Source organism: Enterovibrio litoreus, from assembly GCF_045679545.1.
In the GTDB taxonomy this organism is placed as follows: Bacteria; Pseudomonadota; Gammaproteobacteria; order Enterobacterales; family Vibrionaceae; genus Enterovibrio.
On the sequence record NZ_CP166194.1, the window covers coordinates 2,306,060 to 2,536,745 of the forward strand.

A 230,686-nucleotide genomic window follows, 5' to 3' on the forward strand; every position below is an offset into this window, starting at 1 on the left:
GCAATGGGGTTCACCGTTCACTCCCGAAGGCAGCAAACAGGCTTTGCTTCATTTCGCGCGACAAGAAACGTCGTATGTGGAAGGCGACTTCGTCGGGACAAGGTTGTCTCGCCTCGCTCGGCTGAACCCCGCTAGGATTCTGCGCCCCTATCTAAATTGATGCGGATTCCAGAAACGAAAAAGCCCGCTCAATGAGCGGGCTTAATCTAATTTGGCGGAGAGATAGGGATTTACTCGGTCGCTGCGCTCCCTTGCCCTTCGGGCCGTCGCCTTTTCCGACTTCGTCGGGGCAACGTTGTCTCGCTTCGCTCGGCTGAACCCAAGCCTAGGATTCTGCATCCCTATCTATAAATGCTTATTCCAGAAACGAAAAAGCCCGCTCAATGAGCGGGCTTAATCTAATTTGGCGGAGAGATAGGGATTTGAACCCTAGGAGGGCTATAAACCCTCGCCGGTTTTCAAGACCGGTGCTTTAAACCACTCAGCCATCTCTCCGTTGTTGCGGCGAATATTACAAAGCTATCGTGACCTTGTAAAGCGCGAATTTACTCCATTGCTTTCGTTTGAACAGGGTTTAGACAGTTCGTGCAAAGGAACACCAGATCAAGGCCTAAAAAAGCGAACGTTACGTTCGCCTTGATAGCATTGTCTTCATTGACTGAAACCAAACACCTGGGTTTTACCCGAATCGTCCGCCAATATAGTCTCTAGTCAATTTGTGCTCAGGTTGCTCAAACACGTTGGCAGTTTCATTCACTTCAACCAAATCGCCTAAATGGAAGTAAGCAGTGCGATCGGAAACACGCTTCGCTTGTGACATGGAGTGCGTAACGATCACGATGCTGAAGTTTTCTTTAAGCTCTTCAATCAGATCTTCGATGATGCCCGTGGCTATCGGGTCAAGCGCTGAGCATGGCTCATCCATCAGGATCACTTCTGGCGCTATCGAAATCGTTCGCGCAATACACAAGCGCTGTTGTTGGCCGCCAGATAAACCCGTTGCAGGCTGATCCAAGCGTGATTTCACTTCTTCCCAAAGACCTGCGCGTCGCAAAGATTGCTCCACCACTTCATCAAGCTCATCTTTGCTATCCACCAAACCATGGATACGCGGCCCATACGCCACGTTGTCATAAATAGATTTGGGGAATGGATTCGCGCGTTGGAACACCATGCCAACTTGTGAACGTAGCTCGACAATTTCTTGCTCCTTGGCATAGATATCGTGACCATCCAACAAGATTTGTCCTGTCACTTCGCAACCAAAAACGGTGTCATTCATGCGGTTTAAGCAACGTAAAAATGTCGACTTTCCGCAGCCTGACGGGCCGATCATTGCCAACACTTGTTTCTCACCAATATCAAGATTGATATTGCGGATGGCCGATTTGGCACCGCTTTCATAACTCACGCCGACATTGCGTGCCGTCATACGCGGGGATTCAACAAATGGCATGCCGCAAGTTTCTTTGGGGGCCGCTGTATGTTCAGCAGAACGGATACTTTTGCTGATTGAAAAATCAGCCGAATTGGTAATTATGGTGGTCATTTCCCTTCTCCTACCATTTGCGCTCTAGGCGCTTGCGCATGATAACGGCGCACGCGTTCATAAATGCCAAGAAGGCCAGCAGCACCATGATTGCGCCAGAGGTATTCTCAACAAAGCCTTTTTCAGGGTTTTCAGCCCAGAGATAAATTTGTACTGGCAGTGCGGTGGCTGCATCAAGTGGCCCTGATGGAACATCGACAATGAAAGCGACCATGCCAATCATGAGCAGCGGCGCGGTCTCGCCCAGCGCTTGTGCCATGCCAATGATGGTGCCTGTAAGCATGCCCGGCATGGCCAATGGCAGCACATGGTGAATCACCATCTGCATTTTTGAAGCACCAACACCTAAAGCGGCGTCGCGCACGGATGGCGGCACGGCTTTTATCGCCGCTCGGCTAGAAATAATGATGGTTGGTAGGGTCATTAGCGTTAGCACCAAACCACCCACAACAGGCGCAGAACGAGGTAAGTCGGCCACGTTCAGGAACACGGCTAACCCGAGTAAACCGAACACAATTGACGGCACAGCAGCAAGGTTGTTGATGTTGATTTCAATCAGCTCTGTGGCACGGTTGCGCGGCGCAAACTCTTCAAGATAAATCGCGGCGGATATGCCAATCGGAAAACTCAATGCCAACGTGATCAGCAAGGTATAAAACGAGCCTACCGTTGCGCCCCAAATGCCCGCTAACTCTGCATCACGGCTGTCACCATTGGTGAAGAAGTTGGTGTTGAAGACAGTACGAACATTCCCTTCTTTTACCAGTTCGTCATACCACTGAATTTGAAGGTTTTTGAACTGTCGTCCATCTTCTGGCGTAGCTGACGTAATGTTGCCTTTGTTGTACTGATTGAAGTTGTCGCCTGCTTGCGCCCAAAACTCAATGCGTTGTCCGATTAGGGATGGGTCGGCCATTACCTTGTCACGCAAATCGTATTCCGCGCCGTTCGACAAAAATTTATAAAGCGCGCGTTTTTGCTCACGCCCATCAACGGGCACTTCGGCCAAAATTGCTTTGCGAATCACCTTACGAAAACTGGCACTCATCAAGGTCTGATGATTAATGTCACGACCGTTTAAGCCCAAGTTATCCTCTGACAGATCAACCGTCAGTTTGATTTCGGTGGTAAAGAACGCAGTGTAGCCATCAGAGACAATGGTGGTCATCAACACAATCAAGAACGCAAAGGCCATCGAGATAGACGCGATGCCGTAGAAGCGAAAACGCTTTTCTTTGGCGCGACGACGACCCACGCCTGCTTTCACTTTGTCTCGCTTGGTTTCAGCGATTTTTAATAATCTATCAGTCATATTGCTCTCGATATTTTTTCACGATTCGAAGGGCGACAAAGTTCAGTGCCAACGTCACGACAAACAAGGTCAAGCCCAATGCAAACGCTGCCAGTGTCTTCGGACTGTCGAATTCTTGATCCCCCACCAGCAAGGTCACGATTTGCACCGTGACTGTGGTCACTGAATCCAGCGGGTTTGCCGTCAACTTGGCGGACAAGCCTGCCGCCATCACCACAATCATGGTTTCACCAATCGCACGTGACACGGCCAGCAGTAAGCCGCCCACAATGCCGGGGAGTGCAGCGGGAATGACAACATTGATAATGGTTTCCGATTGAGTAGCACCTAGTCCAAGTGAGCCATCACGCAGCGATTGAGGCACCGCGGTGATCACGTCATCTGACAATGACGAAACAAAAGGAATGATCATCACACCCATCACCATGCCTGCCGCCAGCGCACTTTCTGAGGATGCACCTGAAACGCCAACCGCTTCGGCGACATCGCGAATAAAAGGGGCTGCGGTTAATGCCGCAAAGAAGCCATAAACCACGGTAGGGATACCTGCCAGCACTTCCAACACAGGTTTGACGATATTGCGAACCGTTGGCGAGGCGTATTCAGCGAGATAAATTGCGCTCATTAGGCCAATGGGCGCTGCAATACACATGGCAATCAATGAAATCATCAAGGTGCCGGTAAACAATGGAATCGCACCAAATGCACCAGTCGCGCCTTGTTGATCAGCACGAAGGGCTATCTGAGGTGACCATTGGGTGCCAAATAAGAAATCCGTGACGGGAATAATTTGGAAGAAGCGAATGGCTTCAAAAAGCACCGACAGGACAATACCCAGTGTGGTGAGAATGGCCAACGTCGAACAAAACATGAGAAAGAACTGAAGGGACTTTTCGACGTAATGACGGGCTTTTAGCTTGGGCCTCACTGCACGCCAACCGAACGAGAGCCCAACCAGCGACAAGGCAGCCACAGCAACAAAGCGAAGGGTTTGGCCAATGCTCTCAAGATGGTGATAGTAGGCCGCCGCTGCGATTAAAGCAGGCTCGTCAGTGTTAAGCACACCATTGGCAATGTGCACAATTTGGCCAAACAGCAGATGACTATTTTCGTTGGCATCAAGCATGCTCTGAGGCAATTGCGCCAACACCAGCGATTTCACCGTGCTCGGCTCGAATACCTGCCAGATGATAAGAAGAAGTACACTCGGCACTGCCGCGAGAATAGCCGCATACGAGCCATAATAAGCAGGTCGAGAGTGAAGTTTGTTCAGGCCACCTTCTACAGTAGCAATACTCCGGGAACGTTTTTTGGCAAGAAGGTACGCGCTCAACGTAAGTGCGAGTACTACCACCATCAATGTAGACGTTTGCATCCCTTTTCCTTAAATCCCTTTCACAACAAAGGTGGCGTGCTGTTTTCAGCACACCACCCCAGGGGTAACGCGTTACAGATTCGGCGTAAGGCCAACTGCATTGTTGCGAACCAGTTTCAAATCACGCGCTGACAGAGGAATCAATCCGCGGTCAGTCAGATAACCTTCATCACCGATTGCATCTTCAGACGTGAACGAGGCAACATACTGCTGCAGACCTGGAATCACGTCTGCGTGCGCTTTCTTCACATAAAAGTAAAGTGAGCGAGAGACAGGGTATGAACCGTCACCAATGGCATCAAACGTTGGCACTACACCGGCAATTTTTGCGCCTTGTACTTTGTCTGCGTTCTGCTCAAGGAAGCTATAACCGAAGATACCGAACGCTTTTGGATTTGCATCCAGCTTCTGAACGATCAGGTTGTCGTTCTCGCCCGCTTCGATAAATGCGCCGTCTTCACGAATGCCGTGACAAACTGCTTTATATTTGTTTTTGTCTGATTTTTTCAGCGCTTTCAGCTCTGGATATTGGTTACAACCGCCTTCCATCGCCAACTCGACGAACGCATCACGCGTGCCTGAAGTTGGTGGCGGGCCAAGTACTTCGATTTTGGTCGCAGGTAGAGCGGCGTTAACGTCTTTCCAAGTTTTGTTTGGGTTAGCAATCAGATTGCCGTTTGCATCCGGAACCACTTTCGCCAGCGCAGTGAAAATGTCTTTAAGCGAAAGGTCAAACTGCTGCGATTGTTTTGAGTTTGCGAATGCGATGCCGTCATAGCCGATTTTCACTTCAACGATATCTTTCACACCATTTTTCGCACACAACTCAACTTCTGAACGTTTGATTTTGCGCGAAGCATTGGTGATATCCGGTGTGTTTTCACCTACACCTGAACAGAATAATTTTAAGCCGCCGCCTGAACCGGTTGATTCAATTTTCGGTACCGCAAATTCTGACGTGCGACCGAAGCGTTCCGCGACAACAGTGGCAAAGGGATACACTGTGGATGAACCAACAATGCTAATGTAGTCACGTGACGCAGCAGCAACGTTACCCGCCGTAAAGGTAGACAGACATACTGTCGATGCCGCAATCAGAGTCTTAAGTTTCACATCAACCTCCAAGTCGATTGTTTGTTCGTTAAGCAGCCAGAAAAGCCTGTGCTGCTTTCTTATTTACTTCAAAACTGATGTAAAACTTAGAGGTCGTCTGTGACACTAACCTTAACTAAATGTGAACATTTAATTACAACCAGCTTAGGTTTCACGCTGAAACATTAATGAAATCAATATGTCACCCAGATGACATATTGCTTGTTTAGGTTATACCCAAGTCACCTCATCGACGTTTTTTCTCGTACGCATTGCGCGGCTATCGAATCGAGTAGTGGAGGCATGCAGAGGGTGAATCTCATGATCTGGGATCATCATTGATGAACAGCCAATGAGAAAGAGAACATGGTTCAACGCGGGAAAGCAGGCGAGAAAGAAAAATGCAAAAACGAGGTGTTATCGGTATTGGGAAATAACACGGAGACACCCTCATCAAACGGGCAAAAAGTGAAACCCAGCGTGTTGTTTCTTTGTGATGGTGCGCAGGGGTATTCGTTGGTGGCCCAATCTATTTTGAGCCACAAAGCCGATAGCTACTTCAAAGGGCTTTGTGCTTTCACCAGCGATATCTGCAATATTTCTTCGGCCTGCCAATCGCTTCGCCAATACAATATTGCCTGCCGTGATGATCATTTGCGGTCTATTGATGCCTATCAGGAGCAGAATGTGGACTATTTGATCGCGCTTTCTCCCTCTTCGGTGCAATCGGGAAAATCGCTGCCCCGTTATACCAAGTTCATTCCTTGGGATATCACACAAGGTGGTGAAACCAACGACAGGCAGGTGGCAATAAAATACCTCAATGACCAAATCAATTACTTTCTATCGATGTACCTTTACCGCTAGTCGATAGCGCGACAAAGAAGAAACGACACGCTCAAACCGGTAAAGATGTGATCGTAACCGGACGTTTAGACGCAGATACCGCGCAGTTCCGTCCTTTCGTTTTGGCTTCATTTAACGCGGTATGCGCCAAGTTAATCAGTTTATCGAGCGCTCTGGAGTAAGGGATTTTCTCTTCACTGTCACTACGAAACGCGCAGTAGCCGACGCTAATAGTGACTGGGGTTCCTTCTACTTCACAATGCGCAACATGCGCCGCCATTCGCTCGCACACTTTCACCACTTCTGATTGCAAGGTGTCGGGAAACCACACCAAGAATTGTTCGCCACTGTAGCGCGCAACGTAATCGTAGTTACGCACGGCTTGTCTCAATGAGTCCGCAACACCTTTAAGAATGCGATCACCTTCTTCATGACCATACTTTTCATTGAACATGTGGAAGAAATCGATATCCACCAGCGCTATCGCCCCTTCTCCGTCTCGACGGATCAGTTGGTTAATTTCGCGGTGAAGATAATCAAACAAGGCACCACGATTAGGTAAGTCGGTGAGCAAATCAATGTGCTGAATGTTTTGTAAACGCTCACTGAGTAATTGATAGGACGTACGCGCGCCAAACAATTCCTCGCGATACTCTTCATTTTCAAGTTTGAGTTCAAGTAGCCCTGCCATCAGCAAAAGCGCATTTTTATCATTGGCATTGCTCCCACCCAAATCGTCGGCACTAAAACTTAGGGTCCCCCACACCAAGCCGCCAAAATGAATGGCAACTCCCCAATAGGCAACAGGCATATTTTTCATATAGGGGTGCCCACTCAATTTTTCATGTGAGCGGATATCAGGTGCGAGTACGGGCTCTTTCATACCCGCGACGACGCTACTAAAAGAATTCGCCAATGGCATAACATCTGAAACAATAGCGTATGAAGCACTCACATTCTCGCCCGTGTTCGCCGAAAAGCGCTCCAGAACTTGGAGCTCTTTATCGCTGACTCTAGCGAGCTCTCCGACGCTGGCACCAAAATGATTCGCCCCTACTTTGAGTAGATCGACGACCCAATCAGAAAATGACTGACCGCGCCGACGGCTTAGCTTTTGCAAATCGCACATAAATTTATCAAGTGAAGGTTTGTTGTCAGACAAGGCAAGATTGGCGGTCATAGAAGGTTCCAACTTTGAGATCTTTGTATTAAAAGAAATAGCACAGGACGAGCCATAAGTGTTTTTCTCTGCCCTTTTCTTTTATCCAAATCGAATCGTTCTTGCTGATCAATGTGCCTGTTCTGTATGAACAATGCGTGATCGTTTGAGGCCATTTTAGTTCTCAACAACGAAATCAAACGGCTATGCTAAAAGCGTTAACAAAAAAGAGAGCTATATCTGAATACACATAAAGTGTTCACGTTAGAGGAGTTACGCCATGCCAAAAGTCACGTTCGGTCAAACAGGAAATACTGTGGAACTTTCCAGCGGTAGTTCGTTAATCGATTTGGAAGACACAGGAAGAAGCGAAGTGCCGTTTGGTTGTCGTTCGGCAGCATGCGGGACTTGCGCCATTGATGTGGTGGCAGGCATGAACAATCTAAGCCCAAAAAATGAAGAAGAGATCGATTTGCTCGATACCTTAGACATGGACGGTGACAAACGGCGTTTGGCTTGCCAATGCAGCGTGTATGGCGATATTACCATCATTCCTGTTAATTAAGGTTGTCGTGCTGTCTTGCTGCTGAGTTTGATACGGATTTCCGTTCGAGCATTTGATCTAAACCGCGTGATTTCTCGCGGTTTAATGTAAAATTCCTTCCCTGTTATTCGGTCTAACGCCGAGCATTTCCCTCCCACCCGCACAGACTAAAAGGTTGACGCGTGATATCCAAGCTTCCCAAATGGGTTGAATATGGGGCTTTTATTCTTGCCCTTACCGCAGGTTGCGTTAATGGCATTGGCTTATTAGGTTTTGAGCATCAGGCTATTTCTCACCTTTCTGGCACTGCGACACTTATCGGCACCGATCTGATCAAGAGTCACCCTGCGCAACTCATCCATTTGTCGAGTATTCTTGCGGGGTTCTTCGGCGGAGCATTGTTGTCCGGTTTTATCTTGAAAGATGGCACGCTATCACTCGGGCGACGTTATGATTTGCTGCTGTTGGTTGAAGCGGCACTGTTGCTTGGCGCGATATATCCAATGCAACACAATGCCATATATGGGTTGTATCTCGCCGCTGCGGCGTGTGGCATCCAAAATGGATTGGTAACAAGCTACAGTGGCGCGATTGTGCGCACCACGCACATCACAGGGATCATCACAGATTTAGGGTTGATGTTCGGCGCACTGCTGCGCGGACAACCACTGAACCGCCGTAAACTGGTGCTGTTTTTAGTCATTGCCGTTGGGTTTATTCTCGGCGGAACACTCAGCGCTATTATCTTCCCATTATTCGGCGCATATTCCTTCGCAGCGCCAGCTATGGTGTGTGTTGTGCTTGCGATGATTTACCGCATCTACATGAGGCAAATAAGCGTTCGTTTGCGCTAACGTTTTTTACCGCCAAACAATGACCCCATAATGCCGCGAATGATCTGCCTACCCAACTGGCTTCCCATGGCTCTGGCGGCACTTTTCGCGAGGGACGACGCGATATCCATTCCACTGGATGATGCACTTTCACGGGAACGACTTTGGCGCGAACGGGGGGCTTGAGCTTGCTGCTCCTCTTTTTGTTTCTGTTCACTCTGTGCTTGCTGCAATGCTTTCTCTTTCAATACTTCATAGGCGGAATGCCTATCGATAGCTTGATCGTATTTTGCTTTAAGCGGCGAACGAGAAAGCCGCTGGGTGCGTTCGTCTGCCGTTAAAGGGCCAATTCGAGATTGCGGTGGAGCAATAAGCACGTGCTCGACAACAGTGGGCGTGCCTTTTTCATTCAGCACGGAGACCAAGGCTTCGCCAATACCCAGCTCCGTCAGCACACTGGCGGTATCTAACGCGGGGTTTTCTCGGAAGTTTTCGGCAACGGTTTTAATCGCTTTTCTGTCTTTCGGGGTAAACGCCCGCAGTGCATGCTGGATTTTCAGCCCCAGTTGCCCCAGTACATCTTCTGGGATATCCATGGGGCTTTGGCTAATAAAATACACCCCAACGCCTTTAGAACGAATCAGCCGAACCACTTGCTCAAGCTTTTCCAATAGTGGCTTAGACGCGCTTTCAAATAACAGATGCGCTTCATCAAAGAAAAACACCATTTTGGGCACGTCAGCATCCCCTTGCTCGGGCAATTGCTCGAACAGTTCAGACAAAATCCACAACAAAAAGGCACTGTATAAACGCGGTGACTCTGCATACAGACGGGTCGCATCAAGCAAATTGATCACGCCTTTTCTAGAGTAGTCGACTTGCATCATATCGCTCAGTTCAAGTGCGGGCTCGCCAAAGAATTTGTCACCGCCCTGTTCATCAAGCACTAATAACCGTCGCTGAATCGCGCCAATACTTGCCGATGAAATATTGCCATAATCCAAGGAGAGTGATTTGGCGTTTTCACCCATCCAAACGAGCATGGCACGCAGATCTTTGAGATCTAACATCAACATGCCTTGCTCATCAGCAATTTTGAACGCGGCATAAAGCACGCCTTCTTGGGTATCGTTAAGCTCGAGTAAATTGGCCAGTAATAATGGCCCCATGTCAGAGATAGTGGTGCGCACGGGTAAACCGTTTTCGCCATACAAGTCCCAAAATGAAACCGGAAAGCCCTGTTGTTGATAATCAGGGAGTGGCATCTTGGCTAAGCGCGCGTCAATTTTAGGGTGTGGTTTACCCGGAACGGCAATCCCTGAAAGGTCGCCTTTGATGTCAGCAGCAAACACAGGGACTCCTAGCTGGCTGAATCCTTCTGCCAATACTTGCAGGGTAACGGTTTTACCCGTTCCCGTTGCGCCCGCAATCATACCGTGACGATTGCTCATTTTGCCTAACTGAACAATGGGGGTTTCGTTTGATGCACCAAGGGTAAATGTGTGTTTGCTCTGCATAGCCATTCCTTAGCCTAATGGGGATGATTAGAAAGATAGAGCAATAGACGCGAAAAAGATGACGAGCCAGTGAGACAACGTTGAATTAGGCCGTGGTGTTGATAATGGTTTGTACATCAAGAGTGATACCAGCATCTCGACGCGGAGAACAGGGGTGAAAAACATGAGCGGGGGCAACTTAACCACTGTCGCTTTCTGTCATATTACGCGTTCTGTGTTTGTTTCAAGGAAGAACGATGAAAGACGAAACGCTCTCTATCCATGCAGGTTATCAAACTGACCCAACAACCAAATCCGTTGCCACACCTATCTATCAAACCGTTGCTTATGAGTTTGACAGTGCCCAGCATGGTGCTGATTTGTTTAACCTTGCTGTGCCGGGAAACATTTATACCCGCATTATGAACCCAACCAATGACGTGCTGGAACAACGCATGGCCGCCTTGGAAGGGGGGATCGCTGGGCTGGTAGTCAGTGCAGGTAGCGCGGCGATTAACTATGCCATCCAAACACTTGCTGAAATCGGTGACAACATTGTGTCTACCCCTCAGTTGTACGGTGGCACTTATACTCTGTTCGCACACATGCTGCCAAAGCAAGGTATTGAAGTTCGATTTGCCAAAGACGACAAACCAGAAAGCCTTGCGGCATTGATCGATGAAAAAACTAAAGCTGTTTATTGCGAAAGTATTGGTAATCCCGCAGGTAACATCATTGATTTAGCTAAGGTTGCCGAATTGGCTCACGCACAAGGTGTGCCTGTCATCGTCGACAACACAGTCGCAACACCAGTGCTTTGCAAACCCATTGAACACGGCGCGGACATCGTTGTTCACTCGTTGACAAAATATGTGGGTGGTCATGGTACAACGCTTGGCGGCGTGATTGTCGATTCGGGCAAATTCCCTTGGGCGCAGCACAAAGCTCGCTTCCCTGTGTTTAACCAACCCGAAGCGGCTTACCATGGTGTGGTGTATACCGAAGCCTTTGGCGACGCAGCTTTTATTGGTCGTGCACGTACGGTTCCATTGCGTAACACTGGCGCAGCGCTCTCACCCATGAATGCGTTCATGTTGATGCAAGGACTAGAAACCTTGTCGCTACGTATGGAGCGTCATGTTGAGAATGCCGTTAAAGTGGCTGAGTATTTGAAAGCGCACGATAAAGTCAGTTGGGTCAGCTATGCGGGTCTGCCTGACTCTGAATTTTATGATCTGGCGAATAAATACATGAGCGGAAAGCCATCGGCGATTCTGTCCTTTGGAATGAAAGACGGTTATGACGCAGGCGTGCGCTTCTATGATGCATTGGGCTTGTTCAAACGTTTGGTGAACATTGGTGATGCAAAATCACTCGCTTGTCACCCAGCATCGACCACACACCGTCAATTGAGTGCAGAAGAACAAGCACAGGCGGGCGTCTCGCCGGAGATGATTCGACTGTCGGTAGGCATTGAACACATCGACGATATTATTGCCGATCTGGAGCAGGCACTTAACGCCTAACTGATATTTGCAATAGCACTCAGCAACATGTCTTGATGATAAAGCTCGCTTCGGCGGGCTTTATCTTTTCCGAACACACAGAATAACAACGTCTAACACACAGAAAAAACAGCAAAAATCATTAAAGGTTTTGGGTTTCACGTCGATAAACAGAAGGTATCCAGAAGAACTGCTGAGAATTATGCAAATCCACGCACTCGACAAAGCCCAACTTATTACTGATGTGCAGCTAGGTGATCACCTAAGTCATGCTGTGACTCAGGGCCGTCGCTCGGATTTTGCTTTGATGCTGGCACTTCTTTCTAGTGACGCTACAGAAACAACCCCTCTTAACCCGCCTTACCCTGAAAAAGCGACCGAAGCCGATCTTCGTCAAGCGCTGAACTTGCCCGAACCTACGCGCCTGATTGCTGAAGAAAAAGATTATGAATTGTGCGGAACGCAAGCAGATGCGTTCCACAAAGCCGGTATCGCCAGTGCACGATTAAATCACTGTGTCACACCGTCAGCTTTACATTTTCCTGCCATTGGAACGCACAATTTGGGCGAAGATGTTTATCATAATCTCTCTGGACACCAGAGAAGACAGCTTGCGGCTGAAAATACTAAAACTACCGCACTTGATCCGGTAAATCTATATCAGCAATTGGTGACAGCAAAACGCTATCAAGAGCTTAACGCTCAAGCCTAATGATTTGATTAACAAAGAATTATTTATATCAACTAACACAGCTAATTTATTACTTCAACTTCTTCCACCCCAAAAAACATAACTGTGATCACTTACTAAAAAAATCACTTTGCACACAGTTTGCACACACTTTTTTGAACAAATTCACATCGCTTTCTCAAATCATGGTCCAAGATTGTTATCCGCCCGTTGAAAAGCTGGGTATAAGTTGTTAGTTAGTGCCGTATAACAATGTAATAAGTCAGAGTAAATTGAGAAAGGTCAGACAATGGATATCGCAAAATCCGTCATTGTGATTACTGCAGCAGGCACACCAACCGGACGTGCAATGGCTGAATATTTTTGCAAGCTAAACGCACGTGTTGCCTTGGTAGATACTGAAAGACAAAAGCTGCAAACAACCTACGACTCGTGCATGAGATCAGGAGGTATTTGCTACTCCTTCTCTCTCGCCAGTCGAAGTGTTGAGAACATTTCCTTTCTGTTTGAGGAAATCAATCGCGAGATGGGTGCGGTAGACGTGTTGATTAACTATTGGCAAGCAAGTTGTTTACCTAGCCTGTTGGCGAGCAATGACACCGTGGACCAAACCATCGCTGATGTTGCCTCTAATCTCTATCTATTCGGACGCGGCGCTGCATTCAACATGCTTGATCGAGGCCGTAAAGGCGTCATCGTGAATATCCCTGGCTTACAAGCTGAGATGGGCCGTAACCAAAGCCTTGATAGTTCAAACGCGGTTATTCGCGGTTTAACTCGGAGCTGGGCGCAAGAATTAGAGCACGCCAATATTCGTGTAGGTGGGGTACTTCCCCGCAAACGTCATTATGATAATGGCAATGTCCATTATCACCCTGCGGTTAACTACGACATGATTGATGGTGCCGCATACATCGTTGAAAACGACAGTTTCACCGGCCGTATATTAGAAGCTGCAAGTTAGACGGTTGGTGAACTTTGCCGTAGCCGCTTCTGTACCCTTTTCCTTGAAATGACCTAAATTCCGACAATGGGTAACTGCCTATTGTCAGGGCTTATTCGCTTCAAAGGGTATTGACCACTGCCAATAAAAAAGCCCGCGAAAGCGGGCTTTTTCTATCAGGTCAGCGAATTACGCTTTTGCTGATTCTTTTTTTGCTTTTGCAGCAGGCTTAGCAGCTACATCACGGTCTTCTTTCTTCTTGATAACCGTTGTACCTTCGAAAGTTTCACCTTCAACAAAGGCTTTACCGTAGTAAGAAGAAACCAGCACTTCTTTCAGCTCAGTGATCAATGGGTAGCGTGGGTTTGCACCAGTACATTGGTCATCGAACGCTTCTACTGCTAGGCCTTCAAGCTTCGCGTGGAAATCAGCTTCAGACACACCAGCCGCTTGGATAGACAATGGAATGTCCAAGTTAACTTTCAGTTCTTCCAGCCACGTTAGCAGACGCTCAATTTTCTGAGCAGTGCGGTCGCCTGGCTGTGCCAGACCTAGATGCTCAGCAACTTCTGCGTAGCGACGACGTGCTTGTGGACGGTCGTACTGAGAGAATGCAGTTTGCTTCGTTGGGTTGTCGTTAGCGTTGTAACGAACCACGTTAGAAATCAATAGTGCGTTCGCCAAGCCGTGTGGCAGGTGGAACTCAGCACCGATTTTGTGCGCCATAGAGTGACATACACCTAGGAATGCGTTAGCAAACGCGATACCTGCGATAGTCGCTGCATTGTGCACTTTCTCACGAGCAATAGGGTCTGCCGCGCCGTTTGCGTAGCTCGATGGCAGGTATTCTTTCAGCATCTTCAGAGCTTGAAGCGCTTGGCCATCCGAGTATTCGTTCGCAAGAACAGACACGTAAGCTTCTAGTGCGTGAGTCACTGCATCGTAACCACCGAATGCGGTTAGCGACTTAGGCATGTTCATCACTAGGTTTGCGTCTACGATTGCCATTTGTGGTGTCAGTTCGTAGTCAGCCAGTGGGTATTTAGCGCCAGTCTTGTCGTCAGTTACAACCGCAAATGGTGTCACTTCTGAACCGGTACCTGAAGTGGTAGTGATACATACCAATTCTGCTTTTTTACCCATTTTAGGGAACTTGTAGATACGTTTACGGATGTCCATAAAGCGCATTGCCAGTTCTTCGAAATGCGTTTCTGGGTGCTCGTACATTACCCACATGATTTTCGCTGCATCCATCGGTGAACCGCCGCCAAGAGCGATGATTACGTCAGGTTGGAAGCTCTGCATTGCTGCAGCACCTTTCTCTACAACAGACAGTGTTGGGTCAGCTTCAACTTCGAAGAACGTCTGAACTTCCATGCCTTGTGCTTTCAGCAACGCAACGATTTCGTCAGAGTAACCGTTGTTAAACAGGAAGCGGTCAGTCACGATCATTGCGCGTTTCTTACCTTCCAAATCGCCAAGCGCGATTGGCAGGCTACCACGACGGAAGTAGATTGATTTAGGTAGTTTGTGCCACAGCATGTTCTCAGCTCGCTTCGCTACAGTCTTCTTGTTGATAAGGTGCTTAGGACCAACGTTCTCAGAAATTGAGTTACCGCCCCAAGAACCACAACCCAAGGTCAGTGATGGTGCAACATTAAAGTTGTACAGGTCACCGATACCACCGTGAGTGGTTGGGATGTTGATAAGAATACGTGCAGTTTTCATCTTGTCACCGAAGTAACGGATGCGATCTTGGTTTACATCTTGGTTAGTGTACAGACCAGAAGTGTGGCCGATACCGCCAATTTCAACCATGGTCACTGCTTGAGCAACAGCATCTTCGAAATCATCAGCACGGAACAGACCCAGTGTTGGAGACAGTTTCTCGTGAGCGAACTCGTCGTCGTAAGACACTTTACCTAGACCTTCACCGATAAGTACTTTGGTGTCTGCTGGTACAGTAACGTTTGCCATTTCAGCGATCTTAACCGCTGGTTGGCCAACGATTTTCGCGTTTAGTGCGCCGTCAATAAGAAGAACTTTACGCACTTTCGCTGCATCTTCTTTGCTCAGTACATGTGCTTTGTGAGAGGCAAAACGTGCTTTCACTTCGTCATACACTGAATCAACAACAATAGCGGCTTGCTCAGAAGCACACACTACGCCGTTATCGAAAGTCTTCGACATCAGGATAGAGGCAACTGCACGCTTAATGTCCGCTGTTTCGTCGATAACAACTGGAACGTTACCCGCGCCTACACCGATAGCTGGTTTACCAGAAGAGTAAGCCGCTTTAACCATGCCTGGACCGCCAGTTGCAAGGATAAGGTTGATGTCGTCGTGCTTCATTAGAAGGTTTGACAACTCAACTGATGGCTCATCAATCCAGCCGATGATGTCTTTCGGTGCACCCGCAGCAACAGCCGCGTCTAGAACCAGCTTCGCAGCGTCGTTCGTAGAGTTTTTAGCACGTGGGTGTGGCGAGAAGATAATACCGTTACGGGTCTTCAGAGAGATCAAAGATTTGAAGATAGCCGTTGAAGTTGGGTTGGTCGTAGGGACGATACCGCAGATGATGCCTACAGGTTCAGCGATAGTGAAAGTACCGAACTCGTCGTTCTCTTCCAAGATGCCGCAGGTTTTTTCATCTTTGTATTTGTTGTAGATAAATTCAGAAGCGAAGTGGTTCTTAATAACTTTGTCTTCGACAATACCCATGCCAGATTCTGCTACAGCCTGTTGGGCTAGTGGGATACGGGCATTGTTCGCCGCCAAAGAGGCCGCGCGGAAAATTTTGTCGACTTGCTCTTGCGAGAAAGTGGCGAACTCTTTCTGTGCGTTCTTTACACGCTCAACCATTGCATTGAGTTCGGCTACGTTAGTTACAGGCATAGTTGTCTCCTACATACCTAAAGTTTGAAAATCATTTAGTAACTACATGCTAATTTGATTAGTGGCCTAAGAAACTCACATTCCCCGTGAGCCTTGGCAAGCATTTAGTAAATAACTTTCAAAACTGATTATAGATTTTCAGAGAAGCAGAAAGTTGATCCGGATCATGTGTAGTAAACTTTCACAAAGTTTTTCATTCACCGCTCATTTTTCAATCAAAATGCTCTATAATCCACGTTTTGAAAGCATAAAATCACATTAAAACCACCAGAATGTAACACATGTGCACTGTGTCTCACACACTTGTACAACGACTTTTTGTTTTATAAAAATGACAAGACACTTGAATGTGATGCATGTCACATATGTTAATTTAGTCATCCATGCCTGCTTTACTTTCACTATCAAGAAACCTGATTACATTTAGGCCTCTCAGCGTTAGAACGCCTGTTTTTCAGCATTCTGAGCTTTCCTCGTAGCGCTGGTCATTGCGATGATATCTACTTATTGGCATTTAACTTTTCGTCGCTATACTACCGCTCGCGATTGTACTTTTGCGATCTCAGACATAGTGTCCACTTTTCACTGACGAGTGATTGGAAATGAATAGCATCGAGTTTGTAATATTTTTTCAGTTTTTTATTGGGTTGTTTGCTGCGGTAAACCCACTTGGCATTATGCCAATCTTTGTTTCACTCACTGCACATCTCGATCCGGCAGAGCGCAACAAAACGGCGTATACCGCGAGTATTGCAGTAGCGGCAATTCTGGTTGTGTCATTGCTCGCTGGGCAATTACTTCTAGATGTGTTTAGCATCTCGCTAGATTCGTTCCGTGTGGCGGGCGGCATGCTTCTCGTGAGCATTGCTTTCACCATGATGAACGGTAAGTTGGGCGAAGATAAACAGAACAAGCAAGAACAGTCTGAGTCGATCAGTCGCGAGCAGATCGGCGTCGTGCCATTGGCTATGCCACTTCTTGCTGGCCCTGGTGCGATAAGTTCGACCATAGTGTATTCAAGTCGCTATCCGAACTCCGTCGATACGATTGGCTTAATTATCACGATCTGTGTCTTCACAGCGGGTATTTGGGGCTTGTTCCGACTGGCGCCGGCTATTGTGAAATTTCTCGGTCAAACAGGCATCAACGTGATCACCCGTATCATGGGTCTGATTCTTGGTGCGTTGGGCATTGAGTTTATTGCCAACGGAATGAGAGCGTTGTTTCCCGGATTAGGCGGATAAACTAAACACCAAAAACATTAAACAAATAAGAAGAGAGGAGCCAAACGGCTCCTTTCTTCTTTAATGCGTATTAAGAAACAGCATGGCGTATTTAGAACATGTAACGCGCGCCAGCTTGAAGTTGATTATCACTAATTGGACCGTCTAAGCGGTTAGATTCTTAGCCTGTATAGCCACAAGTTCACTCGTAAATCACTACGGGGCTGAGCGAAAACTCACCGCTGCGCAAGATTCGGATGGCGTCTAGAAGTTGTAGCTCATACCCAGGCCACCCTGAGGCTGCCATTCCCAATCCTTTTCTTCGTCCCCCCACACCTGGTTGGAATACTTCACTCCAGCGAACACGTTTAGAGAAAGATCTTTGCTGACATTATAGGTGTAAGTCACCTCAGGCAAAGCAAACAAAACGTAAGTGTCTTTGTAGTTGCCGTTCATTACCGTTGGTGAATTCCACTCGTATATTTCATCCCCCATCAGGAAAGGACTCCACGCAGCACGACGGTTTGAGGTGATATACGGGTCAAGGCCACCGACAAAACTGAAGTCCAGACTGTCGTTTTCAGAGAATTTGTGCAGCGTTGACGAGTATTGCAACCACGCCATCAACATAAAGTAGTTGGCACTGTCATATTCCTGGTTTTGCTGACCAGAAAGCACAAAATTACCGCTGTACCACTCTTTAAACAGGTAACCGTTCAGTGTCAGGCTGAAGTTGGCCGGCAATTGAATGGTCGACAGTAAAGCGATTGCCGCGGTGTTGAACGAGCCGGACGGCCCATCGGTATTCCAGCCATGAACATAAGCTGGCTGAATGGCAAGCTCGCTGAGTGAAACCGCACCAGACTTGTCGAAATAGCTCGCCAAGTCTATCGATTGCTGCACCATTACGTACGAGGTCTTGGAGCCATCGAAAAAATTGTGATTTTGATAATTTAAAGAAGTCTCACCTGTGGCTTTGGTGCCAAACAGACTGTTTTGGCTGACAGACAAGGTCGCCTGCGGGTTGCTGTAGCTGTTATCGTATTGGTTATCCGCACCTGTATAGGTGTAAAGGTTCCATGCCCTATCCCACTCCAGCTCTAAGCTAACCAAAGGGGTTAGGTTGTAACTCAGATCGACATTGCTGTGTCCCCCTTCCGTTTGGTAGTCACCGGCATCGCCGTAAAACGTCTGCGTCACGCTCACTGATCCATTCGGAGAAAACTCCTCGGCTGTCACACCGGTGGCTAACGCCATAAATGGCACAAGGAACAAAATCCGCTTGTTTTCCATACTCACCTCTTACCAATAACTCATTGAAAATATTTTCCTTATCACTGAATGGCTTCGCTTAATGCATCTTGCGTCGACCGCCCCATCCTTTCAGTGATTGGCGTTTCTTTTGAGGTACTGACCACGACCTTTGAGGATGAAGCTTAGACAATTTCAGGCCATTCAGGCGGCAACACGTGGCGGATCAGCTGAGTTTATTAGATTGAATGTACGTGAGTATCGGATTCATGATGTTTGTCTTTTTATTGGAATGAGTTAGTGGGCAACAGGCATAAAAAAACGGAGCCTGAGCTCCGTTTGTAGTTTTCGTTTTTGCAGCTTGATGTTAGCGAGCTATCAAGGCGCTTACTTACGACGCCACGTTGTTCCACCAGCGCCATCTTCTAACACGATGTTCATCGCTGTTAGCGCATCACGAGCGATATCTGCCGCTGCCCAATCTTTGTTTGCGCGTGCATCATTACGTGCTTTGATCAGCGCTTCAATTTCAGCCACTTCATCGTCTCCGCCTTGCGCGTTACCTTGTAGGAAGGCTTCTGGGTCTTGGCCAAGTAGACCTAACACATCAGCGAGTTCACGCATACGAGCAGCCAACTTTGATGCTGCCACAAGGTCTTCCGATTTCAGGCGGTTGATTTCACGTACCATGTCAAACAGCACGGAGTAAGCTTCTGGGGTGTTGAAGTCATCATTCATTGACGCTTTAAAGCGCTCAACAAACTCTTCACCACCTTCCGCCTCAACAGATGCATCCAAACCGCGAAGCGACGTGTACAAACGCTCCATCGCTGAACGTGCTTGTTTGAGGTTTTCTTCGCTATAGTTCAGCTGGCTACGGTAATGGCCTGACATCAGGAAGTAGCGAACCGTTTCAGCATCGTAATGCGCAAGCACGTCACGAATGGTGAAAAAGTTATTCAACGATTTTGACATTTTTTCACGGTCAATCATCACCATGCCGCTATGCATCCACGTATTCACATACTGGGTATCATGGGCACAGCAAGACTGCGCAATTTCGTTTTCGTGGTGTGGGAAAGTCAAATCTGAGCCGCCACCATGAATGTCAAAGTGGTTACCCAAAATGGCAGAGTTCATGGCAGAACATTCGATGTGCCAACCCGGACGCCCTGGCCCCCAAGGTGATTCCCACGTCGGCTCACCCGGCTTAGACATTTTCCATAGGACAAAATCAAGCGGACTCTTTTTCGCTTCTTCAACGTCAACACGTGCGCCAGCTTGAAGTTGATCCAAATCTTGACGGGACAACTTGCCGTAATCGGCAAATTTCGCCACTTCAAACAGCACATCGCCATTCGACGCAACGTAAGCAAAACCGCGTTCGATCAGGCGCTCGACCAGTGCAATGATTTCAGGAATGAACTGAGTAGCACGAGGCTCAACATCGGGACGCTTCATGTTCAGCGCATCAAAGTCAGCGTACATTTCACCAATTAAGCGCTCAGTCAGCGAATCACAGCTTTCGCCGTTTTCCGCCGCACGTTTAATGATTTTGTCGTCAATATCCGTAATGTTGCGCACAAAGTTGAGGTCATACCCCAAGAAGCGCAGGTAACGCGAAACAACGTCAAAAGACACGAAAGTGCGACCGTGACCTATGTGACACAAATCGTAGATGGTAACCCCGCACACATACATACCAACCTTGCCCGGATGGATAGGTGTAAATTCTTCTTTTTTCTTCGTGAGGGAGTTGTAAATTTTCAACATAGCCGTCGGGTTACCCATTACAATAATTAACGTCATTTAATGACTGCATATTACACCTTTTCCTTTCGTCTAAGGCAAGGCTATATACCCGAGCAACTTGAAAGTACGGGAATTCGGATAGCGTGTGCCTCCACTTACCTGCACTCAGTCGTTTTTTCTGCGGCGATCGGTTGAATGTCACGCCCGTTGGGATAGAATCGGTCATCTAAAGCTAAATGCTCTTTTGAGGAACACAACATGGTTACGCTTCATACCAATTTTGGTGATATCAAAATCCAACTTAACGCTGACAAAGCGCCAGCAACTGCAGAAAACTTCCTGCAATACTGCCGTGACGGCTTCTACAATGGCACAATATTCCACCGTGTTATTGATGGTTTCATGGTCCAAGGCGGCGGCATGACCTCTGGCATGGAAGAGAAAGAGTCAAACGCACCAATTAAGAACGAAGCGAACAATGGTCTAAGCAACAAAATCGGCACCATTGCAATGGCTCGTACCATGGAACCGCATTCAGCGAGTTCACAGTTCTTCATTAACGTTGGCAACAACACTTTCCTAGACCACAAATCAGAATCTATGGACGGTTGGGGCTACTGTGTATTCGGCGAAGTCGTTGAAGGCATGGACGTGGTTAACAAGATCAAAAGCGTAGCAACTGGCAACTGGGGCTATGTTCACCAAGATGTGCCTGTTGAAGAAGTCATCATCAACAACGTAACCATCGAAGAATAAGGTGGCAATGGGTAGCGGTATGCGCCGCTGCCCTTTTATCTATGACCGTATTATTTATTGCAGACCTCCACCTCAGTCCATCTCATCCAGACATAACCGCTTGCTTCTTCCGATTTATGGAACAAGAAGCACCATCCGCCAGCGCGCTCTATGTGCTTGGGGATTTGTTTGAATCGTGGATCGGTGACGACGAAAATACACCGCTACAATGTGATGTCGCCAACGCCTTTAAATCATTGAATGAAAAAGGTGTGCCGATCTACTTCATTCACGGCAATCGCGATTTCATGATTGGAAAGCGCTTCGCGAAATCCGCGGGCATGACGCTACTTCCCGAACACCATGTTATCGACTTATTTGGCGAACCAACGCTCATCATGCATGGCGACACCCTGTGCATTCAAGACGAAGGTTATCAACGCTACCGCAAAAAAGTTCACAACAAATTCGCCCAGTGGTTGTTCCGTCGATTGCCATTATCTACAAGGCAAAAAATTGGTTTGAAGATCCGCTCTAGCAGCACGTCGAACAATCAAATAAAACCACAAGACATTATGGATGTAGATACGGATGAAGTTATCCGTGTGATGCAAGCCTATGGGGTAAAACAACTCATTCACGGGCACACGCATCGACCTAAGATCCACACTTTGTCGATCGCGAATGATCCTGCTCAACGAATTGTACTTGGTGATTGGTACACTCAAGGCTCCGTTCTAGCTTGCAACGCCGAGGGTTGCACCCTAGAAACGCGAAAATTCGAAAACTAACAATGTGCTTGCCACTGATCAACCTGACACTCCAGGATTAAGAAAGTATTATTCCCATAATTAATTTTCTACGCGAAATATCAGTCTTATTTGGCACTCTCGAACATGAGACGGCATATACACTTAGTTTTACATCCCTTAGCTTCTTGAAGGTACTTTGATTCTATATGAGTTCGAACTTTGCAAGACAAGCGATCTTTGACACTCAAAAGCGAGTAATCGCTTATGAGTTTTTGTTTCGTGATGGATTTCGAGACTCCTTTCCTTGTATCTCCTCTGACATAGCTACGCAGAGCATACTTAATGATCTCTTTATCCAAGGCAAAGTGACTCACAACGCTATTTCTGGTGGCTTACCATGCTTTGTTAACTTCTCTTACCAAAGTCTGGTTGATGGCACGGCTCTTCGCTATCCTCCAGAAAATCTCGTAGTCGAAGTGCTGGAAGATTGCCCTGCAGATTCAGTGCTATTTGATAAGTTGATAGATTTAAAAGAGAGAGGATACTGCATCGCGTTTGATGACTTTATTCCGTCAACGGATTGGATTCCTTTTCTAGGTCTTGCAGACATCATCAAAATTGATTTTCGCGCCCAGTCATTGGATGCGATAGCCGATTTCGTGCATGAATACCGCCAAAAGTTCAGCTTCCAATTATTGGCCGAAAAAATTGAAACCAAACAGGAATATCACTTCGCTCGTGAACTCGGCTTTGATCTCTTTCAAGGGTACCAATTGAGCAAACCAGAACGATTGCCCTACCCGTTTGTGGCATAACCACTCGTTTACATTGATTTTGCGTGATAAACAAGTGCTGGCAATAAACAGCAGACAAACAAAAAGGAGCTATTTAGCTCCTTTTTCTTTTCAATACATTGGCTTATTGACGGATTCCGCGCTTACTTCATTGTCGGCATGACAAAATCTGCATTGGCGCGAATGCCGGTTGGCCATCGAGCGGTAATGGCTTTGCGACGCGTATAAAAGCGCACGCCATCAGGCCCATGCATGTGGAGCGGGCCAAATAAAGAACGCTTCCAACCACCAAAGCTATGAAAGGCCATTGGCACAGGGATAGGCACGTTTACACCCACCATTCCCACTTGAATTTCATGACAGAACTGCCTGGCAGCATCACCATTTTGGGTGAAAATTGCCGTCCCGTTGCCGAACTCATGTTCATTGATGAGCTTCACGGCGGTGGCATAGTCAGGCACACGCACCACCGCCAACACAGGGCCAAAAATCTCGTCACGATAAATAGTCATGTCTTCAGTGACGTTATCAAAGAGACACCCGCCAAGGAAGAATCCGTCACCGCCTTCAGCGACAACGCCTCGCCCATCAACCACCAGCGTCGCCCCTTCAGCAACACCCGCGGCCACATAGCCTTCTACTTTCTTTAAATGTTCTGCGGTGACTAAAGGCCCCATTTCCATGCCTTCAATCACGCCATTGCCAACACGCAATTCTTTCACTTTTGGTGTGAGCTTTTCAATCAACGCATCAGCGACGTTGCCTACTGCGACAGCAACGGAGATCGCCATGCAACGCTCGCCTGCTGAGCCATATGCTGCGCCCATCAAGGCTGCAACCGCTTGGTCAAGATCCGCATCTGGCATCACCACCATGTGATTTTTCGCGCCGCCCAATGCCTGAACGCGCTTACCGTGTGCAGAAGCGGTACTATAAATGTATTCAGCAATTGGCGTTGAACCGACAAAACTCACGGCTTGTACATCGGGGTGAGTTAGCAATACATCAACGGCTTCTTTATCGCCGTTGACGACATTAAACACGCCATCTGGCAACCCTGCTTCTGTCAGAAGCTCGGCAATGCGCATTGTTGAGCTCGGATCTTTTTCCGATGGTTTCATGATGAAGGTATTGCCACACGCAATCGCAATCGGGAACATCCACATCGGGACCATGATCGGAAAGTTAAACGGCGAAATACCCGTCACTACGCCCAGTGGCTGGTTAAGCGACCACGCATCGATACCTGTTCCAATTTGCTCGGTCATTTCGCCTTTCAATAAGTGTGGAATGCCACAGGCAAATTCCACCACTTCTAAGCCACGGGTCAGCTCACCTTTGGCATCGTCGAGCACTTTGCCATGCTCTTTCGTGATCAGTGCGGCCAGCTCATCGATGTTTTCTTCTACTAAGGCTTTGAATTTAAACATCACGCGAGCACGGCGCAGCGGTGACATTTCGGACCACGCTGGAAATGCCGCTTTTGCCGCCGCAATGGCAGATTCGGTGTCAGACACCGACGCTAACGATACTTCACCACAGACCTTTCCAGTGGCAGGATTAAACAAGGATTGCTTTCTTTCGCTCTCAGCGGTGTATTTACCATCAATGTAATGTGTTACAGACATATCCGTATCTTCCTCAATTCACTCACAATGCGTTTTTGATGGCGCGCTCTAGCGTGCTGACCATCTGATCTATATGTTTGGATTCCAAAATCAAAGGCGGAGACATGGCAATAATATCGCCCGATGCACGTACTAACACGCCGTCATAGAAACATCGTGTAAACACGTCATAGCCGCGTTTTCCAATACATTTTTCGCTGGGCGCAAGCTGAATGCCTGCGATAATGCCGGTATTGCGAACATCTATCACGTTGGCGTGGCTGGCTAGCGAATGCACGGCATCTTGCCACTCAGTTTCCATTTCACGAGCGTGCTCAAACAGCTTTTCGTCTCGATAAATATTCAGTGAAGCCAGCGCTGCGGCAGCGGCAACAGGGTGACCCGAATAGGTATAGCCGTGGAAGAATTCAATGGTATCTTCCGGCGCATTCATACAGGTGTTGTAGATGCGCTCACTCACAATCACCGCACCCATTGGAATCGCGCCATTGGTTAAGGCTTTCGCAGTGGTGATCATATCTGGCGTCACATCCCAACGCTGTGCAGCAAATGCATCCCCTAGGCGTCCGAACCCTGTTATCACCTCATCAAATATCAACAAGATGTCATGTTTGAGCGTAATTTCACGCAATCGCTTCAAATAGCCTGCCGGTGGTAACACCACACCACCCGAGCCCGACATGGGCTCAACAATGACAGCAGCAATGTTTTCAGCGCCATGCAAGGCAATCAACTGTTCCAGCGCGTCGGCTTTTTCAATGCCGTGTTCCGGTAACCCTTTTGAAAACGCATTTTTCTGCATATCTAGGGTATGAGGAAGGTGCGCCACACTCGGTAAAAGCTGGCCATTAAAGGCTTTACGGTTGTTGACCATGCCACCAACTGAAATGCCACCAAATCCTGTGCCGTGATAGCCCAATTCGCGTCCAATCAACATAGTGCGATTGGCATGACCACGGGCGCGTTGATAAGCCAGCGCAATCTTCAGCGCGGTATCCGCTGACTCAGAGCCAGAGTTGGTGAAAAACACACGATTAAGATCGCCCGGTGCCATTTCTGCCAAACGTTCTGCCAACTCAAAAGGCAAAGGGTGTCCCATCTGGAACGTCGGTGCATAGTCAAGTTCCGAAATTTGACGGCTTACCGCCTCAGAAATCTCAGGTCGGCTATGTCCCGCATTACAACACCAAAGCCCCGCTGTCGCATCGAGCACGGAATTGCCTTCAACATCCTCGTAATACATGCCTTTCGCTTTTGCGAGCAAACGGGGCGTGGATTTATATTGGCGGTTTGCAGTGAAAGGCATCCAGAAATTATCCAGACTCGCTCCCTCGTTTTGTGGTTTTTGCACTGCCATAGTCAAGTATCCTTACATGCCGTCATTGTTGTTAATGAGTTGTTACTTGGTGAGCAATATTTGCAATACTATGTCAAATATAACGAACAGTAAATGGGTTGTGTTCAATATAAAAACAATTAATCGCACCATTTGTAAAATATTTTGAAATAGTGCACAGTGGCAAAATATCAGCATTTAACATGGACTAAGGGGCAGATATGACTTCTCGCACATCACGTGAAGATTGGGAATCACTCGCGGCAAGGCTAGAGATAAAGGGGCAAGCTTTCATCAATGGTGAACGTCAAGATGCCATTTCTGGTGATACCTTTGCATGTATCAGCCCCATTGATGGCCGCACACTGGTAAATGTTGCCAGTTGCGATTTAGATGATGCCAATCTGGCGGTCGCCAATGCCCGTGAAACATTCGAATCTGGCGTGTGGGCGCACCTGCCGCCAGCTGAAAGAAAAAAAGTCGTGATCCGCTTTGCTGAACTGATTGAAGAAAACGGTGACGAGCTGGCGCTTCTCGAAACCCTCGATATGGGGAAACCCATCCGTTATTCAAAAGCTGTTGATGTAAACGGCGCGGCACGCGCGATACGCTGGTCAGGCGAAGCGGTTGATAAGATCTACGACGAGCTCGCCCCTACGCCTCACAACGAAATCGGCATGGTCACCCGCGAGCCTATTGGTGTTGTCGCCGCCATTGTGCCGTGGAACTTCCCTATGCTGATGGCATGTTGGAAACTCGGCCCTGCCTTGGCTTCCGGCAACTCTGTCATATTGAAACCCTCAGAAAAATCACCACTGACTGCCATTCGATTAGGCGAATTAGCCCTAGAAGCAGGCATGCCAAAAGGCGTGCTGAACGTGCTTCCCGGTTATGGGCACACGGTGGGCAAAGCCCTCGCCTTGCACATGGATGTCGATACGCTGGTGTTCACGGGTTCGACCAAAATTGCCAAGCAACTGATGATCTACGCGGGCGAATCGAACATGAAACGTGTTTGGCTCGAAGCGGGCGGCAAAAGCCCGAACATTGTCTTTGCTGATGCACCAGACTTAGATGCCGCTGCGGCCTCTGCGGCCTCTGCGATTGCGTTTAACCAAGGTGAAGTATGTACTGCGGGCTCTCGCTTACTGGTTGAAGCTTCAATCAAAGATGTCTTTGTTGAAAAAGTCATTAAGCACCTAAAAGATTGGCAACCGGGTCACCCGCTTGACCCTGAAACACAAGTGGGTGCGGTGGTGGATCAACAGCAATTGGACACTGTGCTGAGCTACATCGAAAAAGGGACACAAGGCGGCGCGACCATGGTGTGCGGTGGGAATCGTGTTATGCCAGAAACCGGTGGACTATTCGTCCAACCCACGGTGTTTGATAATGTGAGCAATGAAATGCCCATCGCTCGCGAAGAAATCTTCGGTCCTGTCCTGTCTGTCATCACGTTTGAGACGCCAGAACAAGCCATCGCTATTGCCAATGACACCGACTATGGCCTTGCTGCTGCGGTTTGGACATCAGACATTTCCAAAGCCCACAAAACCGCCAAAGCACTGCGCACGGGTATGGTGTGGATTAATCATTACGATGGTGGTGACATGACCGCACCGTTTGGCGGCTATAAGCAATCCGGTAATGGACGTGATAAGTCACTACACGCCTTTGAAAAATACACCGAAGTCAAAGCGACTTGGATTGCGTTGTAGCATTAGCCTCACTCGAATAGAAAAAGGGCATTGATATTCAATGCCCTTTTTTTGAGATACGACTCTGAGTGTGGATTGGCAACAAGAAACGTCTATCTCTTATTGTTCGCTCTCGCACTGACTTGCTCTTACCTGCTCTTTCTCAACACTCGCAACTCGTCATCTTGCTCTTTATTCCGCTAACGCCGTCGTGATCACAATCTTGCTTTCCAAGGTTTTGTGTACCGGACATTTATCAGCGATTTCAAGCAAGCGCTGGCGTTCTTGTTCCGTCAGATCCCCCACCAGCTCAATGGTGCGCGACAAGACTTCCACTTTTGAATGATCATCATCGCAGTGCTCACAATCTTCACCATATTGACGACTGTGTGACAACGTGACTTTCACATCATCCAGCGGTAGCTTTTTACGATTGGCGTACATTCGAATGGTCATCGAGGTACACGCCCCCAGCCCCGCAAGCAAATGCTCATAAGGATCAGGACCCAAATTGTCACCGCCAAAATCTACGGGCTCATCCGCAAACCACTGATGATGATCAGTCTGAATAGTACGGGTAAACGCCTTATTGTGTTCGGTCACCAACACGTCGCCCCGCGCTACAGGCACACTTGCCGTTTTGATAGGCGATGCAACATCAATGTAGCGGTGTGACCAAGCCGCAATAAGCTCAGCCACATATTGGGCGTCGTCTTTGTTCGTGAGCAAGTGATCTGCGGTATCTAAAGTCACAAAGCTTTTAGGGTGCTTAGCACGGGAATATATTTTCTCCGCCTCTTTGATCAACACAATGCTGTCGATAGGGGAATGCATTACAAGCAAAGGAACACGCAGGTTTTCAATGTCATTGTTTTCGGCGCGAATATCGTCCAAGAACTGCTTCTTAATCGTAAACGGACGACCCGCCAGCATCAGTGCAGCCTCACCGTCTGCTTCAATGGTTTCAACGTGTGCAGCAAACTGCTTGGATACATGATCGGCATCTGCCGGCGCGCCAATGGTTGCCACTGCAGAGACCTCTGGAATGTGTTGAGCCGCAGACAATACTGCGCGTCCACCCAAGCTGTGGCCAATGAGCAACAAAGGCGCTTCATAGTTATCACGCAGGAAATCCGCAGCAGCAACCAGATCATTCACATTGGATGAGAAGTTGGTGTTGGCAAAATCGCCGTCACTGCCACCAAGACCTGTGAAATCAAACCGCAAAACGGCAAACCCAATATTCACCAGTGCACGAGAGATACGGGATGCCGCAGCAACGTCTTTACCACAGGTAAAACAGTGCGCAAAAAGCGCGTAGCCACGAGCAGCATGCTCCGGTGTTTCCAGCATACCCGCGAGCACATGATTGCCACTGACAAAGGTGACTTTACTTCGTTTTCCAGCCATTTAGCTCTCCTGATGAGTTCACAGATAGTATTCGCTATAACCTGCATCGCAACATACAAGGCTACCACTCACTCAATAGACCGGGATGACGAGAAAAGTATGACAACGTGCCTTTCATTTAAATGAGAGGCACGCTAAGACTGAAAAATTGCAGTGGCTTTATTGCAGGGCTTCTTTGATCTTGTGGTACGTCATGCCAATCGCCAGCAGTGGGGAGCGCAACAAAGGCCCGCCTGGAAACGTCATGTGCTTCACTTTGGCAAACACATCAAAGCGCTCTGCTGTGCCGGAGATGGCTTCGGCAACTACCTTGCCTGCCATATGCGTCGCGTTCACACCATGGCCTGAGTAAGCTTGTGCATAAAAGATATTAGGTGCATCGGGTAAACGGCCAATCTGCGGTAATCGATTCGCACCAATACCAATCATACCGCCCCACTCAAAGTCGATTTTCACACCATTGAGTTGTGGAAAAACGCGCTCTAAGTTTGGCAATAACGCGCCCGTGATGTCTTTCGGATCCTTGCCTGAATAGGTACACAACCCACCAAACAACAAACGGTTATCGCCAGAAAGGTGATAATAATCAAGCGCCATACTCAGGTCGGCAAAGGCCATATTCTTCGGGATCGTACTGCGAATTTGCTCATCGTTCAGGGGCTCAGTCGCGATAATATAACTCCCTGCAGGAAGCACCTTACCACCGACATATGATTCCAACTTGTGACCAATATACGCGTTGCCCGCCAACAACAGATACTGACACGTCACCTGTCCCTTGTCGGTTTTCACGACCGGCTTATCGCCTTTGATGATTTCAATCGCTGCGCTGTCTTCAAAAAACTGCACACCGAGGCTCGCCGCCGCTGCTGCTTCCCCGGTCACGAGATTGAGTGGATGCAGATGGCCACTGCCCATATCAAGCATGCCGCCAATATAGCGATCTGAACCAATCACCTCAGACAGCGACGCTTTATCCAGCATACGAATTTCATGGGCGTATCCGCTTTGCTTTAATCCATTGAAATCGTCTTCGAGCTCTTTCATGTGCGATGGCTTTAATGCCAGATCGCAATAGCCCATGGTGAGATCGCAATCAATGTTAAACGCACCAACGCGATCTTTAACGATCTCAACCGCTTCCACGCCCATCTGATTAATCGCTTCAACACCGTCTTTGCCAATCTGATTGGTAAATTGCTCAATGCCATGGCCAATACCGCGGATCAGTTCACCGCCGTTCCGTCCTGACGCGCCCCAACCGATTTTATTGGCTTCTAACACAACCACAGAATAGCCACGCAAGGCGAGCTCAATCGCACTGTTCACGCCACTGAATCCACCGCCGACAATACAGATATCGGCCGTTAACGACTCGGTGAGTTCAGGATATCGTTGCGGATACTTCGCAGTGGCTGCGTAGTAAGACTGTGTATGCGCTAGTTTTGACGACGTAGAACCCATGAAAAGCACCCAATGTAAAATATAATTAACAAAGACTAACGTATTCTCTATACCAAGGTGAAGTGGAAAATATACACATTGAGTATTTGAATGATAATCTTCTGGGCGAGATCACTGTGTGTGGTTTACCCACTAATCAGTTGACAAATCTTGCTGCTCTGATGAAGAACATCGCGCCTCAATACCCAACAGCTCACATATATGATGATGCATATTTTTTACATTATGCAGAGACCATCACAAAACACTTGATTCCCTCGGACTAAGAAGTAGGATCGCTCGTTCAAAATCTATTACATTAGTTAAAGAACCATTGAGTGTGAGGAGAGCGAGACATTGGATATTGGTGCAAACCTAAAAGCAGTAAGAAAAAGTCGTGGATTATCTCAGCGTGAATTGGCGAAACGCGCAGGTGTCACAAACAGCACTATCTCAATGATTGAAAAAAACAGCGTCAGCCCTTCTGTCAGTTCTCTCAAAAAAGTATTGTCCGGAATTCCTCTGTCCCTTGTGGAGTTTTTCTCTACCGATATCGGCCAAACTGAATCTGCCCCCGTGATCTATCGCCAAGAAGATTTGCTAGAGATCGGATCCAATGGTGTCTCAATGAAGGTGGTGGGCAAAGCCTTCCCGAATCGCGCGCTATCTGTCTTGTCCGAAATCTACCCGCCTGGAACTAACTCAGGCGACGACATGCTTCAGCATGAAGGTGAAGAAGCTGGACTGGTCATTGAGGGAAAATTGGAACTCACTGTTGGTGATGACATTTATGTGCTCGAGGTTGGCGATAGCTACTACTTCGACAGTAACCGCCCCCACCGTTTTGCCAATCCATTTGAAGAAACTTGCCGCCTATTTAGCGCAACCACGCCAGCAAATTTCTGATAAATCAACGACACCAAGACACACGAAACCAAAACATACACTTTGATAAAAAAGCGCCCTTTGTCACGGGCGCTTTTTGTTTCTAAAGCCATTTACGCGGGGCTAGCTGCGCCATCAAATCCCGAATTTGTCGCGCACCGTGTAATACCATGCGCCCAATGCTGAGAAAGGCACACTCAGCGCATGACCTCCGGGAAATGGCAGATGCGGCAAGCTCGCAAACGCATCATAGCGCTCTGCTTGCCCGCGCAACACTTCTGACATCAAGCGCCCCGCCAAATGGGTATAAGTGACACCATGACCACTGCAGCCCTGTGAGTAATAGATATTGCTGCCTATGCGTCCAACCTGCGGCAAACGCGACAAGGTCATCAAGAAATTCCCTGTCCAGCGATAGTCAATTTTCACATCACTTAACTGTGGGAACGTTTTGAGCATTTTAGGGATAATAATCGCGTCAATGTCGGCAGGATCGCGCGCACCATAAACCACGCCGCCACCGTAGATGAGTCGCTTGTCGCCAGATAACCGGAAGTAATCCAACAAATAATTACAATCTTCCACACAGTAATCTTGAGGCAATAAGCTTTTGGCTTGTTCGTCCGTTAGCGGTTCGGTCGTGATCACCTGTGTGCCACAAGGCATCGATTTTGCGCGTAGCTCAGGCATCAATCCGCCCAGATACGCATTGCCAGCCACAATCAGAAATGATGCGGTGACAGAGCCTTGCTCTGTGAACACTTTAACGGGCTCACCTCGATCAATGCGAATAGCGGCAGAATGCTCATAGATTTTTCCGCCCAAACTTTCGACAGCAGCCGCTTCGCCGAGTGCGAGGTTAAGCGGATGAATGTGTCCGCCAGACTTATCAAGCAAGCCGCCCACATAGCGCTCGGTATCAACCACACTGCGAATATCACTTTGATTGAGGATCTCGAGTTGATCGTTTCCATGACGCTCCCACAGCGCTTTTTGATGTTCAAGTTCGTGCATCTGTTTGGCATTCAGCGCCGCAAACACACCGCCGTTTTTCAAGTCGCATTCAATATTGTATTTCTCAACTCGCTCTCGAATGATTTTACCGCCCTCAAACGCCATCTCACCGAAAAGGCGGGCTTTCTCTTTACCCACCGTTTTCTCAATCACGTCGATATCACGGCTATAACTGTTAACAATCTGACCGCCATTGCGGCCGGATGCGCCCCAACCCACTCGCGCGGCTTCAAGGATAACCACATTGAAGCCTGCTTCGAGCAAATGCAGGGCTGATGACAATCCGGTGTAACCTGCGCCGATGATACACACATCGGCAGTCACATCGTCTTTCAGGGTTTCGTGCAACGGCGAAGGATTGGCAGACGCCGCATAATATGACGGCGCATGCTCTAACGCTGCATGTTGCGTACGTTGTTGCGCGCCCATTGAACTTGCTGGTTCCTGCATGATGACGTTCCTAATGTTGTTCAAGTTCTTGGCTGATGCGAAGCATTTCTTCCTTCGATTTACGCTCAGCACGGCGAGCGATATACCAAGAAATAAAGGCAAACAACGACACAACCAAAATGATTAAGGTAGCAAGGGCGTTGATTTTCGGTGACACACCAAGACGCACTGACGAGAACACCACCATAGGTAGCGTGGTTGAACCTGGGCCCGACACGAAACTTGCGATCACCAAATCATCGAGGGACAAGCTAAAACTCAGCAGCCAACCTGCCACCAGCGCAGGGGCAATCATAGGCACAGTGATCACGAAGAAGACTTTCAATGGGGTTGCCCCCAAATCCATGCCTGCTTCTTCAATTGAAAAGTCCAACTCTCGCAAGCGCGATGACACCACTACCGCGACATATGCAGCGCAAAACGTGGAGTGTGCAATCCACACTGTTGTCATCCCGCGTTCAGCAGGCCAGCCAAACAGCTCGCCCATTTGAACAAACAACAGCAACAAGGAAAGACCAATAATCACATCAGGCATAACCAGTGGTGCCGTGATCATGTTCGACAAGGTGAGCCGCCCCCATGAGCGCCTAAAACGCGTCATCACAAACGCCGCCAGCGTGCCGATGATCACGGCCATGGTAGAGCTGTAAAACGCGATGCGAAGACTGGTCCAAACGGCTTGTAGAATTTGCTCATCTTTAAACAGTTCCACATACCATTTGGTCGAAAAACCGCCCCACACCGTCACCAGTTTCGAGCCATTGAACGAGTAAATCACCAAGATCAACATGGGAAGGTAAAGAAACACTAACCCTACCCAAAGCATGACGGTTGAAAATTGCCAACGTTTCATCGGCTAGCCTCCATGTCTTTAGATTGATAATGGTGGAACAAGGTGATCGGGATAATCAACAACGCCAACATCACAATCGCCAATGCCGACGCAACAGGCCAATCGCGGTTATTGAAGAACTCTTGCCACAACACTTTACCTATCATCAGGGTTTCTGGGCCGCCTAGAAGTTCAGGGATCACCACTTCACCCACCACAGGAATAAACACCAACATGGAACCGGCAATCACGCCCCCTTTTGATAAAGGCAATGTGACTTTCCAGAAGGTATTGAAGTTACGTGATCCCAAATCCGCCGCAGCTTCAAGCAAACTGGTATCTAGCTTGACCAAGTTGGCATAAAGCGGCAACACCATGAATGGCAAGTAGGTATAGATAATGCCGATGTAGACAGCAGTATTGGTATTGAGGATCTGGATAGGATCTGAAATCACACCAAGCCAAAGTAAAGAACTATTGATGATCCCCGAGTTACTCAATAGACCCATCCATGCATACACTCGGATCAGGAACGACGTCCAAGATGGCAACATGATGAGCAGCAGCAAAACGGTTTGCATACGCGCAGGTGCACGAGCAATCGCATAGGCCATCGGATACCCCAGAAGGAGGCAACCTAGAGTGGAAAAGAACGCAATTTTGACTGAACTGAGATACGCGAGAACATACAGATCGTCTTCGAGGATCCGCAGATAGTTTTCGAGATTCAGCGTGATTTCAACCACGTCATCGACGTACTGCATAATCGCTTCATAAGGCGGTATGGCAATAGCGGCACTGGAGAGGCTGATTTTAAATACGATAGCAAAGGGCATGGCAAAAAAGAGCAACAGCCAAAGGTAGGGCATGCCCATGGTAATGTGTCGCCCTTTGGGAAACAGGACGCGTGATTTATGCGGTGCTTTCGCGTTGCTCCCGCTTTTCGCTGAAGAAGTTATTATCGTCATACTCGCAATACCACACCACTGGTGGCCTCCCAGCTGATGAACACTTCATCTTCCCACGTCGGCCGATCTTGGCGCCGAGAGATGTTCGCCATGCTACACATCACCACTTTGCCACTTGGCAAACGAACGTAATAGACAGATGTGCCGCCGAGATAAGCGATATCATCCACGATGCCTTTGGCCCAGTTATGCTCCGCTTCTGGGCGCTCTCTGCTGATCAGTGCCTTTTCAGGCCGAACGGCTAACCATACTTTTTTGTCTTCCACATTGGTGGCAACACCATGACCGACAAAAATAGGCTGAGGGATTTCATGCGACTCAATCACACAGTGGTCGGTTTCATCCACCACTATCTCGCCTTCAAACATGTTCACCGAACCAATGAATTCTGCAATCATGCGGCTATTGGGGCTTTCGTAAATATCTGTTGGTGAGCCGGTTTGGGCAATCCACCCTTCATGCATGATGGAGATACGCCCGGCCATGGTCATGGCTTCTTCTTGATCGTGCGTCACCATCACACAGGTCACGCCAACACGTTCAAGAATCTCCACAACTTCCAACTGCATTTGGGTGCGCAGTTTTTTATCCAGCGCCCCCATGGGCTCATCGAGCAACAAAAGTTTTGGTCGTTTTGCCAATGAGCGTGCCAACGCAACACGTTGACGTTGACCACCAGAGAGTTGATGCGGTTTTCGTTTGGCATACGCTTCCATTCGCACCAGACGAAGCATTTCGGCGACATGAAGCTCGATTTCGGCCTTCTTCATCTTGTCTTGCTTCAATCCGAAGGCAATGTTCTGCGCCACCGTCATGTGTGGGAACAGTGCATAGGATTGAAACATCATGTTAATTGGACGCTCGTACGGAGGCATATCAGTAATGTCTTCACCGTCGAGATATATTCTGCCGCTTGAAGGCTTTTCAAAGCCGGCGAGTATCCGCAGCAAGGTTGATTTTCCAGACCCAGATCCGCCCAATAATGAAAAGATCTCTCCTTTTTCAATCGTGAGGGACACATCATCCACGGCACGAACATCGCCAAACAATTTGCTGATGCGATCAATTTTTAGCAGTTCCTGTTTCTTCTGCTGATTTTCAATAGGTTGCGGTTTATGACTCACACACGGATCCTCCCTGTTACCACTCAGACGAACGCATATCCTGAACACAGCGAGAGAGCCGCATTGATTGCGGCTCTCTGGTTGGTAAGGTTATTGACCTGTTTTCATTCGGGTCCAGTTACGTGTTTTGATGCGGCTAATTTTGAGCGGTAAGACTTCTGATACGAACAGCTTTTCCATGACGTCTGGCGTCGGATAAATGGAGGGGTTGTTCAGCACATCCTGATCAATCAGGGTGTTAGAGGCGATATTAGGGTTAGCATACGCCACGTAATCGGTGATAGGTGCGATCACTTCAGGACGCAGAACGTAGTTGATAAAGGTGTGTGCGTTTTTGGCGTTTTTCGCATCCGCTGGGATTGCCATCATGTCGAACCAGATATTGGCACCGCCACTAGGAATGGCGTATTCAATCACCTGTCCATTGTCTGCTTCTTCCGCACGATACGCCGCTTGGAAAATATCACCGGAAAAACCAAAGGCCAAACAAATGTCGCCATTGGCTAAATCGGTTATGTAGCGCGACGAGTGGAAATAGGTAATGTGAGGGCGGATTTTAGCCAGTGCATCTGACGCCTTTTCATAATCCGCTTTATTGGTCGAGTTTGGATCCAAACCTAAATATTGCAGCACTTGCGGCAACACTTCATCGGCGGAATCTAGCATGGCAACGCCACACTCTTGCAACTTGGACACGTACTGCGGGTCCATCAGAAGGTCGAGCTTATTTTCAGGCAACTTATCGCCCAAAATAGCGGTGACTTTTTCAGCATTGTAACCAATGCCATTGGTGCCCCAAAGGTAAGGAATCGCGTATTTATTTCCAGGGTCGGCCATTTCCAAGCGTTTCATTAACGCCGGGTCCAAATTTTTCATATTGGTCAGCAGGCTTTTATCCAGTGGCTTAAACGCCCCCGCAGTGATCTGCTTAGCTAAGAAGTTGTTGGACGGCACAACGAGATCGTAGCCAGAATTGCCTGACAGCAGCTTAGCTTCAAGGACGTCGTTACTGTCGTACACGTCATAGGTGACTTTAATGCCTGTTTCTTTTTCGAAATTCTCTATCGTGTCTTCGGCGATATAATCGCTCCAATTGTAGATACGCAGAATTTCTTCCGCTTGAACGCTTGTTGAAATCATCAGTCCCGATGATGCCAATAGCCCCGCAAGGGTCATTGCCGTGGTCTTATTGCGAATTGCCATTTTCATGTGCTCTCCTTAGGGTCCTTTCAGAGTCGGAGATAGAGCGCGCTACCACATCCCTGTCTCCCAACCAGATGTTTCCAATCTGGCCAACTGGTTTGCGCGTATCGAAACACGCGCATTGCGATAATCCTTTTATATAACGCTACACTGCGCCGAGGTCTTGAAGATGCTCGAAGGTGAGATCCAAGGCCAAACGCGCTTTTTCAATCAGTTCATCGACTTCCAAATGAGAGATAACAAGCGGTGGGCTGATAATCATGGTGTCGCCGCACGCCCGCATGACCAGGCCATTTTCAACACTCAAATCACGACAGATCCCGCCAATACCTACTGATTCATCAAACCGTGTTCGTGTGGCTTTGTCTTTGACCAGTTCGATGGCTGCCACCAGCCCCAACCCTCGCGCTTCACCCACTAAAGGGTGATCCGCCAAGGTCTGCCACTGTTGTTGCAAATAAGGGCCAATATCTTCTTTGACGTACTGAACGAGATTCTTCTCTTTCATTACGCGAAGATTTTCCAATGCGACCGCCGCCGAGACAGGATGACCGGAATAGGTGTAACCGTGGTTAAAGTCACCGCCTTTTTCTTCAAACACCTTCGCCACGCGATCGCTAACAATCACGCCACCCATAGGGATGTATCCCGATGTCATGCCCTTGGCTATCGGCATAAAATCGGGCGTGATGCCAAAGTGCTGACTACCAAACCATTCACCGGTTCGGCCAAAGCCACAAATCACTTCGTCCGCGATCATTAAAATATCGTACTTCGCCAGAATGCGGTTGATTTCAGGCCAATAGGTCGACGGCGGGATCACCACACCGCCCGCGCCTTGGAAAGGTTCGGCAATAAATGCAGCGACCTTGTCTTCACCGATTTCAAGAATGGCTTTTTCCAGCTCTTGCGCCGTTTGGATGCCAAACTCTTCAGGCGTGAGATCACCGCCTTCGCCAAACCAATATGGCTGTGGAATATGATGAATACCCGGTATAGGCAGCCCACCTTGCTTATGCATGGCTTTCATACCGCCCAAGCTGGCACCTGCAACAGTCGAGCCGTGATAGCCATTGTGGCGTCCGATGATAGTGAATTTTTCAGGTTGCCCTTTCACCGTCCAATAGTGACGCACCATACGAAGCACGGTGTCGTTTGATTCCGAGCCTGAACCTGTGAAAAACACTTGGTTCATGTGCGCAGGTGCAAGATCGGCTATTTCTTTCGCCAGCTCCACAACAGGTGGATGAGCACACTGGAAGAAACTGTTGTAGTAAGGAAGCTCAAGCATTTGGCGATGCGCGGCGTCGGCCAATCTTTTCTCGCCGTAGCCGATGTTGGTGCACCAAAGACCTGCCATGCCATCCAAGATGCGGTTGCCATTGCTGTCCCAAATGTAAACACCCTCAGCGCGCACAATCATGCGCGCGCCCTTCTCTCTCAGCGTTTTTGAATCGCTGAATGGGTGCAAATAGTGTGCGTTATCGAGCGCTTGCAGTGTTTCGGTATTTAGGTGTTGCGCGACGTGTGCCATGGCGACCTCCACATCCTTGTCGTTTAAATCAATAGCAACCCAATAGGTTGTCTTCCATATTGCGTTGTTATTACACCGTCAGTAGCAAGAACTCACGTTCCCAAGAACTGATCACACGCTTGAAGTTTTCCTGCTCTTTTCGCTTCACCGCGATATAGCCCTTGGCGAACGCTTCTCCCAAGTAATCAGAAACTTCGTCGCAGTTTTCCATGCGCTCAAGCGCACTTTCTAAGGTATAAGGCAAGGTTGGACTTCTGATTTCGTAGCCACGGCCTTGCGCTGGCGGCGTCGGTTTTAGCTCTCTAACCATGCCGATGTAGCCACATAACAAACTGGCTGCAATCGCGAGATAGGAGTTGGCATCTGCGCCCGGCAAGCGGTTTTCAATGCGTCGATTTTGCGGCGAGCAGCTTGGTACACGTAATCCGCAGGTTCGGTTTTCCTCCCCCCATTCAACATTGACGGGGGCAGAGGTATCAGGCAGGAAGCGACGGAACGAATTCACGTTGGGCGCGAACATGGGCAGCATTTCAGGAATGAATTGTTGAAGACCTGCAATGTAGCCGTAGAAGAGTGATGAGCTGGTGCCATCTTCGTTGGTAAAAATGTTTTTACCCGTTTCAACATCCAAAATACTCTGATGTAAGTGCATCGCACTACCCGGTTCATCGGTGATTGGCTTAGACATAAAGGTCGCGACCACCTGATGCTTTAGTGCGGCTTCACGCAAGGTGCGTTTAAACAAAAACACCTGATCCGCCAACACCAATGGGTCACCATGGCTGAAGTTGATTTCCATCTGTGCCACCCCTTCTTCATGAATCAGGGTATCAATGGCAAGCCCTTGCTGTTCGCACCAATCGTACATGTCTTCAAACAGCGGATCGAATTCATTGGCGGCGTCAATGGAGAAAGATTGACGCCCCGTTTCCATGCGACCTGAACGTCCGATGGGCGGCTTGAGCGGTAGATCAGGGTCTTCACTACGCGCCGTCAGGTAAAATTCCATTTCCGGCGCAACAACCGGTTTCCAGTTTCGCTCTTCATAAAGCTTGAGGACTTTTTTGAGCACATTGCGCGGTGACAGCTCTATGGGATTGCCCATTTTGTCAAACGAGTCGTGAATGATCTGCGCGGTTTTTTCTATCGTCCACGGCAAGAGATATACGGCACTCTCGTCTGGTTTGCAGATAAAATCGATGTCTGCTTCGTCAAGCAGTGAATAGAAAATGTCATCATCGACATAATCCCCTGTCACGGTTTGCAGCAGAACACTCTCAGGTAAACGCATTTCACCTTCGTGGATAAATTTATCCACGGGTGCAATTTTGCCACGTGCTATGCCGGATAAGTCGCTAACGACACATTCGACTTCAGTGATTTCATTGTCCATTAACCATTTTTTAAGCTTACTCATATTCTTTCTCACGCGAATTCGCTCTTTGTCTGCAGGCATTTCCGAATACTTCGAAGATAGCTGAATAAAAAGGATTTTTTGTGACTTCCCACTCAGGATGCCACTGAACCCCTAAAGCGAAATTTTTTGCATCTATGACAGAGACAGCCTCTATCAACCCATCTGGCGCATACGCTTCTGGTCGCAAACCCTTGCCTAGTCGGTCAATCCCCTGTGTATGCACAGAATTAACGTCGGCAGAGGTGCGACCCCACGCCTCGTAGAGAAGGCCCCCAGGTTCGATGTTAATTGTGTGAGAAATGCCGTACTGATCACCTACTGGTGCAGTTTTGTCTTCGCGATGTTCAATAAAACCACCCACGTCATGAAGTCTTTGATGCAACGTCCCCCCCATCACCACGTTCATTTCCTGAAACCCACGACAAATCGCAAACACAGGCACGCCCATCTCAATCGCCATTTTCATTAGCGGTAAGGTCGTTGAATCGCGCTTGGGGTCATGGTCAGTACCAGGCTCGCTAGGTGTGCCTTGATAATGATGAGGTTCGATATTGGAAGGAGAGCCCGTAAACAGAATGCCGTCGAGCGATGCAAGCAGTTGTTTCATTGGCAACGTATTACCCAATGCAGGAATAATTAGCGGACAACAACCTGAACCATCAACAACACCTTTGACATATTTATCGCCAGCAATATGAAAAGGATGTAACCCCAACTGAGAACTACACCCTGTTACGCCGACCAATGGAGTTGTTGAACACTGCATACCGTCCTCTGCTCTATCATGCATTCCATGTAAATTATGATATGTAAAAAACAATATCACCACGTAATGCGTTCGTTTTTTCACACGCTACACGTTAAAAATAAATTACGCAAGTGACCAAACCAACAAAAACGATCGATTTATTTATCAATCCATTAACATTTACAAAGCATCGCTAATTGCCTGATTTATCCAATCTTATCGCATTGATTTACGGCTAAAAGCTGGATTTTGTGACACGCGACGCGGTTGACAATGTTGGCGGTTTACTATTCACTCAAGGGTATCCACTGGAGTGGCTAATATAATTTACACTTAGGCAGGTGTTTTATGCGATATCAAACAGACAGGGAAATGTTTACGGAAGCGGATGCGAATTCCGCGAGTGCCTCAGAGGCCGAGGAGTTTCTTCGTAAAAACCCTGATATAGAATACGTCGACTTACTCATTATCGACATGCATGGCATTGTGCGAGGTAAGCGCGTTGAAAAAGACAAGCTTAAAGCCGCGTATGAAACGGGCATCGGCCTGCCTCTGTCTATCTACGGCCTCGATATCACCGGAACATCCGTCGAAGAAACGGGGCTAGGATTAGATATTGGTGAATCTGACGCATACTGTTTTCCCGTTTCCGGCTCATTGACCACGCAACCGTGGCAAAAACGCCCTATCGCTCAACTTCTTTTAGAGATGTATGAAGACGAAGAAACGCCCTTTTTTGCCGACCCACGAAAAATTCTTCGTCGAATCGTACGAAAAATGAAGGAAAAAGGGCTAACTGCAGTTTCTGCTTTTGAGATTGAGTTTTACCTCATCGACAGTAAATCTGACGGCAAGGTTCCTCAACCACCTATCTCCCCTGTCACGGGCAAACGCCCAACCAACACACAAGTCTATTCGCTGGATGATCTCGACCATTACTCAGACATGCTCACGGGCATCATTGACACGGCACGCGAGCAAGGCTTGCCCGCTGACGCGATCGTGGCTGAATCTGCACCCGGTCAGTTTGAAATCAACCTAAACCATACCAATGACCCCTTGGCAGCGTGTGACCACGCAGTGCTACTTAAACGCGTCATTAAACAAACAGCGCATGCCCATAAGTTTGATACCACCTTCATGGCCAAACCTTACGCGGATCAAGCGGGCAATGGCATGCACGTTCATATCAGTGTGGTGGATGACAAGGGCGTCAACATATTCCAACCGGACGAAAACGGTGAATTTCCAGACATCATGCGCCACGCGGTCGGCGGCATGTTAGAGTTACTTCCGGAATACATGGCGATACTGTGTCCCAATATCAACTCATTCCGCCGTTTTGGTCCTGACTTTTATGTGCCTAATTCGTCGAGTTGGGGGTTCGAGAATCGAACCACGGCGCTTCGCATCCCCGATGACACTCTCGAAGCCACGCGCATTGAACACCGTGTTGCGGGCACTGACGCCAACCCGTATTTGATGATGAGCGCGCTGCTTGCAGCCATGATGTACGGTATTGAACATAAAGTAGAGCCACCTGAACCTGTCGTCGGCAATGCTTATGAACTGGATATCGAGCCGCTTCCTACCAACCTACGAGATGCCCTTCGTCTTCTCTCTAGCTCAGAAATGATGAAGCACTATTTAGGATCCGATTTCGTTGAAGTGTTTGTCACGTGCAAAGAGAAAGAGTTGGAGCAGTTCGAAAAACACATTACTGATATAGAATACGATTGGTATTTGCATTCATTTTGACGCCTTTACTGCGCGTTTTCATTGACTGCACTGCCCTAGACTTCGAAAATGAGCCGGATTATTTTAATTCGGTTCATTTTTCATGACTGCACAGCTTTCAACACCGTCGAAACCGACACTTTGCCCATGTGGCAGCCAACAAGCTTACAGCCACTGCTGCGAGCCTATTCATCAGCAACATAGCAACGCGGATCACCCAGAAAAGCTCATGCGAGCGCGTTACAGCGCCCACGTGGTTGGGTTAGTGGACTTTGTTGTTGCGACCTATCACGTCTCTTGCCACGCTGAAGAGCATCGCGAGGCCATTGCCAAATCGGTAAAAAGTAAATGGCAAATGCTGCAAGTGCTGTCGAGCTCTGTTGATGACGGTGGCAAGCAGGGCTTCGTCGAATTCAAAGCCCACTATGTAGAAGACGGTACACCTTACTGCTTGCACGAAAAATCCCGTTTTGTGACGGAAGAAAAAGACGGTGAGACCCTTTGGTTTTACATCGATGGCGAATACCCGAAAGCCGAGAAAGTGGGCAGGAACGACCCTTGTCCATGTGGAAGTGGCAAAAAGCACAAGAAGTGCTGCGGTTAGAAAACACTCAAGCTGATTGATTTTTGGTCGATATGTAGGGGGAGCAACTCATGAGGACATATGATGGCTTGGTTCCCCAACTTCTCAGACTATTCACCACAAAAAGTGAATAACGTCTCGAAGCAGAATAAGACAGAACAACAAAAGCAAAAGCTTGCTGACGAAGAAGAAGATCATGCTGACGCTCACATCGAGCAAGAACCCGCATCGAAAGACAAGAAAAACGACGGGTTGTTAGATGTTTATGTCTGATCGAACTAACCTTTGCCTTATTGTTGGACTTTCATTCTCTACCCCCTGTTCCGTCGCAAAGTAAACAAAAGAAAAGTGTCATAAAACCTTAGCGAAATCTGCCTTTATACACCCACGCTCTTACCCTTTTAAGCCATTGCGCTTTCTCTTAGTCGCTAAATCGTTAAACACACAAATTACTTGTTGCAATATTTAATGAGTTTGTTAGTGTTGAGCCCAAGCAAACGTTTACTCGTTTACATATTGAGAGAAGACAAAAATGCAAAAAACACTAATGACCATTCACCACCATCATCATCCTGAGTAGTCTTTCGGGTAGATTGGTTTCGACTGGAAGACAGGGATTTAGGTTCTTCCAACGGTCATTATAGTGAATACAAGATTCAGACCCCCGGAAGCGAACCTTCCGGGGGTTTTTTACATTTTAGGATTAAAAATTGTGCCAGCGTCTTCTAGAAGGAAGCGCTGAAACCAAAGATACAGGGATTAGATCATGCAAACAGAACGTCTAAGAATCGCAATACAGAAAAAAGGCCGTCTCGCCAAAGAGTGTTTTGAACTGCTAAAGCGCTGCGGTGTGAAAATCAACGTCTCTGGTGATCGTTTAGTCGCTCACGCAGAAAACATGCCCATCGACCTATTGCTGGTGCGCGATGATGATATCCCAGGCCTTATCATGGATGGTGTGGTTGATTTGGGTGTTATTGGTGAAAATGAACTGGAAGAAGTGCGTTTAGAGCGCGTCAAAATGGGCGAGCCAAGTGAGTACAACAAACTTCGTCGCTTGGATTTTGGTGGTTGCCGCTTATCGGTTGCGGTCGAAAAAGATCAAGATTATAAAGGCCCACAAGATCTAGCGGGTCAACGTATTGCGACCACCTACCCCAACATTCTCAAAGCCTACCTCGATCAGAAAGATGTGAAATTCAGCACTTGTATGCTCAATGGCTCAGTAGAAGTTGCGCCTCGCGCAGGTCTTGCCGACGCGATTTGCGATCTCGTTTCTACGGGTGCGACCCTTGAAGCCAATGGCCTAAAAGAAGTCGAGGTTATTTTCCGTTCCAAAGCCGTGCTGATTCAGCGCACAGGCGAGTTTGCTAGCGACAAATCCGAGCTTATCGAACGTCTTCTTACCCGTATTAACGGCGTTATCCAAGCCAAAGAATCCAAATACATCATGCTGCATGCACCTAGTGAAACACTGGAGAAAATTGTTGAGCTGCTGCCAGGTGCAGAAGACCCAACGATTTTGCCGTTGGCACATGACAAACAACGCGTTGCTGTTCATCTGGTAAGCACTGAAAATCTGTTCTGGGAAACCATGGAAAAACTGAAAGCACTAGGCGCAAGCTCTATTCTGGTGCTGCCAATTGAGAAGATGATGGAGTAAGCCATGAAAACAGTGGTTTGGAAATCGCTCAGTGACCAGCAGAAGGAAAGTTCATTAGAACGCCCTGCTATTTCAGACAGTGCGTCAATTACTGAAGCCGTTCAACGCGTGATCAGCGATGTCCGTCAAGGCGGAGACGCCGCACTAAAAACGCTGACCGAGAAGTTCGATAAAGTGGTTCCTGAAAACATTCGTGTTCAGCAGGAAGAAATCGATGCCGCTGAGACTCGGTTAGGTGATGAGATTAAAGTGGCGCTCAAGCAAGCCTATGACAACATTGCCTGTTTCCATCAAGCTCAAAAAGCGCAGCCACTGACTGTCGAAACCATGCCCGGCGTGGTCTGTGAATTGGTTACTCGTCCTATCAATCGTGTTGGGTTATATATTCCAGGCGGCAGCGCACCGCTACCGTCAACCGTGTTGATGCTTGGCGTACCGTCGCAAATCGCAGGGTGTCGTAAAGTGGTGCTTTGTTCGCCACCACCTATCGCGGATGAGATCCTATACGTCGCGAAACTGTGTGGCATTGATGAAATCTACAACCTTGGTGGCGCGCAAGCAGTTGCTGCCATGGCGTATGGTTCAGAAACGGTTAGCAAGGTGGATAAGATTTTTGGCCCAGGCAATGCCTTTGTTACCGAAGCCAAACGTCAGGTGAGCAACGATCACCAAGGCGCGGCCATTGATATGCCTGCTGGCCCTTCTGAAGTGTTAGTGATTGCCGACGAAGACGCCGATGCCGATTTCGTTGCCGCAGATCTGCTGAGCCAAGCGGAGCATGGCCCGGACTCACAAGTGGTATTGCTGACACCTTCTCCTGTCATGGCAGAAAAAGTGGCGGATGCCGTGCAGAAACAACTTAAGGTGCTTAGCCGTGCTGACATCGCCAGCCAAGCCTTGGGTTCGAGTATCATCATCATCGCTGATAGCCTGACGCAGTGTATTGCCATCTCGAACAATTACGGCCCTGAGCACTTGATTGTTCAGACCAAAAACCCGCGTGAACTTCTTCCGTTGCTCGATAACGCAGGTTCAATTTTCTTGGGCGCTTGGTCGCCAGAATCTGTTGGCGATTATGCCTCTGGCACCAACCACGTGCTGCCAACCTATGGCTATACGCGTACCTATTCAAGTCTCGGTTTGGCTGATTTCAGCAAGCGGATGACGGTTCAAGAGTTATCGGCCGATGGTCTGCAGGCACTTGCACCTACCGTGGTCGCCATGGCCAACGCTGAAGGTTTAGATGCGCACCGCAATGCGGTCACGATTCGCGTCAACAAGCTTAATAAATTGCAATAATTTTGGGGTGAGTGATGGATATTGAAAAATTAGCTCGTAAGGATGTTCAGGCGTTGACCCCTTACATGTCTGCCCGCCGCTTAGGTGGCCAAGGTGATGTTTGGCTCAATGCCAATGAATCACCGTTTAACAATGAGTACACCATCAACGGTGCTGGCCTTAATCGCTACAGCGAATGTCAGCCTGATGAACTTATCCGTGCCTATGCAGACTACGCAGGTGTGCGCCCAGAGCAAGTGCTCACCTCCCGCGGTGCCGATGAAAGTATTGAACTATTGGTTCGCACTTTCTGTGAAGCCGGCGAAGACAGTATTCTTTTCTGCCCGCCAACCTATGGCATGTATGCCATCAGTGCGGAAACCGCGGGTGTTGAGCGAAAAGTCGTTCCCCTGACTAACGAATGGCAGCTCGATCTGGCAGAGATTGAAAACAACCTTGATAACGTCAAACTGGTTTTCGTTTGTAGCCCAAACAACCCAACAGGCAACTTGGTTGATCGCAACGACATTGAAGCGCTACTAGAAATGACAGCAGGTCGTGCGTTGGTTGTGATGGACGAAGCCTATATTGATTTTTGCCCTGAAGCGTCAACCGTTGATCTGCTGGTTCGCTATCCAAACCTTGCGATTTTACGCACCCTGTCAAAAGCCTTTGCGCTCGCTGGCTTACGCTGTGGTTTTACCATCGCGAATCCGCAAGTTATTCAGTTGATGCAAAAAGTCATCGCGCCTTATCCGGTGCCAGTACCCGTGACAGAAATTGCTTGTCAGGCACTGTCTGAAGCAGGCCTTGCACGCATGAAATACCAAGTGTTGGATCTCAGTGCTAACCGCGCTTATCTTCAAGCCGGTCTTTCCATGTTACCGGGTGTTCAGGTGTTTGATGGCTATGCTAACTACCTGCTGGTGAAATTCGATGACGCGGAACTGCTGTTTACCGCCCTTTGGGACAACGGCATTATTCTTCGTCGCTCTCCGATTGAAGGCTGCATTCGTATCAGCATCGGCAACCGTGAAGAATGTGAAAAAACCCTGACCTTTATCCGCCAGCAACTGGCATAAAGAGCGAAACGAAAAGGAATTTGTAGTGAAAGAAAAAATCCTCTTTATTGACCGAGATGGCACACTGATTGTCGAGCCACCTGTTGATTTTCAAGTCGACCGCCTCGACAAACTCAAGTTAGAGCCTGATGTCATTCCTGCTCTGCTTTCGCTTCAGGATGCCGGTTACAAGCTGGTGATGGTCACCAACCAAGACGGTTTGGGTACCGACAGTTACCCACAAGCTGATTTCGATGCGCCACATAATATGATGATGGAGATTTTCGAATCTCAAGGCGTGAAGTTTGCTGACGTTTTGATTTGTCCGCACTTCGACCACGAAGGATGTAGCTGCCGCAAACCCAAGCTGGGCTTGGTGAAAGACTACCTTCAGCAAGGCCGTGTGGATTTCAAGACGTCTGCCGTGATTGGCGATCGTCAAACCGATCTGCAATTGGCTGAGAACATGGCGATCCGTGGTATTCAATACCACCCAGAAACCATGAACTGGAAACAAATCCTCAAAGATTTGACCACCTCCCCGCGCGTTGCTTCCGTGGTTCGTACCACCAAAGAAACCGATATTCGCATCACAGTGAACTTGGACGAAAGCGGCGGTAACAGTATCAGCACAGGCCTTGGCTTTTTTGATCACATGCTAGATCAAATCGCCACACACGGTGGTTTCCGCATGGAAGTTGCAGTAGAAGGTGACTTGCACATCGACGACCACCACACGGTGGAAGATACCGCGCTAGCGCTGGGGCAAGCACTAAAAGAAGCCCTTGGCAACAAACGCGGCATCGGCCGTTTTGGCTTTAGCCTGCCAATGGACGAATGCCTTGCACAATGCGCGTTAGATTTGTCGGGTCGCCCGTACCTGAAATTTGAAGCAACATTCTCGCAAGACAAAGTTGGCGATCTATCAACAGAAATGGTCGAACACTTCTTCCGCTCACTGACAGATACCATGGCTTGTACGCTTCACCTGTCTTCCAACGGTGATAACACGCACCACATCGTTGAAAGCCTGTTTAAGGCTTATGGCCGCACATTGCGCCAAGCAATCCGCGTTGAAGGCAACGAGCTGCCAAGCAGCAAAGGCGTACTCTAAGGAGAGATAGTATGAGCGACGCAAAGATTGTCATTATTGATACCGGATGCGCCAACGTCAGCTCTGTGCGTTTTGCCATAGAGCGCTTAGGTTACGACGTGACGATTAGTCGTGACCCTGCTGTGGTTCTCGCCGCTGACAAATTATTATTGCCCGGTGTCGGTACAGCAACAGAAGCGATGAAAAACCTTGAAGAACGCGACTTGATCTCGCTCGTTCGCGACGTCAAACAGCCATTACTTGGCATTTGTTTGGGCATGCAGCTTTTGGGCAAGTCATCACAAGAAGGCAAAGCAATCGTTAACTGCCTTGGCCATGTTGACGCTGACACCACACTGATGGAAACCGGTAATTTGCCGCTTCCTCACATGGGTTGGAATACGGTCACTCCCGTAAATAACCACCCCCTGTTCAAAGATATTCCTGAGAACAGCTACTTCTATTTCGTACATAGCTACGCCATGCCAGTGGGCGATTACACCATTGGCCAATGTGACTACGACAAGCCGTTTAGCGCTGCAGTACAAAACGGCAACTATTACGGCGTTCAGTTCCACCCAGAGCGTTCGAGCAAAGTTGGGGCGCAGCTGATCAAAAACTTTTTGGAGTTATAAGGATGATAATTCCTGCTTTAGATTTGATTGATGGACAAGTCGTCCGTCTTTATCAAGGCGATTACGGCCAAGTCACCGAATACAAAGTTGACCCTCGTGAGCAATTCGCGCTGTACCACAATGCAGGCGCAAACTGGCTACATTTGGTCGATTTGACCGGTGCAAAAGACACCACAGCGCGTCAGCTTTCTATTATCGAATCCTTGATTGAAAGCACCCCCGCGAATATTCAAATTGGCGGTGGCGTACGCAAAGAAAGCGACGTTGTCGAACTGCTGCGTGCTGGTGCTAAGCGTGTGGTCATTGGTTCAACAGCCGTAAGGCAACCTGAAATTGTAAAAGGCTGGATGACGAAATACGGCGCCGAACACATTGTGCTGGCACTGGACATCAATATCGATGAAAACGGCAATCGCATGGTCGCGGTATCAGGCTGGCAAGAAGATTCCGGCGTAACTATTGAAGCACTGCTGGAAGATTTCCTCACAGTGGGATTAAAGCATGTTTTGTGTACCGACATTTCCCGTGACGGCACATTGGCTGGTTCCAACGTTGAGCTCTACAAAGATCTTTGCGCGGCTTACCCGCAGGTTCAATTTCAATCTTCAGGTGGCATTGGTTCTCTGGCAGACATAGACGCGCTTAAAGGCACTGGCGTTGCGGGTGTTATCGTGGGTCGCGCCCTGCTAGACGGCAAATTCACCGCAGAGGAGGCATTCGCATGTTGGCAAGAAGAATAATTCCCTGCCTAGACGTTCGTGATGGTCAAGTTGTCAAAGGCGTTCAGTTTCGTAACCACGAAATCATTGGTGACATCGTCCCACTTGCTGCACGCTATGCGGCTGAAGGCGCTGACGAATTGGTGTTTTACGATATTACCGCATCAAGCGATGGTCGCGTCGTAGACAAAAGCTGGGTCGCACGTGTTGCCGAAGTGATTGATATTCCTTTCTGCGTGGCTGGTGGCATCAAAACCGCCGAAGATGCACAGCGCATACTGGAATTTGGTGCAGACAAGATTTCCATCAATTCCCCTGCCCTAGCGAACCCAGAACTTATCACTGAGCTTGCCGAAAAGTTCGGCGTGCAGTGCATTGTTGTCGGCATTGATTCTTACTACGACAAAGACACGGGTAAATACCAGGTTTACCAATTCACTGGCGACGAAGCACGTACCAAGGCCACCAAGTGGGAAACCCGCGATTGGGTGCAGGAAGTGCAAAAGCGCGGCGCAGGTGAAATCGTGTTAAACATGATGAACCAAGATGGCGTGCGCAATGGTTACGATCTTGAGCAGCTCAACATGGTGCGCGAAGTGTGCCACGTGCCTTTGATTGCATCGGGTGGTGCTGGTGAAATGGTGCACTTTGCCGAAGCATTCAACAAAACTAACGTTGATGGCGCACTGGCAGCCTCCGTATTCCACAAGCAAATCATCAACATTGGTGAGCTAAAACAATACTTAAAACAACAAGACGTGGAGATCCGCTTATGAGCCAGACAGATGGAACTGCCGCACTGGCTGAACGTATTGATTGGGAAAAGATCAACGGTCTCGTGCCTGCGGTTGTACAAAATGCAAAAAGCGGACAAGTGCTGATGCTGGGTTACATGAACCAAGATGCGCTAGCCAAAACCCTCGAAACCGAGCAAGTCACATTCTGGTCTCGCACCAAGGAGCGCCTTTGGACCAAGGGTGAAACCTCCGGTAACGTGCTGCAGCTTAAACACATTGACTTGGATTGCGACAAAGACACCTTGCTGGTGCAAGTCGATCCTATCGGCCCAACCTGCCACCTTGGCACCGAAAGCTGCTTTGGCGAAGATGATGCAAACAAGCCTGCTCTGGTGTTCCTTCATCAATTGGAGCAAGTGTTGGCATCCCGTCGAGGATCCGATCCTTCTACGTCTTACACCGCGTCCCTTTACGCTAAGGGTACCAAACGTATTTCGCAGAAAGTGGGCGAAGAAGGCGTCGAAGTCGCGCTTGCAGCGACGTCGGGCGATAAGGAGGAATTGATCAACGAATCCGCCGACCTGATGTACCACCTGATGGTATTGCTGCAAGATCAAGATTTCTGCTTGCAAGATGTGGCGAACAAACTGAAAGAGCGCCATAAGTCATCATAATCCCTGATAACGTCGGCACGATGAGGCAACTTCATGAGAAGTTGCCTTTTTTTTCGACACCTAATCACGCTGTAGGCATTTTTCCATCAATTGCATAGCCACACTAAGATAAAATACGTTTTGAAATATTAACTCACTTGCAAAGTTCACCTTTCAGTAATTTCTGCCCTAGTCGAAAATTCGGCATCAAACTTGCTGGTTATCCGGATGTGTTTTGCGTAAAAGATCGAGAACAGATGCATAGCTATAGTCGACAATCTATCAATCAAGCTGACATAGAGTCAGTGATTGCAGCATTACAATCTGAGTTTGTGACTCAAGGGCCTAGAGTTCTAGAATTTGAGAATGCGGTAAAAGTCATGGTTGGTGCTGAATTTGCTATTGCCGCCAACAGCGCGACCTCCAGCCTTCACCTTGCCTGTTTAGCGTTAGGCTTAAGCGCTGGTCAGCGCCTTTGGACATCGCCAAATACCTTTGTTGCCTCGGCGAACTGTGGGCTTTACTGTGGCGCAGAGGTCGACTTTGTCGATATCGACCCTGTCTCCTATAACCTTTGCCCTGAAAAGCTGGCAGAAAAACTTGCGCTAGCGGAACAAGAAAACACCTTGCCGCACATCTTGGTTGCCGTACACATGTGCGGCCAAAGCTGCGATATGGAAGCGATCCATCGCTTATCAAAGCAGTACGGTTTCAAGGTGATTGAAGATGCTTCCCATGCCATTGGTGGGCGCTATCAGGGGGGCTATATTGGTAGTTGTCGTTACAGCGACATCACGGTATTTAGTTTCCATCCCGTCAAAATCATCACCACCGCCGAAGGTGGCATGGCGCTTACCAATGACCCAGCACTTGCCAAAGCATTAGAAAGCCTGCGCAGTCATGGCGTGACTCGAGACCCCGCCGAGCTTGTCGATGCTGGGCAAGGCGCTTGGTATTACGAACAGCAAAGTCTGGGTTACAACTTCCGCATGACAGATCTTCAAGCGGCTCTAGGCGTATCTCAATTGACTCGTCTCGATGAGTTTGTCAAACGCCGAAATGCACTTGCACATCGCTACAACTGCTTACTCGAGAACCTACCACTGGCTACGCCGACACTACTCGAGTCGTGCGAATCGGCATGGCATTTGTATGTCATTCAGTTAGCGGAACCGGATTGCCGCCGCCACGTCTTCGATACGCTGCGGGCAAAAGGGATTGGCGTGCATGTTCACTATATTCCTGTGCACACACAGCCCTATTATCGGGAACTTGGTTTCGATTGGGGCCGATTCCCTGTTGCTGAAAATTATTACCACGCTGCGCTAAGTCTGCCGCTGTTTTTTGACATGACAGAAGACGAACAAGATCAGGTTGTGGCAGCACTTACTGAGGCGCTTAACGCCAATTAAAGGACACAATGAAAGTCTGTATTATCCCTGCCCGAGGCGGCAGCAAGCGCATTCCGGGTAAGAACCTTAAACCCTTCATTGGTCAGCCTATCATCGCGTATGCCATCAACGTGGCGAAGCAGTCAGGTCTATTTGATCGCATTATCGTGTCCACCGACAGCGAAGAAATCGCTGCCGTTGCCACAGAATATGGCGCAGATGTTCCCTTTATTCGTCCATCAGACATCGCCAACGATCACGCCACTACGCTGGATGTGATTAAGCACGCCATCGAATGGTTGCATGATCATGACCAAAACCTTATCGAGGCGGTCTGTTGCCTGTATGCCACCGTGCCATTTACACGCACTTCAGATCTCGAAGAAGGCCTTGCATTACTGCAAAGCGCGGGCACTCAATACACCTTCGCCAGCACGCGTTTTTCGTTTCCAATTCAGCGCAGCATCCGCATGACCGAAGAAGGTAATGTCGAAATGTTCTGGCCTGAGCACTTCTCCACGCGCTCCCAAGATTTAGAGCCTGCTTATCATGATGCAGGCATGTTCTACTGGGGTACGCCCACCGCTTTTGTATCGGGTTTGCCAATCTTTGCACCCCATTCAAAATCGGTACAAATTCCCCATTTTCGCGTGCAAGATATCGATGAACCCGATGACTGGCTACGTGCTGAAATGCTGTATGAAATTCTCTCAAAACGAGGCGAGTTGTGAACGTCGTCATTCGCGTGGACGCGTCGAGTCAAATAGGCACAGGACACGTAATGCGTTGCCTCGTTCTTGCCAAAAAGCTCATCGACCACGGACACCATGTGCGCATGCTCAGCCGAGAATTAACAGGGAATTTTCTTGAGTATTGCCGCCAACAAAGCATCCATATGCTTCCCCTACCTGCCATTGAAGAAACCTTTTTGCCGGATACTGGCGACTACGCGCACTGGTTAGGCGTAACGCAGCAAGAAGACGCGCATCAGTGTCTCGCGATGTTGGAGGGCATTACCCTCGACTGGGTTGTTTTTGATCATTATGCGATTGATGAAAAATGGCAATCGCTGATGAAAACATCCGGTGCCAAGGTGCTCGCCATTGATGATCTCGCCAATCGTAACCATAACTGCGATATCTTGCTTGATCACAATCCTTGGCCTAACGTTGAAAATCGCTACCACTCATGGGTGCCCACTGGATGCCAACAACTGCTCGGCCCTCGCTTTGCGTTGTTGCGCGACTCATTTTCAGCGCTTCGAGATCACGACCTGAGCGCAATAAAAAACCAAATTGTGGCCTTCTTCAGTGGCACAGACCCAACAGGTGAAACGCTCAAACTGCTTCACGCCTGTCAGCAATTTTCTACGCTGCCCTTTAATGTTGTCATTATCTATGGCATGGCAAATCCGAGAAAAGAAGTGCTGTTGACGGAAAGCGTGCCTAAGTTTATCGAATTAATTGAAAGCCTTCCTGACTTCGAAACCGAACTGGCTTGCTCGCGCTATGCATTTGGGGCTGCGGGTGTTAGCGCGATCGAACGTACCTGTTTACGCTTACCCAGCACCTTAGTGTCAGTTGCTGAAAATCAGCGTGACATGGCAGAGCACCTTGCCAAATCTGGACAGTATCGTTATCTCGGCTTGAGCGAAACCACAACCGCTTCTCGCTATGCACAAGAGCTTGCTTGGCTCGCCGAACACTGGGATGCTCTGCCGCTGCGTTTACCTGAATCAGACATTGACGGGCTAGGCGCAGAACGTGTCGTTCGTGCAATGGAGAATGGCCAATGAGCGAAATGACGCCCTGCGACAATCCCAAAACAACACTGCGCCCAATGACAGAAGCGGATTTAGATATGGTAAGAGAATGGCGCAATGCTCCCGCCGTTCGCGAGAAAATGTTCACCACACACGAAATCAATCCTGATGAACACAGGCGCTGGTTTCAGCAAGTAAAATCCGACAGTCGCAGCTGTTTCTATATCGCTCAGATTGATCAACACGACTACGCCATGGTGTCGTTTACGAATATTAACCGACAGCACCATACGGCCGAATGGGGTTTTTACAAAGCCCCTGCTGCGCCGGCTGGCGTGGGACTAAGGATGTTACATGCAGCACTGAATATCGCGTTCAATGCACTCCAGCTGCAAACAGTGACGAGCCGTGTTTTGACAATCAACGACAATGTTTTGCATTTGCATCGAAAGCTTGGCTTTGTGCAAGTAGGCCAACAGGCTTCACATTCAGTATCACTGACTGATGCCGTACCCTACATCAACTTCCAACTGACAAAAAAACATTGGCAGCATAGAGAATCCTGCATTCGTCAACAAATCCAACCGCTTCAAGGTAGAGCAGCATCATGACGAAATTGATTATCATTGATGGTCGCAAGATTGGCCCAGAGCATAAGCCCTACGTCATCGCAGAAATGTCGGCGAATCACAATGGTTCCCTAGAACGTGCTTTTCAGACCATCGAGATGGCCAAACGCGCAGGTGCTGACGCCGTCAAAATGCAGAGCTATACCGCCGATACCATCACCCTGAATTGTGATTCTGCAGAGTTTCAAATTAAGGGCGGCTTATGGGATGGTCGAACACTCTATGACCTATACCAAGAGGCTCATACGCCCTTTGATTGGCACAAACCGTTGTTTGATAAAGCGCACGATGTGGGTATCACGATTTTCAGTACCCCATTTGATTTTTCTGCCGTTGATTTACTCGAAGATCTCAACGCACCCGCGTATAAAATTGCCTCATTTGAAGCGATTGATTTGCCTCTGATCCGTTACGTTGCTCAAACAGGCAAGCCGATGATCATTTCTACCGGCATGGCTAACAACGACGAAATCGCAGAAGCGGTTGCGACGGCGCGAGACAACGGTTGTAACGAGCTGGTTTTGCTTCATTGCATCAGTGCTTATCCGGCGCCGGCATCACAAAGTCATCTGCGCACAATTTCCGATTTGTCTTCGCGTTTTCACACCATTGGCGGCCTGTCTGATCATACCCTCGGCACTACCGTGTCCATTGCAGCAGTGGCGCTTGGCGCGTCTGTGATTGAAAAGCACGTCACGCTAAATCGCAACGATCCAGGGCCAGATTCCACCTTTTCGCTCGAGCCTCATGAGCTTGAGGCGCTATGCCGTGACACAGACATCGCATGGCAAGCACTCGGCCAGGCAGGTTATCAACTCAAAGACGCAGAAAAAGCCAATGTTCAATTTCGTCGGTCTTTGTATATCAGTGACGATATCAAAGCAGGTGAAAAATTTACTGCGCAGAACGTTCGCAGCGTCAGGCCCGGGTTTGGCTTAGCACCAAAGCATTATGACGATGTGATAGGAAAGACGGCACGTGTAGACATTGCTTTTGGTAGCCCGCTTCAATGGGACATGATCGCACAGTCATAAACAACAAAAAGCCAGCGAAGATTCGCTGGCTTTTTCTACAATCAATCAGCACGCTGAATTACTACGCTTTTTGTTTATCCGTCGAGGGCTGCTTGCCTTCTTGTGCGGGTTGATTTTGCACTTCTTCCAACCACAGTTTGTGGTGTTGTTTAGCCCATGCTTCATCAACATAGCCTGTCGCCATGCCTTCAAATGCACCTTCTGTACCCGCAGTACCAATATAGATGTGACCAAACGCCGCAGCCAGCAAGCCCAAAGATGCAATACCGTGGATAACATTGGCGATCTGCATGTCTGCACGAGTTTGACCGAAGATCGGGAAATCCATCACTAAACCAGTAATACACACCACCACACCCACGGTTGCTAACAACCAGAACCAGATCTTTTCGCCACCGTTACAAAAGCCAGCATCAGGGTGTTTACCGTTTGGTAAAATACCGCCACCTTGTTTGAACCACTCAATGTCGACCTTGTTGATCATGTTGTTCTTAAACCACTTCACCAACATGCAAAGCAGGCCAAGAACGAACAACGGCCCTAAGTAGTTATGAGACAGTTTCGCGGCGTAGATAATGCTTCCCCACAAGGCTTCAGGAGCAACAGGTTTAATAAAGTGTCTGCCATACAGCAACACAACGCCTGAGAGCCCCAATATGAGGAAGTTTATCGCGGTAAACCAGTGCAGCGCGCGTTCAAATGGCGACCAGCGGTGCACCTTTTTCCCCGTGCGCTCATGGGTGAGTTTGATGCGACCAGCCCACAAATAGAAAAGCAGTAGGCTTGCCGCAGATGCGCCCATAAAGGCAAGTCCAAGTGGGCTAATCCATTGATTACGAACCTCACGCCATCGCTGCCCATCAACATTAATTAGCTGACCGGCTTCAGCGCCCGTGGCGACAGTGAATCCCTTTTCGCCGGATTTCACTTCACGCCAATACTCAGGCCCTGCCAATTGCACCATTTCTCTTTGCGGATCGGCTTTCTCGGCCTGTTCTGCAAAAGATGGCGACACAAAAAACGTGGCGACCATCATCAGCATGGTGAGCAATGTTCTAAACATATCTCCTCCTAATGCTGCTAGGACGAACCCAGCAGCTCTCCATGCTCATCAGCTTTTTGTGGCGTCATAGGCAAGATCATTACCGTTCGTCCAGCCAGCGCCCTTGGCACCGCGCTCTACCACGCGTTGACGGAAGACCGCAGAGATTTTCTCTGCATCACCCGCGAGCAGCGCTTTGGTTGAACACATCTCAGCGCAAAGTGGCAATTTGCCCTCGGCGATGCGGTTCGCGCCATAAAGCTCACGCTCTTTGGCAGAACCATCAGGCTCAGGACCGCCCGCACAGAAGGTACATTTATCCATCTTGCCACGTTCGCCAAACGCTGCCGTTTTCGGAAACTGCGGCGCACCAAACGGACACGCAAACAGGCAGTAACCACACCCTATGCAGGTTTCCTTATTGTGCAGCACAATGCCGTCTTCGGTACGATAGAAGCAATCTGCTGGGCAAACGGCCATGCACGGCGCATCGGCACAATGCATACAAGCCACGGAGATAGAATTCTCCCCCGCTTCACCGTCGTTTAATGTGACGACTCGGCGGCGTTGAATGCCCCAAGTAACCACTTCTGAGTTGGCGTTACTACACGCAGTGACACAACCATTGCACTCAATGCAGCGTTTGGTATCACACAAAAATTTCATATCGGCCATCGTGTATGCTCCCTACTACGCTGGAATGATCTTACAAAGGGTGACTTTAGTTTCCTGCATCACAGTAACCGGGTCATAACCATAAGTTGTCGCGGTATTGGCAGACTCACCAATCACGTACGGATCCGCACCTTCAGGATACCTATCAAGCAGGCTTTGTCCTTGGAAGACCCCGCCGAAGTGGAACGGCATAAATGCCAGCCCTGCGTACACACGCGGTGTGATCATGGCTTTCACTTTCACACGGCCTTTGTCTGCGCCTTCCACCCAAACATCTTGTCCATCGACAATGCCGAGGTTATTGGCATCAACAATGTTGATTTCGACAAACATCTCTTGCTGCAACACAGCAAGCCATGGGTTTGAGCGGGTTTCTTCACCGCCACCTTCATATTCCACCAAACGCCCCGATGTCAGAATGATGGGGTAATCCTTGGCAGCATCAATGTCTTGGATCGACTTGTAGAGGGTTGGAAGTCGGTAGATATCGGCTTTGTCATCCCAGGTCGCGTACTCTGGGAGCAGGTCACGACGTGGTGTATAAAGCGGTTCACGGTGAAGCGGTACACGGTCTGGGAATGTCCACACAATCGCGCGCGCTTTAGCATTGCCAAAAGGAATACAGCCGTGCTGGATAGCAACTCGCTGAATACCGCCCGACAGGTCGGTCTTCCAGTTTTTGCCTTCTGCGGCCGCTTTTTCTTCTGCGGTCAGATCATCCCACCAGCCAAGTTGCTTGAGCATCTTGTCGGTAAATTCGGGATAACCATCTTCCAGTTCACAGCCTTTTGAATAGCTGTCCACAGCCAACAGACTTTGACCTTCAAACTCCACCCCGAATCGCGCACGGAAGTTGCCGCCACCACGCGCAACTTCTTTGGATGTGTCATAAAGAATGTGGGTGCCGGGGTGCTTCATTTCTGGCGTTCCCCAACACGGCCAAGGCAGACCATAGGTTTCACCGTTTACAGGGCCGCCCTGCGCTTCGAGCGTCGTGGTATTGAAGGTGTGCCAGTTTTTCTGGTGCTCTTTAATACGCTCTGGGCTTTGGCCTGTGTAGCCGATGGTCCACATGCCGCGGTTAAATTCGCGGGTGATATCTTCAACCAAAGGCTCGTCATTTTTCACCGCTATGTTTTTGAACAGCTGGTCAGAAAAGCCCAGTTTTTTCGATAGCAGATACATGATGGTGTGATCGGGTTTCGAATCGAATAGCGGTTCAATCACCTTGTCACGCCACTGCAGCGAACGGTTTGACGCCGTGACTGAACCATAGGTTTCAAACTGCGTTGTGGTCGGTAGCAGGTACACGCCATTTTTGCGGTTGTTCATGACGGCAGCAACGGTCGGATACGGGTCAACGATGACCATCAAATCCAATTTTTCCATTGCTTTGCGCATTTCTGGCCCACGAGTTTGCGAGTTCACCGCATGGCCCCAGTAGAACATGGCGCGAATGTTTGATTTCTGCGCGATCTTGTCTTGGTCTTCTAAAACACCATCGATCCAGCGAGAAACCGGAATACCGTTGCTATTGATAGGTTTTGAACCGTTGTATTCGGCGGGATCAAAACGGTCTTGAATCCACTTTTGATCAACCTCCCACACTTTCGACCAATGTTTCCACGCACCGTCAGACAGGCCGTAGTAACCCGGTAGGGTGTGTGACAATACGCCTAAATCTGTTGCGCCTTGCACGTTATCATGACCACGGAAGATGTTTGCGCCACCACCGGATTTACCAATATTACCTAGTGCCAGCTCTAACACACAGTAAGCACGGGTGTTGTTGTTGCCTGTGGTGTGCTGGGTTCCCCCCATACACCAAACCACACAACCAGGACGGTTTTCTGCCAATATTTTCGCCGTGGTGTACATGTCATCGCGGCCAACGCCAGATACGCGCTCCACTTCTTCTGGTGTCCATCTCGCGACTTCTTCACGAATTTCTTCCAAACCGAAAACACGCTGATGGATGAATTCTTTATCTTCCCAGTTGTTATCGAAGATGTGCCATAACAAGCCCCAAATAAAGGCGATGTCAGTACCAGGACGCAAGGAAACAAAGTGGTCTCCTTTCGCCGCGGTACGGGTACGACGCGGATCGGCAACCACAATCTTACAACCGTTTTTCTCTTTGGCGATCAAGATGTGCTGCATAGCAACGGGGTGAGCTTCAGCAGGGTTCGAGCCAACAAAAAGGATCGACTTACAGTTATGCATGTCGTTAAAAGAGTTGGTCATGGCCCCATAACCCCACGTATTGGCGACGCCCGCTACCGTGGTGGAGTGACAGATACGTGCTTGGTGGTCAACGTTGTTGGTACCCCAAAGCGATGCCATTTTGCGGAACAGATACGCTTGTTCATTGCTGTGTTTGGCCGAGCCAAGGAAGTAAACCGCATCGGGGCCCGATTGTTCACGGATCTCAAGCACCTGATCGCCAATTTCATTCAGCGCGGTGTCCCAGCTAATTTTCTGCCATTTGCCGTCAACCAGCTTCATCGGATATTTCAGGCGACGTTCACCATGACCGTGCTCACGCAGAGCCGCACCTTTGGCGCAATGTCCGCCAAGGTTGAACGGGTGATCGAAAGCAGGCTCTTGACCTGTCCATACACCGTCTTGCACTTCCGCATACACGCCGCAGCCCACTGAGCAGTGTGAACAAATAGTGCGCTTTTGTTCAACAGGCTTATTGGGATCGGCGTCTTTCGCCGCCGCTTTTTTCATCATGCCAGGTGCAAACATACCTGCCGCCGCGATGCCCCCAGCTGTTGCAAGTGAGGTATTTCGCATGAACGTACGGCGAGACACACCCAGCTGTTTTTCGTCCTTGCTGACCGAATCAGAGCGTTTCGTTAGTTTCATTGTTAAACTCCATCTTCACGCTGGGTTATAGGGAATCGTAGTAATCACGAATGTGCTGCGTTTCGCGATAGCCCGACGCTTTTTTGTCCTCTGGCGTTTTCACCACGGTTTCAGCCTGAACGCTTCCTGTTGCAACCGTCGCGACAGCCCCTGCTGCAGCTGCCACTCCGAGGCCTGTCAAAAACTGGCGCCGATTTGGGTTTTGCATATCGGTATCTTTTTTGTTTTCAGACATTACTTGCTCCTTGTTCTTTTTATTCCACGTCAGGTTGAGGTTCATCACCAAGGACGTTGGGTAAATCGCGTTTTTTCTATGGTTAAAAATCGTTGGGCAAGCTCTGCAACGGCAGCATAAAACACTGCAGGTTCAGCCCGTTTCACGTCCTCACATAACCGTTCACACCAAGCGGCGATATGACGGTTAAAAAAGGCAGCTTGTTCAATATCACTTTCTTCGTCCACCAGCATGGCCATCACTTCCAGCAATGCGGCGATATGATCTTCTGGCTCTTTGGTGTCTTCTTGGCGTTCATAACCTAATCGACGCAGATCTTGACGAAGCAGTGCCAACGGCAACTCCATCAGTGACCCTGTTAAATACCAAGAACCAAATGGCACTACTTCACCACGGCCTACGCCAATAAACATCAGTTGGTATTCATCAGCCGCCTGCGAAGGCGAGGTTTTGCTGGCGGTTAATTTCAGCACCGACCACGCGGCTGCCATGCCCGCTGTTTGCTCGTCGCCTTCTGTTTCCAGCGTGGCAAGCCAAGCCAATGAGGCTTCATCAGGCGCTTGACGAAATAAATGCGCCAACAAGCTGTAAATGCTCTGGCGGATCTGGTTTTCTTCGTTTGTTACATCATCAATGGTGATTTCTTGCATTGCCATATCCGCCTCCTATACCTTCAACTGTTTGTCTGGGTTATCCATCATGTCGGAGACAATGTCGCGGACACGGCAGTCTTCGCACATCGACAAACGTTTGATGGCGTCATCTTGGAAATGGCTATGGCTGCTCAGTTTCTCGATCAGCATGTTGACCATGGAAACCGGCGCGAAAGGTTTACCGCAGCTAATGCATTCCGCGGCAGGCTCTTCATGAACAATGTCGCGTTGTTGGCGAGTGGCGGCGTCCCAGTTATAACGAGGCACCAAGCTGATAACAGATTCAGGGCACGCTTGTTCACACAGTCCACACTGCACGCAATCTTGTTCTCTAAATGTCATACCGGGGCTGCTACCTATGGATTGCAACGCATCGGTGGGACACACCGCGACACACCCCATGCAAAGGGTGCAATCCGACGTCGCCACATCAATGCGCCCATAAGGCGCACCGTCAGGCACGGTGCTGACGGTCGAAACCAACACGGCGTTTGACGCAAGAAGGTCGAGCGCTTGCGCCAATTTTTCGCGCTTGCTGCCTTCGAGTTTTTTGCTTTGGTCAATCAAGGCATTGCTGTAGAGATTTTGCGTGCTCAGCGATGTGACCGAAGAGAGCGCAATACGATCTGCACTGTGCCCGAGTGAAGAGAGAAACGACGATGCGACGGCAAGTTCTTGCTCGAGTACTTTGCGTGTTTTAACCGGCAGTGACGAAGAAGCCGCAAGCACAACCTGAGATGCACCGTAGGCTAGCGCACTGAACCAGCTATCAATCCCGACCGACGCGAGCTCTTCCAACCGCACGGGGATAACGCGACTAGGAAGCTGCGCTAACTGCTCAGCCAACTCCGTTTCAGAAGCTTCGGCATAAAACAGCACAATGGGTGATTGCCCCCCCTGTTCGCGATAATGCGCGAGCAGCTGAAACACAAAGTGTTGGGTATTGTCGGGATCGGGTAGCGCGTAGCTAATGGCTTCCGTTGGGCAAGCCGTCGCACAAGAACCCATACCCTGGCAAAGATAAGGGTTGATTGTGATAGCGCTGTCTACCGAACTCAGCGCGTCGGCTGGGCAGGCATCAATACAGCGGGTGCAGCCTTCAATACCGCGCGCCGAGTGGGCACAACTATTGGTATCGAGACGGAAAAATTTGGGTTTATCGAATGTGCCGGTCATATCAGATAACGCATCAAGCGCATCGTCTGTTGTAACGAGCGCTCGTCCCACTGCGTAATAACCCAGGGGCGGCAATTGTGCTTGATGAAATCCATCATCAGACAGGTCTATGATCACATCGAAGTGTTCTCGTCCATGCGTGATTTTCGCCAAATTTTGCTTAGTCAGGGTGTGCGTAATAAACACGTCAAACGCCCCAAGAAAACCATCAATTTGCAGGTCGCGCGCGAAAAAGAATGCCATGCCCTCAGGAAGTGGGATCGCGTTTGAGGTTTCGTCCGTACTCACCAAAACGGCTCGATCACGCAGCGATGCAGGGATCTGAGAAGCAAATGCAGCAACTGTTTCGCCACGTCCTACCACCAAGGCAAAGCCGCGGCTTTCAAACGTGACAGTTGGTGGTATCAAATTTCCAAGCGTTACCGTCGCTCGCAGCGCGTGTTGTCTTGCTTGTCCATTGACATCCGTGGTCTGTTCAACCAATTGATTAAGCGTTGTTATTTTATTTATTGTCGACATTGTCTTCTTTGCCATCGTCTCTGAAGCCATGGTATCCGGCCGTCCCGGCGGGTTACCTCGTGGACTGATTCCCTACATCGGCGCTAATATTCAATGCGTTCCCGAATAGCTCAAGGCCATTGCCAATGTAGTAAGGCGTTGTCAGACAAGGGTTTCACACATCCTTTGCCTGTGACCCTATTGATACAGCAAGTAGTGAACCAGTTTTGAAGGAAATAAAATGACGAATACGGAGTCAGGATCCGTCCGAATTATTGTCCACATTCATATCTGGGACATTTTGTCTCACACGGTAAGACAAATTGTCCCTTTTTTCTTCATGGGTACTTTTTGTCTCACTTTCTGGAGGTGTACTTTCGCCATCCGGCTCAACCGTTTGATCTAAAACGGTCTCATCGTCGGGAACATCCTGTGTTTGACACTCTTCTTGAGCATCTTCAATTTTCTCTTTGGTCCACTGGCGCAGGCTAGCCGCGACTTCAGCAGTTAGAGAGGCCTTGTTGGAGTAATCAAGATCGTAGTCATTCATACCATCCAGTACGTTGTAAGCATCGCTGTGAAACAGCTTCCTCAATGCCGCTTTTTTGATTTCCGCCGACACCCCTTTGGCAAGAAAAAACGCTGCAGAATCCCCTTGCTTCAAACGCGCCACATCCTCCATGTCTGGCGGAGGGGGAGCATCGGTGTGATCGATGGGTTCATCGACGGATTCATCCATTGATAGCGTCGGCGCGTGATGTTCAGCGTCGGCAAAAGTAAGGTCACCGCCGTCAGTCAGTTCGCCGCCATCGAGCGCCATCTCCTCAACGTGATCACGCGATTCATCGTCAGTCATCGCCTGCTTTCGCTTTGACCAGCGCGTTAAAAAAGAATCAGTTGCCACTCGCCCTCCCCGCGCCTTTACGCTTTTTCTTACGCACTTCCAATAGCTCTCCGTGGCGCCCAATAAAAGCTTCCATCCAGGCTTGAATAGGTAATGGCATCGGCTCAGATAACACCAGGTAGTCACCATCCATGAAGCTGGCGGCACAGGTTTGGGAAGCGGTCACTTTTAAAGGTTTAAGGGATTCGTCTTCATTAATTTCGAAGATAAAAAACAAGTGCGGATCACGAGAGCTGAGGTTGAACCTGTAGTCCGTTCGCTCGTCTTTGAATAGCTCGAGAGGTAGAGAAATCATACCGTCTTTGCGCTCACTGTCCTCACGAGGAAGATGAAGATTTGCCACGGACCAACGCTTGGTTTTCCAGCGACCAATATCGACATCGGTGGACTCAAGATCAAACTGCATCAGCCAGTATTGTGGATCTTTTATGGTTTCACTCACACATCACTCCTTGTCGTCTGCGCAGCCTATTCCATCGGCGTTAACTCGGCGAAAACACTCAAAACTGCGGTTTTATTCATCCAACGAAGCAAAACACATACCAGCCGTGAAGGGTTGGAACAGGATTTGCTACCTGCCCTGCAACATTCAGGCAAAAGGAACGCGGCTCGATGTCCCAACCCAAAATCATTACCACGCAAGCAGACATTCCTCAGACTATCGATGTCACCGTCCATGATGAGTACGGCGAAACCATGACCAAGCAGATCGCTTGTGAGCGGGCACTCACTGTTTATCTCAACTGGCGAGAGATCGTGACCTTGATGACACTGGGTGCGCGGCCGGACATGTTGGTACTGGGGTATTTGAAAAATCAGGGGTTGATTGAAGACGCTGATGCGCTTGATTCAGTCATCATAGATTGGCAAACCCAGTCAGCTGCGGTCGTCACAACTGAGCAAAACGCGGATATCGAACAAACCTTGTCGAAGAAAACCGTCACCTCTGGCTGCGGTCAGGGCACTATGTTTGGCAATGTGATGAAAAAACTCGAAAACCTGCAACTGCCTCGTCCGCACATTAAGCAATCTATGCTTTATGGCTTGCTAGAAGCCTTAACGCACCACAACGACACCTACAAAGCCGCTGGTGCCGTACATGGTTGTGCCGTGTGCAAAGGCACTGAGATTCTCTCTTTTGTTGAGGATATCGGTCGCCACAATGCTGTTGATACGCTAACAGGCGAAATGTGGCTGCAAGGCGAAACAGGCGACGATAAAGTGTTTTACACCACAGGCCGACTCACCTCCGAAATGGTCATTAAAGTCGCGCAAATGGGCATCCCCGTTTTACTGTCACGATCTGGCGTCACGCAGATGGGTCTCGACCTTGCCAAGCAGCTCGGCATTACCATGATCGCGCGGGCAAAAGGTCATCGCTTTCAAGTTTTTAACGGCGCAGAAAACATTGAGTTTGATGTAAAAGGCGGCCGCGATGAGTGAATTTCCGCAGTTTATGAACGCTCGTCAGGTTGCGGAATACCTCGATCTGAACGAAAAGAAAGTCTACAGCCTCGCCAATGATGGGGTGTTACCCGCCACCAAAGTGACAGGAAAGTGGCTGTTCCCGAAAAACCTGCTTGATCGCTGGTTGATTGAATCAAGCCACAATGGCGTATTTAACGATCGCCTGCTCATCGCTGGCTCTGATGACCCTTTGCTTCAACACATCGTGAGTAAAATGGCAGCGGCACTCGGCAGCACCGCCTTGGTGGGCTACACCGCGACAGGAACCAAACAAGGTCTAGCGATGCTAGAAAAAGGCCACGTAGATATTTGCGCCATTCATTGGGGAAACGCAGAAGAAGCTAAACTGCGTCATCCCGCCCTTATTCAACAATATTCAGGACACAGAAATTGGGTATTGCTCCATGCCTTTGAGCGCCAACAAGGCCTCATCGCTCGCCCTGAACTTGCTGAAAAACTGCAAGACCCACATCATTTTATTGATAAACGTTGGCGTTGGGCGGGTCGGCAAGATGGCGCGGGCAGTGCACGTGCCCTAGATGAATGGCTGTTTAGAAACGGAACAACCCGCGATCAACTCAATACGGTCGAAGCGTGTTTAAGCGAGCGGGAGCTAAGCTCTGCCATTGCGCGTGGCGCAGCTGACATCGGTTTTGGTAGCCAAAGCGGTGCGGGCGAATTTGGTCTGGCTTTTCACCCTATTGCCAATGAAGCGTTTGAGCTGGTGATCCCAAAGAACATCTATTTTCGCGCGCTGGTCCAGCAACTGGTTCACCATTTGGATGAGGAGTCGATTCTCAAACAAAGCGAGCAGTTTGGCGGCTATCATTTTGGTAATACGGGAAAACAAATGTGGGCGTCAGAGTAACCCTCCTATCAGGGGTTACTCAACAACACGAAATGAGGTTATTTCGTCATCCTGTTGGATTTTCTCTCGAAGATAAAGCGTAAAGACACTGCCTTCGCCCACATCGGATTCTACTTTTATTTCGCCACCTAGCCCACTTACAATCCCTTGCGTTACGGCAAGACCTAACCCTGTCCCCGTGTGACGAGTGGTGAAAAATGGGTCAAATATTTTGGTCAGATTTTCATTGGCAATGCCGCAGCCAAAATCTTGTACGGAGATTTTTGCACCTAACGTTGTCCCATTGCTGTCGACCCAATCGTCAGAACGCACTATCAACTTACCTTTGTCGTTCATGGCATGAATGCCATTCATTTGCAGGTTGACCAGCACTTGCAGCAATTGATGACGATTGATTTCAACACAGCATTTCGCGTTAAGTTCAATGACCACTTCCACGTCTTGTCTTTTGGTGCCAGAACGCACCAAGGTGACACTTTCTTCAATCACAGGGTTCACATGCTGCCACGTCACTGTATCTTGCACCCCGCCTTGTCGGCTGTATTGCAACAAGCTTCGTGTGATATTACGAATACGGTCAATTTGCGCCAAGACCGTGCTCATCTCCTCGGACACCAAGTCTGCATGTTGCCCCAACTCGTATTCCATGAGTTCGATGTTACCCAAAATAACGGCAGTGGGATTATTGATTTCGTGCGCAATACCAGCAGTGAGTTCGCCCAGTGCGGCCAACTTTTCACTCAGCAGGAGTTTGTTTCGGGTTTGCTCAAGCAAGGTAATGTTCTGTTTTAACTCTTCGGTTTTTTCATGCAGGCTCGCCGTGCGCTCTTTGACCTTGTCTTCTAATTCGAGCGCGTTTTGACGAATTTCCTCGTTCTGTTTTTTGAGCTGATCCAACATGCTGTCAAACTGACGAGCCAGAATCGCCAGTTCATGTTGCGGGTCTAAACCCAGCTTGCCGATCCGCGCATCCTGATCAAACCGAATTAAGTGCACAACACGGTGAATACGTTCAATAGGGCGAAACAAATCTTTGGCACCACGATAAACCAACAGTCCCGAGATCAATAGGGTCAGTAGCACCCCAATCCCCAACTCAATCAAATTGGTGAGGTAGCGACTGATCAGCGGCCATTCAAGGTAACCGGTATACAGCATGCCAATCACCTTGTTATTGAAATCTCGAATCGGCTTATACGCCGAGATATACCACGCGTCGTAAACATAAGCCCGATCGACCCATTCATCGCCCTCAATCAAGACAGTATCGCGAACTTCATCAGAAACACGCGTGCCTATCGCACGTCCAAATCTGTTTTCGCTGTCTAAAGGCACATTGGTACTGACGCGTACATCGTCCATAAACAGCGTCACTGTTCCAACACTGGATTCTGGAAGTTTGCCAACGGGAAATACCAGATCGCGAATTTTATCGACCAAATCTGTACTATTATTGAGCAAAATCCCGCCATCAATGATCCATTCCAGCTGACCATTTTCGTTATACAGCGGGAGCAAACTTCGGCTTATTAAGCCTCGAGATTCTTTGGTGTTTTCTTGCAGCAGCGGAATTTCAGCGTTGGCAGACAGATCCGGGGAAATAGACGCCAATTCAATGGCTGACATCACCTGAAAAAAGGTGCGCTCTTGCCCGTGCAGTAAAGGTTGCCGCAAGCTTAATGGCAACCGTTCGATGTCACTCACTGGATATACTGCTAGAAAATCAACGCCATACTTGTCAGCGCGAGATTGCGCCCAGCTAAGAATTTTCGCAGGATCGGCGGCGATCTGGGTTTGAAAGTCATAGGAGCCTGCAATCGCGTGGAGTTGGCTTCGTTGCTCGCGTTGCAGCACCTCCATACTGTTGCTGGCGACGGCAAGGTCTGCCTTCACACCCGACAAGGCATTTTTCCACGAATACGCCACCGTCCAGTAAAGCGTTAACGCAATCAACGCGAGCAAGGTAATGATAATAGGCACAGAGGTCAGCACCAGCAGGCGATAACGCACCATGGTACGAAAACGCTGTCGCCACTTCTTAAATACCCTCATCACCCACACTCCTTCGCAAGCGTTGTTTTCTGCATGTTGCAGGCTTTACTCATCAAGCCAGTCTTTGAATTTTCGCTCTAGTGTTTTTCTTGCCACACCGAGTTGTCTTGCCGCAGCAGACTTGTTGCCCTCGTGTACATCAACCACTTTCTCAATGTGAGCTCTTTCAACGTCTTTAAGCGGCCAGCAAAGTGGATAGCCAGTTTCTGAACCTTCGGGTGTCAAGCAAACATCATGCTCCACACTATCGCTGGCGGGCACAGAGTTACCCTGCCAATGGCGAAGGTCAGGTTTGCCTAGTAAAATCGCACGTTCAACCGTGTTTTTCAGCTCTCGAATGTTTCCCGGCCAGTCGTAGTGTTTCATGGCAGCAAGTTCTTCTTCCGACCACACCACAGGTTTTAAGCCCAGATCTCGGGCAAGCACATCAGAAAAATGATTGAGCAGTAACCCAATGTCTTCAACTCGCTCTCTCAGTGGCGGAAGCTCTACAGACAACACATTTAGGCGATAGAAAAGATCTTTGCGAAAGCGCCCTGCTTCCACTTCATCATGCAAGTTTCGGTTGGTCGCTGCGACGATACGAACATCAACACTCACTTCACGCTCAGCGCCCACGGGGCGTATGGTTTTCTGCTCCAAGGTCCGAAGCAAAGAAGCTTGCATCGACAGTGGCATCTCGCCAATCTCATCCAAAAACAAGGTGCCTTTGTCAGCCACACGAAACAGACCATCTTTGTTTTTTCGCGCCCCCGTGAACGCACCCGAGACATGGCCAAACAGTTCGCTTTCCAGCAATTCAGGGGCAATCGCACCGCAGTTAAGAGGAACGAAGGGGCCACTGCGACGACTCATGGCATGGAGTGCTCGCGCAACCAGCTCCTTGCCGGTTCCAGATTCCCCTTCAATCAACACGGCGGCAGGAGAAGGGGCAAGGCGTGATATGACTTCTCGCATCGCTAGGGTTTTAGGGGCTTCACCGATGATATCAACAGGAAAAGAGCGGGCAACATCGCGTTGAAGCGCCACATTCTGTCTTTCAATCATGCGTTTATCGAGGCAACGCTGAACAGATTGCAACATTTGTTCGAGATTAAAAGGCTTGAGAATAAAGTCAGATGCGCCCGCACGCAGCGCTTTGATTGCGGTTTCCAGCTCGGCATAGCCTGTCATGAAAATGATGTCGCTGCGCCGTTCATCGTCGTTAAATGCTTCGTGCCAATCAATGCCTGATCGCCCTGGCAAGTTGATATCCACAATCAGCAAATCGAAGTGATTTCGCTTTCGAAGGGCCTCCGCTTCTTCTAAAGAAGACGCTGTTTCAACTTGCGTTAGCTTCTTCGACAACGCTTTATTCAAGATCGCGCGCATGCCCGGCTCGTCATCGACCACCAAGGCGGAGAAACCAAATTGCTGCAGTGCATCCTTCATTGGGTGAAAGTCCATATTCTCTCAGTGGCTTACATCATACATGCGACATTTTGACTCAGTCCAATACAACCATGTACTTCTCATGCATACAATTCTGGTCACTATGTCTCAAAATAAAAAATTTTAGCCCATATTTTCAACAAATTAGGATAAATATTGCACGGAATATAAATTTGGCATTTTTGTTGCTTTGTCCACATTTATCCTCATCAGTTTGGTGAGGTTATTGCTATAACGATATTAAAAAAACATACCATGTCAGGAAGACACAATGAGCTTATTGAAAAAGACAAAAGCGTTCGCACTACTTTCAGTCCTTGTTTCACTCTCTGCCACTGTGAGTGCTGGAGAAATTGTTCGGTTGGCCACCACCACCAGTACCTACCACTCAGGCTTGTTAGATTTTATCCTGCCAGAATTCAAAAAAGACACAGGATATGACGTACAGGTACTTGCAGCCGGCACTGGCAAGGCATTGAAAATGGGCGAAAATGGCGATGTCGATTTGGTGATGACCCATGCGCCAAAAGCGGAAGCCAACTTTGTCGATAGCGGGTTTGGTGTACTGCCTCGCGGTTTGATGTATAACGATTTTGTTCTGGTTGGCCCGAAAAACGACCCAGCCAACATTGATGGCGGTAATGATGTCGCGGCTGCGCTAGCAAAAATTGCAAAAACAGATGCACATTTCGTTTCTCGTGGTGACGATTCTGGCACGCACAAAAAAGAACTGATCCTATGGCAAGATGCAGGGGTCACACCGGAGTTTTCTGCTTACAAAGCAGTCGGTCAAGGCATGGGACCAACACTCACCATGGCCAATGAATTGCAAGGCTATGCCCTCACCGACCGAGGTACTTGGTTGGCGTATCAAAGCAAATTGGATCTAAAAGTACTTGTAGAAGGTGACGATCGTTTGTTTAACCCTTATCAAGTAATCCTTATCAACCCAAGCCGTTACCCTGATCTGAATTACCAAGGCGCGAAAACACTGAGCGATTGGCTAGTGAATCCGAAAGCGCAGGCAATGATCAATGACTTCAAAGTGAACGGACAACAGTTGTTTGTGGCGGACGCTGGCTAATGGACATATTGGAAACTACCCAACAGGCCGTTGCCTTGCTGTTTAGCGGTGATACCACGCTATGGGGCATTGTTGGGGTATCGTTTTCTGTGTCGCTTGTCGCTATTGGGCTGGTGATTTTACCCGCCCTTCTGTTGAGTTTTGCTCTCGCCTACTGGGAAATTCCCGGTAAATGGATTGTGCTGTCATTGGTGAACACCCTTCAATCTGTGCCCACCGTGGTGATTGGCCTGCTTCTTTACATGCTGCTATCGCGCGCAGGCCCCATGGGGGATTGGAAAATGCTGTTCACGCAAAAAGCCATGATTATGGGGCAAGTACTCATTAGCTTACCCATTTTGGTGTCTATGATGCATGCGGCGTTTCAAAACAGTGACCGACGCGCATGGGAAACCGCTTACACCCTTGGGGCGTCGATCCCTCGCGCCATGGCCACGCTAATGTGGGAAATCAGATTTCCACTTCTGGCCGCCATTATTACCGCATTTAGCCGCATCATCACTGAAGTTGGCTGCTCCATGATGGTAGGTGGGAACATACTTAACTACACTCGAAACATCCCTACTGCCATTGCACTTGAAACATCAAAAGGTGCCTTTGCAGAAGGCGTGGCACTCGGCATGGTTCTGTTGGTGCTTGCATTAACGATGAATTTTTTCATCAGTTTTGCTCGCGGCAATGGCCATTTACGAACATAAGTAGGGGCAATGATGAGTCAGATTATACTGGAAGCCATTGACCTTTCTGTGAAATATAAACACAGGTTACTGTTTCACATCCCTTCACTAAAAGTCTGCCCAGGTGACGCTATTTATCTATCAGGGCAAAACGGCATCGGCAAAACAAGCTTATTGAAAGTGATGGCGGGTATTCAAAAACCCACCAAGGGCACATTGAACCTTCAACGTCCATCATGGTTACAACGTCTGGCCGGATTTGCAGGACAAAGCGGCGTCATTTATATGCACCAAACCCCGTATCTGTTCGATGGAACAGTTGCTGACAATGTTGCTTACGGCCTGAAGGGCAAGCATTTGTGTCAAAGAACTCGACGTCAGCTTACAATGCAGGCACTACGTAAGATTGGGCTGGAAAGCTTGAGTCATGAGCACATTTCGGTGTTGTCTGGCGGTGAAAAACAAAAAGTAGCCATGGCACGCGCTTGGGCACTTAATCCGTCCATACTTTTGATGGATGAGTCATGCGCCAACCTTGATGCAGACGCAATTGATGCACAGAAAAAGATGATTGATGATTTGCTCGACCGTGGTGCCAGTTTGGTCATCACTAGCCATCATCCGAACAAGCTCACCGAATGTTGCAACCAACATTGGCTGATTGAAAACCAACGCCTGATCCATAAACCCAAACTCAATATTATCGACAAGGACAACCATGCCTTCGCATCCTGACATTACTTGGGTCATTCTCGCCGGCGGACAAGCTCGACGCATGGGTGGCCAAGATAAGGGGCTTGTTACCCTGAATCAAAAACCCTTGATTGATTACGTACACCAGCGCCTTGAAGAGCAAGGCGCCAAGATTGCCGTCAACGCTAACCGCAATCAAGATACCTATCAACAATACGGCCCCGTTTTTGGCGATGTACTCGAAGGCTTTCCGGGCCCGCTCGGCGGCATTCATGCAGCCATGTCGCACCTCGACAGCGAGTGGCTGGGTTTTGTACCCTGTGATTGCCCTAACCTGCCACACAACTTGTTAGAAAAAATGGTACGAGCCATTGATGCTGAATCTGAAATCATCGTCGCCCATGATGGCGAATCCGTTCAGCCTGTCGTGACCATGATGAAGCGAGACATCTTCGAACGCCTCGACAACTTTCTTGCCAATGGCGATCGAAAGATCGTGATGCTTTACGACTTGTGTAGCACCCGATTCGTGGATTTCAGCGACGAACACGACGCATTTATTAACCTCAATACCCCTGATGAGTTGGAGAAGTTCGGAGCCCTTTCATGAGCCTGTCCAATTGCTCACTGCCAATATTGGGGTTTGCAGCGTTTAGTGGCACGGGAAAAACCACCTTATTAGAAATGCTGATCCCACAGTTGGTTGAAGCAGGTGTGCGAATTGCGATGGTGAAACACGCACACCATGAATTTGATGTCGATAAGCCCGGCAAAGACAGCTACCGCCTGCGCAAAGCGGGCGCGTCACAAATGCTCATCAGCTCTCGAAATCGTCATGCGTTGATGACAGAAACCCCCGAAGAAGAAACCAGTCTCAACCAGTTGCTTGGACGCCTTGATCAAACCCGTGCCGACCTCGTTTTGGTTGAAGGCTTTAAGCGCGAAGCGTTTCCTAAAATTGAGTTAAACCGTCAGGTGCTTGAGAAGCCTTGGCTTCATCCAGAAGACAAAAACATCATTGCTATTGCGTGTGACAGTGCGCTTGAAACCATGCTTCCTGTGTTGGATATCAATGATATTTCTGCGATCAGAGCGTTTATTCTTCGCTGGATGGAAGGACACAAAGCGCAAACCGCCACATGTGATTCCCTTTCCCCGACCATGCTCTCGGTCGACGCAGGGCGAGAAAAAATACTCAACGCGGTTTCTGAGCCGAGTGTCGCGCAATCCCTTAAGCTTGAATCGTTACATCACTGCGTACTTGCAGAGCCCATTATTGCACCCGTCAATGTTCCGTCATCCACCAACTCAGCGATGGATGGATACGCGATCCGAAGTGACGACACAGGCAGAGCCAACTATCAGTTAGTGGCTGAGGTGTTTGCCGGGCACGGATATGACAAACCGCTCAATGTGGGTGAATGTGTGCGGATTATGACAGGCGCACCCGTTCCCGAGCTGGCTGATACCGTGATCATGCGCGAGCAAGCGCAGGATAAAGAGGGCACCATTACTTTTGATACCCGTAAAGGCGCGATCAGACCCGGTCAAAATGTGCGTCACGCTGGCGAAGATCTACGCAAGGGTTCAGTGGTGTTTGATAAAGGCACTCGCATCGGCGCGGCTGAACTTGGCATGCTGGCATCGCTCGGGTTAGCCAAAGCCGAATGTTATCGCCCCCTACGCGTGGCTATCTTCTCAACTGGAGATGAAGTCCAAGCGCCCGGCTCTGCCCCCAATGCTCACTGCATTTATGATGCAAATCGCTATACGTTGCGTGCGATGCTAACCAAGTTAGGCTGCGAATTGCTAGACCTGGGAATTATTGAAGACAGCGAAGAAGCACTCACTTCCACGCTAACCAACGCCATTGAAAATGCAGACTTGGTGATCTCATCCGGTGGCGTTTCCGTGGGCGATGCGGATTACATCAAAACCGTATTAAGCCAAATGGGTGATATCAACTTTTGGCGCGTGAATATGCGTCCAGGCCGACCTCTCGCTTTTGGCAAATTGCGTGATGTGCCGTTCTTCGGCCTCCCCGGCAATCCGGTGGCTGTGATGGTGACCTTCTTGCAGTTTGTCGAACCTGCCATCCGCAAAATGCAGGGTGATAAGTTCTGGCAACCTGAACGTTTGAGCGCCATCAGCCAAGAGCGTATTCGTTCTCGTTTAGGTCGAAGCGAATATACACGTGGGATTTACAGCGTTGGCGCCAATGGGCAAATGGAAGTGCGTTCAACCGGCTCACAAGGCTCGGGGATTCTACGCTCAATGAGCGAGGCGAACTGCTTGATTGAAGTGTCACCCGACGTTGAATGTGCTGAAGTCGGAGACAGAGTTACCGTTATCCCCCTCGCCTCTCGGCTGTAAACCCGCACACGCTCGGTAGCAGAGTATTTCACCGAATAATAGTGGATAAGTCAGAAGGAAAAACAAAAAAGCGGCCTGATCATCAGCCGCTTTTTTTATGTTTCATATTTTTCTAAGAATACGCTATTTTCCAAGCGCTTCTTTGTAGTGTACTCGACATACCGACTCGTATCTGTCGTTGCCGCCAATCACAACCTGATCGCCATCTGCAATGGCATTGCCCTCGGCATCAGTTCGGATCACCATGTTGGCTTTACGTCCACAATGGCAAATCGTTTTCAGCTCAACCAATTTGTCTGCCCACGCCAATAAGTATTGCGCGCCTGCAAATAACTCACCACGAAAATCGGTACGAAGGCCATAGCAAAGCGCCGGGATATTCAACTTATCAACCACTTCGGTGATTTGATAAACCTGTTCTTTGGTCAAGAACTGGCATTCATCAACTAATAAACAGTCCACTTTGTTGTTAACGTTAATATCGCTAACGGCGGCAAAAATATCATCGTTTGGAGAATACAATTGCGCTTCCGCTTGAAGCCCAATACGAGAACTCACTTTGCCCACACCGTAACGATCATCAATTGCTGCCGTAAAGATCAGTGGGTTCATTCCACGCTCTTGGTAGTTAAACGACGATTGCAAAAGCGTTGTCGACTTACCCGCATTCATGGCGGAGTAATAGAAGTACAGCTGGGCCATTGGATTCTCCCGAGAAAAAGACGCAGGCATGCTACCGAAAAAAGCGAAAGGGTAAAAGCGTTGCAGGCCGCGAAATGGAATTAAAAAACCTCCCCGAAGGGAGGTTATTGAAAAATAGATTAAGCCATTTTACCTGGACGACGTGACAGCCAACCAAAGAACACACAAACCAAGGTAAATGAACAAAAGCCCGCCAACAGCGAAATCGACAGCGAATCCGTGAAGCCCAGCACCAAGTAAGATATGCCAGCCACTAGCGCCACAGCCAGCGCATACGGTAGCTGAGTAGAAACGTGATCAATGTGTCCACAACGCGCACCGGTTGCTGACAAGATGGTGGTATCTGAAATTGGCGAGCAGTGATCACCGAACACGGCACCAGCAAGCACAGCGGACAACATCGGTAGCATTAACGCAATATCAGTTGCGGCAGAAAGGTCGCCCGCAATTGGCAGCATGATGCCAAACGTACCCCATGAGGTACCGGTTGAAAACGCCATCGCAGCAGACAACAAGAACAGCAGCACAGGAAGAAGCTGAGGAGACAAGTTACCTTGGATGAGCGTCGACAGAAACTTACCCGTGGCCATGTCGCCAATCACGCTGCCGATTGTCCAAGCAAACAACAGGATCAAGATAGCGCCAAACATAGATTTGGCACCAATCCAAACGGTTTGACCAACTTCTGGTACTGGAATACGCTGTTTGAATACAGTGATCAATGCGGACAGTAGACCCATTGCACTACCATACAAAAGTGACATGCCCACATCGGTGTTTTCAAATGCACCCAGCACCGAGAATGCTTTACCGCTGGCTTCTAACGCTTGAGCGCCGGAATACACCATCCAAGACATGGTTGCCACGATAAGCACAACAATTGGCACCACCAGATCGGCGACGCTACCTTTCTCACTTTCTTCGATACCGAGCTCGTCATCTAATGATGGTCCGCTATTTTCATCATCACCTAAACGACTGCCCGTCGATGCTTCGTATTCAAAACGACGCATTGGGCCCACATCCATCTGGAACCAAGCAACCGCGAACACCATCAGCAAAGCAAAAATGGCATAGAAGTTCATTGGGATCATGTGCGCAAATGCACTCAGTGGGCTGTAATCAGTCACGCCATGGCTAACAAGAATGCCGCCGACCACCGTAATGATATATGCCCCCCAGCTTGAAGCAGGCATGATCACGCACATTGGCGCAGCGGTGGAATCGAGAATATAAGCCAGCTTCGCGCGCGACACATGGAAACGGTCAGTCACAGGACGGCTAATGGCACCAACCGCTAGGCTATTAAAATAGTCATCAACAAAAATGAATACGCCTAGAAATGCTGCCAGTAGTTTTGCCCCTCGCTTACTTTTAACGCGAGTTTGTGCCCATTCTGCAAATGCGCGTGTACCGCCAGAAAGAGTAATAAGCGCAGTGATGGAACCCAACAAGACGAGGAACGCAACAATGCTCATGTTCCAAGTATTTATGCTGCCATCGTCAATAAATAGGCCTTTTATCAGCCCAGAAAGATAATAGGTGGTCGACGACAAAGAAAAGTCATTGAGTAACAAAGCACCGGAGACAATACCCAGCCCTAATGATAACAAAACTCGACGGGTAACAATGGCGAGACCCAACGCGAGAATCGCGGGCAATACCGATAAAGATGACGCGGAAAAATCGACTAAGTTCATGATCTCTAAATCAACCTATAAGGTTGGAGATCTACTGCAGAAATGGAAACCAGTTAACAAATGACAATGGTTAAACGCATTCTTAAACCACAGTAGCGCTCCATAGTTAAATCCCAATACTATGGCAGTGTTGTGTCTGTTAGAGCACAACCCCAGCAGAATAGCTTGATGGGCAAGATTCTACTTCGGCGCTATTTCCTTTCTCACATTCTCAACGGCATCACCCTAAAATGTGTTACTGATAAATGGCGCACCTCTACGTGCATAAAGCTTGCGTATTGTATGTGACATCGAGGACATTGCAATAACCATCTAAATGATTTTACACATCAAGCGCTTCGCATTTACAAATCACTTACAATCACTATCCTCTTCTCTCACGACGCATGCAAAGTCAAACACGCATGACAGTTTTATTGTACACGCCACGGATAATCCATCCCTTTTTTTTCAAGAACAAGCCGGCAAGATTTATTTAAGTTTGCACTTTTCTTAAATTCGATATCTAATATTAAGGAATTTAATTACGCAAACATTGCAAAGAATTAATTATTCTTGCTACTCTTAGTGCGGTAATTAATTATTATAAACGAGAGAATAGGATAGACATAATGTCTGATGCACTGAAAGTATTGTTAAATCTGCGCAGCCTTCGTGCAGTGGCACGTGAACTTACTCTAGAACAACTTCAAGAAGCGCTAGAAAAACTGCAAGCTGTCGTGGCAGAACGTGAAGAGTCTGAAGCAGAAGCGCATGAAGCAGAAAAAGAGCGCTTAGAAAAACTTGAGAAATACCGTGAGATGCTGATCAAAGACGGTATTGACCCAGAAGAATTACTAGCAACCCTTGGTGGTGCTAAACCAAAATCTAAGCGTGCTGCTCGTCCAGCAAAATATAAGTACATTGACGTAGACGGTTCGGAAAAAACATGGACTGGTCAAGGTCGCACGCCAAAAACAATTAAAGAAGCTCTTGAAAACGGCAAGAAAATCGAAGATTTCCTGCTGTAATTAGGCACTAGCTGTAATCAGTCAGGGCTTAATTGTCTCAGGCTGAAACTAAAAAGGGGCTTTCGCCCCTTTTTTGTTTTTACCCAACGCGCTCAAAATTAGCAGCAATGGCCGATTAGTGTCGCTCGCTTTAGAGATATCGCAATCAAATCCCTCATATGAGCATCAATAAGAATACCATTAAAAACTGTGCGGTATTTAACTCGCTTCAATGAACATCCGATCGTTTAACCGGCCTTAATCCTATCTGCCAAGTGGCTTACTGCAATGGCAAAATAGTGCGAACGATTCCACTTCATCAAGCTTTGGTAATTTCCATACACCAAATAGCTTCGTCCATATTCATCATCAGGTTGAATCAACCAGGCGTTAATATCCACATTAGGTAAAGACGTATTATTCATACGACGAACACCTAGCGATTGCCATTCAGCCAATGTTTTGGCTTTATCTTGACCTAACCCTGACAACTCTTTGCCTATGCCATCAGGTACTTTCACCTGACGCCCCCAGGTGTATTCGCTATTCCAGCCTGCATTTTTTAAATAATTCGCAGACGATGCAAATACGTCAGGTTTTGACGTCCAAATATCTTTCTTTCCGTCGTTATTTCCATCGGCGGCAAATGAGATAAATGAGCTGGGCATAAACTGGCATTGCCCCATTGCTCCTGCCCACGAACCTTTCATATCGTCAGGCGCAATATGGCCTTCTTGCAGAATGGTTAGTGCTGCAAATACTTCTTTGCGAAAGAAAGCTTCTCGTCTGCCGTCATAAGCCAATGTCGTCAATGCTTCAACAACATTAAAGTTTCCGGTTAATGCACCGAAGTTACTTTCCACCCCCCAAAGTGCAACAAGAAAGCGTGGCTGTACGCCAAACTCTTCACCAATGCGTTGAAGGTCTGCATAATGCTCGTCATATAAACGACGCGCTTTTTTTACTTTCCAATCTGGCACCGCACGCGGAATATATTCATCCAACGTCAAACGTTTTTCGGGCTGATTACGATCGGCTTTAACCGCCCTTTCTCGATAACGAATGCCATCAAATGCCTGTTCAAGCAATTGTGGGTCGATACCCTTGGTTACGCCTTCTTCTTTTAAGCCAGCGACATAGTTGTCAAAGCTTGGCTTTTCTGCCATCACGGGCGCTGACAAAGACAACGCAGCCCCAATGAGGATCCCTATCAATCCCTTACGCATAGCGCTCCTTTATAACTTGGTATTGTTTACTCTAATGTGTTGCAGTACTGCATCCAATGGAGGTGGCAGTTGCAAATAAAAACCGTCGCGTTGCAAACTCTCTTTTACTTTATCGAGATCAGCTGTTGCCAGTTTTTCTCTTTTATCTAAGTTGACCATCATGACAAACTGAGGGTTCCCAAAAGTTTGTAACAATTGTTGAGGTACATCCCCAAGATCATCCTTACGGTTTACATAAAGATAGGTCGAATCTTTTTTACTGCTTTTATAGATTGCGCAATACACCTTGTACCTCACAGTGTTGCGATTTCCCAATAAAGAGAAATCGCTTAGAAAAATGTAACGAATTTGGCGATAAAAACGCCACAATCGGCGTTGGCGCTTGCCGCAAAGTATCCATGAATATACCATGCTCAACACTGTCTGATAATGCGCGTGAGCCTGATATTTCGTGGGATGAAGTGGAAAATGTTTCCGCCTCTTTTACACAATGATGTTTCTGTCCCGCCAAACACTCTTGAATGACAAAATTCTATTCATGAGAAACGTTAAAGCGCGCACGTCGGATCAAACAACTGCCATCTGGACAACATCTCATGACAAAAAACGCTGAACTCAAAGGCAGTTCATTTACTCTTTCTGTGCTTCATCTTTTAGATGATGACTTGGACAGTGCATTGCAAGTACTGTCCGATAAGGTCACTCAGGCTCCGGCATTCTTTGACGGCGCACCTGTGGTGGTTGATATTTCAAGATTACATCAACAACCTGACTTCATCACACTAAAAGCCACCATTGAACAGACTGGTATGTTGGTGGTGGGTGTCACAGGGTGTAAACAAAATACCTCACGTGAAGCGGCAAAACTCGCGGGACTCGCGGTCATGAACCCCGCGAAGCAGACCCGTGTGAATGACCCCATTCAAACCCCAACGAAAATCGTCACAACACCTATTCGTTCGGGGCAGCAAATTTATGCAAAAAACGCCGACTTAGTCGTGCTTAATCACGTCAGCGCTGGTGCAGAGATCATCGCTGATGGCAGTATTCATATTTATGGCGTACTTCGTGGACGTGCTATTGCAGGTGCAAGTGGCCAAAAAGAAGCCAACATTTTCTGCCAAAACCTGCAATCAGAATTGCTTTCCATTGCGGGCACGTATTGGCTCAGCGAATCTATCCCGGAGCAATACAGTGCTCGCCCGGTGAAGGTTTCGCTGCAAGAAGACTCTTTAAACATTGAACACCTCGCACTCTAATTATCCAAAGGATTGAGGAATGACTCGAATTATCGTTATCACTTCTGGCAAAGGCGGCGTGGGGAAAACCACTTCAAGTGCTGCCATTGCTACGGGCCTTGCGCAAGCTGGAAAAAAAACCGCCGTTATCGATTTTGATATTGGTCTGCGTAACCTTGACCTCATCATGGGCTGTGAACGCCGCGTGGTGTATGACTTTGTTAATGTCATCAATGGTGAAGCCAACCTGCATCAAGCAATGATCAAAGATAAGCGCATTAATAATCTCTACGTGTTGCCTGCTTCTCAGACACGCGATAAAGATGCGCTAACAAAAGAAGGCGTGGGTCGCGTTTTAGATGACCTTAAAGCCATGGACTTTGATTTTATTATCTGTGATTCACCTGCTGGTATCGAAGCAGGCGCGCTGATGGCGCTATACTTTGCTGATGAGGCCATAGTCACGACAAACCCTGAAGTCTCTTCTGTACGAGATTCAGACCGCATTTTGGGCATTCTAGATTCCAAGTCTCGCCGTGCTGAGAATGGTGAAGAGCCTGTGAAGACGCACCTTCTGTTGACGCGCTACAACCCAGCCCGTGTAAATCGCGGTGAAATGCTGAGCGTATCTGATGTCGAAGAGATCTTGCGCATACCGTTGCTGAGCGTGATCCCTGAAAGCCCGTCGGTGTTGCATGCATCTAATAAAGGCGAACCTGTTATCTTGGATGAAGAATCTGATGCGGGTCAGGCGTACGCCGATGCGATAAGCCGCCTATTAGGCAATGAATGCCCATTCCGCTTCTTGGAAGAAGAGAAGAAAGGGTTCCTGAAACGCATTTTTGGAGGATAACACATGGCACTGTTGGAGTTTTTCCGTCCGAAAAAGAAAGCATCTGCATCAATGGCGAAAGAGCGTTTGCAGATCATTGTTGCTGAACGCCGACGAGCAGGGTGCTCTGAACCGACTTACTTGCCCCAGTTAAAACAAGACATTCTCGAGGTTATCCGAAAGTACGTGGATATCTCACCAGAACAAGTGTCTGTTGCGCTGGAGCAACGCGATGATGATTTGTCCGTTTTGGAATTGAATGTCACCTTGCCTGATGAAGACAAGTAAATCTCTTCAGAAACAAAAAACCGGCTTTCGCCGGTTTTTTTATGCTTATTTTAGCAAGGGTAGAATTTTAGCTTCCACGTAGGCTTTTCGCCAACCCGACAACAGATCAGGCATTTTTTCAGGGTTTCTAGCATTCACCCATGCCCATTTTAAGACCTGATGAATTTGCTTCTTTGACCCTACAAATTCGGGTACAACCCCTAACTGTTCCGCCACTGCATTGGTTTGATCTTTGATCTCTTTCACCATTTGCTTGTAACCCGGCATGTCTACTAACCGTACAATCGCTTCTGGGTAATTTTCTTCTGGCAATGAATCAAGATCTTCGACCATGCGAAGCAATCTGCTGCCATGTCGTTCGATTTCAAATCGATCAAAGCCTTCATCTGCCATTTTATCCAGTGAACGGATATCAAAACGCGCCATTTTCCAAAGGTGCAGCTCTTTGACAACAAAGTTCAATGCTAGATCGCGGCGTCGTGCTTCACGTAAACGCCAGCTTGCTAGTTTTTTCAACACAGCCAGTTGCTTAGGACGCAGTTGCCACGCATTTTTAATATCGAGGTATGCCTTTTCAGGATCGGGGGCCTTTCCACGTTTGCTGACCAACAAATCACACTCTTGAGTGACAGCTTCATTCCAACCAGTGTCAGCAACGCGTTCAGCTAACAAGTGATACAGCGGCCATAAGTAATAGACATCCGCAGCTGCATATTCAAGCTGCTTATCGGACAGTGGTCGTGCACACCAATCAGTGCGTGCTTCGCCTTTATCAAGTGAGACCTGCAAATACTCGTCGACCAGCGCAGCAAAGCCCGTTGAAAGTCCATGACCTAAAAATGCGGCCATGATTTGCGTATCCACCATAGGCTTCGGCATCACACCCGAATAATGGTGGAACACTTCCAAATCTTCACTGCACGCATGCAGAACTTTGATCACTGATTCATCAGAAAGTAATGCCCACAAAGGTGACATATCGTCCAATTTAATCGGGTCGATCAGTGATAACGTCTCACCATCATAAAGTTGGATAAGACCCAATCTTGGATAAAGGGTTCGCGTGCGAACAAACTCGGTATCCAGCATGACTGCCGGTACTTTTCTCGCCTGTTCACAGACTCGTTCGAGGTGAGATAGCTCAGTTACAATTTCAAAATTCACGCTGTCATCCGTATTTTGTTTGACGCCCACAGCCTTGCATTCGCTAAGGCCAGAAACGAACATGCTGGCCTTAGCCAGCATGTTTTCAAAAGCATATGCTTTATTGTACGCGCTTCAACTTCAAAGCGCACGGGCGCGTTATGCTTCCGCTTTATTTGCTTCCTGCTCTTCGCGCAGTGCACGACGCAAGATTTTACCCACATTGGTTTTCGGCAAATCGTCGCGAAACTCAACTATTTTAGGCACTTTGTAGCCAGTGAGATATTCGCGACAATGCGCCAACAACTCTTCTTTGGTCAGGCTTGGGTCGCGTTTAACCACACATATCTTAACGATTTCACCGGAGGTTTCATGAGGCTGACCAATGGCTGCCACTTCCAGCACTTTTCCATGTAGCGCCACTACATCTTCGATCTCGTTAGGGTACACGTTAAAGCCAGACACCAATATCATGTCTTTCTTACGATCAACAATGTGCAAGAAGCCATCATCGTCAAACTTCACCACATCACCCGTCGACAACCAGCCGTCTTCTGTCAGCACTTCTTTGGTCGCTTCTGGGCGCTGCCAGTAGCCCTGCATCACTTGCGGGCCTTTCACTTGTAGCTCACCAATTTGATCGTTGGCCACGACATTACCTTCGTCATCAACAATGCGGACATCAGTAGATGGCACAGGCAAACCAATCGAGCCGTTGTATTCTTTCAGATCATAAGGGTAAGCAGCCACCAGCGGTGAACACTCGGTCAGACCGTAACCTTCTAGCAAATGCTTGCCCGTCAGTTTCTTCCATTGCTCTGCTACCGCGCGCTGAACAGCCATGCCGCCGCCCACGGTCAGGCTCAATTTAGAGAAGTCCAGTTCATGGAAATCTTCATTATTGAGCATGGCATTAAACAGCGTATTCACCCCAGTAATGGCGGTAAATGGATGCTGTTTCAGCTCTTTTACAAACGCAGGAATATCACGCGGATTAGTAATAAGCAGGTTCTGTCCGCCCATTTCAATAAACAACAGGCAATTCACCGTTAAGGCAAACACGTGATAAAGCGGCAGTGCCGTGACCACCAACTCACGCCCTTCTACCAAGACGGGTGCATACATGGCTTTCGCTTGGTCAACGTTCGCCAGCATGTTTTTATGTGTTAATACCGCGCCTTTGGCCACACCTGTTGTACCACCGGTATATTGCAAAAAGGCAATATCATCACCGGTCATAAACGGCTTGACGTATTGCATGCGACGACCTTTCTTCAGCGCGAGGCGCATAGACGTTGCATGTGGAAGGCTATACTTCGGCACCATCTTCTTGATGTATTTCACCACGAAGTTCACCAAGGTCCCTTTTGCACGTGGCAATTGGTCACCAAGGCTAGTCAGAATAACGTGACGAACACTGGTGTTATCAACCACTTTTTCTAACGTGTGGGCAAAGTTCGACACGATAACAATAGCTGTCGCGCCGGAGTCATTCAGTTGGTGCTCGAGTTCACGTGGGGTATACAATGGGTTCACGTTCACCACCACACAGCCCGCACGTAAAATACCAAATAAAGCAATGGGATATTGCAGCAAGTTCGGCATCATCACGGCAACACGGTCGCCTTTTTTCAGACCCAGATCATTTTGTAGGTACGCCGCAAACGCTCGACTACGCTCTTCCAACTTACGGAATGTCATCACCTGCCCCATATTTATAAAGGCAGTTTGGTCGGCGTATCTTTGTACCGACTTTTCGAACATTTCTACCAAAGATGGGTACATGTTCGGTGAAATTTCCGCAGGTACATCTGATGGGTAGCGGTTATGCCAAACCTTTTCCACGTGATCTCTCCTATTTTGTATCGTGAGTCTTGGCCCACGTCAGAAGCAAAAATTCAAACGAGCGTTTTAACGCCCAATTAGACCATGAGTAACAATCAATTAACATCGTCACACGTTGTGAGATGTAGCTTGGTCACATAATCAATGATCAGTGCCGCTGTTTTCTGCTGACTTTGCAGATGACAGTGGTGTGTGCCTGCCACCATCTCGACGGTCAGGTTTTTAAACCACTCTTTGCGTTGTTCCGCGAGTGGGCTACGTAATTCTGGGTATCCGTCTTCGCCAATAATAGCGAGAACCGGACATTGTATGCCTCTGATCAAATGTTCAGCGTGGTGCGTCGACATACGATAAATCGAATCTGTTTTGAGCTTGGCGTCATGTCTCCAACGCCACTCATTCCCTACTTGCTGCATACCGCGTGTCACTAGCGGCGTAAGGTCTTCAATTGACACTTTGTTAATGCCGCGACGCAATTTCAGTGCGGCATCCAGCGATGGCAAATTTCGAGGCAGTTTCATCGTTTGACGACTTAACACGCCATGTCGAAGACGCTCTACCACCTTGTCATCACGCTCGGACATAGGGCCAAGTGCTTCGATCATCACTAACCCTTTCGCGCGTTCCGGAAACGCGGCACTCCAACAAGAGGCCACTAATGCCCCCAGCGAATGCCCGACCAGATAGATAGGTTTATCACCCAGTTGCAAGATCAACTGGTGAAGATCATCCACATAGTCGAAGAAAGGATAGAAGCTGTCTGCGCCTTTGTGATCAGATAAGCCATGACCCGGCCAATCTGGCATCACAAGGTCGACATGTTCGGTAAGAAGCGGTGCAAGAGGTTCAAAGCTACCACTGTTGTCCTGCCATCCGTGCAACATAAGCAAGATGGGCTTGGGGCTGTCGGTGAGACAGACCTGCGCGGCGAGATTACCAAACCTCACTGCAAATTGTTTTTCTTGTAATGCCATGATGAGCTGCTGAATGCCATGATTGCTTCGCACCTCTTTCAGAGGGCGCGAAGCCTATCACAGTCGGGGTTAATTAAGTGGTACGAGGAGTTGAGATTGACACAATGTCACACGAAAACATCCACACCAAACATGGCCATGATCTCTTCACGTCGCGCCTGATTTTTCACGTCCATGTAAGCAAGGAGTGCATGGCGACTTCGACCATCGGGAACATCATAGTGGATCTGTTGGTGCGCTTCTTGTGCAAGCTCTGGATGACGAATTCCCTGACTTACCGCTTTGGCAACCACTGACGGCTGAGAAATCTCAGCACTGTTGGCTGCCTTTTGTGACTTTTTGCGTCCCGTATTACCAGGACGTTGGATCGGTTGCGGTAATCCATGAATTGAAACCATCGCTGCTCTTCTCGGCTCGTTCTATCCTTTCTGCAAACGCAAATGCAGAATTATTCGCGACCTGGCAGCTTTTTCCACGCTACTGTGTCACGCAAATAGACAGGGCTTGCATGCTCGGCATCCACCGCTTCACCACGCTCAAATGCATGATGCGCAAGAATAAGCATGTCTTCCGCTTCGGGATACAAAACGCCACTGTCTGTTGTTTCTAAGTGTAGTTGGCTTGCCAGATCTGGGTATGCTTGCCACCCTGTTCCTGCCGTGAACCACTTATCTTCTGACAGTGTAGGTCTAAAATGTTCTGGCGGTAAAACCGCCTCTTCAACCACACGTTTCCAATCACCATTTTCTAAACGCTGATAGCCGCCCACATAGATTTCATTCATGCGTGCATCGATAGTGGCGAGAACGTGGTTCGCTTGATGTTGGCGATGCGCTTGCTGCGCCATCGCAGCCAACGTAGAAACACCCACCATCGGCAAATTCGCGCCAAATGCTAAACCTTGCGCAATACCAATACCGATACGCACACCCGTGAAGCTACCTGGGCCTCGGCCAAATGCCAATGCATCTAACTGATTGAGTTTCAAACCCGCCTCTGCAAGCACACTGTCGACCATAGGGAGAATCTTAATGGTGTGTTCACGCGGTGCGATTTCACAACGTGCAATCGTCTCATTACCTATTTTCAATGCTACTGAACAGTTTTCAGTCGCCGTATCGACGGCAAGAATTTTAAATGTCATTTACGCCTCGGGTGTCGCTGCAATACCAGCAACATCGTTGTTATTTCGTCTGTTATTAGCGAGCGCTGCTTTGAAACAGCGCCCTTATTCATTCGATTCAATGGCCGCGAGAAACTCGCCGACTTTTGCCAAATCCCGCGTTCTAGGAATGGGGGGTAAACTGCGCAAAAACGTCTCACCGTATTGTCTGCTTACCAAGCGGTTATCACAGATAATCAGCGCGCCGTGATCGCGTCTGTCTCGGATAAGTCGCCCTACCCCTTGCTTTAGCGTGATCACCGCATCTGGGATCTGAACCTGAGAAAACGGGTCACCGCCTTGCAATCGACAATCTTCAATTCGTGCTTTCAGCAACGGGTCATCCGGCGCTGTAAAAGGCAATTTGTCAATAATAACACAGCTCAGTGCCTGCCCTCTAACGTCAATGCCTTCCCAGAATGCGCCGGTTGCGACGAGCAGCGCATTCCCCATTTCCAAGAATTCCGCTAAGAGCTTTTGCTTCGACGTTTCCCCTTGCACCAATACAGGCAATGAAAGCTGTTCACGAAAACGCTCTGATAAATCACGCACCATTTGGTGCGAGGTACACAAGAAAAAACAGCGCCCTTCGTTTTGTTCGATAACAGGGAGCAGCATCTCCACCAGCTTATCGGCCAAGCCATAGCTATTGGGCTCAGGCAAGAAACGCGGCACACATAAAATGGCCTGTGTTTCATAATCAAACGGGCTCGGCAGCGTAAACTGCTCGGTGGGTTCAATGCCAAGGCGATGACTAAAGTGACTAAAATCGTCATTTACTGCCAGCGTGGCAGAAGTGAATATCCAGGCACCTTGCTGTTGTTGTATTTGTTCGCGGAATTTTTCCGCCACGGATAACGGCGTAATATTGAGGCTAAAATGATTGCGGCTGCATTCATACCAATAGGAATAGCCCGGAATGGTGGTATCGCTTAATCGTTCAAGTCTGGCTTTTAGCATCGTTGTGCGCTCAAACGCTGCATCGAGCAATTGGCTGCGACCTAAGGACAATTTAATTACGTCATATGCAAGCGTGAGGGCATCGGCTAATCTCACTAACTCACGCGCCACCGCTGGTGAAGCGCTTATCTCGCGCCAGTTTCCACGAAAGCCTGGCTCACCCAGCACAATACGAAGATCTGAGCCTGCATGAGATAACCTGTCCGCTACTTTATCGAGTTGCTTGGTATCACGAAGTTCGGTGCGATAAGCAATATGAATGTCTTTCGCCAATTCTTGAATTTGTCGGCTCGACAAACTTTGTCCAAAATACTGACTAGCTATATCGGGGATTTGGTGCGCTTCATCAAAAATAAACACTTCGGCTTCGGGAATTAATTCCCCAAAGCCCGTTTCTTTAATGGCCAGATCCGCAAGAAATAGATGGTGGTTTACCACCACCAAATCTGCATCCAAAGCACGTTTACGCGCCTTGACCACAAAGCAATCTTGGTAGCTTGGGCATTCTTTCCCCAAACAATTGTCGTTGGTTGACGTGATGGTAGGAATAATCGGGCTGTCTTCAGCAAGATCATCGCACTCGCCCAAATCACCGGTTTTGGTTTCTGATGACCAACCACGTACTTTGACCAATTGGGTGAGAAGCTTAGGATCGGAATGTCCATCGTGACTTTCAATCATTTGACGACTGAGTCTTTCTGGGCACAGGTAATTCGCCCGTCCTTTCAGTAGCGCCACACGACCCGTAAAGCCGAGCGTTTCCACCATTAATGGCAAGTCACGGTGAAACAATTGCTCTTGAAGGTTTTTGGAGCCCGTACTGACAATGGTTTTCTTACCGCTTAATAAGGCCGGCACCAAATACGCATAGGTTTTACCCGTACCTGTCCCCGCTTCAACGACCAATTGCGTGCCGTCTTTAATGGCACGTTCGACCGACAACGCCATGTCTGTCTGAGGCTGGCGCGGTTGAAAGCCTTTTATCGCGCGAGCAAGAGCGCCGTCTGTGGAGAAAACCTTCGAAATCATTGGTCATATATACAGTGGTTGAAAGCCCAGCATTATGCCAACAATCGCTCGTTTCTGCCATGGGGATAAGCCAAAGCGTGTGTTCAACCTTCCTTCACTTCAGTGCGATACATCAATACGGCACCCGCGAGGTTTTGACCTTGAATCAAAATCAGCGTAAAACGTGATGAACAGCAAAAGTCATTATTTCGCGAGATCCCCACTTCTATGGAAAGAAAAACTCTGCTGACGGATTGTCCCGACGCGCAAGGCCTTATCGCCAAAATCACTAATATTTGTTACAAACATCAGCTCAACATCATTCATAACAACGAATATGTTGACCACAGCACGGGGCAGTTTTTTATGCGCACCGAGCTAGAGGGCATCTTCAATGATGAAACCTTCTTGATGGATATCGATCAAGCGCTGCCAGCAGGCAGTCATCGCAGCTTGGTTGATAGCAAACGTCGCAAACGTATCGTTATATTGGTCACCAAAGAATCCCATTGTTTGGGTGATATTTTGATGAAAGCCTATGACGGCTCATTAGACGTGGAAATTTCCGCGGTTGTCGGTAACCACCAAACGTTGGCACCCCTGACAGAGAAATTCGATATTCCGTTCCATTTCGTCAGCCACGAAGGCATGGAACGAGAAGAACATGAAAGCAAAGTGATCGAGATCATCGACTCGTATACGCCAGATTACGTGGTGTTGGCGAAATTCATGCGTGTACTCACACCGAGTTTTGTTGCGCACTATCCGCGTCAAATCATCAATATTCACCATAGTTTCTTGCCTGCTTTCATTGGTGCTCGTCCTTACCATCAGGCCTATCAACGTGGTGTGAAGATCATCGGCGCAACCGCGCATTTCGTCACGAACGATTTGGATGAGGGACCGATCATTGAGCAGAATATCAAGCATGTTGACCATACCTTCAGCGCAGAAGACATGGTGAAAGCTGGCCGTGATGTAGAAAAAACCGTCCTCAGCACGGCACTAAGTCAAGTGCTTGAAGACAAGGTGTTTGTCTACGGCAACAAAACCGTGATTTTGTAGCGTCATTGCCAAAATCAAGAAAGATCAAGAAAGATCAAGAAAGGGGCATGATATGCCCCTTTCTTACACTTGCTGATAAATGCTATTTCATGAAACTAGCGTTCGCTTTCAATGACATGCTCAAGCGATACCGGATGCAGTTTCACACAAACACCATTGGCTTTAAATGCAACGGTCGGGTTTGCGATACGCTCACCTTCCCCTGATGGCGAGCTCAATTTCACGTTCACGCCCATTTCACTCAATTTTACCCAACGCGCTTTCAATGCAGGAAACAGACAAAATACATCATCCAGTAGCGCTTCAGGCGTGATCGCTTTCGACGGTATCACCCATTCCGCATGCTCCCAGCCTTCCTCTGGGTAGCTTTTCTCACTTGGATACGGTAGCTCAACGCAATGAGTCTGCCATGCGCCAAACGACAAGACGTCTTTCACTTTAATCACCACAATAGGGCGACCATTAATGGTGTTTACGGAGATTTCCTCTCCATGAGACAACCAGGCTTGATGCAGCCGCTTGGCAAGTTCAACATCGTTAACACGCAGCGCAATGTGATCAGCTTCGTAAGCAGCCAGATCGATACCCAGTTGCTCCAACAGCGTTTGTAGACGTAGGCCAAAAGAGTCAAGCGAGGAAAAAAGATGATCAACGGTAAGTGCCGACATGGAAATCTCTTTGTTAGTGATTGAATACAGGCAAAGTATCCCATCCCCACCAAACGATTACCAACGTGTTATGGAATGAGTGAAATTTCTCCAGAAATACTCTGCAAGGAAATGAACACTGCCCATCCGCGATGAATTGAGGCTATTTAACGGGATTTTGGTTTCAAAGCGTGCCTATTTGTGGGTATTATTACGCCTATCAATCTGCACCCGTTTTCGGTGTTGAACGCTCGGTATTAAAGCCGTCAACCATGCCTTGTAATGAACATTTCTCATTGGGTATTGTTGACGGATTTTTGCTTTAGTACCAAGGCAAGCAAGCCCTTCGTCGTGACCACATGTCATGGCTGTCCATCGGGTATCAAAATTAAGGTAAGCACGTGAATATTCAAGCCCTTCTCAATGAAAAAGTATCGGCCGCTATGGTTGCAGCCGGTGCACCAGAAGGCAGCCCAGCTGCAGTTCGTCAATCGGCGAAACCACAATTTGGTGACTATCAAGCAAACGGCATCATGGGCGTTGCTAAGAAACTTGGCGGCAACCCGCGCGATTTCGCACAAAAAGTGTTGGATGTTTTGGACCTTGACGGCATTGCATCAAAAACCGAAATCGCAGGCCCTGGCTTTATCAACATCTTCCTCAGCCCAGAATGGCTAAGCGAGCAAGCAGAGATTGCGCTGTCAGATAACCGCCTGGGCGTTGCTGAAGCTGACAAGCAGAACATTGTTGTCGATTATTCAGCACCAAACGTGGCGAAAGAAATGCACGTTGGCCACCTTCGTTCAACCATCATTGGTGACGCAGTCGTTCGTACGCTGGAGTTTTTGGGCCACAACGTCATTCGTGCCAATCACCTCGGTGACTGGGGTACGCAGTTTGGTATGTTGATCGCCAACCTTGAGCGTCACGAAGCGGCAGGAAGCGACATTTCGATGGATCTAAGCGATATCGAAGGTTTCTACCGTGAATCGAAAAAGCTTTACGATGAAGACGAGGAATTCGCGAAAACTGCACGTAACTATGTGGTTCGCTTGCAAAGCGGTGACGAATACTGCAAAGAAAAATGGCAGACGCTGGTTAAAATCACGCTTGAACAAAACCAACGCAACTACGATCGCCTGAATGTCTCTTTGACCAACAAAGACGTGATGGGTGAAAGCATGTACAACAGCATGCTGGCTGGCATCGTAGAAGATCTGAAAGAAAAAGGTCTGGCCGTTGAAAGCGATGGCGCTACCGTTGTTTTCTTGAATGAGTACAAGAACAAAGACGGCGAGCCTATGGGTGTCATCATCCAAAAGCGAGACGGCGGTTTCTTGTATACCACCACAGACATTGCCTGTGCCAAATACCGCTACGAAACGTTTAATGCAGATCGCGTGCTTTACTTCATCGATTCACGTCAACACCAACACCTGATGCAAGCGTGGACGATTGTGCGTAAAGCAGGCTACATTCCTGAGTCAATGAGCCTTGAGCACCACGCGTTTGGCATGATGCTGGGTAAAGATGGTCGTCCGTTTAAGACCCGTGCTGGCGGCACTGTTCGCCTCGCTGACCTGCTAGATGAAGCGGAAGTGCGTGCAGCTAAGCTGATTGAAGAGAAAAACCCCGAGCTACCCGCGGAAGAAAAAGCGAACATCGCTAACACCGTTGCCATGGCTGCTGTGAAATATTCTGATCTCTCTAAGCACCGCACCACGGATTACATCTTCGATTGGGACAACATGTTGGCTTTTGAAGGGAATACCGCGCCTTACATGCAGTATGCCTACACGCGTGTTGCTTCTATCTTCAACAAAGCAGGCATTGCTGCCGACTCTGTGCAAGGCAAGATCATCATTGCTGACGACAAAGAGAAAGCGCTCGTGTCTAAGTTACTGCAATTTGAAGAAGCCGTTCAATCTGTTGCGCGTGAAGGTCAGCCACATATCATGTGTAGCTATCTGTTTGAACTAGCAGGCACATTCTCAAGCTTCTATGAAGCCTGTCCGATCCTTAATGCCGAAGGTGACGCCAAACAAAGCCGCTTGAAACTTGCTGCACTCACGGCAAAAACCATCAAGCAAGGCCTTGATCTTCTTGGCATTAAAACGCTAGAACGCATGTAATCATTCTCGATTGATTGCGAGTAAAAAGTTTGAGCCCTATTCAAAAAGAATGGGGCTTTTTTTCATCTTAAATCAACAAATCCTTTGCACTTCTTGTATCATTAATGACACGAGTAGTACTAAGGGATAGCGCATGAGCGATTACGCTTTTTTCGAAGCAACAAAGATATTCAAGCGTGCCGTGCCGTTGATGGTGAAATACAAAGTACCCACCACGCCACACTACTTTTCGCTTTGGTACACCTACTGCGCAGGCACACATCCGCAGCTCAACCGCGCGGTTGATGACACCGTAGAACGTTTTGGTCAATGCTCAACAATGCACTGTGATACGCTGATCGAGTCCTACTTACTTGATGATGCAAAACGAGAAGTCGACAGCTTTCGTAAAAAATTGGAGAGTCTTGCTGCCGACTTAGGTCATTCCATTGATGATACGGTACAAGACACACAAGCGTTTCAGAACATTCTTAACTCCTCGGTGAGTCGACTTGAAGATGTTAAAAGCCAATCTGACATCAGCGGAGAGAGCCAGGTCGTTCTTCAAGACCTTCTCAAAGGGTCGCAGCATTTACTGCAAGCCACCTCTCAATATCAATTGCATGTGTCCACGCAAAAATCAGAAATTGACTCACTCAAGCAGCAGCTAAAAGAGTATCAAAAGCAGGCCACGCACGATGCGCTAACTGGCGCCTTCAATCGACGCGCCTTTGAGCAACAACTTGATGACTTATTGCGGCAAAAATCAGAAATGTGCTTAGTGATGGTCGATATCGACCACTTTAAGTCATTTAATGATGAATTCGGACATCAAATGGGCGACAAAGTCCTTAAAATAGTCGCGCAGAGATTGCAGCAGAGCATCGAAACTAACGGCATGGTATTTCGTTATGGTGGCGAGGAATTTTCGGTACTTATGCCTCAAATGTCCCTAAAAGGGGCCTATCAAATCGCGGAAAAAACGAGAAAATCGCTAGAGCGTCTTTCTGTTACGGACAAACGCTCAGGACAAAAGATAAACTCAATTACCGCTTCTTTTGGTGTCGCACAATTCCAGATCGGTGAGCAAGGCGCACAATTTGTCGCGCGCGCTGATGAAGCACTTTACGATGCAAAAAATCGCGGAAGAAATAGAGTTATGCCGTTAGTGCGTTAGCAGATGGAACGCACTACTGGCTGAGTTTTGCCCCCCCTTCTACCAACCAAAGAATCTCATTCTCCGTAGACAAGCGACCTAAAGATGCGTTCCGTTGGGGGAAGCGACCAAAACGTTGAATAATGTCAAAGTGGTTCCGCGCTTGCCGATAGAAGTTTTCATACATGCCCGCTTCTGATTGGTCGGCTGATTCACATAACTGACTAAATCTAAACAAGGCTTCCTCCTGATCTTCAACATGCTCAGAATGCTGAAGAGGCGCATAGAAAAATACGCGCTGTATCGGCAACAGTTGCTGATCTTGACCAATTGCTAACCCGCGCTTGCACAACGCTAGCGCAAACTCATCATAACGAAACGCAGCACTTAGCCCTCTATAGATACGTCGACTAAATTGATCCAGCAAAATAATATGTGCTAATGCACCCAGCGGCATTTCTAGCCACTGGGACAATTTACCCTCGCCCGCCATGCTAACATATGGCAAAAATCGCTCACGAATAACACCGTCTGTTGTCTCGTCACCATGCAACCACATCGCCTTGATGAGGTCGTTTGTTTGCGGTGCCTCGGCATCCTCAAACCAAAAGTCCAGCACTTCTACGTAGTCCATGCTCGCTCCCACGATGGTGGCCCTGATTGTTACTCTCTCTTTAGCCTAAACCCAAATCAAAAAAAGGGCGGGCTATTGGTCAAGATGTATTGGGTTTTGTGATTTTTCCATGACAATTGCGCAAACCGTTTTCATGCAATCATCTCAGAGTTTAAGCTCTGTCGTTGGTTTACATTTTTCTATTTTGCCAGTAGTTTTGAATGAGTTTTTGAAAAAGAGAAAATAAAATGGCGTTTGAGTTACATCCGCGTTTGGAATCAGACACAACTTGGTTGGGTGATTTACCACTGTGTCGTGTTTTGTTAAGCAAAGAAGATATTGGACCTTGGTTTATTTTGGTGCCAAAAGTGGTGGGAGTGACTGAGTTGCATCACCTTAGCGAGGCTGATCAGCAACAGTTTATGCGTGAGTCTTCTCTGCTGGCTGCAAAGCTTGAATTCCTAACCCGCCCAGACAAACTCAATATGGGCGCGCTAGGTAACATTGTGTCACAGCTGCATATTCATTACATTGCACGCTTTCAATCTGACATTGCTTGGCCAGGTCCTGTATGGGGGAATACCGCAGGTATCTTGAGGACCAAAGAAGATCAAGAGTCAATGGCATTTCAGTGGCGACAGCACCTAAGTGAAATCAGCGACTTCAGCGCCGCATAATCAATAGCGCCGAAATCAGCGAATACCTAGCATCACTTTAGGTAAATCACTCAAACTAAAAAAAGCGCGATGTTACTATCACCGCGCTTTTTTTGTATCTAGGTATCAGTGAATATACAGGTTGACCCACCCTAGCTCATCGTCTCTTACTGAATGACAGTCAGACCTATCTCTTTATCCGACACCCATTGGTAACGACGAACAACACCATTGTGAGAGTCTGAGATCGTCGTTTTGATCTGACCTTTTTTGATCCAGACACTCAACATTGCGTCAATCCCATCTTCTGACAACCCAAAGTTTGAAGCCAGCTCTGTCTGACTGCATTGAGGATTGTCGATAACATAGTCTCGCAGCTCAGTCAGTATCACAGTGCCACCGCATTCATTGCCGCATTGCGTTTTGCATGTCGATGAAGAAAATGAATCGCTGCAAGCATCAAGAGTACGCTGCCAACAATAGAGACAACACTTTGCATTGGTGTTTCGGTTAGCATGGCGGCTTGATAAACAATGGTTGCACACACCACAGCAAGGAGCATGGTCCAACTTGCAATAAAGACGGCAAACGGACGCCCAAATTCACGCACGTAAGCCCCCATAGCCGCAACACACGGTGTGTAGAGTAAGATAAACACCAAATAGGCAAATGCACTGGCAGCGGTAAAGTTCACGCTCAAGTTCGCGAAGATACTGAGATCAACCTCTTGGTCTTGCGCAATCGCATGCTGGTCGGGCAAATCACCCACGTCAATTCCAAGCGGATCAGCAAAATTCAATCCAAGCAAGTTTTCAGGAATGGTTTGCCACGCCTCTTTCAAACTGCCCAACAAATCATAGTCTGACGTGTCTGCTTCGCTTGGCGTCGAATAGAGATTGTTTAACGTGCCAACCACGGCTTCTTTCGCAAAAATCCCAGTGATAATGCCAACCGTTGCTGGCCAATTATCTTCTTGAATACCAATAGGCGCAAAAACAGGTGTGATAGTTTGCGCAACCTTTGATAATACTGAATGTTCAGAATCCTGATTGCCAAACGAGCCGTCGGTTCCCACAGAGTTCATAAAGCTCAGAACGGTAACCACCACCACAATCGTTTTACCCGCCCCCAAAACAAAACGCTTGAGTTTGTGCCACGTCTTTAACACCACATCTTTAATACGCGGCCATTCGTAGCGCGGCATCTCCATCATGAACGAGTCACTGTCTCCTGGATAAATGGTGTTTCGTAACACCACACCCGTAAACACGGCGATAGCAATACCCAGCAGATACAATAAGAACACGACATTTTGTCCATTTTCAGGAAAGAATGCGGCAGCAAAGAGTGCGTAAACAGGTAGCCGCGCGCCGCATGACATAAATGGTGCCATGGCGGCAGCAAGTCGGCGTTCTCGTTCTTGGTCAAGTGTACGAGTGGCCATGATCGCAGGCACATTGCAACCAAACCCGAGCACCAAAGGGACAAATGCCTTACCCGGCAAACCAATTTTCTGCATGGCTTTATCTAGTACAAACGCGGCGCGAGCCATATAGCCTGAGCTTTCAAGCAAAGACATAAAAAGATACAGGCAAGCTATAACGGGAATGAAGGTGGCAACGGTTTGAATACCTCCTCCTACCCCATCGGTCAGGATGGTGACAAGCCAAACAGGAAGATGATTATCGAGCAAGTAGTGCCCGCCATCCACCAAAATGGCGCCAGTACTGATATCAAAGAAATCGATAAATGCGCTACCTATGTTTATAGAAAACATAAACATCATATACATAATGAAGAAAAAGATAGGTAAGCCAAAGTAACGGCTCAACACCACATTATCGATAGCATCGGTAATTCGTGCTTTAAGAGGCACAATCTGTTTTTTACATTGACGACAAATCTGCGCCACGCGCGAATAACGCACATTGGCTATCACGAGATCTACATCAGTTTGCGCAAGCTGCTGATTGGAGACCCTATCAAGCAATGCCTTCGTCGGAGAAGAAAGCTGGTTCAATAAAATGCGATCGCCGGCGAGTAAACGGATTGCTTTTGCGCGCTCATACTGTGCGGATTCCTGTTCTAACCCTTGAGAGACCAAAGAAATAGCAGACTCAACGTCAATGCCATAATCAAGTGTCAGTGGCGAACTCGCAGATGGCACTTGGATACTTTCGGCCAACGAGTGCTTTAGTGCCTCAACCGACAGAGGGTTGGTTGCTGTCACCGTGAAAACATGACACCCCAACGATTTAGCAAGTTCGTCGGTATCGAGACGAAAGCCATGCTGTTCTACCACGTCCATTTTGTTGAGAACGACAACCATCGGTCGCCCCAACTCACGCAATTGAAGAGTCAGGTAAAGACTTCGCTCTAGGCAGCTCGCATCAAGCACATTGATGATGAGGTCGCTTGGCAATGAAAAAAGCGCAGTGATAGCGATCGACTCGTCTAGGCTATTCTCGCCATCCGCATTATCCAGAGTATAGATACCAGGAAGATCGGTGAGTGCGCAGCTTTCATCACCAAGCACAGTGGAGCCTGTTTTTTTGTCTACAGTGACACCGGCCCAGTTGCCAATTTCTTGTCGGCCACCTGTTAGTCGGTTAAAAAGCGTGGTTTTTCCGGAATTAGGGTTACCAACAGTCAGTAACTGCTTACTTGTCATGACCTATCACCTCAATTTGGCTGGCTAAACTCTTTCGAAGCGCAATATCACATCCACGAACACGGATCTGAATCGGGTCACCCATCGGCGCTAGGCGGATAACGTGAACATCAGTGTCTGGCAGTAATCCCATCGCCATCAATTTCTTTCGGGGAATAGAAGGTACGTTTGATAACGACACGACCTGCCCAGTAAAACCCGGCTTTAGCTCCGACAGTTTCATAATCACAACCTAAATGAGAATCATAAACGTTTGCGGTAAAGTATTGCAAAATGTTGCAAAAAGAAAGTTGTTTTTGATCAACAAAATTGACGCTTTAGCTGATGTCATACCCTAAGCATCACCTTCTCTCGTTAATTCCGTCAAAAAAACGTCAACTCCGTGAAATTTGAAACTGTCTTTGTCCTGCTTTCAATTTCATCCAACAAAATCTCTAAAACAAACCCACAGAAAAATCGTTAATTTCGTCAAAAACATATAAATATGGCGTTTTTCATAGCCGAAATTCTTCGACACAACGCAAAAAAAACATCGCTTTTTAATCGGAATGACATAATGGCGGGAAATTACTATGTGCTGAGGGGGGAGAACCGCTTTAATGAACTCAGTTAATTCCAGACGGTGTGAGGGACTCCCACACACCTCCGGCAGCAAGCGAAGGTGTCTTTGACGCCCGTGGTATAGTCAGTCGGCTATACCACGCTCTTTTTTTTCCTACACGTCCTCCCCTTCAAGTAACTCCCGAAACTGGGATGGTGTATAACCATATTTCGCCTTGAATGACTTGGTGAAGTAAGACGGTTCATTGAATCCACATGCTACGGCCACGTTCGTGATCTTATCGCCTTGAGATAACATGCGCTTAGCATTGCTCAATCTCGTACTGATCAGCGCCTCTTTAAAGGTGTATCCCAACTCAACCTTAAAACGTCGCTGTAAACTTCGCTCTGAGATAAAGAGCGATTTAGCCAGTACTGCAGGTGAATAATCAGGGTCGTGGAAATGCACCGCAATTTCTTTCAACACCCTGTCCCTCCATTCCTTGGCCTCTTCTTCTGCCTGTATGGTTTCATCTTGGATCAATTCTTCATTTGGGAGGTTGTCCAACACGGCTTTAATGGGGTGCTCAGCGGGGTGTTCAATCGTTCTTTGTTGAACAATACTAACTCCTGAGCGGTCGAGGTCCTTTGCAAGTGATTGACGCCGATCTATCTCTATTACTTTTTGGTGAACAGTGTGGCGAAGTTGAACATTATGGGCTTTAACAATGGTGGTTTTACGTCTGTAATACCCAATAGCAACCGCGCCAATCACCAGCGCAACCAACAACACATAACCCAATCGCTCATACCAGGGTGCCGCTACATCTAACAAAACTAGCGGTCGTTCCAACGTCTCCCCCCCTTGCAAGGGCTCCCTAATCATCAATGTATATCGACCCGAAACAAGGGCGCTAAAAAGAAGGCGCTGCTCATTAGTCGTATACCAATTACCGTCACTAGTGCCATCAAGTCGATACTCGATGCTTTCATGCTTGCCGAATGGCATTTTACCAATGTCGATCATGAGTGAAGATTTACTTGGCACAGAGATAGCGTCCAACTGGGTTGCACCAAGTCTCCAAGGCTTGCCATTGACGGATACCGATCCTATCGAATACTTACGTAGTGGCGCTTCAAACAATGCTTCTAACATCTCAGAAGATAGGGAAAATACTCCATATTCACCCGCAATTAACATCGCCTGATTCTCTAACCGACAAAAATGACGAAGAGAGGCCGATGACGTCGCCTGATCGCCGCCCTTGATGAAGTGCTTTTGGCTAGAAGCCAAATCAATGCGATAAATCCCTTTTGTGGTCACAATAAAAGCAGCATGATCAGACAATGCTAAACATTTTGCGCTCGCATCGATATCACTGCTGAATACTTGTTGAGGTGGCGCAGTGCCGTCCATTTTGTATTTGAATACACCGCGCCCCGTGAGCAACCATAGCGTATCGCCACTCCCTGCACTGATCGATTTAATGCTACCAATTGTTTCTCGCGTCAGCTTGGATTGGAACTGCCCATCAAAGTAAAAGAGTAACCCTTCGCTGGTTCCCAACCACGTTCCTCTTTCATCAAGATCTAACACTGCATTGAGTTGTGCGTTGGGAGGGACGGACCAATCCACCCCAAAGTCGATGAGTGTTTTGCTGGCTGGCCAATACCGAAAAACCAGCCCCCCAGACACAAGCCATAAAGAGTGAGTGTCCGCAATCACGTGGTCAATTGGTACATTATCCAACCCTGAGGGAGACATATTTTCTATCGGGAGCAAGGTGTCAGGGTCCAACGCCATTAATCCAGACGCTGAGGCTATCCATAGTGTGTCGCTTAGCGAGCTCATTCCTTCGATCACAAGATTGAGTTTCGTCGACTGTGTAGGGATAAGTTCTTTATCCAGCACCACAAGTTTGTTTTTGGCGCTTAAGTAGTGTTTATCACGCAAAGTCACCAGCGACGAGATACTTGCACTCTCCCAGTCAGGCATGAGACGGTGCAAAGGAAAACGATGGATACTTTGTGCCACCGGCGATCGATAATTGAGCGCGTTTTCCGTCGATAACCACATGTCACCAGATCGACTAGTCTCGATATCAAAGACTTGCTCCCCAGACAAGCTATATGCATCGTCAATTTCACCTTCAACGCGGTCAAATTGAATGTGGCTGTTATCCGTTTTAGTCCCCAGATAAAGACCGTTATCAGTGCCTACCCATACGCCTTCACTGGTCTGCGCAATAACATTCACCGAGACACTTTTGATGAAGTGAGACGTTTGCACGCCATCGGTAATGAGCACCAGCCCCTCTTGAGACCCAACCCATAATGTGTTGTCACTTTCGTAGGCGGCGTTCACTAATCTGTTCTCGGTCATCTCATAGATATTATTACCCGTACTGATATCAACAAATGCTGATTCACTCATACCGATAACCGAGTTTTGACCTTCAAACAGTCTCGCTAATGGCATATGTCCGAGATTTTCTGCTGGCGACGCCGCCAAGGGAATTCGAAACAAGTTTGATGTTGTGGATACCCACAAATAGTGTTGGTCAGAAACTATATCCGTCACTGACACGCCGTCCCCTAAGGAAATGATGTCTAGTGTATTCGATGCAATGTCATAGCGGAGCAACGCGCTATTGGCGATAAACCAAAGTGAGTTATCAAACGCTGAGATACGTGTGATCGGGTAAGAGGGAAGGGTTATAAATTCAGAAAGAGAGTGATAGTGAATACCATCGTAAAAGCTCACGTTCCCATCGCTATCGAGTAGCCATACCCCATGGTTAGGTATGTACTCCACATCAACCACGTTGCTAGATTGCTCTTTGCTACTATGAGGAAAGGCATAGAAAATGGCTGATGCAAACGCACTTATGGGCGATGTGATTAGCATCGCCAACACAATGAAGGTAACAAACGGTTTGGCTAGTAAGCCTAGATAGTGTGAGAACATCGTTTACTTATCGTTATTTTGATGTCGCCACATTTTGGCAGTTTTTGATGACATTTAAGTTGAACAAGGGCGCTGATGCGAGGCACATCACAGGCGAGTCAGGGCAAATCGTCAATACCCCAACACGCTGTATTCAAATAGGTATGCCGTTTTAGTTTCTTTGTCTTACTCAGAAAAACAGTCCGCGTAGCTCTTACCTAAGGCATTCAGAAAATCGACATAATGATTGTTGGATAACGACATATCTTGTGCCATCGGATCCAGTGTCACAACTTTGGCGCTAGTGCCTTTTACCACGCTATTCACCAAGCCTGGATTAAACTGGGGCTCTGTAAACACACACTGAGCTTGGTTATCCATTAAGGCACTTCGAATTGAAACCAACGTCCTAGCCCCCGGTTTTCGATCTGGGTTAATGGTCAAATGCCCTGTCGGCTTTAGACCAAATGCACTTTCAAAGTACCCATATGCATCGTGAAACAAGAAATAGCCTTTAGATTGACTCACATCTAGGTTTTTCGCTATGTCCGTTTGAGCCTGAGTAACATCCGTGACAAATTTTTCGTAGTTTGCCTGATAGTCAGCGGCATGAACGGGATCACGTTGCGACAACGCCAACTTGATCGCTCTCGCTATCACTTTACTTTGCTCAGGTCCTAGCCAAAGATGTCCATCAACCCCTTCATGGTTATGATCATGGCCATCATGATCTTCGTGACCACCTTCATCATAATATCGAACAGGCATACCATCATAGGTGGTTAACCTTAGGGTGTTAGGTTGTCCATTCAGCACCTTTTCCAAAAAAAGCTCGAGCTCAGGTCCAACCCAAACCACTGCATCTGCATTTCTTAGCTTTTTGATATCTGACGGTTTTAGTGCGTAATCATGAGGGGAAGCACTATCTGGTAGCAACACGTCAACATTCGCTAAATCGCCCGCGATATCGTGTGCAATTAACCCTAAAGGCTTAATGGTGGTGACGATATTGAGTGTTGATGCATTCGCTGCCATTGACGAGGTAAGCAAAAGCATCATGAAGATTGGAAAGTACCGAGCGATTGTCATGCGTGTTTTAGCCAATATTTTAATACGAGGAAAAATGTTATATTATAACATTTCAACTTAAACATCATGCCCAATTTATGTCCGCATCACTGGTTACGCTAAATAACGTTTCGGTCATCTTTGATGGTAGAAGCGTGCTCGATCGCATCTCATTATCTCTCTATCGAGATAAGATAACGACGCTCATTGGCCCTAATGGGGCTGGTAAATCCACATTGGTCAAAACCGTAATTGGACTCAATGCCCCCACAGAGGGAACGATCGAGCGCCTGCATCGACTGAAAATTGGCTACGTGCCGCAAAAGCTGCGACTGAATGAAAGCCTGCCATTGCGTGTTGACCGATTCCTCAAACTCTGCCCCAACGCAACGAAAGCCTCTCTTCAAGATGCTCTGAGTTTAGTGGGAGCAACAAAGCTACTTCACGCCAATATGCATACCCTCTCTGGTGGCGAAATGCAGCGCGTGCTTTTAGCAAGTGCAGTGTTGAAAAAACCCGATTTATTGGTACTCGACGAGCCAGTGCAAGGCGTTGATGTGGCAGGACAATTGGAGCTTTATAGCTTGATAGCAAAGCTCAAAGATACCCTTCATTGCGGTATTCTCATGGTATCTCATGACTTACATTTGGTGATGGCAAAAACGGACGAAGTCATCTGCCTGCAGCACCATATTTGCTGCTCAGGTGAGCCTGATGCGATTTCATCTCACCCTGAATATGTGGCGCTATTTGGTCGAAAAGAGAGCGAACAATTAGCGTTGTACCACCACCACCACAATCATGACCACGATTTGTCCGGCAACCCTGTCGGCCCTTGCAAGCACGGAGACCATTAAGATGTTGGAATTTCTTGCCATCCCTTTATTGGCGGGTATGTGCATTGCGGCAGCCGTTGGCCCCTTAGGCTCGTTCGTTGTCTGGCGAAAGATGGCGTATTTTGGTGACACTCTGGCTCATGCCTCTTTGTTTGGTCTTGCGCTTGGCTTTATGCTGCAAGTGAGCCTTAACCTTGCATTGATTGCCAGTTGCCTGACCATCGCTATCCTATTGGTTGCTTTACAAAGAAAGAGCAGTGTCTCTACTGATACCCTGCTGGGTATTATTGCGCATACCTCATTGTCTTTGGGTTTAGTCTCGATAAGCTTTGTCGACGACTTACGAGTGGACCTGATGTCTTACCTTTTCGGCGATTTACTCTCTGTCACAAGTGCTGATCTAGGGTTAATTGCGGGAGGCTGTGCCCTTGTTTCTATTGCGTTGTATACACTTTGGCGACCTTTGCTGACCATTACCGTGGATGAAGACATGGCACGCGTCGATGGCTATAACGTTGATCGCCTGAAGCTGATTTTGATGTTGATGGTGGGCCTAGTCATCGCTATCGCGATGAAATTTGTTGGAGCCCTGATTATTACATCTCTGATGATCATTCCTGCGGCGACAGCAAGACGCTTCGCTGTTAGCCCTGAACAAATGGCATTTCTTGCTAGTGTGATCGGTGTAATTGCCGTCATAGGTGGTATCACCCTTTCTTGGTTTGAAGACACACCAGCGGGACCCTCCGTTGTTGTGGTTGCGGGTCTGTTGTTTTTTATCAGTCAATTTCGTAAACAAGTCGAATAGCATTTTTCTGAATGAAACAACCGTAACCGACAAAATCCAAACGTAAAAAAGGCCGCTTTTAAAAGCGGCCTTTTAGATTCTCAGTTAGCTACAAGCTTACCAACCGGTCGCTTCGCGTAACGCTTTACCGATGTCAGCAAGGCTTTTAACGGTTTTGACACCTGCAGCTTCTAGCGCTGCAAATTTGTCTTCCGCGGTACCTTTACCACCAGAAATAATCGCACCGGCGTGGCCCATACGTTTACCCGGAGGTGCCGTGACACCTGCGATGTAAGAAACAACAGGCTTAGTCACGTTAGCTTTGATATAAGCTGCCGCTTCTTCTTCTGCTGTACCACCGATTTCACCGATCATCACAATCGCTTCAGTCGCTGGATCTTTCTCAAACATCTCAAGGATATCGATAAAGTTTGAACCTGGGATTGGGTCGCCACCAATACCTACACAAGTAGATTGGCCGAAACCTTCGTCAGTGGTTTGCTTAACCGCTTCATATGTCAGTGTGCCTGAACGTGAAACAATACCCACTTTACCTGGCTTATGAATATGACCCGGCATGATACCAATCTTACACTCACCTGGGGTGATAACACCTGGGCAGTTAGGACCGATCATGCGAACGCCAGCTTCGTCTAGCTTCACTTTCACTTCAAGCATATCCAGTGTAGGAATGCCTTCTGTGATGGTCACGATAAGCTCAACACCAGCATCAATCGCTTCAAGGATTGCATCTTTACAAAATGGTGCAGGTACGTAGATGACTGACGCTGTTGCGCCTGTTGCTTCTACTGCTTCTGCTACCGTGTTGAACACTGGCAAACCTAGGTGAGTCGTACCGCCTTTTCCAGGTGATACACCACCTACCATTTGCGTACCGTACTCAAGCGCTTGCTCGGAGTGGAACGTTCCTTGACCACCGGTAAAACCTTGGCAAATAACTTTGGTATCTTTATTGATCAAAACAGACATTATTTGCCCTCCGCTGCAGCAACAACTTTATCAGCTGCTTCAGTCAGTGAGGTCGCAGCAATAATGTTCAGGCCGCTATCGGCCAGTTTTTGAGTTCCAAGTTCGGCGTTGTTACCTTCAAGACGAACAACAACCGGCACTTTCACACCCACTTCTTCAACCGCACCGATGATGCCGTCTGCAATCAGGTCACAACGAACGATACCGCCGAAGATATTAACCAAAACTGCTTTCACGTTGTCGTCAGAAAGGATGATCTTGAACGCTTCGGTCACACGCTCTTTTGTCGCGCCGCCGCCAACATCCAGGAAGTTTGCTGGACTGCCACCGTGCAGGTTAACGATGTCCATCGTACCCATTGCTAGGCCTGCGCCGTTAACCATACAACCAATGCTGCCGTCCAATGCAACGTAGTTCAGTTCCCACTGAGCGGCGTGTGCTTCACGTGCGTCATCTTGGCTAGGATCGTGCATTTCACGCACTTTAGGCTGACGGTAAACAGCGTTGCTATCGATAGTCAGTTTGGCATCCAAACAATGCAGGTTGCCTTTGTCTGTAATGACCAGTGGGTTGACTTCTACAAGCGCAACGTCACGCTCGATGAACAACTTAGCAATACCCATGAAGATTTTGGTGAACTGCTTAATTTGGTCGCCTTGAAGGCCCAATTTAAATGCCAGTTGACGGCCTTGGTATGGCTGAGGGCCAACCAATGGATCGATCGCCGCTTTGTGGATCAGCTCTGGCGTTTCTTCCGCCACTTTTTCAATTTCCACGCCACCTTCAGTCGATGCCATGAAAACGACGCGACGTGTGCCACGGTCGACAACCGCACCCAGATAAAGCTCTTTGGCAATATCTGTGCACTCTTCAACCAAAATCTTGCTGACAGGTTGGCCATTCGCATCAGTTTGATAAGTGACTAGGTTTTTACCCAGCCAGTTATGTGCAAATGCTTTGATTTCTTCTTTGTTGCTAACAAGTTTCACACCGCCCGCTTTACCGCGGCCACCAGCGTGTACTTGGCATTTAACGACCCATTTGTCGCCGCCAATCTTGTCAGCAGCTTCGGCTGCTTCTTGAGGAGTGTCGCAGGCGTATCCTTCAGATACTGGCAGTCCGTATTCAGCAAATAGCTGTTTTGACTGATATTCGTGCAGGTTCATGATGTTCTATCCGTGTCAAATTCCATATTATAGGTCTAATTGCTTTCCACACAGGGGGCGTCAATGCCCCCTGAAACCGACAAAAGCCGGTACTACTTATACGTCAAGCAGCAAACGCGTTGGGTCTTCTAAAAGCTCTTTAATGGTCACTAGGAAACCAACAGACTCACGTCCATCAATCAAACGGTGATCATATGAAAGAGCAAGGTACATCATTGGCAGGATTTCAACCTTACCATCAATCGCCATAGGACGATCTTGGATCTTGTGCATACCAAGGATAGCAGCTTGTGGCGGGTTAATGATTGGTGTCGACATCAGAGAACCAAACACACCACCATTGGTGATGGTGAAGTTACCACCCGTCAAATCCTCGACCGTCAATTTGCCATCGCGGCCTTTGATAGCAAGTTCTTTAATGCCTTTTTCGATATCTGCAAGGCCTAGGCGATCACAGTCACGCAGCACAGGTGTTACCAAACCACGTGGAGTTGATACTGCCATGCTTACGTCAAAGAAATTGTGGTAAACAATTTCTTCGCCATCGATAGACGCGTTAACTTCAGGGTAGCGCTTCAGCGCTTCTACTACTGCTTTCACGTAGAAAGACATGAAGCCTAGACGAATGCCATGACGCTCTTCGAACACATCTTTGTATTGCTTACGAATGTCCATGATGGGTTTCATGTTCACTTCGTTGAAGGTTGTTAGCATTGCTGTGCTGTTTTTCGCCTCAAGCAAACGCTCAGCGACACGCTTACGGAGGCGCGTCATAGGCACACGCTTCTCGCTGCGGTGACCAAGAGCTGGTGTTTCTTCTTTCGCTTGAACCGCTGCAGGCGCAGCTTTTCCGCCACCGTTCTTCAAGAAAGCATCAATGTCTTCACGTGTGATGCGACCACCAACACCTGTGCCTTTGATTTGATCAGGGCTGACATTATTTTCTGCAAGAAGACGGCGTACTGCAGGGCTGAGTGCATCATTTTGCTCATCAGTGAGAGACGCTGTATGGCGCTTATCCGGTGATGATTCTGAAGCAGCAGGAACATCTTGAGTTGGTTCACCCGCAACCGCACCTGCTTTGATTTTTGCAAGCAGTTGCTTAGACAGTACCGTTGCACCTTCCTCTTCGATAATCGCTTCCAACACACCATCTTCTGGTGCTGGCACTTCAAGAACCACTTTGTCGGTCTCAATATCAACCAGCACTTCATCGCGTTTTACAACGTCGCCCGGTTTCTTGTGCCAAGTCGCGACTGTCGCGTCTGCTACAGACTCAGGTAGGTCGGGAACCAGAATTTCGATTGTCATATCGTTTTTTTCCTTAGCTTTCTAGTTCTTAATTCAGGGTAAGAGCGTCTTCAATCAACGCTTTTTGTTGTTTTAAATGCACAGACATATAACCAACAGCGGGTGATGCAGACGCAGCACGTCCCGCATAACTCAGTGTTGAATCCGCCGGTATTGCCATTCTGAAATTGTGTTGGCTGCTATACCATGCGCCTTGGTTCTGTGGCTCTTCTTGGCACCATACAAAGTCTTTGGCATTCACGTATTGACTGATAACCGCTTGTAGGTCCTCTTTCGGGAACGGATACAATTGCTCAATACGCACAATGGCGACGTCTTTGATTTCTTCTTTGCGTCTTGTCTCAAGCAAGTCGTAATAAACCTTGCCCGAACACATAACGACACGCTTCACGGCGTTCGCATCCAGTTCATCCACTTCACCGATGGCGGCTTGGAAGTTACCGTTAGCGAGTTCATCAAGAGATGAAGTACAGAGCGGATGACGTAACAATGACTTAGGCGACATGACGACTAACGGACGACGCATTGGGCGAAACACTTGGCGACGAAGCATGTGATATATCTGTGCCGGTGTTGAAGGCACACATACTTGCATGTTCTGCTCAGCACAAAGCTGAAGATAACGCTCTAAACGTGCAGATGAGTGCTCTGGACCTTGACCTTCATAGCCATGTGGCAGAAGCATAGTTAGACCACACATACGGCCCCACTTCTGCTCGCCTGAGCTGATGAATTGGTCGATCACAACTTGTGCACCATTCGCGAAATCACCAAACTGGGCTTCCCAAACAGTCAGACCACCTGGCTCGGCGGTTGCGTAACCATATTCAAATGCCAGCACTGCTTCTTCAGACAATACAGAGTCAAATACTTGGAAAGGACCTTGTTTATCATGAACGTTAGCGAGTGGAATGTAGGTGCTCGCATCGATTTGATTGTGCAAAACTGAATGACGGTGGAAGAAGGTTCCGCGTCCTGCATCTTGCCCGCTGAGGCGAATACGTTTTCCGTCGTCAACAATTGTCGCGTATGCCAATGTTTCGGCCATACCCCAGTCCAGTGCTTTCTCACCATTCACCATCGCGACGCGATCGTTATTAAGCTTTTCAACACGGCTGTGTAGTTTGTGACTTTCTGGATATTGCGTTAAACGCTGACCAATCTCGACCAAACGTTGCATATCGAACGTGTTCGGCCATTCAACGGTCCAGTCATGGCCTAAATACGGCGACCAATCCACCGAATGAAGCGCCATAGGACGATATTCTTTAGTGACATGTTCGCCACGATCAAGGGCATCACGATATTCGTTGATGAGGTAGGTCGCTTTCTCTAGGTCTGCAACCTTTTGATCGGCCAACACATCGGCGTAAATCTTACGTGGCGTTGGGTGTTTCTTGATTTTTTGGTACATCAGAGGCTGAGTTGCATTTGGCTCGTCGGCTTCATTGTGACCATGGCGGCGATAGCACACCAAATCAATAACAACGTCACGTTTAAAGGTGTTGCGATAGTCCAACGCTAAGCGAGAAACAAACGCCACCGCTTCGGGATCGTCCGCATTCACGTGCAGGATTGGGGCCTGAACCATCTTCGCGATATCCGTACAATACTGCGTAGAACGCGTATCTTGCGGATTGGATGTTGTGAAACCAATCTGGTTGTTCACAACGATGCGAATTGTCCCGCCAACGCGGAAACCGCGGGCTTGTGACATGTTGAAGGTTTCTTGCACCACGCCTTGCCCTGCAATAGCAGAGTCACCGTGAATGGTAATTGGCAAAACGGTTGAGCCGTCTTTATCGCCCAAGCGATCTTGACGTGCACGAACAGAACCGATGACAACAGGGTTGACGATTTCTAGGTGTGACGGGTTGAAGGCCATCACTAAGTGGACATCGCCACCGGGTGTTGCGAAGTCACAAGAGAAGCCTTGGTGATACTTAACGTCGCCCGTACCCCAAGATTCACCATGCTTGCCCGCAAACTCGTCAAACAGTTCTGAAGGTTTCTTACCCAGAACGTTGACCAGCATGTTCAAACGACCACGGTGAGCCATACCAACAACGACTTCACGTGCGCCGTTCGAGCCCGCTTGGCGAATAATTTCTTTCACCATTGGGATCAGGGCATCACCACCTTCAAGCGAAAATCGCTTTGCACCAGGGAATTTAGCGCCTAAGTAGCGCTCTAAACCTTCTGCAGCCGTCAGCTCTTCAAGCAACGTCATTTTTTCGTCGTTTGAGAACTTGGGCTGACCAACCACAGATTCCAAACGCTGTTGAATCCAACGCTTTTCGTCTGTGTCTGTAATGTGCATGTATTCAGCGCCGACAGAACCACAGTAGGTTTTGTTCAGAGCATCATAAAGGTCGGCAAGTTTCATGCTCTCTTGCCCAATAGCAAAAGAACCTACATTGAAGGTCTCTTCGAAGTCTTCTTCGTTGAGAGAGTGAAAAGATGGATCCAGATCTGGCACGCGTTCACGTTGCCAAATACCTAATGGGTCCAATGTTGCTTGCTGGTGTCCACGGAAACGGTAAGCATTGATTAACTGCAATACTTTTACCTGTTTCGCATCGACATCCGGATCACTGACTGAGGCACTATAATGCGCTGTCTCGGTGGCGAGCCTACGGAAGTATTCACGAACTCTTGAGTGGGGTTGCTCGGGTGCGTTGCCATTCACAACAGGCAGCGCATTAAACACTGCTTGCCATTCGCTATCTACAGACTCGGGGTCACTGAGGTACAGTTCGTAGAGGTCTTCTACGTAAGTTGCATTGGCGCCAGCCAAATGAGAAGACTCTAACCAAGCCTTCATCACGCCATTTTGCATTGTTATCCCTTAACCACTTAGTTATATGTATTGCCACAACCGGGGGTTAACCGGCGTTCCTTTTAAGCTCCTCTGACGAAGAGCTTAAATCTTTATTCATGTAGGTGTACAGAAGCCAATTTTACACTGCGCGTTTAAGCAACATGGAGCGTATATGGCCGATAGCTTTTGTCGGATTTAGTCCTTTAGGACAAACATTTACACAGTTCATGATGCTATGGCAACGGAAAACGCTAAAAGCGTCGTCCAGATCTGATAAACGCTCATCCGTCGCCGTATCACGACTATCAATTAGCCAACGATACGCAGCCAAAAGACCCGCAGGGCCGACAAATTTGTCTGGGTTCCACCAGAATGATGGGCACGACGTGCTGCAACATGCACACATGATACATTCGTAAAGCCCATCAAGATGTGCGCGATCTTCAGGCGATTGCAAATTTTCGCGCGCAGGTGGAATACTGTCATTAATCAGGTAAGGTTTGACGCGCTCGTAGTTTTGATAGAACTGAGTCAAATCAACAATCAAGTCGCGTACAACTGGCAAACCTGGCAACGGACGGATCACTATGCTTGATTTATCAGTCAATGCTGACAATGGCGTGATACATGCCAAGCCATTTTTACCGTTCATATTAATGCCATCGGATCCGCAAACACCTTCACGACAGGAGCGTCGGAACGCCAAAGTCGGATCTTGCTCTTTCAGCAAAATCAGCGCATCCAGAACCATCATGTCTGAGCCTTCAGGCACTTCAAGGGTATACCCTTTCATGTGCGGCGCGTCGTCAACGTCCGGGTTGTAACGGTATACAGAGAAATTTAGTTTCATAATTATCTACCTCCCTTAGTATGTACGCGCTTTAGGTACAAACGTATCACGATGAATCGGTGTCATGTTCACATCACGCTTCGTCATCGCCTCAGTTTCCGGGTTGTAGATGGTGTGGCACAGCCAGTTTTCATCATCACGCTCTTGGTAATCAAAGCGTGCATGTGCACCGCGACTCTCGGTGCGGTAGTTGGCTGCAACTGCGGTAGAAAATGCAGTTTCCATCAAGTTATCCAGTTCCAAGCACTCGATGCGTTGAGTATTGAACTCGCTTGACGTGTCATCAAGACGCGCCTCTTTAAGGCGTTCACGAATCGCTTTAAGCTCTTCCAGACCTTGCGCCATGGCATCACCTTCACGGAATACCGAGAAATTGTTTTGCATGCAAGACTGAAGGTCTTTACGAATTTGAACTGGGTCTTCACCTTTCTGCGTTGAATTCCAGCGATTAACACGAGCCAAAGAAGCTTCGATGTCAGACTCAGACGCATCACGCGCTTCAGCTTGTGCCGCAAGCGTTTCACCAAGGTGAAGACCTGTTGCACGACCAAAGACAACCAAATCGAGTAGCGAGTTACCGCCAAGGCGGTTTGCACCGTGAACAGAAACGCTTGCGATTTCGCCACAGGCAAACAGACCTTGAATTTCAACGTCGTTGCCATTCGAGTCCTGCTTAATTGCCTGACCAGAAATCTGAGTCGGAATACCGCCCATCATGTAGTGACAAGTAGGAATAACAGGGATCGGCTCTTTGATAGGGTCAATGTGCGCAAAGGTACGAGACAGCTCCAGAATACCCGGTAGGCGCGCTTCGAGGACATCTTTACCTAAGTGATCCAGTTTCAGCTTAAGGTGTGGACCCCAAGGACCATCACAGCCACGACCTTCGCGAATCTCAACCATCATTGAACGAGCAACAACGTCACGTCCGGCAAGGTCTTTAGCGTTAGGTGCATAGCGCTCCATAAAGCGCTCACCATCTTTGTTAAGAAGATAACCACCCTCACCGCGACAACCTTCTGTCACAAGCACACCCGCGCCAGCAATGCCTGTTGGGTGGAATTGCCACATTTCCATGTCTTGCATTGGAACGCCAGCACGCAACGCCATGCCCACGCCATCACCAGTATTGATGTGTGCGTTGGTAGTAGATTGATAAATACGACCTGCCCCACCAGTTGCCATGACCGTTGCTTTGGCTTTGAAGTAGCAAATTTCACCACTTTCCATGCACATTGCCGTTGCACCAACTACTGCGCCGTCTTGGTTTTTCACCAAGTCCAGTGCATACCACTCAGAAAAGATCATTGTTTTATTTTTGATGTTCTGTTGGTAGAGAGTGTGAAGCAGTGCGTGGCCAGTACGGTCAGCAGCCGCAGCGGTACGAGCAGCTTGCTCACCGCCAAACGCTTTAGATTGACCGCCGAATGGACGTTGGTAAATGCTGCCATCTTCGAAGCGAGAAAATGGTAGACCCATTTTTTCAAGTTCGATGATCGACTGAGGGCCTGTTTTACACATGTATTCAATGGCGTTTTGGTCACCGATATAATCAGAGCCTTTAACCGTATCGTACATGTGCCATTCCCAATTATCTTCATGGGAATTGCCCAGTGCTACCGTAATTCCGCCTTGCGCAGAAACAGTATGTGAACGGGTTGGAAATACTTTTGAGAGCAGCGCACAAGAAAGGCCCTGCTCTGAAATTTGTAGTGCAGCACGCATACCTGCGCCACCTGCACCAATAACGATTGCATCAAATTCTCTTACTGGAATACTCACTTACACACCCCACAAAACAAAAAAGCCAGTCAACAGGTAGACAAAAAGCAGTGCAACGATGCCAAACTGCATCAGGGCACGAACCAACGTCGGCTTAATGTAATCAGTTAGCACTTGCCACATACCAATCCATGCATGGATTAATACGCAAACCAGCGCCAACATGGTAAATACTTTGTTACTCGTCTGGCCCCAGAACGCAATCCAACTTTGGTAAGTTAGGTCTGGACCAAAAGCAAAGAATCCCACCATGTATAGGGTGTAGAGTGTCATAATAATGGCAGTCGCGCGGATCAAGATAAAATCATGAACACCGTTTCTGCCAAATGAAGATACATGTCCTACCATACTAACCCCCACGCTAAAACAGACAGCACTGCAGTGATACCGAATGCTACTTTCGCACTCATGTTCCCTGACTCAAGTTCCTCGAAATACTTCATATCCATTAGCAAGTGGCGAATACCACCCACAATGTGATACGCGAGCGCCGTTAAGATGCCCCACAGTATGAACTTGGCAAAGAAACTATCCACGATGTCCGCAGCAGCTTCAAACCCGCTAGGAGAGGATAATGATAGACTTAGTAACCAGAGAAGGATGGCAACCGAGAAAAAGGTGATAACACCCGAAACACGGTGCACAATAGACGCTATCGCTGTGATGGGGAAGCGTATGGTCTGAAGGTCGAGGTTTACCGGTCTTGGCTTTTTTACTTTCACGATATGGCCCACTCAGCTCCATTGAGCAATTATTGTTATAACACTCCCTGGATACACATTTCGCGACAGCGCCAGACCTGCAACATCTTTTAATTACGTTTTACGGAGTCTTCTGCTATTAACTGCAGATCAAGCTTCGTTTTACGCAGACAAAATATCGATTTGAGCCCCGAAACGCCCCGGCATTGTGTAATATCCAGAGACCTGCCGCTGAGTATATGCCCCGTAACATTTAAACACAAACCAATAAAATTGACGGAAATCCCGAAACAGAGCATTAACTTAAAGCGAACATAATCTTGATACTTCCGCACACCCTACAAAGATCACTTCTGTAAATTGACATCTTATGAAGCGATCGGTACAACAACGGTGTCCGTATCCGGGATAGGATTATATAAAAACAAAGGAGAATGTTATGGCAGAGAAGAAAGCTACCCTACATATTGAAGGGAAAGCACCTATCGAACTGCCGATCAAAGGGGGCACAGTCGGTCCGGAAGTGATCGACGTTCGTGCTTTGGGTGCAAATGGCTTTTTTACATTTGACCCAGGTTTTGTTGCAACAGCGTCGTGTGAGTCACAAATTACGTATATTGATGGTGACGCGGGCGTTTTATTGCATCGAGGCTTTCCAATTGATCAATTAGCCAATAACGCTGATTATTTAGAAGTCTGTTATATCCTTCTGTATGGGGAAGTCCCAACCCGCAAGCAATATGAAGAATTCCGCAAAATCGTTACTCGTCACACTATGGTGCACGAGCAAATTGCGAGCTTCTTCCATGGCTTCCGTCGTGATGCGCACCCAATGGCTGTTATGGTGGGTGTTGTCGGCGCACTTGCTGCGTTTTATCACGACTCGCTAGACATCAATAACGACGAACACCGCGAAATCACGGCGTACCGTCTGCTGTCTAAGATGCCGACGCTAGCGGCGATGTGTTACAAGTACTCTATCGGTCAGCCTTTCATTTACCCAAGAAATGATTTGGATTACGCCGAGAACTTCCTTCACATGATGTTCGCAACACCTTGTGAAGAATACGAAGTTAACCCTGTTGTTGCTCGTGCCATGGACAAGATCTTTACCCTACACGCTGACCATGAGCAGAATGCATCAACATCAACCGTTCGTCTGGCAGGTTCTTCAGGTGCTAACCCATTTGCATGTATTGCAGCAGGTATCGCATCGCTTTGGGGTCCTGCACACGGTGGCGCAAACGAAGCATGCTTGAAGATGCTGGAAGAAATCGGCTCTGTCGAAAATATTCCGGAATACATTGAGCGCGCGAAAGACAAAGAAGACCCGTTCCGTTTGATGGGCTTCGGTCACCGTGTTTACAAAAACTACGATCCACGCGCGACCGTCATGAACGAAGCGTGCCACGAAGTGCTTGATGAGCTCAACATCAACGACCCATTGCTGGACGTTGCCATGGAGCTTGAAAGAATTGCCCTTTCTGACCCGTACTTCGTTGAGAAAAAGCTGTATCCGAACGTCGATTTCTACTCAGGTATTATCCTGAAAGCGATCGGTATTCCTGTGTCCATGTTCACCGTGATTTTCGCGATGTCTCGGACAATTGGTTGGATTGCTCACTGGAACGAAATGCACAGCGACCCACAAAACCGTATTGGCCGACCACGTCAGTTGTATACAGGTTACGACCAACGTGATTTCAAGCCATTGAAAGATCGTGATTAACATTCGTTTATCAACGATTGTTTGCATATAAACAAAACGCCGCAATGCGGCGTTTTTTTGTTATTCGAAACAGAGGGGAAAAATAATACAGCCACCAACCTAATCAATATAAGTGCATATTAAACTGGGTTATTAATATCTATAAAAGTGACATCTAGCTGATGATTTTTTACTAACCACTCTCCCAACGCTTTTATTCCATAGCGCTCAGTAGCGTGATGTCCCGCACCAAAATAATGTATGCCCTGCTCTCTTGCAGAAAATGTCGTTCTTTCCGACACTTCACCAGAAATAAAAGCATCCATGCCTTTGCTGGCAGCTAAATCGATATAATCCTGACCACCGCCCGTACACCAACCAACACGTTTAATTGGCTTGTCGCTCCCCCCATCAATAAACAACGGCGTTCTGTTTAATCCACGTTCAATCAGCGCTGCAAATTCATCGCTTGTCATCGCGTCGGGCAACTCTCCCCACACCGCCACTGAGTTAGCATTACCGTCTTCAAGACCACCACGCTGCTCAATGCCCAGCAACTTTGCTAGTTGTGCGTTGTTGCCCACTTCAGGATGCACATCAAGCGGCAAGTGATAAGCGTAAAGGTTAATCCCGTTCTCAATAAGCGCTTTGATTCGTCGAAACTTCATGCCTTTAATCGGTTCAGGTTCGCCGCGCCAAAAATAGCCATGGTGAACCAACACAGCATCAGCACCTTGCTCTATGGCTGCGTCGACCAAGGCTTGTGAGGCCGTCACACCCGTCACGATTTTTATTACCTCGGGTTTGCCTTCTATCTGCATCCCATTCGGGCAATAGTCTTTGATAAGGTGAGGTTTTAAAAAACCATTGAGAAGTGTTTCGAGCTCAAAATTGTTCATTCTGGATCCTAGATCAGGCGGTGATTTTCAATCATTCTACCCAGCATTGACGTGCAGGTGAACCGACATTCCGATAAGCTGTTAATTCTCAGTCAGTCAATACGTTATGGACATTACGCATGTTTGCCGACAAAGCACAGGTCACGCGTGACATGGAATGGATAGTCAGTACACAAACCATAGTGCAACTGCCCGACATCTATCAGTTCGATCAGCAATTTTGGCAGGGTGTGCCCAAGGAGAACTGGCCGGGCTATGACGGCGGTCAGCGTATCGGCTTCTATTATCAGTGGCTGATCAAACAATGCATAAATTCTCACCCGAGCTATCAGTTAGTGGCCGAAGAGATTCAGGTAAACAAAGATGGACGCACCCTCGGCGCCGTCGATTTTATTGTCGAGAACCCACAGGGCGAGTTAGAGCACTGGGAAGTAGCTGTGAAATTCTACTTGGCGTTTCATTCGGACTGGCATGGTCCAAACGCCAAGGACACACTGGCAAAGAAATACCAAAAGATGACCAAGCAGCAGCTACTCCTTTCCGATACCAAGGAATATCTGACTCAGTTTCCTCAATACCCGATTAGCCATCGAAAACTCTTGATGCAAGGCAGATTGTATACCAACCCCTTCCTTCCTCAACACCAAGTCGCCACGCCTTCAGTGACGCAAAATGCAGTTTGTGGGTACTGGTGTTGGCCGCATCAAATCCCCAAAGACAAAGACTTCCATCAACTTCACCGTCATCAATGGATGCAAGTGCCTAGCTTGTCAGAGCTTACCCCCTTTGTACTGGAGACACCTTTGACGCGCGCGCAACATGTGATTGATGAAGAAGGCATTCACTGGTTCATTGTTCCCGAATCTTGGCCTGCGCCCCATTAAAAAAGCCACCGACATTCGGTGGCCAAATCGCATCAATTTTTTAGTCGCACTAGGTTTCGCTCGCGCTAAACTGCCAATTACAGACCTGCGTTTTTAAACACATCGCTGACAATTCTCTTCGCTTCTTCTTGGATTTTGCCAAGGTGCGCTTCACCTTTGAAGCTCTCACAATAAATTTTGTAGACATCTTCGGTACCAGAAGGACGCGCCGCAAACCAACCGAACTCAGTCGCGACTTTCAATCCACCAATGGCTTGTCCATTGCCCAACGCATGAGTCAGCTTGGCGGTAATTGCATCACCTGCAAGCGTATCAGCCGTCACCATTTCAGCCGACAATTTACTCAATACCGCTTTTTGCTCACCGTTCGCTGGCGCTTGGATACGCGCATAACAAGAAGCACCAAACTTAGCCGCAAGTTCGTCAAAGTATTGCTGCGGGTTTTTGCCAGTAACTGCGGTAATTTCCGCGGCTAGCAAACACAGCAAAATACCATCTTTGTCTGTTGTCCAAGGCGTGCCATCCATACGAAGGAATGAAGCCCCTGCACTTTCTTCACCACCAAAGCCCAGTTCACCATTGTAGAGACCATCAACAAACCATTTGAAACCGACAGGCACTTCGCAAAGTTGACGACCTAAGTTCTCCACAACCTTGTCGATGATGGCGCTTGATACCAGTGTTTTACCGACCCCAACATCACTGCCCCATCGTGGACGGTGCTGATACAGATAATCAATACACACAGCCAAATAGTGGTTTGGGTTCATCAATCCTGCTGGCGTCACAATACCATGGCGGTCGAAATCAGGATCGTTGCCAAACGCAAGATCGTATTGATCTTTGTAAGCCAGCAGCCCTGCCATGGCATAAGGTGACGAACAATCCATACGGATCACGCCATCTTTATCCAATGACATAAAACGGAATGACGGATCAATATCGTCATTCACTAGCGTAATATCGAGTTCGTAATGCGTTGCGATGGCTTTCCAGTAATCAATACCGGAACCACCTAGTGGATCAACGCCGATGTGAAGGTTGGCTTTTTTGATCGCATCGATATCAACAACCTGAGCCAAATCGCGCACATAAGGCATGACAAGATCTGTTTCAACAAACAGATCGCTCGCAGTCGCTAGCGCAAAGCTAACACGCTGAATACCTTCCAAGCCTGCTGCAATGTAGGCATTGGCACGTTGCTCTATCGCCTTAGTCAACTCACCTTCAGCAGGGCCACCATGTGGCGGATTGTATTTGATACCTCCGTCTTGCGGTGGATTGTGCGAAGGCGTGATGACAATGCCATCAGCTTGCTGATCATTGCTTTTATTGTGCGTCAAAATGGCATGAGAAATACTCGGCGTGGGGGTATAACCACCGTCTGCCTGGGCAATCACTTTCACGCCATTAGCAACCAGGACTTCAACCACTGAGCAAAAAGCCGGCTCAGACAATGCGTGGGTATCTTTACCTACGAAGAGTGGGCCAGTGAAACCTTTCTCAGTACGCACATCCGCAATCGCTTGTGCAATTGCCAGAATGTGATTTTGATTGAAGGTCGATTTATCAGCACTACCACGGTGACCCGAAGTGCCAAACTCGACTTTGTGTGCAGGGTTGGTTGGATCCGGCGTCAGCTGAAAGTAGTTCGACACCAATAGAGGAATGTTATGCAGATCTTGTTGCTGAGCGCGTTGACCCGCACGATCAAAACTAGCCATGAGTTCGCATCCTTTCAGGAAATCTATTTCGTAAAATACAAAAAGGCTCGTCAATGACAGAGCCTCTATTCAATCTTATCTATTCGCAGTAAGCATTTTGATGTGATTTATCGCGATAGCTTTAGATTTCACCAACGACTTTTTCAGTAATGTCGCTAGCAAAACCCATCTTAGTCATCAGCTGCTCAACCATCTGGCGCTTACGACCTGTATTTGTGTTCGTGATCACCCAAAATGGAGTGTTCGGAATATGCTTAGGCTTCGTCGTCTTGCCACCTTCTAGCAAGGTTTGCTCGTTATCGGCGAAGTAAACACGGGTACGACCTTTCAACGCCGTAACCTCAGAAAATGCTTGTCCATCAATACGATAGAGCGTAGACAAAACGAGCATAAAGCGTCCTATCGCTCTTTCTTGCGCTGCAAATTCGTCAGAGATCAACAATGAACGCATTTCTTTAACGCGATCTACAGAGTCGTGTTTTCCCGCATCTTTGCTGACAACAATTCCCTTGGGCTTACTAGCGGGAGTCAATGTCGCAACGGGTTGTTGCTCCATCTGCGGTGCCATTAATAGGCGGCGCAGGATGTCCGATGCACTTTCACCAATGTGATGCGTTTGGCTGGCAATGTACCGGTATAGCTCTTCATCAACCTCAATTGTCTTCATCGTTTGATCATCGTGTCCTAATTACAATTCAACAGGGCGATTATACAGAGTTAGGCAGGTATACTCTACGGCAAACGATTCATATTGAGAGAAAAGAACGGTGTTTTTGAACTACAAGATCCAAGGAGAAGGACGCCCTTTGCTGTTGATCCACGGACTTTTTGGCAGTCTGGACAACCTAGGTGGGCTTGCTCGCGTATTGGCTGAGCATTATCAGGTCTACCAGATTGACTTGCCGAACCATGGGCTGTCGCCACGCTCCGAACACGTAGACTATCTTTCGCAAGCCAATGCCGTGAAAGAATTCTTGTTTCAGCAAGATCTTGATCATGTCTCGGTCGTTGGGCACTCCATGGGCGGAAAGGTGGCAATGATGCTAGCGATCACCAACCCCGGTCTCGTTGATCAACTCGTGGTCATGGATATTGCACCAGTGAACTATGAGGTTCGTCGCCACGACGCGGTCTTTGCCGGTTTACATGCCTCAGTGCAATCCCCAATCACGAGCAGGAAAGAAGCAGAAGTGCGATTAGCAGAACATATTCAAGAGCCTGGTGTACGTCAGTTTCTACTTAAGTCCTTGGCTAAAAATGAAAATGGTCAGTTTGAGTGGCGCTTCAACATTGACGCATTAGAAACACACTACAGTGAGATTACTGGCTGGACAGCCAACGGGAAGTTTGACGGCGACACCCTATTTCTCAAAGGCGCAGATTCCGATTACATTTCAGCGCAACACCGTGAAGACATTGAACGCCAATTTCCTCACGCAAAAGCACACGTTATTGCAAACACAGGCCATTGGTTGCACGCCGAAAAACCCGACACGGTAGCGCGTGTGATCACTCGCTTTTTAACAAAGTCAGGGCGTTAACAGACGCGTTCGAGTTGTGATATAGTGCGCGACGAAATAGGTTCCAAAAGGAGAGGGAAATGCTGTACGAGCACTTTGAATTGCTCGAAAAGATAGGACTGGATCTGCTTTTTGCAGCAGTTTTCTTCTTCATCGGCATGGCAATCAAGGACGTTTTGAATGAAGGAAACGTACCGCCTTTTGGCCGACGCATTGTTTGGCTGGTACTTTTCTTAGGTTGCGCAGGTTTTATTACCAAAGGCGTAATCCAGTTATTCTGGGAAGGCGCAGGCATCGGTTGATGTTCGGCGCGTTACCCAAAGCAGAAAGAAGGCTTATCCTTCTTCTACACTTTAGAATTTGGGATGTGTATATTGCATCTCGACTAACAGAAAACAGGTATTCTCTATTATGGCGAGCGTAGGTCTCTTCTTTGGCAGCGATACAGGTAACACTGAAGCTATCGCCAAGATGATTCAAAAACAACTGGGTAAACAACTGGTACACGTTCAGGATATTGCTAAAAGCAGCAAAGAAGATATCGATAACTTCGATCTGCTGTTGCTAGGTATCCCGACATGGTATTACGGTGAAGCACAGTGTGACTGGGATGACTTTTTCCCAGAGCTTGAGCAAATTGATTTCTCAACCAAACTCGTTGCGATTTTTGGCTGTGGTGATCAGGAAGACTACGCAGAGTATTTCTGTGATGCGATGGGCACTGTTCGTGACATCGTTGAAACTAAAGGCGGCACTATCATTGGTCATTGGCCAACTGATGGCTACGAGTTTGAAGCGTCAAAAGCGCTTGTGGATGACAGCCACTTTGTCGGCCTATGTGTTGATGAAGACCGCCAACCAGAACTCACTGCACAGCGTGTTGAAACTTGGGTTAAACAAATCCATGAAGAAATGTGTTTGGCGGAATTAGAAGGTTAATCCCCTCTACCCGTCTGCAAAAAAACGCGCCCTGTGCGCGTTTTTTTATGCCCAGTTAACTTTCCGATTCATCACGATACTTTGGTTTCTTCCTCACATAAAGCACACGTCTGACGCGGCTTACCACTTCCCCTCTCGCATCAACTACATTCACGATAAATTCAGGAAACACCTTGTCCCCATTGGCGGTTGCATGTTGAATTGAAGCGATCGTTTCTTGTGAAATCACAAACTCTGCGAATAGATCAGACGAACCTGGCTTAATGAAGTTAATGTCAGCTTCTTTATCCCAGACAAAATATTTTTCGCCCAAGATGCCCATTAACATCAGCGCGTAAGTCGGGTCTGTCATCGAAAAAATGCTGCCGCCGTATTGGGTGCGGTTCGCATTTTTATTCCACCAGCGCAGTTTTAAACGCATTTTCACAAAACGGAAGTCATCGCTGATTTGTAAGATTTTTATCCCAGCTCCCCAAAACGGTGGCCAGCAGTTAAGCGCAAACTTCACGATCCCTGGTTTGTAGTATTTATACACAGTAGTTCCTTTTCTGGTCTAACCAGTTTATCGTGCCACTTTTACTTAACAACAACAAGCCACAAAACCAACCAATTAGGTCAGATATTTATCGCGTGACACTGGCGGCGACTTATCACATTTGTTACGCTAACACACAATTTTTCCCGTTCTCACAATTCCACAGGGAAAAGCAATTACGTAGGAAGAACCGGATGTCAGATAATAACAAGGCACTGAAAGACGCAGGACTGAAAGTCACTTTGCCTCGATTAAAAATCCTAGAAGTCCTGCAACAGCCGGACTGTCAGCACATCAGCGCCGAAGACCTGTATAAAAAATTAATTGATATTGGCGAGGAGATTGGCCTTGCCACCGTGTACCGTGTCCTTAACCAATTTGATGATGCAGGGATTGTAACCCGTCACCACTTTGAAGGTGGTAAGTCAGTATTTGAACTTGCGACTCAGCATCACCATGATCATCTAGTCTGTTTAGATTGCGGAAAAGTGATTGAATTCACAGACGAAGTGATTGAGCAGCGCCAGAGAGAAATCGCAACTCGCTTCAATGTGCGTCTAACGAACCATAGCTTATATCTCTATGGTCATTGCATCGAAGGTGACTGTAAGACTGATGAAACGCTTCATGATGCGCGCTCTTAAGTAGACTTAGCATTTCAGCCTGTGTTTGTTAGCGTAAATAAAATGACAAGCATAAAAAAACCGGAGCATCTGCCCCGGTTTTTTTGTTTACAGTTGATGATTAGCCGTCAATTTTCGCCCAAGTGTCACGAAGACCCACAGTGCGGTTAAAGACCAACGCATCTTCTGTGCTGTCTTTACGATCCGTACAGAAGTAACCCATACGTTCAAACTGATAGCCTTGTTCAGCGGCTGCTGTTTTTAAGCCTGGCTCAACAAAGCCATGAACCACAGTCAGTGACTCAGGATTGATTGTTGCTGCAAAATCGTCTGCAGCACCTGGATTTGGCACGGTGAATAGACGATCGTAAAGACGGATTTCAGCTGGCAAACCTGCATCTGCAGAGACCCAGTGGATCACACCTTTAACTTTGCGGCCGTCAGCAGGGTCTTTACCCAAGGTTTCTGGATCATAAGTACAATAAACCGTCGTGATCTTGCCATCAGCATCTTTCTCACAACGTTCTGCTTTCACTACGTATGCATTACGCAGACGCACTTCTTTACCTAGAACCAGTCGCTTGTATTTCTTGTTCGCTTCTTCGCGGAAATCTTCAGCTTCAATCCAGATTTCACGGCTAAACGGCACAGTGCGCTCGCCCATTTCTGGTTTGTTCGGGTGGTTAGGCGCTGACAAGGTTTCGATGTCACCATCAAAGTTTTCAATCACTAGCTTGATGGGATCAAGAACCGCCATTGCACGCGGCGCATTGTCGTTCAAGTCATCACGAATACACGATTCAAGAGAACCGATCTCAATCGTATTTTCTTGCTTAGTGACACCAATACGCTTACAGAATTCACGAATAGACGCAGGCGTGTAACCACGGCGACGAAGCCCGGAGATCGTTGGCATACGCGGATCATCCCAACCATTAACCAACTTCTCGCTCACCAACTGACTCAGCTTACGCTTAGACATAACGGTGAATTCAAGATTCAGACGGCTAAACTCATACTGGCGTGGTTGACAATCAATAGTGATGTTTTCCAATACCCAGTCGTACAAACGACGATTATCTTGGAACTCCAACGTACACAGGCTGTGTGTAATGCCTTCAAGCGCATCAGAAATACAATGCGTGAAGTCATACATTGGGTAGATGCACCACTTGTCACCCGTTTGGTGGTGATGTGCAAAGCGAACACGATATAGAACCGGATCACGCATTACCATGAACGAGGATGCCATATCAATTTTCGCACGCAGACACGCTTTGCCTTCTGCGAACTCACCGTTTTTCATTTTGTCGAACAGTGCCAAGTTTTCTTCTACGGTGCGGTCACGGTATGGGCTGTGTTTGCCAGGCGCAGTCAGTGTTCCGCGATATTCACGGATTTCATCTGCACTCAGCTCTTCCACATACGCCAACCCTTTTTCGATCAATTCAACCGCATAGCCATGCAGACGATCGAAATAGTCAGACGAATAGCAGACTTCACCGCTCCATTGGAAACCCAACCAGTTCACATCGCTTTTGATGGATTCAACAAATTCGATGTCTTCTTTTTCTGGGTTTGTATCGTCAAAACGCAAATTACATTGACCTTGATAGTCTTTAGCAATACCAAAGTTCAAACAGATCGACTTCGCGTGCCCAATGTGAAGATACCCATTAGGCTCAGGCGGAAAACGCGTATGAACTGTCTTATGAACACCATCAGCCAAATCTTTGTCTATGATTTGACGGATAAAGTTGCTTGGACGAGCCTCAGACTCACTCATCAAAAAATACCTCGTAGGAAGAACTACATGAAATTACGCCCAATGATCCACGATCACGGGTATTTACTCAACCACTACAGAACATCGAGACGAAAAAAAGCCCGCATATAGCGGGCTTCTGCGTCGCAAGGTGTCGTTATAGCGACACTGCACGACCTTCACGTTGCTTATCGGCACTCAGCGCACGCACTTTCACATCGCTCGCGTCAGAGATGGCAACAGGTGCTGCGTAGTCAGCCCACGTTTTACCGCTGTCTACCGAGTACTGAAGTGGCAGGCCAGGCATGCTGATGTTCATGTGCAGTTTACCTGCTTCAATCACAGCGCCAGGGACTGGGATGCGATATTGAATACCCGCCGCGTCCAGTTTCGCCATTTCACGTTGACCCATCACGTTTGCAAAGCGCGTCCAGTCTTGCAACTGAGCGTCTTTATTCACATAGTTGGTATCAAGGCTGTATGCTTTACCTACTTGGTAATCCAACTCCCAATCTGCTTTGTGCCATGCGCGCTCTGCCGCTGCAATCACACGAGGGAAGACCATGAACTCGTACTGTTCGTCAGTACGCACGGTTTCGCTCCAAAGCTGAGCAGATAGACCATGAATGCCTTTCGATTCCACAGTGCCTTTACCGTTGAAGCCATTGCCGTCGCGGTCGACTGACGTTTCAGCATTTTGTGGCAAGTTTTCCGGTGCGAAACCGAACATCTTACGCGTATCAGTTGCACGGGTTGCCCAGTAGTAACCTCGTTCTTTTGGATCAACCTCGTAAGGCATGTCCATGTAAACGTAATCTGGGTTTGACACGATCACGTCATAGCCCTTGCTCGCCCACTCATAAGCTGATGCGTCACCGCCCCAGTACAGAACGTCCCAGAAGTTAACACGAACGTTGTCAGTGTCGAATGCTGACGCATCTTTCGAGTACTTCAGGCCATCCTGCCACGCTTGGAAGTTAGGGATGTCATGTGCCGCAACCACTTTGCTTACACGCTCAGCAAAGTAGCTTGGTAGGTGACCGAAGTCTTCTGCCACGCCCTCTGCGATCGCTTTTTGACACACAGGCGATTTCGCAAATGGCTTGTCTTCTTGGCTTAAATCAATATTACCTTTCCAAGAAACAGGCTCTGCTGCATTCAAGTCTTGGAAACCGGCGTTTAGCTTGATGTTCTTCGCTTCGTCACCACCAAAATGCCAGGTCGTCAGAGGCATGCCTGCTTCAGCGTGCATGGCCTTAACTTCGGTGATCACTTTGTCCACGAAGTTCACTGATGAATCCATGCATGGGTTGATGAAGCTGCGCTTGTCATACAGCTGAACCGTCGTCACATTTGATGTATCCAAAGGATCCATCAGACGGAACTCTTCTGCTTTGGCAAGATCGCCTTGCTCTACATACTTGGTGTAGCGTGCTTCCATAGAAACAACGGCTGCACGTGAGTGAGCTGGCATATCGATTTCTGGGATCACTTCAATACCGCGTGCTTTCGCATGACGCAGAATTTCCATGTAATCGGCTTTAGAGAAGAAACCTGAACCGAAGTTTTCAGTTGTTGGGCCCGAACCCAACTGTGGCAGCAGACATGAGGTTTCAGACAGATCGTGACAACGGTTTGCACCTACGTCAGTCAGCTCTGGCAAGCCAGGGATCTCTAGACGCCAGCCCTCATCGTCTGTCAGGTGAAGGTGTAGTTTATTCAGCTTGTAAGCTGCCATCTGATCAATGGTACGCAACATCGCTTCTTTTGAATGGAAGTTACGCGCGACATCAACCATCACACCGCGGTAATCAAAGCGAGGTGCATCTTCAATCGCAACCCAAGGCAGCATGCCACTGTCGTCTTTGTCCATCAGTGCCATCAGTGATTGCAAGCCGTAGAATGCACCTACACTGTCAAAGCCAAGCACATCAACACCGGCCGCATTCACCGCTAGCTTGTAAGCACCCGATACCGCTTCTTCGCCGCTAAACGCTTTCGCATCAACATTGATATTCAGTGCGATATCACCGTCTACGTTGACACCCAAAAGCGCTGCACGATCTTCAAATGCCGCCAATTGGTCAGCATCTAGAGCATTGTTCGTCACGGCAAAGCCAGACGTGACATGCAGAGCGCCACGCATTTGCTTGATTTTCAGTGGTGTTGGGATAATAGATGCTTCAATCGCGCTATTCGACAATTGCGCTACATCGCTGTTTTTTGCAAAGCGCGAGGCTGCGGTCGCCAATATGTTGTTGTCTTCTGGTGTACGCTTCCACTTGTCACCATCAATCTCAGCAACAAATGCGTCGACGTTTTCCGTGTTCAGTGACTTGATGACTTTTGGCTCTGCATCTCCCACAACCACATAGGCGCGTGGCATGAAGTCAGTTTCAAACAGTGTCCAGTACTCTTGAATTAGGGGTATTTCAATTTTCTCACCCGCCGCGAAACCGACGAAGGACGCCGTTGGCGTCAGTTCATACAGGTCACCCGTCAAGTGCTTGATGGTGAAGTCTTCGTTTTCAACATCAAGGATGACACGAATGCTGTGCAGGTAGATTTTCCAATCGTTACCCGTTACTGCTTCACCATCATTCACCACGGTCATCAGGATCTTGTTACAAGATGCCCACTCTGCACCCATTTCCTGACATGCCATACCATCCTGAGCGCCAGTGTTGGTCTGAATGTTGTAGCTTATGTCCAACTGAGAAGCCAACGCATCAACCGTTGCTTGTTGTGCAGAGCCAGAAGGCAGAATGCCACAACCAGCAAGACCGGCGGCAACCGCTGCAGATAAGAATCCAATCTTAAATGTCTTATTCATATACGTATTTCCCTACGATTTGGCCGAATTCGGCCCAAAAAAAGCCGACCCCGCTAAGGGCCGGCTATATTGACTGTTTAGTCAGTATATTTTAATTAAGGCAGTTTGATTTCTGACAAATCTTCAGTTGTGCCAACTTTTTTCATTTCGCCAGCAACAATTTCTGCCAATGGACCCAAGATAACCTGAAGGTTATTGGTGCCCAATTTAACAACACCCATCGCACCCAGTGCTTTCAGTGTTTTCTCGTCGATCTGAGCGCCATCTTTAACAGTCAGACGAAGACGAGTAATACATGCATCGATAGTGGTTAGGTTGTCGTGACCACCTAGTGCTTTCAGGTACTGGCGAGCCAGGATACCGGTCTCTTTAGATGCTTCAACGCCATTTGATTCAGCGTCGTCATCTAGATCTTCACGACCAGGCGTTTTCAGGTTGAACTTAACGATCGCGGTGCGGAATACTGCGTAGTAGATACCGAAGAATACCAAACCTTGAACGATAAGCATGTACCAGTTAACAGCCAGCGGGTTACGTGTAGACAAGAACAAGTCAACAAGACCTGCAGAGAAACCGAAACCTGCAATCCACTGCATAGATGCAGCGATGTATACAGAGATACCTGTCAGCAATGCGTGAAGCACGTAAAGACCAGGTGCTAAGAACATGAACGAGAATTCTAGTGGTTCAGTCACACCGGTAAAGAATGATGCGAAACCAGCAGCGATCATGATAGATGCTACTTTCTCTTTGTTCTCAGGCTTAGCCGTGTGGTAGATAGCTAGTGCCGCACCTGGCAGACCAAACATCATGATTGGGAAGAAGCCCGCTTGGTACATACCTGTTACACCAACAGTTGCAGTACCTTCAGCTAGGGACTTAGCGCCACCAAGGAAGTTAGGAATATCGTTAATGCCTGCAACGTCGAACCAGAATACTGAGTTCAGAGCGTGGTGCAGACCAACAGGAATAAGAAGACGGTTAAAGAATGCATAGATACCTGCACCCAATTCGCCCATACCTTGAATACCTTCACCGAAGCTAACCAGACCACCATAAACACTTGGCCAAACGTACATCAGGATGAAAGAAACAATGATTGCAGCAAAAGAGGTAACGATTGGAACCAGACGCTTGCCAGAGAAGAACGCCAACGCTTTGTGCAGTTCTACGTGTGAGAAACGGTTGTACAGTTCCGCTGACATGATACCGACCAAGATACCAACAAATTGGTTCTGGATCTTACCGAAAGCCGCTGGAACAGCACTTGGGTCAATGTTTTGAATTTGAGCAACAGCACCTGGCGACAGTAACGTAGTCACTACGTACATACCAACCAGACCGGCTAGCGCAGCAGCGCCGTCTTTGTCTTTAGACATACCATAGGCAACACCTACAGCAAACAGCCAAGACATGTTATCAATGATTGCAGCGCCTGCTTTGATCAAAAATGCCGCCAGAACGCTGTTTGCGCCCCAACCGGTCGGATCGATAAAGTAGCCGATACCCATTAGGATTGCAGCTGCAGGAAGCGTGGCAACGGGTACCATTAACGCTTTACCTACTTTTTGGAAATAACCGAGAATATTCACCTGTGTTCCCCCTATAGTGGTTCTTTCTCAGAGTTGTAATGACAACATGGGACTTTTTTTACTATCCAATGTGAGTCAGGTGGAGTTTATTCCATTAATTTCGCCCCGCAAATTAAAACAGGTGCAATTGTGATTTTTGTCACTCAAAACGATACGAGATCCTGTTTTTTGCTAGCGCCATCATAAAACTTATTTTATGATGAAAACTAAGATACAAATCCACTATGCTGTATAGTCTGAATTTGAATTAATTAAGAGGTGTACCGTGAGACTTATCCCTTTACAAACCGCACATGAAGTAGGCTTTTGGTCAGCGCGCTATATTGTTGATAAGATTAACAAATTTGCTCCAACTGAAGATCGTCCGTTTGTTCTGGGTTTGCCGACTGGTGGCACCCCACTGAACACCTATAAGCAACTGATTAATCTTCATAAGCAGGGCGAAGTAAGCTTTAAAAACGTCGTCACGTTCAACATGGACGAGTACTGTGGTATCCCAGCAGATCATCCAGAATCTTACCGCAGCTTTATGTTCAATAACTTCTTCAATCATATTGATATTAAAGAAGAAAACATTAACCTTCTGAACGGCAACACTGACGATCATGAAGCAGAATGCCAACGTTACGAAGAGAAGATTAAATCTTACGGTCGTATCAACCTATTCATGGGTGGCATTGGCAACGACGGTCACATCGCATTTAACGAGCCAGCATCGTCACTTTCATCACGTACTCGCATCAAAACCTTGACGGAAGATACGCGTATTGCTAACTCTCGTTTCTTTGACAATGACATCAACCAAGTACCTAAACACGCACTGACTATTGGCGTAGGTACCTTGCTTGACGCAAAAGAAGTGATGATTCTGGTTACTGGCCACAACAAAGCGCTTGCTCTGCAAGCCGCGGTTGAGGGTTCAGTGAACCACCTATGGACAGTTTCTGCGCTTCAACTGCACCCTAAAGCACTGATGGTATGTGACGAACCGTCAACCGCTGAACTGAAGGTGAAGACAGTGAAGTACTTCCATGAGCTAGAAGCTGAAAACATCAAAAACCTGTAAGGTAAGGAAGTATTCATGTACGCACTGATTAACTGCCGAATTTTTACTGGTAGCGAAGTGCTGGATAATCATGCTGTCATCGTTGATGGTGGCCTGATCCAGAACGTTTGTCCTGAAAGTGAATTGCCAGAAGGCATTGAAACTCGCTCACTTGACGGCGCATATCTGAGCCCTGGCTTCATCGACCTACAACTTAACGGTTGTGGCGGTGTGATGTTCAACGACGAAGTGACTGCAGACACTATCCACACGATGCATTTGGCCAATCTGAAGTCTGGCTGTACTAGCTTCTTGCCAACACTGATCACGTCTTCTGACGAAGACATGCAGGCGTCAGTCAGTGCAATTCGTGACTACCAAGCAAAATATCAGCATCAAGCTCTTGGTCTGCACCTTGAAGGTCCATACCTCAACGTTGCCAAAAAAGGCATTCATAGCGTGGATTACATTCGCCGCTCTGATGACGCAATGATCGATTTCATTGCAGCCAATGCGGACGTAGTAACGAAAGTGACACTGGCACCTGAGCTAACGCCAGCGGCGCATATTCGTCAACTGGCTGATGCGGGTATTGTAGTATCAGCAGGCCACACCAACGCAAGCTATGTCGAAGCCCGTCAAGGCTTTAAAGCGGGTATCACCTTTGCCACTCACCTGTTCAATGCGATGACGCCAATTGCGGGTCGTGAGCCAGGTATGGTTGGCGCTATCTACGACACGCCGGAAGTTTATACGGGTGTGATTGCAGATGGTTTCCACGTTGATTATGCAAACATTCGCATTGCCCACAAATTGAAAGGCGAGAAACTGGTTCTTGTTACTGATGCAGCAGCGCCTGCAGGAGCAGACATGGATCACTTTATTTTTGTAGGTAAGAAAGTATATTACCGAGATGGTAAGTGTGTTGATGAAAATGGCACACTTGGCGGTTCGGCATTGACCATGATTGAAGCAGTACAAAACTCTGTCGAACATGTAGGCATCGCTTTGGATGAAGTGATCCGCATGGCAACCTTGTATCCAGCACGAGCAATCGGCGTGGACAACAAGCTAGGGGCTATCAAGAATGGATATGTCGCTAACCTGACCGTGTTTGATCGCGATTTCAATGTCAAAGCGACTGTAGTTAACGGCGAATATACATTGAATTAGGACATTTATGACAGGCGGACAAATTGGTAACGTAGATCTGGTTAAACAGTTGAACGGTGCCGCCGTTTATCGACTTATCGACCAACAAGGCCCGATTTCTCGAATCCAAATTGCTGATGTGAGCAGTCTTGCTCCAGCAAGTGTTACCAAAATTACCCGCCAGTTGCTTGAGCGCGGCCTAATCAAAGAGGTCGCGCAACAAGCGTCCACAGGCGGTCGACGAGCCATCTCGCTGACCACCGAATGCGCCCCTTTCCATTCCCTTGCTGTGCGACTCGGCCGTGACCGCATCGAGCTCACGCTGTTCGACTTGTCGGGCAAGCCTCTGGCCGAGCACGACGAACCGTTCCATTACCCTAATCAAGAGACGCTCATTGAAGGTCTTCTCTATCACCTTCATAGCTTCCTCGCCAGCCAGCAAGACATTGTCAAAGAACTGATTGCCGTGGCGATTTCGCTACCCGGCCTCGTCGATGCCGAAACAGGTATCGTCGAATACATGCCACATATTGCCATCGACAAATTACCGTTAAGTGACTTAATTCGTGACGAATTTGGTGTGCAATGTTACATCGGTAATGACACACGCGGTCAGGCATTGGCAGAACATTATTTCGGGGTGAGTAAAAATTATTACGACACCCTGCTCGTTAGTGTTCACAATGGGGCAGGCGCCGGTATTATCGTTAACGGTCAGGTGTTCTTGGGCTATAACCGTAACGTTGGCGAAATTGGGCACATTCAAATCGACCCACTTGGCAAGAAATGCCAGTGCGGTAACTTTGGCTGCCTAGAAACGGTTGCGTCAAACCCCGCCATTATTGAACATGCGCAGCAACTGTTGGCTCAAGGTCATGAGAGTATGCTTCAAGGCAAAAAAGACCTTAATGTTTCTGACATCTGCCGCGCCGCTGTTGCTGGTGATGAGCTAGCACGTCAGGTGCTAGTCAAGGTCGGTAATCACTTAGGCAAAGCCATCGCCATGACGATTAACCTGTTTAATCCTCAGCAAATCGTCATTTCAGGAGAGATCACCGAGGCAAAAAGCGTGGTATTCCCAGCCATTCAACGTTGCGTAGAAAACCAATCGCTGAGAGCTTTCCACCAGAATCTTCCTGTTGTAGCTGCGAGCTTGTCATCCACACCGACACTCGGTGCATTTGCCTTGGTTAAACGCGCCATGCTAAACGGCATCTTGCTTCAGAAACTGCTCGAAGACTAAAACTCTGTTACACAATGAGCGCTCAGATTGAGCGTTTTTATGCTTTGCTTCATAGGCAACACTGGTTAACCGTGTTGCCTATGTTTTATTATACTGTTTAAATTCTTATCATTTTCTGTTGGTTAGGCCACCTTTCCTATCAGGTTTGGGCTAACACGCGTCATTCTTTCGCAAGGAAAACATCATACCCATGGATCTCGCTATTATTGCCGTCGCATTTTTCAGTGGTTTTATAATGCTTCGCTGCCACATGCCACCACTTGTCGGTTTCTTGATCGCGGGTTTTGGCTTACATGCGGCAGGATTTACCTCTACCCCCTTGATCCAGACACTCGCCGATTTGGGTGTCACCTTGCTGCTGTTTACTATTGGCCTAAAACTAGACGTTAAGTCTCTGCTCAATAAAGAAATCTGGTTTGGCGCCACACTGCACAATGTGATGACAACCGCGCTATTCTCACTTTGCTTGTTAGGCTTTAAAGCTGTCGGACTGTCGGCCTTTGCCGGCCTTGCGCTAAATGACATTGTACTCGTAGCCTTTGCTCTCTCCTTCTCCAGTACCGTTTTTGCCATTAAAGCTCTGCAAGAGAAAGGAGAAATGAACGCCACCTACGGTACGTTAGCCATTGGTGTCCTGATCATGCAGGACATCTTCGCCGTAATATTCCTGACCATTGCTTCAGGGAAAGTGCCGGGCATTGAAGCTTTGCTGTTATTTGCACTGCCATTGGTTCGCCCATTGTTCTTCAAAATATTGGATCGCGTCGGTCACGGTGAAGTATTAGTGCTTTACGGCGTATTCCTCGCATTGGTCGCTGGGGCGGGGTTTTTCGATGCCGTCGGCGTGAAAGCAGACCTTGGTGCACTTATCTTGGGCATGATGATGGCTGCGCACCCACGTGCGTCTGAAATGGCCAAATCATTGTTCAACCTGAAAGAGCTCTTTCTGGTGTGCTTTTTCCTCAATATCGGCTTATCAGAACAACCGACCTTGCAAGGGCTGATGATTGCACTGTTGCTGTTGTTGCTGCTGCCACTCAAAGGCTTGCTCTACTACGTCATATTCAATGGCTTCAAATTTCGTGTCCGCACCTCACTATTCGCCACCCTCACGCTGTTTAACTACAGCGAATTTGGCTTAATTGTGGGAGGCATCGCCTACCAAATGGGCATCATGCCAGGCAGTATCTTAGTCGCCATCGCCATCGCTGTATCTCTATCCTTTATGCTGGCAGCGCCGCTGAATACATTCAGCCATAAGATATACGGGGCGGTATCAAAACGCTTCCCTGACCCATTGCCTGAGAAAATTCATCATAACGATCAGTTAATTAATCTCGGTGATGCCTCCGTCGTTATTATCGGCATGGGACGCATTGGCAGCGGGGCATATGATGAGCTTTCTCAAGAATACCCAGAAAAAGTGCTAGGCATTGAAGCGCGGGAGGATTCGGTCGCCAATCATCGCGAATGCGGCAGGAATGTTATTCATGGTGATGCCACTGACCCCGACTTTTGGTCTCGTGTCACCTCATCTCGTCATATTGAGCTGATCCTACTCGCCATGCCTAACAGCCAAGCCAACACCTTGGCCATGGAGCAGATCAATCAATTGGGATTCAATGGCAAAGTTGCCGCCATTGCCAAATACGTTGATGAACTTGAGCAATTGAAAGCGCTTGGCGTTAACGAAGCCTATAACATTTACAATGAAGCTGGCGCTGGTTTCGCTCGTCATGTGAAAGACCAACTGCTTTAACCACGATTCTGAAATTCTTGGCCGCGCTTGTACTTTGCCAATGCAAAAGCGGTCACAAAACAACCGCAAACATTAATTCATTCACCAAAACGACGCTTTTGGTGAATGAAATTGATTTACACATCGGATTTATTATTTTTATCTTCATAACTGGTTGCATTTTTCTATCAAATTGGCAAATTGAAGACAATACAAAATTGAAACGCGTTTATGATGCGTGCATTAGGGAAGTTTGAGAGGGAATTATGTGTTCTGTATTTGGCATTTTGGATATTAAATCAGATGCGTCCGCGCTACGCGAATCTGCCTTGGAAATGTCCAAGAAGTTACGCCACCGCGGTCCAGACTGGTCCGGCATTTACTCGTCCGAGCGTGCAATTTTGGCGCACGAACGTCTCGCAATCGTTGGTTTGAACAGCGGCGCTCAACCCCTTTATAGCCCTGATGGCAAGTTGATCCTCGCGGTTAACGGTGAGATCTACAACCACAAAGAAATCCGCGCACGTTACGAAGACAAATACGAATTTCAAACCGATTCAGATTGTGAAGTCATTCTGGCGTTGTACCAAGACATGGGTGCAGATTTGCTTGAAGAACTAAACGGCATTTTCGCTTTTGTTCTCTATGACGAAGAAAAAGATGAGTATCTAGTTGGTCGCGACCACATTGGTATTATTCCGCTTTACCAAGGCTATGATGAGTACGGCAACTACTATGTTGCATCAGAAATGAAAGCACTCGTGCCTGTGTGTAAAACCATCAGCGAATTCCCTCCAGGTTCGTACTACCGCTCTCAAGATGCGGAGCCACAGCGCTACTACATTCGTGATTGGAACGAATACGCGGCTGTGCAGAACAACTCCACCAGCAAAGAAGAGCTAACAGAAGCATTGGAAGCTGCGGTAAAACGACAGTTGATGACTGACGTGCCTTACGGTGTATTGCTGTCGGGCGGTCTAGACTCGTCAATCACCTCCGCAGTTGCGAAACGCTACGCGGCAATGCGTATCGAAGATGATGAGCAATCAGCAGCATGGTGGCCACAACTTCACTCGTTTGCCATCGGCCTTGAAGGCGCTCCCGATCTAAAAGCCGCACGCGAAGTGGCAGATCAAATTGGTACCGTTCACCATGAAATGACGTACACCATTCAAGAAGGTTTGGACGCCATTCGTGACGTGATTTATCACATTGAAACCTACGATGTCACCACCATCCGCGCATCAACCCCAATGTACCTGTTGGGACGTAAAATCAAAGCAATGGGCATCAAAATGGTGCTTTCTGGTGAAGGTGCTGATGAAATCTTCGGTGGTTATCTTTACTTCCACAAAGCGCCAAATGCAAAAGAGTTCCACGAAGAAACCGTGCGTAAGCTGCTTGCGCTGAACATGTTTGACTGTGCACGTGCCAACAAATCACTGGCCGCATGGGGTGTTGAAGGTCGTGTACCTTTCCTCGACAAAGAGTTCATCGACGTGGCAATGCGACTAAACCCGGCAGACAAAATGTGTGGCAACGGCAAAATGGAGAAGCACATTCTTCGTGAGTGTTTCGAGCACTATTTGCCAGAGGCGATTGCATGGCGCCAAAAAGAGCAGTTCTCTGATGGCGTAGGCTATGGCTGGATTGATACATTGAAAGCTGTTGCTAACGAGAAAATCTCTGATCAGCAAATGGAAACAGCCAGCTACCGTTTCCCTTGCAACACGCCAACAACCAAAGAAGCTTACGTTTACCGTGAGATCTTTGAAGAATTGTTCCCACTGCCATCAGCTGTAGAGTGTGTACCAGGTGGCCCGTCAATCGCATGTTCAAGTGCGAAGGCTATCGAGTGGGATGAAAGCTTCAAAAACGCCGCAGACCCATCAGGTCGTGCGATTGCAGCTGTTCACAACGAAGCCTACTCAAAAGCATAAACATCAGTACCCACCAATAAAAAACCGCCATCACGGCGGTTTTTTATTTTGCGTCTGTAACAAAGAGCAGTTATCTCAACGCATTTGGCACCAAGGCAAGACGATGAAACTGAGACTGCTCAGAAACTTCGTTCACTAAGCGACTGATAGAATCCATAAAGTCAACGCAGCATCAGTGCCCAATAAGGTTGAGATTTAGCGTTCCCAGTAAGCTTCTTCCAGAGAATCTTCTCTTTCTGGCAAGCCACGAGAAAGACGCGGAGAATGCTGCGCCAACACTTCATAACTCACTCGGTTTGCGTACTTACACACCTGTGAAAACGAACTGTAAGTCAGGAACTGATGCACGTGCTTGCTCGAGTTTGGCACGTTATCGCGATGGTAACGGTTGGCAGACATATCGTGCAGTACCGCTGACAACGCACCATCACCTGCACCGTTGGTATTTTTAATACGCTCTGGGCCACCCATGTAAGGCGCTATGTGTGAGTAAACCTTCACTGGATTTACACACTGATCTTTCATCATTGGGCGGCTGAATTCATAGCGGTTGAACTCAGCAATAGAACCTGGAAGCAACGGCAATGAAGTCTCTCGCTTGGCGTCATCATCGGTGTAACCTGCCATGTAAAGACCGATTGGGCCTGCGGTGCAAAGCACCATGTCGACCCACTCTAGCGTTTTATCTGCCGCAACCAATGGATCAGATTCGCCCGTTAAAGCTTCGGCTTCTTCTTCGTTCATCGCAACCACGGATACGTGCTCTGCCAAGAACTCGCGCCACCATTGCGGATTATTCTGAATAACGTATTTGGTGCCCATGGTCATCACAACCGGCACGTCGTATTTCTTCGCGTATTCGATTGCCTTCATGGTTGCTTCAGGCATTGGGTCGCCTTCCTTGCAACGCACTAAATAGGCAGTCAGCACCAGTGCCGACGCATTTTTAAAGATGTGCTCAGGAATAGACTCTGGTGTCAGCTGATTCATCAGCCCTTCGCTAATGGCAAAGGTACGCTCGCCCTCTTCACTGATCAGCGCATAACAACGACCAATTGGGCCTTGCACTGCTTCAAGGTAGTTCAGATCCATTCGGCTAGACGTATTGCACAAGTAGCGGTAAGAGTAGCTACCAATGGTGATATCGCGGCTCATCACACCAAGAAGAATCGACTTGTCGTCGGCCAGCGTGGAGTAGTTATGAAGCGTATTTCCGATCGTACCGCCAGCAAATTCATGAGTAATCATGTTATTGTCTTTGAGTTCTTGATACAGCGCTTCTGCTCGCTTGTCATCAATCACCAAAGAATGGCCTTTGCTTAATCCATATTTTTCCACGAATTCATCGCTCACCTTGGCTTCAATATCAACCAGCGTTTGGTCAATACCGATAACATGAGGACGTTTTAGCTTGCGTCGTTCGCTCGCTTGAACAATCAATGGATCGCGGGCATGTACCGGAAAATAGTGCTTAGACTTGCGTTGGCCTGGGAATTTCATGATTCAATGCGTCGTAGTAGGGGCGAAAATGAGAATTCTATCACACATATTTGAGGGTGGAATATATCAAATACAATTATACCCGAGCACAAATCACGTGTTCGGGTATACGTCAGTATTGAATTTACTGGTTGGCAGGGGCTACCAATTTTGCGTGTGACGCTCAACCAACTGTTTCATCATGGCAATATGCGCTGGGGAATCATTCAAACAAGGAATGAAATTAAAAGTTTCTCCGCCTGCTTCCATAAAAGTTTCATGGCATTGGTCTGAAATTTCTTCCAACGTTTCAAGGCAATCAACCGAAAATGCAGGCGATATAATATCGAGACGTTTAACACCCTCTTTTGGCAATTGCTCTAACGTTTTGTCGGTATAAGGCTGTAGCCACTCTTCACGGCCGAAACGCGATTGGAAAGTGGTCTTTAAAGCCACATCCGTATTAAGACGTTTGATGAGCTTTTCTGTTGTCGCAAGGCAATGTTCACGGTAAGGATCGCCATTGTCGGCGTAACGCTTTGGAATGCCATGGTAAGAACACACTAACATGTCTGGCTTTCCGTTCTCAGCCCAATGCGCTTCTACCGATTGCGCGAGCGCATCAATGTAGCTGTCTTCACTGTAGTAGTGATTAATAAAACGAAACTCTGGCAGGACGGGTTTCGCTTTCAACGATTTAGCCAACTTATCAAACACCGCCGCCGTTGTAGTGCGAGAGTACTGAGGGTAAAGCGGTAACACCAATATCTTGTTGCAACCTCTTGCTTCCAACGCACTGACCGCTGACGCCAAGCTCGGCGATCCATAAGTCATACCAATCTCAACCGGAATATCCAGCATTTGCTCTAGTGCTGCTTTTTGTCGCTTTGAATACACCATGAGCGGTGAGCCTTCATCCATCCACACGCTCTGGTAAAGCTTTGCCACTTTTGGTGATCGAACGGGAAGAATGATGCCATGTAACAAGGGACACCAAAGCCAGCGAGTCATATCGACTACGCGGTGATCGTGCAAAAATTCACTTAAAAACGCGCTAACTGCTTTTGCTGTTGGCGCGTCGGGTGTGCCAAGGTTAGCCAGCAGAACCCCTACCTTGTTTTCGTTATTATCCATTTCAACCTGCTTAAATAATATGTGATACCTATAGCCAAATAACCTCAACGCCACATTCAGATGATTTGGCTATAGATATATTCAACGCAATAACCTTCAACGAGATTAACGGCTTTCGCGTCAAAGACAAAGCCCTGACACCAACGACTGTTAACTTGTGCTTTCTGTGACCACATCATCATGAAAGTATTACTTCCTCGCTATCTAAAACGATCAAAAAAGGGCAACCAGAAGGTTACCCTTTTTGTATCGAAAAGGAGGGATTAACCCAGTGCTTTTTCGATCGCAGCGCTTACATCAGAAACTTGCTGTGTTCCATCGAACTTCAGGTATTGTGTGTTACCTGCTTCCGCTTCTTTTTGGTAGTAAGCAATCAGTGGCGAAGTTTGCTCGTGGTAAACGCCAAGACGTGCCAGAACTGTTTCTTCTTTGTCATCATCGCGAACAACCAGATCTTCACCCGTGATGTCATCTTTACCTTCCACTTTTGGTGGGTTGTAAACAACATGGTAAGTACGACCAGAAGCTAGGTGCGCACGACGGCCACTCATACGTTCAACGATAACGCTATCTGCAACGTCGAACTCCAGCACGTAATCCACATTGACACCGATTTCTTTCAGACCATCAGCCTGCGGAATCGTGCGTGGGAAGCCATCTAATAGGAAGCCTTTCGCACAATCTTCCTGTGCGATGCGCTCTTTTACCAGACCCAGAATGATATCGTCAGATACCAATTGACCTGCGTCGATAACCGCTTTCGCCTGTTTGCCCATTTCGGTGCCTGCTTTGATTGCAGCACGCAGCATGTCACCAGTGGAAATTTGTGGAATACCATATTTTTCCATGATGAATTGCGCTTGAGTACCTTTACCTGCACCTGGAGCGCCCAGAAGAATGATGCGCATAGTTATCCCCTTTCTTTACTTTGGAGTTTCGCAAAAACCTGAAACATACACGGTTATTGATACCTAAACAACCTCACGTCCTGAGTTTTAGCACCTTAGAGCACGTTTCGAGCGGTTTCCCGTTACACGTTCTTCAGGCTGAAATTCTTTCGGTCCAGCAACACTAAAACTGTGTTGTGAGTCTCGATAAGGGTATTTAGGTATAGGTGTATAACATAAGTAAGCCCAGCGTCTGTGCTGGGCTTACACTATTGTTTATCTGTTTATTACTTTGGCGCAATTAGCCTTTAGTCAAGAGCTGGTTAACTGCAGTCAAGAACTGTGATGGATCTTCCATTGAACCGCGCTCAGCGAGCATAGCTTGACCCAACAGCATTTCAACCCAACGACCAAATACCGCTTCATCAGCTTCATCGGCCATTTGTTTAATAAGCGCATGCTCTGGGTTCAGTTCAAAAATGTACTTCACCTCAGGCGCTTGCTGACCAGCTGCAGCTAACAGCTTCGCCATCTGCGTACCCATTTCAAACTCATCCGTCACAACCACTGCTGGCGTACCAGATAGCTTGAAGGTCGTACGCACGTCTTTCACGCGATCACCCAGGTAAGCTTTTGCACGCTCAACCACGGATTCAAACGCTTTTTGCGTTTCTTCGCGCTTTTCTTTCTCGGTGTCATCATCAAACTTGCTGAGATCTACGTCCGCTTTCGTAATGGCTTGGAACTGCTTTCCATCAAATTCTGGCAGGTAGCTCATTAACCACTCATCAATACGGTCATACATCAAAATAACTTCAATGCCTTTCGCTTTAAATTGCTCAAGGTGTGGGCTGTTCTTCGCCGCTTGATAGCTGTCCGCCGTCAAGAAGTAGATCTTATCTTGGTCTTCCTTCATACGCGAAACGTAGTCAGCCAGTGACACGGTTTGCTCACTACTGTCTGTGTGCGTAGAGGCAAAGCGCAGCAGGCTAGCGATTTTCTCGCGGTTTGAGAAATCTTCTGCTGGGCCCTCTTTTAGCACCAAGCCAAACTCTTTCCAGAAGCGTTGATATTTTTCAGCATCATTGTTTGCCATGCGTTCTAGCATGGTCAACACACGCTTGGTACACGCGTTACGCAATGTTTGCGTGACTTTGTTGTCTTGTAGAATTTCACGTGACACGTTCAGAGGCAGATCATTGGAGTCAATCAAACCACGAGTGAAACGTAGATAATTTGGCATAAACTGCGCCGCGTCATCCATGATGAACACGCGCTGAACATACAATTTCAAGCCATGCTTGTGGTCACGATTGAACATGTCCCAGGGTGCTTTCGACGGCACATACAGTAAGCTGGTGTAATCGTTTTTGCCTTCTACACGGTTATGGCTCCACAGCAGCGGATCGGCAAAATCGTGAGAAATGTGTTTATAGAACTCTTTATATTCTTCATCGCTGATGTCTGACTTAGAGCGGGTCCAAAGCGCTTGCGCCTTGTTAATTTTTTCCCACTTACCTTCTTCTTTTTCGTTACCTTCTTCGTCGCGCTCTTTTGTCCACATCTCAACAGGGATGCCGATGTGGTCAGAGTATTTGCCAATCACATCACGCAGGCGCCACTCATCAAGATATTCCTTGTCATCTTCACGAAGGTGCAAGGTGATCGACGTACCACGGGAAGTCTTTTCAATGCCCTCGATGGTGTAGTCACCTTCACCTGCAGATTCCCAAAGGGTTCCGTCGGCACTGTCAGTACCAGCAGCGCGTGTTGCCACTGTCACTTTGTCTGCCACGATAAAGGCAGAGTAAAAACCAACGCCAAATTGGCCAATCAGTTGGCTGTCTTTGGTCTGGTCATCAGAAAGTTGTTTGAAGAAATCGGCGGTACCTGATTTTGCAATCGTACCCAAATTTTCAATCACTTCGTCACGTGTCATGCCGATACCATTGTCATCAATGGTCAGTGTGCCAGCGTCTTTGTCGACACTCAGGCGGACACGGAGATCGCCGTCATTTTCATACAGGGAGGAATCAGACAATGCTTTAAAGCGCAGTTTATCCGCCGCATCAGAGGCGTTTGAGATCAATTCACGTAAAAAGATCTCTTTGTTTGAATAGAGTGAGTGAATCATTAGGTGTAGCAGTTGTTTCACTTCAGATTGAAAACCGCGTGTTTCTTTATTTTGTAGAGTGGCTTGATCGCTCATTGTAACTCCAAACAAATGTGGTTCAGTTAAGTACCCTCTTTAGATAAGGCCATAATATTGCTTTTCAAGGCCTAAAATTCATTTTTTGATTTCTTGAGGTGGTTTTCGCATTTCGAGTATAATCTTGCTCAATCACGTCCATATACAGTGGTTTTCTTCTAAAATCGCTCGAAATACGCGCAGGTTAATATATCGAATGCTAATTAAATCGAACCGTTACCTTCTGGGAGAACGTTTTGTCTTTTCTCCTAGCGAAAGCTCGTTGGTCGATCTCCATGAAAATGATGAGCTCGTCCGATTGGGCAGTAACGAGTGCCGAGTACTTATGGTGCTAATTGAAGAGCCTCACGCTATTGTCACGCGCAACCGTATCCATGACTATGTTTGGCGCAAGCAAGGTTTTGAAGTCGACGACTCCAGCCTCACGCAATCCATTTCCACCTTGCGTAAAGCACTAAAAGACTCAACAAAAAGCCCAATGGTTGTAAAAACCGTACCTAAGCGCGGCTACCAAGTGATTTGCTCTGTCGAGGCTTATAATGATCAAGCCGTTGACTTACCCCAAGCGGTCGACGTTGTGGCTGTTGACGCAAACCAAGAGCTCATTCAGGCTACCGCGGATGTTCACCTCGAAGAGACAAAGGAAAAAGACACAACGCAGAGTGATCGGATAGAGGCACCAATCGAGCCTGCCACGCCAGAAGTCGTCGCACAGCCAAGCTCGCCAAGAAAAGCTAAAATGCCGCTCAGTTCCTGGACAGCGTTGATTCTGGCGTTACTTGTACCCTTGGCATTTCATGCCTATTCCACGCCGAAGTCCAAAGCCTTTCGTGAAATTCTCACAGTACAAAACATACCCGTTTATATTCCTGTCACCAACGCTCGTATCAGTCAATGGAAACCCATGGTAGAACGATGTGTGGCTAAATATATTTCTTACTATGGTCAAGAGCGCGAATTGGAAGAAGTGATAGTGACAGGCGGGCAAGATAGCCAAATCTCTCTGAACTACATTCACAGTGAAAAAGACGCGGATGATAATCTCACCTATGTTTTGCTGACAAGCCAAGAGGAGAGTCACACGCTATGCCGTTAAACACCCCACGAAGAAGGGATCAGCTAAAACGCTTTGGGCCTTTCGTTCTATTATTGATTTCTATTGTTGCCAGTGGCTGGGTTTACCTAGGCGAAGATTTCAGAACGGCTAACCTGCTGCTGTCAAAGCACTGGAACTCTAAAACAATCAATTATATTGAAGAGTCAGCTTACCGAAATGTCACAGGGCTAACAAACACCGAACAACAAAGTAGCATGGTGTTCTTACCCGATCGTACTTATTCTCGTGATACTAAAATCATACTGAAAAACGAAACGGATAACATTCAGGTCGTCATGTCCGTGACTGAGTCAGGAGAGTGGGAAGTCAGTGGCGGTTATTTAAAGCTGAAGCTCGGTAAAATCAAAGATGTAACCACCGGTGATACCACTGAGTTGTCAGAAGAAGATCTTGCGCTGGTACGCACCTTCTATCGACTCGGTGCGGAGAAAGTTCGACGTATTGATGTATTAAGTGACGGTTCATTGCTTCTCACCAGTTTGAACCATGGTTCCATGGTACTTTACAGCAAATCTTCATAAAAAAAGGCCGCTTACCATTGAAGCGGCCTTTTCATTTTCGCTCTCCAATTGCATCCAATCAGATCAACGCACGATGTCTTTACCCCAGCCTGTGCCTGCCAATAATGGAATGGGACAAGGTTGTACCATCCACTAGCTCTAGCTCGCCACCCATAGGAACACCATGGGCAATACGGCTCGCTATCACACTGTGCTCAACACACAACTCGCTGATGTAATGCGCGGTGGCTTCCCCTTCAACAGTGGGGTTTGTCGCCAAGATCAGCTCTGAGATTGACTCAGTGGCTAGACGTCGTTCGAGAACGTCCAAACCAATGTCTGACGGCCCAATCCCATCAAGGGGTGATAGGTGCCCCATCAAGACAAAGTAGCGGCCAGAATACTGCCCCGTTGCCTCGATGGCGGCAATATCAGCAGGGCTTTCCACCACGCAAATTTGCCCATTCTCCTGACGACGAGTATTGCCACAAATGGCGCATTCCTCTTCTTCAGTAAAGGTTCGGCATTTCACACAATGACCAATATCTGTCATTGCAGATTGCAGCGCTTCAGATAGCCTAATGCCACCTTGACGATTGCGTTGAAGTAGATGAAATGCCATGCGTTGTGCTGATTTTGGGCCTACGCCCGGCAGACAACGCAGAGATTCCATCAATTGTTCAAGCAGTTGGCTTGTACGCATAATTGATTAATGAGTTCCGTTAGAATGGCATTTTAAAGCCTGGTGGCATCTGCATACCGCCAGTCACGTCGCCCATTTTCTCTTTCTGTGCTTCTTCAACACGACGCGCTGCATCGTTGAATGCCGCAGCAATCAAATCTTCCAGCATGTCTTTTTCGTCTTCCATCAGGCTTTCATCGATGTCAACACGACGAACACTGTGGCTGCCAGTGATGGTGATTTTTACCAAGCCTGCGCCCGCTTCACCGGTCACTTCCATGTTGGCAATTTCTTCCTGCATTTTCTGCATGCGCTCTTGCATCTGCTGCGCTTGCTTCATCAGGTTGCCCATTCCGCCTTTACCAAACATAATTTTCTCTCTTTTTGATTGTGCTGTTTACCTTGAGGTCGACACTCGATTCGGCTCCAACACATAACATTGGGGCGAACGTTAAAATGTACAACGCTGAAAATTCAATTTCGAAAAGTAAACAGCCTCTTAGGTGGTTTATATGGTTTATATTGGTCGAACGCTATCTTCATCAATCTCTGCAGAAAACCGCTGACAGATAAAGCGAACGTTTGGATCGTTATTCAGGTTTTCACTCGCCTGAGCCAGTTTTTCTGTGTAAAGCTTGTCTCGCCATTCTAGCGGCGTGGTGCCTTTCTCACTCAACTCGACAGAGAGTGTAACGGCATAACCAAGCTGTTGACTCAATGCGTCAACAAGCACACCCTGCGCTTGTTCAGTATTTAAGTGGCCTTGCTCTGCCCGAAGAAACAAGTGGATCTGCTGTCCATCTTGCTCCATAGCGGCATTGAGTGCCATCTGCTTAACAAGACGAGGAATATCAAGCGCACTGGCGATTTGGCTCCACGGATCTTGTTCAATAGATTCTTTCTCAAGCTTTTCACGCATTTCTGGCGTTCGCTCATGCGCCAATGCTTTTTTTATTTTCTCGGGAGTTACAACAACCCGTTTCGGCTCGGATGCTGTTTGTGTTGGCTTCCAACGATATGCGTCGTCAGCTGCATTCATATCTGCTGTCGGCATCGACGCAGCTTGGAACTTTGCAGGATCTGCGGGCTTGTGTTTTGCCGCGATCCTTTCCATCACTGACAGCGCTTCGCCGACAGCCGATACCGATTTATCCTTTTTTGGCGATGGGCCCTCTTGCTGACGCACGCGGCTTCTCAGCATGTTACGCGCAGCCAGTAAACTGCCCGCAGAGGAACCGCCTTGTGAACCTGAAGCCGGCGTCGCTGCATTCGTACTTTGCGGCTGAACAGACGTTTGTGGCGCGGATGACTCAGGGTCAATATGCCCATCTTGCTCATATTCACGCTGCGCATCTTGCTCCATGGCAGCCATGTAAGAAGAAAGCTGTGGATCTTCATCATACTGTGGCTGCGCAGTTTGTTGCGGTGCCATCTGAGTCGGTGAAACCACTGGCGCTTGAACAGAAGCAGAATCAGAAGCAGGCACCTGCGGCTGAGGTGCTCGACTAGACGCCACTTGGGCTTTCAGTGACGCCAGCCTGTCTTGTGCCACAGACGACACGCCAGACGTGAATGAGCTATCGCTCGCTTTCGCTGAAGGTTCTGTCGATGGTACTGAAATCGGAGCAGGTTCAAATTGCAATGACGTTACCGGTCGAAAGGCCAACAGACGCAGCAACACCATTTCCAATCCAGCGCGGCCGTCCGGCGAAAACGGTAAATCTTGACGCCCTTGGAGCGTAATTTGGTAAAACAGTTGAACATCTTGTGGAGATAGCGAATGCGCTAAAAGCAGAATGCGTTCAGCATCAGGGGCCGACGAATCAACAGATTCTGGTAATGCTTGCGCCATCGCGACACGATGAAGCTGCGACGCGATTTCTTTTAGCAGTCCGTCCCACTCAACCCCCATCTCCGCAAGATGACTCAAACACTGCATGACATGATCCGCACTACCTTCAGCCAGTGCTTCTAGCAGCAAAATGGCTTGATCTGTACTCAGCGTACCCAACATTTCGGTGACTTGCAGCTCCGACACCGAACCATTGCCAAGCGCAATGGCCTGATCGGTAAGCGACAATGCATCACGCATACTGCCTTCGGCTGCACGCGCGATCAGCGACAGCGCTCGAGCGTCAGAAGGCACAGCTTCTTGTTCGAGCACATACGTAAGCTGGTCTTTTATCTGGGTGGCATCAAGATGCTTCAAATGAAACTGAAGACAGCGAGAAAGTATCGTGACAGGAAGCTTTTGGGGATCCGTTGTCGCCAAGAGGAATTTAACGTATTCCGGCGGCTCTTCCAGCGTTTTGAGTAAGGCATTAAAGCTGTGTCTTGACAGCATGTGCACTTCATCAATCAAGTAGACTTTGTAACGTCCACGCGCTGGTTTGTACTGCACGTTATCAAGCAAATCACGGGTGTCTTCCACCTTGGTACGAGACGCGGCATCGATCTCCATCAGATCGACAAATCGACCCTGATCAATTTCCTGGCAGGTCGAACACACACCACAAGGTGTCGACGTCACACCTTGTTCGCAGTTCAGCCCTTTGGCGAAGATACGTGCAATGGTTGTTTTACCCACACCTCGGGTACCACTGAAAAGATAGGCGTGATGCAATCGGTTGTGATCTAACGCGTTAGCCAACGCGGTCAGAACATGTGACTGGCCGACCACATCGCGAAACTGATGCGGACGCCATTTTCGGGCTAATACCTGATAACTCATGCGTTATAAATTCTGGCGATAATCTTCGCCAATCGTAGCACAGACACAAAAAGAGCGCGATCCTGACGATCACGCTCTTCTATCATTCACGGTTCAATCGGGCAATTAGTGACCGTCAAACTCACACAGGCTGTAAACATCGAGGCCTAATGCTTTAAGACGTGATTCACCGCCGATTTCTGGCAGGTTAATGATGAAAGCAGCATGGGCCACTTCCCCACCCAAACGACGGATCAGCTTGGTGGTGGCTTCGATAGTGCCGCCAGTCGCCAGCAGATCGTCGACCATCAGCACTTTGTCGCCTTTTTGGATTGCATCGACATGAATTTCTAGCGTGTCGACGCCATATTCCAACTCATAGCTTTCGCTGATCACTTCACGAGGCAGTTTCCCTGGTTTGCGAACCGGCACAAAGCCAACGCCCAACTCAAGAGCTAACGGTGCGCCGAAAAGAAAGCCGCGCGCCTCCGTGCCAACAATTTTGGTAAAGCCTTGGTCGCGATATTTTTCGACCAACAGTGCGATGGTCGTTTGATAGGCTTGCGCATTTTCCATCAGACTAGTGATGTCACGAAAAATGATGCCTGCTTTTGGATAGTCAGGAATGCTTTTGATGCTGTCTTTGATAAATGCGATTTTGTCTTGGCTCATAATTACTCACCACGAAAAGTGGCTTCCATACTACTCAGGAAGTTGTGTGTATCCCATTGCATGAACGCTTTGCATTGCATGTTAACGCTCGCCCAGCCAACAGGAACCAAACCGCCATGTTATGTATTTTCAGGGGCGTGGGCAACCGGTTCAATTTCACGCAAACGGTTAAACCAAATTAAAAGTACGCACAACATCACAATCAGCATACATTTATGCCAAACCTCAGGGACGACAATGACAGAAACCGAGAAACTCAACACGATGAACACATTGGCACGGCGCTTAATTTTTCGATCAATCGCGCGGTGCTCATTCCAATTGCAAATGATGGGACCAAATCTAGGGTGTTGATGCAGCCAAGCAGCAATGCGGGGGGAGCCACGCATGAAACACGCACTGGCTAACAACATGAAGGGCGTTGTTGGCAACAGCGGGAGGAAGATACCTAGCACGCCTAAGACGACTGATATCCATCCGAGGACGATAAGTAGAAAACGTTTTAAAGAGAGCTGCACGCTTCCCCCCTGCTTGCAAATTATCTGCTTAGCATGCCAATCCAAGTGAGGGTTGCTGGCAATGTTGGGATCAACAATACGGCCACCATTCCTAGGAAATATAAAGCACTAAACGGGTCTTTGTAGTTAGCATCCATCATTCACATCCTTCTACTTCAACATTTATACCCAACAAAACTGAAGGGATACTGAGTGGGCTGACAATATAACCGTTTACCACTTCGCTAAATACCGACAAACATCGTGGTTAATCCGTGTTGTTTTGATATATATCAGAGCATGAATGCCGTGATTCGCTAGACTGCTTGGGATATGACGCGCACTGAGACATCACCATGCTTGATATAGAAATCGTAGCACAGCTACAAAAAAACCTCGTAAATGAGAAAGAGACCGTTCGTAGCCGATTGGAAGATGCGCTAACAACACTAACCGGACTAGATGTATCAAGTGTGCCTACTGCGCACCTGATTAAGCTATGCCGAAGAGAAAGCAACACCTTGCATGCAGATGGCTTACGCCTTGAAAAGATTGATGCGGCACTTTGTGCAATCCACACAGGTCTCTATGGGCTTTGTGCAGACTGCGAAGAAGGTATTGCTTTAGAAGATTTGCAGAATGATCCTGCTGAGTTACGTTGCGAAGAGTGTCGCAATCACAATCACTACCATCATGTAAGAGCCTCTTGATAGAGGCTTTTACGCGTGCTGACTGTGGTTAATCAAAAGTCTTGATCAATCATCCAACGTTTAAATGCTTTCTTTTCTTCGTTGGTTGCTTTGGTATACCAAAGCTTAAGCTGTGTTGCCGCATCGCCAGTGATATCAACGTTGCCTTTATCATCAATATTGACCAAAACATCTTCTAAATCTTTTGCTTCGCCACCTTCGATAATAATTCCATTTTGTCTGTTGAAATCAGCGACTGCTTTTTCCATATTGTTATAAGATCCAAAACCACTACCCGTCATCAAAACACTTGTAATAGTCTCAGTTTTTCCCGTAGAAACAGTTTCTACTTCCCACTCCGGGTTTCTAAAAAAAGCGTTGGCTTGGCTCTCAAATTTAAACTGAGGAACAACCAATGCTAAGTCGTCGTTAGTAACGTCCAGATCCAAAACATAAGGCTTTGATGTGAAAATAACGTTTTTTGAACCTCGTTTGACCTCATCATCATAACGCGCAACTACTTGGTAGCGACCAGGTGCCAACTCCAGTCGCTTGTCGGCGTCAGCAGCAATTTTTTTTACATCCTTGCCATTTACAACAAGGAACTCAACACCATTCTTTGCCGTAATTTCAGTCGCACCCGCAATACCAGCAAAAGCCAGAAGCCCCACCAACAACATCTTCATTACATGTTCTCCCGCAACAAAAAGCCGCCCATAAGGCGGCTTAACAAAGTACAACTCTAGGCAATGCTTAGAATTTAACTTCCATACCTACTAAGTAACCAGTGTCGGTATCTTGGTCTACACCAGCAATTTCGACATCAGCACTACCCACTTCTGCGTATACTTTCGCATTGGTAGCCAACTTGTAAGTTACGTTAGCATAGATGCTGCTGCCTTTGTATTTTTCGTATGTGCCAGACGCATCACTATCAACGTTGTCGTAGCCGAGACCGAAGTATGTGTTGTCATCTAGTTGGTAACCACCAGAGATCTGCCATTTATCAACGTCATTTTTACCAGCTGCTTGAGCTACACCAGCAGTATCAACAGAGCCGGCTTTATATTCAAGTTGACCATAGCTAGCAGACACATCAAAGTCACCCAAGTCGTAGTCAACTTCTAGGTTGAAGCCACTTACGTCTTGAAGACCTGAATCTTTATCAACTACAGCAAATTTGTTTGATTGTAGGTTTTCGCCGTCATACAGATATACACGAGCGTCGAGATCTGCAACACGCACACCTAGGCGACCACCGATGATTTGACGACCATCTTTTGCTTCTGATACGTCTGAATCCAAATCAATGTTGGCACCTGCATAGAACATACCGTTGTCGTATACCCATTTAGCCACTTGAGCGCCTTGGGTTTGAACAAAGTCAATTTGCTCGGTGCCAAGTTCGTAGTCATGGCTGTTACCAGCATCATCAGAAAGCAGAAGCTGACGGCCAAACGTAAAGGTACCAAAATCGCCACCCAAACCAACGTACAACTCGTCACTCTCAACACCGCCATTGTCAACAGTATCAGCTTCGTACTTGAAGCCCATACCCGCAACCGCATTCAAGCTGTCTGTAACTGCGATGGTCGTAGTCAAGATTAAGTCAGCGTCATCAATGCGCAGGTAAGCATCTTTACCTGACGCACCTGGAGCACGTACATCATATTTGTTGATGTACTGAATTTCAGCAGCACCAGCAATGTTTACTACAACGCCGTCTGCATCGTACAAGTTAACGCTTGCTTGTGCCGCGCCTGCTGCAAGTAGAGCTGGAACTGCCATAGCTAGAATTGTCTTTTTCATGTTAATCCACTGCCTTTTCTTTATTAGAATGGAATTCCTGTTCCAGGATCCCTTTTATAGTTTGTACTTGTCACAGCGTCACAAAGAACGAGCAACAAATACGCTTTAACTTCGAAACTTAGAGTGCAGAGAAATCTAAAATCTGTCAAATCCACAAAAATCAATATCAAAAAAACAAAAAACCATTTAAATACAGACATATAGACAACATAGCTCGAGTGAGGTCACAATATTGAAGTGAAAATGTAAAAATTATGCAAAGTTGCTCGCAACACCTCTGCAATATAAAAAACCAAAAATAGCTTATAAATCCAATAAAATAAGAATTATATGCTGCAAACACCTCTCTAATTAAGTGAATGGCATTCCCTTTGCTTTTCATAGCGATAGCTAATATTAGTTCAATTCATATTCGTGATCTGAATCCCAAAACAAAAAACAAATGAACGAATACTTGAACTCATTCACATTCTACGACCGTGTTATAATGCGGTTCCCGTTACCTTTGTGTGCCCTCCATGCTTAGTCCATCAGTTAAAAAAGACATACGTTGCAGCTACGAGAACTTGAAAGCGCAATTGCAGAATTTTGTTCCAAGAAAGGCACAAAACTACCTCGTTGCGGAGCTGGCAAAAACGCTCGCTGGCGAGTACAACTCCAAGCGTCGAATAATGGTTGCGGAGGCTGGCACGGGTATTGGAAAGTCAATGGCTTACTTAATGGGCTCCATTCCGTTTGCATTGAACAACAACAAAAAAGTTGTCATCTCTACGGCGACGGTAGCCCTGCAAGAGCAGCTTATTGAAAAAGACCTACCTCTGTTGAGGCGTATTGTGCCCAAGGAATTTAGCTTCGTCTTAGCCAAAGGTCGTCAGCGCTACTGCTGTGGAGAAAAGCTGGCGGGAGCGGCTGGCGCCGAAGGTCATGGACAGCAAGTGCTTTTTGAGAAAAAACCGAAAAAGTCTGATATCGATCTTATCAACGATATGTATGAAGCCTACATAAAAGGAAAGTGGGACGGAGATAGGGATGCATGGCCTAAGACCATTCCCGACACAGTCTGGATGAGCATAATCTCTGATAAGCACACCTGCCATTCCGGTTTACAGGCACACCGTGGCTGTCCATTTGCGAAAGCACGCGAATTTCTCGATAAAGCGGACGTGGTGGTTGCCAATCACAGCCTTCTTATGGCGGATTTGGAACTTGGCGGTGGCGTTATACTGCCAGAGCCCGAACAAGCGCTCTATATGATTGATGAAGCGCACCACCTTCCGATTGTTGCGCGTGATTTTTCTGCCGCCTCCGCCAGCTTGATTGGCGCGGCGTCTTGGTTGGAAAAACTGAATCAATCCGCCTCAAAACTGGCTAACGCCGGTGATATCAAACGCAGCAGCCGTTTTCTTGATGCACTTCAAACGGGCATACAAGTGCTTATCCCTGGCCTTCGTGCAGTGCGCGAAATGCTAAAATCCTTACCCTTGAATACCGATGGTATCTATCGCTTTGAAGATGGCGAGTTGCCTGAATCGTTGGTTAATGAAGCTAAAGAGCTGCAAAAAGCGATAAAAAAAGCCCATCAATCTCAAGCGAAAATGCACGACCTTGTGTCTGAGCGCGTGAAAGACGGCGAGATCAGCGCCCGACTTGCCGATCCCCTGCTAGCAGAATCAGCGTTCTTTCTGCAACGTATGGAAAACCTAGAAAAGGTTTGGACACTGATGGCGCAACCCAATGCCACCAAAGGTGCGCCTCTGGCTCGCTGGATCCAACAATGCCCTGAGCGCGAAAACGATCTGGTCGTGCATGTTTCCCCGCTTGAAATCGGCTGGCGACTCGACCAACTGTTATGGTCACGTGCAGCGGGCGTCAGTTTGATGTCTGCAACGCTTCGCGCGCTCAATTCGTTTAGCTATTTTTGCCGCCAGGTCGGGCTGGATGAAAATGACGGCACACGCTTTTTAGCGCTGCCATCGCCATTCGACTATCAAGAGAATGCGCGTCTCGTGGTGCCGTCATTGCCTTTTGAGCCACAACAGGACGGCTTTACCGACATGCTGCCAGACGTGCTAATGGAATACCTTGAAGGGCAAACATCGAGTCTTGTGCTTTTTTCTTCCTACTGGCAGATGAATCAGGTCGCGGACAAAATGCGCGCTCAGATTAAAAAGAACGGCTGGCATCTTCACATTCAAGGAGAGGCATCACGCACCGCGATTCTTGATGCGCACCGACGCTGCTGCAAAGAAGGCAAGGTGAGTGTGCTATTTGGCACAGGCAGTTTTTCTGAGGGTCTGGATCTGCCGGGTGATCAACTAACAAACCTTATCATTACCAAGATCCCATTTGCCGTGCCCACCTCACCCGTTGAGGAAGCACATGCTGAATATATTGAACGAAAAGGCGGGAATCCTTTCTTGCAAATTTCAGTTCCTGAGGCGAGCAAAAAGCTTATACAATCAGCAGGTAGACTGCTTCGCAAAGAAGACGACTCAGGAAGAGTGGTCTTGTTGGACCGACGCGTCGTTACCCGTCGCTATGGCAAGGCACTTTTGGATGCATTACCGCCATTTAAACGTGTTATTGATTACAAATAATTTTGTTTCACATGGATTCATTTCACGTAACTTTGATTGCATACGTTCTTTCTTCTACATAACTTTACGAGCCATCTTTAATGCTAGAGCTTTTTGACCCCTCGACTATTGCGATTCTTGCCATTGTGGCATTTTTGGCGGGCTTCATTGATGCCGTCGCTGGCGGTGGTGGTATGCTCACCGTGCCCGCCTTGCTCTCTCTCGGCCTACCTCCGCACATCGCCCTAGGGACCAATAAGCTGGCTGCTACGTTTGCCTCCTCAGCGGCAGCGTTGACCTACTATCGTAAAAAGCTTTTCTCGCCGATATTTTGGCGCCAGGCATTTTTCGCCACCTTGGTGGGGGCAATATTGGGGACACTCTTGGTCAATTACATCAGCACAGCATGGCTTGAGAAAGCACTGCCTCTGATCATATTGGCGATTGCGGTTTACACCATCTGGCATCCACAGCCGAAAGTCGATGGGCATGCATTACCAAAAGACGATCCAAAATTAAACACCAAACAATGGGGTCAAGGGCTAACGCTCGGCTTTTATGATGGGGTCGTCGGGCCTGGAACCGGCGCGTTTTGGGTCGTTTCTTCGATGTCGATGTACAAGATGAATATGTTGTTGTCATCCGGTCTCGCAAAAGCGATGAACTTCACCAGCAACATCACATCGCTCGTCACCTTTATCATTCTTGGCCACGTTAACTGGGCGATTGGCCTCACCATGGGCGTTTTTCTGATGATGGGCGCTTTCATTGGCGCACACTCTGCGATTCGTTTTGGCAGCGCTTTTATTCGCCCTGTGTTCATCACCGTTGTCGTGATACTGTCGGTGAAGCTTGCCATCGATGCGTGGTTTTGATTTTTTACCGTCACAGTAAGAGACGACATGGATTTGACCCCTTTAAAAGCGCAGCTCAACACATTGACGAATCAAGCTGCTGAGATCGACAAACGACGAGGCGAAAACAGCAAGCCCTTGTTTGATGAACGCCTGTTTCATTGCCATTCTCGCTTGCTTACCCCCTGCGTAGAAGAAGCGAAAAGTGTTGTCGATTCGCTAGAGCAAGAACAATCCAGTGGCCGGCTTTCGCCTCAAAGCGCCGAACATTTGTGTGAAAAGCTCCTCAACCAAATTAGCGCCCTGCAGCGAGAAATAGCGACAGTGTCAATTCGTCAGAAAGAACGTAGCTTCGCACCAAAGCTCGGCATGTCTACAAGGCAGCTATACCATGAACTGGCTCAGCATCAAAACTGGGAAAGACGCTTGGCTGATATGGTTCGCCACGCAGAAGCAGATATCGCACAGAGGCACACCACCGCCGAGGATCAACAAGCCCAAAAGAATTTGCTAGCGGTACAAAATCGGCTCGCGCGTTGTCGAGAATCTAAAAAGAAAATCGAAGCGCGTATCGCGTTTAGAGAAAAGAAAGAGTGATACACCATTATGCTACCCGTGATTTATCACTCGATTTACTCCGATTTCCCGTTACCAGACGGGCATCGTTACCCGCTTCAAAAATATCAATTGCTCAAAACATATATCGAACAGCAGCCATGGCCTGTTCAATCGTTTGAACCCGAAATATTGAACAGTGACACGCTAAAAGCGATTCATGATGCAGGTTATGTCGATGCGCTTATAACTGGCAGTCTTCCTTTGGTGAAAATGCGCCGGATTGGCTTTCCATGGAGCCATGCGTTGATTCAGCGCTCGCTAACATCGTTAGGAGGCACGACCCTTACCGTCGATAAAGCGATCGAGCAGGGTGTGGCGATTCACCTCACTGGCGGGTATCACCATGCACACCATGATTTTGGTAGCGGCTTTTGCTTGTTTAACGATCTCATCCTTGCTGCTAACCACGCGCTGTCTTCCCCGACGATAGAAAAAGTGCTGATTGTGGATTGCGATGTACACCATGGCGATGGCACGGCAACACTGGCACAGCACCGATCAGACATCGTCACCCTCTCTGTGCATTGCGATAAGAATTTCCCCTCACGCAAGCCCGAATCTGATATCGACTTACCCATGCCAATAGGCACTGACAGCGAGAGTTATCTTCGTGAATTTATTCCGTGCCTAACACTCGCACTCGCACTGCATCAGCCAGATATGGTGATTTACGATGCAGGCGTTGATATTCATACCGACGACGAGCTTGGCTATATGTCGGTCTGTCAGGCAGGCATTGCCAAAAGAGATAGTGCAGTATTTGCAGCATGCAAAGCGCATCAAATTCCCGTTGCTGCAGTGATTGGTGGCGGTTATCGTACAGACCAGACAGCATTAGTTCCCCTTCATGCTGAGCTGATTCGTGCTGCGCTAAAAACCTATTTCTCAAACCTAGAAACCCATTACCCAAACATTGAGAGTTAATAAATGAATGAATCTGGACTAGAGCAGGCTCCCGACGATATAAAACTGGCCGTTGACCTCATCTATTTATTGGAAAGCAATCATGTCACACCAGAAACCGTGTTAAAGGCATTGGAAATCGTAAAGGCAGACTTTGAAAGAAAAGTCGACAGTCAAAAAAGCTGAGCACCTAAACGCTTCTCTCGCGGGGCACAGTTTCATCAATGGCCCCCGTTCTTACCCCCTCGCACCGGCGATAGCGTCACCTCCACCTGAGTCTATCCCCATCCGAGATGTTAATTTCATTCGATACTTATGTTTGATTTTAATAGTAAAAACAATCAATTTGATTGAATTTCAAACAAAACTTAAAACTTTCGGGTGATGAAACGATGTATTTGAAGTATTATCCGGCCGTTTTAAATCTCCGGTGTAAATGACCCAAGATGAAAAACTGGCCGTAGGGAGATGCTCAAACGGATTTGGAGATAGCGCAATAGACGCGCAATCCTACAGGCCATGAATCTCTGCAAGGAAGCGTCGCCAGGGTCACTTTTGTCGGCCCGGGGCAGAGCGCTGAAAAGGAAGTTTCAGATATCTTGTCTCCTCCTTATCGCTCAACTGCCTTTCTATTTTTGACGACAGTAGAGTTTGTTATGACGGAACTAAAAGAACTATTCGTATCCTTTGTCGATGCCGGGAATGGCTTGCTATGGGGAAGCGTGCTTATTTACCTTTTGATCGGCGCGGGTCTGTACTTCACTCTTCGCACGGGTTTCCTCCAATTTCGCTCTTTCGGGCACATGTTCGAGCTCATCAAAGGCAGCCGCCAAGGCGCTGATGGTGGCATCTCCTCTTTCCAAGCATTCAGCACTAGCCTCGCCGCTCGCGTAGGCACGGGTAACATGGCTGGCGTGGCCGTTGCTATTTATCTGGGTGGTCCTGGTGCCATATTCTGGATGTGGGTGACCGCATTGGTCGGTATGTCGACCAGCTTTGTGGAATCAACACTGGCTCAAGCCTACAAAGTCAACCACAAAGACAACACGTTCCGTGGTGGCCCGGCTTATTACATCGAAAAAGGGTTGGGTCAGCGCTGGCTGGGTATCGCCTTTGCGGTTTGTTTGATCGTTGCATTTGGTCTCGCATTTAATGGCGTGCAATCAAACTCAATTGCCGCCGCGATGAACACGGCATTTGGAACAGATAATACGTGGGTGGGTATCATTCTCGCACTTGGTGTTGCCCCCATCATTTTCGGTGGGATGCGCTCTGTGGCACGTGTTGCTGAACTTGTGGTGCCATTTATGGCCATTGGTTATCTGATTGTGGCCGTCTATGTTATCGCGATGAACATTGGTGTATTACCTGAGATTTTTGCCACCATCGTGAAAAGCGCCTTTGGTTTTGAACAAGCAGCTGGCGGTGCCATTGGTGCTGCGATGATGCAAGGCATCAAACGCGGTCTATTCTCGAATGAAGCCGGTATGGGGTCGGCGCCAAACGCAGCTGCAACTGCGACAACCCGTCCAAACCACCCTGCCGCACAAGGTTATGTTCAAATGCTGGGCGTGTTTATCGACACCATCGTTATCTGTACAGCAACAGCATCTATCATTCTGCTTTCAGGCATGCTGGACACGGAAAGTGGCTTAACCGGGATTGCACTGACGCAGGCAGCACTAGTGGCTGAAGTCGGTCCATGGGGCGCAGGCTTCATTGCGATTGCAATCTTGCTGTTTGCCTTCACGTCTTTGATTGCCAACTACTCGTATGGCGAATCAAACATCGAGTACATCTTCAAAAACAAGTTAGCGATCAACATCTACCGCATTGCCGTACTCGCGATGGTCGTTGTAGGCGCAGTGGTCGATTTACCTACTGTGTGGGCATTTGCTGATCTGTCGATGGGTATGATGGCGATCATTAACCTTGTGGCAATTATTGGTCTATCGGGTGTGGCATTTGCATTGCTAAAAGACTACGAGAAACAACGTAAAGCAGGCAAAACGCCAACCTTCGACCGTACTCAGTTCCCCAAATTGGACAAAGAAATCGACAAGGACGTTTGGTAATAAGCCTAGGCTTAAACCTCAGTCATTAAAAAAGGGAGCCTTCTGGCTCCCTTTTGTTTCTTAACAAAATCATGGGTTGGTCAGTATCGACTAAGGCTCAGATCTTAAAATGCGCAATGCTTCTTTGGCGTGTTCAACGGCATCACGACCAATAGACGTCAAATACCCGCCATCTTTCGCTGTGACTAATTTTTTTTCATACAAACGTTCTGTTGCAGCAACAAGAACAGGATCAGCATCGCTGCGAACCTTTATTCCCGCCATGTCTGTTGAAAGTGTAAATTTCACCAGCACATTCATTTCATCAAGCAGTTCTGAGGTAAAAAGCATAAGGGCTCCGCAATCATTTACAATCAATCAGTTGAGTCAATATAGACCTTCAAACGTACGGTAAACTGTGCCGAGATCAAGAACTGGTCGATCAATTTATTCAATTTCCCGTAAAACCTCAAAAATTTGATTTATGCCACATCTTGAGCGTGCTTCGATTTAAGAAATCGCACTTCATGACGCGGTGTATGGCGTGGTAACTGGCAATAAAAAAGCAGCTGACGTGCAGCTGCTTTCTAATATCGCTAATTTTTGTATCGCTAAAACGCTTGGTATTACGCTTGAATACCCACAATCAACCACGGCGAGTTAGCTTGTGTCATATCTCGCTCCAAGTGCCAGATATCAGTAATGTCCTCTTCGATACCTTCCTGACCATCGCGGTAGCGACCACTGAACTGCAAGCTCAGTTGTGCACGTTGATTGTCGTAATCGGCACGCACGATTTCTGCATCGACATACATCACTTCTGTATGCTGCTCACCAGAAAGCTTGCGGCGTTCTTCTGACAAATCGTTGTATAACTCGGGCGTCACATACTCTTGAATCGTTTCAAGTTGGTTGTGATTCCATGCACCTTGCAAAATACGGTAATGCTCACGCGAACCATTAACAAAGCCAGCCATGTCGAAGTTAGGCGGGAAATTGAATGGCACATCGTTGTTCACCGCACCAAAACCACCACCTGTTGACGATGTTGCTGTCGACTCACGAGACTGAGCCTGCTCGTGATAATAGCCATTACTTTTTGGCTCACTATTCCCAGCATACGCTTGTTGATTCGGCTGACTTATTGCGCCATTCTTTGCCGCCATCAAGCTCTTGAAGATCTTAAACAGAACAAATGCAATCACAGCGATGATCAGAAAATCCATGATCTGGAAGCCATCAAACGCGCCACCAAACATCGCCGCAATCAAACCACCAGCAAGAAGACCGCCCATCAAACCACCCAACATGCCTTTCTTCGACGAAGATTTCGCCGCAGCAGCAGGATCGTTTTGCTTGTTAATGGAATTCGTGTTGGTTGGTTGAGATTTAGGTGCTGGTGCAGTCTTAAAGCTTTTGCCGAAAGATTTCCCGCCACCAAATTTTTTCGCTTCAGCATGTGGGGCAGAGAGCACCATCACAAACATTAGCGCGAACAATCCAAAAAAACGTTTCATTGCAAACCTTTACGTTTCGTTTCAAGACTACGCACAACGCGCAACATCTCCTAATGCTAAGCCCCTCGCAATTAAAGTCAATCTATGCAACCGTTGAAAGTGTTACCAATCGTTTACCATCGCCCGGTCTTGACTCATTTTTTTCGAGCGAGACCATTCTTCATTTAGCGACATTGTTGAAAAAGTATGGCTGAATATGCTTTACATTAGTCACTTTGCAAGTGAGTTGTTTTACACTCTCGCGATAAATGCTTTTTGGGATATCTCATGAACGATACACACAGTAAAACAATCGGTTATATACTCTGGATTTTTGGTTTCCTTGGCGCTCACCGCTTCTATTATGGCAAGCCCGTTACAGGTACGATTTGGTTGTTCACCTTCGGACTGTTGGGTATAGGCTGGATAATTGACCTATTTTTGATCCCGTCAATGGATCGCGAAGCTGACCTTCGTTTTAACACTGGCCAATACGACTATTCTGTCGCTTGGATTTTGCTCACATTTCTTGGTTTATTCGGTGTTCACCGCATGTACATGGGGAAATGGCTCACCGGTATTCTTTATCTCTTTACAGGTGGATTTTTCCTGATCGGGTTGATTTATGACTTTTGGACACTAAACGACCAAGTGTCTATCAAAAACGCCCAGCGTTTCTCTTAATTACCCGCAACATCCCTCACCTAAGCCTCTCAGTTTTCTCTATATCTTCAAACTGAGAGGCGAGTAACTTGCCCTTTAGATCCCTCGCTCCTAGAATATCGAACATTGTTCACTATTTTGCAGCATGATGTAATGGCACGCAGAAACGACCACAGTCGCGAAGAATTGGTAGAAATGACGCTACATTGCGTCGAAGACTTCTTGAAAACTGAACCCTACCAGTCACTCAGCCTCCGAAAAATCGCCGCCATAATAGGCTACGTACCGAGTACATTGGTTAACATTTTTGGTAGCTACAATATTTTGCTACTGCATGTTGTCGCCCGCACTCTTGACGATCTTCAGCAACAGGCAAGAGACAAGCTAGCCAGCACCGATACCCCAAATGCCGCTCTCTTTGCACTGGCACACCTATATCTGGATTTTGCAGCCGCCAACCCTTATCGCTGGCGATTAGTGTTCGAGCACACCATGCAAGGCGACAAAATGCCGGAATGGCACAGCGATCGCATCCAAAATATGACTGGCATGTTAGAGACCTTGCTCCGTCAGTTATCACCAAGCAAAAGCGAAGATGACATTGTACAAGCCAGTCGGGTGTTATGGTCGGGTGTTCACGGCATTACCTTGTTAAGTGTTGATGACAAATTGTTTACTGATGCACCAGTAGACGGCGGGAAGTTGATTGATAACCTGCTCACCGGATATTTATCCAGCTGGGTAGAGCGCTAACAGCAAGGAAAGGCCATGTCGAAACAATCAGCACTGTTAACACAGCGACGCTTTCTTCCGTATTTCGTCACCCAAGCGTTTGGCGCATTTAATGATAATGTTTATAAGAATGTGCTGCTGATATTGGTGGCATTTGCCGCACCTGGCGCACTTGGTGTAAGCACCAATCTCTTCATTAATCTTGCTGCTGGTCTATTCATTCTGCCGTTTTTCCTTTTCTCTGCGTTTGCTGGCGAGCTGGCGGACAAATACGAAAAATCGCAGTTTATACGTATTGTTAAGTTGGTTGAGATCGCCATTATGAGTTTGGCGGCGGTTGCCTTTATCTTCGAAAGCTATTTGCTGCTGCTTTTTCTGCTCTTTTTGATGGGCACGCAATCAGCGTTTTTTGGCCCCGTCAAATACGCATTACTGCCTCAGACACTCAAACCCACTGAACTAGTGTCGGGCAACGCCTTGGTTGAAACAGGCACCTTTTTGGCGATTTTGCTCGGCACGATTGTCGCGGGTGTCATCGCCAACCAATCAGACGCCAAATACCTCGCTGCATTTTCAGTGATCCTCTTTGCCACGCTTGGTTATCTCAGTGCGCGTTATATCCCTAAAGCAGATGCAGGCAACCCATCGCTCAACATTCGTTTTGCCCCTGTGCGCCAGATGAAAACCACCCTGCGGATCGCACACAAAGACAACGTCGTGCTGCAATCCATTCTAGGGATCAGCTGGTTTTGGTTTTTAGGCGCCAGTTACCTCACCCAATTCCCTAACTACGCCAAGCTGTACCTCGGTGGCAATGAGGCTTCTGTTTCTTTTTTGCTGACATTGTTCTCCATTGGCATTGCACTCGGTTCATTGCTTTGTGACAGATTGTCCCGCCACAGAATCGAACCTGGCATTGTGCCAATCGGTGCGCTTGGATTGACAATTTTTGGCGCGCACTTAATGTTTTCAACGCCTGATGTCGCCCCTGAAACGGACACTTTCCTTGCCTTTGTGTCAGAGCCGTCACTCTGGTGGGTATTCATTGATTTGCTGTTTATCGGCGTTTTTGGCGGCATTTTCATTGTCCCGCTTTATGCCATGATGCAAAGCCGCGCCGAGGAAAGTGAGCGCTCACAAGTGATTGCGGCGAACAATATCTACAACTCGCTGTTTATGGTGGTAAGCGCCATTCTCGCCATTGTGTTACTGGGAATCGTTGAAATGAGTATTCCGGCGTTCTTTCTAACACTGGCCATTATGAACCTAGCCGTGGCATTGTATGTGGGCAAACAAGTGCCCGTTTTTGCACTTCGCTTTATCGTTTGGGTACTTAGCCACAGTATCTACCGTGTCCAACACAAAAACTTGCAGCATATTCCTGATCAAGGTGGCGCACTGCTGGTCTGTAATCACGTCAGCTACGTCGATGCTTTGCTGCTGGCGGGCGCGTGTCCGCGCCCTATCCGCTTCGTGATGGATGCGGATTATTACCATCTGCCCGTACTGCATTATTTTTTCCGCACGACACGCGTCATACCCATCAAGCTCACCAGCGGCTCGATTCGCTGCGCGCTCAACGAAGTTAAACAGCAACTGGAAGCCGGTGAACTTGTCTGTATTTTCCCAGAAGGACAACTGACGTCCGACGGTGACATGCACCCCTTTAAACGCGGGGTAGATTTGATCCTCAAGCAAACGCCCGTCCCCGTTATTCCAATTGCCCTCAAAGGGCTTTGGGGAAGCTATTTCAGCCGAGAAGGTGGACGCGCTTTGTTGAAGTGTCCGAGGCTTTGTCGTTCCAAAGTGGAGATTGTCGCAGGCTCGCCGGTTTCACCTTCAGAGGCATCATCAGAGCGGTTGTTCAATGACGTGAGAGCATTGCGAGGTGGCATCAGCTAATCCGTCGTGCTTCAAAAATTTCGATCATCGACTGTTGATTCTGTCATTTTGCTATTCAGCCAGTCAGACAAGGCGTTGCGAGATACTTTAATACCCGACGCCAGTAGATGTGTTGGCAACACAAAAACACGTTGAGGACACTGATACGGCGGCACCTGCGTTTTCGCCCATGCCAAAAAGTCCTGCGCATCGCACTCCCCTTCAATCAGCGCAACCGGTACTTGCCCCCATGTCTTGTCTGCAAGCGGCAAGACAAATAGCTGCTTGATGCCATCAAACACAATGAGTGCGCGTTCAACCGTTTCAGGCTGCACATTCTCGCCACCGCATATAAACATGTTGTCTAAGCGGCCCATGATTTGAAGATCTTGATGGTCGTGATTGGCGGTGCACCAACTAGCTTTGTCTTTGGTCTGAAACCAACCCCTGGTCAACGGCACCAATTCGCCATCAATCATGTAGCCTGGTGATAGTGTCTTTCCGTTGACAAGCACTTCCCCATTTGATGACAACATCAGCTCACGATAAGGCAGCGGTTTTCCAACGGAGAAATAGCCATCGGCGCGCTTGGCCGTGATAGTCGATGCCATCTCCGTCATGCCATAGCCACACCAACAGCGAATGCCTTGCTTCTCTGCCTGATCAACCCAGTGTTGCGGGATCACCGCACCGCCAAGCAACACAGAATGCAAACTGGCAGGCTTACCACCCCGTACAAGGCGTTCGAGCTGAGTCGGCACTAGCGAGGCATGGGTTACCCCATCCAGCGCCGTGACAAGCTTTTCACCGCGAGTATCAGCGACCTTGAGCACTGCGCCTTTTGCCAGCCAACGCCAGACAATAGCGAGGCCTGAAATGTGAAACAGTGGGAGTGACAATAACCAGCAATCAGAAGATTCAAATGGCATGAGCGAAAAGAGCCCCGTTGCACTGGCGAGATGATTTTCTGCCGTGTGAGCAACCGCTTTGGGCCTGCCACTGGAGCCGGAGGTCAGAGTCAACGTCAGACAACGCTGAGCGTCATAGTCAAACACTGGCGCGTTAACCGAGGTGTTCAGCATCATTCCACTTGGTGTCGTTACCAAGGAATCAATGCCAATGTGGGTTAACAGATCGTTGCGATCACGGTCTGGAAAGGCAGGATTGAGCATCAGCGTCGTGAGCCCACGTTGCCAAGCGGCAAGCATTAAGACGAGGGTGTCATAGTGATTATCACTGAGAACTGCGATTGGTGCGGCAGTTTGCAACGAGACGTCGAAATGAACGCTGTCGATGTCAGCACAAAGCGTCTGCCAACTGATCTTGGCATCATCACGCACAATGGCCGTCGCATCAGGATGCATTGACATCCAATGCTGCCACGGCCACTGCTCGAAACGGATCAGGCTGTCTGTTGCCATACCAGATTGCATTCGGTCAGGGAAGTCAGAGGCAACTGGCAGCCCGGCCAAGGGGTATCGAGTTGTGTACCAAACAAATCCACCGTATCTAAACCGGGAAGCGTGTCCGGTGTCAGCCAATGCGCAATGCGTGCAAGTTGATTCAAGCCAAAACTTGATTCAAGGCTTGAACTTATCACGGCATCCATGCCCAATGCGTGGGCTTGCGAGACAAGACTTTTGACCGTGTGCAGGCTGCCAACCAATGTCGGTTTGATGACAACGGCGCGAAGCCCTTGTGCGGCTTCTAGTACAAAGTCTTCATCACGCACGGTTTCATCCCATGCCAAGGCAATGCCTGTTTCTTGGGCAAACGCCAAGCTCTCTTTAGGTGTTTGACAAGGTTCTTCCAAGAACGCGATACGAGAACGAAAAACAGGATTCACATACTTTGCAAATTGCTGTGCTTTAATGGGCGTCCACTGACGGTTCGCATCAAGGCGCAGCATGAGATCGGGAATCGCTTCAAGGAACATGTTAACCACCATGCCATCGCGAATCGCCTCATACATGCCCACTTTGATTTTCGCCACTTTCTGGCCCGGCATGTCAGCAAGCTTTTGCACCAGTTCATCCGGATCACCGCTGCACAAAGGGGCTGTTAGAAAATTGCCCTGCTCAGGAAGCTCACCCTCAAGCTCTGCCAGTGCCACTGAAAAGCCAAAGGCGACAGACGGATATAGCGCGTCCCAATCAATCGGTTTGTTGGCAAGCCAATCAAGCAATACCTGCTCAATTTGCTTCGCGGCATCGTCAACGGTTTCATGGCTGAACTCCGGCAAAGGCGCGATTTCACCGCGTCCCATTTGACCATTTTCACTTAGCTCAACCACCAAGCCTTCACGCGTTGCCAGACGGGTGTGACGTAAAATCACACCACTGTCCATCGGCAGCGAATAGCGATAGATTTTCGCGTGTTTCATTGCCGCTACCATTATGGGTTGCGCGGGAATTTATCGAAATCAGGGCGACGCTTTTCGTTAAACGCGTTGCGTCCTTCCTGACCTTCTTCAGTCATATAGAACATCATGGTCGCATTGCCCGCCAATTCTTGTAAACCGGCTTGGCCATCACAGTCCGCATTCAGCGCGGCTTTCAAGCAGCGCAGCGCCATTGGGCTGTGTTGCAACACTTCACGACACCAGCGAACGGTTTCACGCTCAAGCTCTGCATAAGGCACGACATGGTTAACCAGCCCCATATCCAACGCTTCTTGCGCATCATAGAAGCGGCACAGGAACCAAATTTCACGCGCTTTTTTCTGGCCCACAATGCGAGCCATGTAAGACGCGCCCCAGCCACCATCGAACGACCCCACTTTCGGGCCCGTCTGACCAAACTGCGCGTTATCAGCCGCAATGGTTAGATCACACATCATGTGAAGCACATGACCACCACCAACAGCATAGCCGGCGACAGCGGCGATAACCGGTTTCGGGCAAGTACGGATTTGGCGTTGGAAATCCAACACGTTTAAGTGGTGAGTACCTTGATCATCACGGTAGCCGCCGTAGTCGCCACGGATCTTCTGATCGCCACCCGAGCAAAATGCATGCTCACCTTGGCCTGTCAGCACAATGACGCCCACTTTCTCGTCATAACGCGCATCCGCTAGCGCTTTGATCATTTCGTTGACAGTTTGAGGACGAAACGCATTACGCACTTCCGGACGGTTGATGGTAATGCGTGCAATACCGTCAACAGACTTGTGATACAGAATGTCTTCATACCCATCCGAGCAGTCGTTCCACTCTACCGATGCATAGAGTTCTTGTTCGGTTAAACCTGTTGTAATCGCCATAATGCTTCCATTAATTCATCAATTAAATATCAAATCAGCCGTTTTACTTGCTGGCTAAACAGCGTTGGCTGTTCAGTATGAATATTGTGTCCAGCGTTTGGGATGGTAAAAAATGCGAATCCCGAATGCTTCGCCAGTGCAGCAAACTTGTGGTCATTCTCGCCACACAAATAATAAAGCGGCAACCCGCTGTCTTTCAGTGCTTGCAATAATATCGGCTGCTTAGCTAAAGATGTAGCACGCAACATACTGGCCACTTTGACTCCGAGGTTATCACTGCGAATAGCCACCAAACTTTGTTTTTGCTCATGATTTAGTGAAGAAAAAACAGCTTGTTGATACCAATCTTGAAGCACGTCAATAATGGGCTCTTGTTCAAATCGTACTGCCCATCGTTCATCGTGTTTTTTTCTTGTTTCTCGTTCTTGAATGGGCAAACCAATATGACCGCTTTCGATGATAAGTCCCGCCAACGATGCGCCAGTTTCATCGAAACGCTCCCGCTGCATGGCTGACAAATACATGGCAAGGCGTGCGCCCAGAGAATAGCCAATCAGCCAAAACGGTTGATGAAGATGATATTGAATGGTTGTCGCAATCAAAGCGCAGGTATCGCCAAAGCCGGCAACATCAATGTGCTGGCTCTCACCATGGCCGGGGAGGTCAATGGTTAGGCAGGTGAAATCATTGCCGAGCGCGTCGATCACGTCTTGCCAATCTTGCCCGTTACCCAGCAGACCATGAAGAAACACTAACGCAGGTTTGTCTTTCGCATTGCCTGACGGTGAAGACAACAAGCGAGCAGACAATGCAGACGCAGAAACGGGTTGTGCTCCAATTGAAGGTAAAGACGAATCCTCAGAAAAGATGGGCATGTGCAATGACATCAAAAAGGGCTTTCACATCACGTCCGCACTCACCTTCGGGCACGGTTAATTCCATGACCGTGGTGCCGTTTTGAGTTAAAGCTTCAAGGCACGCATGACGCGCATCAAACAACGAAGTTGGACGGAGGTAATGAAGACCAAACATGGCTGCAGCATGAGAGAATTCGACACCATGGGGCATACGATAATAGGCGTCTTTTTTAGCATCCGGCACGGGCAGCATGTCGAAAATTCCGCCGCCGTTATTGTTGATAACCACTATCACCAGCGGCAGAGGATTGCGCGCCAGCAAGGCCAAGCTGTTCAGATCGTATAGCGCGGACGTATCACCAAGCACACACAGCATCGGACGTTGACCCGCTCGCTGAACTCCCGCTGCCGTAGCAATCAAACCATCAATGCCTGATGCGCCACGATTGGCAAACACAGCGACATCCGGCAAGCAGCAGCACATATCCAGAAGACGGATTGCCATGCTGTTACCGACAAAAAGATCGGTCTCTGACGTCAACCAATGAGCAAAATCAGTAGCAAACGTTTTTTCAGAAAGCGTATTAGACGCTTCACATTGCTGGCGAAGCAGTGCTAGGTATTTATTGCTCGCGACGGCCAGTGATTTCGCCCAGTTTTTTTCCGCCACATTGCCATCTAAAGCGGCCAGATCTTGTGCGAGTGCATCCGCAACTTGCAAGGGGCTAGCGACAATACGATATGCCGGTTTGTGCGAGGGGTCGAGCCTGCCGGGGTGCTGATCCACCAGCCAATATTCCCCAGCAAAAGATGAGATGAATTGGCCAAGGCGTTTCGATACCAAGCGAGCGCCAAACTGCAACACGCAATCCGCCTGCTTGAGGACAGATACGCAGTCAGGGTTTTGCAGCCAAACGTCAAAGCCCGCAAATTCCGAGCCTTTGCCCGCTTGGGGATCGCACAATAGCGGCCAGCCTAAGTGTTCGGCTAACACTTCTACGGCTTGACGATCAGCTTGTGTCATCCGACCGGCAATCAACATGCCTTTTTTGTGTTGCAAGGTTTGCCATTGCGTTAGTGCGGTATCAAGCGAGGTGGATGCCTTAGAAAACGTCAGATAAGGCTTATCACCTGTTAGCCAGGTTTGTATCGGCGCAAGATAAAGACCTGCATCATCGACATTGCCATAAAGCGGCTCAGGAAACGGACAGTTGATATGCACACTGCCGCCATTCAAGGCCTGATGGTGCAATTGTTCGCTTACCAGCGAAAGCAGCCAGCCCGGCGCAATGCTTTCAGTGGGGCTGGGCAAATCAACAAAGCGATCGGCATGTTCACCGAAAATCGCTTTCTGGCTGATAGCTTGATTCGCCCCGCACTGGATCAGCTCTGCTGGGCGATCAGCCGTTAGCAAAATCAATTTTTCACGAGTCAGGCGGCTTTCTGCGACTGCTGGCAGTAAATTAGCCACGGCGGTGCCTGAGGTGACAATCACCGCAACAGGACGGTTCGATGCTTTAGCAAGGCCGAGGGCGAGAAAGCCCAAGCCTCGTTCATCAAAATGCGTATGTAAGGTAACGCTCTTGCCATCTTGGCGTAATTGTTCAGCTTCAAGGGTCAGTGGCGTCGAGCGAGAGCCCGGTGCAATGCAAAAATCAACGACGCCAGCGCGATGCAGGGCTGTCAGAATAAGACGAGACCAGATCCGGTTTAACGTGACCGGATTTAACGCCCTTGTGTTCGAAGAAGCCGTGTTTGCACTGGCCATGTTTGCAGAAGCTGAATTCATCCTGCTCGTTTCTCCAGCGTGGAATCAGGAATAGGTTTAAGCAGACTCAAAAGAGTCGACACTTTGCGGTCCAACTCCTTCCACTCACTCTCCGCCACAGAGCCCGGAACAATGCCCGCCCCCGCAAATAATTGCAAAGAATCTCCCATCATCAAAGCACTGCGAATAGCGACGCAAAACTCACTTCGCTCTGCACTCAAATACCCGACTGATCCGCTGTACCAACCACGAGCAAAAGGTTCGTTTTCAACAATAAAGGCAACCGCTTCTTCTCTCGGCAATCCTGCTATTGCAGCGGTCGGCTGCAACGTATCGAGCAAGGTTGCACTTGCCACATCTTGATTGAGCGCGGCATCTATCGCGCGCTTTAAGTGCTGCACTTTACGCAAGCGCACCAAATGAGGTGTTTCTTCTATGGTCAGTGTCTGGCAATGCGTGGCAAGACGTGCGGAAATATCCTCCACCACCAAACGGTTTTCATACACATTTTTACTGTCGTTGAGCAGCCATTTGGCCAACGCAAGATCGTCTTCTGCGCTTTTTCCACGACCAATTGTGCCCGCGAGTGCTTCCGTCGAGAGATCTTGCCCATGACGATTGAACAGACGTTCTGGCGTGGAACCGACAAAGCAGTGCTTTTCATCTAACGCCAACATGAAGTGGAAATTAGCGCGATTTTGATCGCGACTCGCTTTCAACAGTTGGGCGGCAGAGACTGGGCGATCGAGTGACAGCGACGTTTTTCTCGCTAAGACCACTTTTTGCAGATCGGTTTGTTCGATTTGGATCAGAGCACGATCAATCATGGCAGACCAATCAGGGAACGCCGGCGAATGCTCAGTTGACAGAATATGGCACTCAGGCGGAGACAATGCAGGATGCGCCGTCGTCACTTTCGACAATGCAGCCTGCGTCTTCAGCAAGTCATCACCCAAATTAACCGTCAGCGTCCACGTGTCGTCCTGACGAGCAACTTCAATTTGCGGCAAGAAAAAGAAAGACTGCAAACAACGCTGATTGCGCGCAGTTCTGCCGTCAAATGAACGGCCGCCCCAAATGCGCTGGTTAGATGATAAGACTTTTTCGGCAGCAGCAGGATCGGAGAAAGTTTTCACTTGGCCTAGCGCCATTACTTCTTCGCGACCATCGCGGGTTTGCCAGTAGAATTTGGGGTAAATGGGTTGGGCATCCAACCATTCAATCGGGTCGACCTCTTCAGGCCATGAAAAACACACCGAAAGCTGATGGGGGATCGGGGACAGTGTCGACAAAGAATCAAAAAACTGGACTATCGCTTGGCTTAAATCGGTCAATCTAACCTCACTGACTACTCACAAAGTGCCCGATTCCTTGGGTATTGCTGTTTGCTGAAACTCGCGGGTGTCATCACCCAATTCAACCTCTGTTCACACTATGTTCCAAACATGCAGTATGATTCGTGGGCAAAATATCACCAAGATGGCTCTTTTTGCACCAACAGACGTCATTTCGCGACAAACTCGATAATATTTCCTGTTGGAAACGCATTCTACAACCTTATTGATTGTGATGAAAATCGAATGTGCCAGCATAACATCTGGGTTTGTTAGCATTTAGTCTCTTATTTCTCTCTTTTTCGTCATTTATTGCTATTAGCTACTTATATAAGCCTTTTCGTTAGTGTAATTTACTGCAAACACCAAAAATTAAGCTCAGGAATCATGATGCAAGAAATCGGGATGTCGACCAAGCTGGATAATGTCTGTTACGACATTCGCGGGCCAGTGATGAAGCAGGCAAAGCGCCTTGAAGAAGAAGGCCACAAAATTCTCAAACTGAACATCGGTAACCCTGCCCCATTTGGTTTTGATGCACCAGATGAAATTCTGGTCGATGTGATCCGTAACCTGCCAACATCTCAAGGCTATTGTGATTCCAAAGGGATTTATTCTGCGCGCAAAGCGGTGGTCCAACACTACCAAAAACGTGGCATGCTGGATTTGGACGTTGAAGACGTGTATCTCGGCAATGGCGTGTCAGAACTGATCGTGATGTCAATGCAGGCCTTGCTGAACAGCGGCGACGAATTGCTTGTTCCCTCACCTGACTACCCATTGTGGACGGCGGCAGTGTCGCTTTCTGGGGGGAATCCCGTTCACTACATGTGTGACGAAGAATCGGATTGGTATCCCGATCTGGCTGATATCAAAGCCAAGATCACCTCGAAGACTAAAGGGATTGTGTTGATCAACCCGAATAACCCGACGGGTGCGGTATATAGTCGAGACTTTTTGCTGAAAGTGGCGGAGATCGCCCGTCAGCACAATCTGATTATTTTCTCTGACGAAATCTACGATAAGATCTTGTACGACGGTGCTCAGCATCATTCGATTGCGCCTTTGGCACCGGATGTCTTCTGTGTCACCTTTAGTGGTCTGTCTAAATCCTATCGCGTGTGCGGTTTCCGCTCTGGTTGGATGATTTTATCTGGGCCACTGCACAAAGCAAAAAGCTACATTGCGGGGCTGGAAATGCTGTCTTCCATGCGCTTGTGTGCCAACGTGCCGATGCAACACGCCATTCAGACGGCATTAGGCGGCTATCAAAGCATCAACGAGTTAATCTTGCCAGGCGGTAGATTGCTTGAGCAGCGTGACAGAGCCCATGAACTGCTCAACCAGATCCCGGGCGTAAGCTGCGTGAAGCCAAAAGGCGCACTGTATCTGTTCCCGAAGATTGATACCAAACGCTACAAGATCTACGACGATGAGAAAATGATGTTGGATTTCCTGATGCAGGAAAAAGTGTTGATGGTTCACGGTACAGGCTTTAACTGGCCGAAACCCGACCATTTCCGCATTGTGACCTTACCGCGCGTCGATGATTTGGAGTTGGCGATTGGTCGCTTCGAACGTTTCCTGTCGACGTATAGTCAATAAGAGCAAGAGATAGTATCGAAGGCCTAGGATTGCGGAAATGTGGTTCTAGGCCTTGTCGCTCTATAGGACCTAGGTCCTAGGTCCTAGGTCCTGAATATTTTCACTTCCACTCTGTTTCCATACTAACGCGAAAATTAAGCCTACAGCAGCCCCTGCCCAGTGCGCTTGATACGCGACTCCAGCTTCAATTAATTCCGCCGTCATCGAATCACCGCCTGTGTAGGCTTCATGAACCAATTTGAGCGCGACGCCTACCAGCATGACCCATCCCAGTGGGACTTTATTCTGTATGTCTCGCACAACACCAAACACAAATAACCCATGCAGTACGCCTGACAGCCCCGCATACCAATCGAATGGGCTAATAAACATCACTGCACCAATTGCCACCATCATGCTCCATAGCATGGCTAACAGCGAACGAGGCGCATAGTATCTGCGATGCAGTAAAGCCAATACCAGCAAGGCTGCTAAGTTCATCGCCATGTGGATAGCGTTGGTATGAGTAAGGTTTCCTGTTACGATTCGCCACCACTGACCTGATTGGATATCAAGGCGATCCCAAACTAGCACCTCTTGGACAGTGGGGATTTGGGCAATCAATGTGATAGCCACCAACAGGAACAGTATTCGAGAAACTGACAATTGCGTCTCCAACTCTCGAGATTTCATTTAGTTATAGCGTACCGTGGTAATGAATAAGAAAGCCAGTCGATATTGCGAACATTGCGGGAAAGCCAAAAAGGCGTGTATCTGCCACTTCATCTCACGCATTGACAGCGATGTGCCTGTCATCGTGCTTCAACACTCTTCGGAAGTGAACCAACCCATAGGTACAGCGCGTATTTTGTCGCTGACATTGCCAAATTGCGTGTTATTTGTGGGTGAAGACTTTTCCAATCACGCTGAGCTTAATGCCCTACTGGCTCAGGAGAATATCGACTACGCGTTGCTCTATCCTGCCGAGAACGCCATTCCGGTCTCTCTTTGGCAAGGAAAGCCCAATAAAACTCGTGGGATCATCTTGCTAGATGGCACGTGGCGCAAAGCCTTTAAGATGTATCAGCTGTCTGCCAACCTTCACGCTTTGCCAGCGGTAACCTTGGATGCAATCAGCGAAGGGAATTATCGCATTCGAAAGTCCCCCAAAGAAGGTGGGCTATCAACGGTTGAAGCGGGGTATCAAGCACTGTCAGCGATGGAAGGTGATAGCACGCGCTTTCAACCGCTGCTGGATGCCTTTGATGGCATGATTGAGTTTCAGATAAGCCAAATGCCGCCCGGGGTTTATGAGCGGCATTATGGGAAGAAAGGCGAATGAAAAAAGCTTAAGGTCCTAGGGACCTAGGTCCTAGGTCCTAGGTCCTAGAAGGAATTGTCCATCAGTTCTTTCGGCGGAGATTCTCTGAGGTTGAATAAAGCAGGCACGAATAAATTATTCAACGGCACTGCTTTTCCTAGGATCCTAGGTCCTGCTCTTTACCTAAGACCTGCACTCCCCCATTTCTACCTTATCTGATGCAAGGGGCCCTGATTCGCCGCCGTGAACATGGTGGCGTAAAGACGTTGGGCATAGCCATCGGTCATCGCAGAGATGTAATCCGCAATCACACGACGACCTGTTTTTCCATCCGCCACATCTTTGAGCCAGAGATCTCGCGTGATAACAGGCAGCAGGCGTTTCGGGTCGGCATCAAACGCATCAAACAATTCCATCACCAATTGCTGGCCTTTATATTCAATTACTTGAAGTTCTGGCTTTTGCACCACGTATTCGCTAACAAAGGCTTTCAATACGCCCAAAACGTTATGCATCACGTCGGTAAGTTTGGCATTCCACTGCAAAAGGGGGTCGTCGAATCGGTTAACACCATCTTGCACCGCGGGCTCAATGGCAATCGACGTCAGCAAGGTATTCACCAACGCGCCAATGGCATCTTTACGCTCATGGTGCGGGCCAAACATCTGCTCACTCAAATGGCTGATATTGGTTTCAAGCCAAGGGTCGCCGCATTCTGCCAACTTGCTCGCCACGGCTTCTTGCCACTGGTCACGTTGAACAATCCCCATCACGATAGCGTCTTCTAAATCATGCACACCATAAGCAATATCATCGGCTAATTCCATGATGGAGCAATCCAGCGATTTATACTGCGAGCGCCCGTGGTGGTGATCATCGGGCGCCCGTCTTAAAGACGTAAACAAGTTCGCGTCTTTGTCAGACAGCCCCTCTAGCACCCAATCAAAACGATCGAAATCATCTTCATAAATCCCCTTGGCTGGATGCCATAACGCCGCTTTGAGATGGCGAAACTCTTTCACATCTTCAGGCAATTGCAGCCGCCTAGTGTGCTTCAATAAAGAGGGATATTTCAAAAGGCCCAACAAGGTTCTGCGCGCCAAATTCATGCCATCTTGCTCGGTATAGGGTTCAAGTAAGGAGACGATACGAAAGGTTTGTGCATTGCCCTCAAAACCATCGTCGTTACGCATCATATAATTCAGCGCAATCTCACCACCATGACCATAAGGGGGATGACCAATATCGTGCGCCAGACACAAGCTTTCCATTAAGCTGGTTGAAGGCAACAAGGGTTTAAAATCCGGTTGTTTCTCTTTGAGTTGCGCAACGATGCCCGTGCCAATCTGCGACACTTCTAGCGAGTGTGTGAGGCGAGTGCGATAAAAATCACTGTGCTCTGCCCCAAGCACCTGCGTCTTCGCTTGTAAGCGCCTAAAGGCCGCCGAATGAAGAATACGGGCACGGTCTCGCTGAAATACAGTGCGCTTATCATTGCGACGCTGTTTATTCTCTTCAGCTAAACGTGCTTCCCATGCTGATGACACCGCCAGCTTACTCATCGCTGATCTCATCAAGGGTTAACCCAAAGCTCGCGCCAAAGGTTGACATAAAATACGCCGTTGCTTCGCTACCGCGTTCATCCATGGTGGTTTCAAGGCGACGCTTCGCCTGCTCAAACTCATGGTTTCCGGCAGACAATTCTTCCAAGCACTTTAAATAGGCACAGATAGCATCAGCCTGTTTCACTAACTGATAGTCTTCGGGGTCTATCGCTGCGCTGTCGATTAGCGGGCGGTAATCGTCACGAAACTCTTCTGGCAGCATGGCAACCAATTTATCTTCCGCGATGCGCTCAATTTTTTTGTATTCGTCGGCAATAGCAGGGTTAAAGTATTTGATGGGTGTCGGTAAATCTCCCGTGAGCACTTCACTGCAGTCGTGAAACATAGCCAATAAAGCAACGCGCTCCGGTGAATAGCTCCCACCAAATTTTCTGTTTTCAATCAGGGCGAGCGCATGCGCAACAAACGCGACTTGAAGGCTATGTTCAGAGATATTCTCGTTGAACACATTTCGCATTAACGGCCAGCGATAGATAAGTTTCATTCTCGCGAGATGGGCAAAGAAGTGGCTGTGTTTCTGGCTCATGGCATCCTTGGCTTAGTTGGAACGTGGGTACTCAGTCCATAATGTTGTCGCGCCCCGCTTTTCTCAAGCTTTTCACGAAAAAAATCCCCCATGCAAAGGGCTCTTTTCCTCAGGGCAACAACGGAAATGACGATAAAACAAGAATAATACGAAAAATGGACATTGAAGAGAGGATGTGAATAAAGACGTAAATGGGGAGAGGGTGCTCCCCGACACACAACCTAGCGGGGATTATAAGGTAATACGATCGCGGTTTTTCTCAACGATGGCTTTGCCGATACCTTTGACACTAGAGAGAGCGTCGACCGATTCGAAAGCACCGTTTTCGTTGCGAAAATCAACAATGGCCTGCGCTTTTGATTTTCCAATGCCGTCCAGATACTTATCCAGCTCTTCGGCTTCCGCCGTGTTGATGTTCACTTCAATTGGTGCGCCCTGAGCCCCATCTTGCGCTGTCGCAAAAGGGCTGACTATGAGCGTTGCCGCCAGTAAAAATGCTGAAAAGAGTGTTTTTATCATGTCCTGTTCCTTAGGTTGTTTGAATCACAATCCTCCCCAGCATACGAATCCTTCCACTCCGCTCCATTACAATGCACAAAAAAACGACGGGGTGCTAAAAGCGCCCCGTCGATGTGACTTATCAATTACAACTGTATAGAAATCACTTCAAAATAGTCGTGATTATTGCTCTACGGTATCAATAGAATACGTCACTTCAGTTTTTGCTTTCAGCTGAGCAATCAATGCGTTCAGATCGGCATTCGCGGTGGTACGTGCCACACGCTCTGCCATCTGGCTTTGCAAGCTAATCGCTTCGGTGGCAGGCTCTTTCACACTATCGAGTGCAACAATCAGCACATCACCGTTACCCGCATTTGTCAGACCATACTCAACTGTGTCCGCTGTCGGTGTTGGCATAGTAAATGCCAACTCAACCACTTCACGCTCTGGTGACACACGGCTGATTTCACTTTCAGCGCTAAATGCATACCCTGATGCATTCACGCCCGCATCATTGCCTGCTTCTAGCTCAGCCAATAGTGTCTGTGCCAACGCTTCTGCGGCTTTTTCGCCTTCTTGACGCTTGAGCATCGCTGTCACCTGCGCTTCCACTTCTTCGTATGGCAACACGGATTCAGGACGAACTTCGTCAACACGCACAACAAGAACATGTTCAGGTGCAATCTCGATAATATCCGAGTTTAAACCATCTTCACGCACTTCTGGTGCTTGCAAGGCTTGGGCAACGGCAGGATTTGCAAGCGCACCGTCGAGTTCAATCAAAGCAACAAAGTCAGTTTTATTAACCGTTGCATTGACCGCCTCTGCTGCATCATCAAGGTTGTCTGGCATTTCAAATGCTTTCTCAGCCAACTCATTTGACAGCGCGTAGAACTTCTCAGCAGCATGTTGTTGCTTAAGTTTCGCGATAATTTCATCACGAACGTCAGCAAAAGGCTTAGCATCAGAAGGTTTAATTTCATCAAGTTTGATGATGTGGAAACCAAAATCAGACTGAACAACACCGGTGACATCGCCAGTATTCACCAATGCAAATGAAGCATCTTCAAACGCTGGATCCATCACACCTTTATCAAACCAATCAAGTTGACCACCCTGCTCTGCGCTAAAGGTGTCATCTGAACGGGTTTTCGCTAGCTCAGCAAAATCCGCACCGGCGTTAAGCTCAGCAAGAACTGCCTGTGCTTTTTCTTTCGCTGCATCATCATCACCTTGGATCATAATGTGGCTAACTTTGCGTTGCTCAGACGTACCATAAGACGCGATGTTCGCCTCATAGTAAGCTTTCGCTTCTTCTTCGGTCACATCGGCGACATCAGCCACACCTGCACCTGTCAGCTCAACATAAGAGAGCTTAAACTGCTCAGGACGAACGAACTGGGCAGGGTTTTGCTCATAGTACGCTTTCTTCTGCTCATCGGTGATATCCGCTTTATCAGCAAAATCAGCCAACGGCAAAGTCAGTGTGCGCACCAAACGTGTCTGTCCTTCAAGCTTATAAAGGGCTTCTAATTCGTCTTCCAAGGCAAATTCACTGCTCACCAGTGCATTGACTAATTGCTCACGAACCATATCTTGACGCACATACTCAGCAAACTGATCCGGACTTAGACCGTTACGACGCAGCGCCGAGAGATACAAGTCATTATTGAAAATGCCATTGCTTGAGAACGCAGGCATCTCACGGATTGATTGCTTCACCTGTGCATCACTCACTCGAAGACCCAGGCGATCTGCTTCTTGGTCAAGAAGAGATTGATTCACCATACGGTCTAGAACATTACGGCGGAATTGAGCCAGATAGTTGGGATCGCTCAACAAGGTTGAGAAGAAATCACCCGCTTGTGATTGCATCTGCGCACGCTCATTTTGGTAAGCTTGCTCAAATTGGCTGCGGCTAATTTCTAGATCACCCACTTTAGCCGCTGGGATATCAGTACCACCCGCTAGATAGCCACCGACACCCGCAAAGGCAAAGGAAAAGATAATAAGGCTTAAGATGATCTTAACCGCAATGCTGTTTACGCCTTCGCGTAGTCGCTCCATCATAACGTGCCGCCACTCCTGCTAAATTGAACGTTCGTCTTAAAATTTAAAACCAAGTATCAAAGATTAAAACTTAAGTAATAAAAACTAAAAAAGCGCATCACGAGATGCGCCCTTACACTCTGTTAAGCCTGATTATACGCTGATGTCATAGACATTACAGCCTTAAACTCGACTCTCTGCGACAAAGAGCAAACGGTGTATTTAAGATTAGTTAACCGCGTCTTTCAGAGCTTTACCCGCTTTAAAGCCAGGGACTTTAGCGGCTGGAATATCAATTTCTGCACCGGTTTGTGGGTTACGACCCGTACGTGCTGAGCGCTCACGAACAGAGAAAGTACCAAAACCAACTAGAGCCACTTGATCACCATCTTTCAGGCTACCTGATACTGCGTCGATCAGTGCGTCTAGAGCGCGACCTGCTGAAGCTTTAGACAGATCTGCATTTTCTGCGATTTTATCAATTAACTGCGACTTGTTCACTTTTCATCCCCTTTACAAACGAACCACAAATCCCATTTTTTGCGGTGGCGAATAATTAGTCATCGCCTTTGTTATAGAAACAAGGCTGTAAAACGCTGTAGCTGTTATGAATTAAGGGCTTGCAACGTTTCTCTTAACTTAGCCCTCAAAAAAAAGACTGACAAGCCTTTTACTGACTGTCAGCCTTTTACGTTGCTTATTTTTGCTACGCGTCACTCTTTTTCGCGGTGACAAGCTCGATTCCAAGCGGGTTGTTCTGCAATGCAAGGGTCAGAACTTCGTCGATCCAACGCACGGCATGGATATCTAGATCCGCTTTCACGTTTTCTGGGATCTCTTCCAGATCACGTTCGTTTTCTTTTGGAATGATGACGGTTTTAATACCACCACGGTGTGCGGCAAGTAGTTTTTCTTTCAAACCACCAATTGGCAGCACTTCACCGCGCAAGGTGATTTCGCCAGTCATTGCCACATGTGAGCGCACAGGGTTACCTGTTAAGCTAGAAACCAATGCCGTACACATGGCGATACCCGCACTTGGGCCATCTTTCGGTGTTGCGCCTTCAGGAACGTGAACGTGAATATCACGTTTTTCGTAGAAGTCGCTATTGATGCCCAGCTTCTCAGCACGCGTACGCACCACGGTCATTGCAGCCTGAATCGACTCTTGCATCACATCGCCCAGCGAACCAGTTTGTGAGAGCTTACCTTTACCCGGCATAGATTCTGTCTCAATGGTCAGCAAATCGCCACCCACAGAGGTCCATGCTAGGCCGGTCACTTGACCCACGCGATTGCTCTCATCGGCTTTACCGAAATCGAAACGCTGCACACCCAAGTACTTCTTCAGGTTGTCTTGATTAATCGTGATGGATTTCAAGTCTTTGTTCAGCAGTATCTCTTTCACAGCCTTACGACACAGTTTTGAAATCTCACGCTCAAGGCTACGCACGCCCGCTTCACGGGTGTAATAACGAATGATGCCAATGATAGCGGAGTCTTCAATCTTGATTTCGCTTGGCTTAAGGCCGTTACGCTGCACTTGCTTATCCAACAGGTGCTGCTTAGCGATATTCAGTTTTTCATCTTCGGTGTAACCCGACAGACGAATCACTTCCATACGGTCAAGCAAAGGACCCGGTATATTCATGGAGTTCGACGTCGCCACAAACATCACATCTGACAGGTCGTAATCAACTTCTAGATAATGGTCGTTGAACGCATTGTTTTGCTCAGGGTCAAGCACTTCCAGCAACGCAGACGACGGATCGCCACGCATGTCCGAAGACATCTTGTCGATTTCATCTAACAAGAATAATGGGTTTTTCACGCCCACTTTAGCCATTTTCTGAATCAGCTTACCTGGCAATGAACCAATATAGGTACGACGGTGACCACGAATTTCCGCTTCGTCACGCACGCCGCCTAGCGCCATACGGGTGTATTTACGACCCGTAGCTTTAGCGATCGACTGACCCAGCGAGGTTTTACCCACACCTGGAGGACCAACCAAGCAAAGAATTGGGCCTTTCAGCTTGTTAATGCGGTTTTGTACTGCGAGATACTCAAGGATGCGTTCTTTCACGCGCTCTAGACCGAAGTGGTCAGCGTTAAGGATCTCTTCAGCTTTCGCCAAATCTTTCTTCACTTTTGAGCGCTTCGACCATGGCACACTGACCATCCAATCGATATAGCTGCGCACAACGGTCGCTTCAGCCGACATAGGAGACATCATCTTAAGCTTTTGCAGCTCTTGCTCTGTCTTCTCTTTGGCTTCCTGAGGCATTTTCGATTCTTCAATCTTCAGCTTCAGGCTTTCAAATTCGTCAGGTGCATCATCCAGCTCGCCCAGTTCTTTCTGGATAGCCTTCATTTGCTCATTGAGGTAATACTCGCGCTGGCTCTTTTCCATCTGCTTTTTCACGCGACTACGAATGCGCTTCTCAACTTGCAGCAGATCGATTTCTGATTCCATCATGGTCATCAGAAACTCAAGGCGTTCCGCGATATCCACAATTTCCAGCACTTGCTGCTTGTCATGCAGCTTCAATGGCATGTGTGCAGCAATGGTATCCGCCAAACGTGCGGCTTCTTCAATGCCATTTAGCGACGTGAGGACCTCCGGCGGGATCTTCTTGTTCAGCTTAATAAAGCCTTCAAACTGACTGATGGCAGTACGTACCAGTACTTCTTGCTCACGATCATCCATTTCTGGCGTCTCGGTGTACTGAGCATCAGCAATAAAGAAGTCATCCTCGCGGAATTTTTTGATTTCTGCACGCTGTAGGCCTTCCACCAGCACTTTCACCGTGCCATCAGGAAGTTTTAGCAACTGCAGAATTGACGCCACTGTACCGACTTCGTACAGGTCAACAATGGATGGGTCATCAGTTGCCGCATCTTTCTGCGCAACCAATAGAATTTGCTTATCATTGTCCATCGCTGCTTCAAGGCAACGGATAGATTTATCCCTTCCCACAAATAGTGGAATAACCATATGAGGATAAACAACCACGTCACGCAAAGGCAGGACCGGAATCTCAATGCGCTCGGAACGCTCCAAGTTCATATTTTTCTCTCTTCCGTTTTAGATACTAATGAGTATATGGGGATAGTTTGTCAGGATTCAACGGCATACCAAGCAGAATGTAAAAAAGGGAGCGAGCGCTCCCTTTTTTTTCTTAGTTTGTTGGTTAAATACACAATTTAACCGCACGCATTATGGGGCTTACTCTGCACCCGCTGCTTGGTTCTCTGCTGCTTCATAAATAAGCAAAGGCTCAGATTCGCCCTTAATCACCGATTCGTCGATCACCACTTTGGAGACATCTTTGCTCGAAGGCAAATCGTACATGGTGTCTAGCAACACAGCTTCAACGATTGAACGAAGACCACGTGCACCCGTTTTACGATCCATCGCTTTCTTAGCAATCGCCGTTAACGCGTCGTCACGGAATTCAAGTTCAACGCCGTCAAGCTCTAACAACGCCGCATACTGTTTCGTCAGTGCGTTTTTAGGCTCGCGCAGGATCTGTACTAGCGCATCTTCATCCAACTCAGTCAGTGTCGCCGTCACAGGCAGACGACCGATGAACTCAGGGATCAGGCCATATTTCACCAAATCTTCCGGCTCGACTTTGCTGAACAAATCACTCAAAGTTGCTTGCTGGTCTTTAGAACGAACTTCCGCACCAAAACCGATACCGCTACCTTTTGCGACGCGCTGATCAACCACTTTGTCGAGACCTGCAAATGCACCGCCACAAATGAACAAGATCTTAGAGGTATCGACCTGCAAGAACTCTTGTTGTGGATGCTTACGACCACCTTGTGGCGGAACAGAAGCAATGGTGCCTTCAACCAGTTTCAACAGCGCCTGTTGGACACCTTCACCCGACACGTCACGTGTGATTGAAGGGTTATCAGACTTGCGAGAGATCTTATCGATTTCATCGATATAGACGATTCCGCGCTCTGCTTTGGCGACGTCATAGTCACATTTCTGCAGCAATTTCTGAATGATGTTCTCGACATCTTCACCCACGTAACCGGCTTCGGTCAGTGTGGTTGCATCTGCCATGGTGAACGGAACATCCAGAAAACGTGCCAACGTTTCAGCAAGCAAGGTCTTACCGCTACCGGTTGGACCAATCAGCAAGATGTTACTCTTGCCAAGCTCAACACCTTCCGCTGTCGTGTCACCGTTTCTCAGACGCTTGTAGTGGTTATAAACCGCTACAGAGAGCACTTTCTTCGCTCTGTCTTGACCGATGACGTAGTCATCAAGGTGCGCACGAATTTCCTGTGGTGTCGGAAGCTCATTGCTGTCGCGCTTAGGCATGACCTCTTTTATTTCTTCACGAATGATGTCGTTACATAGGTCAACACACTCATCGCAGATATAAACAGAAGGTCCAGCAATTAACTTGCGTACTTCATGCTGGCTTTTGCCGCAGAAAGAGCAGTACAGCAGTTTGCCGCTGCCACCGTCTTTTCGCTTGTCTGTCATTCGCTAACCTCTTTAGGCTTTCGCCCATGTTTGCCATGATCTGAGTCTATATCAACTCGGCGGAAATTTCCGACCAGCGAAAGACTCAATTCCAAAATAGAAAGGGAATTAACGCCTAACTATCTCAGAACTAAAAAATTAATCGCGTTTATTTAATATCGCATCAACCAAGCCATAGTCTACCGCATCTTGCGAAGCCATGAAGTTGTCACGATCAGTATCGCGTTCTATCACTTCCAGCGGCTGACCTGTGTGCTCAGCAAGCAAGCTATTTAGCTTGTTCTTGATGGTCAGAATTTCTTGCGCATGGATTTGGATGTCCGACGCTTGGCCTTGGAAGCCGCCCAGCGGTTGGTGGATCATCACACGTGAGTTTGGCAGGCAATAACGCTTACCTTTTGCGCCACCAGCGAGCAAAAATGCGCCCATTGAACATGCTTGGCCCATACATACCGTGCTCACGTTAGGTTTAATGTACTGCATCGTGTCATAAATAGACATACCTGCGGTAACAGAACCACCTGGAGAGTTAATGTAAAGGAAGATATCTTTTTCTGGGTTTTCTGATTCGAGAAACAGCAACTGCGCAACAACCAGATTCGCCATGTGATCTTCAACCTGGCCGGTCAAAAAGATCACGCGCTCTTTCAGCAGGCGCGAATAGATGTCGTACGAACGTTCACCGCGGGAGGTTTGTTCCACCACCATTGGCACTAACGCATCCATGATAGAAGGCATTCCGTTTTTTTCTTGAAAGCTCATAGTGTTATTTCCCTAAAATAAATGGCCCGGATGAATATGCTTCATTCGGACCATTGTTATCAGAAGAGTGAATTCTAAGTCAATTGTCCACTCAACAATCTTAGCACTTAAGCTTGAGCTGGGTTCATCAGCTCAGAGAAAGCTTGCTCTTTTTCAGAAACTTGTGCTTTCGCTAACAGTGCGTCGATTGCTTGTTCTTCTAGAGCAACATTACGCATGTTCTCCATTAGACGCTGATCTTTCGCGTAGTAAGAAACCACTTCTGATGGATCTTCGTAAGCAGACGCCATTTCTTCGATCAGTGCTTTAACACGATCTTCGTCTGCTTTCAGTTCTTCAGTTTTGATCACTTCGCCAAGTAGCAGGCCAACAACAACGCGACGTTTCGCTTGCTCTTCGAACAGCTCACGTGGAAGCTCAGGTGCGTTTTCCATGTTGCCACCGAAACGCTGAACCGCTTGTTGACGCAGTACATTCACTTCTTGGTCGATCAAAGCAGCAGGTACGTCGATGTCGTTTTTCTCAACAAGACCGTCGATCACTTGCTCTTTAATGCGGTTTTTCACAGCTTGCTTCAGTTCGCGTTCCATGTTTTTACGCACTTCAGCTTTCAAGCCTTCAACGCCACCGTCTTCAACACCAAAGCGTGCAACAAACTCTTCAGTCAGTTCTGGCAGCTCTTGCGCTTCAACTTTGTGTAGTTTGATTTCGAACTTCGCTGCTTTACCTTTCAGGTTTTCAGCATGGTAATCTTCAGGGAAGTTCACTTCGATAGTGAATTCTTCGCCCGCTTTCTTACCCACGATGCCGTCTTCGAAGCCAGGGATCATACGGTTTTGACCCATAACCAGTGCGAAGCCTTCAGCTTTACCACCTTCGAACTCTTCGCCATCGATAGAACCGATGAAGTCGATAGTCACGCGGCTGTCAGCTTGTGCTGCTGTGTCAACGTCTGCCCAAGAAGCTTGTTGCTTGCGCAGGGTTTCGATCATCTCAGCAACGTCTTCGTCTTTCACTTCAGCCAGTGGCTTAACCACTTCAACTTTGTCCAGATCTTTCAGTTCGATTTCTGGGTAAACTTCAAAAGAAGCTTTAAATACCAGGTCTTTACCTTCTTCAGTATCAACTGGAGTGAAAGTTGGTGCGCCCGCTGGGTTAATTTTTTCTTTGATGATAGCTTCGATGAAATGACGCTGCATCACTTCACCCATCACGTCGTTACGTACCGCTTTGCCGTACATACGTGAAACCATTTTCAAAGGCACTTTACCTTTGCGGAAACCATCGAAACGACGATTTTTAGCAATGTTGCGTAGTTCTTTAGTCACTGCATCTTCGATGTTTGCTGCTGGAACAGTGATATTCAGGTGGCGCTGCAGGCCTTCTGTGGTTTCAACGGTAACTTGCATTGTATATTTAACCTCAAAACTAACTCAGATTTGCTGAGTGATGTTGCCCGGCTCCAGCCGGTAGCATCCTTTCGTGCTACAGCGATTCGTTCGCCATAGCGCCTGTGAATTTGCGTACAAAGTAATGAAACACTTGTATCAAATAACCTCAAAATATGAGGTGTGATTTTTAAGACGCGCCATTATAGCGACACTGCCCTGCCGAGTCGAGACAGGCTGGGTCCATCGTCGTGTTTCTGTGAGATTGGGGCGCGAAAATGGAATTCAAGGGGGAAAGTGCAAAAAATCCAAGGGCAAAGGGCAAAGGGCAAAGGGTAAGAAACTCGAAGGAAGAAAGAAATTGGTACGCCCTACAGGATTCGAACCTGTGACCCACGGCTTAGAAGGCCGTTGCTCTATCCAACTGAGCTAAGGGCGCACTTGATTCACACGAGTGTGCAAATGCAAGGCCGGATTATAAGGGTCATAGGCACTGCGTCAACGCTTTTCCTCACGCTTTGATATCAAATGCCTAAGAAACAAGCATAGTCACCAATATTCTTCCCCTCTTTCGTTCAAATCTCGCCTTTTGAGCCTTGGCATGTTCCGGAGGCAACGTCACCCGCTTGCCCGTTCTTTGCTCATTCTCTATGCTCGGCTTATCCACTACCTCGCCCCCACTCAAGGATAAATATTTTCCATTATCACAACAAAATCATTTCATTGCCGATCCCCTTGTGATTTTCCATGCTTAAACAGATAGTTCGCGATGAATTCTGACAAAGAAAAAAGAACTCCAAGCCCCAACAAACCTAATCAAAACCAACAACACATATAGAGGATAGAAAATCAGTGACCGAGTTTTGGGATATCGCCCCGTTTAGCTGGCAAGGCGTTTTAACATGTGCAGCCTGTGGCTGGCTTTTAGGCTTAGAACGTCAATTGCGTGGCAAACCGGTGGGTATTCGCACCGCCATTTTAATTGTACTCGGTACCTATGTGTTTATGCGCCTAGCGACCTCATTGTCAGATAACTCGCTTGACCATGCGCGCGTGCTAGGTCAGATCGTCACAGGTGTTGGCTTTCTTGGTGCAGGCGTGATGATGTCTCGTGATGGTCAAATCCAAGGCGTCACCTCCGCAGCCGTGGTTTGGTTGATGGCGGGTTTGGGCATGATCATCGCATTTGACTATGGCCGACAAGCCCTTTTGCTGTGTGGATTCGTTCTCTTTGTCTTAGTGGGATTAGATAAAGTAGAGTCCACCTTTTCAGCGCTGCGTCGAGGTGTGCATAGAAAGTGGGAAAGTTCGCGTAAGAAACCTGAAATCCCTGACCAGCACGGCTGAATATATGCAGAGTTTTGAATATTCATTTCGATAAAAAAAATCGATTCTTACAAACAGTTTATCTCACTTTACGTTTAAGGCTGGCGAAATAATAATCACGCCAAAGAACATCAAAAACCTGCTTAATTTGAGCAGGTTTTTTTATTTTAAGCCACTAACTAACCTAGAGAGCATGCGATGCAACAGACACAAAACATTCAAGCGGATGTTAACAGCCCACTAGTGCCTGTCATTAGTCTGAGTCTATTTGCCGTTGCGTCCGGTTTTTTGATGAGTCTGATCCCCCTTGCACTTAGCGCAAGAGGCATGTCGGTTGATCTTGCCTCTTGGCTCGCCAGTGTGTTTTATGCTGGCCTGTTGGGTGGCGCGCTAATCAGTGCACGCGTTGTGGGTCAACTAGGCCACCGCAACGCATTGGTTGCTTTCTTAATTGTTATTGTCACCACCGTCGGCATGATGGCCACCGTTGCCTCTCCAGCAGTTTGGCTCGCCTCACGCTTTCTCGCCGGCGTTGCCGTTGCGGGTGTTTTCGTGGTGATCGAGTCATGGCTACTCATGGCAGACACTGAAAAAGCACGCGCCAAGCGTTTGGGCCTTTATATGGCTTCGCTTTATGGCGGCTCTGCGCTGGGACAACTCGGTATCGGTTTCTTTGGTACAGAAGGTGCGATGCCATTGATGGTGGTTGCAGGCCTATTTTCTGCCGCCATGTTGCCACCACTGGTTTACAGAAAAGGCCAACCAAAGAAGGTCGAGCATGTAAGCATCAAGCTAAGCGAAATGCGAGATCTTCCGTCAGCCGCATACATTGGCTGCATTGTGTCAGGTTTAGTGTTGGGCTCCATTTACGGATTATTGCCGTTAGATCTGGAGCGTCAGTACAGTCACAACCAAGTGGGTATGTTGATGGCTATCGTTATCTTGGGTGGCATGGCCGTGCAGCCTTTGGTGAGCTGGTTAAACTCACGTGTTGAAAAAGCGTTGTTGATGGCACTGTTCTGCTTTGCAGGCCTACTGGCCATCGCGATGATTGAAATCGCCACCGTGGATGCAGGTTTAATGGCAGGATTGTTCCTACTCGGTGCCGCTGCTTTTGCTCTGTACCCCGTTGCCATTACCCTTGCGTGCCGTAACGTGAGTGAATCAAAAATTGTGGCAGCAGCAGAATTAATGCTGCTTAGCTACAGCGTTGGCTCAGTGGCAGGCCCAGTGTTGGCTGGCAGAGCGATGAACGCAGAAAGCGGCTTGATGTTCTATTTCGTGATTTGCTTCGCCGCCACGCTCATCTATATGTTGATAACGACCAAACGCAACCGCAGCCGAGGTGCAAATGGCGTGGATGATGTGATGTCGGTAGATTTGTAGTTGGACTTAAGGCCCTAGGGTTCTAAGGTTCTAGGGCCCTTCATATTTAGTGCCAACTGATGCTTGGCAAAGCAAACAAATAAAGCAGGTCTGTATTTATAGACCTGCTTTTTTTATGCTGTTTTTTCATTCTGCCTACCCTCTCAGACACATAGCCATAACCCAGATTTTACCGACCTGATGTCGATATAAATTTGGCACTTACTTATTTTTTTGTTGTTCTATTTTCCTCACTTTATGCCTAACGCACTCTTTTTCCTCATATCCATTTAATTCGCAAAGATAAACAAGAAACCGCACTTCATGCCTTATATAAATCAAAGTACAGCTTTCAATACAAGCCAAACCCCTTAGTGACTGACAAAAAGGACACCAAAAGCATACAAAACTAGACTTCGCCATAAAATCGACAAAAAACGACCTCTTTCAACAATACCCAAAATTATAATAATTTTTATACCCTTATATTCAATGACTTAATTATTAAATGAGTAAATAATCAATAGATTTTTGTACATTGCCAGCTTACTTCCTATGCTCAAATTGTCCGCCTCATTTTTGAGACGCACATCACAGCATTGGAGGTTTTCAAATGGCTCAGGTTATACGCAAAGCTTTAGTCTCTCTGGTCATCCTTTTTTGTCTTCAAGGATGCTTTTTGATTAACGGTCCGTTGGAATACGCACAAGAGACCAATGTACCAGCAGTTAACTACCTCCCCATCGGCATTCCATTTGTGCTTGGTGGTCATGGCAGCAGCGTTCCCATTACCCCAGAACTCAGCCTTACAGCCAAACATATCGCCAAACTCGATTACAGTACGGTCGTTGCTTATCACCCTGATTGTGACATCGCATTAATCAAAGAAGACAACACCGGCAAAAACACCGCCCCGCTGGGCACCGTCAAACAAAATGAATCCATTACCACCGTCGGCATGGGTCTTACGGGCAAGGTGCTTATTGGGCAAGGTAAATACTTTATCGACGTGAACTTTGTTGACAGCAGCCTGTTTGCTAGGTGCCCTGCCAGTATTACCGACGCGCCGGTTCAATCGGGCATGAGTGGAGGCGGCGCATTTAACCACAAAGGCGAATTGGTTGGGATAATCTCTGGCATTTCAGGCTCGGGGTTCAAATTGCTTGACGGTACCGATCTCGGTAATGAAAGAACCAGCGTGTTTGTGTCCACGCTTCACGTCAAACCTTGGCTGACAGAAGCGATCCAAAACTACTACGGCGAAGCCAAGGACATGCTCACCGCAAACTTAACCTCGCCCGCATCTGAGTCACTTATTGACGCTTCTGGGACAGGAAAAATAAAGTGAGCACAGCGCAAACGTTTGCGCTATAGCCATGTCACATTTTTTTTGTCAAAATACGGCCTCTTTCCAGTCCGTATCTTTGCCAAAGGAAAATCATGGCCGCTCAAATTATTGATGGAAAAATCATTTCTCAAACTGTTCGACAAGAAGTTGCTGCCCGTGTCGAAGCAAGAAAAGCGGCTGGCCTAAGAGCGCCGGGGCTAGCGGTTGTTCTGGTCGGTGATGATGCCGCATCACAGGTTTATGTCGGCAGTAAACGCCGTGTTTGTGAAGAAGTGGGTTTTGTCTCTAAATCCTACGATCTCCCATCAAGTACGAGTGAAGCTGATTTGCTCGCATTAATCGACTCCCTGAACGCCGACGATGAAATCGACGGCATTTTGGTTCAGTTGCCACTTCCTGCGCAAATGGACGCAACCAACGTACTCGAACGTATTCATCCAGAAAAAGACGTGGATGGCTTCCACCCTTACAACGTCGGTCGCCTGTGTCAGCGTATTCCTAAGCTTCGCTCATGCACACCGAAAGGCATAATTACACTGCTTGAGCGCTACAACATCCCGCTTCGTGGGATGCACGCTGTCGTAGTTGGCGCATCAAACATTGTGGGTCGTCCGATGACCATGGAGCTTCTGCTCGCAGGGTGCACGACCACCACATGTCACCGCTTCACCAAAGATCTCGAAGGGCACATTCGCCAAGCCGATCTCGTGGTCGTTGCTGTTGGCAAACCGAATTTTATTCCTGGTGATTGGATTAAACCCGGCGCTGTCGTGATTGATGTGGGCATTAACCGAATGGAAGATGGCAAACTGGTGGGTGATGTGGAATACGATGTCGCCAAAACGAAAGCCAGCCACATCACTCCCGTACCGGGTGGTGTAGGCCCAATGACAGTGGCAACATTGATTGAAAATACCCTATTGGCCTGCGAGCAGTTTCATTCGTAAGCATGAAATAATTTCGCCAAGATCATACAGAAGCGAGCAATCATGCTCGCTTTTTTTGGTTTAATCGGCGCCAAACAAATCTCGCGTATATACCTTGCCTTCAACATCGAGCAATGCATCATCCATACGGTTCGACACAATCACATCGGTGCACTGTTTAAAGGCATCAAGATCGGTGAGCACTTCTGAGTTGAACAATGTTCTCCCCGTGTACACAGGCTCATAAATCACAATCTCAATGCCCTTCGCTTTGATACGTTTCATCACGCCCAAAATGGAAGACGCACGAAAGTTATCCGAGCCTGTTTTCATGATCAAACGATAAATACCGACCACTTTCGGCTTTCTTTTTAATATGGATTCCGCGATGAAGTCTTTACGTGTGCGATTTGCCTCAACAATCGCCCCAATGATGTTGTTTGGTACCGAATTGTAATTGGCCAACAACTGCTTGGTATCTTTCGGTAAACAATAGCCACCGTAGCCAAACGACGGATTGTTGTAATGGCTGCCGATGCGAGGGTCTAAACACACCCCTTCAATAATTTCGCGAGAATCTAACCCCAAAGCTTCAGCGTAAGAATCGAGTTCATTGAAGTAAGCAACACGCATGGCAAGGTAGGTATTTGAAAACAGCTTAACGGCTTCGGCTTCGCTGGAATGGGTAAACAGAACGGGGATATTTTCGTCTTCTGCACCTTCTAACAACAGGTTTGCAAACAACTCCGCAAACTCTGTTTGCCCACCAATGATGATCCGAGAAGGATGCAGGTTGTCATAAAGCGCTCGCCCCTCGCGTAAAAACTCCGGTGAAAAAAGCAAATTTTCTGTCTGATAGTTGATTTTGGCAGTTTCCGTAAACCCAACGGGAACAGTCGATTTCACCACAATAAGGGCATGAGGATTGATAGACACCACTTCTTGAATCACTGCCTCAACGGAGGATGTATTAAAAAAGTTAGTGTCCGGATCGTAGTCTGTCGGTGTCGCCACAATCACAATATCAGCCCACGCGTAGGCTTCGCGGCTATCTAATGTGGCATAAAAACGTAACTCTTTCTGCGTTAAAAAATGCTCGATGTCTTTATCAATGACGGGTGACACGCCATTGTTTAGCATGTCGACTTTCTCTTTCACAATATCAACGGCAACCACATGGTTATGCTGCGCGAGGAGCATGGCATTAGAAAGGCCAACATAACCCGTTCCTGCTACCGCTATCTTCATTCACCGCTCCATGACTTAAAGAGAAAAGTGCTGAAAAGACAAAATGAACGCACCGAGAGTGCGTTCATTTGCATATCCATCACACCATTAATCTTAAATATAGAACATGACGTTTTTCTGATATTTATTTTGAGGTTTGATGATGTTGTCGTAGAGAGGAAAGAAGGAAACGAAGCGGAAAAACTGAAAGGACCGCGAAGACATTCACAATCGCATCACTCATGCTGCCATCTCGCCCTTGAATCCAGTAGGTTTGAGCTAACTCAGAGCCAATACCAAGTGCAAAGAGCAAATACCACACGAAACGTCTTTTTCCTGAATCAAGGCTATAAACAAGCCAACTGCTTAGATGGAAAAGCGCGAAATGAAATAGCCAATCACCATGACCGAAAAAAAAATGGCTGCTTTCGATGTTAATGGCAGAAAGCCCAATGCCCGTGAAGAGAGAGCCCACACCAATGAACACAATACACAGCGCGGAGATATATAGAGCGAGAGATAACGTCGTTTGTTTCAACGAGTAAGATTCCTTAGAAACGGGACTAGGTTCTAGGGCCTAGGGAGGAGCAGGTCCTAGGTCTTGCTCTTCCTAGGACCTTTCTCTTACTTATCAGGGTAACCATTAGGGTTATTTGACTGCCAACGCCACGTATCTTGCACCATATCGTCTAGCGTATGCGTTGCTTTCCAATCCAGTTCAGTTTGCGCTTTGATGGGGTCAGCCCAGCATTCAGCGATATCACCCGCACGACGTGGCGCGACTTGATAGGCAATCTCTTTGCCGCAAGCTTGGCTAAAGGCCGCCACCATCTCAAGCACACTCTTGCCGTCACCTGTGCCTAGATTATAAATGTGCAAACCCGCTTTCTGGCCGACTTTATCCAGTGCTGCCAAATGGCCGTTAGCCAAATCAACCACATGAATATAATCGCGCACACCGCTGCCGTCTTTGGTTGGGTAATCATCACCAAATACCGACAAAAACTCACGGCGACCAACAGCCACTTGTGAAATAAACGGCATCAAGTTATTTGGAATGCCTTGTGGGTCTTCACCCATTTCACCGGATTTGTGCGAGCCGACGGGGTTAAAGTAACGCAGCAGCGTAATGCTCCAATCTGGATTTGCATGATGGAAATCCGTTAAACACTCTTCCACCATCAACTTGCTTCGGCCATACGGGTTAGTCGCAGAGGTTGGAAAATCTTCACGAATAGGCACAGAGGCAGGGTCACCGTAAACGGTGGCAGAAGAACTGAAGATGATCGATTTCACGCCAGCTTCACGCATTGCATCCACCAGCACTAAGGTTCCGTTTACGTTGTTGTCGTAGTATTCCAGCGGCTTTTCAACCGACTCCCCGACCGCTTTTAAACCCGCAAAATGGATCACCGCTTTGATGTTATTTTCTTTTTCAAACACAGAAGCAAGAAAGGGTTTGTCGCGAATGTCACCTTGGTAAAACGTTGGACGTTTACCAGTGAGCTTTTCTATACGCTCAAGCACAGCCAACTTACTGTTATGCAGGTTATCCACGAGAATGGGGTTCAAGCCTGCTTCAATCATTTGTACGCAGGTGTGACTGCCGATGTAGCCAATGCCACCGGTGACTAATACATCCATTTTAAAATCCTGTTCTGCTTGCATGTCAGTTTGGACCAGTACACCACCCGCTGCAAAAGCGACTGTCTAATACTCAATGAACCAAATGCATGAATATGTATTGAAAATTTAGCAGTGATTATATCGATATTCGTCGGGCTTTCCGATCACAATCGGAGTATTGCACACACGGAATAATAGAAAAATCAGTTCACGACATAGCATAACGCGTTTTCTATTAACCCGTGTAGACATCTAAAATCTTGTTGGCAGAGGATCGGTTAGTGAAAAGAGACGACAATAGAGAAATTTAGACCGTGTCTTGGATAAGTGAATGGCTTTACGCCCAGTTTGGAACATCAGCATCAGCGAATTTGCCGGCAGTAACGAAGATAAGTTCAATGCGCTTCACGATACCCGTATTCTCGCAGAGCTCGCCGGTATTTTACATATGCACTAAATTACGTCTTATATGGATAGATATCCTCCTGATTTAATTTTCTATTATCTCGCCACGCCTTACCACCACCGATCGTTAGCGCAATGTGGGCTAACGCGCTTATCACTTTTGTCCCGTTAACTTTGTTGCTGACATCATGAAAAAGCACATCCCAAGGCTCCCGTTCGGTATGACAAAACGATTTTTTGTACCCACATTCAGTCGTTTTATCAACTTCCCATGAATAGTTAAAACGATATCCAAAGTCATGAATTAGCCCCGGTATAAAGAGTAGCCCTGTCGGTGACAACAGAAACGTCACTTTGTTCGCTATTTGGAAGAGCGTTTTCCGCAGGACAAGACACACTGAACCTGTGCTTTTTCCAAGCAGGATCTTGCTCGCTGAGCAATTTTTCGCCCGACCTCCAAGCAATTCTTTGCTCGCCTGAGTGAGGTTGCTCACTAACCCCTTGTTTTTATTGCACCACATAGCTGGCACACCCTTTGCGTTATCTCTTGCGTTGTATCACTCATTTCTCTGTCCGCCATGATTGGCGGGCAACCATTGAATAAGGACATCGCAATGCCAACTCCATGTTATATCGCTATTGAAGGTAAAACTCAGGGAAACATCACTGCCGGTGCTTTCACCGCAGATTCTGTCGGTAACATCTATGTGGAAGGCCACGAAGACCAAATGCTGGTGCAAGCCTTTGACCACATCGTGACCGTGCCGACCGACCCACAAAGCGGTCAGCCTTCTGGCCAACGTGTTCACAAGCCGTTCAAGTTCACCGTGGCGCTGAACAAAGCCGTGCCGCTGATGTACAACTCACTCGCATCAGGCGAAATGCTGCCAAAGATTGAACTCAAATGGTACCGCACCTCGGTGGAAGGTAAGCAAGAGCATTTCTTCTCGACCATCCTGACTGACGGCACCATCATCGATATCGATTGCCAAATGCCCCATTGCCAAGACGCGAACAAGAAAGAGTTCACCCAGCTGGTGACTGTGTCTGTGGCTTACCGCAAGATTGATTGGGAACACACTGTAGCGGGTACGTCAGGTGCCGATGACTGGCGTGCGCCGATTGAAGCATAAGGCTTCGTGACTTAAGGCTCCGCCTCTCTTGTCCTTTTGTTGAAAAGAAACAATGTGAGCCTTTTGTGCCCAACCCGCCCTTGGGCGGGTTTTGTCGTCAAGCAATGACGCCTGACGACCTGATGTTGAATGATGTACGGACGCTGTTTAAACAGGGTCATGCTGGGATGGTTTATGGCTACGGAAAGCGGTCTGCAATTTACTCTTCATGTTGAAGGCTTACCCGACGACACCTTTGCGGTGGTCGACTTCTCAGGCACGGATAGCCTTTCTGCGCCATTCGTGTATCAGGTCAATCTGGCGAGCCGCAAAGAAGCCCTCTCCGAAAACGACGTGGTTGACCGCAATGTTACCTTGATGTTGTGGAAAGACGGGGAGTTAGCCCAACGCTTTCATGGCATTGTGCGCCGCTTTACCCGCGGTGATACGGGCTTTAGCCATTCTCGTTATGCGCTTGAGATGGTCCCTGCCCTTTCGCGTTTGTCCCTTCGCCATAACAGCCGTATTTTCCAGCAACAATCTGTCCCTGAAATCATCAGTATCTTGCTGCAAGAAATGGGCATTGATGCGTATGCATTCGCCCTCTCTGGCAGCCCGCAGACCCGCGAATACTGTGTGCAGTATCGTGAGTCGGACCTTGAATTTTTAGAACGCATCGCGGCCGAGGAAGGCATTTTCTATACCTTCTTGCACAGCAAAGACAAACATACCGTGTTGTTTTCGGATGACACTCAGACGCTCTCTCACTCGTCATTAGCATTGCCTTATAACGCCACTGTTGGCGGCACGGCCAGTTCAACCTTTGTCAAAGGCTGGCAATTCTCGGCGCAAACCCGCCCGTCGTCGGCGCAGCTGAAAGACTACAGCTTCAAAAAACCGGCTTATGGCTTTTTGCATGACCATGCGGGCACGGAGATGGCTTATCAGCGCGGCACCTATGAGCATTATGATTTCCCTGGGCGCTACAAAAGTGATGCGGCAGGAAAACCGTTTACCCAATACCGGTTAGAGCATCTAAGAAGCGATGCGATTACCGCGACCGCCTCGAGCAATGTGATGCAAATCCAAGCCGGCATGTTGTTTGATTTAACCGACCACCCTGATGACACCACCAATCGCGATTGGGTGGTGGTCTCGGTGCAATGCGAAGGCACGCAGCCGCAAGCGCTCGAAGAGCACGGTGGTGAGGGCATGACCACCTATCACAATACGTTTTCAGTTATTCCGGCGCACCGACCGTGGCGCCCCGCGCCACAAGCCAAACCCTGTGTGCATGGCCCACAAATCGCCATTGTGACTGGGCCTGCGGGGGAGGAAATCTTCTGTGATGAACACGGGCGCGTGAAAGTGCAGTTTCCGTGGGACAGATATGGCAACAGCGACGACGCCTCAAGTTGTTGGGTACGCGTGTCCCAAGGCTGGGCTGGCGGGCAATACGGCATGATGGCGATACCAAGAATCGGCCATGAAGTGATTGTGTCGTTTTTAGAAGGCGACCCAGACCAACCGATTATCACAGGACGCACTTATCACGCCACCAATGTGCCGCCCTATCCGCTGCCAGCCAACAAAACCCGCACGGTAATCCGCACCGAAACCCATCAAGGCGAAGGGTTCAATGAGCTTCGCTTTGAAGACCAAGCGGACAAAGAAGAGATTTACGTTCATGCCCAAAAGGACATGAACCTGCTGGTCGAGAATGACCGCAAAGACAACATCAAACACGACTTGCACTTGGATGTGGAGAATGAACGGTTTTCTCACATCAAAGTCGATGATCATTTAACCGTCGACGGGCAAAGCAAAGAGCATGTGAAGGGTGACATCAGTCTAACTGTTGACGGCTCCCTCCATATTAAACAGGGAAAGAAGCAACTTCTCGAAGCGGGCACCGAAATACACCACAAAGCCGGCGATAAAGTCATCATCGAAGCAGGCACAGAGATCACCATCAAAACAGCCGCGGGCTTTGTAAAACTTGACCCTGCGGGTGTGCATTTTTCAGGTGCGGTAGTTAATTTGAACTCTGGTGGGGGCGCAGGAAGTGGCAGTGGAGCATCACCTACTCTTCCTAGCATTTCGACATTACTAACCAGCAAACTTGGCACCAACTGGGTGGAGTTTGAATATCTAGACCCTGATATGGCGCCTTTTGCGAACACACCTTATCGCGCCATTTTAAGTGATGGAACAGAAGTGCAAGGAACGCTAGATGGTGACGGCTATGCACGCATTGACGAAGTGCCAGCAGGTCCCGTTCGTGTTTACTACGACCCTGACAATACGTTCGAAGACAAGGCACGAGAAAGCATCAATTCACTCAGCAGCAAGGTGAGTTCTTTAATGGGAGGCGCTAGCTAATGTGGGGAAATGAGCTTTTTCAGTACCTCTATGACAATCTCGAAGGCGCCTACGATTCAGGCGAAAAATATATATCTCAAAAAGCACAGGACGCATACGATTCCACACTCGGTGCGATTGATTGGATTTGGGAAGCGCTTCAAGGAGACTTCAATACCAACCAGACGACTGGACAAATAGCAGCAAACGCTGCACTTGGTATCATCCCAATCGTTGATCAAATATTAGATTGCCGCGACTTAATCGCAAACTGTCGCCATATACATAAAAACAGAAGTGATGTGACGGCTTGGGTCGCTCTTTGCTTCACCCTAATTGGCCTCATTCCCTCGCTAGGCTCTGTGGCAAAGGGGGTATTGAAGATTCTCTTTCTTTTTGTCAGAAAAGCGGGAGGGAATGTTGCTGCAGCGATTCGCCCTGCAATGGCACCTATTATTTCGTTTCTTCAAAACGAAAAAATACGTAAGTTGTTCGACATCCCCAGAATCGATATCGCACTAAGAAAAATCGCAGAAGCGATCAAAAGTATTCGTGGTGAGGTGACTGCAACTGCACTCAAAGGCTATCTTGATAACATTGCAGATGCGCTAACAGATTTAGTCTCACAAATTCGATACCTCGCTCCTGCTAGCGTAAAGGTTTGGCTCGATGAATCTGTTCGGTTGGTACGCGCCGTTCAAGAATCCGCAGATAGAATGTTGGAACCCGCCATCGCGCCAGTGCAACGTATTCTGAACGATATTGAAGAAGCATTAGGCAAACAAGCTGATGAATACTCACCCAGCTATCGAGCTGATGTAAATACACGCACCGTTCACGAACTTGACCCAACAGTCGCTGCAATAAATCCACGCATTCTGACTCGCACACAGAAAGGTCTGTATGGCGAAATTATCAGTGACAACTATATGCTTAACCAAGGTCATCGAAACATGTTGCCGGACGCTCGGCAGGTTCGCTCTTTAGAAGATACTCCTAGAGGCCGTGGCATTGATGGCATTTATGAAAATGGTAATCCGCCTCCTCCGTATATAGTGACAGAGACTAAATACCGAACTGACTCTGGTAAATATATTGACTCAGATGGGATAGCAAGAGATAACATTTTGCCGACAACCCGTGGTTCAAATGGGTATGTGAGTGCAAAACAAATGAGTGACGCTTGGATCCAGCCAAGATTGGCCGATGAAGTTGGACGAGATGCCGCTGACGATATCATGGACGAAGGATATGCCCGATGGTTAATGATTGTTGATGAATCGGGAGAAGTGGTCAACATTACAAAATTGGACGCCAATGCAAGAAGCATTGAAGAGGTGATGAGATGACAGGACAAGCACTAACATTTAATCAAATGAGAAGGGATGCTTTTCTGGACGAACATGTTTATGACGAACAAAACACCTATTTCAGCAAAGATAACTCTCGGCGCTACACACATCTAACCGATGAAAATAAAGACATATTTCATCGCTCAAGTATTAGTTGGTCTCTATTTTTAAATAAAGTAGAGCACGCGCTTCTTGAATACTCTGGAGGAGCGAATATTGAAGCGGTACAACTGCTCGTTGATGTCGCTTTCCAAGATCTTAATCGCCACAAAGACCAATTTACCTTTGAAATAATAAAATACTGGGAGCCAGACGGTTATCAATTTCTTCTTTGGCTGGTCAGTCTTGCAGTGCTAACTGGCAACAAAGATGCTTTGCTCACCATCGCTAGAATGACTGGGAAAAACCCACAAGGTGGCGACGACAAATGCATCGTCCAATTATACACCCGTGTTGGCTTGCAAGGTCTCCCAAGACAAGATTCACTTGTTTTCGAAAAGCCCTACAGCGATTTTTATGATGCCATTAAAGGCGACGGCGTTTCTCCGACAAAATCAGAACGTCAAGCGGCGCTAAATGCCTATCTTAAGGGCTGGTACAAGGGCATGAAAAATTGCTATTGGCATAATCGCCATAAAGGCAGACATGCGACTCATTTTGGCTATTGGTCACTGGAGTCGGGGGCTGCCACCATCCTTTTTGATCTTGACGACAGTGAATACCGCAAGTCGCTTTATTACCCAAAAGATTGGGTAGACTTTGCTCGCGAACAGAATTTTGGTGCTTTATTCAGCCATGAAAAACTACCTTTTCACCATATCGCATTGCCGGGCGATGAGGCACCAGTGACAGCTGAGTGGGTTTCCAATGTCAGCAATGAGGCACTTAAAGCGAACATAGGTGAACGCCTAAGCGGTGATCCGGTTAATAAAGCAGGTGATGCTGCAATATGGATCAGCATATGAAGTACATTGTGCCCTTCGTTTTGTTAGTTACCTCTTTGAACGCTTGGGCTTCACTCTCTGGCAGCTACTCAACACCGCCAGACAGTCTTTCCAACATCGTGTTTTCTGTTACGGGATTAGACGACAAAATAATCTTAGAGCGCAGAGGTGAACTCTATGCAGCAGTCTATATGGATAAAGTAGAAAGATCTGAATTTGCGTCTTATATCGCTTGGGGAGCAGATGACCTTCAGGATTCAGAGTGCCTCGTTATGCCACTGACGCCACAAGTGAAAATTGAAGAGATCGTGGCATCAAAAGGGAGAGATGTGGTTGCAGTCACAGCCACTGACAAGTCCACCTTGCGTTTTATTGACGAGCAAAACACAAAGTCCTTTATTCGTTTACCTAAATTTAAGATCCGACAGGTTCTTTGTGTTTCTGAAAACGTGATACCACGCCTGAAAAGCAACGCATTCTTCTACAATCACGCCTTTGGTGTCGTCCCAGTCATTGAGCGTTAGTCGAATTCTAGTCACTCTTCACTCCGGCGAAAACTTGCTCGCTGAGCAATTTTTCGCCCGACATCCAAGCAATTCTTTGCTCTGTTAAACCTCACCTTTCTATAACTCTTTGTTTTTTTGGTGCAGCTGGTTACTTTGGCGCGGATTGGGTAGCGGATTTTATTTATGAAAACTAACTTTTTTAGCAAATTTGGATTGTCAAAAAAAAGCTCAGTAGATATCGAGCATACTAACCCGCTACCTCTAAACTTCGACAAGAACACTTACCCTCAGGTTAAGCTATCCCAAGAACACAAAAGCCAAGCCTATTATCTGTTTTTTTTGCTGGCAAAGCCTGAACTAGGAAGGTTCATGTCCGCATTATCTTCCCAATCTGGTGATTCACTTCCAGAACAAGGACTAATTCTTAATTTGTCACTGTATGAAGACTTCACCGGATATGTCGTCAGTTTTACCTGCAATAATGAAGATACTGTAAAGAAAATTACGCAACTAAAGCTTGCTCCGCCTCTTCCTCATCAATCATTTCCAAGTTTAGATCCTAACAGCTATGGCAGCCTGCAAGGCAACTTAGATTTGTGGTTTACACACTTCTGGGCAGTATATTGGAATTCAATGACGACTGAAGAAAAGCTGGCCATTTCACTTCCTCCTGACTGGTCTGAATTTATGGAGTCTAGATTTTGAAATGATTTGCCCTTATGCGACGTCTCACTTCCATAAGTGCAAAACAAATGAGCGATCGGTGGATCGAGCCTAGACTGGCCGATGAATTAGGTAAAAGTCAGGCTCGGGAGGTGAGAAATCAAGGCTATGAACGATGGTTAATGATTGTTGATGAATCAGGTGATGTGGTGAACATCACTAGGCTCGATGGCAGCGCAAATGCCATTGAATCAATCATGCCAAATTAAGGAATTTAGATGACTTTTTTTAATACCTCGAGAAGAGACCCTTTTCTTCAACAAAACGTTTTTTAGGAACAGAGAGATTATTTTTTGAATGACATGTTTTCTGTTACGGAATTAGACGACAAAATAATCTTAGAGCGCAGAGGCGAACTGTATGCAGCAGCCTATTTTCTGCCGAGATCCACTTGATCAACTTGATGCTTGGATGAGAGGCTTGGGAGGAAGAGGCCTTGGGAATAGATTTTAAATGACCGAACTTACTACACAAGAAAAAGCTGTCGGGTTAGCCCGTTTCAGTAGCCTGCTTATTGGCGGCTTGTCTTTGTCGTTGTCTTCACTTTTTTATTTTGCATCATCAAAATCGCTTCCCCTGAACATCGCTTTTGGTTTGTATATCGGGTTACTTATTGCTTCTTTTTTAACCGACAGGCAACTTCGAACATCAAATCCGTTGAAGTTTTGGGCAAAATCTATCGCAAAAACAGGAGGATGCTTTTTTATTTCGATGAGCTTAATTCCTCTGTATTTCACGACTGACTCATTGAATACACCTTACCTGATTCTGTCGTCTGTCTCGCTGATTTCAGGTATCTCTGCTTATTTTTTTGGGTGGCATTACTTCAGTGAAGACGTGCTATCTGCAAACATGAAGAAGAATGGCATGCTCCAACAAGGCTTTTTAGAGAGCCACCAAGATGTCTCAGCCGGTATTTTTCATGCGTTCAAGCAGCCTGAAAACGGTATTGTGGTCATGTTAGCTAAACTATTCAAATCTTTACTAGTGGCATTAGCTTTACTGGCGGTCATATTTGGCGCAGGCCTTGGGTTCATCATTTTATCTATTACGACACAACTTCTGCCTGACAGCATTACTATTTCGCCCCACGCGCTGGTGATCTTTGTTGTCATCCTACCAATGACGACCGCATTCATGGTTTACATAAAGCCTATACAAGAATTTATTAAGATTTAGGACATCCACTTAAATCAAATGGGAGCAAGTCGCGGCTAAATTCACTTTGCATCGTACAACTGAACTGAGTGAAGTGGTCTAATGACCCCGGATACTTATGCGCAGATTGGTCAACGAACTTGGTGACGCTGCGATTTGGATCAGGCGATGGCTTCCCATCGCCTTTTCATCACCCAAACAGAAAACACCCTGTTAAATGAAGTGTTTTCTCAACGCGTCTAAATCTTCGATGGTATCAACACCATGCGGAGGCATCACCTCTGAAACATCAATCAGAATCTCAATACCATTGGCTAGCGGACGTAATTGCTCGAGCTTTTCTAAAACCTCTAACGGTGATTCTTCCAAAGCACTGATTGCTTTCAACGCCCCAACTCTGTAACCGTACAAGCCAATGTGACGATAATAATTCCCGCTTGGCATCACCGACTTATCATTAGAAAATTCGTCACGGGGATAAGGAATAGGGGCTCGGCTAAAATACAGTGCTCGCTTATTCTCTCCAACAGCCACTTTCACCACATTCGGGTTCAGTAACTCTTCCACCTCATGAATTTCATGCATCAATGTCGCCATTTGGGAATCAGGCTTTGCAATTAAAAGCGCTTCAAGTTGTTTCAACAATGCAGGTGGCATCAAAGGTTCGTCACCTTGCAGGTTTAGCACAATATCCTCATCAGGGAGTTCAAGCTTCACCGCAACTTCAGCAAGGCGGTCTGTACCTGAAGCATGGTGTTCAGAGGTCATTACTGCCTTTACGCCGCAAGATTCCGCACATTCAAAAATACGATGGTCATCTGTCGCCACATAAACATGGCTAAAATGTGCTTTTGCTTTTTCGATGACATGAGCGATAACAGGACGCCCGCCTAATTCCAAAAGGGGCTTCCCCGGCAGACGGCTTGAGCCGTATCTCGCAGGAATAATGATATGAGTTTGCATAAATCTATCTCTTAATCAGAAAACAATCTGTCAAATAAAAAGCAATGTTTTAATTCGAAATATTGGTTTCAGTTTTCACCGAAGCGGCATGATGAGTAATGTTTTGTTCAATTTCAGAAGGTGAGGTCACGACATACGTAGCGAGATGAGATTCGACGCAGCTTTCAAAAATACTCGGCGTTGTTACCCAAACCGAAGGAATCCCAGCATTGCTGGCGCCTTTGATATCGCATTCAAAAGAGTCGCCCACATGAATAGCCTCGTCAGCGCCACAACCTGCCAGTTCCAACGCTTTTTCAAAGATACTCAGCGCCGGTTTTTCTTCTGGCTCTTCCCCACCAACAATGATGAAATCGACCCACTGCGACAAATCAACCGCATCAATTTTTGGACGCTGTGAAAACACAGGCCCGTTGGTGATCACCCCCAACGTATAGTGTTCACGCAGCCGAAGCAAAGATGCTTCAATGTCAGGAAAGAATCTGAAGCACGCCATACGGTAGCCATCAAATTTCGCCTGAATGTCAACGGCATCCGTGTCTTGCAACGAGATCCCCTGCTCTTCAAAAAGCAACGCAATTAATCGGTGACGAAATGCAGACTCGTCCTCAAGTAAGCCTTGAAGTTCAGGAAACTCATGATTGAGCTGCTTGTAGAAGCCCTTAACATAGCGTTTGCCAAACTTCTCTGAATCTAACGAAGGATATTGTTGCAGTAGCCAAGAAGTAAGCAAAGTCAAGGCTTCATCGTTCGCTTTCGATGTCGCGCAAAGCGTTTCATCCAAGTCCAACAAAACGGCTTTAAGCATAAATACTCCGCAGAGAATGAATAACAAAAAGGCAGCAAGAATTCGCTGCCTTTGCAGATAAATTAAAGCGTATCTTCAACCTTGATAGATGCTTTCAACGCATTATCAATCGCAACAAGGCTTTCTAACATGGCGCGCATTTTATCCAACGGCAACATGTTAGGGCCATCACTTAACGCTTTCTCAGGGTTTGGGTGCGTTTCCATAAACACGCCATCAACACCCGCAGCGACAGCGGCACGTGCCAACACTGGCACCATTTCACGTTGACCACCCGATGTAGCACCCATGCCACCCGGTTGCTGAACAGAGTGAGTCGCATCAAATACCACTTTGCAGCCTGTTTTTGCCATCACAGAAAGACCACGCATATCAGACACCAGCGTGTTGTAACCGAAGCTCGTACCACGGTCACACAGCCAGATATCTTCGTTGCCCACTTCACGGCATTTTTTTACAACTTGTTCCATGTCCCAAGGCGCTTGGAATTGGCCTTTCTTAATGTTAACCGGCTTACCTAACGCAGCAACACGTTGAATGAAGTTGGTTTGGCGAACAAGAAAAGCAGGGGTTTGAAGCACATCAACCACGGATGCGACTTCTTCTACCGGCGTATCTTCATGCACATCTGTCAGCACGCGCAGACCGTATTCTTTCTTTACGCGCTCAAGAATTGCCAAACCTTTTTCCAAGCCAGGGCCACGGTAGCTGTCTGTAGAGCTACGGTTTGCCTTATCGAAGCTTGATTTGAAGATATATTCAATGCCTAGCTCGTCAGTCAACGCTTTCATATGACCAGCAATATCCATGACCAAATCTTCGCTTTCAATAACGCAAGGGCCTGCAATTAAAAACATGTTTACCTCTATTTCTTTAATAAGTGCTTAATTGATTTCTTTGCTGACTTTAATGCCAACAGTATTTGAAGCTTGTAATCTTTCACCTTCACATCACCCGCTTTCATTTGAGCAAGGCGCTCTAACGCTTGCTCTACCGTACAAAGCTGGCGGCTGACCGGATCGATATAAGTCGGGTAGAGTATCAACGTGCCTGCTATGAGCTCATGAAGTGACAACTGGCGCTGTCTGCGTTCACATTTCAGTTTGTCTTGGGTCAGTCCCCAACCAGCGTAAAAAGGCATGCCGTACGTCGTTACACTTTTCCCACGCAGTAACGCCTCAAAACCGGTCAATGAAGTCATTGTGTGAACTTCATCGATCTGAGACAAAAGCGTATTCATCGCAATATCTGTCACCACCACATCAGCACAAGACAAGGCATCATGCTCCCAAGCACCGCCATCGCGTTGCCCTGCAACCACATCGGGGTGGGGTTTATAGATCACGAACGCTCCAGGATTCGCACGACGAACTTGCGAAAGAAGCTCACTATTGGTTTTCACTTCCGGAGAGCCAAAACGAATGGATGCATCAGATTCAACCTGCCCGGGAACAAGTATGATTTTCTTGTTCTTCGGCAACGCTAATACCTCAGTGTTACCGACGTTGTACTTGGTAATGCCTTGTTCTAGCAATATTGGCAGTAACCGTTCTGCCCGTTCGACCATATAGCTGGAAATCTCGCTGTTTAAGAGTGTTTCCAAATCTGAAGGGCGTGTGGCGTCAAAGTAAATACCCGAACGATCAAGAACCAAGGAAATCGGCTTGTTGAAATGCACACCCAAACCGTTGGATCGAATAAAGCCATCTTCGATGGTTAAACCATTATCAGGCTGTGTTCCCCAGCCAACCGCTTTAGCCTTATTCGTTTTTCGAACATCAAGGTTCCATGATTCAATAAAGGGCGTCAGCCAAGTACGTTTCCAGCGGCTAATGCTGTTGAGGGATGCCACTTCTCTTGGTTGAGCCTGATGACGCATCACATCGACAATATAAGGGATGATATCTTCAAGCTCGCAACGCCGTTCTAAAATAGGGTCGACGTATCTTGCATATTCCAAATAAGCAGCCGCAAAAACCTGTTCCAGAGATCGCTTTACGTTTCTGCGTTCACAGACCAGCTTGTCTTCGGTTAACCCCCAACCAGCATAAAAAGGCATGCCGAAACAGTGCACTTTCACACCCGCCATCAACGCTTCAAAACCCATCAAGCTAGAAACGGTATACACATCTGAGGCAGTTTCTAGCATGTCCCAAGGGTTTATTGATTCAGCAAACACTTTTACATTTGGGTGCTCAAAGGGAAGTGGGTATAAAAAACCTTTCTTCTTACCGACAACAACGTCAGGGTGAACTTTCACCCAGATAGTTTCATCTGGGTGATTAGCGATGGCTTCTTTGAGCATTTCGACAAACGTGTTTTCGTTAGCCATTGATCCTGTTACTGAAGCGTCACCTCGGGTTTGGTCTACAACCAATATCTTAAATTTATTCTTTAAGAGGATGCTAGGGGCGTTATGGTAGTTATACTTAGTAAGGCGATAGTCACATATTACTCCCAAAAGATAGTTTGCTCTCTCATGCACTGATGACTTCTGTGAGTGCTCTGCTGATATTAATTTTTCAAGTTGGCTTGGAGAATGTGCGTAATAGTAAATCCCTTCGATGTCTGCGACTAGACTGAGAGCTTGTGTACCCAGAACTCCCAAACCAATAGAGCGAATAAAACCATCTTCCAAAGCCAAATAATTCAAGCTATTGTTTTTGGCAAAAACCCTTGCTTTCTGTGATGTTTTTTTATGACCCCAACCAATTACAACCATGTTGTGCTGATGACAAACCCCATCTAAGAAAACCGATAAATTAGGGATCTTCTTTATACCACGAGAAAAACAAATAAACTTCACAACATCAACCAAATGGATGAAACACTATCGCTTCCAAGTAATCTTATCTTTGATGACTTTAGAAGGAATACCACAAGCAAGACTATTTTTGGGAACACTCTTTGTAACCAAAGACCTCATACCAATTACGCTACCTTCTCCGATAGTCACACCTTTTAAAACAGCCACTTCTTCCGCCAACCAAACATGATCTTCAATCTTAACATCAAGTGATTCATTGATCCTATCGCCAGTGGTTAAATCATGTATAGTATGCCCATCATTCGTACGAATTGTTACATTACTAGCAGCAATAACATCATTACCGATATAAATATTCGTAGACTCTACCGCTCTTATATATATATTCCCAGTAACTGTGAAATCAGAACCAATATGTACATTTGAATACGCACCAATAAAAACTCTACCATCAATAGTACAATTATCCCCAATAGTTAATGATGACCCTCTACCAATCCTGATGCTACAGTTTTTTATTCTTGTTTTCTTACCTATTGAAAGTATTGCATCCCTCTCAGTGAAATCGAGGGATGAATTCAAAAACGAAGAAGATTCTCCTATGAAAATGCGATTACCGATTTCATCTTCATAATCATTATATATACTTTTCATAAGTTACCTATGCCCCTCCATTCTAAAAATCAGGGGAGGGGTATTTAACGTCACATAAAAATGGAATTCAAAAAAGAACTTTCACCTTCCTTTTAACCACCCCAACAGGATCTTTAACAACTTTTTTCATTTTATGTCTAAAACCATATTTTTTTAACTTAGGTGCGGGTTTATTGTTTTCAGAGATAGCCAATGAGTCATTTACCTTGACGTGCTCCTTCATTTTTTGTTTATGTACTGGCTTATCTTTAGAAAAATAAGATCTGTAAAAATCATAATAACGGCTATTTACGGGATAAGGATTTTCTCGCCACTTAAATGATCTTGACAAACCATTTTGAATATTAACCTTATAAAATCTAGAAAAAATAGAAACATTTCTATTTGCCTCTCCCTCACTTACTAGTTTGTATTCAGTCTTAGCGAAAGAGTAGACCTTAGAAATAAGGTAATGCACAAACTTTAATACGTCCTCGTAACGTGGCTGGAAACCATTTAGAATTTTATCTACGGCATCAAATTCGTCATTCACCCTACATGTAATAGTATCATGTGCGTAGTAGGTATCACCGAAGTGATATACTGGTTTATTTGCCATGACACTCAACAAACCAACACCTGAATTTATTAACAAAACAGCATCAGAACCCTGAATGCAATCATAAACATGTGTTTTTTCAGGGAGCTCAACTACATTTTCCGGCAGATTAAAATTAGTTTCCAACGGATGTTTCTTTGCAACAACCACCCATTGGTCGGATAGTTTATCAGCAATCACTCTTAGCTTTTTACTAAAGTCATCGACGCCATCAACTGAGCCAGAAAAATATTTAATTACACTATCATTTGGCCTTTGAAACGGTACGAATAGAATCTTTCTACCATCTGGAGAAAAACGTCGGCGGAAGAAATTGGCCCCAACTCTTTCGCCATTTTCTTCTAGTGTTTCGTCAGAAACAAAAGTTTGCTCGATATATCGTTCAACAAACGAAACTTTAGATTCATCCAGTTCAAAATCCCAGTTTTCTCTATCATATGTTGAACTATCACCATTAAAACCATTTGGATCGATAAACCAACTATCATTAAGTGCACCACGGTCAAAGACATAGAATGGAACACCATTTTCTTTGCATGATCTATATAAAGAGAGCCGATGTTCTTTTCCATATGGATTAAAAAAGAAAACTCTATCTATGTTTTCTCTTTTAATAAAAACCTTTAAGGAATCAAAGTTATCAAATAGCTCTTCACTTCTAAAAACACAGTTACCTATAGTTACAAAAAGTTGTTTAAGTGATTTCGCGTTCACAGAGTTAGGAGACGATAGAACGAGAATTTTATTTTCCTTCCTATTGTCACTTAAAATGAAACTTCTATCATTTCCTTTGGCATGGTCATTAAGTAATTTTTCAAAAATAATTTTATTACTTTTATTTCTCTTTTGATAATTTGTTCCAACATGTGATTCATGCCACAAATGAACAAAATATATCCCCTCACTCATTAATGGTCTTCCAAACATACTAAAATACGGTCTATACCCTCTATAATCAATACTGTCATAAGGATATTCATGAGACGTAGCACTATGAGTACGATAGAACTTTTTACTTAAATCACACAATCTCATATGAAGCTCAAAATCCTCATATCCATGTCCATAGAATTCATCGTTGATACCCCCACTCATGAGGTATAACTCTCTCTCTACGATCTGGCAAGATGACGCAGGGGCATACATTTGAATTTTAGATTTATCACTTTCCAAGTATGCGAGTCTTGTTATCTCATCTTTCCCACACTCATCTAAGCTCAAATAGTTATTTGAATATTCTTCTGTTAAGTATAGACAAGGTATCATCTCAAACTCGTTAAAAAACTCATACTTTGAGATGCGTTCTTCAATTTTATTATATATAAAATCAGGCGCATAAAGATCAACATCCTGAAATGAAATGTATCGTGTCTTAGCAGCTTGAACACCCGCATTTCTGCATAAGCCTATAGAAAACTGCTCCCCATACCTTCCAAGAGTAATAAACTCGATACCTCTGGAAACAGCAATTTCTCTCAACTCTTCGGCTATATCCTTTCTAGATGAGAAGTCTACAAATATTCTTGTAACCTTATCGGAGATATAACAATTGTAAAGAAAGTACTTAGCTCTTTCATATAAATACGATTCCTTGTCTTTACAATCAAATGGTGTAATAAAAGTTATTGACATTTCATCCTCACAGAACAACATTAGCCGCAACAGCAATTTGATAAACAATCTGGGTTATATCTTTTGCCAACTGCATATTTTTTGAATCGATATAAGGCAACACCAATACTTGGTCGCCCGGTTTAATTTTCTGGTCGCTATTAAAACTGACCATACCGTTTGCATGGACCACGGCAATGCGCTCTGCATCACCTCGCTCGGTAAAGCCGCCTGCCCATGCCACATAGTCATTCAAGGTTGCGTTCTGGTTAAACACGACGGCTTGCGGCATCATCACTTCACCGCCGATGTTAATAAGGTCAGATCGCTTAGGTATTACCACCACATCGCCTTGCTCTAAACGCACATTGGCAACAAGGCCATTGTCTGAAACGATTACTTTCCCTTCCGGTTGAATTTGCCGAGCTCGCAGAACAAATTCTGATACGAGTGCCGCTTCTTTTGCGCGGATCACGGCCTCACCGTCTGAGGAGGCTGGCGCGGTGAACACACTTCTTTCCAATCGATCAAGCGATTGGTCAAGCATCTCTTTTTGTTTAGCGGCAACACTTTTTCGTTTTATGTATATCGCTTGGTAGTTTGATTCTTCTGGCGACACGGCAATGTGATTCAGAAAGTCGTGCAGTTTTGTGCCTTTATTGACGGTATAGAACGATGGGCCAAGGTATTCACCTTTTAGCCTCACGTTCATGATTTGGGCATGCAGGTCATCTTTGAAGAATACGGTATCGCCATCATGCAGATTAATGGCTTCAAATTTGTCGAAATCGAGATAGACAGAAAATGGCCCTGTATCGCGATTTCCCTGCACGCCAACATGTGAAATTTTTGCGAGAGGGCGTGCGTACGTTACCAACTCTTCGCCGTTTGCCTTGCTATTGGCAAACTCAAAGCGAAACGGGTTTCTTGCTCCGCCTTCTACCACAACCGTTGCGCCTTGCTGACCAACCACAATCACATCGCGGTCGCGGAATTGGATATTTGGTAGCGTGCCTTTTAGTAAGAAATCATAAAGGTCAAACGTAGTAATGGTTTCACCATTACGCTGAACGCTTATATGACGGTAGCTGCCTCGTTCTGAATCTATGCCACCCGCTCTTTTTAAATAAGAAAGCAAGCCATCAGAAGCAATACCAGCATATTGGCCCGGGCGCAGAACTGGCCCAGTCACAAAAACACTGACAGGTGTAGCGGTGAGAACGTTGACATAGGTTTCAACATCTTGCGTGTAAATGCGTTGAATTTGTTTTTCAACCAATTGGTGAAGGTCGCCTGCACGCTCGCCTATAACGGTGACAGGCCCTATTTCTGGAATAAAAATATTGCCTTGGGCATCGACAACGGCAACATCATTCACGCTTACCGCGCCCCACAGCCAAATCGCTATTTTGTCGCCTGTGGCGATACGATAATCAGCATTCACACCATCAATGCTGTTCGCTTCGTACCCGCCCACAAACAAGTTAGCGCCAAACGGAGGCGGCAAATCTTGCTCGGCAGCCGGCAGTACGTGCGCCATTGATGAAACTGGCGCTGCAGTCACTGCCGTTGCTTGTGTGGATGTCGGTGTAGCAACTGTTGCCGCAGATAAGTTTGCCGAATCTGTATCAGAAAAAGGCTGTGCGAGTGCAGAAAAGGAGAGCACCAAAGGTGCCAATAAATACTTACTCATTCGTTATACCCAACCTACGTGGTCTCTTACAACACCTAGCCCCAACAAGCCAATTGCCCAAGCAATAAGCGCTGCCAAGAACACGGTGGCGATGGATTTGATTCGATGTGGTTCTAGCGCTTCGTCTGGCGAGGAAGGCGCAACAAAAGTGGCGAGATAGCGATGCTTTCTAGCCGCTTCAACACGTGCAGCCTCAAGGGATGCCAACGAAGATGTGTATGCCATTTCGGCGAACTCTCGTTCAACGAGCAGTGGTTCATAGTCGGCAAACACGCCGCTTAACGCCATGCCGTCTTGGTTGCTACCCGCGATGCCATCCCGTTCTTTGTTGATTTGTGATGTCAGCGCGGCAATTTTTCGCTTAAGGTTCAACACCGCTGGCGCTGATTCATTCATGTAACCTTGCATGCCTTTTAGCTCTGCCTGCGAGGCCGTATGTTGTGATTCCAACTCAGCAATAATGGTCATCTTGGCCGCTGCTGTTTGGGTGGGGTCAAGATCTTGCACCAAGTTTCTAAACGCATTCATAGACACTCGGGCTGCGCTCACACGACCTTCAGCGCGTTCTACTTCCTGTTCGGCAAATTTTAAGTCATCTCCTCTCGCGCGCTCTGATAACGTATTGATCAGTTTTTCACTTTGCTTGATGATTTCTTTTGAAAGCAATTCTGAGTCGCTAGCGGTGAAGGCTCGCACTTTTAGCGTAATGATGGTTGTGGTTGGGTCAAACGACACCGTGACACGCTTGCGCCAATAATCGACTGTTTCTTCACGCGTTTTATCATTTCCTAGTGAAGACAGCCAATCAGCATCTTCATGATTAAACATCTTGTTAATATCAATATTTTTTGAGACTGCGCTGACTACCTCGTGGGAGTTTATATACTCTTGAAGGATGTAAGAGTCTGTGGCGGAACCGCCTGATGCGGGAATGCCCGCTAGACCACTTAACATGTCAAATTGCTGCATCTCGTTGCCTTTCACTGAAAAGCGAGACTCCACCACATAAAGGTTGGCGGCAATGAATAGGTAGTAACATGCGGCTATCAGAGTGGGCGCTATCACAACCGCAATGAATGATCGCTGCTTGGTGTTTCTGTTTTTCCAAAACTTATTCAGAAAGACTTTCGTTGGTTTGTTTATTTTCATTACTTCATTTCGATAGGTTTAAGTAGACATTGATAGCTTCATTAATGTCTTCATAAAATTTCAATTCACCGTTATCTAATACAGCCCCCATATCACAGTGCTCTTTCAACGTGGGCATGCTGTGGGAAACCATAATGATGCTTGAGTGTTCACTGCGTTCTTTAAACGCATCACGACACTTTTCTTGAAAGCGTCTATCGCCTACGCCTGTAATTTCATCGACTAAGTAACATTCGAAATCCATCGCCATTGACAACCCAAACGCCAGCCTAGCCTTCATGCCGGAGCTGTAGCTCTTAATCGGCATATTGAGGTAATCACCCAACTCAGAAAACTCACGCACAAACGTTTCAACCCGTCGGATATCTTCGCCATAAATACGGGTAACAAAACGCAGGTTTTCATAGCCGGTTAACGAACCGTTGAATCCCCCGCTAAACCCGAGAGGCCATGACATTTTCACGTTGCGAATAATTTTGCCCGTGGTGGGCGCTTCTGATCCCGCAATCATCCTCAGCAAGGTCGATTTTCCTGCACCGTTAACACCCAAAAGCCCAATATTCCTGCCTTTGGGAAAAGATATCGAACACGGTTTTAACACCTGCTTGCTGCCATTGGGGGTTTTATAGCGCTTGGAGGCATTGACGAGCTCAATCATAAATTCCTCGCTTTATGTTTGGTTTGGGTAACCCCAATTAACCCAAGGGCGAAAGCAATTAAAGCGCAACTTATTGCGTATTCAAACCGTATGTACGCCCCCTCGTAGGTTGTGAAGAACCCCGCCCGTACCCATTCAACGCATTGAAAAATCGGGTTCCACTGCAAAAACTCTCTTGCTTGAGGGGGTAAACTTGAAGCGGTAAAGAAAATGCCGGATAGAAAATATAATGGCCGGTTCGCAGCGCTGAACAGCTTGTCCCAACTGTCCCAATACACACGAATGGTGGCATTGATCATCCCGATGCCCATCGCAAATACTGAGAGGGTCAGTAATGCTGCCATCACGTTAAACAAATCGTGAATAGATAAGGCTTTTCCCATTAATTGCAGTGCAAACACGATAAGGGCAAACACCACAATCATGGTGGTACTTTCAAGTAGCGCTCGCCCCATTAACACATCAAAGGGGGTGACATGTGGGTAGGCCATTAACGCTTGATTTGCGCCATACGCTCCAGATAAACGGCTAGCCAAGCTGTTATATAGCAACCAAGGGACGATACCGGTCGCAAAGAACACGGCCAAGTCACCGCCAACGGGAGACTGCCGACCCAATGCTGAGAAAATGAGGACTAGCAGCAATACTTGGGTAATGGGTTCAACCAGCGCCCAGAGGTAGCCAATTTTGCTTTTGCCATATTTGGACAGGGCTTCACGCAGAATAAGTGCATAAATTACGCGGCCCTGCACTCGAAGGGCCTGTCTGAGTTCTTGCATCACCTATCACATGCCAGACATAACAGGCTGAATCTTAAACCAATGTTTCGCCTCGTTTTGCTCCGGTATTCCGCACAGCGTAACGTCTTTATGATCGGCAATGAGTATTGCGCAAAAATACCCAAGCCCAGAGGTGTATGTTTCCGCAACGATGTAGTCGGTTTGATCTGGACACGATAAATTGATCGCGTCTCCCACCGCCAATGAATCAGGTAACGATTGCAAGCAAACATCTTCCGTTTGGATTTGGGTTTGACTGGCAATCAACGGAATATTGGCTTCTACCAGTGGTGGCCGGTAACTACACCCTGATACTAAGATCAATGAAGCCGCAATCAATGCGGCTTTTTTTATATTATTGATTTTCATGAATATCTATATGTTGAATATTTGAATGATACCGCACACGTCATCGTTGTCGTTCAACACGATAAGTGAAGACACTTTATGCAAATGCATGATTTCTTCCGCATCAGACAGCATGCTGGTTTCGTACGTAACTTTAGGGTCCAAGGTCATCACCTCGCCCGCTTTTACCTGGCTCAAATCGGTCGATTTGGCAAATACACGACGAAGATCGCCATCGGTAATAATGCCTGCCAACTTGCCGCTTACATGAACAATCGCGACCCCCAAACGGCTTTGATTCATGGTTACCAATACGTCTGCCATGCTGGTTTCTGGCGTAACTAAAGGTAGGTTATTCATCGTCATTTCGTCTTTCACTCGGGTGAGCAAACGACGGCCCAATGAACCTCCCGGATGGAATTTGGCAAAATCATTGGGTTGAAATTGACGGCGCTTCATCAACGCCACTGCCAGCGCATCACCAATGGCGATGGTCACTGTGGTGGATGTAGTTGGCGCTAAGTTGTTTGGGCATGCCTCTTTGTTGATCATGATTTTCAACACGGCATCAGCGTTCTTACCCATGGTGGAGTTTTCATTCCCAGTGAGCGCAATCACTTTATTACCAAAGGCTTTTAACGATGGGATAAGTTGCAGTACTTCATCAGTCTCGCCACTGTTTGAAATAAGCACCACCACATCATCACGCGTTATCATACCTAAGTCGCCATGAAAGGCTTCAGCTGGATGAAGGAAAAAACTTGGTGTGCCAGTAGAGGCCAATGTTGCCGCAATTTTCTTACCCACATGCCCTGATTTACCCATGCCACAAACAATGACATGACCAGTACATGCAATCACAATTTCTATCGCTTTTAAGTACTCGGTTTCGTCAAGGTGATTAGCGATAAGGCTGAGCGCCTCTGCTTGTTGTGTGAAGGTTTCTTTCAAAGCCGCCACGCAGTTTTCTTTGTGTTCGCTGATCGTGTAGTAGTTGCTTACATCCAAACTTTTCATTTTATTTTCCATTAACTGACGATTTTTCGTTTCGCAAACTCTAAGGCTTCAGCATCATATTTATACACAGAGCCCATGACTTGGGTGCTCGCTAAAATATTGAACTTCATTTGTTCGACGCGCTGACGGGAAGGGCACCACCCTGTTTTATGCCAGAGGTTTAATTTGGTTGTAAAATCCACGGTTGTCGCTGGTATAACAACATTTTCTTGTTTGTAGAGCGCGTCCCCAAACACGAAGCAGGGCTTGAGCTTGTCTAAGGCTTCCATCCCAGCGGTTGAGTTAATAGTGACCACAGCGGAAGCCCCTTCCATTAACACCCCCGTTTTTCCGGAAAAGCACAAAGAGCGAGAATCAAACTGGTGTTTTTTGCATTCAAATGGGTGGGTAGTAAACACCAAAACATATTCGTTTTTCAGTGATGAACAGTAAAAACCATTTTCAACACTGTTGATAAACTCCTGCGTGCTTGAGAAGCTTGAGAAACAGCGCACTTGGCTGTCGTAGTCCAGTTGCAACGGAACAAGTAAATACTTGTTATTCAACGTGGGCGTGGGTGACCGCTTCGCTTTTATCCATCGAAAAAGGATGCTGGTATAGCGTTTTTTCCTCAGCGCTTTATCTGGTGATTCAAAGTTCAACCGAAGTAAACGCCCCAACCGATCAAACATTAAGAAGAAAAAAAATAAGACATAGTCAGACAGCGACTCTGTTCCGTAATGCTTGGTTTCTACTCGTTGAGCAAAATGATGAGATTCTTCCAATTCGGGTAAGGAAACAAGGGTAGGGTTTGCCAACAATGTGGTCGTTTTCCCTCTCTGAGTGCCCCGCTCAAAGACGTAATATGACACCCCCATATCCCTAAACAGGGTAATGGCCAGCGCATGATTGAACCGTGTCGCGTTGTATAGCAGACACGTGTTTATTCTATTTTTTACGATTTCGTCTTGCAGCCACTCCAAATACTGTGCTGATCGGCGAAGTGATTTCGGAGTGAGTTCATATCCTAATTTGTTCGCCAAACCTACCACTGTTTTACGGCTACTAAAGCTTGGTACTCTATTCAGTATTCTTATCTTAATGAGTGCAGAGTCTTGCACTCCAAATACCAGGTATCCCAGTGCGCTAACATAGTGTTTCTTGAACCCGACTTGTTCATTGTCTTCGAGGTATTTAGCCAAATGCCTAAAGTATTTTGAGTAAGGCGGATCTAGCGTAATTAACCTTATTTCTTTAGACAAGACAGTAGCCCTCGAACCACAGTTCTGACCGTTTTCAGTGTGATTTTCAGGTCAAACCCAATACTCTGGTTCTTCATGTAATAGATGTCGTATTGGTGTTTGATCATGGCATCCTCAATTGATGAGCCATATCCATGATTAATCTGCGCCCACCCAGTGAGCCCTGGCTTTACGCTATGCCTAAATGGATACCAAGGGACATGCTCTTGTAAAAGGTCAACAAACTGTTGACGTTCTGGCCTCGGCCCAACGAATGACATATCGCCTTTTAGAATGTTGTAGATTTGCGGCAGTTCATCTATGCGGGTGGTACGAAGGAACTTTCCTAACGTCGTAATTCGTTCATCATCATCGCCACTCCAACGAGCAACGCCATCGGCTTCGGAATCCGTACTCATCGTTCTCAATTTATAAATGACAAAAGGTCTGTTGTATCGCCCCACTCTTTCTTGCTTATAAATCACTGGAAAACCGGATGTGGTGACGACAAGCAGGCTACCCAACAGCATTAGCGGCCATGTAACGGAAAGGATGGCAAGTGAAATGGCGATATCCATTCCGCGTTTCATGAAACGGCGCGACTTTCGAGTCACTGCGTAGAAACATCTATGCTGCAAAAAATAATGCTCGTTGACTAAGAATAAATGGGTCAACTCGTATTTATCTTCAAGATAATCAACAAGAGGCATCACTCTGCCCCCTGCTTTAACTACAGCTAGCAGTTGAGCCGATGCTTCAGCGTCTAACTTATCTGGGTGCCAATAGCATACGGTTTTTGATCGTAAGCTCTCTGGCGATGCATCGTAGTTGTTTAACTCCCAATTGATTCCGTTAAGTAGCATTAACTTTGATTGCAGAACATCACGCTCACTTTTTGAGCAATAGACATTGAGTGACGTCGCTTGTCTACGGACCCGAGCATCAAAGCTGGCAGGTAGCTTCGCCTTAATTTTCTGCTTTCTATCAAAGGTCGTAGTCATAGAGCGTTGGCTTTCCAGAAAAGTTGTTGGAAATGTGTCATTGAAATCTCGACGCTACCGCCCTTGGGTGTCGTTCCCAAAGTACGCATCAGTTCAAAATGTACGATCAAAAATGTTGTCGATATGTTTAGCCAATATGTCCTGTTGGTATTTTTAGACACTGGCTTAAACGCAGCCTGCCGCTGAAAGAAAATTATCGACACCTGCTTAAAAATTGAGGCAGAAGTGTAGCACTTAAGACACAATGAAATTAATCAGAAAATGCATGTTATTTATTTAACTGTCTCGAAATTGAGCGTTTTATATTAAGCTGTTGAGTTTTTGAACAATTGGTTAAAGGTAACGTTCTCACACTCAGAACAAATTGCGAGACACCTCTCTAATTGGAACGAGTGTCGCAATACTTGGTTACAATTTAAGACGAGTAAACGGTGAGTTGACCAATGTTCTGTGTCACTCCGTTTTCGAGAAGTTCGACTTCCCCTTCACCGCACACGGTTAAGCGCACAGCTGGCTTAGGTTCATTGACGTAGTATTCGCAATTTAACGTGCTCGCCCCTGTTATTCGGCTGTAAACAACAACTTGGCTTTGTGAAAAACCCTGATGGACAAACACAAAATGATCATTGGAAGGAGTAACACGCACCTTTTCCTCTGTACCGTTACTCCACAAAATAACGCCATTGGCTTGAATGGATTGTTGAGGGGATGAGCAAGCGACTAATGCACTGGCACTTAATAGAAGGGATAAAACATGTCTACATTTCACGGTAATACTCCACAGCACCAAGAAAACTGAATAGGAGTGTACTTATTTCGAGCCATTGACTCAAAATTTATTCTAATGGTCTCTTTGTGAGAACTTATTCCTTATTATTTGACACTTTCTTTGCTACCACGTGGTTTATCTGTTTACTTACTACCGATTACTGTTTAGCATTTTGGCAGCCTGTCTGAATTTCAAAGCAGGCGTAACTTTTTTGATATGGAGTTTTTCATGAAAAAATCAGTAATTGCTGCTGTTGCAGCGATGATGATGGCAGCAGCGCCAGCAATGGCAGTTGAAGAAACTGCGTCAACCACTGGCGGTTCTGCTGGCGGCGCAACAGCTTCAACTGCTGCTGTTGGTGGTGTATCTGCTACTGCTGTAGCAATTGGTGCTGCTGTTGTTGCTGTTGCTGTTGTCGCGGTTGACGCGGGTAACAACGACACTGCAACCACTACTTCAACGTCTGTAACCACTCAAGGTTAATCAGTACGTTATGTAAAAAAAACCGAACAGTGAAAGCTGTTCGGTTTTCTTTGTTTTTAAACCGCTACTTTTGCTATTGCCAATCGTGGCCGCCATTCCCCGTAGAGATCTCGTTGTAGTGCTATGAACAATAAGAGAATTGGCCTAAAGGCCGCTGCGCTGATGTGTGTAATGAGTGCACTTTCTGGCTGCAGTCAGAAATTTGAAGATGTACAAGATACTGTCTCGCTCGCGCTATTCGGCCATGACGATGTTGTTATCGCGCCAGCAAAGATTGAAGACCTTCCCTACGCCAGCCTTTATGCCAAAACTGACTCTAGTGGTCAGGCGTTTATGGTGCTGGGTTATGCCTCTCCAAGTGTGTCTAACCTGCCACGCCCTGAGCAAAATGTTCAACTGAAATGGCTGTCAGCGAATGGCGAAATGTTGGTCACGGAATTTGGCCGCATTGTAAAAACCGTCAATCTGTTAGGTGGCAACCTAACGGCAAGTTACTCCCTAGATGCCGACCCCTTAGCCCTTGGGCTGTTAAACAATTCGACCCCTTATCAATGGCGTCGAAAAGTCGATTGGCAACCGGGCTCCCACTCTGGGTATACGCTGGAATCTCGCTTTGAGCTGCAAGGCGAAAACACCTTAATGGTGAATGAGAAACCTGTTTCTACGCTTCACTTTATCGAATATGTTCATGCCCCTGAGCTGAACATACGTTTCGAAAACGAATTCTGGCTTCACCCTGTCTCTGGCAAGGTGATGGCAAGCCAACAAACACCTGCCCCTGGTTTAGCGAGCATTGAGATCACCATACTCAAACCTTTTGCGGGAGTGAGCGAATAACATGAACAGTTCTTCCCTTTTTGGTTCTTCTTTTTTTGGTTCTTCACTCTTAAATCGCGGTGTATTACTCGCGCTATCTCTATTGGCGTTCGTGCCAAATGCCTTGGCGCAAACAACCACGGTGACTGTGATGACTGGCAGTCAAGCCCAACAGGCCTACTCGGTCACCTTCGACGGTCGCCCTCGCGTATCTCAAGTAATCGATCAAGGCCGCGTTTTGGTCGCGCAGAAAAGCCAGAACATGCTGGCTCACACAACAGATGTGATTTATTGGCAAGGTGCTGGGCTGTTTGAACATTCGGTTTCAGGTGAAAATGACGCGCTGCTGGCAGATGTCACCACTAAGCTGGCGGCACTTGCGGAACGCTGGCAAGACGATGAAGAAAAGCTTTCTGCGGTCAATTCTCTTTCTGAGTTTTTGGCGTCATCGACTTTCCAGACCCGCATTACCGTTGAATTGGATCACGATTTTTATCTCGCAGGCAGCAAGGTTAACCCTTTGGTTGAGGGCGAATTAACGTTATTGCTCCCACCTCGGCCTAATCATGTTTGGGTGGTTGGCGCAGTGGCAACATCCACCGATGCGGTTTTTTCGCCAAGCCATGTTGCGGACGATTATCTCGATATAGCCAATACGCTCAATATTTTTGGGATCAGTGATGTTTCTGTGATTCAACCAGGCGGCAAACTCGAAACACACCAGGTTGCATACTGGAACGGCATCCCCAAGAACATTGCACCGGGTGCTGTGGTTTATGTGCCTTTCCAAGGGTTACCTTCTGCGCTGAAATCGCTTAATCGCGATATTCCTCGTCTTCTTCAACATCGGGTTATGTAGTCATGCATCGTCGTATTTTTCAGTTTTCTTCGCTTACTCTGGCATTGATGCATGCCCTGCCGGCTGTTGCGAATGATTTAGACTTCACGCCATTTAAACCCACACAAAGTGATTTTGGTGGTGTCGGCCTGATGCAAATGCCAACAGGCCGCGTTGCGCCTGAAGGTGAGTTTTCCATCGGCGCGACCATTAATGATGATTATCATCATTATCATAGCTCGCTGCAGTTAATGCCTTGGTTGGAAGCGACCATTCGTTACACGCAAGTCCCTGATCGAAAATACAACAACAACCCCAGCTTTGCGCCAGAAGATAGAGCCTATACAGACAAAGGGATCGACGTTAAGCTTCGCCTTTTGGAAGAAAGCTACTGGTTACCTGAGACCGCTATCGGTATTCGTGATTTAGGCGGCACGGGTCTATTTGATGGTGAATACATCGCAGCCAGTAAACACATGGGGCCTTTTGATTTTACTGTAGGTCTAGGTTGGGGTTACATGGGTAACCGCGCTAATTTAAAAGGCGACACCAGTCTGGGCGATGACTGCGGGCGCGACTCTTCTTATAAAGGGAAAGGCGGCAGTGTGGATTTCGCCCGTTGGTTTACGGGGTGTATGTCTGTATTTGGTGGCATGGAATACCAAACACCTTTACAGCCGTTGAGCCTGAAGTTGGAATATGATGGCAACAACTATAAGAGTGACACATTAGTTACAAAAAAAGTAAAAGGCATGCCACAAGACTCTCCCTTTAACGTGGGCGCTGTCTATCGCTTTGATGATTGGGGTGATATTCGCGCCAGTTACGAGCGCGGTAATACGTGGACCCTTGGCGTTACGCTGAAAACAAACTTCAATTCACTGTCGCAAAACTGGGTAGACACGCCAACCCCTGCCTATGCACCAAAGCCTCAGACAGATGCGGCAGACATTGATTGGCAGCGCGTCGCACAAGATCTCGATTCCGTTGCAGGCTATGGCGATGTGAAGATCTACGCGGATAATGAATCTGTGACAGTGGTGGGCTCGCAAGGCAAATACCGCGATCGCGAGCTGGCACATGAAAAAGGTGCGATGATTCTTGCGAACTCGGGAACATCCGCAACCCAATTCAACCTTGTTGAGCAGCAAGCCAACCAATCAACAACGCAAACCACGATTGATGTAGAAGCTTACCGCAAAGTCGCAAATCAAGAATATGTGGGCGCAAGCGTTTCAGACGCCACCACATTGGTTAACCCGAATTCCCCACGTGGCATGTTACAAGCTGATACCAGTGAACCTTGGTCGGTGAGTTTCTCCCCTAACCTTCAACAATCGATTGGTGGTTCGGAAGATTTCTATCTCTTCAATATTGGTGTGAGTGGCGGTGCTAGCTATTGGCTGACCGACAACATTGAGTTTGGTGGCAGCGTTTACGTTAACCTTTATGATAACTACGACAAGTTCAAATATGACGTACCGCCTGATGGCACTGATTTAAAACGTGTTCGTACTTTGGTCCGCCAGTATATTTCGGACAATCCTGTTCGCGTGAGTAACCTTCAGTTAACGGCCTTTGATAAGTTCGGTGACAGCGTTTATGTGCAAGGCTACGGCGGCTATCTTGAAACCATGTTCGCGGGTGTCGGCGGTGAAGTGCTTTATCGCCCACTTAAGAGTAACTGGGCATTCGGGATGGATTTGAACTATGTGGCGCAGCGCGACCCGAATTCTGAGTTTGGAATTTTCACAGAAGAGCGCCATTACGACCCAACGACAGGCCGTTACTACAATGTTCAGACCGGTACGCCAACTGGCCATTTCACGACGTATTATCGCCCTGAATGGAGCTGGTTTGATGATTTGCTGATCAAGGCCAGTGTGGGGCAGTATTTGGCGGAAGATAAAGGCGTGACGCTGGATGTATCAAAGCAATTTGACAGTGGCGTGATTGCTGGCGCTTACATGGCCAAAACAAACCTTTCTGCAGAGCAATTTGGGGAGGGAAGTTTTAACAAGGGTTTCTATATCTCGATTCCTTTTGACATCTTCACTGTGAAACCAAGTGCCAACCGAGCAGTGATTGGCTGGACACCTTTATCTCGTGATGGCGGTCAAATGCTGGCGCGTAAATACAGCCTATATAGTATGACTGACGCGCGTTATCCGGCGGCTGAATTTACGAACAAGTAACTAGCATAAATAACCACCCTGACCTGAAAATAAAAATGGCGCTAGATTGAGCGCCATTTTCTATTGGTCTGCGGCTATAGTGACTTTATCGGCGAGGCCGCTGGCCTTTATCTTTCCGGCTAGTGCTTGCTGAGCTTGAAGATCGCCATGTACGATCCGGATTTCGTTCGGCTTTGTAGCGATGCCTGCAATGAATGTCAGCAGATCTTGCTGATCAGCATGGGCAGAATACCCTGACATAGTATGAATGTGAGCGTTTACTTCGATGTGTTCGCCTGAAATTTCGACTATCTTGTTTCCTTGCTGTATGTCTCGTCCCAATGTGCCTCGCGCCTGATAACCTGCGAGGATCACATCGGTTCTCGAGTCCGGCAGCAAGGCTTCTAAATAATTCAGTATTCTGCCGCCGTTGCACATTCCACTGGCAGCGACCACAATCGCTGGCTCACCCGTTTGCTTTAAGCGGTTAACCAGCGCTTGGTGATCGTGATGGGACTCAATGGTGATGCATTGCTCGAATGCGAGCGGGTGCCTACCCTCTTGTAGTTTGATCTTGGCTTCTTTACTCCACAGCGTTTTGAACTGACGGTATTGCTTGGTTACCTTGGCTGCCATAGGAGAATCGATAATCACGGGGATGGTTGACCAAGCACGCTTTTCATCTTCGTTAAGCGATTTAGCAATCAGGTTTTCTATATCAAAAAGCAACTCTTGTGTTCGCCCAACGCTAAAAGCCGGAATAATAACCACACCACCATCAAGCAGCGACCGATTGATTAACGTTTTTAAGCGTTCGGCTCGCGATGCAATCGATTCGTGCGTTTTGTCTCCGTAAGTACTTTCGATGACTAATACATCAGCCCGTTCTGGTGGATGGGGATCTGGAAGCAGTGGTGTGTTCTTGGGCCCCAAGTCCCCGGAAAACACGATCACCTCGTCGCTAGGCAGTTTCACTTCAATATAGGAAGAACCCAGAATATGCCCCGCGGGTTGAAAGCGGATCTGGGCTAGGGATCTAGATTGGGATTCAAGTGTTTGCCAGGTGTTGTATTCAACCGCTACCAACAATCTTCTGATAACGCTTAGTATTCTTTCTCTGTCTGGCTTTTTTAGGCCAAGCTGCAAACGTAAACCGTCATCAAGCATGAGAGGGATAAGCGTTGCCGTTGCGTGCGTCGCATAGATAGGAGAGTTGAACCCAGCGGCAAGCAACCAAGGCAGTCGACCAATATGGTCAATGTGGGCATGGGTCACCAATAACGCATCAATACCAGTGACATCAAACTCGATATCCAGCGAGCGCGTTTCATCCCCTTGAAACAAACCACAATCGACAAGCAAAGACCCGTTATCGTCGCCGTTACAGAAATCCAGCTGATGGCATGAGCCAGTGACACCCGTTTTAGCGCCGTGGTGGGTGATGTGAAAAGTGTTTAGGTTCGTGTTTCGGTCGGCAGTTAGCATGATAGGCTCCTTAAAGCGTACCTCTATCATGCCAAGTTTTTGCAAAAGAAGTCCCCTTACTGATGTGATTTCAGAAAGGGGATGCATTTTTCTTGAGCTAAATAGCTCGCTTCCTATGTTTAAGCGAGAGGCTTCACAGTTAAATCGTCATCTTCGTCTAATGGCGTTTGTGTAAGCAACAAGACCCCAGACATGATGGTAAACAGATAAACAACATGCGTGTGATGGAAAGGTACATCCGTCATACCCGCTAATGCGACCATCAATATAAGACTTGTCAAAAGAGGATCAAGCCTTAGCTCAACCCCTCCACCTGGCTTACACGTGACCAAAGGAGAAACAAGCCAAAGTAGAAGAATGACAAATCCGACTGTCCCATAGCGAGAAAGCGTATCGATGTATTGGTTATGTAAATGCGGTTGTATCGCAGCTTTACTATTTGGCATAGCAATAATTCTAGCTTTCAGTTCGACATCACCAACACCAAAAACTGGGTGTTCCTCGACGACATCAAGTCCCTCCTGCCACAGATTTAACCTTATCCCGATGGATGTTCTATAGTTGCCATCTGATATGTACTGAAGTTCTTTGGCAGTCTGCTGAATACGATGATCAATTTTGTCCTGAAACAGATAATAGCCGCCAGCGAGCGAGAACAAGGTTAGTAACAACGTTATGAAGTAATAGCTGCGCGATTCAGGCAGTATGCGTAAGGCAAGATATAATGCAATCAGTGGGAAGAACAACAGCACACCGCGAACATCAGTCAATACCAATGCCGCCACGGCAGATACAAAACCTAATGAGGCTATGAACCGAATATGCCCTTTTTCAGACAACATAAAAGAGAGAGAAGTCAGGGCTAGCAATGCACAATACAGCGCATAAGGAATCGGATTCGTAGCGATGCCAACTCTTAACACTCCCATCACAAAATACTCATAACCAGCATTGATGCCGCAGGCTACTGCAGCAATCACCACAAGCCACTTAACAAGCCTATGAGAAACTCTGGACCAAGGGATGAGCGCCAAATACACCAAGCATGCTAATAGAGTACGAGAGAAGCCGAACTCATCCCCTCGGACGAGGTGGACTAATGCAAAATATACAAATGCTAAAAGGCTCGCGAGTAGAAGTGGTCTGATTAATGAGCTTTGCCAGTTACGCTTCATCGCACCGCGATAAAGGATTAGACAATACACGCACACCAAAGGAATAAGCCTTGAAAGCAACCACTTCGTGTCAACAAAGTTAAAAATTGATACCAACATGAGCGCTAGCGGGGAGATCAGAAACAGGGCTTCAAAATTGGACTTAAACTCTAATATCGATGTTTTTTGATTTCTAATGTTTGTCATTCGTAGTTACAAGTTGGATTATGGACACTATTGTCACTATCACAGCAGGTCCTTTGCATTAGACAGGCGCACTATCATTTTTTTAGAACTCTCACTTTTTTAGAGCTCTTTGTTTTTTCCTGTACACGATGTCAATCATTGCTTTCTTGTAAGCGGTATATAGTTCACGAGTGAGTTTACGATAAAGCGGCGTTTTCGCACCATCAATTAGCTGAATTGTTGACGCATCATCAAAATGCGTTGCGACAAGACATGGAGTCAGCTGATACGAGTGAACCCCATGCAGATAGCTCAAACCTATGAAGCAGTCGACTGGTAAACACCAACGATGCTTAACTAATCTAACAGCTGCACTCGGAGAAATTGCGTAAGCTCTAGTTCCTCCATAATTATCTTTCATGAGGTTGATTTGATATTCACCATTTCTTTCAACTTCGGTGAATTCACCACCAGACTCAATAGCTTCAAGCCTCAAAAAGCCGAAGCGATTTACGTCTTCTAGGGCAACCTTAATAATCTCAGCTGCTTTATGGTGCAGTTCAATATCGTCTTCACAAACGACAATAGGTTGATTGAGTTCAATACACTTCAGCCAAAGCTGGTAGTGACTAGCATAACAACCTAGCTCCCCTTTTGATGGCATTTTGCCACTGGTTAGCCACAGCCTTTTCCGGTAGTCATAATCTTCCGCCAGAGTAGGTGTACTTTCGTGCCCATCTACTGCATCGAAAAACGAAAAAGCGATTTGTTTTTCTGCCATTTCTTTTGCAATTTTTTCTCGGCGATCAGTACATCTTTTCAGGCTAACAACAAAAACATTCGACACAGGAATCAAGTCACTCTACAAGCGGGGTATCATTTTTGCGAGTTTAACTCAGCCCAAGAAAAATGGCGAGCAGCACATCACCTGATGTCCAATAAACGTGAATGCACTGATTATTTAATTCGATCGAACTGTGCTGATAACGGCTGCCGATTTCGAAAGCTGTCGTTAACACGCTGACGGACGAGAAGACTGATGCATCTACGTCGTACCTTAAGATAATTGGCAACATTATCGAACGACAGTATTGAAGCTAGAATAACCTCGGTGTCTTGTTGCATCACTATGTTCGCCTCTAAGAAATAACAACCACAGTACAGATGTAAAATCAAGAAAAAGAGCACAACCATAGATTCATTCATGTGACGCAGATCACCTAAATGCGGTTCGCTTTTTTGGTCTTAAATCACGTAAAATCTATACACAAATAGTCGTCACTACTTAAGGTAACTCTGTGCTATTCCAGTTTGTTGACTTGGCGTTTCTCTCTTTTTTCTCTCTTGCCACTCTCTTTTTTATGCGCAAAGTCGCCAAAGCAATCAACCTTGTCGACAAACCCAATGCAAGGAAACAGCACGAAGGCGCTATTCCTCTAGTTGGCGGGATTTCAATCTGCTTCTCGCTACTGTACTTTTTGTTTAACAACCCCAATATCATTCCTAACTCTGACGCCTATGCGGGCTGTATTGTCTTACTTGTCATACTGGGTGCATTGGATGACAAATTCGATATAAGTTTTAAAGTACGATTTGCGGTGCAAGCCCTACTGTCGTTAGCAATGATGCAACTGGCCCATATTGAGCTTAACACTTTAGGAAACATGTTTGGTTTTGGTGAGGTAGTATTGGGGTGGGTAGGTTATCCAATCACGATTCTAGCAGTGATTGGCGCAATAAACGCATTTAATATGGTAGATGGTATAGACGGACTACTCGGGGGACTAGCAAGCGTTACGTTCGGTGCATTGGCAGTTTTAATGATTAACGACAATCAACCTGAACTGGCCTACCTTTGTATGGTCATTGTCGCCGTTCTTTTACCATACATTATTCTGAATCTTGGTATCTTGGGGCGTAAGTTCAAGGTGTTTATGGGAGATGCAGGTAGTATGCTAATTGGGTTTACTGTTATTTGGCTCTTACTTTTGTCCAGTCAAAATGGTAGCAACCCACCTTTACGACCAGTAACAGCATTATGGCTAATTGCTTTGCCCTTGATGGATATGGCAGCGATAATGATACGAAGGGGTCGCCGTGGTGACTCACCATTCAAACCTGATCGCGAACATCTACATCATATCTTTCAAAACCTAGGCCTAACTGGCCATCAAACTTTGGTTGTTATCTGCCTACTCGCAAGTAGCTTTGCAGCATTTGGGATCTGGGGAGAGATATCGAAAATTTCGGAAGTCACCATGTTCATTATGTTCTTAATAGCTTTTGCCGCATATACATCTATTCTTGCACATATTTGGCGAGTTAGCGCCTTTATCAAGAAAATACTGCTGTCAATTAAGTGAGTTGCGCGACCACTTATCATCGTATTCAAATGAATCGTAAGCGGTTAATGAACCGTTAAAGTCCTACTCGATGCCACTGAGATCAACATTCCACGGCATCAGATCCGATATATCATCGGCGAGTGAACGCTTCGGCAACTCCGTGAACAGGTGCCGGAAGTAATAATAATGATTGATGTCATTGGCTCGACACGTCATCACCGGGGGCAATAAATTAACTAATAATCTCGACTTTTCTTACTCATTAAACTCTACCTTTAACTAGAATTTCTTTCTGACTAAGTACAAACACACTGAGCAAGCCTACCAGAATCGCGGGCAACAAAGTTATGGCTCGAGTGCCTATGGAAGAAATGAGAGCTAAGTCTTTGTCCACTCCAATGTAGGTCAAAAGCCAAACCATTCCTAGCTCTGTTGCTACTATACCTCCGGGAATTAAAGATGCAGCACCAATTACCAAACTCAAACAATAGACACTCAATGCCGTAGGTATTGAAACTTCGGCACCAAGCTGATCCAAAAAAAAGTATAAAACTACGCCTTGGAATGACCAAGCTAGAAATGAGAAGAGTGAGCTCTTACAGGCTATACGTGGCATCCAGACACTAACAAAATCTGAGACAATAGGAGAATAGCGACCTGTTTCAGAGATATCAGATAAACATTTTAGGAAAAAATAAACTAAGAATGGTAGTGGTACCATTAAAACAGAAATAACAATGAATGCAGGATGGAAATACTGCGCCAAAAAAAATGCACCTATGAACATCACTGTTATGAGATCATTCAGTCTCTCAGAGACACAACAAGCAAAAGTATACCGAAACGGAACTCCCCTCTGAGTGAGATAGAAACCGCGAGTGAGTTCTCCAACTTTTCCCGGTGTAAATGTCAGGGCTAGACCAGAGAAATAAATAAGCGTGTGCTCATATATAGAAGCTTCAATGGAGGATAGACTCATGTAATTTAGCCATCGTGCTAGTCTAAGAAAATAACTAACTAGAGCAAGCACTAAGCAAAATAAAACCGTCGAAAGAGGTATAGTAAGAATATACTCTTTAGATCGTTCTAAGTTTGGCGCATTATTCGCAAAAAACAACACAATTGAGACAAGAACAATCCATGGCAATATACGTCGAGCAATACGTAAAAAGCGATTCTGCATCATCTAAATATCAAAGACCGCTAAAAACCAAGTGTATCACCCAGGCCGACATTACACCCACGATAGCACCAGCAATAATTTCTACCCTTGTATGACCTATCCTTTCTCTTAATGGCAACTTCTCTGAATCTCGATTAAGCAGGTTGATCGCTTCTGCTTGCTTTCCAATCTGACGCCTTAAGCTATTTGCATCAAGGACTACTATGAATGCTAATGCCAATGCCACAACAAGAGCAGGAGAATGGATGCCTTCATTAAAAAAAACAATGGCAACTGTACTGGAAACAATACTGGTATGATTACTAGGAAAACCGCCATATCCGATTAAGTCGAGGGCAAATCGTTTCTCTTTAAAGGAATTAAATAGAAATTTAAGACAACCAGTAACTAACCATGCAAAAAATGGAGTAATAATATAACTCAAGTCCATAGCACCCTCTCAAACCGTCAATGAATAAATACAAGCAACTATCCATGCAATTGTTGTAATTTGTAGAAAACGGTCTGAGTAAAGAGCATCAGTGGGCGATTCCCCAGATTCATTAGTCTCTACAATGAACCAATACCTATAAAGTCCTAGCAAAACGAATGGGATTGTGTAAACCATCATAGGTTTGTCAGAAATAACAAATAAACTATAAAAAAGAATCGAGCAGGTTGCAGCCATTTGTGCGTATTTATCAATTAAACTGACCGTATAATACCGAAGCACGCTGCGCGAAGAATCACCACTCTTAACGAGTTCTTGCCGACGTTTTATCGCAGCTAGATAGAGAGCTAAAGACAAAGTCGTTATAAACATCCATGACGAAAGAGGAACATGCAAAGCAACGGCTCCAGCATAAACTCTAAGAACAAAACCTGTTGATATTGAAAAAATGTCGAGCACTGGCTGATGCTTTAAGTGAAAAGTATAAGCAACATTCAGCAACAAGTAAGAAACAACGACAATGAAAACATCAAATGAAAACAAACCATATGCCAAAACCAATCCATAGAGGAATAACATAAGAAAGCGCGCCTGCTTTCTACTTACTTCTCCAGATGCCAGCGGTCGAGATTTACATTTTATAGGGTGCTTACGATCGCTATCTATATCATTGTAGTCATTTAATATATAGGTTGCAGATGAAGCAATGCAGAAAACCACAAATGCGGACAAAGCTAAAAGTATGGATTCTACTTGCAACAACTGACCAGAAAAAACTAAAGGTGCGAAAACAAAAGTGTTCTTCACCCATTGCTTTGGTCGCATCAAACGAAATAATGGAGATAAAGTATTCATTTATAAATATAACTTATCAGTGAAGGTTTAATAAAACAACCAAAATTTTGCGCATCATCCTACAATAAGAAACGCAAAACATCAGTTAGCTTAGCAAAAGAAGGCAGACCGTTAACATACACATTCAGTGAATGGCAATCTAACGACTTCGGTTGACAAAAACATATTTTTTATCGAGTTGATACTTACTAAAATACCCAATACTAAGTCCAATGACAGCCCCAACGTAACGCATCGTTTTAGTTTCAAACCAAACATCGAAAAGATACTCAGTCGACCAAAACAAAAATGTAGTCACTACGCCCATCAAGCAATAAAGAAAAAAAGTGAGAAGGCTACTGCTATCAACGTTTGGTACGTTATTGAAAATATACTTTTTATCAAGGCAATATTTAACAATTAGGCCTGAAAAAGTACCAACTATTATACTAATCTCCAACTCGTAGACGGATTCAGAAAAACTGAATGAAGATAACTCCTGAGAAAGGATATTGACAATCATTGCAACTATCGCAAATAAAACGTAAAGTGTTACTTTATACATAATCAAACTTCGAAATAATAAACACAACCATGACACGAAAAACACTCAAGAGCATACAACATCCAGGAAAACACGATTACCAATATTGCCTATACACAACCTGGAATCAATGTGTCTTTTTTATCGATAGATATGGGAGATGATATTCATCTATAAAGCTTTTCTCAAGCGCAGAGACAAAAGAATCAACATCAATATCACCTTGCTTCTTTATCGCATAAATATGCCTATATTTACCGTAATATGAAACCATTAAAATATCATAGTCATGTTCATATTTGTCAAGATATTCAAAAACAACATATGGAACTCTTACAACTCTATCACTAACTTCTCGCCAGTCATTTTCATATATAACCCTTTCTTTAATATCATCAATGGAAGTGAAACAAAAGTTGGAATCACAAAGATCCTCTAGTATTACCGTCCCCGCTGTATGAATAAAGATAACATCTGGAGATGCTCTTTCCATTAAATCTACGCTTGCACCATCTAGCGCTGCTTCTGGCGTATTTAATCCTACAAGGTCAATTTTTTTTCCACCTACCCAATAAGCAAACCTACCCGCTTCACTTAATGTAATCACAGTTTCACTTTTTACATCATCTTTCAAATTATTAGGTAAGTAGTTTATATAGACTTTGGCTAAAAGATCTTGAATGTCTAACTTGAGCGCCATAACATTGTCATAAACTACAAGTGCCGAAACCAGTAAAAAAGAAGCAACTAAGTGCTTGTTTTCTAGTCTAAGTTTCGACAGTTGAAATGAAATAATCAAAATACACAATACCACTACAGGCGCTTGAAATCTGTGAGAGATATTTTGGCTTAGCGTTACAAAAGTCAGTATAAAAAATAGCGTCAATACAGGTATTGAGGCGAGAAGCAAAATCTTACGATACTTAGAAAAAGCAAGTAGGCTCAAGGCACTAAAAATCAATATATAATTCTGACCAAACCAATCTTTGTGACTAGCTAACCCTGGGAGTAAAGCACTAGAAGTGTTTTTGACATAAAGTGGCAGCGGCAAGAGAAGTCCAAAGTACGAATAACGCCATATGAAATAGGAGATTCCGATTGCCGCTGCCAAAACAACAAATTTCAAATATCGTTCGATTTTCTGTCCGTTTTCCCTGACCAAAAACAAACCGACAATTGTAGCAACCACTCCAATAATAACACCATCAGGTCTTATCAATCCCATAACAATGGATACTAGTGGCAAGAAATATATAGTCTGTTTATTATTGTTTGCTATAATCCAGAATATGATGGCAACTAATGATGTATAAAAACCGGTACTAAATCCTGCAATTGATGCAGCGGTTACGTCTGATGTCCATAAAACAAGAGAAAGAGGAACTACAAAAAGAAAACGGTATTCCTTTGTAAAAAAAGACATTAAAACTGCCGTAGTAACTGCAATTCCAAGTGAGTTTAGAATGCCAGCTGCGATAGCAGTATCAAAGCCGAGCATGTTGAAAAGAGACAACAAAATCATCCAAAGGAAATCAGTGGCCCCTTCAGCATTAGAACCGCCTTGGTAATAGCTTATACCATGTCCATTTGCTAGATTTTCTGCGTAAATGAAAAGAATGTATGCATCTTCATGTATATGACCATAAGACAGTATATAGTATGACACACCGAATGAGGCTAGAAATGCTAATATTAGAAAAGGTGATCCCTTCAGAGTAAGCACAATTTAAATATCCATTTTGTTAATTATTCTATTTGGTAAGGCGCGAATTATTGCCATTATTAAAATCCAAAATAATGGCGCATAACTTATGGATGACTTCCTTTCAATTCTTCGTTCAATTATCTTAGCGATAACAGAAGGTGATGACCACAAAATACCTTTTTTAAAGTCTTCTGTCATTGGAGTGTCAACAAAACCCGGTTTAATATCTAAAACATGAATATTCTTCTGACTCAATCTATGACTCAAACCTTGAAGGAAAGTCGATACCATTGATTTAGAAGTGCCATATACATAGTTAGATTTTCTACCCCTATCTCCTGCTACGCTAGTAATAACGGTAATATTTCCTGACTTTTGACTCTCCATTACATTAGCTATTTTGGTAAGAATTCTGACCACACTAAAACCGTTTGCGTATATGGCATCAAAAGTTTTCTCGCTACTTGCTTCACACTGTTTTTGATCTGGAAGATAACCATGAGCGATCAATACAATGTCAAGCTTTCCCATTGACTCTACAACTTCATCTAACGAGTCATCATTGATTCGATCATGGCTTGCATCCCATTGAGCACATTGAACCGAATTAGCTCCTCTTACGATCAAATCATTTTTTATGGAGGTCAACTTATCCATATCCCTAGCTAATAAATAAAGATTGCAACCCTTATTAGAGTAACGCTTGCAAATTTCATACGCTATGCTAGATGTAGCTCCAATCACCAAAATATTTTTCATACTATAATCCAATCCGCTTTGATTGAAGGGAACTGTAAACGTCTTCTAAATTGTATTGTTCTCTGATATATGCCATATCTTCCCAATTTTCATAGGTGGATTTAAACATTTCATCATCCATCCGCACATCTTTTGACAAATATAAACGTCCAGAGTACTTAATTACCAATTGATCCAATATCTTAAGTAAAGTAAACAAAGAGTCAGTAATCTTAAAATCGAGAGCTAAGGTGTATCCTTCTATCGGAAACGATAGATAGTTGCCGTTTCCTTCTCTAAAGACCTTTAACACTGCCAAAAAAGACCCTTGTTTTGATTCAGCAATAACGCTTAGTATTTCCTTTAACGCATCAATGCCGCTCTCTTTTGGAATTACAAACTGATACTGAGTAAAACCTTTACTTCCGTACATCAAGTTCCAGTTATTTACTGAATCTAGAGGATAGAAAAATGAATCATAGCCTACTGTATTATTGGTTTCTTTTTTCAGAAGCCGATTATAGTAGAGCGCATTGAAAGCTTGAATTGAGTACTGATTTAGGACTTGCGACGGCATCTCAAAAGGAATAGTAAGTTTTGGTTCTTTATGAGTGTTTAGCTGATTACCTACGGAGTGCTCGCCGAGCATGACCAAAGAACGCCCGAGCTTATCA

210 protein-coding genes, 2 tRNA genes, 1 other RNA gene, 1 pseudogene, 1 riboswitch and 1 other annotated feature (1 of these 216 only partly in view) are annotated in these 230,686 nt (G+C 47.2%); of the genes and pseudogenes, 88 read left to right on the forward strand and 126 right to left on the reverse strand.

Going from position 1 to position 230,686, the window contains the following annotated elements; all coding sequences use genetic code 11:
- Window positions 1-212: 212 nt before the first annotated feature.
- From AB8599_RS10080 to AB8599_RS10105, 6 genes are all read right to left on the reverse strand, one after another.
- Window positions 213-360, reverse strand: a non-coding RNA gene (locus AB8599_RS10080) — RtT sRNA.
- Window positions 361-404: 44 nt separating this feature from the next.
- A tRNA-Ser gene (locus AB8599_RS10085) sits at window positions 405-495 on the reverse strand.
- Between the two features lie 184 nt (window positions 496-679).
- Window positions 680-1,456: a phosphate ABC transporter ATP-binding protein PstB gene (gene pstB / locus AB8599_RS10090; protein ID WP_407333208.1), complete on the reverse strand. Its 777-nt coding sequence runs from the start codon at window positions 1,454-1,456 to the stop codon at window positions 680-682.
- 103 nt (window positions 1,457-1,559) lie between these two features.
- On the reverse strand, window positions 1,560-2,861 hold the full coding sequence (gene pstA / locus AB8599_RS10095; protein ID WP_407330775.1) for a phosphate ABC transporter permease PstA: 1,302 nt from the start codon (window positions 2,859-2,861) through the stop codon (window positions 1,560-1,562).
- Entirely contained in the window at window positions 2,854-4,236 is a 1,383-nt protein-coding gene (pstC, locus tag AB8599_RS10100) for a phosphate ABC transporter permease subunit PstC (protein ID WP_407330776.1), read from the reverse strand. The genes pstA and pstC overlap by 8 nt, the downstream gene beginning before the upstream one ends.
- 72 nt (window positions 4,237-4,308) lie before the next feature.
- Window positions 4,309-5,349: a substrate-binding domain-containing protein gene (locus tag AB8599_RS10105; protein ID WP_407330777.1), complete on the reverse strand. Its 1,041-nt coding sequence runs from the start codon at window positions 5,347-5,349 to the stop codon at window positions 4,309-4,311.
- 345 nt (window positions 5,350-5,694) lie between these two features.
- Here AB8599_RS10105 and AB8599_RS10110 point away from each other — a divergent pair, with 345 nt between their 5' ends.
- Complete coding sequence (locus AB8599_RS10110) at window positions 5,695-6,195, forward strand: hypothetical protein (protein WP_407330778.1); 501 nt, start codon at window positions 5,695-5,697, stop codon at window positions 6,193-6,195.
- A 31-nt stretch (window positions 6,196-6,226) separates the two neighbouring features.
- On the opposite strand, the gene AB8599_RS10115 is transcribed toward AB8599_RS10110, so the two are convergent.
- Window positions 6,227-7,354: a GGDEF domain-containing protein gene (locus AB8599_RS10115; RefSeq protein WP_407330779.1), complete on the reverse strand. Its 1,128-nt coding sequence runs from the start codon at window positions 7,352-7,354 to the stop codon at window positions 6,227-6,229.
- A 259-nt stretch (window positions 7,355-7,613) separates the two neighbouring features.
- On the opposite strand from AB8599_RS10115, the gene AB8599_RS10120 reads away from it, so the two are divergent.
- Entirely contained in the window at window positions 7,614-7,898 is a 285-nt protein-coding gene (locus tag AB8599_RS10120) for a 2Fe-2S iron-sulfur cluster-binding protein (protein WP_407330780.1), read from the forward strand.
- A gap of 161 nt (window positions 7,899-8,059) precedes the next feature.
- Complete coding sequence (locus tag AB8599_RS10125; protein WP_407330781.1) at window positions 8,060-8,731, forward strand: YoaK family protein; 672 nt, start codon at window positions 8,060-8,062, stop codon at window positions 8,729-8,731.
- Here the strand turns inward: AB8599_RS10125 and AB8599_RS10130 are convergent.
- Window positions 8,728-10,227 (reverse strand): helicase HerA-like domain-containing protein, encoded by a 1,500-nt coding sequence (locus AB8599_RS10130; protein ID WP_407330782.1) that lies wholly within the window; start codon window positions 10,225-10,227, stop codon window positions 8,728-8,730. The two genes, AB8599_RS10125 and AB8599_RS10130, sit on opposite strands and share 4 nt — an antisense overlap.
- A gap of 236 nt (window positions 10,228-10,463) precedes the next feature.
- On the opposite strand from AB8599_RS10130, the gene AB8599_RS10135 reads away from it, so the two are divergent.
- The 3 genes from AB8599_RS10135 (at window position 10,464) to AB8599_RS10145 (ending at window position 13,366) form a co-directional block, all read left to right on the forward strand.
- Window positions 10,464-11,732 carry an O-acetylhomoserine aminocarboxypropyltransferase/cysteine synthase family protein gene (locus tag AB8599_RS10135; protein ID WP_407330783.1) on the forward strand — a complete coding sequence of 423 codons (1,269 nt, stop codon included), beginning with the start codon at window positions 10,464-10,466 and terminating at the stop codon, window positions 11,730-11,732.
- Between the two features lie 181 nt (window positions 11,733-11,913).
- Complete coding sequence (locus AB8599_RS10140) at window positions 11,914-12,423, forward strand: VC2046/SO_2500 family protein (RefSeq protein ID WP_407330784.1); 510 nt, start codon at window positions 11,914-11,916, stop codon at window positions 12,421-12,423.
- Between the two features lie 268 nt (window positions 12,424-12,691).
- On the forward strand, window positions 12,692-13,366 hold the full coding sequence (locus AB8599_RS10145) for an SDR family NAD(P)-dependent oxidoreductase (RefSeq protein WP_407330785.1): 675 nt from the start codon (window positions 12,692-12,694) through the stop codon (window positions 13,364-13,366).
- Window positions 13,367-13,534: 168 nt separating this feature from the next.
- Here the strand turns inward: AB8599_RS10145 and adhE are convergent, their stop codons facing one another.
- Window positions 13,535-16,240, reverse strand: coding sequence for a bifunctional acetaldehyde-CoA/alcohol dehydrogenase (adhE, locus tag AB8599_RS10150; RefSeq protein ID WP_407330786.1), 2,706 nt, complete (start codon window positions 16,238-16,240; stop codon window positions 13,535-13,537).
- Window positions 16,241-16,842: 602 nt separating this feature from the next.
- On the opposite strand from adhE, the gene AB8599_RS10155 reads away from it, so the two are divergent.
- Window positions 16,843-17,484 carry a YchE family NAAT transporter gene (locus AB8599_RS10155; protein ID WP_407330787.1) on the forward strand — a complete coding sequence of 214 codons (642 nt, stop codon included), beginning with the start codon at window positions 16,843-16,845 and terminating at the stop codon, window positions 17,482-17,484.
- 243 nt (window positions 17,485-17,727) lie between these two features.
- Here the strand turns inward: AB8599_RS10155 and AB8599_RS10160 are convergent, their stop codons facing one another.
- Window positions 17,728-18,756 carry a hypothetical protein gene (locus AB8599_RS10160; RefSeq protein ID WP_407330788.1) on the reverse strand — a complete coding sequence of 343 codons (1,029 nt, stop codon included), beginning with the start codon at window positions 18,754-18,756 and terminating at the stop codon, window positions 17,728-17,730.
- Window positions 18,757-19,101: 345 nt separating this feature from the next.
- A complete protein-coding gene (gene cysS, locus AB8599_RS10165) occupies window positions 19,102-20,487 on the reverse strand; it encodes a cysteine--tRNA ligase (protein ID WP_407333209.1) in 1,386 nt (461 codons plus the stop codon).
- Window positions 20,488-20,724: 237 nt separating this feature from the next.
- Here cysS and AB8599_RS10170 point away from each other — a divergent pair, with 237 nt between their 5' ends.
- The 3 genes from AB8599_RS10170 (at window position 20,725) to AB8599_RS10180 (ending at window position 22,768) form a co-directional block, all read left to right on the forward strand.
- A complete protein-coding gene (locus tag AB8599_RS10170) occupies window positions 20,725-21,222 on the forward strand; it encodes a peptidylprolyl isomerase (RefSeq protein ID WP_407330789.1) in 498 nt (165 codons plus the stop codon).
- A gap of 41 nt (window positions 21,223-21,263) precedes the next feature.
- Window positions 21,264-21,992: a UDP-2,3-diacylglucosamine diphosphatase gene (gene lpxH, locus AB8599_RS10175; RefSeq protein WP_407330790.1), complete on the forward strand. Its 729-nt coding sequence runs from the start codon at window positions 21,264-21,266 to the stop codon at window positions 21,990-21,992.
- Window positions 21,993-22,159: 167 nt separating this feature from the next.
- Window positions 22,160-22,768, forward strand: a complete 609-nt coding sequence (locus AB8599_RS10180) for an EAL and HDOD domain-containing protein (RefSeq protein WP_407330791.1) — start codon at window positions 22,160-22,162, stop codon at window positions 22,766-22,768.
- Between the two features lie 122 nt (window positions 22,769-22,890).
- On the opposite strand, the gene AB8599_RS10185 is transcribed toward AB8599_RS10180, so the two are convergent.
- Window positions 22,891-24,375 carry a CoA-acylating methylmalonate-semialdehyde dehydrogenase gene (locus tag AB8599_RS10185; protein WP_407330792.1) on the reverse strand — a complete coding sequence of 495 codons (1,485 nt, stop codon included), beginning with the start codon at window positions 24,373-24,375 and terminating at the stop codon, window positions 22,891-22,893.
- Between the two features lie 22 nt (window positions 24,376-24,397).
- Window positions 24,398-25,732, reverse strand: a complete 1,335-nt coding sequence (locus tag AB8599_RS10190) for an aspartate aminotransferase family protein (RefSeq protein WP_407330793.1) — start codon at window positions 25,730-25,732, stop codon at window positions 24,398-24,400.
- A 200-nt stretch (window positions 25,733-25,932) separates the two neighbouring features.
- Between AB8599_RS10190 and AB8599_RS10195 the strand changes: the two genes are divergently transcribed.
- Entirely contained in the window at window positions 25,933-27,429 is a 1,497-nt protein-coding gene (locus AB8599_RS10195; protein ID WP_407330794.1) for an aldehyde dehydrogenase, read from the forward strand.
- A 171-nt stretch (window positions 27,430-27,600) separates the two neighbouring features.
- On the opposite strand, the gene AB8599_RS10200 is transcribed toward AB8599_RS10195, so the two are convergent.
- Both AB8599_RS10200 and AB8599_RS10205 read right to left on the reverse strand, forming a co-directional pair.
- Window positions 27,601-28,818: an alpha/beta fold hydrolase gene (locus tag AB8599_RS10200; protein WP_407330795.1), complete on the reverse strand. Its 1,218-nt coding sequence runs from the start codon at window positions 28,816-28,818 to the stop codon at window positions 27,601-27,603.
- A 159-nt stretch (window positions 28,819-28,977) separates the two neighbouring features.
- The gene (locus AB8599_RS10205) at window positions 28,978-30,282 is read right to left on the reverse strand and encodes an NAD(P)/FAD-dependent oxidoreductase (protein WP_407330796.1); all 1,305 of its coding nucleotides are present in this window, start codon (window positions 30,280-30,282) and stop codon (window positions 28,978-28,980) included.
- Between the two features lie 336 nt (window positions 30,283-30,618).
- Between AB8599_RS10205 and AB8599_RS10210 the strand changes: the two genes are divergently transcribed.
- The gene (locus AB8599_RS10210; protein ID WP_407330797.1) at window positions 30,619-31,167 is read left to right on the forward strand and encodes a cupin domain-containing protein; all 549 of its coding nucleotides are present in this window, start codon (window positions 30,619-30,621) and stop codon (window positions 31,165-31,167) included.
- 114 nt (window positions 31,168-31,281) lie between these two features.
- Here AB8599_RS10210 and AB8599_RS10215 read toward each other — a convergent pair whose 3' ends face one another.
- The 8 genes from AB8599_RS10215 to AB8599_RS10250 form a co-directional block, all read right to left on the reverse strand.
- Complete coding sequence (locus AB8599_RS10215; protein WP_407330798.1) at window positions 31,282-32,610, reverse strand: NAD(P)/FAD-dependent oxidoreductase; 1,329 nt, start codon at window positions 32,608-32,610, stop codon at window positions 31,282-31,284.
- Window positions 32,611-32,620: 10 nt separating this feature from the next.
- Window positions 32,621-33,463, reverse strand: a complete 843-nt coding sequence (locus AB8599_RS10220) for an ABC transporter permease subunit (RefSeq protein WP_407330799.1) — start codon at window positions 33,461-33,463, stop codon at window positions 32,621-32,623.
- Window positions 33,460-34,317, reverse strand: coding sequence for an ABC transporter permease subunit (locus tag AB8599_RS10225; RefSeq protein WP_407333210.1), 858 nt, complete (start codon window positions 34,315-34,317; stop codon window positions 33,460-33,462). Before AB8599_RS10225 ends, AB8599_RS10220 begins: the two co-directional genes overlap by 4 nt.
- An 89-nt stretch (window positions 34,318-34,406) precedes the next feature.
- Window positions 34,407-35,534, reverse strand: coding sequence for a polyamine ABC transporter ATP-binding protein (gene potA, locus AB8599_RS10230; RefSeq protein ID WP_407330800.1), 1,128 nt, complete (start codon window positions 35,532-35,534; stop codon window positions 34,407-34,409).
- Between the two features lie 90 nt (window positions 35,535-35,624).
- The gene (locus AB8599_RS10235; protein WP_407330801.1) at window positions 35,625-36,743 is read right to left on the reverse strand and encodes a polyamine ABC transporter substrate-binding protein; all 1,119 of its coding nucleotides are present in this window, start codon (window positions 36,741-36,743) and stop codon (window positions 35,625-35,627) included.
- Window positions 36,744-36,882: 139 nt separating this feature from the next.
- The gene (locus tag AB8599_RS10240; protein WP_407330802.1) at window positions 36,883-38,271 is read right to left on the reverse strand and encodes an aspartate aminotransferase family protein; all 1,389 of its coding nucleotides are present in this window, start codon (window positions 38,269-38,271) and stop codon (window positions 36,883-36,885) included.
- Window positions 38,272-38,341: 70 nt separating this feature from the next.
- Window positions 38,342-39,688: a glutamine synthetase family protein gene (locus AB8599_RS10245; RefSeq protein WP_407330803.1), complete on the reverse strand. Its 1,347-nt coding sequence runs from the start codon at window positions 39,686-39,688 to the stop codon at window positions 38,342-38,344.
- Complete coding sequence (locus tag AB8599_RS10250; protein ID WP_407330804.1) at window positions 39,681-40,538, reverse strand: gamma-glutamyl-gamma-aminobutyrate hydrolase family protein; 858 nt, start codon at window positions 40,536-40,538, stop codon at window positions 39,681-39,683. Before AB8599_RS10250 ends, AB8599_RS10245 begins: the two co-directional genes overlap by 8 nt.
- 246 nt (window positions 40,539-40,784) lie before the next feature.
- Here AB8599_RS10250 and AB8599_RS10255 point away from each other — a divergent pair, with 246 nt between their 5' ends.
- From AB8599_RS10255 to pseI, 16 genes are all read left to right on the forward strand, one after another.
- On the forward strand, window positions 40,785-42,194 hold the full coding sequence (locus AB8599_RS10255) for a glutamine synthetase family protein (protein WP_407330805.1): 1,410 nt from the start codon (window positions 40,785-40,787) through the stop codon (window positions 42,192-42,194).
- 82 nt (window positions 42,195-42,276) lie between these two features.
- Entirely contained in the window at window positions 42,277-42,777 is a 501-nt protein-coding gene (locus AB8599_RS10260; protein WP_407330806.1) for a YchJ family metal-binding protein, read from the forward strand.
- A gap of 63 nt (window positions 42,778-42,840) precedes the next feature.
- Complete coding sequence (locus AB8599_RS10265; RefSeq protein ID WP_407330807.1) at window positions 42,841-43,029, forward strand: hypothetical protein; 189 nt, start codon at window positions 42,841-42,843, stop codon at window positions 43,027-43,029.
- A gap of 282 nt (window positions 43,030-43,311) precedes the next feature.
- Window positions 43,312-43,448 (forward strand) — a sequence feature (His leader region).
- Between the two features lie 74 nt (window positions 43,449-43,522).
- Complete coding sequence (gene hisG, locus AB8599_RS10270) at window positions 43,523-44,419, forward strand: ATP phosphoribosyltransferase (protein ID WP_407330808.1); 897 nt, start codon at window positions 43,523-43,525, stop codon at window positions 44,417-44,419.
- A gap of 3 nt (window positions 44,420-44,422) precedes the next feature.
- Window positions 44,423-45,718: a histidinol dehydrogenase gene (gene hisD, locus AB8599_RS10275; protein WP_407330809.1), complete on the forward strand. Its 1,296-nt coding sequence runs from the start codon at window positions 44,423-44,425 to the stop codon at window positions 45,716-45,718.
- Window positions 45,719-45,738: 20 nt separating this feature from the next.
- Complete coding sequence (gene hisC / locus AB8599_RS10280; protein ID WP_407333211.1) at window positions 45,739-46,779, forward strand: histidinol-phosphate transaminase; 1,041 nt, start codon at window positions 45,739-45,741, stop codon at window positions 46,777-46,779.
- Between the two features lie 25 nt (window positions 46,780-46,804).
- Window positions 46,805-47,872 carry a bifunctional histidinol-phosphatase/imidazoleglycerol-phosphate dehydratase HisB gene (gene hisB, locus AB8599_RS10285; RefSeq protein WP_407330810.1) on the forward strand — a complete coding sequence of 356 codons (1,068 nt, stop codon included), beginning with the start codon at window positions 46,805-46,807 and terminating at the stop codon, window positions 47,870-47,872.
- Window positions 47,873-47,883: 11 nt separating this feature from the next.
- Window positions 47,884-48,486, forward strand: a complete 603-nt coding sequence (hisH, locus tag AB8599_RS10290; RefSeq protein WP_407330811.1) for an imidazole glycerol phosphate synthase subunit HisH — start codon at window positions 47,884-47,886, stop codon at window positions 48,484-48,486.
- A 2-nt stretch (window positions 48,487-48,488) separates the two neighbouring features.
- Entirely contained in the window at window positions 48,489-49,226 is a 738-nt protein-coding gene (gene hisA / locus AB8599_RS10295) for a 1-(5-phosphoribosyl)-5-[(5-phosphoribosylamino)methylideneamino]imidazole-4-carboxamide isomerase (protein ID WP_407330812.1), read from the forward strand.
- A complete protein-coding gene (gene hisF / locus AB8599_RS10300; protein ID WP_407330813.1) occupies window positions 49,208-49,981 on the forward strand; it encodes an imidazole glycerol phosphate synthase subunit HisF in 774 nt (257 codons plus the stop codon). Before hisA ends, hisF begins: the two co-directional genes overlap by 19 nt.
- Window positions 49,978-50,616, forward strand: coding sequence for a bifunctional phosphoribosyl-AMP cyclohydrolase/phosphoribosyl-ATP diphosphatase HisIE (gene hisIE / locus AB8599_RS10305; protein ID WP_407330814.1), 639 nt, complete (start codon window positions 49,978-49,980; stop codon window positions 50,614-50,616). Before hisF ends, hisIE begins: the two co-directional genes overlap by 4 nt.
- 236 nt (window positions 50,617-50,852) lie before the next feature.
- On the forward strand, window positions 50,853-52,007 hold the full coding sequence (pseC, locus tag AB8599_RS10310; protein ID WP_407330815.1) for a UDP-4-amino-4,6-dideoxy-N-acetyl-beta-L-altrosamine transaminase: 1,155 nt from the start codon (window positions 50,853-50,855) through the stop codon (window positions 52,005-52,007).
- An 8-nt stretch (window positions 52,008-52,015) separates the two neighbouring features.
- Window positions 52,016-52,717 (forward strand): pseudaminic acid cytidylyltransferase, encoded by a 702-nt coding sequence (gene pseF / locus AB8599_RS10315; RefSeq protein WP_407330816.1) that lies wholly within the window; start codon window positions 52,016-52,018, stop codon window positions 52,715-52,717.
- Window positions 52,718-52,767: 50 nt separating this feature from the next.
- Window positions 52,768-53,781 carry a UDP-2,4-diacetamido-2,4,6-trideoxy-beta-L-altropyranose hydrolase gene (gene pseG / locus AB8599_RS10320; RefSeq protein WP_407330817.1) on the forward strand — a complete coding sequence of 338 codons (1,014 nt, stop codon included), beginning with the start codon at window positions 52,768-52,770 and terminating at the stop codon, window positions 53,779-53,781.
- Window positions 53,778-54,359, forward strand: a complete 582-nt coding sequence (pseH, locus tag AB8599_RS10325; RefSeq protein ID WP_407330818.1) for a UDP-4-amino-4,6-dideoxy-N-acetyl-beta-L-altrosamine N-acetyltransferase — start codon at window positions 53,778-53,780, stop codon at window positions 54,357-54,359. The genes pseG and pseH overlap by 4 nt, the downstream gene beginning before the upstream one ends.
- Window positions 54,356-55,411: a pseudaminic acid synthase gene (gene pseI, locus AB8599_RS10330; RefSeq protein WP_407330819.1), complete on the forward strand. Its 1,056-nt coding sequence runs from the start codon at window positions 54,356-54,358 to the stop codon at window positions 55,409-55,411. Before pseH ends, pseI begins: the two co-directional genes overlap by 4 nt.
- Before the next feature lie 61 nt (window positions 55,412-55,472).
- Here pseI and AB8599_RS10335 read toward each other — a convergent pair whose 3' ends face one another.
- From AB8599_RS10335 to AB8599_RS10370, 8 genes are all read right to left on the reverse strand, one after another.
- Entirely contained in the window at window positions 55,473-56,474 is a 1,002-nt protein-coding gene (locus AB8599_RS10335) for a formate dehydrogenase subunit gamma (protein ID WP_407330820.1), read from the reverse strand.
- Window positions 56,475-56,522: 48 nt separating this feature from the next.
- On the reverse strand, window positions 56,523-57,128 hold the full coding sequence (gene fdh3B / locus AB8599_RS10340; protein ID WP_016961129.1) for a formate dehydrogenase FDH3 subunit beta: 606 nt from the start codon (window positions 57,126-57,128) through the stop codon (window positions 56,523-56,525).
- Between the two features lie 15 nt (window positions 57,129-57,143).
- Window positions 57,144-59,999, reverse strand: coding sequence for a formate dehydrogenase subunit alpha (locus AB8599_RS10345; protein WP_407330821.1), 2,856 nt, complete (start codon window positions 59,997-59,999; stop codon window positions 57,144-57,146).
- Window positions 60,000-60,024: 25 nt separating this feature from the next.
- Complete coding sequence (locus AB8599_RS10350; protein ID WP_017004255.1) at window positions 60,025-60,234, reverse strand: twin-arginine translocation signal domain-containing protein; 210 nt, start codon at window positions 60,232-60,234, stop codon at window positions 60,025-60,027.
- Window positions 60,235-60,278: 44 nt separating this feature from the next.
- Window positions 60,279-60,890: a molecular chaperone gene (locus tag AB8599_RS10355; RefSeq protein ID WP_407330822.1), complete on the reverse strand. Its 612-nt coding sequence runs from the start codon at window positions 60,888-60,890 to the stop codon at window positions 60,279-60,281.
- Between the two features lie 9 nt (window positions 60,891-60,899).
- Window positions 60,900-62,582 (reverse strand): 4Fe-4S binding protein, encoded by a 1,683-nt coding sequence (locus AB8599_RS10360; protein WP_407330823.1) that lies wholly within the window; start codon window positions 62,580-62,582, stop codon window positions 60,900-60,902.
- Window positions 62,583-62,817: 235 nt separating this feature from the next.
- The gene (locus tag AB8599_RS10365; RefSeq protein ID WP_407330824.1) at window positions 62,818-63,465 is read right to left on the reverse strand and encodes a DUF3306 domain-containing protein; all 648 of its coding nucleotides are present in this window, start codon (window positions 63,463-63,465) and stop codon (window positions 62,818-62,820) included.
- Entirely contained in the window at window positions 63,455-63,907 is a 453-nt protein-coding gene (locus tag AB8599_RS10370; protein WP_407330825.1) for a DUF3305 domain-containing protein, read from the reverse strand. Before AB8599_RS10370 ends, AB8599_RS10365 begins: the two co-directional genes overlap by 11 nt.
- A gap of 170 nt (window positions 63,908-64,077) precedes the next feature.
- Between AB8599_RS10370 and AB8599_RS10375 the strand changes: the two genes are divergently transcribed.
- Window positions 64,078-64,908 carry a formate dehydrogenase accessory sulfurtransferase FdhD gene (locus tag AB8599_RS10375; RefSeq protein ID WP_407330826.1) on the forward strand — a complete coding sequence of 277 codons (831 nt, stop codon included), beginning with the start codon at window positions 64,078-64,080 and terminating at the stop codon, window positions 64,906-64,908.
- Window positions 64,901-65,800 (forward strand): substrate-binding domain-containing protein, encoded by a 900-nt coding sequence (locus AB8599_RS10380; RefSeq protein ID WP_407330827.1) that lies wholly within the window; start codon window positions 64,901-64,903, stop codon window positions 65,798-65,800. Before AB8599_RS10375 ends, AB8599_RS10380 begins: the two co-directional genes overlap by 8 nt.
- 15 nt (window positions 65,801-65,815) lie before the next feature.
- On the opposite strand, the gene AB8599_RS10385 is transcribed toward AB8599_RS10380, so the two are convergent.
- Window positions 65,816-67,852, reverse strand: coding sequence for a cache domain-containing protein (locus tag AB8599_RS10385; RefSeq protein ID WP_407333212.1), 2,037 nt, complete (start codon window positions 67,850-67,852; stop codon window positions 65,816-65,818).
- A 45-nt stretch (window positions 67,853-67,897) separates the two neighbouring features.
- On the reverse strand, window positions 67,898-69,283 hold the full coding sequence (locus tag AB8599_RS10390; RefSeq protein ID WP_407330828.1) for a sigma-54-dependent transcriptional regulator: 1,386 nt from the start codon (window positions 69,281-69,283) through the stop codon (window positions 67,898-67,900).
- Window positions 69,284-69,554: 271 nt separating this feature from the next.
- On the opposite strand from AB8599_RS10390, the gene AB8599_RS10395 reads away from it, so the two are divergent.
- Genes AB8599_RS10395 through AB8599_RS10415 form a run of 5 tightly spaced genes read left to right on the forward strand, consistent with a single transcriptional unit; the run spans window position 69,555 to window position 74,110 of the window.
- The gene (locus AB8599_RS10395; RefSeq protein ID WP_407330829.1) at window positions 69,555-70,367 is read left to right on the forward strand and encodes a substrate-binding domain-containing protein; all 813 of its coding nucleotides are present in this window, start codon (window positions 69,555-69,557) and stop codon (window positions 70,365-70,367) included.
- Entirely contained in the window at window positions 70,367-71,065 is a 699-nt protein-coding gene (locus AB8599_RS10400) for an ABC transporter permease (protein ID WP_407330830.1), read from the forward strand. The genes AB8599_RS10395 and AB8599_RS10400 overlap by 1 nt, the downstream gene beginning before the upstream one ends.
- 12 nt (window positions 71,066-71,077) lie before the next feature.
- Window positions 71,078-71,779: an energy-coupling factor ABC transporter ATP-binding protein gene (locus AB8599_RS10405; protein WP_407330831.1), complete on the forward strand. Its 702-nt coding sequence runs from the start codon at window positions 71,078-71,080 to the stop codon at window positions 71,777-71,779.
- On the forward strand, window positions 71,763-72,347 hold the full coding sequence (gene mobA / locus AB8599_RS10410) for a molybdenum cofactor guanylyltransferase MobA (RefSeq protein ID WP_407330832.1): 585 nt from the start codon (window positions 71,763-71,765) through the stop codon (window positions 72,345-72,347). Before AB8599_RS10405 ends, mobA begins: the two co-directional genes overlap by 17 nt.
- Window positions 72,344-74,110 carry a bifunctional molybdopterin-guanine dinucleotide biosynthesis adaptor protein MobB/molybdopterin molybdotransferase MoeA gene (locus AB8599_RS10415; RefSeq protein WP_407330833.1) on the forward strand — a complete coding sequence of 589 codons (1,767 nt, stop codon included), beginning with the start codon at window positions 72,344-72,346 and terminating at the stop codon, window positions 74,108-74,110. The genes mobA and AB8599_RS10415 overlap by 4 nt, the downstream gene beginning before the upstream one ends.
- Before the next feature lie 123 nt (window positions 74,111-74,233).
- On the opposite strand, the gene AB8599_RS10420 is transcribed toward AB8599_RS10415, so the two are convergent.
- Together AB8599_RS10420 and AB8599_RS10425 are read right to left on the reverse strand one after the other, a co-directional pair.
- Window positions 74,234-74,812: a thymidine kinase gene (locus tag AB8599_RS10420; RefSeq protein WP_407330834.1), complete on the reverse strand. Its 579-nt coding sequence runs from the start codon at window positions 74,810-74,812 to the stop codon at window positions 74,234-74,236.
- A 119-nt stretch (window positions 74,813-74,931) separates the two neighbouring features.
- Entirely contained in the window at window positions 74,932-76,512 is a 1,581-nt protein-coding gene (locus AB8599_RS10425; protein WP_407330835.1) for a Na+/H+ antiporter NhaC family protein, read from the reverse strand.
- Between the two features lie 85 nt (window positions 76,513-76,597).
- Window positions 76,598-76,779: riboswitch (Lysine riboswitch) on the reverse strand.
- Between the two features lie 344 nt (window positions 76,780-77,123).
- Here AB8599_RS10425 and AB8599_RS10430 point away from each other — a divergent pair.
- On the forward strand, window positions 77,124-77,522 hold the full coding sequence (locus tag AB8599_RS10430) for an H-NS family nucleoid-associated regulatory protein (RefSeq protein WP_407330836.1): 399 nt from the start codon (window positions 77,124-77,126) through the stop codon (window positions 77,520-77,522).
- Between the two features lie 227 nt (window positions 77,523-77,749).
- On the opposite strand, the gene AB8599_RS10435 is transcribed toward AB8599_RS10430, so the two are convergent.
- On the reverse strand, window positions 77,750-78,727 hold the full coding sequence (locus tag AB8599_RS10435) for a lytic transglycosylase domain-containing protein (protein ID WP_407330837.1): 978 nt from the start codon (window positions 78,725-78,727) through the stop codon (window positions 77,750-77,752).
- 9 nt (window positions 78,728-78,736) lie between these two features.
- Window positions 78,737-79,012 (reverse strand): YcgL domain-containing protein, encoded by a 276-nt coding sequence (locus tag AB8599_RS10440; RefSeq protein WP_407333213.1) that lies wholly within the window; start codon window positions 79,010-79,012, stop codon window positions 78,737-78,739.
- A 311-nt stretch (window positions 79,013-79,323) separates the two neighbouring features.
- On the opposite strand from AB8599_RS10440, the gene minC reads away from it, so the two are divergent.
- The 3 genes from minC to minE are packed head-to-tail and all read left to right on the forward strand — an operon-like array spanning window position 79,324 to window position 81,085.
- Window positions 79,324-79,986 (forward strand): septum site-determining protein MinC, encoded by a 663-nt coding sequence (minC, locus tag AB8599_RS10445; RefSeq protein WP_407330838.1) that lies wholly within the window; start codon window positions 79,324-79,326, stop codon window positions 79,984-79,986.
- A 19-nt stretch (window positions 79,987-80,005) separates the two neighbouring features.
- Window positions 80,006-80,818, forward strand: coding sequence for a septum site-determining protein MinD (gene minD, locus AB8599_RS10450; protein ID WP_407330839.1), 813 nt, complete (start codon window positions 80,006-80,008; stop codon window positions 80,816-80,818).
- A gap of 3 nt (window positions 80,819-80,821) precedes the next feature.
- Window positions 80,822-81,085, forward strand: coding sequence for a cell division topological specificity factor MinE (minE, locus tag AB8599_RS10455; RefSeq protein ID WP_016961106.1), 264 nt, complete (start codon window positions 80,822-80,824; stop codon window positions 81,083-81,085).
- Between the two features lie 45 nt (window positions 81,086-81,130).
- Here minE and rnd read toward each other — a convergent pair whose 3' ends face one another.
- The 6 genes from rnd to AB8599_RS10485 form a co-directional block, all read right to left on the reverse strand.
- On the reverse strand, window positions 81,131-82,249 hold the full coding sequence (gene rnd / locus AB8599_RS10460) for a ribonuclease D (RefSeq protein ID WP_407330840.1): 1,119 nt from the start codon (window positions 82,247-82,249) through the stop codon (window positions 81,131-81,133).
- Between the two features lie 138 nt (window positions 82,250-82,387).
- Window positions 82,388-84,013, reverse strand: a complete 1,626-nt coding sequence (gene fadD, locus AB8599_RS10465) for a long-chain-fatty-acid--CoA ligase FadD (RefSeq protein ID WP_407333214.1) — start codon at window positions 84,011-84,013, stop codon at window positions 82,388-82,390.
- A 155-nt stretch (window positions 84,014-84,168) separates the two neighbouring features.
- A complete protein-coding gene (locus tag AB8599_RS10470; RefSeq protein WP_407330841.1) occupies window positions 84,169-85,047 on the reverse strand; it encodes an alpha/beta fold hydrolase in 879 nt (292 codons plus the stop codon).
- Between the two features lie 107 nt (window positions 85,048-85,154).
- Window positions 85,155-85,445, reverse strand: a complete 291-nt coding sequence (locus AB8599_RS10475) for a chromosome segregation ATPase (RefSeq protein ID WP_407330842.1) — start codon at window positions 85,443-85,445, stop codon at window positions 85,155-85,157.
- A 50-nt stretch (window positions 85,446-85,495) separates the two neighbouring features.
- Complete coding sequence (gene tsaB, locus AB8599_RS10480; RefSeq protein WP_407330843.1) at window positions 85,496-86,191, reverse strand: tRNA (adenosine(37)-N6)-threonylcarbamoyltransferase complex dimerization subunit type 1 TsaB; 696 nt, start codon at window positions 86,189-86,191, stop codon at window positions 85,496-85,498.
- Window positions 86,192-86,275: 84 nt separating this feature from the next.
- Window positions 86,276-88,198, reverse strand: coding sequence for an ATP-dependent DNA helicase (locus AB8599_RS10485; protein WP_407330844.1), 1,923 nt, complete (start codon window positions 88,196-88,198; stop codon window positions 86,276-86,278).
- 207 nt (window positions 88,199-88,405) lie between these two features.
- Between AB8599_RS10485 and purU the strand changes: the two genes are divergently transcribed.
- Window positions 88,406-89,242 carry a formyltetrahydrofolate deformylase gene (gene purU, locus AB8599_RS10490; protein ID WP_407330845.1) on the forward strand — a complete coding sequence of 279 codons (837 nt, stop codon included), beginning with the start codon at window positions 88,406-88,408 and terminating at the stop codon, window positions 89,240-89,242.
- A 95-nt stretch (window positions 89,243-89,337) separates the two neighbouring features.
- Here the strand turns inward: purU and AB8599_RS10495 are convergent, their stop codons facing one another.
- Window positions 89,338-89,910, reverse strand: a complete 573-nt coding sequence (locus tag AB8599_RS10495; RefSeq protein ID WP_407330846.1) for a VOC family protein — start codon at window positions 89,908-89,910, stop codon at window positions 89,338-89,340.
- Window positions 89,911-90,290: 380 nt separating this feature from the next.
- Between AB8599_RS10495 and argS the strand changes: the two genes are divergently transcribed.
- Both argS and AB8599_RS10505 read left to right on the forward strand, forming a co-directional pair.
- Window positions 90,291-92,021 (forward strand): arginine--tRNA ligase, encoded by a 1,731-nt coding sequence (argS, locus tag AB8599_RS10500; protein WP_407330847.1) that lies wholly within the window; start codon window positions 90,291-90,293, stop codon window positions 92,019-92,021.
- Window positions 92,022-92,154: 133 nt separating this feature from the next.
- Window positions 92,155-93,177 (forward strand): GGDEF domain-containing protein, encoded by a 1,023-nt coding sequence (locus AB8599_RS10505; protein ID WP_407330848.1) that lies wholly within the window; start codon window positions 92,155-92,157, stop codon window positions 93,175-93,177.
- 13 nt (window positions 93,178-93,190) lie between these two features.
- Here the strand turns inward: AB8599_RS10505 and AB8599_RS10510 are convergent, their stop codons facing one another.
- Window positions 93,191-93,790 carry a DUF924 family protein gene (locus AB8599_RS10510; RefSeq protein ID WP_407330849.1) on the reverse strand — a complete coding sequence of 200 codons (600 nt, stop codon included), beginning with the start codon at window positions 93,788-93,790 and terminating at the stop codon, window positions 93,191-93,193.
- Between the two features lie 227 nt (window positions 93,791-94,017).
- Here AB8599_RS10510 and AB8599_RS10515 point away from each other — a divergent pair, with 227 nt between their 5' ends.
- Window positions 94,018-94,446 (forward strand): HIT domain-containing protein, encoded by a 429-nt coding sequence (locus tag AB8599_RS10515; RefSeq protein WP_407330850.1) that lies wholly within the window; start codon window positions 94,018-94,020, stop codon window positions 94,444-94,446.
- Between the two features lie 146 nt (window positions 94,447-94,592).
- On the opposite strand, the gene AB8599_RS10520 is transcribed toward AB8599_RS10515, so the two are convergent.
- The 5 genes from AB8599_RS10520 to znuA form a co-directional block, all read right to left on the reverse strand.
- A complete protein-coding gene (locus tag AB8599_RS10520) occupies window positions 94,593-94,817 on the reverse strand; it encodes a FeoC-like transcriptional regulator (protein WP_407330851.1) in 225 nt (74 codons plus the stop codon).
- Entirely contained in the window at window positions 94,814-97,096 is a 2,283-nt protein-coding gene (gene feoB / locus AB8599_RS10525) for a Fe(2+) transporter permease subunit FeoB (protein WP_407330852.1), read from the reverse strand. The genes AB8599_RS10520 and feoB overlap by 4 nt, the downstream gene beginning before the upstream one ends.
- The gene (locus tag AB8599_RS10530) at window positions 97,086-97,319 is read right to left on the reverse strand and encodes a ferrous iron transport protein A (protein WP_407330853.1); all 234 of its coding nucleotides are present in this window, start codon (window positions 97,317-97,319) and stop codon (window positions 97,086-97,088) included. Before AB8599_RS10530 ends, feoB begins: the two co-directional genes overlap by 11 nt.
- A gap of 492 nt (window positions 97,320-97,811) precedes the next feature.
- On the reverse strand, window positions 97,812-100,604 hold the full coding sequence (locus AB8599_RS10535) for a helix-turn-helix domain-containing protein (protein ID WP_407330854.1): 2,793 nt from the start codon (window positions 100,602-100,604) through the stop codon (window positions 97,812-97,814).
- Window positions 100,605-100,769: 165 nt separating this feature from the next.
- Entirely contained in the window at window positions 100,770-101,672 is a 903-nt protein-coding gene (gene znuA / locus AB8599_RS10540) for a zinc ABC transporter substrate-binding protein ZnuA (protein ID WP_407330855.1), read from the reverse strand.
- A gap of 77 nt (window positions 101,673-101,749) precedes the next feature.
- Here znuA and znuC point away from each other — a divergent pair, with 77 nt between their 5' ends.
- Together znuC and znuB are read left to right on the forward strand one after the other, a co-directional pair.
- Window positions 101,750-102,508, forward strand: coding sequence for a zinc ABC transporter ATP-binding protein ZnuC (gene znuC / locus AB8599_RS10545; protein ID WP_407330856.1), 759 nt, complete (start codon window positions 101,750-101,752; stop codon window positions 102,506-102,508).
- A 1-nt stretch (window position 102,509) separates the two neighbouring features.
- Window positions 102,510-103,295, forward strand: coding sequence for a zinc ABC transporter permease subunit ZnuB (gene znuB / locus AB8599_RS10550; protein ID WP_407330857.1), 786 nt, complete (start codon window positions 102,510-102,512; stop codon window positions 103,293-103,295).
- Window positions 103,296-103,391: 96 nt separating this feature from the next.
- On the opposite strand, the gene sucD is transcribed toward znuB, so the two are convergent.
- The 8 genes from sucD to sdhC form a co-directional block, all read right to left on the reverse strand.
- Window positions 103,392-104,264 (reverse strand): succinate--CoA ligase subunit alpha, encoded by an 873-nt coding sequence (sucD, locus tag AB8599_RS10555; protein WP_407330858.1) that lies wholly within the window; start codon window positions 104,262-104,264, stop codon window positions 103,392-103,394.
- A complete protein-coding gene (sucC, locus tag AB8599_RS10560) occupies window positions 104,264-105,430 on the reverse strand; it encodes an ADP-forming succinate--CoA ligase subunit beta (RefSeq protein ID WP_407330859.1) in 1,167 nt (388 codons plus the stop codon). Before sucC ends, sucD begins: the two co-directional genes overlap by 1 nt.
- Window positions 105,431-105,526: 96 nt before the next feature.
- A complete protein-coding gene (gene odhB / locus AB8599_RS10565) occupies window positions 105,527-106,741 on the reverse strand; it encodes a 2-oxoglutarate dehydrogenase complex dihydrolipoyllysine-residue succinyltransferase (RefSeq protein WP_407330860.1) in 1,215 nt (404 codons plus the stop codon).
- A gap of 28 nt (window positions 106,742-106,769) precedes the next feature.
- Window positions 106,770-109,580: a 2-oxoglutarate dehydrogenase E1 component gene (sucA, locus tag AB8599_RS10570; protein ID WP_407330861.1), complete on the reverse strand. Its 2,811-nt coding sequence runs from the start codon at window positions 109,578-109,580 to the stop codon at window positions 106,770-106,772.
- A gap of 121 nt (window positions 109,581-109,701) precedes the next feature.
- On the reverse strand, window positions 109,702-110,412 hold the full coding sequence (locus AB8599_RS10575) for a succinate dehydrogenase iron-sulfur subunit (protein WP_407330862.1): 711 nt from the start codon (window positions 110,410-110,412) through the stop codon (window positions 109,702-109,704).
- Window positions 110,413-110,427: 15 nt separating this feature from the next.
- The gene (gene sdhA / locus AB8599_RS10580; protein WP_407330863.1) at window positions 110,428-112,194 is read right to left on the reverse strand and encodes a succinate dehydrogenase flavoprotein subunit; all 1,767 of its coding nucleotides are present in this window, start codon (window positions 112,192-112,194) and stop codon (window positions 110,428-110,430) included.
- Window positions 112,195-112,542 carry a succinate dehydrogenase, hydrophobic membrane anchor protein gene (sdhD, locus tag AB8599_RS10585; protein WP_407330864.1) on the reverse strand — a complete coding sequence of 116 codons (348 nt, stop codon included), beginning with the start codon at window positions 112,540-112,542 and terminating at the stop codon, window positions 112,195-112,197.
- Window positions 112,536-112,928, reverse strand: coding sequence for a succinate dehydrogenase cytochrome b556 subunit (sdhC, locus tag AB8599_RS10590; protein WP_407330865.1), 393 nt, complete (start codon window positions 112,926-112,928; stop codon window positions 112,536-112,538). The genes sdhD and sdhC overlap by 7 nt, the downstream gene beginning before the upstream one ends.
- Before the next feature lie 406 nt (window positions 112,929-113,334).
- On the opposite strand from sdhC, the gene AB8599_RS10595 reads away from it, so the two are divergent.
- Complete coding sequence (locus AB8599_RS10595; RefSeq protein WP_407330866.1) at window positions 113,335-114,624, forward strand: citrate synthase; 1,290 nt, start codon at window positions 113,335-113,337, stop codon at window positions 114,622-114,624.
- Between the two features lie 119 nt (window positions 114,625-114,743).
- Here the strand turns inward: AB8599_RS10595 and AB8599_RS10600 are convergent, their stop codons facing one another.
- Window positions 114,744-115,502, reverse strand: a complete 759-nt coding sequence (locus AB8599_RS10600; protein WP_407330867.1) for a Nif3-like dinuclear metal center hexameric protein — start codon at window positions 115,500-115,502, stop codon at window positions 114,744-114,746.
- A 119-nt stretch (window positions 115,503-115,621) separates the two neighbouring features.
- Between AB8599_RS10600 and AB8599_RS10605 the strand changes: the two genes are divergently transcribed.
- Window positions 115,622-116,386, forward strand: a complete 765-nt coding sequence (locus tag AB8599_RS10605; RefSeq protein WP_407330868.1) for a DUF1853 family protein — start codon at window positions 115,622-115,624, stop codon at window positions 116,384-116,386.
- A gap of 77 nt (window positions 116,387-116,463) precedes the next feature.
- Here AB8599_RS10605 and pgm read toward each other — a convergent pair whose 3' ends face one another.
- Window positions 116,464-118,110 (reverse strand): phosphoglucomutase (alpha-D-glucose-1,6-bisphosphate-dependent), encoded by a 1,647-nt coding sequence (pgm, locus tag AB8599_RS10610; protein WP_407330869.1) that lies wholly within the window; start codon window positions 118,108-118,110, stop codon window positions 116,464-116,466.
- Between the two features lie 121 nt (window positions 118,111-118,231).
- Window positions 118,232-118,777, reverse strand: a complete 546-nt coding sequence (gene seqA, locus AB8599_RS10615; protein ID WP_407330870.1) for a replication initiation negative regulator SeqA — start codon at window positions 118,775-118,777, stop codon at window positions 118,232-118,234.
- Window positions 118,778-118,877: 100 nt separating this feature from the next.
- Between seqA and AB8599_RS10620 the strand changes: the two genes are divergently transcribed.
- The 3 genes from AB8599_RS10620 to fldA all read left to right on the forward strand — a co-directional run bounded on the left by AB8599_RS10620 (window position 118,878) and on the right by fldA (window position 120,569).
- Window positions 118,878-119,651: an alpha/beta fold hydrolase gene (locus AB8599_RS10620; protein ID WP_407330871.1), complete on the forward strand. Its 774-nt coding sequence runs from the start codon at window positions 118,878-118,880 to the stop codon at window positions 119,649-119,651.
- A 59-nt stretch (window positions 119,652-119,710) separates the two neighbouring features.
- Window positions 119,711-119,932: a DUF2788 domain-containing protein gene (locus AB8599_RS10625; protein WP_407330872.1), complete on the forward strand. Its 222-nt coding sequence runs from the start codon at window positions 119,711-119,713 to the stop codon at window positions 119,930-119,932.
- A 109-nt stretch (window positions 119,933-120,041) separates the two neighbouring features.
- Window positions 120,042-120,569, forward strand: coding sequence for a flavodoxin FldA (gene fldA, locus AB8599_RS10630; protein WP_407330873.1), 528 nt, complete (start codon window positions 120,042-120,044; stop codon window positions 120,567-120,569).
- A 55-nt stretch (window positions 120,570-120,624) separates the two neighbouring features.
- Here the strand turns inward: fldA and AB8599_RS10635 are convergent, their stop codons facing one another.
- Entirely contained in the window at window positions 120,625-121,104 is a 480-nt protein-coding gene (locus tag AB8599_RS10635; protein ID WP_407330874.1) for a DUF4442 domain-containing protein, read from the reverse strand.
- Between the two features lie 194 nt (window positions 121,105-121,298).
- Here AB8599_RS10635 and fur point away from each other — a divergent pair, with 194 nt between their 5' ends.
- Window positions 121,299-121,748, forward strand: coding sequence for a ferric iron uptake transcriptional regulator (gene fur, locus AB8599_RS10640; protein WP_407330875.1), 450 nt, complete (start codon window positions 121,299-121,301; stop codon window positions 121,746-121,748).
- Between the two features lie 100 nt (window positions 121,749-121,848).
- Here the strand turns inward: fur and glnS are convergent, their stop codons facing one another.
- From glnS to nagE, 3 genes are all read right to left on the reverse strand, one after another.
- Complete coding sequence (glnS, locus tag AB8599_RS10645) at window positions 121,849-123,513, reverse strand: glutamine--tRNA ligase (protein ID WP_407330876.1); 1,665 nt, start codon at window positions 123,511-123,513, stop codon at window positions 121,849-121,851.
- A gap of 136 nt (window positions 123,514-123,649) precedes the next feature.
- A complete protein-coding gene (locus tag AB8599_RS10650; protein ID WP_407330877.1) occupies window positions 123,650-126,325 on the reverse strand; it encodes a beta-N-acetylhexosaminidase in 2,676 nt (891 codons plus the stop codon).
- A gap of 95 nt (window positions 126,326-126,420) precedes the next feature.
- A complete protein-coding gene (gene nagE, locus AB8599_RS10655; protein ID WP_407330878.1) occupies window positions 126,421-127,917 on the reverse strand; it encodes an N-acetylglucosamine-specific PTS transporter subunit IIBC in 1,497 nt (498 codons plus the stop codon).
- Between the two features lie 265 nt (window positions 127,918-128,182).
- Here nagE and nagB point away from each other — a divergent pair, with 265 nt between their 5' ends.
- The 5 genes from nagB to asnB all read left to right on the forward strand — a co-directional run bounded on the left by nagB (window position 128,183) and on the right by asnB (window position 135,035).
- The gene (gene nagB, locus AB8599_RS10660) at window positions 128,183-128,983 is read left to right on the forward strand and encodes a glucosamine-6-phosphate deaminase (protein ID WP_407330879.1); all 801 of its coding nucleotides are present in this window, start codon (window positions 128,183-128,185) and stop codon (window positions 128,981-128,983) included.
- Between the two features lie 15 nt (window positions 128,984-128,998).
- Window positions 128,999-130,135: an N-acetylglucosamine-6-phosphate deacetylase gene (nagA, locus tag AB8599_RS10665; protein WP_407330880.1), complete on the forward strand. Its 1,137-nt coding sequence runs from the start codon at window positions 128,999-129,001 to the stop codon at window positions 130,133-130,135.
- Between the two features lie 7 nt (window positions 130,136-130,142).
- A complete protein-coding gene (locus AB8599_RS10670; RefSeq protein WP_407330881.1) occupies window positions 130,143-131,357 on the forward strand; it encodes an ROK family protein in 1,215 nt (404 codons plus the stop codon).
- A 190-nt stretch (window positions 131,358-131,547) separates the two neighbouring features.
- On the forward strand, window positions 131,548-133,116 hold the full coding sequence (locus AB8599_RS10675) for a cation:proton antiporter (protein WP_407330882.1): 1,569 nt from the start codon (window positions 131,548-131,550) through the stop codon (window positions 133,114-133,116).
- Window positions 133,117-133,361: 245 nt separating this feature from the next.
- On the forward strand, window positions 133,362-135,035 hold the full coding sequence (asnB, locus tag AB8599_RS10680) for an asparagine synthase B (protein ID WP_407330883.1): 1,674 nt from the start codon (window positions 133,362-133,364) through the stop codon (window positions 135,033-135,035).
- A gap of 195 nt (window positions 135,036-135,230) precedes the next feature.
- Here asnB and AB8599_RS10685 read toward each other — a convergent pair whose 3' ends face one another.
- The 5 genes from AB8599_RS10685 to htpG form a co-directional block, all read right to left on the reverse strand.
- Entirely contained in the window at window positions 135,231-136,535 is a 1,305-nt protein-coding gene (locus AB8599_RS10685; protein ID WP_407330884.1) for an inosine/guanosine kinase, read from the reverse strand.
- A 141-nt stretch (window positions 136,536-136,676) separates the two neighbouring features.
- Complete coding sequence (gene hemH, locus AB8599_RS10690; protein ID WP_407330885.1) at window positions 136,677-137,648, reverse strand: ferrochelatase; 972 nt, start codon at window positions 137,646-137,648, stop codon at window positions 136,677-136,679.
- A 56-nt stretch (window positions 137,649-137,704) separates the two neighbouring features.
- Window positions 137,705-137,830 (reverse strand): hypothetical protein, encoded by a 126-nt coding sequence (locus tag AB8599_RS10695; RefSeq protein WP_407330886.1) that lies wholly within the window; start codon window positions 137,828-137,830, stop codon window positions 137,705-137,707.
- Between the two features lie 81 nt (window positions 137,831-137,911).
- Window positions 137,912-138,556: an adenylate kinase gene (gene adk / locus AB8599_RS10700; RefSeq protein WP_407330887.1), complete on the reverse strand. Its 645-nt coding sequence runs from the start codon at window positions 138,554-138,556 to the stop codon at window positions 137,912-137,914.
- Window positions 138,557-138,836: 280 nt separating this feature from the next.
- Window positions 138,837-140,744, reverse strand: a complete 1,908-nt coding sequence (htpG, locus tag AB8599_RS10705) for a molecular chaperone HtpG (RefSeq protein ID WP_407330888.1) — start codon at window positions 140,742-140,744, stop codon at window positions 138,837-138,839.
- Window positions 140,745-140,940: 196 nt separating this feature from the next.
- On the opposite strand from htpG, the gene AB8599_RS10710 reads away from it, so the two are divergent.
- Together AB8599_RS10710 and AB8599_RS10715 are read left to right on the forward strand one after the other, a co-directional pair.
- The gene (locus AB8599_RS10710; RefSeq protein ID WP_407330889.1) at window positions 140,941-141,840 is read left to right on the forward strand and encodes a transcriptional regulator; all 900 of its coding nucleotides are present in this window, start codon (window positions 140,941-140,943) and stop codon (window positions 141,838-141,840) included.
- Window positions 141,831-142,382: a regulatory protein ToxS gene (locus AB8599_RS10715; RefSeq protein WP_407330890.1), complete on the forward strand. Its 552-nt coding sequence runs from the start codon at window positions 141,831-141,833 to the stop codon at window positions 142,380-142,382. Before AB8599_RS10710 ends, AB8599_RS10715 begins: the two co-directional genes overlap by 10 nt.
- A 79-nt stretch (window positions 142,383-142,461) precedes the next feature.
- Here the strand turns inward: AB8599_RS10715 and recR are convergent, their stop codons facing one another.
- From recR to AB8599_RS10740, 5 genes are all read right to left on the reverse strand, one after another.
- Window positions 142,462-143,064 (reverse strand): recombination mediator RecR, encoded by a 603-nt coding sequence (gene recR / locus AB8599_RS10720; RefSeq protein ID WP_407330891.1) that lies wholly within the window; start codon window positions 143,062-143,064, stop codon window positions 142,462-142,464.
- A 19-nt stretch (window positions 143,065-143,083) separates the two neighbouring features.
- Window positions 143,084-143,413 carry a YbaB/EbfC family nucleoid-associated protein gene (locus AB8599_RS10725; protein ID WP_407330892.1) on the reverse strand — a complete coding sequence of 110 codons (330 nt, stop codon included), beginning with the start codon at window positions 143,411-143,413 and terminating at the stop codon, window positions 143,084-143,086.
- Between the two features lie 147 nt (window positions 143,414-143,560).
- A complete protein-coding gene (gene dnaX, locus AB8599_RS10730; protein ID WP_407330893.1) occupies window positions 143,561-145,774 on the reverse strand; it encodes a DNA polymerase III subunit gamma/tau in 2,214 nt (737 codons plus the stop codon).
- A gap of 105 nt (window positions 145,775-145,879) precedes the next feature.
- Window positions 145,880-146,425, reverse strand: a complete 546-nt coding sequence (gene apt / locus AB8599_RS10735) for an adenine phosphoribosyltransferase (protein ID WP_407330894.1) — start codon at window positions 146,423-146,425, stop codon at window positions 145,880-145,882.
- A gap of 119 nt (window positions 146,426-146,544) precedes the next feature.
- Window positions 146,545-146,943 carry a YbaN family protein gene (locus tag AB8599_RS10740; protein ID WP_407330895.1) on the reverse strand — a complete coding sequence of 133 codons (399 nt, stop codon included), beginning with the start codon at window positions 146,941-146,943 and terminating at the stop codon, window positions 146,545-146,547.
- A 335-nt stretch (window positions 146,944-147,278) separates the two neighbouring features.
- On the opposite strand from AB8599_RS10740, the gene AB8599_RS10745 reads away from it, so the two are divergent.
- Complete coding sequence (locus AB8599_RS10745) at window positions 147,279-147,632, forward strand: TraR/DksA family transcriptional regulator (protein WP_407330896.1); 354 nt, start codon at window positions 147,279-147,281, stop codon at window positions 147,630-147,632.
- 32 nt (window positions 147,633-147,664) lie between these two features.
- Here AB8599_RS10745 and AB8599_RS10750 read toward each other — a convergent pair whose 3' ends face one another.
- Window positions 147,665-148,297: a DUF2057 family protein gene (locus tag AB8599_RS10750; protein WP_407330897.1), complete on the reverse strand. Its 633-nt coding sequence runs from the start codon at window positions 148,295-148,297 to the stop codon at window positions 147,665-147,667.
- Between the two features lie 67 nt (window positions 148,298-148,364).
- Window positions 148,365-149,420, reverse strand: a complete 1,056-nt coding sequence (locus tag AB8599_RS10755) for a porin (protein ID WP_407330898.1) — start codon at window positions 149,418-149,420, stop codon at window positions 148,365-148,367.
- A gap of 518 nt (window positions 149,421-149,938) precedes the next feature.
- Here AB8599_RS10755 and dinG point away from each other — a divergent pair.
- The 6 genes from dinG to AB8599_RS10785 all read left to right on the forward strand — a co-directional run bounded on the left by dinG (window position 149,939) and on the right by AB8599_RS10785 (window position 156,446).
- Entirely contained in the window at window positions 149,939-152,017 is a 2,079-nt protein-coding gene (dinG, locus tag AB8599_RS10760; protein ID WP_407330899.1) for an ATP-dependent DNA helicase DinG, read from the forward strand.
- An 80-nt stretch (window positions 152,018-152,097) separates the two neighbouring features.
- The gene (locus AB8599_RS10765; protein ID WP_407330900.1) at window positions 152,098-152,871 is read left to right on the forward strand and encodes a TSUP family transporter; all 774 of its coding nucleotides are present in this window, start codon (window positions 152,098-152,100) and stop codon (window positions 152,869-152,871) included.
- 27 nt (window positions 152,872-152,898) lie between these two features.
- Entirely contained in the window at window positions 152,899-153,447 is a 549-nt protein-coding gene (gene priC, locus AB8599_RS10770; protein WP_407330901.1) for a primosomal replication protein PriC, read from the forward strand.
- 9 nt (window positions 153,448-153,456) lie between these two features.
- Window positions 153,457-154,392 (forward strand): histone deacetylase, encoded by a 936-nt coding sequence (locus tag AB8599_RS10775; RefSeq protein ID WP_407330902.1) that lies wholly within the window; start codon window positions 153,457-153,459, stop codon window positions 154,390-154,392.
- Between the two features lie 3 nt (window positions 154,393-154,395).
- Entirely contained in the window at window positions 154,396-154,557 is a 162-nt protein-coding gene (rsmS, locus tag AB8599_RS10780) for a pleiotropic regulatory protein RsmS (protein WP_407330903.1), read from the forward strand.
- 470 nt (window positions 154,558-155,027) lie between these two features.
- Window positions 155,028-156,446: an alanine/glycine:cation symporter family protein gene (locus AB8599_RS10785; protein ID WP_407330904.1), complete on the forward strand. Its 1,419-nt coding sequence runs from the start codon at window positions 155,028-155,030 to the stop codon at window positions 156,444-156,446.
- A gap of 90 nt (window positions 156,447-156,536) precedes the next feature.
- Here AB8599_RS10785 and AB8599_RS10790 read toward each other — a convergent pair whose 3' ends face one another.
- Together AB8599_RS10790 and AB8599_RS10795 are read right to left on the reverse strand one after the other, a co-directional pair.
- On the reverse strand, window positions 156,537-156,776 hold the full coding sequence (locus AB8599_RS10790) for a TIGR02647 family protein (RefSeq protein ID WP_407330905.1): 240 nt from the start codon (window positions 156,774-156,776) through the stop codon (window positions 156,537-156,539).
- Between the two features lie 275 nt (window positions 156,777-157,051).
- Window positions 157,052-157,942, reverse strand: a complete 891-nt coding sequence (locus AB8599_RS10795; protein WP_407330906.1) for a Tim44 domain-containing protein — start codon at window positions 157,940-157,942, stop codon at window positions 157,052-157,054.
- Window positions 157,943-158,209: 267 nt separating this feature from the next.
- Between AB8599_RS10795 and AB8599_RS10800 the strand changes: the two genes are divergently transcribed.
- The 3 genes from AB8599_RS10800 (at window position 158,210) to AB8599_RS10810 (ending at window position 161,218) form a co-directional block, all read left to right on the forward strand.
- Complete coding sequence (locus tag AB8599_RS10800; protein ID WP_407330907.1) at window positions 158,210-158,605, forward strand: NINE protein; 396 nt, start codon at window positions 158,210-158,212, stop codon at window positions 158,603-158,605.
- 132 nt (window positions 158,606-158,737) lie between these two features.
- Window positions 158,738-159,337 carry a TetR/AcrR family transcriptional regulator gene (locus AB8599_RS10805; RefSeq protein ID WP_407330908.1) on the forward strand — a complete coding sequence of 200 codons (600 nt, stop codon included), beginning with the start codon at window positions 158,738-158,740 and terminating at the stop codon, window positions 159,335-159,337.
- A gap of 15 nt (window positions 159,338-159,352) precedes the next feature.
- Window positions 159,353-161,218: an MFS transporter gene (locus AB8599_RS10810; protein WP_407330910.1), complete on the forward strand. Its 1,866-nt coding sequence runs from the start codon at window positions 159,353-159,355 to the stop codon at window positions 161,216-161,218.
- A gap of 11 nt (window positions 161,219-161,229) precedes the next feature.
- Here the strand turns inward: AB8599_RS10810 and menE are convergent, their stop codons facing one another.
- From menE to AB8599_RS10840, 6 genes are read right to left on the reverse strand one after another with little or no spacing between them, the layout of a single operon-like run.
- Entirely contained in the window at window positions 161,230-162,618 is a 1,389-nt protein-coding gene (gene menE / locus AB8599_RS10815; protein ID WP_407330911.1) for an o-succinylbenzoate--CoA ligase, read from the reverse strand.
- Complete coding sequence (gene menC, locus AB8599_RS10820) at window positions 162,600-163,580, reverse strand: o-succinylbenzoate synthase (protein ID WP_407330912.1); 981 nt, start codon at window positions 163,578-163,580, stop codon at window positions 162,600-162,602. The genes menE and menC overlap by 19 nt, the downstream gene beginning before the upstream one ends.
- A gap of 11 nt (window positions 163,581-163,591) precedes the next feature.
- A complete protein-coding gene (gene menB / locus AB8599_RS10825; protein ID WP_407330913.1) occupies window positions 163,592-164,458 on the reverse strand; it encodes a 1,4-dihydroxy-2-naphthoyl-CoA synthase in 867 nt (288 codons plus the stop codon).
- 29 nt (window positions 164,459-164,487) lie between these two features.
- Window positions 164,488-165,345 carry a 2-succinyl-6-hydroxy-2,4-cyclohexadiene-1-carboxylate synthase gene (gene menH / locus AB8599_RS10830; RefSeq protein WP_407330914.1) on the reverse strand — a complete coding sequence of 286 codons (858 nt, stop codon included), beginning with the start codon at window positions 165,343-165,345 and terminating at the stop codon, window positions 164,488-164,490.
- Window positions 165,317-167,104 carry a 2-succinyl-5-enolpyruvyl-6-hydroxy-3-cyclohexene-1-carboxylic-acid synthase gene (menD, locus tag AB8599_RS10835; protein WP_407330915.1) on the reverse strand — a complete coding sequence of 596 codons (1,788 nt, stop codon included), beginning with the start codon at window positions 167,102-167,104 and terminating at the stop codon, window positions 165,317-165,319. The genes menH and menD overlap by 29 nt, the downstream gene beginning before the upstream one ends.
- On the reverse strand, window positions 167,101-168,417 hold the full coding sequence (locus AB8599_RS10840; RefSeq protein ID WP_407330916.1) for an isochorismate synthase MenF: 1,317 nt from the start codon (window positions 168,415-168,417) through the stop codon (window positions 167,101-167,103). Before AB8599_RS10840 ends, menD begins: the two co-directional genes overlap by 4 nt.
- Window positions 168,418-168,807: 390 nt before the next feature.
- Between AB8599_RS10840 and AB8599_RS10845 the strand changes: the two genes are divergently transcribed.
- Complete coding sequence (locus tag AB8599_RS10845) at window positions 168,808-170,022, forward strand: pyridoxal phosphate-dependent aminotransferase (RefSeq protein WP_407330917.1); 1,215 nt, start codon at window positions 168,808-168,810, stop codon at window positions 170,020-170,022.
- Between the two features lie 69 nt (window positions 170,023-170,091).
- On the opposite strand, the gene rrtA is transcribed toward AB8599_RS10845, so the two are convergent.
- Complete coding sequence (rrtA, locus tag AB8599_RS10850; RefSeq protein WP_407330918.1) at window positions 170,092-170,667, reverse strand: rhombosortase; 576 nt, start codon at window positions 170,665-170,667, stop codon at window positions 170,092-170,094.
- A 49-nt stretch (window positions 170,668-170,716) separates the two neighbouring features.
- Between rrtA and AB8599_RS10855 the strand changes: the two genes are divergently transcribed.
- Complete coding sequence (locus tag AB8599_RS10855; RefSeq protein ID WP_407330919.1) at window positions 170,717-171,343, forward strand: tRNA-uridine aminocarboxypropyltransferase; 627 nt, start codon at window positions 170,717-170,719, stop codon at window positions 171,341-171,343.
- A 185-nt stretch (window positions 171,344-171,528) separates the two neighbouring features.
- Here AB8599_RS10855 and AB8599_RS10860 read toward each other — a convergent pair whose 3' ends face one another.
- The 10 genes from AB8599_RS10860 to AB8599_RS10905 all read right to left on the reverse strand — a co-directional run bounded on the left by AB8599_RS10860 (window position 171,529) and on the right by AB8599_RS10905 (window position 183,122).
- Entirely contained in the window at window positions 171,529-172,884 is a 1,356-nt protein-coding gene (locus tag AB8599_RS10860) for an anti-phage deoxyguanosine triphosphatase (RefSeq protein WP_407330920.1), read from the reverse strand.
- The gene (gene yfbR, locus AB8599_RS10865; protein ID WP_407330921.1) at window positions 172,877-173,473 is read right to left on the reverse strand and encodes a 5'-deoxynucleotidase; all 597 of its coding nucleotides are present in this window, start codon (window positions 173,471-173,473) and stop codon (window positions 172,877-172,879) included. Before yfbR ends, AB8599_RS10860 begins: the two co-directional genes overlap by 8 nt.
- Window positions 173,474-173,704: 231 nt before the next feature.
- Window positions 173,705-173,992: a ComEA family DNA-binding protein gene (locus AB8599_RS10870; RefSeq protein ID WP_407330922.1), complete on the reverse strand. Its 288-nt coding sequence runs from the start codon at window positions 173,990-173,992 to the stop codon at window positions 173,705-173,707.
- Between the two features lie 162 nt (window positions 173,993-174,154).
- The gene (gene ppiD, locus AB8599_RS10875) at window positions 174,155-176,044 is read right to left on the reverse strand and encodes a peptidylprolyl isomerase (protein WP_407330923.1); all 1,890 of its coding nucleotides are present in this window, start codon (window positions 176,042-176,044) and stop codon (window positions 174,155-174,157) included.
- 207 nt (window positions 176,045-176,251) lie between these two features.
- The gene (hupB, locus tag AB8599_RS10880) at window positions 176,252-176,524 is read right to left on the reverse strand and encodes a nucleoid-associated protein HU-beta (RefSeq protein ID WP_017004308.1); all 273 of its coding nucleotides are present in this window, start codon (window positions 176,522-176,524) and stop codon (window positions 176,252-176,254) included.
- A gap of 205 nt (window positions 176,525-176,729) precedes the next feature.
- The gene (gene lon, locus AB8599_RS10885) at window positions 176,730-179,093 is read right to left on the reverse strand and encodes an endopeptidase La (protein ID WP_407330924.1); all 2,364 of its coding nucleotides are present in this window, start codon (window positions 179,091-179,093) and stop codon (window positions 176,730-176,732) included.
- A 159-nt stretch (window positions 179,094-179,252) separates the two neighbouring features.
- Window positions 179,253-180,533: an ATP-dependent protease ATP-binding subunit ClpX gene (gene clpX, locus AB8599_RS10890; protein WP_407330925.1), complete on the reverse strand. Its 1,281-nt coding sequence runs from the start codon at window positions 180,531-180,533 to the stop codon at window positions 179,253-179,255.
- 138 nt (window positions 180,534-180,671) lie between these two features.
- Window positions 180,672-181,295: an ATP-dependent Clp endopeptidase proteolytic subunit ClpP gene (gene clpP / locus AB8599_RS10895; protein ID WP_407330926.1), complete on the reverse strand. Its 624-nt coding sequence runs from the start codon at window positions 181,293-181,295 to the stop codon at window positions 180,672-180,674.
- Between the two features lie 107 nt (window positions 181,296-181,402).
- Window positions 181,403-182,704, reverse strand: a complete 1,302-nt coding sequence (tig, locus tag AB8599_RS10900) for a trigger factor (protein ID WP_407330927.1) — start codon at window positions 182,702-182,704, stop codon at window positions 181,403-181,405.
- A gap of 341 nt (window positions 182,705-183,045) precedes the next feature.
- Window positions 183,046-183,122 (reverse strand) — tRNA-Arg (locus tag AB8599_RS10905).
- 413 nt (window positions 183,123-183,535) lie between these two features.
- Here AB8599_RS10905 and AB8599_RS10910 point away from each other — a divergent pair.
- The 4 genes from AB8599_RS10910 (at window position 183,536) to folD (ending at window position 187,669) form a co-directional block, all read left to right on the forward strand.
- Entirely contained in the window at window positions 183,536-184,030 is a 495-nt protein-coding gene (locus AB8599_RS10910; RefSeq protein ID WP_407330928.1) for an MgtC/SapB family protein, read from the forward strand.
- 177 nt (window positions 184,031-184,207) lie between these two features.
- Entirely contained in the window at window positions 184,208-185,395 is a 1,188-nt protein-coding gene (locus tag AB8599_RS10915) for an MFS transporter (protein ID WP_407330929.1), read from the forward strand.
- A 658-nt stretch (window positions 185,396-186,053) separates the two neighbouring features.
- Complete coding sequence (locus tag AB8599_RS10920; RefSeq protein ID WP_407330930.1) at window positions 186,054-186,722, forward strand: trypsin-like peptidase domain-containing protein; 669 nt, start codon at window positions 186,054-186,056, stop codon at window positions 186,720-186,722.
- Window positions 186,723-186,814: 92 nt separating this feature from the next.
- Window positions 186,815-187,669: a bifunctional methylenetetrahydrofolate dehydrogenase/methenyltetrahydrofolate cyclohydrolase FolD gene (folD, locus tag AB8599_RS10925; protein ID WP_407330931.1), complete on the forward strand. Its 855-nt coding sequence runs from the start codon at window positions 186,815-186,817 to the stop codon at window positions 187,667-187,669.
- 60 nt (window positions 187,670-187,729) lie between these two features.
- Here the strand turns inward: folD and AB8599_RS10930 are convergent, their stop codons facing one another.
- The 3 genes from AB8599_RS10930 to galE form a co-directional block, all read right to left on the reverse strand.
- Window positions 187,730-188,896 carry a nucleotide sugar dehydrogenase gene (locus tag AB8599_RS10930; RefSeq protein ID WP_407330932.1) on the reverse strand — a complete coding sequence of 389 codons (1,167 nt, stop codon included), beginning with the start codon at window positions 188,894-188,896 and terminating at the stop codon, window positions 187,730-187,732.
- A gap of 124 nt (window positions 188,897-189,020) precedes the next feature.
- On the reverse strand, window positions 189,021-189,413 hold the full coding sequence (locus AB8599_RS10935) for a hypothetical protein (RefSeq protein WP_407330933.1): 393 nt from the start codon (window positions 189,411-189,413) through the stop codon (window positions 189,021-189,023).
- 86 nt (window positions 189,414-189,499) lie between these two features.
- Complete coding sequence (galE, locus tag AB8599_RS10940) at window positions 189,500-190,519, reverse strand: UDP-glucose 4-epimerase GalE (protein WP_407330934.1); 1,020 nt, start codon at window positions 190,517-190,519, stop codon at window positions 189,500-189,502.
- A 313-nt stretch (window positions 190,520-190,832) separates the two neighbouring features.
- On the opposite strand from galE, the gene AB8599_RS10945 reads away from it, so the two are divergent.
- Window positions 190,833-190,958 (forward strand): hypothetical protein, encoded by a 126-nt coding sequence (locus AB8599_RS10945; RefSeq protein WP_407330935.1) that lies wholly within the window; start codon window positions 190,833-190,835, stop codon window positions 190,956-190,958.
- A 1-nt stretch (window position 190,959) separates the two neighbouring features.
- Here AB8599_RS10945 and AB8599_RS10950 read toward each other — a convergent pair whose 3' ends face one another.
- The gene (locus tag AB8599_RS10950; RefSeq protein WP_407330936.1) at window positions 190,960-191,427 is read right to left on the reverse strand and encodes a hypothetical protein; all 468 of its coding nucleotides are present in this window, start codon (window positions 191,425-191,427) and stop codon (window positions 190,960-190,962) included.
- 93 nt (window positions 191,428-191,520) lie between these two features.
- On the opposite strand from AB8599_RS10950, the gene AB8599_RS10955 reads away from it, so the two are divergent.
- The 8 genes from AB8599_RS10955 to AB8599_RS10990 all read left to right on the forward strand — a co-directional run bounded on the left by AB8599_RS10955 (window position 191,521) and on the right by AB8599_RS10990 (window position 199,083).
- Window positions 191,521-192,039 carry an Hcp family type VI secretion system effector gene (locus tag AB8599_RS10955; protein WP_407330938.1) on the forward strand — a complete coding sequence of 173 codons (519 nt, stop codon included), beginning with the start codon at window positions 191,521-191,523 and terminating at the stop codon, window positions 192,037-192,039.
- 174 nt (window positions 192,040-192,213) lie between these two features.
- The gene (gene tssI / locus AB8599_RS10960; protein WP_407330939.1) at window positions 192,214-194,400 is read left to right on the forward strand and encodes a type VI secretion system tip protein TssI/VgrG; all 2,187 of its coding nucleotides are present in this window, start codon (window positions 192,214-192,216) and stop codon (window positions 194,398-194,400) included.
- Window positions 194,400-195,728: a hypothetical protein gene (locus AB8599_RS10965; protein ID WP_407330941.1), complete on the forward strand. Its 1,329-nt coding sequence runs from the start codon at window positions 194,400-194,402 to the stop codon at window positions 195,726-195,728. The genes tssI and AB8599_RS10965 overlap by 1 nt, the downstream gene beginning before the upstream one ends.
- The gene (locus AB8599_RS10970; protein WP_407330943.1) at window positions 195,725-196,696 is read left to right on the forward strand and encodes a PoNe immunity protein domain-containing protein; all 972 of its coding nucleotides are present in this window, start codon (window positions 195,725-195,727) and stop codon (window positions 196,694-196,696) included. The genes AB8599_RS10965 and AB8599_RS10970 overlap by 4 nt, the downstream gene beginning before the upstream one ends.
- A complete protein-coding gene (locus tag AB8599_RS10975; RefSeq protein ID WP_407330944.1) occupies window positions 196,693-197,199 on the forward strand; it encodes a hypothetical protein in 507 nt (168 codons plus the stop codon). The genes AB8599_RS10970 and AB8599_RS10975 overlap by 4 nt, the downstream gene beginning before the upstream one ends.
- 165 nt (window positions 197,200-197,364) lie before the next feature.
- Window positions 197,365-197,886, forward strand: a complete 522-nt coding sequence (locus AB8599_RS10980; RefSeq protein ID WP_407330945.1) for a hypothetical protein — start codon at window positions 197,365-197,367, stop codon at window positions 197,884-197,886.
- A 47-nt stretch (window positions 197,887-197,933) separates the two neighbouring features.
- Entirely contained in the window at window positions 197,934-198,113 is a 180-nt protein-coding gene (locus AB8599_RS10985; protein ID WP_407330946.1) for a hypothetical protein, read from the forward strand.
- A 244-nt stretch (window positions 198,114-198,357) separates the two neighbouring features.
- Window positions 198,358-199,083: a hypothetical protein gene (locus AB8599_RS10990; protein ID WP_407330947.1), complete on the forward strand. Its 726-nt coding sequence runs from the start codon at window positions 198,358-198,360 to the stop codon at window positions 199,081-199,083.
- Window positions 199,084-199,275: 192 nt separating this feature from the next.
- On the opposite strand, the gene kdsB is transcribed toward AB8599_RS10990, so the two are convergent.
- The 15 genes from kdsB to AB8599_RS11065 all read right to left on the reverse strand — a co-directional run bounded on the left by kdsB (window position 199,276) and on the right by AB8599_RS11065 (window position 215,097).
- Window positions 199,276-200,025 (reverse strand): 3-deoxy-manno-octulosonate cytidylyltransferase, encoded by a 750-nt coding sequence (kdsB, locus tag AB8599_RS10995; RefSeq protein ID WP_407330948.1) that lies wholly within the window; start codon window positions 200,023-200,025, stop codon window positions 199,276-199,278.
- Window positions 200,026-200,074: 49 nt separating this feature from the next.
- On the reverse strand, window positions 200,075-200,833 hold the full coding sequence (locus AB8599_RS11000; RefSeq protein WP_407330950.1) for an HAD family hydrolase: 759 nt from the start codon (window positions 200,831-200,833) through the stop codon (window positions 200,075-200,077).
- 62 nt (window positions 200,834-200,895) lie between these two features.
- Window positions 200,896-201,690 (reverse strand): 3-deoxy-8-phosphooctulonate synthase, encoded by a 795-nt coding sequence (kdsA, locus tag AB8599_RS11005; protein ID WP_407330952.1) that lies wholly within the window; start codon window positions 201,688-201,690, stop codon window positions 200,896-200,898.
- Between the two features lie 8 nt (window positions 201,691-201,698).
- Complete coding sequence (locus AB8599_RS11010) at window positions 201,699-203,555, reverse strand: capsular polysaccharide biosynthesis protein (RefSeq protein WP_407330954.1); 1,857 nt, start codon at window positions 203,553-203,555, stop codon at window positions 201,699-201,701.
- 108 nt (window positions 203,556-203,663) lie between these two features.
- Window positions 203,664-204,254, reverse strand: a complete 591-nt coding sequence (locus AB8599_RS11015) for an acyltransferase (protein WP_407330955.1) — start codon at window positions 204,252-204,254, stop codon at window positions 203,664-203,666.
- Window positions 204,255-204,321: 67 nt separating this feature from the next.
- Entirely contained in the window at window positions 204,322-206,484 is a 2,163-nt protein-coding gene (locus AB8599_RS11020) for a hypothetical protein (RefSeq protein ID WP_407330957.1), read from the reverse strand.
- A 7-nt stretch (window positions 206,485-206,491) separates the two neighbouring features.
- Window positions 206,492-208,156, reverse strand: coding sequence for a polysaccharide biosynthesis/export family protein (locus tag AB8599_RS11025; RefSeq protein ID WP_407330959.1), 1,665 nt, complete (start codon window positions 208,154-208,156; stop codon window positions 206,492-206,494).
- Window positions 208,157-208,159: 3 nt separating this feature from the next.
- Window positions 208,160-209,305, reverse strand: a complete 1,146-nt coding sequence (locus AB8599_RS11030) for a capsule biosynthesis protein (RefSeq protein ID WP_407330960.1) — start codon at window positions 209,303-209,305, stop codon at window positions 208,160-208,162.
- A gap of 4 nt (window positions 209,306-209,309) precedes the next feature.
- On the reverse strand, window positions 209,310-209,963 hold the full coding sequence (locus tag AB8599_RS11035; RefSeq protein WP_407330961.1) for an ABC transporter ATP-binding protein: 654 nt from the start codon (window positions 209,961-209,963) through the stop codon (window positions 209,310-209,312).
- A complete protein-coding gene (locus AB8599_RS11040; RefSeq protein WP_407330962.1) occupies window positions 209,960-210,742 on the reverse strand; it encodes an ABC transporter permease in 783 nt (260 codons plus the stop codon). The genes AB8599_RS11035 and AB8599_RS11040 overlap by 4 nt, the downstream gene beginning before the upstream one ends.
- 6 nt (window positions 210,743-210,748) lie before the next feature.
- Window positions 210,749-211,111 carry a hypothetical protein gene (locus AB8599_RS11045; protein WP_407330963.1) on the reverse strand — a complete coding sequence of 121 codons (363 nt, stop codon included), beginning with the start codon at window positions 211,109-211,111 and terminating at the stop codon, window positions 210,749-210,751.
- Window positions 211,112-211,117: 6 nt separating this feature from the next.
- Window positions 211,118-212,107 (reverse strand): SIS domain-containing protein, encoded by a 990-nt coding sequence (locus tag AB8599_RS11050; protein WP_407330964.1) that lies wholly within the window; start codon window positions 212,105-212,107, stop codon window positions 211,118-211,120.
- 11 nt (window positions 212,108-212,118) lie between these two features.
- Window positions 212,119-213,348, reverse strand: coding sequence for a hypothetical protein (locus AB8599_RS11055; RefSeq protein ID WP_407330965.1), 1,230 nt, complete (start codon window positions 213,346-213,348; stop codon window positions 212,119-212,121).
- A complete protein-coding gene (locus tag AB8599_RS11060; RefSeq protein WP_407330967.1) occupies window positions 213,333-214,328 on the reverse strand; it encodes a sugar transferase in 996 nt (331 codons plus the stop codon). The genes AB8599_RS11055 and AB8599_RS11060 overlap by 16 nt, the downstream gene beginning before the upstream one ends.
- A gap of 415 nt (window positions 214,329-214,743) precedes the next feature.
- Window positions 214,744-215,097: a hypothetical protein gene (locus tag AB8599_RS11065; RefSeq protein ID WP_407330969.1), complete on the reverse strand. Its 354-nt coding sequence runs from the start codon at window positions 215,095-215,097 to the stop codon at window positions 214,744-214,746.
- Between the two features lie 228 nt (window positions 215,098-215,325).
- Here AB8599_RS11065 and AB8599_RS11070 point away from each other — a divergent pair, with 228 nt between their 5' ends.
- The 4 genes from AB8599_RS11070 (at window position 215,326) to AB8599_RS11085 (ending at window position 219,429) form a co-directional block, all read left to right on the forward strand.
- Complete coding sequence (locus tag AB8599_RS11070; protein WP_407330971.1) at window positions 215,326-215,580, forward strand: hypothetical protein; 255 nt, start codon at window positions 215,326-215,328, stop codon at window positions 215,578-215,580.
- Between the two features lie 123 nt (window positions 215,581-215,703).
- Window positions 215,704-216,417, forward strand: a complete 714-nt coding sequence (locus AB8599_RS11075) for a YjbF family lipoprotein (protein WP_407330973.1) — start codon at window positions 215,704-215,706, stop codon at window positions 216,415-216,417.
- A 1-nt stretch (window position 216,418) separates the two neighbouring features.
- The gene (locus tag AB8599_RS11080) at window positions 216,419-217,255 is read left to right on the forward strand and encodes a capsule biosynthesis GfcC family protein (RefSeq protein WP_407330975.1); all 837 of its coding nucleotides are present in this window, start codon (window positions 216,419-216,421) and stop codon (window positions 217,253-217,255) included.
- 2 nt (window positions 217,256-217,257) lie between these two features.
- Window positions 217,258-219,429, forward strand: a complete 2,172-nt coding sequence (locus AB8599_RS11085; RefSeq protein ID WP_407330977.1) for a YjbH domain-containing protein — start codon at window positions 217,258-217,260, stop codon at window positions 219,427-219,429.
- Window positions 219,430-219,489: 60 nt separating this feature from the next.
- On the opposite strand, the gene AB8599_RS11090 is transcribed toward AB8599_RS11085, so the two are convergent.
- From AB8599_RS11090 to AB8599_RS11100, 3 genes are all read right to left on the reverse strand, one after another.
- Complete coding sequence (locus AB8599_RS11090) at window positions 219,490-220,893, reverse strand: MBL fold metallo-hydrolase RNA specificity domain-containing protein (RefSeq protein ID WP_407330978.1); 1,404 nt, start codon at window positions 220,891-220,893, stop codon at window positions 219,490-219,492.
- Window positions 220,894-221,012: 119 nt separating this feature from the next.
- On the reverse strand, window positions 221,013-222,254 hold the full coding sequence (locus AB8599_RS11095; RefSeq protein ID WP_407330979.1) for an O-antigen ligase family protein: 1,242 nt from the start codon (window positions 222,252-222,254) through the stop codon (window positions 221,013-221,015).
- A 91-nt stretch (window positions 222,255-222,345) separates the two neighbouring features.
- A complete protein-coding gene (locus AB8599_RS11100) occupies window positions 222,346-223,080 on the reverse strand; it encodes a glycosyltransferase family 25 protein (RefSeq protein ID WP_407333215.1) in 735 nt (244 codons plus the stop codon).
- A 451-nt stretch (window positions 223,081-223,531) separates the two neighbouring features.
- Here AB8599_RS11100 and wecA point away from each other — a divergent pair, with 451 nt between their 5' ends.
- A complete protein-coding gene (gene wecA, locus AB8599_RS11105) occupies window positions 223,532-224,596 on the forward strand; it encodes a UDP-N-acetylglucosamine--undecaprenyl-phosphate N-acetylglucosaminephosphotransferase (RefSeq protein WP_407330980.1) in 1,065 nt (354 codons plus the stop codon).
- Between the two features lie 63 nt (window positions 224,597-224,659).
- On the opposite strand, the pseudogene AB8599_RS11110 reads toward wecA, so the two are convergent.
- The 8 genes and pseudogenes from AB8599_RS11110 to AB8599_RS11145 form a co-directional block, all read right to left on the reverse strand.
- A pseudogene (locus AB8599_RS11110) lies at window positions 224,660-224,812 on the reverse strand (transposase domain-containing protein); the annotation flags it as partial.
- Between the two features lie 28 nt (window positions 224,813-224,840).
- Window positions 224,841-225,764, reverse strand: coding sequence for a YbhN family protein (locus tag AB8599_RS11115; RefSeq protein WP_407330981.1), 924 nt, complete (start codon window positions 225,762-225,764; stop codon window positions 224,841-224,843).
- Between the two features lie 7 nt (window positions 225,765-225,771).
- Entirely contained in the window at window positions 225,772-226,191 is a 420-nt protein-coding gene (locus tag AB8599_RS11120; RefSeq protein WP_407330982.1) for a divergent PAP2 family protein, read from the reverse strand.
- A gap of 9 nt (window positions 226,192-226,200) precedes the next feature.
- On the reverse strand, window positions 226,201-227,046 hold the full coding sequence (locus tag AB8599_RS11125) for a decaprenyl-phosphate phosphoribosyltransferase (RefSeq protein ID WP_407330983.1): 846 nt from the start codon (window positions 227,044-227,046) through the stop codon (window positions 226,201-226,203).
- A gap of 139 nt (window positions 227,047-227,185) precedes the next feature.
- Window positions 227,186-227,590 carry a GtrA family protein gene (locus AB8599_RS11130; protein WP_407330984.1) on the reverse strand — a complete coding sequence of 135 codons (405 nt, stop codon included), beginning with the start codon at window positions 227,588-227,590 and terminating at the stop codon, window positions 227,186-227,188.
- 106 nt (window positions 227,591-227,696) lie between these two features.
- Complete coding sequence (locus AB8599_RS11135) at window positions 227,697-229,292, reverse strand: hypothetical protein (RefSeq protein ID WP_407330985.1); 1,596 nt, start codon at window positions 229,290-229,292, stop codon at window positions 227,697-227,699.
- A 3-nt stretch (window positions 229,293-229,295) separates the two neighbouring features.
- Window positions 229,296-230,033 (reverse strand): SDR family oxidoreductase, encoded by a 738-nt coding sequence (locus AB8599_RS11140; RefSeq protein ID WP_407330986.1) that lies wholly within the window; start codon window positions 230,031-230,033, stop codon window positions 229,296-229,298.
- A 1-nt stretch (window position 230,034) separates the two neighbouring features.
- A protein-coding gene (locus tag AB8599_RS11145; protein WP_407330987.1) for an FAD-binding protein crosses the window boundary here: on the reverse strand, window positions 230,035-230,686 show its 3' portion. It continues 635 nt past the right edge of the window; 652 of the gene's 1,287 nt are visible here — the last part of the coding sequence; the start codon falls outside the window, past its right edge; its stop codon occupies window positions 230,035-230,037.

Coding starts and splice junctions, on each gene's coding strand:
- hisA (WP_407330812.1), top strand. CDS start 48,489: ATGATAATTCCTGCTTTAGATTTGATTGATGGACAAGTCGTCCGTCTT.
- AB8599_RS10195 (WP_407330794.1), top strand. CDS start 25,933: ATGACTTCTCGCACATCACGTGAAGATTGGGAATCACTCGCGGCAAGG.
- hisG (WP_407330808.1), top strand. CDS start 43,523: ATGCAAACAGAACGTCTAAGAATCGCAATACAGAAAAAAGGCCGTCTC.
- AB8599_RS10755 (WP_407330898.1), bottom strand. CDS start 149,420: ATGAAAAAGACAATTCTAGCTATGGCAGTTCCAGCTCTACTTGCAGCA.
- AB8599_RS10145 (WP_407330785.1), top strand. CDS start 12,692: ATGGATATCGCAAAATCCGTCATTGTGATTACTGCAGCAGGCACACCA.
- AB8599_RS10380 (WP_407330827.1), top strand. CDS start 64,901: ATGAGTGAATTTCCGCAGTTTATGAACGCTCGTCAGGTTGCGGAATAC.
- AB8599_RS10625 (WP_407330872.1), top strand. CDS start 119,711: ATGCTGTACGAGCACTTTGAATTGCTCGAAAAGATAGGACTGGATCTG.
- AB8599_RS10495 (WP_407330846.1), bottom strand. CDS start 89,910: ATGTCGGCACTTACCGTTGATCATCTTTTTTCCTCGCTTGACTCTTTT.
- fdh3B (WP_016961129.1), bottom strand. CDS start 57,128: ATGGCCGATATGAAATTTTTGTGTGATACCAAACGCTGCATTGAGTGC.
- minE (WP_016961106.1), top strand. CDS start 80,822: ATGGCACTGTTGGAGTTTTTCCGTCCGAAAAAGAAAGCATCTGCATCA.
- AB8599_RS10975 (WP_407330944.1), top strand. CDS start 196,693: ATGAAGTACATTGTGCCCTTCGTTTTGTTAGTTACCTCTTTGAACGCT.
- AB8599_RS10510 (WP_407330849.1), bottom strand. CDS start 93,790: ATGGACTACGTAGAAGTGCTGGACTTTTGGTTTGAGGATGCCGAGGCA.
- sdhD (WP_407330864.1), bottom strand. CDS start 112,542: ATGGTAGGACATGTATCTTCATTTGGCAGAAACGGTGTTCATGATTTT.
- AB8599_RS10505 (WP_407330848.1), top strand. CDS start 92,155: ATGAGCGATTACGCTTTTTTCGAAGCAACAAAGATATTCAAGCGTGCC.
- hisD (WP_407330809.1), top strand. CDS start 44,423: ATGAAAACAGTGGTTTGGAAATCGCTCAGTGACCAGCAGAAGGAAAGT.
- AB8599_RS11130 (WP_407330984.1), bottom strand. CDS start 227,590: ATGTATAAAGTAACACTTTACGTTTTATTTGCGATAGTTGCAATGATT.
- AB8599_RS10915 (WP_407330929.1), top strand. CDS start 184,208: ATGCAACAGACACAAAACATTCAAGCGGATGTTAACAGCCCACTAGTG.
- hisH (WP_407330811.1), top strand. CDS start 47,884: ATGAGCGACGCAAAGATTGTCATTATTGATACCGGATGCGCCAACGTC.
- AB8599_RS10965 (WP_407330941.1), top strand. CDS start 194,400: ATGTGGGGAAATGAGCTTTTTCAGTACCTCTATGACAATCTCGAAGGC.
- AB8599_RS11020 (WP_407330957.1), bottom strand. CDS start 206,484: ATGTCAATAACTTTTATTACACCATTTGATTGTAAAGACAAGGAATCG.
- AB8599_RS11000 (WP_407330950.1), bottom strand. CDS start 200,833: ATGCTTAAAGCCGTTTTGTTGGACTTGGATGAAACGCTTTGCGCGACA.
- AB8599_RS10115 (WP_407330779.1), bottom strand. CDS start 7,354: ATGACCGCCAATCTTGCCTTGTCTGACAACAAACCTTCACTTGATAAA.
- dinG (WP_407330899.1), top strand. CDS start 149,939: ATGCTTAGTCCATCAGTTAAAAAAGACATACGTTGCAGCTACGAGAAC.
- AB8599_RS10225 (WP_407333210.1), bottom strand. CDS start 34,317: ATGGGCATGCCCTACCTTTGGCTGTTGCTCTTTTTTGCCATGCCCTTT.
- AB8599_RS10260 (WP_407330806.1), top strand. CDS start 42,277: ATGACTGCACAGCTTTCAACACCGTCGAAACCGACACTTTGCCCATGT.
- AB8599_RS10515 (WP_407330850.1), top strand. CDS start 94,018: ATGGCGTTTGAGTTACATCCGCGTTTGGAATCAGACACAACTTGGTTG.
- AB8599_RS10405 (WP_407330831.1), top strand. CDS start 71,078: ATGAGTCAGATTATACTGGAAGCCATTGACCTTTCTGTGAAATATAAA.
- AB8599_RS10595 (WP_407330866.1), top strand. CDS start 113,335: ATGGCAGAGAAGAAAGCTACCCTACATATTGAAGGGAAAGCACCTATC.
- AB8599_RS10350 (WP_017004255.1), bottom strand. CDS start 60,234: ATGTCTGAAAACAAAAAAGATACCGATATGCAAAACCCAAATCGGCGC.
- AB8599_RS10670 (WP_407330881.1), top strand. CDS start 130,143: ATGACAGGCGGACAAATTGGTAACGTAGATCTGGTTAAACAGTTGAAC.
- AB8599_RS10860 (WP_407330920.1), bottom strand. CDS start 172,884: ATGAGTAAGCTGGCGGTGTCATCAGCATGGGAAGCACGTTTAGCTGAA.
- pseF (WP_407330816.1), top strand. CDS start 52,016: ATGAAAGTCTGTATTATCCCTGCCCGAGGCGGCAGCAAGCGCATTCCG.
- AB8599_RS11140 (WP_407330986.1), bottom strand. CDS start 230,033: ATGAAAAATATTTTGGTGATTGGAGCTACATCTAGCATAGCGTATGAA.
- AB8599_RS10750 (WP_407330897.1), bottom strand. CDS start 148,297: ATGAAGATGTTGTTGGTGGGGCTTCTGGCTTTTGCTGGTATTGCGGGT.
- AB8599_RS10390 (WP_407330828.1), bottom strand. CDS start 69,283: ATGAAGGATGCACTGCAGCAATTTGGTTTCTCCGCCTTGGTGGTCGAT.
- AB8599_RS11060 (WP_407330967.1), bottom strand. CDS start 214,328: ATGACTACGACCTTTGATAGAAAGCAGAAAATTAAGGCGAAGCTACCT.
- AB8599_RS10980 (WP_407330945.1), top strand. CDS start 197,365: ATGAAAACTAACTTTTTTAGCAAATTTGGATTGTCAAAAAAAAGCTCA.
- sucD (WP_407330858.1), bottom strand. CDS start 104,264: ATGTCTGTTTTGATCAATAAAGATACCAAAGTTATTTGCCAAGGTTTT.
- AB8599_RS10605 (WP_407330868.1), top strand. CDS start 115,622: ATGTTTGCCGACAAAGCACAGGTCACGCGTGACATGGAATGGATAGTC.
- pseI (WP_407330819.1), top strand. CDS start 54,356: ATGACGAAATTGATTATCATTGATGGTCGCAAGATTGGCCCAGAGCAT.
- htpG (WP_407330888.1), bottom strand. CDS start 140,744: ATGAGCGATCAAGCCACTCTACAAAATAAAGAAACACGCGGTTTTCAA.
- AB8599_RS10600 (WP_407330867.1), bottom strand. CDS start 115,502: ATGAACAATTTTGAGCTCGAAACACTTCTCAATGGTTTTTTAAAACCT.
- lon (WP_407330924.1), bottom strand. CDS start 179,093: ATGAACTTGGAGCGTTCCGAGCGCATTGAGATTCCGGTCCTGCCTTTG.
- tssI (WP_407330939.1), top strand. CDS start 192,214: ATGGCTACGGAAAGCGGTCTGCAATTTACTCTTCATGTTGAAGGCTTA.
- AB8599_RS10205 (WP_407330796.1), bottom strand. CDS start 30,282: ATGGGTTCTACGTCGTCAAAACTAGCGCATACACAGTCTTACTACGCA.
- glnS (WP_407330876.1), bottom strand. CDS start 123,513: ATGAGTGAGTCTGAGGCTCGTCCAAGCAACTTTATCCGTCAAATCATA.
- pseG (WP_407330817.1), top strand. CDS start 52,768: ATGCGTTGCCTCGTTCTTGCCAAAAAGCTCATCGACCACGGACACCAT.
- AB8599_RS10200 (WP_407330795.1), bottom strand. CDS start 28,818: ATGGCTGGAAAACGAAGTAAAGTCACCTTTGTCAGTGGCAATCATGTG.
- seqA (WP_407330870.1), bottom strand. CDS start 118,777: ATGAAGACAATTGAGGTTGATGAAGAGCTATACCGGTACATTGCCAGC.
- AB8599_RS10185 (WP_407330792.1), bottom strand. CDS start 24,375: ATGTCTGTAACACATTACATTGATGGTAAATACACCGCTGAGAGCGAA.
- cysS (WP_407333209.1), bottom strand. CDS start 20,487: ATGTTGAAAATTTACAACTCCCTCACGAAGAAAAAAGAAGAATTTACA.
- menE (WP_407330911.1), bottom strand. CDS start 162,618: ATGGCAACAGACAGCCTGATCCGTTTCGAGCAGTGGCCGTGGCAGCAT.
- clpP (WP_407330926.1), bottom strand. CDS start 181,295: ATGAGCTTTCAAGAAAAAAACGGAATGCCTTCTATCATGGATGCGTTA.
- AB8599_RS11035 (WP_407330961.1), bottom strand. CDS start 209,963: ATGATTGAGCTCGTCAATGCCTCCAAGCGCTATAAAACCCCCAATGGC.
- AB8599_RS10245 (WP_407330803.1), bottom strand. CDS start 39,688: ATGAGTAAGCTTAAAAAATGGTTAATGGACAATGAAATCACTGAAGTC.
- adk (WP_407330887.1), bottom strand. CDS start 138,556: ATGCGCATCATTCTTCTGGGCGCTCCAGGTGCAGGTAAAGGTACTCAA.
- AB8599_RS11050 (WP_407330964.1), bottom strand. CDS start 212,107: ATGAAAAGTTTGGATGTAAGCAACTACTACACGATCAGCGAACACAAA.
- kdsB (WP_407330948.1), bottom strand. CDS start 200,025: ATGCAAACTCATATCATTATTCCTGCGAGATACGGCTCAAGCCGTCTG.
- AB8599_RS10675 (WP_407330882.1), top strand. CDS start 131,548: ATGGATCTCGCTATTATTGCCGTCGCATTTTTCAGTGGTTTTATAATG.
- AB8599_RS10990 (WP_407330947.1), top strand. CDS start 198,358: ATGACCGAACTTACTACACAAGAAAAAGCTGTCGGGTTAGCCCGTTTC.
- AB8599_RS10855 (WP_407330919.1), top strand. CDS start 170,717: ATGAATAAGAAAGCCAGTCGATATTGCGAACATTGCGGGAAAGCCAAA.
- AB8599_RS11025 (WP_407330959.1), bottom strand. CDS start 208,156: ATGAGTAAGTATTTATTGGCACCTTTGGTGCTCTCCTTTTCTGCACTC.
- AB8599_RS10180 (WP_407330791.1), top strand. CDS start 22,160: ATGAGTTCGAACTTTGCAAGACAAGCGATCTTTGACACTCAAAAGCGA.
- AB8599_RS10375 (WP_407330826.1), top strand. CDS start 64,078: ATGTCCCAACCCAAAATCATTACCACGCAAGCAGACATTCCTCAGACT.
- AB8599_RS10650 (WP_407330877.1), bottom strand. CDS start 126,325: ATGAATAAGACATTTAAGATTGGATTCTTATCTGCAGCGGTTGCCGCC.
- AB8599_RS11120 (WP_407330982.1), bottom strand. CDS start 226,191: ATGGACTTGAGTTATATTATTACTCCATTTTTTGCATGGTTAGTTACT.
- AB8599_RS10945 (WP_407330935.1), top strand. CDS start 190,833: ATGGCTTTACGCCCAGTTTGGAACATCAGCATCAGCGAATTTGCCGGC.
- AB8599_RS10810 (WP_407330910.1), top strand. CDS start 159,353: ATGTCGAAACAATCAGCACTGTTAACACAGCGACGCTTTCTTCCGTAT.
- pseH (WP_407330818.1), top strand. CDS start 53,778: ATGAGCGAAATGACGCCCTGCGACAATCCCAAAACAACACTGCGCCCA.
- AB8599_RS11095 (WP_407330979.1), bottom strand. CDS start 222,254: ATGACAAACATTAGAAATCAAAAAACATCGATATTAGAGTTTAAGTCC.
- pgm (WP_407330869.1), bottom strand. CDS start 118,110: ATGGCTAGTTTTGATCGTGCGGGTCAACGCGCTCAGCAACAAGATCTG.
- AB8599_RS10415 (WP_407330833.1), top strand. CDS start 72,344: ATGAGCCTGTCCAATTGCTCACTGCCAATATTGGGGTTTGCAGCGTTT.
- menH (WP_407330914.1), bottom strand. CDS start 165,345: ATGTCATTGCACATGCCCATCTTTTCTGAGGATTCGTCTTTACCTTCA.
- AB8599_RS10140 (WP_407330784.1), top strand. CDS start 11,914: ATGCAAATCCACGCACTCGACAAAGCCCAACTTATTACTGATGTGCAG.
- fldA (WP_407330873.1), top strand. CDS start 120,042: ATGGCGAGCGTAGGTCTCTTCTTTGGCAGCGATACAGGTAACACTGAA.
- rsmS (WP_407330903.1), top strand. CDS start 154,396: ATGAATGAATCTGGACTAGAGCAGGCTCCCGACGATATAAAACTGGCC.
- recR (WP_407330891.1), bottom strand. CDS start 143,064: ATGCGTACAAGCCAACTGCTTGAACAATTGATGGAATCTCTGCGTTGT.
- AB8599_RS10190 (WP_407330793.1), bottom strand. CDS start 25,732: ATGGCAGTGCAAAAACCACAAAACGAGGGAGCGAGTCTGGATAATTTC.
- AB8599_RS10265 (WP_407330807.1), top strand. CDS start 42,841: ATGGCTTGGTTCCCCAACTTCTCAGACTATTCACCACAAAAAGTGAAT.
- minD (WP_407330839.1), top strand. CDS start 80,006: ATGACTCGAATTATCGTTATCACTTCTGGCAAAGGCGGCGTGGGGAAA.
- priC (WP_407330901.1), top strand. CDS start 152,899: ATGGATTTGACCCCTTTAAAAGCGCAGCTCAACACATTGACGAATCAA.
- clpX (WP_407330925.1), bottom strand. CDS start 180,533: ATGACAGACAAGCGAAAAGACGGTGGCAGCGGCAAACTGCTGTACTGC.
- AB8599_RS10360 (WP_407330823.1), bottom strand. CDS start 62,582: ATGTCGACAATAAATAAAATAACAACGCTTAATCAATTGGTTGAACAG.
- AB8599_RS10130 (WP_407330782.1), bottom strand. CDS start 10,227: ATGCAGAGCAAACACACATTTACCCTTGGTGCATCAAACGAAACCCCC.
- menB (WP_407330913.1), bottom strand. CDS start 164,458: ATGGCGATTACAACAGGTTTAACCGAACAAGAACTCTATGCATCGGTA.
- odhB (WP_407330860.1), bottom strand. CDS start 106,741: ATGACAATCGAAATTCTGGTTCCCGACCTACCTGAGTCTGTAGCAGAC.
- tig (WP_407330927.1), bottom strand. CDS start 182,704: ATGCAAGTTACCGTTGAAACCACAGAAGGCCTGCAGCGCCACCTGAAT.
- AB8599_RS10970 (WP_407330943.1), top strand. CDS start 195,725: ATGACAGGACAAGCACTAACATTTAATCAAATGAGAAGGGATGCTTTT.
- AB8599_RS10255 (WP_407330805.1), top strand. CDS start 40,785: ATGCGATATCAAACAGACAGGGAAATGTTTACGGAAGCGGATGCGAAT.
- mobA (WP_407330832.1), top strand. CDS start 71,763: ATGCCTTCGCATCCTGACATTACTTGGGTCATTCTCGCCGGCGGACAA.
- AB8599_RS10745 (WP_407330896.1), top strand. CDS start 147,279: ATGCTTGATATAGAAATCGTAGCACAGCTACAAAAAAACCTCGTAAAT.
- apt (WP_407330894.1), bottom strand. CDS start 146,425: ATGAGCCAAGACAAAATCGCATTTATCAAAGACAGCATCAAAAGCATT.
- AB8599_RS11010 (WP_407330954.1), bottom strand. CDS start 203,555: ATGGTTGTAATTGGTTGGGGTCATAAAAAAACATCACAGAAAGCAAGG.
- AB8599_RS10725 (WP_407330892.1), bottom strand. CDS start 143,413: ATGTTTGGTAAAGGCGGAATGGGCAACCTGATGAAGCAAGCGCAGCAG.
- sucA (WP_407330861.1), bottom strand. CDS start 109,580: ATGCAAAATGGCGTGATGAAGGCTTGGTTAGAGTCTTCTCATTTGGCT.
- AB8599_RS10955 (WP_407330938.1), top strand. CDS start 191,521: ATGCCAACTCCATGTTATATCGCTATTGAAGGTAAAACTCAGGGAAAC.
- AB8599_RS11125 (WP_407330983.1), bottom strand. CDS start 227,046: ATGAATACTTTATCTCCATTATTTCGTTTGATGCGACCAAAGCAATGG.
- AB8599_RS10775 (WP_407330902.1), top strand. CDS start 153,457: ATGCTACCCGTGATTTATCACTCGATTTACTCCGATTTCCCGTTACCA.
- AB8599_RS10485 (WP_407330844.1), bottom strand. CDS start 88,198: ATGATTTCGAAGGTTTTCTCCACAGACGGCGCTCTTGCTCGCGCGATA.
- AB8599_RS10475 (WP_407330842.1), bottom strand. CDS start 85,445: ATGGTTTCAATTCATGGATTACCGCAACCGATCCAACGTCCTGGTAAT.
- znuC (WP_407330856.1), top strand. CDS start 101,750: ATGTCCGCATCACTGGTTACGCTAAATAACGTTTCGGTCATCTTTGAT.
- AB8599_RS10695 (WP_407330886.1), bottom strand. CDS start 137,830: ATGATGATGTGGTCACAGAAAGCACAAGTTAACAGTCGTTGGTGTCAG.
- hemH (WP_407330885.1), bottom strand. CDS start 137,648: ATGGATAATAACGAAAACAAGGTAGGGGTTCTGCTGGCTAACCTTGGC.
- AB8599_RS10430 (WP_407330836.1), top strand. CDS start 77,124: ATGTCTGATGCACTGAAAGTATTGTTAAATCTGCGCAGCCTTCGTGCA.
- lpxH (WP_407330790.1), top strand. CDS start 21,264: ATGACCGTATTATTTATTGCAGACCTCCACCTCAGTCCATCTCATCCA.
- AB8599_RS10530 (WP_407330853.1), bottom strand. CDS start 97,319: ATGAAACTGTCGGAGCTAAAGCCGGGTTTTACTGGGCAGGTCGTGTCG.
- dnaX (WP_407330893.1), bottom strand. CDS start 145,774: ATGAGTTATCAGGTATTAGCCCGAAAATGGCGTCCGCATCAGTTTCGC.
- AB8599_RS11045 (WP_407330963.1), bottom strand. CDS start 211,111: ATGAAAATCAATAATATAAAAAAAGCCGCATTGATTGCGGCTTCATTG.
- AB8599_RS10800 (WP_407330907.1), top strand. CDS start 158,210: ATGAACGATACACACAGTAAAACAATCGGTTATATACTCTGGATTTTT.
- AB8599_RS10535 (WP_407330854.1), bottom strand. CDS start 100,604: ATGTTCTCACACTATCTAGGCTTACTAGCCAAACCGTTTGTTACCTTC.
- AB8599_RS10170 (WP_407330789.1), top strand. CDS start 20,725: ATGGTTACGCTTCATACCAATTTTGGTGATATCAAAATCCAACTTAAC.
- AB8599_RS10765 (WP_407330900.1), top strand. CDS start 152,098: ATGCTAGAGCTTTTTGACCCCTCGACTATTGCGATTCTTGCCATTGTG.
- AB8599_RS10110 (WP_407330778.1), top strand. CDS start 5,695: ATGGTTCAACGCGGGAAAGCAGGCGAGAAAGAAAAATGCAAAAACGAG.
- AB8599_RS10400 (WP_407330830.1), top strand. CDS start 70,367: ATGGACATATTGGAAACTACCCAACAGGCCGTTGCCTTGCTGTTTAGC.
- AB8599_RS10950 (WP_407330936.1), bottom strand. CDS start 191,427: ATGTGGTGCAATAAAAACAAGGGGTTAGTGAGCAACCTCACTCAGGCG.
- asnB (WP_407330883.1), top strand. CDS start 133,362: ATGTGTTCTGTATTTGGCATTTTGGATATTAAATCAGATGCGTCCGCG.
- AB8599_RS10135 (WP_407330783.1), top strand. CDS start 10,464: ATGAAAGACGAAACGCTCTCTATCCATGCAGGTTATCAAACTGACCCA.
- AB8599_RS10235 (WP_407330801.1), bottom strand. CDS start 36,743: ATGAAAATGGCAATTCGCAATAAGACCACGGCAATGACCCTTGCGGGG.
- minC (WP_407330838.1), top strand. CDS start 79,324: ATGACAAAAAACGCTGAACTCAAAGGCAGTTCATTTACTCTTTCTGTG.
- AB8599_RS10220 (WP_407330799.1), bottom strand. CDS start 33,463: ATGAAACGTTGGCAATTTTCAACCGTCATGCTTTGGGTAGGGTTAGTG.
- AB8599_RS10790 (WP_407330905.1), bottom strand. CDS start 156,776: ATGCTTTTTACCTCAGAACTGCTTGATGAAATGAATGTGCTGGTGAAA.
- AB8599_RS10435 (WP_407330837.1), bottom strand. CDS start 78,727: ATGCGTAAGGGATTGATAGGGATCCTCATTGGGGCTGCGTTGTCTTTG.
- AB8599_RS10795 (WP_407330906.1), bottom strand. CDS start 157,942: ATGAAACGTTTTTTTGGATTGTTCGCGCTAATGTTTGTGATGGTGCTC.
- AB8599_RS10715 (WP_407330890.1), top strand. CDS start 141,831: ATGCCGTTAAACACCCCACGAAGAAGGGATCAGCTAAAACGCTTTGGG.
- AB8599_RS10160 (WP_407330788.1), bottom strand. CDS start 18,756: ATGGAAAACAAGCGGATTTTGTTCCTTGTGCCATTTATGGCGTTAGCC.
- znuA (WP_407330855.1), bottom strand. CDS start 101,672: ATGACAATCGCTCGGTACTTTCCAATCTTCATGATGCTTTTGCTTACC.
- yfbR (WP_407330921.1), bottom strand. CDS start 173,473: ATGAGCCAGAAACACAGCCACTTCTTTGCCCATCTCGCGAGAATGAAA.
- AB8599_RS10870 (WP_407330922.1), bottom strand. CDS start 173,992: ATGATAAAAACACTCTTTTCAGCATTTTTACTGGCGGCAACGCTCATA.
- AB8599_RS11085 (WP_407330977.1), top strand. CDS start 217,258: ATGCATCGTCGTATTTTTCAGTTTTCTTCGCTTACTCTGGCATTGATG.
- AB8599_RS10845 (WP_407330917.1), top strand. CDS start 168,808: ATGCAAGAAATCGGGATGTCGACCAAGCTGGATAATGTCTGTTACGAC.
- pstB (WP_407333208.1), bottom strand. CDS start 1,456: ATGCCATTTGTTGAATCCCCGCGTATGACGGCACGCAATGTCGGCGTG.
- AB8599_RS11070 (WP_407330971.1), top strand. CDS start 215,326: ATGAAAAAATCAGTAATTGCTGCTGTTGCAGCGATGATGATGGCAGCA.
- AB8599_RS10985 (WP_407330946.1), top strand. CDS start 197,934: ATGAGCGATCGGTGGATCGAGCCTAGACTGGCCGATGAATTAGGTAAA.
- purU (WP_407330845.1), top strand. CDS start 88,406: ATGGAAAGAAAAACTCTGCTGACGGATTGTCCCGACGCGCAAGGCCTT.
- AB8599_RS10710 (WP_407330889.1), top strand. CDS start 140,941: ATGCTAATTAAATCGAACCGTTACCTTCTGGGAGAACGTTTTGTCTTT.
- AB8599_RS10785 (WP_407330904.1), top strand. CDS start 155,028: ATGACGGAACTAAAAGAACTATTCGTATCCTTTGTCGATGCCGGGAAT.
- feoB (WP_407330852.1), bottom strand. CDS start 97,096: ATGACAAGTAAGCAGTTACTGACTGTTGGTAACCCTAATTCCGGAAAA.
- fadD (WP_407333214.1), bottom strand. CDS start 84,013: ATGTACCCATCTTTGGTAGAAATGTTCGAAAAGTCGGTACAAAGATAC.
- galE (WP_407330934.1), bottom strand. CDS start 190,519: ATGGATGTATTAGTCACCGGTGGCATTGGCTACATCGGCAGTCACACC.
- nagA (WP_407330880.1), top strand. CDS start 128,999: ATGTACGCACTGATTAACTGCCGAATTTTTACTGGTAGCGAAGTGCTG.
- pseC (WP_407330815.1), top strand. CDS start 50,853: ATGCATAGCTATAGTCGACAATCTATCAATCAAGCTGACATAGAGTCA.
- AB8599_RS10355 (WP_407330822.1), bottom strand. CDS start 60,890: ATGGCAATGCAAGAAATCACCATTGATGATGTAACAAACGAAGAAAAC.
- AB8599_RS10335 (WP_407330820.1), bottom strand. CDS start 56,474: ATGTTTAGAACATTGCTCACCATGCTGATGATGGTCGCCACGTTTTTT.
- menD (WP_407330915.1), bottom strand. CDS start 167,104: ATGAATTCAGCTTCTGCAAACATGGCCAGTGCAAACACGGCTTCTTCG.
- hisF (WP_407330813.1), top strand. CDS start 49,208: ATGTTGGCAAGAAGAATAATTCCCTGCCTAGACGTTCGTGATGGTCAA.
- AB8599_RS10395 (WP_407330829.1), top strand. CDS start 69,555: ATGAGCTTATTGAAAAAGACAAAAGCGTTCGCACTACTTTCAGTCCTT.
- pstA (WP_407330775.1), bottom strand. CDS start 2,861: ATGACTGATAGATTATTAAAAATCGCTGAAACCAAGCGAGACAAAGTG.
- folD (WP_407330931.1), top strand. CDS start 186,815: ATGGCCGCTCAAATTATTGATGGAAAAATCATTTCTCAAACTGTTCGA.
- AB8599_RS11030 (WP_407330960.1), bottom strand. CDS start 209,305: ATGAAAATAAACAAACCAACGAAAGTCTTTCTGAATAAGTTTTGGAAA.
- AB8599_RS11090 (WP_407330978.1), bottom strand. CDS start 220,893: ATGCTAACTGCCGACCGAAACACGAACCTAAACACTTTTCACATCACC.
- AB8599_RS10470 (WP_407330841.1), bottom strand. CDS start 85,047: ATGGCATTACAAGAAAAACAATTTGCAGTGAGGTTTGGTAATCTCGCC.
- pstC (WP_407330776.1), bottom strand. CDS start 4,236: ATGCAAACGTCTACATTGATGGTGGTAGTACTCGCACTTACGTTGAGC.
- kdsA (WP_407330952.1), bottom strand. CDS start 201,690: ATGTTTTTAATTGCAGGCCCTTGCGTTATTGAAAGCGAAGATTTGGTC.
- AB8599_RS10345 (WP_407330821.1), bottom strand. CDS start 59,999: ATGAAACTAACGAAACGCTCTGATTCGGTCAGCAAGGACGAAAAACAG.
- adhE (WP_407330786.1), bottom strand. CDS start 16,240: ATGCCTGTAACTAACGTAGCCGAACTCAATGCAATGGTTGAGCGTGTA.
- hisIE (WP_407330814.1), top strand. CDS start 49,978: ATGAGCCAGACAGATGGAACTGCCGCACTGGCTGAACGTATTGATTGG.
- AB8599_RS10120 (WP_407330780.1), top strand. CDS start 7,614: ATGCCAAAAGTCACGTTCGGTCAAACAGGAAATACTGTGGAACTTTCC.
- AB8599_RS10930 (WP_407330932.1), bottom strand. CDS start 188,896: ATGAAGATAGCGGTAGCAGGAACGGGTTATGTTGGCCTTTCTAATGCC.
- AB8599_RS11040 (WP_407330962.1), bottom strand. CDS start 210,742: ATGCAAGAACTCAGACAGGCCCTTCGAGTGCAGGGCCGCGTAATTTAT.
- AB8599_RS10215 (WP_407330798.1), bottom strand. CDS start 32,610: ATGCAGGAACCAGCAAGTTCAATGGGCGCGCAACAACGTACGCAACAT.
- AB8599_RS11075 (WP_407330973.1), top strand. CDS start 215,704: ATGAACAATAAGAGAATTGGCCTAAAGGCCGCTGCGCTGATGTGTGTA.
- AB8599_RS10420 (WP_407330834.1), bottom strand. CDS start 74,812: ATGGCCCAGCTGTACTTCTATTACTCCGCCATGAATGCGGGTAAGTCG.
- AB8599_RS10575 (WP_407330862.1), bottom strand. CDS start 110,412: ATGAAACTAAATTTCTCTGTATACCGTTACAACCCGGACGTTGACGAC.
- AB8599_RS10425 (WP_407330835.1), bottom strand. CDS start 76,512: ATGAACTTAGTCGATTTTTCCGCGTCATCTTTATCGGTATTGCCCGCG.
- AB8599_RS11015 (WP_407330955.1), bottom strand. CDS start 204,254: ATGAAAAGTATATATAATGATTATGAAGATGAAATCGGTAATCGCATT.
- sucC (WP_407330859.1), bottom strand. CDS start 105,430: ATGAACCTGCACGAATATCAGTCAAAACAGCTATTTGCTGAATACGGA.
- fur (WP_407330875.1), top strand. CDS start 121,299: ATGTCAGATAATAACAAGGCACTGAAAGACGCAGGACTGAAAGTCACT.
- AB8599_RS11115 (WP_407330981.1), bottom strand. CDS start 225,764: ATGATGCAGAATCGCTTTTTACGTATTGCTCGACGTATATTGCCATGG.
- znuB (WP_407330857.1), top strand. CDS start 102,510: ATGTTGGAATTTCTTGCCATCCCTTTATTGGCGGGTATGTGCATTGCG.
- AB8599_RS11080 (WP_407330975.1), top strand. CDS start 216,419: ATGAACAGTTCTTCCCTTTTTGGTTCTTCTTTTTTTGGTTCTTCACTC.
- AB8599_RS10155 (WP_407330787.1), top strand. CDS start 16,843: ATGAATAGCATCGAGTTTGTAATATTTTTTCAGTTTTTTATTGGGTTG.
- menC (WP_407330912.1), bottom strand. CDS start 163,580: ATGAAACACGCGAAAATCTATCGCTATTCGCTGCCGATGGACAGTGGT.
- ppiD (WP_407330923.1), bottom strand. CDS start 176,044: ATGATGGAGCGACTACGCGAAGGCGTAAACAGCATTGCGGTTAAGATC.
- AB8599_RS10685 (WP_407330884.1), bottom strand. CDS start 136,535: ATGAAATTCCCAGGCCAACGCAAGTCTAAGCACTATTTTCCGGTACAT.
- AB8599_RS10240 (WP_407330802.1), bottom strand. CDS start 38,271: ATGGCACACGTCGCGCAACACCTAAATACCGAAACACTGCAAGCGCTC.
- AB8599_RS10385 (WP_407333212.1), bottom strand. CDS start 67,852: ATGAGGGTATTTAAGAAGTGGCGACAGCGTTTTCGTACCATGGTGCGT.
- AB8599_RS10805 (WP_407330908.1), top strand. CDS start 158,738: ATGGCACGCAGAAACGACCACAGTCGCGAAGAATTGGTAGAAATGACG.
- tsaB (WP_407330843.1), bottom strand. CDS start 86,191: ATGACATTTAAAATTCTTGCCGTCGATACGGCGACTGAAAACTGTTCA.